Raw genomic sequence first — 208,544 nt, forward strand, 5'->3', positions numbered from 1 at the left:
GAGGCGCGTTCGGCGTCAAGCGGCTGTGCCGGGTCCTGGAGGTCTCCAGGTCCGGGTTCCACCGGTGGCTGAAGGCCGCCCCGGCCCGCCTGGCGCGAGCCCGGGACGATGCCCGCCTCGCCCGGCGGATCCGGGAGATCCACAAGGAGTCCGACGGCACCTACGGCATCCCGCGCGTCACCGCCGAGCTGAAGGCCGCCGGGAGCGACGTCAACCACAAGCGCGTCGAGCGGGTGATGCGCCGCATCGGCCTCCAGGGCGTGCACCTGCGCAGGAAGGTCCGCACCACGATCCCCGAGCCGGAAGCGGCCCCGGTGCCGGACCTGCTGCGGCGCGACTTCACCGCCGACGCACCGAACACCAGGTACGTCGGCGACATCACGCATCTGCCCATCGGCGATGGCCGGTTCCTCTGTCTCGCAACGGTGCTGGACCTGCATTCCAGGCGGCTCGCGGGCCGGTCGATCGCCGACCACATGCGCACCGGGCTGGTCACCGACGCGCTCGAAGCCGCCGCCCGCACCCGGGGCGGCAGCCTCGACGGGGCGGTCTTCCACAGCGACAACGGCGCGCAATACGCATCGAAGGAGTTCGCGAAGGTGCGCCGCCGGCTCGGTGTGACCCGCTCGCGCGCAGCGGTCGGCACCAGCGCGGACAACGCCGCCGCGGAGAGCTTCAACGCAACCCTGAAAAGAGAGACCTTCCAAGGGAAGAGGCACTGGTCAGGAGCACGCGAGGCCCGCCTCGCGGTGTTCCGGTGGGTCACCCGCTACAACACGCGACGCAGGCACTCGGGGCTTGGCTACATCAGCCCGATCGCCTTCGAACAGCGATCGGCTACGCCGGCCCCTGCCGCATAGCAAACGGTGTCCACGCTTCGGGGGAAGCCCCCCTCCCCCGGTTCCCCTCCCGCCGGGTCACGCCGTTCTGATCCGAAGCGGCCCGTCTCGACCTGGGAAGAATGACTTCTACCCGCGGGTTCCGGGCAGCGGCGGCTCGCCGTGGGCGGCTTCGGTACCCGTCGGTACCCCATCCAGGCCCCTCTCATGATCCGTCGGCCGCGGGTTCGAGTCCTGCTCGCTCCGCCACACCCCCTTCGGCCGGCCGACGACCCCAGCCGTTCCCGGATGCCGGGTGTCCCGGCGTTCCGGCAGTTCGGCCCTCGCCGGATCCGGTCGAAGCAGTGCCCCGAGCCCCGCCTCGCTCCCGGTGGTCCCGCGCACCGCGTGGGCATGTTCTGGGCGTCAGAGGCATTGGTATCCACGATGGTGGACGTTTCGTGTGGCTGAAGGGGGTCGGCTCATGGCTCGCAGCGGCGGCACTGCCGGGCGGGACGCGTTCATGACCGCGTTCCACGCCGCCATGACCCTCTGCGCGATCCTCGGATTCGTCGCTGCGCTCGTCGGCTTCCCGATGCTGCGGACCAAGGACCTCCACGCGAGCGCGCTGTCCACGATCCCGCCGGACCTCGACGAGGACGGCGAGCTGCGGCCGGACGTGCCGGTGGGCGCACCCTCCTGACCCGGCACCGCCGCCCGGCGGACGCCGACGACCGGCCGTGATCTCCCGACCGGGCTTTTTCCTGTGGCGGTACGGGTCGTCCGGGACGGGTGACGGGAATCCGCGCCAAGTGTGCCGTCTCCGGCAGCATGACGGCGATGTCCGGACCTCCGCCCGCGGCCGGGGTGTCCGCTCCGGCTCAGGGCAGGTGGCGGGCCAGGGCAGTGGCCAGGGCCTCCCGTACCTCCTGCGGAGGGCGGGGGCCCGCCCGGTCGGTGTCGGCGGTGACGGCGGCGGCGACCGTGTGGAGCGGGGCGCCGGACAGACGGGAGGTCTCGCGCAGGATGTGCCAGGCGGCGTCCGAGCCGCAGCCGTGGGCGGCCATGAGGATGCCGCGGGCCCGGTCGACGGCCGGACGGGCGGCGATCTCCCGCCGGAGCTGTTCGACCTCGTCCTCCCGTACCCGCACGGGTGGCCGCCGCGCCGGTCCCGGGGCCGTCACCGGGGTGGGGACGTCGCCCCGGCTCCGGGAGCGCAGGGGGTCGGTGGGGTCCAGGCCGACGAGCGCCAGGATGCGGCGCGGCTGACCGCTCCAGCGGGTGGCCGTGACCGGCACCGACCGCCGGCTGCCGTGGTCGCGCAGGACGTCCAGGAACCGCAGTCCCGCCGTGTCCATGAAGCGCACGCCGCTCATGTCCAGGTCGACCCGGGCCGTGCGGGCGGGCAGCTGGGCCAGCTTCCGGGCGAGGGTCTCGGCGCTGCCGTGGACCAGTTCGCCGCGTGGGGTGAGCAGGGCCCGGTTCCCGTCCATGCGCCCACCGATGACCAGCGTGTTTCGTCTTCCCGAGGAAGGGGGTGGAGCCGCGAAGGTCATGTCACCGCCTGGGTCGGTATGCATGCGGGCCGTGGGGCGTACGGATCGGGCGGCAGGAAACGCGGGAGCGCGGGGCGGGAGTGGTGCAAAACGTATACGGTCCGTGCAGTGCTCGCGAAAGCGCCTGCCCGGTTTGCCGCGCCCTACACCCCTCGTTCGTAACCGGCCGGAATTCCGGCCGGTTACGGAGGTCCGGTGGATCAGGTCGCCAGGGGGTTCAGCACCAGGGGGGCGATCTTGCCCTCCAGCATGGCGCCCAGGCCCTGGACGGCGCACACGTCCGGCCGCTCGGCGATGTGGACCGGCATGCCCGTCGCCTGCCGCAGCATCTGGTCGAGGCCCGGCAGCAGGGCGCTGCCGCCGACCATCATGATCCCGCGGTCGGCGAGGTCGGCGACCAGGTCGGGCGGGCAGCCCCGCAGCACCTTGCCGATCCCGTCCAGTACGGCCGTCAGCGGGGTCTGGATGGCGTGCCGCACGGCCGCCGTGTCGACCTTGACCGAGCGGGCGAGGCCGGTGGCGACGTCCCGGCCGTGGATCTCCGTCGACTCCGGGCCGTGAGGGGTGAGCCCGTTGCCGGACAGGGCCACCTGCAGCGGCCGTACGGACTGGCTCGGCAGCATCAGCTCGTGCTGGTGGCGCAGGTGCTGGACGATGGCGTGGTCCACGGCGTCCCCGCCGACGGACATGCGCTCCGCCGTCACGATCGAGCCGAGCGAGAGCACGGCCACCTGCGTGGTCGCCGCCCCGCACACCAGGATCATGGTCGCCTCGGGACGCTCCACGGGCAGTCCGCAGCCGACGGCGGCCGCGATGAGCGTGTCGACCAGCTCCACCCGGCGGGCACCCAGCCCGACCAGCGTCTCGATCGTGGCGCGCTGGGCCAGCGGATCGGCGTCGTGCGGGGTGGATGCCGCGGCGCGCAGCCGGGGCCTGCGGCGCAGGGCGCGGCGGATCCGTTCGCCGAGCAGATGGCGCAGCATGCGCTGCGCCATCTCGATGTCGACGACGGTGCCGCCCGAGACGGGCCGTACGACACGGATGTAGCTCGGCGTCCGTCCGGTCATCCGCTCCGCGAGCTCACCGACCGCGATCAGCGCACCGGTACGGGTGTTCACGGCGGCGGCGGACGGCTGGTCGACGACGAGCCCGGCACCCTTGACGTAGACCCGGGTACGGGCCGCTCCCAGGTCGACGGCGAAGTGGCAGCGGCGCAACTGCTCCAGACTGGCGGTCACGGCAGATCCTCCCGAGTGCGCGGTTCTGCGGGCCGCCGGACGGCGAACCTCAGGACCATCGTGCGCGCGGGCGGGGGCCGCCGCCTCTCGTGGAGGGCCGGGCGGGGGGCCGCTGAACGGGGGTGGGGCACGGCAACCGCAGGGACGGCCCCGAGCCTTTCACCGGCCCTGTCCCCGTCGGGGGCTCGGCCGAGGTGCTGAGGGAAGAAGGCGGTGGCTGCCTCCCCACCGATGCCGATGCCGATGCCGATGCCGTCACCGACGCGGGCGCGGGTGGTCGTGGGCGGCCCGGTCCTGTGCTCCGCCTGCCGCACGTGGGAAGAGGTTCGGGGCCGGAGGCGACCGCGTGGGCCGCGGGTGGCCCCCGGTTCACCTGTCGTCGTGACGTCGACCGGGGTCGTGGGCGTGGTGGCCGACGATGCCCCGTACGACGCCCAGGTCCACCAGGTCCTGGGGGCGGACGCGGAGCCGGTCCGCCGTGGCCTCCGTCTCCTGAGGGGGACGTTTGAGGATCGCCGCCGCGAGCTCCGGTGCGATCACCGAGAAGTAGCTGTCGGGTGTGGCCCAGGTGTTGCCCGGTGCCGCCAGGGCCAGCGCGCCGCCGGAGCCGCCCTCGCCGACGACGAGCGTGGTGACCGGGGTGCGGGCGGCGGCCACCGCGGCGAACAGGTCGGCGATGGCCGCCCCCGCGCCCTGTTGTTCCGCCTCCGCGTCGTTGGCCGCGCCCGGGGTGTCCACCAGGGTCAGCACCGGGATGCCGAGCCGGTCCGCGAGCCGGACCAGCCGGGCGGCGGTGCGGTACCCGGCGGGACGGGTCGCCGTCCCGGTCTGCGCCGCGTAGGCGACCGTACGGCCCTCGTGCTCGCCGAAGCCGCAGAGCACGCCCTGCGGATCGGTGCCGCCGCAGCGATCGCCGTTGATCGCCACGCGGTGGGTGAAGTACGCGTCCAGGTAGGCGTGTGCGCGGGGGCGTTCGGGGGATCGGGCACGCTGTACGGCGTCCCGGCCGGTGGCCGGAAGGTCACCCGGGTCCGTGCCCAGCGGTCGCGGTGGAGCGGCCGGGGTGGTGGACGGGCTGGTCAGCAGCCGCAGCCACCGGCCCAGCGTGCCACGCAGGTCCTCCGGCGGGACCACGGCGTCCACCGTGCCCGCCGCCACCTGCGCCTCGGCCGTGTACGCCGCCGGGTCGGCGTCCGTCGGGCGGACCCGCGAGCCGGCGAAGCCGACCTGTGCGCCGGGCAGCGCGAGGACCACGTCGGCGCCCGCGCCCAGGGTGGCCCAGCCGCCGCCCGTCGTCGGGTCCCGGACCACCGCGATCTGTACCGCCCCGGCTTCCCTGGTGAGCACCGACTCGCGCGCCACCCGCTGGAGTTGGGTGAGGGCGAGCATGCCCTCCTGCATCCGGCTGCCGCCGGTGGCGACCAGCGGGACGACCGGCAGCCGGTGCTCGCGGGCATGCGCGTACGCCGACACCAGCCGGTCGCCGGTGTGTTCGCCCAGCGAACCGCCGAGGAAGCCGAACTCGAAGGCGATCAGCACGGCCCGGACGCCCTCGACCAGGGCGGTGCCGCAGACCACCGACTCCTGCTCACCGGTGCGCTCGGCCGCACGGGCGCGCAAGGCGTCGTAACCCGGCCAGCCGAGCGGGCCGTCGGGGGCGGACTCCCGGTAGGGGTAAGGAAGTTCGGTGAACGTGGAATCGTCGGCGACGCGCGCGACGGTCTCGCGTGCGGAGAGCCGGTCAGTCATGACGCAGCGCCCGCTTCATGATCTTCCCCATGTCGTTGCGGGGGAGCGAGGTGAGGTGGTGGAGCACCCGCGGACGCTTGTGCGGGGCCAGACGGTGGGCGACATGGTCCGCCAACTCCTCGAGAGCAGGGGGCGATTGAGGATTCGCCGGGACGATCCACGCCACGATCAGCTCGCCCAGGTCGGCGTCCGGCTCCCCGGTCACCGCGGCCTCCCGGACGCCGGGGTGCTCCAGCAGCGCGTTCTCGATCTCCCCGGCACCGATCTTGTAACCCCCGCTCTTGATCAGGTCGGTGGCCTTGCGGCCGACGATCCGGACACAGCCGTCGGCATCGCGCACCGCCATGTCGCCGGTACGGAACCAGCCGTCGGCGGTGAAGGCGCCCGCTGTGGCGTCCGGCCGGTTCAGGTACTCGGTGAACAGGTTCGGGCCGCGCACCTGGATCTCGCCCACGGTCTCACCGTCGTACGCCGTCACCGGGGACCCGTCCTCCTCCACCAGCCGCAGCTCCACGCCCGGCAGCGGCACGCCCACGGTGCCGGGGCGGGCCTCGCCGTCCGCGCGGACGCTGGTGTTCATCAGCGTCTCCGTCATGCCGTACCGCTCGACGACCCGGCGTCCGGTGGCCGCCGCGATCCGCTCGTGGTCGTGCACGGGCAGCGCCGCCGACCCCGACACCAGCAGCCGCGCCCCGGCCAGCGCCGTGGCCAGCTCCGGCTCGGTGGACAGCGACTCCGCGACGCGGTGGTACATCGTCGGCACACCGAACAGCATGGTCGCGCCGGTGCTCAGCTCCCGGGTCACCCCCCGGGTGGTGAACCTGCCGAGGTGACGCACCGAGCCGCCCCGGCGCAGCGGGCCCAGGACGCCCAGGACCAGCCCGTGCACGTGGAACAGCGGGAGCCCGTGGACGAGGACGTCGTCGCCGGTCCACTGCCAGGCGTCGGCGAGCGCGTCCAGGGTGGTGGCGATCGCACGGCGGGGGATGACGGCGCCCTTGGGCGGGCCGGTGGTGCCGGAGGTGTAGACGACCAGGGCCGGGTCCTCGTCGCCCGCGCTGTCCCCGGGGAGCGTGCCGGGGGCGCGGTCGGCCGGGTCGACGTCCAGGCGGGGCAGACCGGCCAGTGCCTCCGGCAGTTCCTGGCCGGGCGCGGCGAGGACCAGGTCCGGGGTGCTGTCGGACAGGATGTGGCCGAGTTCCTTCCCTCCCGACTTCGGGTTCAGGGGCACCACGGTCACCCCGGCGAGCAGCGCCGCGGTGACCGCGACCGCCGTCTCCAGCGTCGGCGTCGCCCAGACGGCGACCCGCCGCGCCTCCCGGACGGCCCCGGCGACCGGGCCGGCCGCGGCGGCCAGTTCCCCGTACGTCAGTGAGCGCTCGCCGAACCGGAGGGCGGGCCGGCCGGCTGCGGGGCCGCCGGCCCGGCTGTCGGTCAGGGCCGGGAAGAGAGAGGACACGCGTCGTACTCCTTGACCGTCGGGTGGTGCGGTGGACTGGTGCGGGGCGGGCGGGTCGTGGGGTGTGAGGTCGTGCGGCCGGCCTTCATGGTCGCCGATGTGCGGTGCGGGCGGCAGGCGGGGTCAGCCGTGCGTCCTGTCGGCCTCGCGCTCGGCCAGTCGCTGGTATGCCGTGGAGGGGGCCCACCGTGTTCGGCACAGCCCTCGTGACCCCCGGGTGGTGGACGCGATCATCCGGGCGGCGGCCCGCCGGCTCCGGTCCGTGGTCCGGGCGTGGTCCGTTGCAGCAGGCCCCAGGTGAACTCCGCGACCACCTCGTGCCGCACGCCCCGCACATCCGGTGCGACGAGGGCGAGGCCCCACCGGGCGGGGGCGGTGCCTTCGAGCGGGCGGGCCGGGGCGAAGGCGCGGGCGGCCTCGTCGACCGTGCAGGACCACGGCGTCAGGTCCTCGACGGTGCGCAGGAGAGGCGGGTCGGCGTCGGGCGCGCGGACCAGCCACTCGTTCCAGACGGTGCCGTCGGGCGCGGTCAGGATCTCGAAGCGGAGGTCCGGCCAGAGCGGGAGCCGCCACCGCGACGCCTCGCAGTCGAGGTCGCCGATCCGGCGCCGGACCCGGGACTCCGGCTCGCCGAGCACGGACCGGTACCTGGAACGGGCCGAACGCGGGCGCGGCGAGCGGACCACGGCCTGCCAGCGCCTGTTGGCCTCGCGCATCCCGGCGGGGGAGACGCCCAGTTCGTGACGGGCGTCCTCGACCAGGCCGGGATTGTGGTCGGCCATGCGACGCAGCAGGACGAGCTGGAAGTCGAGCGGGGTCAACGGGCCGGAGGGGCTGGACGGGCCGGACGGACTACCGGGGGTTTTCGCGGGAGGCACGGGAACCATCGTCGCCCACCGGGGGCGCTCCGGGGCGGCTGCCGTCCGGGAGGAACAGCACCGAGTTCACGTAGCGCGGACCCCTGAGCCCGCCGTGCGGCAGGACGCGGCGGAGCAGGCCGTGCGAGACGACGTAGGAGGCCCTGGCCTGATGGGCCTCCAGCGGGAAACGGGCCAGGGGGACCCAGGCGTCGTCGGGCAGCACCCAGCCGTGGTAGCCCAACAGGGACAGGTAGGTGACCACGGGCGCGATCGGCTGGATGCGGGACTCCAGTTCCACGAAGAGCGCCGGGCGGTCGCGGGCGAGGATGCCGGTGGCACCGCGCAGCACCGCCGACTCGTTGCCGTCCACGTCGATCTTGATGAAACCGACGTCCTTCAGGCCCAGTCCGTCCAGCGTGACGCAGGTGACGTCCAGGGCGTGGCCGTGGATGTCCCGGCGCACCAGGGAGGAGACGCCCCGGTCGCCGCCGTCGTCCGGCGGCAGCCACAGCCGGGCGATCCCGGTGCGGTCCGAGGCCGCCGCGCGGATCACACGGACGTTCGGCGGGGCGCCGGAGACGAGCAGCCGCGCCAGGTGGGGGACCGGTTCGACGGTCACCACCTGGCGGGCACGCCGGGCCAGCCGGTGCGTCCAGGGGCCGTACCAGCCACCGACGTCGACCGCCGTGCCGCAGTCCGGCGGGCACAGGTCGGCGAGCCGGGCCAGCTCGGGTTCGAAGCGCGGGTAGACCGCGCGGGCGGCGGCGGCCACGACCCGGGTGGGCAGGACGGACGCCGCACGGGCGGCGAGCGTGACCCGCGGCCGGCCCTCCGTCACGGGGTCGCCCCCGGAGCCCCGGGACGCCCGGTGCGGTCCTCGGACACACGCGCCAGCAGTCTCGCGTGCTCCTCGTCCGAGACCTGCTCGCCGGAGGACGGGAGCAGTTGCGGGATGCCGTCGACGATCGGATAACGGCGGTGCAGGCGAGGGTTGTACAGCGCCTCCCCGGGAAGGCCGTCCCCGTGACCGTCGGCGTCCGCGGTGGCGGGGAGCAGGTGCAGCGGACCCTTGTCGAGCGGGCAGGCCAGAATCCTCAGCAGCGGGTCGTCGGGCTTCACGGCGGAGTCAACTCCTTCGTAGGGGTACTTTGTCGCGGTGCGGTGTCGTGCTTCGGCATGGCCAGCAGCACGGTGACCGCGAGCACCGTGCCCGCCACGCGCAGGCCCAGCCGCAGCGGTTCGTCGGGGAGTTCCTCGCCGAACGACAGCGTGCCGAGCACCGCCGTGTACAGGCAGGTCACGGTCGTGCAGACCGGCACGATCAGCGAGGCCCGGCAGCGCTGGAGCGCCGCCTGCGACAGCACCAGGCCGAACGCGCCGGTGAACAGCAGCAGATACGGATACGGGGAACGCAGCAGCCCGAGCACCGCGTCGCCGACGCCACTGGCCGTCAGATGGCTCGACACGCCCTTGACGGCGAGCGAGCTGACGCCGTAGAGCAGGCCGACGGCTACCCCGTACTCGACGCCGGTGGTCGGCATCCGGTGCCGGCGCCGGGCCCGGCGCTCGGCGGAGCGGTAGAGCCACACCCCGGCAGCCAGCGACGGCACGCACACCAGCAGGATCAGCTGGTACGGCGCGTGACGGCCGACGGTGTCGGCGCCCTCGCCGCCCCCCTTCAGGGACAGCACCACCATCAGCAGCGCGAGCAGGATGGCGCCCAGCGCGTACCGTTCCCGGCCGGTGGTCTCCTCACCCAGGAGCCGTGCCGACAGCATCACGAGGAGCACCAGGCCGGAGACGAACAGGCCCTGGGCGGCGGCGATCGGCAGGGTCCGGTACACCGCGAGCTGTGCGGCGAAACCGGCGGCGAGGGACAGGGCCCCGACGATCCACAGCGGGTTGCCGAGCACCAGCCGCAGCAGCCGCGCCGGCCGGTGGACCGATACCTCGGGCAGGGTGGACAGCGCCCGCTTCTCCAGGACGAACCCGCCGCTGTACAGGACGTTCGACACCAGGGCAGCGGCCACTCCCCACCACATCGTCCCCGGCCCCCCTTACGTCCGGCGGGCGTGCAGCAGCAGGATCGAGGCGAGCGGCGGCCGGGCACAGGCCAGCCGGTCCAGCATCCGCAGCGGACGCGGCACCCCGTGGAACGGAGCGCCTTCGAGGCGTACGACGGTGAAACCGGACGCGGCGACGAACTCCCGCAGCGCTCGGGCGGTGTACAGCCGCAGGTGTCCCACCACCTCCGAGCCCGGCCTGCCGTGGACAGCGCGCAGGCTGACCTCGGAGAACACCGGCTGCACCCCGGCCAGCAGCAGCGCACGGTTGTACCAGGCGGCCAGATTGGGGGTGGACAGCATCAGATGGCCCCCGGGGCGCAGCACCCGGTGGATCTCCTCCAGGGCCGCGTCCGGGTCGACGAGATGCTCGATCACCTCGCTGAACAGCACCGCGTCGGCCACCCCGGAGGCGAACGGCAGCCCACCGCCGGTGAGTTCGCCGCGCACCGCGTACGGCATCCGGGGGCGGGCCCGCACCAGGGCGTCCTGGGACCAGTCGACGCCGACGAGGCGGTGGCCGTGCAGGAGGGGTGCGGCCGTGGCCGCGGCGGAGCCGTCGCCGCAGCCGATGTCGAGGATCGTCCGCGCGCCCCGGGCACCGGCCGGGCCGAGTGCTCCGGCGAGCATCCGGGCCTGGCGGAGGCTGCGGGAGGGGCCCGAGGCCACCGGGACGGCGGGGTTCTCGTAGAAGTCGCGCAGGTCGCGGGGAGGGGAGGCGGTGGTCGCGGTGGTCGTCACGGGGTTGCCTCCGTGGAGTGCAGATGGTGGGCGAAGAGGTCGTGGAGGCGGGCGCCGTCCGCCTGCCCCAGCAGCGCCCGGGACCAGCGCACGGACAGATGGAGCCGGCCCGCGGTGGAGGCGGTGGTGAAGGTGAGGCCGCGCGGCATCCGGGACGGCGCCGAGAACCACACCGCGTGTGCGCTGCCCGCCTCCTCGCCGAAGTCCAGCGGGTACGGGATGCGGCCGATGTTGCTGAGCAGCGTGGTCGACAGCAGGGGCGCCGCGGCCCTGCGCAGGGCGCGGGCGAGGACCCGGCGGGCGGCGACCGGGGCCCAGGGCGCGGTCAGCAGGTTCGCCCCGCGGCCCAGTGGGGGGCGGGAGAGGGACTTCAGGGCACGGGTGCGCAGAGCGGTGCGGTGGAGCAGGCCGGACAGGTCGCAGGTGTCCAGTTCCGCGAGGGCGAAGGGGACTTCGACCAGCCGGGTGCCGTTGCCGATGGGCATCGTGGCGTCCCTGGGGCGGTCGTCCACGGGCATGGTGATGCGCAACGGGCGCGGGCGGGCGCCGCGCTCGCGGTTCCAGCGGGCGAGGGTCAGGGCGGTGGCGACCATGAGCTGGTCGTTGACGGTGTACGGGGCTCCCTTGGGCCGGTGCGGCAGGGGGAGTTCGGAGACGATCAGCCCGTTGCCGGTGCGCTGGTCCGGGTCCGGGGTGCCGGGGGCCACGCGGGCGGGCGGCGACCAGGGGGAGGGCGTGTCCGGCGCGCCGGCCTGCGCGGGCTCGGGCCGCCGTACCGGCGGGGCGGCGGCGGAGTTGTCCCGGCCGCCGTAGATCTCGGCGGCGGTGGCCAGGATGCGCAGGCAGGCGGGACCGTCGAGCGCGGTGTGGTTGACGGTGAGGAGCAGCGCGCTGCCTGTCGGGGCGGCCGGCCGGCCGGCCGTTCCGTTGCCCGTTCCGCGGCCCGTGCCGTCGGCCGGCCTGTCGCCCGCTCCGGCGACCGCAGTGTCTCCTGCCCCGCCGGCCCGCGCGCCGCCCGCTCCGGCGGCTCTTTTCCTGTCCGTTGCCGCGTCCGCGCCGTCGGCCGGTCCGCTCCTGCCGGTCTCGGTGGCACTCGGGGCGTTCACCAGCTCCAGGCGGATCGGCGGGGAGGCGGTGAGCGGGGGTGCCTGGGTCAGGGCCCGGGCGCGGGCGTCCCGCAGGGCGCCCGGACCCGGCGGCGCGAAGCGCACCACCTCCGCGTCGGGTTCGTCGGTCAGCTCCCACTCGTAGCGGCGCCGGTACCAGGGGCCCGGGGCCTCGCGCATGAGGATGCGCGGGTGCCGGCGCAGGGCCTCGAGGAACGCCTTGCGCAGGCGGCCGGGGTCCAGTTCCCCGGGGAGGTGCACCTCGATGTGCACCGTCTCCGGCTCCTCCTCCTGGAGGCAGTGCCGGGACACCTCGTCCACCACGGGGAACGGGATGCGAAGGGGTGCGGTCATCCGGTGCCGCCCCTTCCCGTCGAGCCGCTCGAGCCGCTCGAGCCGTCCGAGTTGTTCGGGTCGTCCGGGCCTCCCGTGCCGTGGGTGCGGGGAAGCTGCCGGGTGGACTTCTCCAGGCCGGGTGGCGGCCGGCGCGCCGGAACGCGTGAGGGCACCGGAGGCAGCTCGGCCGTACGGTGGTCCGGTCCGTCGAAGGACCGCTGCCACTCGGTGGAACCGGCCCCGGCCGCCGCGGGCCCGCCCGCGGCCGTCCCGGTCCCGTCGTCCGTCCGTCCGGACCCCCGGCCGTCCTCCCGCACCGCGCGCCCGGACCCCGGGCCGCCCAGGCCCACCAGCGCCGCGAACAGTCCGATCAGCGCCAGCAGTTGCGCCACGTGCCCGAAGGCGCCCTCGCCCGCACCCGCCGGTTCCCCGGCCCCGAGGGCCGCCGCGATCCCCGCTCCCGCGAGGGCGGCGAGCGCCACCGGTACCAGCAGGGCGGCCCTGCGCCACGCGAGCAGCGCCAGTGCCGGGACCAGCAGGGCCCACCAGCCCGCGACGACCACGCCGACCAGCGTCAGCGCCACCGTGCCCAGCCACAGCCCGGGCGCCGCCGGCTCGGGCTGCGGGGCGTCGGGGTTCTCGGCCTTCCGGCGCCACAGCGCCAGCCCGATCAGCACCGCGATCCCGGCCCCGCTGCCGATCAGGGCGGCGTCGTAGGTCGTGGCGGGGCCGTAGGACAGCTTCACGGTGCCGCTCTCGCCCGCCGGGATCCGCCAGCCCTGCTGCCACCCGTCCAGCCGCAGCGGTGTCAGTTCCTCGCCGTTCAGGGTGGCCGTCCAGCCGTCGTTGTAGTTCTCGTACGTCGTGAGGTACGAGGCGGCTCCGGAGCCGACCGACAGCTCCCGCCGGTCGCCCAGCCAGTCCCTGACCTCCAGCTCGCGCTCGGCCGCCGAGGCGTCCGGCACGGTGCCGCGGGTCAGGGTCACGGAGGTCACGGTGAGCGGTCCCGCGTCACCGGTCTCGACCCGGTGCCTGCCGGTGGACAGCTCCAACGCCGTTTTCCCGTCTCCCTCCTGGCAGAGCGTCACGTCCACCGGACGCCGCTCGACCAGGTCCCCGACCGTGCCCTTCACGCCGGTCTCGTACAGCTCGCCGTCGACGGCGACCACCGGCCCCCTGCCGCACTCCAGGGTGAACTCCCGGTCGGCGGACGGCTGTGGGGTGCGGTACTCGTCGAGCGCCGGTATGTAGGCCTCGGTCAGTCCCACCGGCAGGCTCAGGTCGTCGCCGACGACGGGGTTGTGCAGGGTGAGCGGGGCGGTCCGGGTGATGGTGATGTCGAGCCGGTCCGTGGTGATCGGCGGGAAGCGGACCATGCCGTTGTCGTCGACGTTCGCGATCGCCGCGCCGTCCGGGGAGCTGATGTGCACCTCGGTCGGCCGGGTGGACAGGCCGCCCGCGGCCGCCAGCACGATCTCGCCCACCGGCTGCTTGCCCTCCCAGCTCAGATGAACGACGGGCCTGCCGCCCGCGATCCAGGCGGTGGTCAGGTCGCCGTCGGTGAGGTTGCGGGCGGTCAGGCCCGCGCCGAGGCGGGCGGTGGAGTCGGCGGTGGCGGTGATCCGGGCCTGCTGCTCGGGCGCCACGTCGTACAGCAGCCGGTCCAGCGCCTCGCCCGGCACGGCCACCGCGCTCGCCTCGACCTCGTAGGTGCCCGCCGTGCCCGTGGTGAACACGCGGTGCAGCCCGTTCTCGGTGCCCGCCGGGGACAGGCCGGTCGGGTCGGCCGAGCGGTGCAGCGAGACGACCTGCGCGCCGGCGGTCGAGTTCTCCGCGTCCGTGGGCAGCCGCAGCAGCCGGGTCACCCGCACGTCCGGCAGGTCGATCTCGGAGAAGCCCGCGCCGCCCAGACCGGAGTGCCGTGCCACCGAGTCGACGATCGTCAGCTTCATCCAACCCGTCGCGCCCTCGGGCGCCTTGACGTCCTGCTTGGTGCCGTTCGCCTGGAGGAAGCTGGTCTCCGAACCGCGCTCGGTCTCCACCCGCACCTTGGTCGCCGCGGCCCGCACACCGTCCTGCGGCAGCGGGACGATCCCGAGGGAGTCCGGCATCTCGTAGCCGCCGTCGAAGGCGATCCGCAGCCACTGCCCGTCCGGCGAGCCGGCCGAACCCTCCGCCCAGGCCGTGTCCGGGTTGCCGTCGAAGGCGTTCACCGGGTCGTACTGCGGCAGGTGGAACAGCCAGTTGCCGTACGAGGACGCCGACACCGTGCGGGCGCCGCGCAGTTCGGCCACCGTCTGGTGGTCCAGGCCCTCCGTCGGCAGGATCTGGTGCGGCTTCTCCCCCGCGCCCTGCGTGGCGTCGGGCGCGTTGCGCTCGTCGCGGGTGTACGTGTACGACGTGTTGGAGTTGACCAGGCCGAACCGGGTGTCCGCGTACCGCATCCCGTCGCCGGTCACCTGCAACGGCGGGGTGCCGAGCCCCGGATGGGCGTCGCCGGTCAGCACGGCCGGCCGGCCGCGCAGCTCGCCGGCCAGCGGCAGCAGCGCCTCCGGGCCGCCGGAGACCACGGCGGTGTCGGCGATCGGGGCCAGCGAGGCCTGCCCCGGGCGTCGGACGTCCGCCCCGGTCGGACGGTAGATCTCCACGGCCCGCTGCTGCGGGTACAGCCCCTCGACCTGCAGCGGGGTGCCGTTCGCGATGACTCCGCCGGTCGTCACCGGACCGAGCCCGGTGACCCGTTCGTACCCGGACTGCGTGAGGGTGCGCTTGACCGTCGTGGTCGGCACCTGCCCGACCTGGTCCGGGTCGAGGTCGTTGCGGACGACGACGTAGTGGAGGCCGGCGCGGCTCAGGTAGTCGGCGAGCCCCGGCACTTCGGCGCCGGTCAGCAGGGCCTGCTCGACCGCGTCCATGGCCCGCCGGTTGCCCGGGGTGCCGAACGGCACGTAGTCGCGCTGTGCCCAGCGGGAGCCGGCGACCACGTCGAGCGGCTGGTCGATGGTCGAGCCCCAGGTGTGGATGCCGTGCGCGGTCGCCGGCACGACGAGCGCCCGCGAGTCCGGGGAGTTCTCCTCCAGCCAGTCGGCCGTGGCCCGCCAGTACGCGGGGATCTCCTGGAACGAACCCGGGCCGAGGATCGACCCGTTGAGGTACGGCCACATCAGCCCCGGCAGGATCAGCACCGCGGCGGCCAGCGGCGCGAAGCGCCCGCCCCGTGCCCACCAGATGGGCCAGGCCCAGGACCAGGGCGAGCGCCAGGCCCGTCTGGAACTTGTAGACGTTGCGGAACGGCGACAGCCAGCCGTCCAGCCAGTCCTGCACGACCCCGTGGAACGGGGCGCCGAACGCGCCGCCGTACCCGGCGAGCAGCACCAGCACCGTCACCAGGACCGTCAGCACCAGCCAGCGGCGCTCCGGCAGGTCCCGCCGGGCCAGCCCCGCCAGGCCCAGAGCGGCCGCGAGCGCCGAGCAGACGATCACCACCGCCGAGGAGGCGACGGTCCAGCCCGCGGGCAGCCACGCCTCACCGAAGTGCAGATACGCCACCCAGTTCCCGGCCCCGCGCAGCGCCTCGGTGGCCGCCATGGTGTCCGTCGTGGTCCGCGCGGTCTCGACGTAGGGCAGGAAGTTCTCGCCGTACACGCCGAGCAGCAGCAGCGGGATCCACCACCAGGCCGTCGCCACCGCCACGGCGGGGGCCCACCAGGCGATCAGCTTCCGCCGGCGCGGTCCCGGCGGCCGGGACAGCAGGTACAGGCCCACGGGCAGCAGGGACGCCAGCGTCGAGGCCGCGTTGACCCCGCCCATGAACGGGACGAGCAGGGCCGAACGCAGGGCCGCGACCCGGGCCGTGTACCGCTCGTCCGCCAGCGGCAGCAGCACCCACGGCAGCAACGCGCCCGGCAGGGCGGCGGCCGACGTCGAGCCGATCACCGTCGTGAACAGCGGCCACAGCGCGTACGCCGCCGCCGCGAGCAGCCGGGACGCCCCGCTGCCCACACGCAGCCGCTCGGCGAGACGCAGGGCGCCCCAGAACGCGACGGACACGATCAGCGACAGCCACAGCCGCTCGGCCAGCCACACCGGCAGCCGCACCAGGTCGCCCAGCCAGTAGAACGGCAGCATCGGCCACAGGTAGCCGACGTACTGGTTGTTGACCCCGCCGAACGACCCCTGGTCCTGCCACAGCTGGCCGAGGTCGGCGAGGAACCGCCCCGGGTCGACGGTGACACCCAGCTTGGTGTCGAAGGTCTGCCGCCCCGGTTGCACCGCCAGGAGCAGGACGAACACCACCGCCCAGAAGCCCAGCAGCCAGCGCCGCGACCGCGGGCCCCGGGGCGGGCCCGCGGAGGTCGCGGTACGAGGGACGGCTGCCGGAGGGGGAGCCTGGACCGTGGTCGTCATTCGGGACACCGCCGGAGGATGAGGAGGAGGTTCCACGTAGCGAACTCACGCAGACCGGGCACCTTGACCACGGTCTCGGTGAGGAACGGCCAGTAGCGGGAGCGCGCCGAGACGATGCGTACGTCGGCGCGGCCCCGTACCTGCCGCAGGGTGGTGCCGATGTGCACCGGGAAGAGGTTCTCGCCGAGCGTGTGCTTGGCGGGCCTGCCGGTACGGCGCCGGTAGCGGGCGCGGGCCCGCTCGGCGCCGAGATAGTGCCACGGGGCCCATTCGTGTCCGCCCCACGGCGAGAGCCAGTTGGTGAACGACACGTAGATGAGCCCGCCCGGCCGGGTCACCCGGGCCAGCTCGCTGAGGAAGGTCTGCGGATCGGCCACGTGCTCCAGGACGTTGGACGAGAACGTCACGTCCGCGGCGCCGTCGCACAGCGGCAGCAGATAGCCGTCCGCGACCACGGTCCCCCCGGGCGGCTTCCCGGCCAGCTCCCGCACGTCCGGTTCGAACAGGAAGGCGTCCGCGCCGCGGCGGCGGAACTCCTCGGTGAAGTGCCCGTTGCCGCCGCCGACGTCGACCACGACCCGGCCCGCCACGGGACCGCCGTACGCCTCGACCTGGTCGGCGGCGTCCCGGGCGAGCAGCGCGTAGCAGGCGTCGGGGTCCTCCTGCTCACGCAGGAAGGCACGGAAGAGGGCGAGGGAGCGGCGGGGCGAGGGGTCCTTCAGCCGGTCGCCGGCCGTGCCCCTGCCGCCCGTCCCGCCGCCCATGCGTCTGCCACCCGGCTCTCCGTCACCCGATCCGCCGTCGGTCATGCCCCTGTCACTCATGGGTCCGTCGCTCATGGCCGGGGGCCCCGCACCGCCTCCGCCGCCACCGCGCGGAACTGCCGCACGGTACGGTCCCAGCGGTAACGGGCCGCGCGCTCCCTGGCCGCCTCGCCCATCAGCTCCCGCCGGTCCCCGGACAGGGCGAGGGCGCACCAGGCCGCCGCGAACGAGGACTCGCCGCGCGCCAGCACACCGGTCTCGCCGTCCACCACGGAGTCCCTGAGGCCGGGCACGTCGAAGGCGACGGCCGGGGTCCGGCGGGTGGCCGCCTCGGTGACGACCAGGCCCCATCCCTCCACCGCGGAGGGATGCAGCAGCAGCCAGGCCGCACACAGCAGACGGTGCTTCTCCGCCTCGGACACATGGCCGGTGAACTCGACACCGGGACCGGCGAGACGTTCGAGACGCTCCCGTTCGGGGCCGTCGCCGACGATCACCAGCCGGCCGCCGGTGACCGGCCGCACCCGTTCCCACAGCCTGAGCAGCAGATCGATCCGCTTGTACTCGACGAGCCGGCCCACCGCCACGAACAGCGGCTGAGGGGAACGTCCGGTGCCCGGACCGGGCTCCTCCACACCGTTGTGCACGACCCTGATCCGCTCGCGCGGCACACCGATGCCGTGCAGCGCGTTCGCGGTCGACGGCGAGACGGCGACCAGCAGCCCGTGTTGCCGGGCACCGGTCAGCGCCCAGTGCTCGAGCCTGCGCCCGATCCGCGCCGCCGGAGCCAGCGGACCACCGAAGCGCATCCCCCACAGGTCGGTGTGCACATGGTTGACCAGGCACAGCGTCGGCCCGCGATGCCACAGCGGTGCCAGGTACGGCATGCCGTTGCACACCTCGACCAGCAGATCGCAGTCGCCGACCTGACGGGTGAAGGCGGAACGGGCGCGCAGGTAGTGGCCGTAGGTGCCGCCCGCCGACACCACGCGGTAGTCGCGGAACGCCGCGGGACCCCCGCACAACAGGGTGACCTGGTGGCCCATGCGGGTCAGGCCGTCGGCCAGCCGGTCGACCAGCAGCTCGGAGCCGCCGGCGGAGGGGTTGTCCAGATCGCGGTGGGCGAGGAAGACGATCCGGCGGGGATGCGCGGGGAGTGCCGGAGGGCGCTGCGGTACGCCGGGGAGCGGCGCGCGCAGCTGCGAGGGCACGTGCTGGGGCATCGGTGCTCCAACTCGTCTCGGGGTGCGGAACCATGCGTGGGGTACGCGGGACATGTGCGGGGTGAGGCCGGGGGGTTCGAAGGTGGTGCGGTGGTGCGGGGTGGTGCAGGGGGTGTTCGAGGTGGTGCAGGGGGTGCGGAACGGGTGGGCGGGTGGGTACGGACTTCGCACGGGCGGGGTGACATCGATCGGAACTCGCATGCCCAGCAAGAGCGTTCGGGCCCTTCCTGGGCATGAGCCGTGCACGGCTTGTGCGGGGGTGGGGTGGGACAGTTTTCGCCCAGACGTTCCCCAGTGCTACTCACCGGGATGACAATTTCGGACCTTGTTGGGCCCGAAGTCACGCAGCTCCGTGAGTGCCTACTGGGCGGTACGGGGCGAATCGGTACGTTCTTCTTCCTTCCGGCCACGTGCCACCAGAACCCCACCGGCCACCGCGAGCACGCATCCCGCCACGGCCGCGCCGACCGGAACGGTCTCGCCCACCAGGCGCAGCTGCCCGCTGTCGCGCCTGGCCTGCCGCACGGCCTCCTTCTGCGTGCCGGTCGTGAAGGAGAGCTTCTCCGCGTCCAGCAGCACCGCGGCGTCCTCGTCCCCGCCCGGTGCCCGCAGCGTGCGCCGCGGGCCGGTCTGCGCGTAGATCACCCGGCCGGTGGCCTGGTCCACGACCAGCTCGAGGCCGTGGTTGGAGTACCACTCCTCGGCCAGCACCTGCGGCCGGTCCGGTTCGTCCACGAGGGCGCCCGGCACCAGCCGGGTGCCGGTCTTCGTCGCCGGCACCGAAGCGGTGAACCGGTAGCCCGTGTGTCCCTGCACCTTCTCGGTGCCCCGGTAGCGCATCACGACCGTGTCGCCGAGGGTGTTGTCCCACCACTGGTAGGAGCGTTTCTGCACGTCGAAGGGGAACTTGAGGTACGCCTCGCCCTCGATGTGCGGCTTCTCCTCGCAGCAGTGCACCGGCTTCGTGGTCCTGCGGTCCAGCACCCAGCGGTGCGGGGTGAAGTCCAGCGCGTCGTGCGGATCGGCGGCCGGCAGCGACGCGTCGGTGTCGACCGTGGTCGTCACGTCCCACACGGCGTTCCCGCTGCGTTCGCTGTCCTCGACGTTCCCGCGCACCTTCTGGGTGACGGTGATCGTCCGACCCGGCACGGTCTCGACCTTCTCGAGGTCGATCACGCTGCCCCGGCCCTTGTAGACGGCGGTGGTGTCGATGTCGATCGGGTTCACCGCGGCACGCGGCTGCACGTACCAGGCCAGCAGGGGGGCCAGCACCAGCAGAAACGTGCCGAGGCCCAGCAGGACCAGGGAGAAAGGGGAGGCTGTACGGCGCATCCGGGCACTCCAGAGGCTCGGGACGGATCGGCGCGAACGGGCCGACTCCGTGGAGGAAAACGCGCGTGCGAGAGGGGCGGAGCCATCCGGCACCCCCTGCGGGCCGGGACCGTGCTCCCTCTGGGCCGGGAACCGTAGGCGCCCCTTGACTCAGTGTCAATGTGCACTCGACACTGGGGAGCGACGGGCAGGGGTGGCCGGACGAGCGTGCGGGGGTGGGGAAACCTCCGACAGAGAGGCTGTCCCTGAGATGTCCAGACTGCTTGCCGCCGCGCTGACGGTCGCGCTCGCCACGGTCCTCGCCGTGGGCGCCGCGCTCGGCGTGGTCGCGCTGCTCGATGCCCGGCCCGACCAGCCGAACACACCGTTGATCACCTACGAACAAGCGGGCCAGGGGAGCTGACCGGTGACGGCGCCCAGAACCGTCACGGCCCGCTCCGCCTGGCACGACGTACCGCGCACCCAGGTGCACCGGTTCGCCGAGACCGCCATGGCCGAGATCCCTGGACTCGCCGAAGAGATCATGAGCGAGATCCAGCGCGAGTACCCGGAGCTCCCCGTCGTCCTCGACGACTCGGGCGAACCGATGGCACTCGTCGGCATCCGCCGCGCCATCGAGGTGTTCGTGCAGCACCTCGAGCATGCCGACTACTCGGCCGGCCGTCCCACCGTTCCGCCCGGCATGTTCCACGACTTCGGGCGCGGCGAGGGACTGCACGGGCGGTCGCTCGACTCGCTCCAGGCGATCTACCGGCTCGGTGTCCGGCTGGCCTGGCGCCGGCTCGCCGAGATCGGCCAGCGCATCGACATCCCGCCCCCCGCGATGTACGAACTCGTCGACGCGGGCTACGAGTACCTGGACGGACTGGTCGACCAGTCCGTACGCGGCTACGCCGAGGCGGCCGCCCGCCAGGCCGGGGAGCGGCTGCGGCTGCAGCGCCGGCTGATGGAGCTCCTGCTCACCGAACACCACCGGGGCGATCCCGCCGACGCGCTCGCCGAGCGGGCCGCCCGCATCGGCTGGCCGCTGCCCGGGAAGGTCGCGGTGGGCGTGCTGCGGCGCCCCGCGCGTGAGGCGGTCGCGCCCGCCGTGGGCCAGGAGGTGCTGCTCGACATGGAGTACGAGCAGCCCCGCATGATCGTTCCTGAGCCGGACGCCGCCGGTCGCCCCGAACTGCTGCACCGCGCGCTCGCCGGCTGGTCCGGCGCGATCGGCCCGCCGGTGCCGCCGGCCGACGCGGCGAAGTCGCTGCGCTGGGCCGAGGCCGCCCTGCGCCTGATGGAACGCGGACTGCTGCCCGACGGCGAGATGCTGCGCTGCACCCAGCACACCGAGGCGCTGGTGCTGCTCCAGCCCGAGGAACTCATCGACGACCTCGCGCTCAAGTGCCTCGCCCCGCTGGCCCACTGCGCCCCCACGAACGCGCGGCGGCTCGCGGAAACGCTGCTGGCGTGGCTGGAGACCCGGGGTGGCGCGCCCGAGGTGGCGGCCCGGCTCGGCGTGCACCCGCAGACCGTCCGTTACCGGCTGCGGCAGATCCGCGAACTGTGGGGCGACGAGATCGACGACCCGGACCGCCGCTTCGAACTCGAACTGGTCCTCCGCGCCCAACGCCTCCGCGGCGAACTGGGGACCCCCGGCCGCCACCACTGAACGGGGGCACCGGCCCCGGCGGGACCGGCGCCGAGCGGCGTGGAGAGACGGTCCGGCAGGCCGGCGGGGCCAGCAGCCCCCGATGCCCGGCGGAGGGACGGCCGGTCCGGCCGGTCTGGAGCGGGGTGGCACGGAGGCCGGGACGGCGGGTCCGGCGGTGGGTGGAGGGGCGGGTCGGCCCGGTGGGGGTTGGTTCAGTCGGTGGGAGGGCGGGTCCTGTGGGAGCGGCAGTGGCCCGCAGGGTCCGTGTGGTGAGGGGGCGGGGGGTTCGGCGGTGGGTGGAGGGGCGGCCGGTCCGGCGGGTGTGGCAGGAGCCGCGGGACTCGCAGGTCCGGTGGGAAACGCAGCGGCTCTCCGGCAGGCCATTGCCCGGGTGGAGCCGGATGGTTAGCCTGTGTGTTCGTCATTCCGATCGCCTGTTGGTATCTCGAACGGGCTGAGACATACAGGGAGGGGGCCGGTCGTGGGGCGCCTCGTACCAGCCGTGACCCGGGCTCTCGACATTCTCGAGCTCTTCCTCGAAGGGGACGGGACTCTTTCCGCCCCCGACATCGTGCGCAGGCTCCAGCTGCCGCGCACCACCGTGCACGAACTGGTGACCACGCTCGCCGCCCGGAAGTACATCGTCCCGGTGACCGGCCAGCCCGGCCGCTACCGGCTCGGTGTCCGCCCGTACCAGCTCGGTGCCCGCTACGCCGAGCACCTCGACCTCGCCGCCGAGGGCCAGCAGGTGGCCCGGTCCGTCGCCGAGACCTGCGACGAGACGGTGCACGTGGCGATCCTGGAGGACACCGACGTCATCTACATCGCCAAGGTGGACTCCACCCACGCGGTACGGATGGTGTCCGCGGCCGGCCGCCGGCTGCCGGCGCACTGCACCTCGGTGGGCAAGATGCTGCTGGCCTCCCTCCCCGAGAGGGAACTCGCCGCGCGCCTGCCCGACGACGCCGGGCTGGCCGCGATGACCTCCCACAGCATCACCGACCCGACCGCCCTGCGCGAGGCCCTCGCGCAGATCCGTGCCCGGGGCGTCGCCGTGGAGAGCCGCGAGTCCAACCCGGACGTCAGCTGCGTGGCCGCCCCGGTCCGCGACCGCACCGGGCAGGTGGTCGCCGCGCTGTCCATCTCCGTACCGATGATCCGCTGGAGCGACGACCGTCTCGCCGAGCTGGAACAGCTCGCCGTCAAGGGCGCCGACGACCTGTCCGAGCGACTCGGCCACCGGAGGGCGTCATGACGACGAAGAGCGGTGCCGCCTCCTACGAGGTCGCGGTCCGGGCGCGGTCCGCCCTGGGCGAGGGCCCCACCTGGGACGCGGCGGCCGGCCGCCTCCTGTGGATCGACATCCTGGGTTCCCGGATCCACACCTACGATCCGGCCACCGGCCGGCGCACCCTGCGCCGCAGCGAACAGCACGTGGGCGCGGTCAAGCCGCGGGCGGGCGGCGGCCTGGTCCTCAACCTGCGGGACGGCGTCGGCCTGCTCGACCCCGACGACACCTTCCGCTGGCTGCGCCACGAGCCCGTGCCCGGCCGCCGCGGCAACGACGCCGCCGTCGCCCCCGACGGCGCCCTGTGGACCGGCACCATGCGCTACGACGAGGCCACCGGCGGCGGCACGCTCGCGCGCGTCACCGGTGACGGCACCGCCGAAACCGTCCTCGACGACGTGACGGTGAGCAACGGCACCGGCTGGAGCCCCGACGGGCGCCTGATGTACTACATCGACACCCCCACCCGCCGTATCGACGTGCTCGACCACGACCCGGACACCGGCAGGGTCACCGGCCGGCGCCCGCTGGCCGAGGTCGAGGACGGCGCGGGCTTCCCCGACGGCCTCACCGTCGACGCCGGGGGGTGCGTGTGGGTGGCCCTGTGGGACGGCGCGGCGGTACGCCGCTACACCCCGGCCGGCGCCCTGGACCGGGTGATCGAACTCCCGGTCCCGCGGGTCACGGCCTGCGCCTTCGGCGGCCGGGGCCTGACCGACCTGTACGTCACCACGGCCCGGGTGGGCCTGGACCCCGCGCCCCCGCTGGCCGGCTCGCTCCTGGTCGTGCCGGGCGCGGGCGAGGGCGTGGCCCAGCCCGCCTTCGCGGGCTGACGCGGGGCCGGGCGCCGCTGCCCGGCGCTCCTGCCTGCCCGGCCCCTGCCCGGCCCCGGGCAGGGGCCGGCCGACCCGCTGCTCAGACCCCCGTACGATCCAGCCGTTCGAGGACCTTCCGCTCGCCCGGAGTCATCGGCGGCAGGGTCGACGGGGGCAGCGGGGAGCCCGCGAGGGCGGCGAGCACCGTGGCCGGACGGAGCATCCGGGCCGGGGGTGTCCGCAGACCGGTGACGCCCCACAGCGCGGAGGCAGCCGGGTAGGAACCGGTGGCCGCCCGCGTGACGCGCCGGGTGTACGCGGAGACGACGCGGTCGGCGGCGGTCGGCGTACCGCCGCGCACCCCCGGGTACAGCACGTCCTGACTGACCGCCATGGACCAGGCCCCCTCCGCCACCCGTGCCGCACCCCGCTGCACCCGCCGGGCGAGGCCGGGCGCGCCGAGTTCGCCCGCCACCCCCTTCAGCTCCCGGCCGAGGACCCGCGCGCCGAACGCGGCCACCGACATGCCGTGCCCGTACGCCGGGTTGAAGGTGGCCAGCGCGTCCCCGAGTGCCACGAAGCCGTCCGGCCACCGGGGCGCCTTCTCCAGGTACCGCCGCACGTTGCTCGTCGACCGGCTCAGACGGACGTCGGTGAGCGGCTGCGCGCCGGAGACCAGCCGGCCCACGATCGGGTCCGGCAGGCCGAGCATGTACCGCAGGAAGCCCTCCGGGTCCGCGGGCGGCTCACCGCCGCGCGAGCCGCCGCAGCTCACCAGCCACCGGCCGCCCTCGACGGGCATGACCATCGCGCTGCGCGCCGGCCGGGAGACGAACGGGTTCGCCTGCACGATCGTCAGCGGGAACCTTTCCGCACCCTCCGGAACCCGGTACAGGCGCGACGCGTTGACCAGCCCGGAGTCCACGGTCCGCTCCCGGATGCCGGACAGGCCGAGCCCGTCCAGCCAGGTCACGACCCGCGTACCGCGCCCGCTCGCGTCGACGACGAGGTCCGCGTCGAGTTCCTCGTCACGGTGTTCGTCGTCGGCCACCGCCACCCGTACCCCGTGAACCCGCCCAACGGAGCCGGTCAGCCCGGTCACCGCCGCCTTGCGGATCTTTACCGGCGCGTGTTCCAGCACCGCGGTCCGTATCACCCAGTCCAGCAGCGGCCGGGTGCAGGTCAGCATCACCGGTCCCGTGCGCCGCCACCGCCGCAGCCAGCCCTCGGAGGTGAGGGCCAGCAGGCCCGAGCTGAGGGAGACCTCGTGCGCGCCGGCGGCGAGCAGCCGCCCCCGCGGATCCACGCCCGGCAGCAGTTCCTCCATCGCGTCCAGCCCGCCCGGCATCAGCAGGTGCGCGTGGTGCCCCTGCGGCAGCCCCCGGCGGTGCCCGGGCCCCTCGGGCAGGTCGTCGCGGTCCAGCACGACCACCTCGTCCGCTCCGGCGTCGGACAGGGCGGCCGCGGCCAGCATGCCGGCCAGCCCGGCACCGATGACGACAGCTCTACGCGACATGGGGCTCCTCGGGTTCTGCCATGGGTCCGGCCATGGAGTTCGGCCCCGCGCCGTCGGGTGCGGGGGGCGTGGGGGGCACGGGGGGTGAGGCGGCGGTGCCGGTGGGAGGGCGCTCCCGCACGCGTTCCAGCGCCTGGGCGAGTTCCACCAGACCGCTCGTGCCGGAGACCTCGGTGGCGTGCAGCCGGTAGCCGCCGTCGGCCTCGGGCGGTTCCTCGCGGGCGGCGGCCCGGCGCGCGGCGTCGGCGAGCATGGCGGCCTCCGCCGCCAGCCGGGCCCCGTGGGGGGAGCGCCCGGCGGCCAGGGCGTCGTCCCGCGCCCGCTCGCGGACGCGGTGGTCGAAGTACGGCGCCAGGGCGAGCAGGGCGTCGTGGATGGACACCTCGCGCCACTGCAACCGGACCTGGGGGAGCTGCCACCAGGCGGTGGGCGGCCTCGGAGCGGTGGACGCCGAGCGCACGAGGCACCACAGGGGTGCCAGCCGCCGGTGGTCGAGCAGTCCCCGCCACTGGGCGAGCGCCGACGGCAGCAGCCTCGGCAGCACGAACCCCGCCGAGCACAGCACCGCGCCCAGCGAGGCCATCGGCGGGGCGACGCCGGTGGACAGGAAGTCGAGGTCGTGCCCGTTCCAACGGGCCACGACCGCCGTGTACTTGGTCAGCTGGAAGCCCACCACGTCCAGCAGCGTGCCCAGCAGGATCAGCCGCAGCCCGGTGCGCAGCAGCCCGGTGACCTCACGGGCCCACTTCAGGCACATGGCGCACATGACCAGCATGGCCGCGCTGTGCCCGAGCAGGTACAGCAGGATCATCTCCCGCATGAACGGCGTGTTGGCGTAGTACGTGTCGAGGTCGGTCAGCCGCTCGGTGTCCGCGTCGGCGAGCGCGAACAGGACGACGATGGCGAGCACCAGCAGCCCGTACGCGGCGACGCTGCGCAGCACCAGGCGCCGCACCAGCTCACGGGGCCCGCCCCGCCAGTTGACCAGCAGGACGAGCGCGGCGCAGCTGTACGCGGAGAGCATCCCGTAGGTCAGCGGCGCACCGAAGTTGGGGATGCCGGTGAGCTCGTTGACGGCGGCCAGGGTCGCCGGGGCGGCGCAGACGAAGACCAGGGCGGCGAGCGCGATCGCCACGCAGGTGGACAGCGTCAGCGGGTCGCGCAGGGCGGTGCGCGGGCGGCGCCGCACCAGGACGGAGGAGATCCCCAGCATGACGGCCGCCACGTACACGACGAGACTCATCCCGTACACCCCCCTCGCGACGCGGCGCGCCCGCCCCGGCCGGTGCGCCCGTCGAGGTTCACGCGGCCCCCGCCGGTGCGGAGGCTGCCGGTGCCGTCGGTGTCACGGGCGTGGTCCGCGTCGTGGGCGCGGGTGGTGTGGTCTCCGGTGGGGGGCCGGTGGTGTGGGCCGGTGCGGTGGGTCTGCCGGGCGTGGGCGGCGCCGTCGCGGTTCATGCGGCTCCCGTCGGTGCGGTGGGTGCCGGTGCGGAGGCTGCCGGTGTCGTCGGCGTCAGGGGCGCGCCCTGCGTCGCCGGCGCGGCCTGTGCCACCGGGACCGCCCGCGGCGCCGTCCCGGCCCGCGTCGCCGGGGCTGCCGGCGCCGTGCCGGCCAGGGCGTCGGCGACCCGGGCCAGCGCGGCCGGGCCCGGGATCCGTTCGAGGGGCCGCCCGGCGCCGCGGGCCGGTGGCAGGCGGTGTCCGGGGGCGGCCTCGTCCCGTACCGCGGTGACGATCACGGCGGCCCAGGCGGCGGCCTCGGCCCGCCCGGGATCGGCCGTCGTCCCGAGCGCGGACGCGCGGGTCCGGTCGAACAGGTCCCGGTCGAAGTAGGCGTCCAGGTGGCTCAGCGCGTTGTGGATGCTGGTCTGGCGCCACACGAGGAGGGCGGCGGGGGAGGCGAACCGGGGCCGGGGCAGCCGCAGCGCGCGGCGCACGAGCAGGCCGTCGAGCGCCCGCTCCAGCGGTTCGAGCCGGGCGTACGTCCGCCGGGCCCGCCCCCACCGGGCCACCCGGGGTGTCACCAGCGGCACCAGCACCCCGACGACCGTCAGCAGCGCGCCCAGCCCCGCGGCGACCGGCGAGACGGCGGTGCCCAGCGCCGACCAGTCGCGGCCGGACCAGCGGGCGGCCACCGCGACGAGCTTGGCCCCGCTGTAGCCGGCGCCGCACAGCGCGCCCGCCCCCATCAGCGTCAGGCCCGCCCGCAGCCCGCCCCGCACCCGGCGCGCCCAGCGCAGCGACGTCACCGCGGTCACGGTCACCGCGGTGAGGTGCGTGACCAGGTACAGCACGATCATCTGGGCGAGGAACGGGGTCGTCGCGTAGTAGGTGTCCAGGTCGGTGCGGCGCTCCACCGGGGCGTCCCCGAGGGCGAAGGCCACCGCGACGACGGCGATGACACCGGTGCAGGCGAGGATCCATCCGCGGACGGTACGGCGCACCCCGGGCCCGCCGCGCCAGTGGACGACGAGGACCTGGGAGGCGGCGCAGTAGGCGATGATCGCCGCGTACGTCAGCGGCGCCGCCAGGTTCGGCACCCCGCCGAGCCGGTTGACCGCGCCGACCGTCGGCGGCGCCCCGAGGAAGAAACAGAGCCCGGCCAGCCCCAGCACGGCGCAGATGGCCCGCAGGTACGGATCGTGCCGGTGCCGCAGCAGATCCGGGGCCCGCACCAGCAGACCGAGCCACAGCGCCCCGCAACTCACGTAGTTGATCAGGCCGTTCATCGTCTCGTCCCACGGTGGTTGAGCGCGGCCCCGATGCGTCCGGCGAGGTCCTGCGGTTCGCCGGAGCCGCCGCCCTCGGCGGCGAACACGGAGTCGGTGGAGGCGTCCAGCCAGATCCTCAGCCGACGGCCCATCAGCATCCCGAAGAGGTCGGCCTCCTGCTCCTCGGCGAGGCTGAAGTCGGTGCGCGCGGCGACGGGCCGGCGTCCCGCGGTGTCGACCGGGCGCCCGCCGGATCCCGCTCCCGCCCTTGCTCCGGCCTCCGCTTCCAGCCGTCGCCGGTTCATGTGCCACACCTCGTGGCAGAAGATCACGATCTGGTGCCACACGGCGGCCCGTTCGTCCACCACCACGTAGTCGTGGCTCTCCCGCTCCAGCCACAGTCCGCTCGCGGTGTGCGGCGGGAACGCCGCCCGGTGGACCAGGACTTCACGTCCCCGCCAGGCACCGACGGAGTCGACGAGCGCGTTGAACAGGACCTCGGGATCGGCGGGCACCGGCACCCGGATGGGCTCGATGAGTGCGTCGGCGAGACGACGCATCTCCTTCCTGGTGCGCACCGCTTACTCCCTTGTTCCCTGTTCCCCCGGGTGATCTCAAGGCCGTTCGAGACTACGCGCCGTGAGGGTCCACGTCATGCGAACAGGTGTCCCTTCGGACGGGTCCTCAGATCTTGTCCGAAGCATTGACGCGCCCCCGCCCGCCCCTTACGGTCCGTTCGAAGTTACGGGCGCTATTCGACATCTCGAACAAGCGCGTCTCTCCGGCACGACACCTCGACGGATGGGGCAGGAAATGGGACGACCCGGCCTGAATCGCAGGCACTTCCTGGCCGCGGCGGGCGGCCTGACGGTCGCGGGCAGCTTCGGCTTCGCCGCCCTCGGCACCGGCGTGGACGCCCTGGCCTCCGACGCCGGTACCCGGGTGAGGTACTGGAACCTCTTCAGCGGCGGCGACGGCTACAACATGATCGCGATGCTGGACTCCTTCCGAAAGGACCACCCGGCATCGACGTGAAGGACTCCACCCTCCAGTGGGGCAGCCCGTTCTACACCAAGCTCGCCATGGCCGCGGCGGGCAACAGGGCGCCGGACCTCGGCGTCATGCACCTGGGCCGCGTCACCGGCTTCTCGCCGGGCCGTCTCCTGGACCCCTGGGACACCGGTCTGCTCGCCGAGTACGGCGTGAGGGAAGCGGACTTCAACCCCGAGCTGTGGAAGCGCGCCGTCATCGACGGCAGGCTCTACGCCCTTCCCCTCGACATCCACGTCCAGCTCTGCTTCTACCGCAGGGACGTGCTGAAGAAGGCGGGCCTGCTCGACGCCGACGGGCGGATGGTGTCGCCGACGTCGGCCGACGAGTGGTTCGCCATGCTGAAGGAGGCGAAGCAGGCCACCGGTAAAGGGCTGCAGACCATCGGCCTGTGGCACAACGACCAGAACTTCCAGTGGTGGTTCTTCGTCGCCTTCTACACCCAGCTCGGCGGCACCTGGTTCGACGACGCCCGCACCGAGGTCACCTTCGACACCGACAAGGCCACCCGGGTCCTGGAGTTCCTGCGCCGGCACATCACCGACGGGTACGCCGACCCGGGCTTCGGGGGCGGCGCGGGCGCCGAACAGTTCGTCAACGGCTCCCCGTTCGTCTGGGAGGGCAACTGGTCGGTGCCGGTCTTCGACACCGCAAAAGTCGACTACGGCGCGACCCCGCTGCCGCCCGTCTTGGGCAGGCGGGCCACCCATGCCGAGTCGCACGCCTTCGTCCTGCCGCACCAGTCCGGCCGCGGCGGAGCCGCCAACGAGGGCGCACACCGGCTCGCCGCCCACATCGTCCGGCACGTCCGGCAGCGGGCCGGCGGCGGACACATCCCCGCCCACACGCCGACCCTGTCCTCGGCCGCGTACCGGGAGCTGGAGCCGCAGAGCGAGTACGTCTCGGCCATGGACCACCAGGCCACCGAGCCGAAGGTGTGGTTCGCCGGCTCCACCGGCATCCTCGCCCAGCGCGTCGGCCCGATCGTCGTCTCCTCGACGACGGGCTCCGCGAAGCCCGACGTGGCCGCCCGCCGGATGAGGAGCACGCTCACCGAACTGCTCGCCGCGAAGAACCCGATGGACGGCAGGACCGCCGCCGAGGGAGGTGCGGCCGCATGACGGCGACCGGCGCGGAGACCGTCATCACCGCGGCGCGCGCGAGGACCGCCGCGGACGGCGCCACCGTCCGCCGCAAGCAGGGCTTCCAGCACGGCGCCTGGTTCGTCGCCCCGTTCCTCGTGCTGTTCGCGCTGTTCGTGATCTGGCCGCTGCTGCGCGGCCTCTGGCTCAGTCTCACGGACGCCAACATCTCCGGCGACGGCGCGAACTTCGTCGGCCCCGACAACTACCGCGAGGTCCTGGACGACCCGCTGGTGTGGGAATCGCTCGGCCACAGCGCGTACTTCACACTGCTGGTCGTGCCGTGCATCACGGTCCTCGCCTCCTCCTCGCGATGCTCGCCCACCACATGGAGCGCGGCGCCTGGCTGTGGCGGCTGTGCTTCTTCGCCCCGTTCCTGCTGCCGTCCACCGTCGCCGCCAACCTGTGGCAGTGGCTGTTCAACCCCGGCACCGGAATGATCAACCACGTCTTCGGCATCGAGACGGCGTGGCTGACCGACAAGACCTACGCCATGCTCGCCGTCGTCGTCTGCACGCTGTGGTGGACGGTCGGTTTCAGCTTCCTGCTCTACCTCGCCGCCCTCCAGGGCGTCCCCGCACACCTCTACGAGGCCTCCAGGCTGGACGGCGCGAACGCGTGGCACCGCACGGTCCGCATCACCCTGCCGATGATGCGGCACATCACCGGCCTCGTCGTCGTCCTCCAGATCCTCGCCTCGCTCCAGGTCTTCGACCAGGCCGTGGTGATGATGGACTTCCTGCCCGGCCCCGAGGGCTCCGCCAGGACGTTCGTGCAGTACACCCTGGAAGAGGGCTTCACCGGCTACCGAGTCGGCTACGCCTCCGCCGTCTCCGTCATCTCCTTCGTGATCATCGCGGCCGTCGCCCTCGCGCGGATGTGGCTGCTGCGCACCCGTGAGGAGGGCGGCCGATGAGCACCGCCGCACAGGCACGCGTCAGGACCCGCAGGCCCTGGACACCCAGCCAGATCGTGCTCACCCTCCTCGGCGCGGCCGTCTCGGCGGTGTTCCTCGCGCCGCTCGCCTGGGCGCTGTTCACCTCGCTCAAGCCGGAGACCGAGGCCGTCGAGGTGCCGCCGCACTGGCTGCCCGAGGAGTGGACCGGACAGGCCTGGTCGGCGGTCCTCGAGTCCGGCGAGTTCACCAGCCGGCTGGTGAACTCGCCGGTGGTCTCGGTGTGCGTGACGGCCGTGGTGCTGAGCGTGAGCGCGCTCGCCGGATACGGCTTCGCCCGCACGGAGTTCCGCGGCAAGAACGCGCTGCTGGCCCTGGTCATGGCCGGCCTGATGGTCTCGCCCGCCGTCCTCGGCGTACCGTTGTTCACCACCGTTCAGCAGCTGGGCATGGTCGACACGTACTGGGGCATGATCCTGCCGCAGTGCGCGCCCGCCGCGATGGTCTACATCCTCCACACGTTCTTCCGGGGCGTCCCGCGCGAACTGGAGGAGGCCGCCTTCCTCGACGGCGCGGGCCGCTGGCGTGTCTTCTTCACGATCGTCCTGCCGCTGTCGCGCCCCTCGCTCGCGGCGGTCGGCATCTTCACCTTCATCAGCTCGTGGAACGACTTCCTGTGGCCGTACATGGTCACCAACAACCCCGACCTGATGACCATGCCGAACGGCATCGCGACCGTCATGAACTCCTACGGCATCCAGTGGGCCCAGCTCATGGCCGGAGGCCTCCTGGCGGGCCTGCCGCTGATCGTCGTCTTCGTCTTCTTCCAGCGCCAGATCGTGGCGGGCGTCGCCCACACGGGCCTGGCCGGCCAGTGACGCCCACCGCCGCACCGGATGCGCGGACACCAGCGAACCCCCGAAAGGAAAAGATGCGTACCGCCCGCTTCACCCTCGACCCCGCCTTCACCGTCGGCCCGGTCGACCCCCGCCTCTTCGGCTCCTTCGTCGAACACCTCGGCCGCTGCGTCTACACCGGCATCCACGAGCCCGGCCACCCCGCCGCCGACGCCGACGGACTGCGCACCGACGTCCTGGACCTGGTCCGGGAACTCGGCGTCACCGCGATCCGCTACCCCGGCGGCAACTTCGTCTCCGGCTACAGGTGGGAGGACTCCGTCGGCCCCGCCGAGGACCGCCCGCGCCGCCTCGACCTGGCCTGGCACTCCACCGAGACCAACCGCTTCGGCCTGTCCGAGTACGTCTCCTTCCTGCGGAAGGTCGGCCCGCAGGCCGAGCCCATGATGGCCGTCAACCTCGGCACCCGCGGCGTCACCGAGGCGCTCGAGCTCCAGGAGTACGCCAACCACCCCGCCGGCACCGCCCTGTCCGACCTGCGCGTCGCACACGGCGACAAGGACCCCTTCGGGATCCGCCTGTGGTGTCTCGGCAACGAGATGGACGGCCCCTGGCAGACCGGCCACAAGACCGCCGGGGAGTACGGCCGCCTCGCTGCCGAGACCGCCCGCGCGATGCGCCAGCAGGACCCCGGCGTCGAACTGGTCGCCTGCGGCTCCTCGAGCCGGTCGATGCCCACCTTCGCCGCCTGGGAGTCGACGGTCCTCACCGAGACCTACGACCTGGTCGACCACATCTCCCTGCACGCCTACTACGAGCCGCACGACGGCGACCTCGACTCCTTCCTCGCCTCCGCCGTCGACATGGAGTCCTTCATCGAGGACGCCGTCGCCACCTGCGACCACGTCGGCGCGAAGCTCAAGTCCACGAAGAGGATCAACCTCTCCTTCGACGAGTGGAACGTCTGGTACATGACCCGCTGGCAGGAGCAGGCGGCGACCATCGCGCAGGACGACTGGCCCGAGGCACCGCGCCTCCTCGAGGACAACTACAGCGTCACCGACGCCGTCGTCCTCGGCTCGCTCCTCATCGCGCTGCTCCGGCACGCCGACCGGGTCAAGGTCGCCTGTCTCGCGCAGCTCGTCAACGTCATCGCCCCGATCCTGACCGAGCCGGGCGGCCCCGCCTGGCGGCAGACGACCTTCTTCCCGTTCGCGCAGGCCTCCCGGTACGGGCGCGGCGAGGTCCTCGACGTCCGCGTGGACTCACCGACGTACGAGACCGCCAAGTACGGCACGACCGACCTGCTGCACGCCACCGCCGTACGGGCCGGCGACGGCACGGTCACCGTCTTCGCCGTCAACCGCAGCCGCACCGGGGCGCTGCCGCTGGAGATCGCTCTCGGCGGCCTCGGCCTCACCTCGGTCGTCGAGCACACCGCCCTCGCGGACGCCGACCCCGACGCCCGCAACACCCTCGCCGAACCGGAGCGGGTCGCCCCGCACCCGGTCGACGGCACGACCCTGACCGGCGGCGGGCTCCAAGCCGTGCTGGAACCGCTGTCCTGGAACGTGATCCGGCTGGCGTGAGCCCGGCGAGGAACAGGTGCCGGTGGAGGTGCGAGGGTCACCGCCCCGGTGACTCCACCGCCTCCACCGGCACCCCGCCGCGCGCCGCGCCCACCAGGGTCAGCCGCGCCCGGCCCGGCCCCGAGGGCGTGGTCCCGTCGGACAGCACGGCCAGGGCCAGCGTGTTGGCCCCCCGTGTGCGGAGAATCCCGTTCGGCAGCATGAAGGTGTGCTGCGGGCCCACGTCGTTGACGTACTGGCCCATGTTCCAGCCGTTGAGGAAGATCTGGACGCGGTACGCGTGCTCCGGACCGTCCTCGAGGACGAGCCCGACCGAGGCGTCCACGTCCGGGTCGACGTCCAGCCGGAACTCCGTCCGGTACCAGGTGACCCCCTGCCGACGCCGGTCCTCGCGCGGCCGGTCCACGGCCTCCCAGGCGCTCTGCCCCCGCTCGTCGCCGTACCCCGGCAGATGCCAGCCCTCGCGCTCCCCGTACAGCCCGCCGTTGTTCAGCGCCCCGCGCACCCGGTCCGGCGGCCCGGCCCCCTGGATCCGCCAGCTCACCTCCGGGGAGGCCCCCTCGAAGCCGACGCCGGTCAGTCCGCGGGCCGGCCTGCGTGTGCCGCGCGAGCCGGTCCCCGGCGCGCCCGGCTCTCCCCTACCCGCCGTGCCGTCCCCCTCCTGCTGCATCCGCCGTACGAGCACGGACAGGACGTGCTCCCCGCGCCCGCGCAGCTTCCCGGGCAGGGGGAAGGCCGCGGTCGCGGTCCAGGTGCCCCGGCCCGCCGTGTCCTCGTCCGGCACCGGCATCCGGTGTGTGCCCAGCGGCCGTCCGTCCAGCCAGGCCATCAACAGCCCCTGCGTACCGGTGCTGTAGGACAGGGACACCGACTCGGCGCCGCGCGCGTCCTCGAAGCGCCCCCGGTACCAGACGTCGCCGTAGTGGAAGCCGTAGTCGTCCGCGAACAGCACAGGCTGCCCCTCGGGCACGGGCGTGGTGCCGACGGAGGCGGTGCGGTCGGCGGCCGTCCACTCCGCGTCGTCGAAGTCCGGCTCGGACTCCGGGTTCTCCGCCCGCCGCCGCCAGCCGGTCAGGGCGGGCAGGGACGGCGCGGGCGTGGCCGGCAGCAGCCCGTCCATCATCAGGGACCCGGACCGGCTGACGCCGGTGCGCACCGGCCGCCCGTTCCAGGTCACGGCGGTGATCCCGCGCGGCGCCCACACCTCCAGGCCGGTCTCGCCCGTGGTGTCGCCGGTGAGATGGACGGTGGAGCCGCGCAGTGTGGCCGACCGCAGCAGCGGCGGACCGTAGACCAGCAGCGAACCGGACGGGGTCTCGTAGGGCCACAGCCGCTGGGCGGTCGCGTCGTCGGCGAACAGCAGCAGCATCGGCGTGTCGGAGTCGCCGCCCTCGACCAGGACCCGGCTCAGCCCGCCCACGCCGAGCGGCGTGACCACGTTCAGCCTGCCCCGGTCGTAGGACCAGGCGGGCTCGACGTCCAGCCGGTTGGTGAGCGGCTGGACGTCGCAGTCGAGGGCGACGTGCGCCGTCTCACCGGCCCGGCCCACGAACGCGGCGATGTCGTGGCGCCCGACGGTCACACCGAACAGGGGCTGTGCGGTGGAGAACGCCAGCTTCCGCCGACCCAGTCCGAGCCCGGTGGCGAGCAGCCTGGCGTCCCGCGCGCCGACCGTGACCGGCACGTCGACGCCGGTGCCCGGCAGCGCCGACCTGACCTCGTCGTCGGAGTCGTTGCGCAGGACGTACACCTGGGCGTCGGTGTCGGGGTTGGCCAGGTGGTAGACCTTCAGCCGGTCGTCCTGCGGACGCACCGCGGACGCCGGTTCGAGGCGGGCGAGGTCCGGCACGGTCCGCAGCAGATGCCCGAGCTGCTGGAGCGGGCCCAGCTTGACGGTGGGCCGGCGGGCCTGGTCGATCGGGGCGCCGTAGTCGTACGAGGTGTAGACGTCCGGCGAGGCCAGCCACCCCCACGAGGTCCCGCCGGCCACCACGCGCGCGTTGTGCACGGTGATCCCGTTGGCGAGGCTGGTGAGGAGGCCGCTCCGCTCGTGCGCCGGGTTCCACGCCTCGCGCACCTGCACGTATCCCCTGCCCGCGGAGGTGGCCCCGCCCCAGGCGTCGGACGCGCCGACGGCGGCCCCGGCGACGAACCCGGGCGTGCGCGGGCTCGCCCCGGCCCCCGCCCCGCGCCTGCCGAAGTACCCGAGGTCGGCCGGCACCTCACCGGGCACGGGCGAGGACTCGAACCCGTACAGCCAGTTCGCCTCGTCCTTCCCGGTGCCGGTGGGGAAGGACCCGGGCGCCCACAGCCCGTCCGCGCCGCCGTCGTTGTGGAACAGCGGTACGTCGATGCCGTCGGCGCGCACCTTCTTGCGGAGGTGGGACATGTAGGCCCCCGCGCCGCCCGCGGGGCGTGTCTCTCCGTGTGTCCCTCCGAACCGGTCCTCGACCTGGTACAGGAGCAGGGTGCCGCCGCCCCCGGTGAACAGGTGCCGGACGGCGATGGCGTTCACGGCCCCCAGCCAGGCGTCCACGTGCCGCAGATAGGCGGGGTCGGCGGTGCCGGCCGCGCCCTCGGCGACCGTCAGCCATCCGGGGAGGCCCCCGGCGTCGAGATCGGCGGTCCCGAGGTACGGCCCCGGGCGCAGGACGACGTACAGCCGTTCCTCGGCGGCCATGGTGAGGAACAGGTCGAGGTCGCGGACGCCGGTGAAGTCGTGCGTGCCGGGGGCGGGGGAGTGGACATTCCAGGGGACGGGGACACCGACCGCGTTGTGGCCGTGCGCGCGCAGCTTCTGCAGCACGTCCCGCCACAGGGACGGGGCCGGCAGCCGGAAGGGGTGGATCTCGCCCGACCAGAGCACCAGCCGCCGGCCGTCGACCAGGAGTGAGTACCGGTCGAAGCCGACCTCGTGCCGCTTGCCGTCCGCGCGCGGCGGGGTGGGCGGCGGCCCCGTCGGCACGGTACGCGCCCCCTTCGAGCCGGTTGCCGCCCCGCTGCCGGCCAGCGCGAGGCCGAGCGCCGCCGTGCCGGCCAGCGCGGTGAAGGTACGCCTGCTGAGCTCCAAGGGAGCCGCCTCCTGTTGTGCCGCTGGTGCGGCCGCATGGGGCCGCGGGTGGTGCCGTCGAGTGGTCCTGGTCCCCCGGGGACGGGTGGCCCTGGTGGGCCATTGTCTATGCCGGGGCACCCCGGTGTTCACGCCAGGTTCCCGGTACGCCCGTTTCGCCCGGTACGAGTGACGCGCGTGCTGACTGTTCCCCTCGCCCGTTTCCTGTGTACGCCCGGTCGGCGCGGCGGCACCGAATGGCCGGAGTTCGTCCTGTCCGCCCTCCGTCGCGACGCCTACGATGCGAGCTCTCACGGTCCTCACGTCATCTCCACGCCTCCCGTGCGGGGGCGGGGAGACCACTCACGCCTTGTCAGGTACATGATCTTCCAACCGCCACGTCCCACTCACCCCCCACTGAACGAAGAGGGAGAACCATGGCTGGTGGCCTGCTTCTGAGCACCGCGGTGGCCGCGCTGCTCACCGCCTCCGCACCCGCACACGACCCGTCCACCGGGTTCGTCGACCCGCCCCCGGACAGGATCGTCATCAAGGTCGCCACGGTGAACGGCTCCGGCTGCCCCCAGGGCACCACCGCGGTCGCCGTCTCCGAGGACAACACCGCGTTCACGGTGACGTACAGCGACTACCTCGCCCGGGCGGGCGGCACCTCCGACCCCACGGCATCCCGCAAGAACTGCCAGCTCAGCCTCATCGTCCACGTCCCCCAGGGCTTCACCTACGCCATCGCCAGCGCCGACTACCGCGGCTTCGCCGCCCTCCAGCCCGGCGCGAGCGGCACGCAGCGAGCCTCGTACTACTTCCAGGGCTCCCCGAACACGGAGTACCGCAGCCACCCGTTCACCGGCCCCCACGACGACAACTGGCAGGCCACGGACACCACCGACTGGGCCCAGCTCGTCTACGCCCCCTGCGGCGTCCAGCGCAACTTCAACATCAACACCGAGCTGCGCGTCAGCGCCGGCACCTCGTCCCCCGACAAGGTCAGCTTCATGACCATGGACTCCACCGACGGAGACATCAGCACGACCTACCACATGGCCTGGAAGGAGTGCCCCGGCACCTGACGTCCCGTACGGCAGGCGCGCGGAAGGCCGCCCCACGTCACGAAGGCCGTCGTTGCGGCCGTGTCATTGGACCCGGGACGACGAGGAAGCGCCCTCCCTGTCCTCGTCCTCCTCGGAGCCCGGGACATGCACGTCGAGCACCCTGATGTTGATCTCGACGACCTCGAGTCCGGTCATCGTCTCGACCGCGTCCGTGACATGGTCACGGAGGTCTTTCGCGGTGTCCATGATCCGGGCTCCGTACTCCACCACGACGTCCACGTCGATGGCGGTCTGCTTCTCGCCCACCTCCACCTTCACGCCGCGCCCCGGATCGCTGGAGCGGGACACCTTGTCCTTGACCGCTCCCAGGGCTCGCGAGGCGCCGCCGCCGATGGAGTGGATTCCCTCGGTCTCGCGCACTGCTATGCCCGCGATCGTCGAGACCACGGTGTCCGCGATGGTGGTTGTTCCACGGGTCCCGCCCTCGGCGCCGTTCGTGCCCAGTGCGCTACCGCTCCGACTGCCGGTCGTCGTCGTCATGAGTCCCTCGCACAGCGTCGTTTCGGTAAGAGGGCGGTCCGGAGCCGGCAGGTGCTTTCCACCGCTTTGCGCCCTCGGTTCCACTGTGCTCCGGAAGCCGGTCATCCGCCATTCGGGTGGGTGACCGGCGGAGCCGCCCGCTCCGTCCGCACTGCCGCCCCGTCAGTCCCGGGGCAGCAGGGTGCCGAGCGGCCCCAGGTCGAGGTTGAGATCCTCCGGACGTACGCCGTGCTGCTCGCAGAGCTCCGTCATGCGCTGGTCGAGCAGCATCAGCGTGGTGCCGATCTCGTCGGTCTGGTCGTCGGTGAGGTCGCCCTGGTCGATGCGCCGCAGGGCCTGCCGCTCCATCAGCTGGCGGAGGAGCTCCACCACGGTGAGGACCAGGGTGACGAGATCGCGTCCCGCCTGCTCGGAGTCCAGGTCCACCCGCGAGGCCGTCACAGCGGCCCGCTGTCGGCCCACGGGGCCGGTACGCGTTCGCTGACCGACGACAGCAGGGCGTGCAACGAGACCCGTACGAGCGGGACATCGGCGATCGCGATGACCAGGTCCCCGCTGACGACGACCCCGGTCGCCAGGACCCGGTCCAGGAGATCGACCAGCGGCACCCCGATGGGGCCGCTCAAGGGGCCGGGCGTGTCCCAGGGCACCGGTTCGTGCGTCATGTCTCACACCTCGCCCACGAAGGAGTAGGGCACCCACGGGCCCGAGAGTTCGATCCGTGCGCCGGTACGTTTCCGCAGGTCCCTTGCCAGCAGGTCCAGTTCGGCCGACCGGTGCTCGGCGACCAGGTAGGTGGCGTTGAGGACCTGGACCCGGTGGTCGCCGCCCGCCGTTCCGGGACCGTGCGGCCGGAGCCGGCGGGACGCCGTGGCGATGCGGGACACCTGCGCGTCCACCGTCTCGGCGACGCGCAGGGAGTCCTCCCTGTGCTGCTCGCGCCGCGCCCGCAGGTTCCGTCTGCGTTCCAGGTACGCCCGCCCCGCCCCCGGAGCCGGACGGCTGCCCCGGTCGCCCGGCGGGCCCGGCTGCTGCGCCGCTCTCCCGCCGTCGCCGCCCGAAGCATCCTCGTCCGAAGCGGCGGCCGCGTAGACCTTCACACCCCATTCGGCGTGGTGCGCGATGCGTCTCAGGGCGGTGTGGAAGCGCGCCGACTCGTTGTCCAGCGCGCGCCTGGCCCTGTCCTCGTCGTTGTACAGCGTCGCCAACGGCAGAGGGACCGTGGGCGCCTGGGCGGCGACCGCCGACACGACCTCGTGGTGGGCGCGCGCGTACCGTTCGAGCTCGGGCTCGTCCGCCAGACGCTCCTGCCAGGCCTCGTCCGTGAACTCGGCCGCCCGGACGGTCTGCACGATCGCGGTGAGGGAACCGAAGGGCAGTGAACGCAGGGGTTCGCCCCGGGCCACCCCGGACACCCCGTCGAGGACCGGACCCCCGTCGGCGCGGCAGACCGCGTACACGTAGAGGGCGCCGGCTTTTGACGCTTCCGATGTCTCCGAAGCCTTGGGACCGCGCTCCGTCATTCCTCTGCTTCTCCCCGGCTCAATGATGCGGATGCGGAGGCGGACTCGAGTTCGTCCAGGCGGGCGCGCAGTTCGCGGTTCTCGGCCTGCAGAGCGCTTCGTGCCGCTCGGGAGCTGAGTGCCGGGTCGGTCTCCCACCAGTCGATGCCGGCCTTCTTCGCGGTGTCCACGGACGCCACGAAGAGACGCAGCCGGATGGTCAGCAACTCGATGTCGAGAAGGTCGATCTTGATGTCGCCGGCGATCACGATGCCCTTGTCGAGCACACGCTCGAGGATGTCGGCGAGGTCGGTGTTCCGCGGCCCGGGGACAGGGGAGCAGGCGTCCTGCCGGAAGTCGAGGTCGGTCACCGGGCCCTCCGGGAGCGCCGCTTGGCGGGGGCCGCACGCTTCTCGGGCGGGTTCTCTTCCTCTTCTTCCGCGCCCTCCTCCGGTTCCTCCTCGTCCTCCTCCTCCTCTTCTTCTTCTTCTTCTTCGTCCTCGCCCGTCAGCTCATCGTCCTCGGCCTCGCCGTCCTCCTCTTCTTCTTCTTCTCCCTCCTCCTCTCCGCTGGTTCCCTCTCCTTCCTCTTCCTCGTCCTCCCAGCCGTCCTCACCTTCTTCCTCGTCCTCGGAAGCCTCCGCCTCCGGGCCCTCCTCGCCTTCTTCGCCTTCCTCGCGCTCTTGTTCCTCCTCCTCCATGGCCTCTTCGTGCGACTTGACGACTTCTCCGTCACGGATCTCGCCGCGCCAGCTCTCGGGCTCCTCGTTGGTGAGCGTGACGTACCGCTGGAAGTGCTTGAAGTCCAGGCGCACACGGCGCCCTTGGGCACGCCAGAGGTTGCCCGTCTTCTCGAAGAACCCGGCCGGGTAGTACTCGAGGACCAGGACGATGCGGGTGAGGGACGGGGCCAGTTCGTGGAAGCTCACGGCACCCCGCGTGGTGCCCTTGGCGCCTTCCGACGTCCACACGATGCGCTCGTCGGGCACCTGCTCCTGGACCGTCGCCTTGAAGCTGCGCGAGGACGGCCCGATCTTGACTTTCCAGTTGCTGCCCGTCTCGTCGTCCATCGAGACGTCCTGAACACCCTTGGCGAAACCGCTGAACCTGTCGTACTGGGTCCAGTGGTCGTAAGCGGTCCGCAGAGGCACTCCCACATCGAGTACCTCGATGATGTTCATGAGCTTGCCGCCGCCCGACTTGCGCTTGCCCTTTCCCCCGCCGCCGAAGGTCTCCTTGGCTTTGTCCACGACGCTGTCCTTGACGCCCTTGGCCTTCTCCGAGACGAACGCCTTCATCGGCGACTCGCCCTTGAGGACGCGCGATCCGATCGCGGGCAGGGAACCGCCGTTCTCCGCGACGTCGGTCAGCCGGCTCGTGACGTCGGTCAGCTTGTCCCCCGCCTTCCCGGCCAGCTTCTCCGCCTGCGCACCGAGGAAGCCGGTCATCTCCTGCCGGAGCCTGCCCAGTCCGGACTCCTCCGCCTCGGGTTCTTCGTTCTTCGTCCTGGCCATGACTCGCTACCTCCGAGGCTTCGTGCGCTTGGATGCGGTCCCCTTCGCCGACGACGTGCTTGCCGCCGTCTTCTTCGCGGGAGCCGTCTTCTTGGACGCCGACTTCTTGGCCGGGGCGGACTTCTTGGCGGTCGTCTTCTTCGCGGGAGCCGTCTTCTCGGCCGGGGCCTTCTTCTCGGCCGGAGCGGACTTCTTGGCCGGGGTCTTCCTGGGGGCACGCTTTCCCGACGGTCGTTTCTCCGGTTTCCGCTCGGGGGTCTCCTCCTCCTCTGCTTCCTCCTCTCCGCCGGGTCCCTCTTCCTCCTCCTCTTCCTCTTCTTCGTACTCCTCGTCCTCGTACTCCGCGCCTTCGTACTCCGGCGGCTCTTCGCCCTCGTACTCGTCCTCGGGCTCCTCCTCGACGTCTTCGTCCTTGTCCTGCTGAGGTTCGAGGAGACGGGCCGTGCGGGCGCTGACCGCGTCGGCCAGCGAGTTCATGCTGCGGTTGGCGGCGGCGGTCGCGGCCTTGCGGCTCGCGTCGAGGACCTCGCCCTTGAACTGTTTCTGGAGTTCCGCGAACTGGGGGAGCTCACCGAGCCGGCGCACTCCCTCCGTGGCGAGTTGGCGGGGCTCCAGGCCGAATCGCCTGCCGGCCAGGTACGTGGCGACGCTGAGGGCCACCCGCCCCTTCTTGGTCCGGCCCAGCACGTAGCCGCCGAGCAGGGCGGCCCCCAGGACAACCTTGGACTGGTCTTCCATCAGCACGTCACCTTCGATCGCGATCGCTCTTCGCCAGGCCGGCCGACCCGCACGGCGTGCAGCCGGTCGAGCAGCCGTTCCTCTTCCCGTTCGAACTCCTCCAGAGTGATGTCGCCCGCCTCGAGTTCCTGGTTGAGCACCGCCAGCTGGGTACGCAGCACGGCGGGGTCGTGCAACTCGCGCTCGGCGGCGTCGTGGAGCTTCTCGGCCACCCAGACCACGCCACGGACCGGTGCGATGGGCAGCGTGAGCAGGCCGGTGATCAGTCCCATGTCACGCCCCGCCCACGGGTACGGGGCGGGCCTCCGAGGAGACGAAGCTGTAACAGGGGAGCGGGCCGGCGAGCCGGACCTCCATGTGCTCCCGATGAGCGTCCGCGACGGTCCGGGCCCTGGTGAGGAAGGTGTCGCTGTCGCCGCGGTCGACGAGGAAGGACACGTTGAGGGCGCAGCCCGGGACGGCGGGGCCCGCCGCCACGGCGCGGGCCCCGGGCATGAGGTCGCGCAGCAGGCGCTGTCCCGCCGCTGCCGCTCTGCGGGTGAGCGCGGTGGTGACGGCTTCACCCAGCCTGATGCTGGCCTCGTAGCCGGGGCGCCGCCGTGCGGCATCGCGAAGCCGCCGTACGTCCTTCTCCTCGGCGAGGAGGGCCGCCAGCGCGTTCTGCGCCGGAAACGCCTTGACGTTGATCTCGAAGCGGCCGGCCACCTGTTCCAGGGTGACCGCATGACGGGACCCGGCGGCGGCCAACTGCTGCAGGACCGTTTCCTCGTCCGGCGCGACCATGCCGAACCGCATGGGCAGCACCGGCCCCTCGTCCATCAGGCGCATGAGGAGTTCCTGGTGTGCCAGCAGGTCGCGGCGCCGCGCGCGCAGCTCGGGCGGCGCGTCGCTGATGACCGCCTCGAGCGGGCCCTGCCCGACCGTCCGGATCCGGGCGGGCGGGGAGCCCACCCCTCCGAGGCCCTTCGGGAGCGCCGTTCCCGTCCGCAGGATCGCGTAGACGTACACACCGTCGGTCATTCGGTCATGCCTCCACGCGGCGTCGGCTGCTCTTGCGCGCGGGGGCGCGCTTCTTCGGGCGTTCCTGCTGCTCGTCCTCGTCCTCGCCCTCGTCCTCGTCGGACGAGTCACCGCCGCCGACCGCCTTGCGCAGGGTGTCGCCCACGCTGTCGGCCGCCTTGCGCACCTTGCGCTTGCCGACGGCCTTGGCCGCACCGCCGCCGAACAGTTCGGGGACCGTGGTGCTGCCGGAATCACGCTCGAGGTCCAGCCGGTTGCATGCTTCGGCGAACCGCAGATAGGTGTCCACACTCGCGACGACGATGCGCGCGTCGATCTTGAGGATCTCGATCCCGACCAGCGAGACCCTTATGAACACATCGATGACCATGCCGCGGTCGAGAATCAGTTCCAGCACGTCGTACAACGTGCCGGCGCGAGGCGGGCAGGCCACTACTTCGTCGGAGTAGGTGGTCACGGGCATGGAAGGTCCTTCCAGCAGAGGGAACGAACACGGATCACTCGTCGGCCGCACCTCGCCGGTAGCGGCGGACCCTGCGGTACTCGAGGAGTTCGCCGGCCCGGTCGAGTTGCACCTCGTAGGAGGCCAGGAGGCTCGTGGTGTCGGGAATCCGCGGAACTTCCAGAACGTCCACCACCACACACCAGCCGTCGTCGGAACGCCGGACAGCGGACACGCCTTCCGCCGGGTGATCGATCAGCCCTTCCAGGGTCTGGAGGGCGGCACGGGCCGCGTGATCGGGCCCTCGCGCGGATCCGGTACGGCGAGCGGACGCCGTTTTGGTACTCCCGGCGGATGTGCGACGTGGTTCTGCCATGGGGCCAGTTTCGCCATTCCTGTCGGCCGCGCATCTTGAGCGGACCCATCGGTGCGGGCGCGCATCACGTCGTCGTAGGCGTGCGGGCGCGTGCATTCCCCCTGCGGGGTGAAAGAAACATCGCGTCCTGTGCGTGGTGTGAGAACTCCGGGGCATTCGCTCCATCGGAGGTTGATAATCATGGTTCCCCTGCTTCTTGTTCTTCTTCTGGCCCTCGTTCTTTTCGGCGCCGGATTCGCCCTCAAGGCCCTGTGGATCGTGGCGGTGATCGTGCTCGCCGTGTGGCTGCTCGGTTTCGTCATGCGCTCCACAGGCGCAGGCGGCAACAGGGGCCGGTGGTACCGCTGGTAGACCGGCCGTACCCACATGCGTGCGGGGTGGTACCGGACTTGTTCTCCGGTACCACCCCGCACGCATGTCCCGCCGGTTCCCGCATCCGACCGGCATCCCGAGATCGCGGGAAAACCCCACGTGTTCGGCCACGCCCGGCGCGTCCACTGCGGAACGGCTCAGTGACGTTCTCTCAGCGGTGACCACTTCCAGGTTCTGCTGAGGGAGAGGGCCGCGCGGGCGATGTCGCCGGTCCTGTCGGGGCTGAGGGTGATGTGGTGCGGCGTGCGCCAAAGCTGCTGGGTGCAGCTGTGGCACGTTCGCCGGGTGCGCCGATGTCCCTGAAGGTCCGGCCCGCCGGCCCGCCACGCGCCCCGACCCGTGACGAGGACGCCGCCGAGGCGGCCGGGAAACTCGGCCTGCTGCCCGCCGGCCGGCACCCGGTCGTTCACCGGGTGCCGCCCCCCACGTGCTCCCGGGAGGAGGGAGTCCCGCACCGCCTCGCAGTCCTACGGGACCGGACGCAAAGGCGCAAGCGCGGGGTGAAAGCCCTGCTGGAAGCGATCGTTGAGGAGAAGACGTCAGCGGCTGCTTCGTGGGCCGGAGGGCTGGAGGAGCTGGTCGACGGGTGCGTAGTCGTCGGTGAGCGGCCGGGCGTCGCCGATCCAGGAGGTGAGGTCGTCGCCGACGGCGATCTTCCAGCCGGTCTGCCGGGCGTCCAGCGCTTCCTGGGCCGCGCGGAGGTCGACCGGCCGCCCGGAGGCGAGCACCACCAGATTGCCGCCCCCGGGGGTGGCGGCCGGGCCGAGGCCGATGTCGGCGGGTTCGCCCACGAGGGCGACGTGCTCGAAGATCTCGCCGAGGGTGGCTGCTTCGGCGCGCGCGAAGGCCTGGCCACCGTGATCGATGAGGTTGGCGACGTACAGGCCGTCCTCGTCGAGTACCCGCCGTACGTCGGTCATCGCCTCCACCGTGGTGAGGTGCCACGGCACGCTGACGCCCCCGAAGGCGTCGCCGACGACGAGGTCACGGCTGCCGGTCTCCAGTCGCCGCAGGCCGAGCCTGCCGTCCTCGACGCGTACGTCGATACCGGCTTCCGGTCCCAGACCGAGTTCGTCCCGGTCGATGCGCACGACCCCGCCGTCGATCTCGGACACGAGGCTGCGCGTGCCGGGCCGGGTGGCCGCGAGGTAACGGGGGAAGGTGAGCCCGCCGCCGCCCAGGTGGTGGGCGGCGAGTGGCTCGTCCTCGGGGAAGGCGGCGTCGACCACCGACGCGAGGGCGCGCACGTACGTGAACTCCAGGAAGGTCGGGTCGTCGAGGTCGACGTAGGAGTGCCGCAGGCCGTCCAGGACGAGGGTGCGGCCACTGTCCCGGCCGGGGTCCGCGACGACCCGTGCGCAGTGGTACCTGGTCTCCGCGTCGCAGGCGCCGGGAGCGACCGTGGTGGCGAGGCCGCCGGCCACGACCACGAGTGCGAGGACAGGGGTGCCGCTCCACCGGCGCGTTCGCCACTCGACCAGCGCCGAGCCGGCCACCAGCAGCGCTCCGAGGCCGATCAGGATGCCGCTGACCGGCAACCGCGACACGAGGACGAAACCGGTCAGGACGGTGCCGACGATGGCGCCGACGGTGCCCACGCCGGACAGCCGGCCGACGACCGTTCCGGTCTCGGCGAGGCTGGTGAGACGCAGCTTGGTCACGATCGGCGTCACCGCGGAGAGCAGCGCGCCCGGCACGAGGATGGTCAGCGACGCGATCAGCAGGAGCAACGCCGGTGTCCACTCCGCGGTGGTGCGCAGCACGGCGGGGGTGAGTGCCACGACCACTCCCGACACCCCGAGCGAGGGGCCGATGAGCCGGCGCGGATCGACCTGGTCGGCGATGCGCCCACCCAGCCACGAGCCGAGGGCGATCGCGGTGAGGGCGATGCCGATCACCGTGGTGCTGGTCTCGAGGGTGAGGCCGAGGTAGGGGGCCAGCAGCCGCAGAGCGACGATCTCGACCACCAGGACCGCGGCCGAGGACCCGAACACGAGCACGGCGGCGGCACGGGGACCCGGTCCAAAGTCGCGGGGCGTGCCCTCGGCCGCGGGCGAGGAAGACAATTCGGTCACGGGTGACATCCTCGCATGCGGCTCATCCGCAGAACGGAGTCGAGAGGAGCCGCCGGTCAGTGCGTGAGGTGCGTGAGGAAGCCGGTTCCGGCGGTGGGGGAGAGGTCCGGCTGCGGGCCCTGCTGGTTCTTGGAGTCGCGGAACACGGATGGTGGCGGGGCAGGTCGCCACCTCTACGCCGTCGCCGCCGCTGCTGCAGCCGGATGTCCAACCCCTACACGGTGAGTTCCTCCTTCTCGACCGTGTCCACACCCACCCACGGCTGGGAGCGGCAGGGCGCGGCCGTCAACGAGGGGCCGGAGATCCTGCAACGGGGCGGGCGGACCTTCCTCATCTACTCCGCCAGCGGCTGCTGGACCCCCGACTACAAGCTCGGCCGGCTCTCCCTCACCGGCTCCGACCCCACCTCCGCGTCCTCCTGGACGAAGAAGTCCACGCCCGTCTTCCAGCGCAGCGACGGCAACGGCGTGTACGGGCCGGGGCACAACGGGTTCTTCACCTCCCCGGACGGGAGCGAGAACTGGATCGTCCACCACGCCAACGACTCGGCGTCGGACGGCTGCGACAACGGGCGCACCGCGCGGGCGCAGAAGTTCACCTGGAACTCCGACGGTTCGCCCAATCTCGGTACGCCCGTGCGGCTCGGGGCGAGCCGGACCGGGCCCTCGGGCGAGCCGTCGGCCGTCTCCACCACCTACACCCTCGCCAACCGCAACAGTGGCAAGTGCCTCGAAGTCGCCGGAAGTTCGTCCGCCGACGGAGCCAACGTGCAGCAGTACACCTGCAACGGCGGCGCCCACCAGCGCTGGCGGCTGGAGGACCTCGGCGACGACACCCACCGGTTGGTCAACGTCTCCACCGGCAAGGTGCTGGACACCGAGAACTGCTCCGCCGCCGACGGGGCCGGCCTGCGCCAGTGGTCGTGGCTGGACAACACCTGCCAGCGTTTCCGGTTCGTCGCCACCGACGGCGGCCACGTCCGGATCGTCAACCAGGCCACCGGCACGGTCGCCGACGTCGCCGACTGCTCCACCGCCGACTCGGCCGACGTGCGGCAGTGGACCTGGCTGAACAACCACTGCCGGCAGTGGCGGCTCGATCCGGCCTGACCGGCGGAGGCGGCGGGCGTCAGACCACCTGACCGACGCCCGCCGCCTCCGGCCAGCTCTGCGCCCCGGCCGGCCAGCCGGACGCCGGGGCCGGGGAGAGGCCGTCGGTGCCCCTGACCTGCGCCGCCGTCAGGCCACCGCGGGCGGGGACACCGGGCGGGGTGGGGCCGGTGGGCATCGGTGAAGGGGCGAACGAGGCCGCGGCGGGCATCGGGGCCGGCGCGGGTGCCGGGACCGGAGCAGCCATGGGCTGCGGCGGCATCTGCTGCGGTGTCTGCTGGGGGACCGGTGGCTGAGGGATGTGCTGCGGCACCTGCTGCGGTACGGGCTGAGGCACCGGTTGCCGCACGGGCTGCGGCTGCACGGGCTGCGGGGGCGGTGACACCGGCGAGGAAACCTGCTGCGGCATCTGCTGCGGCCCCGACGAGGCTGCCGCCGGCATCGGCATCCCGCCGCCCGTGCCCACCGGAACCGGGGAGGGGGCGGCGGTGAGCGGCATGCCGATGCCGGCGGCCGGAGCGGCGGGGAGGCCCGGGGCACCCGCACCGGCCCCGAGGGCCTGCGCGGCGAGGCCCTGGGCGCCGACGCCGTTGGTCTCGCCGACCAGGCGGTCCACGGCCGCCGTCCCCGAGCTGTAGCCGGTCCCCGTGGCCTGCTCGGGCACGGCGGCTCCCCTCCTGGAGGTCCCGTAGAGCACCTGTTCCAGGCCGGACACCAGGCGGCGCACGTCCACCTGCGGACGCACCACGAGACGCAGGAAGCGGCTGGACGAGCCGATCTTGTTGCCGCACTCGCGGACCAGGAGCCGGTGCTCGGTGAGCATGCGGTCCCGGACCACGGTGCCCTCGGCGCCCACGGGGAGGCGCACGAAGAGGAAGTTGCCCTGGGACGGGTAGACCGTCAGGCCGGGCAGGGAGGAGAGCTGGCCGGACATGTCCATCCGGTCGCGGCGCACCTGGTGCAGGCTCTGCTGGTACTCGGTGCCGTGCTCCTTCAGCATGAACACCACGTGCTCGGCGAAGGAGTTGAGGTTCCACTTCGGCAGCATCGAGCGGACGCGGCCCGCGAGCGCGGGGTTGGCGACGAGGTAGCCGAAACGGATGCCGTGCAGCCCGAAGTTCTTGCCGAGGCTGCGCAGGACGATGACGTTGGGGCGCAGCATCGCCTCCTGCACCACCGACGGTTCCACCTCGGCGTCGGCGAACTCCAGGAACGACTCGTCGATCACCACCAGGTCGAGGTCGGCCATCGCGTCCATGAACTGCACGATCGCGTGCTTGTGCAGGAACCCGCCGTCGGGGTTGTTGGGGTTGCAGATCACCGCGACCCTGGTGCCCCGGGCCCGGATGAACTCGCCGTACTGGGCGAGGTCGAGGGCGAAGCCGCTGGACTCCTGGAGCGGGAACATGTCGACCCGCTTGCCGGTCTCCATGGGCTGGTCGGTCCAGCGGCCGAAGGTGGGGACGGGGACGGCGAGGGACTCGCGGACCAGCAGGTGGTCGATCCAGGTGATGAGTTCCGTCGAGCCGTTGCCCATCGCCACGCACTGCGGCGGGAGCCGGAGCAGACTGCACAGCTCGGCCGTGATGGTGTCGGCGCTGCTCGGGTAGTACGTGATGATGTCGCGCAGCCGCGCCGCCATGTCCTCGAACATGGCCGGGGTGGGGAAGTACGGGTTGCACGGAATGCAGAAGTCCACCGGACCGGCCCCGTCGCTCTCCCGCGCCAGCGCAGCCATCGAGGGGCTGTGCGCCGCGGTGCTGCGGAACAACGAGGTGACGTTGTCGGCCATGGAACCTCCGTGTACGGCGGGCCCGCCGGGGACGTACCGGGCCCGTCATGCGTGGGTGGCCCGCGCGGGGGAGCACGGGCCACCCGTACATACGAAGGGAGGTGTGGCGCTGTTCAACCGGTGTGAAAAAAGTGTGACGACGTGAACCCCCGGCGCGGTGTACGCGTCACGCGCCCCCGCGCGGGGGCCGCACGGCCGGCGCCCGTGGCTCAGGCGCCGAACGAGTGCACCGTCGTCGTCCGGTACGTCTGGCCCGGACGCAGCACGGTCGACGGGAACGACGGCTGGTTCGGCGCGTCCGGGAAGTGCTGGCTCTCCAGGCACAGCCCGTCGCCCTGGCGGTAGACCCGCCCACCGGTGCCGACGAGGGTGCCGTCGAGGAAGTTCCCGGAGTGGAACTGCAGGCCGGGCTCGGTGGTGGCGATCCGCAGGGTGCGGCCGGAGGACGGGTCGCGCAGGGTCGCGGCGTGCCCGGGGCGGGCGGTGACCCCTTTGTCGAGCACCCAGTTGTGGTCGAACCCCTGCCCGTACAGCACCTGCTGGTGTGCGACGCGGAGGTCCCGGCCGACCGGCTTGGCGCTGCGGAAGTCGAACGGGGTGCCGCCGACCCGGGCCAGTTCGCCGGTGGGGATCAGCCCGGAGTCGACCGGTGTGTAACGGTGGGCGGCGATGGCCAGCTCGTGGTCGTCGACCGAACCGCTGCTCTCGCCGGCGAGGTTCCAGTAGACGTGGCTGGTGAGGTTGACGACGGTGGCCCGGTCGGTGGTGGCCGCGTAGTCGACGCGCCAGTCGCCGTGCCGGGTGAGGGTGTACGTCACCTTGGTCCGCAGGGTGCCCGGGTAGCCCATCTCGCCGTCGGCGCTGACATAGGACAGGCGCAGTCCGACGTCGGAGCCCTCGGCGAACGGCTCGACGTCCCAGACCCGCTTGTCGAAGCCCTGGGCGCCCCCGTGCAGGCTGTTGGCTCCGTCGTTGACGGAGAGCTGGTGGGCCGTGCCGTCGAGGGTGAAGCGGCCCTCGGCGATCCGGTTGCCGTAGCGGCCGATCAGGGCGCCGAAGTACGGGCTGGACGCGACGTACTCCTCGATGGTGTCGAAGCCGAGCGAGACATTGGCGTGGCGGCCCCGGCGGTCGGGGATCTCCAGGGACTGGACGATGCCGCCGTAGGACAGGACCTTCAGCCGGGTCCCGCCGTTGGCCAGCGACCAGCTGTGCACCTTCGTGCCGTCCGCGAGCGTGCCGAAGAGCGTCCGTACGGGCTTCCCGCCGCCCGCCCCCGCGCCCCGGCCGCCGCCGCCCGAGGCGTGTGCCGTCCCACCGGTCGTGGCGGCGACCCCGGCGGCCGCTCCGGCGATGACCGTGCGTCTGTTCAGTTCCACTATCAGGCTCCCTCGAGGAAAGGGCCCCGCCTTCCGGCGGGGCCCGGACTGACTTACGAACCGACCTTGCGCTTGTTCCACACGTCGAAGCCGACCGCCGCCAGGAGCACCAGGCCCTTGATGACCTGCTGCCAGTCGGTGCCGACGCCGACGAGGTTCATACCGTTGTTCAGCACACCCAGGACCAGGCCGCCGATGATGGCGCCGAGCACGGTGCCGACACCGCCGCTCATCGACGCGCCGCCGATGAACGCGGCCGCGATGGCCTCGAGTTCGAAGTTGAGGCCGGCCTTGGGCGAGGCCGCGTTGAAGCGGGCGGCGAAGACCAGACCCGCCAGGGCCGCGAGCATGCCCATGTTCAGGAAGACCAGGAAGGTGACCTTCTTGTCCCGCACACCCGACAGCTTGGCCGCGGGCAGGTTGCCGCCGATGGCGTAGATGTGGCGGCCGACGACGGCGTTGCGCATCACGTAGCCGAAGCCGACGAGCAGCGCGCCGAGGATCAGCAGCACGATCGGGGCGCCCTTGTAGCTGGCCAGCAGCAGCGTGACAGTGAGGATGGCGGCGGTGAGCGCCACCAGCTTCAGCAGGAACAGCTTGGTGGGCAGGACGTCGAGGGCGAACTCCTGCTGGCGGCGCCGGTCGCGGATCTCCTGGAGCACCACGAGGGCGATGAGTCCGAAGCCGAGCAACAGGGTGAGGTTGTGGTAGTTCGTGTCCGGGCCGACCTCGGGCAGGAAGCCGTTGGCCGTGGTCTGCAGCCCCTTCGGGAACGGGCCGAGGGTCTGGCCGTCGAGGAAGATCTCGGTCAGACCGCGGAAGGTCAGCATGCCTGCCAGGGTCACGATGAACGACGGCAGCCCGCCGTACGCGATGAACCACCCCTGCACCGCGCCCGCGATCGCGCCCACGGCCAGGCACAGCAGCACCGCGACGGGCCAGGGCAGGTCGTTGCGGACCATGAACACGGCGGCCATCGAGCCGACGAACGCCGTCAGCGAGCCGACCGACAGGTCGATGTGGCCGGCGATGATGACCAGCATCATGCCGATCGCCAGGATCAGGATGTAGCTGTTCTGCAGCACCAGGTTGGACACGTTGCGCGGCAGCAGCAGGTCGCCCTCGGTCCACACCGCGAACAGCACCACGATCAGGCCCAGTGCGATCAGCATGCCGTACTGGCGCATGTTGCGGCGCATGCCGTCCAGCATCAGCTGGAGCAGGCCGTCACCGGTGCCCGCCCCGTTCTTGCCCGGCGGCGCGGCGGCCGGGGTCTTGTCGGTGACATCCGTGCTCATCGGGTTACCTCTTTGTCCTTCGTCATCTGACGCATCAGCGATTCCTGGGAGGCCTCGGCCCGCGAGAACTCCCCGGTCAGCCGCCCGGCGGCCATCGTGTAGATGCGGTCGCACATGCCGAGCAGTTCGGGCAGCTCGGAGGAGATGAAGACGACCGCCTTGCCCTGGGCGGCCAGTTGGTCGATGACCGTGTAGATCTCGTACTTGGCGCCGACGTCGATACCGCGCGTCGGCTCGTCCAGGATCAGCACCTCGGGACCGGCGAAGATCCACTTGCTGAGGACGACCTTCTGCTGGTTGCCGCCGGACAGCTTGCCCACCGGCTCGAAGACCGACGGCGCCTTGATGTTCATGGACGTGCGGAAGCCCTCGGCGACCTGGCGTTCCTCGTGCTCGTCGACGACCCCCCGCCTGGCCACCTTGCCCAGTGCGCTGAGCGAGATGTTGCGGTTGATGGTGTCGATGAGGTTCAGGCCGTAGTGCTTGCGGTCCTCGGTGACGTACGCGATGCCGTGCCGCACCGCCTCGGGGACGGTCTTGGTACGGATCTCCCTGCCGTCCCGCAGGACGGCGCCGCCCGCGTACCGGCCGTAGGTGCGGCCGAACAGGCTCATCGCCAGCTCGGTGCGGCCGGCGCCCATCAGACCGGCGATGCCGACGATCTCGCCGCGCCGGGCCTCCAGCGACACGTCGTCGACGACCTTGCGCTGCTGGTCGATCGGGTGGTGCACGGTCCAGTTGCGCACCTCGAGGGCCGGGGCCGTGCCCTCCTCCGGGTGGTGCGGGGTCCGCTCCGGGAAACGGTGTTCCAGGTCGCGGCCGACCATGCCGCTGATGATCCGGTCCTCGGTGGTCTCCGCGGCCTTCACGTCGAGCGTCTCGATGGTCTGCCCGTCCCGCAGGATCGTCACCGAGTCGGCGACCCTGCGGATCTCGTTCAGCTTGTGGGAGATGATGATCGAGGTGATGCCCTGGTCCTTCAGCTGGAGGATCAGGTCGAGCAGCTTGCCGCTGTCCTCGTCGTTGAGCGCCGCGGTCGGCTCGTCGAGGATGAGCAGCTTGACCTTCTTCGACAGCGCCTTCGCGATCTCCACCAGCTGCTGCTTGCCCACGCCGATGTCGGCGACCCGGGTGTCCGGGTGGTCGTCGAGCCCCACCCGGCGCAGCAGCTCGGTCGCGTGCCGCAGCGTCTCGTGCCAGTCGATGCGGCCGCGCTTGGCGTGCTCGTTGCCGAGGAAGATGTTCTCCGCGAGGGAGAGGTAGGGCACCAGGGCGAGCTCCTGGTGGATGATGACGATGCCCTGTTCCTCGCTGGCCCTGATGTCCTTGAACCGGCAGAGGCCCTCCTCGAAGAGGACCTCCCCCTCGTAGGTGCCGTGCGGGTGGACGCCGGAGAGGACCTTCATGAGGGTCGACTTGCCGGCGCCGTTCTCGCCGCAGATGGCGTGGACCTCGCCCTGCTGGACGGTCAGGGTGACGTCCGACAGCGCCTTGACGCCGGGAAAGGTCTTGACGATCGAGCGCATTTCCAGGACGGGTCCCGCCATGGTCGTGCCTTCCAATCCGTAGGGGTGCGGCGGTGGTTGGGTCGCCTGCCGGGGCCGCTTACTTGAGGTCGCTCTCCTTGACGTAGCCGGAGTCGACGACGGTCTCCTGGTAGTTGGCCTTGTCCACGGCGACCGGCTCCAGCAGGTAGGCCGGCACGACCTTCGACCCGTTGTCGTAGGTCTCGGTGTCGTTGACCTCGGGCTCCTTGTCCGTCAGGAGCGCGTCGACCATGTTCGTGGCGACCTTGGCGAGCTCACGGGTGTCCTTGTAGACGGTCATGGCCTGCTGGTCGGAGATGATCGACTTCACCGAGGCGACCTCGGCGTCCTGGCCGGTGACGATCGGCAGCGGCTTGTTCTTGGAGCCGTAGTCGTCCGACTTCAGCGCCGACAGGATGCCGATGGAGATGCCGTCGTAGGGGGAGAGGACCGCGTCGACCGCCTCGCTCTTGTAGGACGAGGTCAGGATGTCGTCCATGCGCTTCTGGGCGGTGCCGCCGTCCCAGCGCAGGGTGGTGACCTGGTTCAGCTCGGTCTGGCCGGACCGGACGACGAGCTGCTTCTTGTCGATGTACGGCTGCAGGACGTTCATCGCGCCCTGGAAGAAGTAGCGGGTGTTGTTGTCGTCGTTGGAGCCGGCGAACAGCTCGATGTTGAAGGGGCCCTTCTCGCTGCCGTCCTTCAGGCCGAGCTTGTCGACGATGTAGTCGCCCTGGAGCTCGCCGACCTTCTCGTTGTCGAACGAGGCGTAGTAGTCGACGTTCTCCGTGCCGAGGATCAGGCGGTCGTAGGAGATCACCGGGATGTCGGCGTCCTTGGCCTGCTGCAGGACGTTGTTCAGCGACTTGTTGTCGATGGCCGCGACGATGAGCGCCTCGACGCCCTGCGTGATCAGGTTCTCGACCTGGGCGACCTGCTGGTCCGGGTCGTCCTCGCCGAAGACCAGCTTGGTCTCGTAGCCCTTGGACTCCAGGTTCCTGACGACGTTGTCACCGTCGGCTATCCAGCGCTCGGAGGACTTGGTCGGCATCGCGATGCCGACGGTCGCCCCCTCGGAGCCCGACGTGTCCTCCTCGCTGCCGCCCTCGCTGCTCTGGCCGCAGGCGGACAGGGTGAGGGCGAGGGACGCGGCGGTGGCTACGGCGGCGAGGGCAGCTCTGCGGCTACGCATGATCATCATCCTTGATGTGGGTGCGGTGACGGTCCGGAGGTGTGAACTCGCTTGTGGGGCGAGGCGCTTGACGACGAAGGGTGGATCGGGGGAGAGGTGCGGGGGCGCGGTGCGAGGAGGGCGCCGGAGGGAACCGACTAGGGGCGTGTGGGGTTGTGCGCGGCTGTGTCTGCTTCTGTGAAGCCGCGTTTCCGGAACGTTATGACGAGATGTCGAACCTGCGCAGCTTCCCCGGGAGCCGTGAACCGATCGGGTCCATGTCGCGGTCCGCGCCGTGGCGGGCGAGCAGGTCCAGGGCGAGCCGGCCGCGCCGTACCCGCTCCTTGGCGCTCGTCAGCGTGACGTCCCGCATGTGGTGCCCGTACGGGTAGATCCCGGGCGCCTTGGACAGGCCGAACTTCAGGTACAGCGGCGCGCCGCGCCGGATCAGTTCGGCCACCTCGTACATCCGGACGTAGCCGCCGAGGTCGTCGGGGGCCTCGATGTACATGTCCATCGGAGCGGCCGAGACCCGTCTGATCTCGGTGAGGTGATCGAGCGTCAGGTCGCTCGGCACGTTGACCGAGTCGGCGCCGAGCTGCTCGTAGACCGCGTACGAGGCCGGATTGACCGGTCCGACGAGGGCCGAGAGCTTCAGCGTGGTGTCCTGCGGGATGATTCCGGCCGCCCGTGCCCGGTGCAGCGTCCACAGCACCCCCTCGTCGGCGACGAGCAGGCACGTGACGCCCAGCTCCGTCGCCCGCACGGCGTCTTCGACGCAGCCGGCGACCGCGTCGTGGCCCCGGGCGCGCAGCCCGGCGCCGCGCGAGTCGCTGCGGGTGGAGCCGCCGATGTCCCAGGTGCCGCGCGGGCCGGTGAACAGGCAGAGCTCGATGTCCCGTTCGGCGGTGGCCTCGACCATCTCGGTGATCTCGGCGTCGGTCAGCATCCAGACGCCGCTGCCCTGGCTGATCCGGTGGATCGGTACGTCCAGCCGGGAGGCTTCCTTCAGGACCACCGCCAGCGCCTCGGGCCCCTCGCAGGAGGGAACCTCGGTGCGCCAGCGGCCGCCGTCGGGGAAGGAGTGCGGCGAGGCGTCGGCGGGGTCGGGGGCGGGCGCGCCCAGGCCGAGCGCGGTGAGCGCCTGCTCACCGGGCCTGCGGGCTGCCTTGGCGGAAGCGTCGGTCACAAGGTGTCCTTTTGTTCGGTATGTCGGACGAGGTGCGCGGCCTCGGCGAGGGGCCGGGCGGGGCGGGGAGCCGGAGGGGCGCCGTGTACGCGCGGGCGGGGACCGTTCACCGGCCCCGCACGCGCGTACCGGCGGGGCCCTACGGGCGCAGCAGGACCTTGCCCACCTTCGGGTCGCCGGACCCCACCAGCTCGATGGCCTCCGAGAACCCGGCCAGCGGCAGCTCGTGCGTGACCAGCGGCAGCGGATCGAGCAGCCCGGCGGCGAACACCCGCACCGTGTGCGCCCAGGCGTCCGGCGGCGCCCCGAAGACGGTGTGCACCTCCAGCTGCCGTACGACCAGGTCCGTCGGGTCGAGACCGTCCGCGCCCGGTGCCGGGATGCCCGTCAGGACGAGCCGCCCGCCACGCCTCAGCAGCGTGGCGGCCGTGCGGGCCGCGTCGGCGGACCCGGCGGTCTCGATCACCACGTCGAAGTCGTCCGGGAGCGGCTGGTCCTTGGTGCGGAAGGCGGTGGCGCCGTACCGGCGGGACAGTTCCTCGCGGTCGGCGCGGGTGCCGACGACCAGGAGTTCGGCCGGGGAGTTCGCGCGCAGGAACTGCACCGCGAACATGCCGAGGGTGCCCGTACCGACCACGGCGACCCGCTCACCGGGCACGGTGTTCGCCTTGAGCGCGGCGGCGGCGATGCAGGCCGCCGGCTCCAGCAGTGCCGCCGCGGTGAGGTCGGCGTCGTCCGGCAGGACGTGCAGCAGCCGGGCCGGGAGGGTCAGCGTGGCGGCCATCGCCCCCGGCTGGGTGAACCCGGTCTCCTCGTAGCCCGCCGAGCACAGCGTCGTCTCACCGGCGTGGCAGCGGTCGCAGACCTGGCAGTTCCGGAAGCCCTCGCCGACGACCTTGCGGCCGGTGAGCGACGCGGGCACGCCCGCGCCCACCCGCTCCACGGTCCCGGACCATTCGTGGCCCGGGGTGAGCGGGTAGCGCACGTACCCCTCGGGGCGGTTGCCCTGGTACACCTCCCGGTCGCTGCCGCAGATACCGCTCGCGTGCACCCGGGCCAGGGCCTCGCCGGGGCCGGGATCGCGCGGCTCGTGGGCGACGAGGCGGTGCGTGCCGGGGCCTTCGACGACGACGGCCACGAGGGACGCGCCCGCGGCGCCGGCCGTGGGGCCGGTCACTGCGTGCCCTTGGGCCTGCGCTGCTCCCAGCCCTCGGCCCACAGGTCGAACCGGGCCTGCTGCTGCGGGAACTCGGCCGCCGCGTCGACGTCCAGCTCCACGCCGAGGCCGGGGGCGTCGGAGAGGTGGAAGCAGCCGTCCTCGGGGTTCACCTGCGGTGCGCCCTTGACGACCTTCTTGATCTCCGCGTCGGCGAAGTCGTTGAAGTGCTCCAGGATCTTGAAGTTCGGTGAGGTGAAGCCGACCTGGAGGGACGCGGCGGTGAGCACCGGGCCGCCGACGTTGTGCGGCGCGACCAGCATGTAGTGGGTCTCGGCGGTCGCGGCGAGCTTGCGGGTCTCCCAGATGCCGCCGATGTGGCCGACGTCCGGCTGCAGGATGTCGACGGCCTGGCTCTCGAACAGCTCACGGAACTCGATGCGGTCGTGGATGCGCTCACCGGTGGCGAGAGGGATGTCGACCTTGGCGGCGACCTTCTCCAGCGCCTTGAGGTTCTCCGGCGGGACCGGCTCCTCCAGCCAGGCCGGCTTGAAGGGGGCCAGGTCCTTGGCCAGCCGGACGGCGGTGGCGGGGGAGAAGCGGCCGTGCATCTCCAGCATCAGCTCGGCCTCGGGGCCGATGGCGTCGCGCACCGCCTCGATCAGGGAGACGGCGTACAGGCTCTCCTTGTGGTCGAGCTCGAAGTGCCCGGTACCGAACGGGTCGATCTTCAGAGCCCGGTAGCCCCGTTCCATCACCGTCTGCGCGGCCTTGTGGTAGGCCTCCGGGGTGCGCTCCGTGGTGTACCAGCCGTTGGCGTACGCCTTGACCTTGTCGGTCACCCTGCCGCCGAGCAGCTGCCAGACGGGGACGCCGAGGGCCTTGCCCTTGATGTCCCAGCAGGCCATCTCGACGACGGCGATACCGGACATCACGATCTCCCCGGCGCGGCCGTAGTCGCCGTACTTCATCCGGCGGACCAGGTCCTCGACAGCGAACGGGTCCGAGCCGAGAATGTGGTTGGCCTCCGCTTCCTTCAGATAACCCACGAGGGCGTCGGTGTGGCCCAGCATCCGGGTCTCGCCGACTCCCGTGAGTCCCTCGTCGGTGTGCACCTGGACGTACGTCAGGTTGCGCCACGGCGTCCCGACCACGTGTGTGCTGATTCCGGTGATACGCACGGACGTTGCCCCTCGCTGCGTTGGTGACCCTGTGACCTGTCGGTGTTGCGGTGCGACGTGTTCGATATTTCGTCACACGTTCGAAATGCTGGCGTGACAGTAAGGACGGTGCGGCGGACGTGTCAATGGGTCGCGCGCACAACGGTTTCGACAGTTTCGGAACCAATGGGCGCGGGCCTCTACCGAACCTTTACATCCCGCTCTAGGAACCGGGCGTGAGCGGAACCTGGTCTTCCCGCGTCATGGATTACTGCCACCCGTGCCGAAGGCACCTCAGCGGCGCCCTCGCATGCCCTGGGTGCGGCACCCCCGTCGAGATCCTCCCGGCCGGCCCGGAGGCTTCGGACGCCTCTCCGGCGGCGGTCCACGGGAGCGGCTTGCCGGAACCCGGGCGGGAGGCGGAGCCGGAACCCGGGCCCCGGCCGGACCGCGGACCCGGGCCGGACCCGGAGCGGGCCGTGGGGGGCGGATGGGGCGGATGGCGCCGCCGGGCCCGCCGGGCCCGGGGAGCGGCAGGGCGAGGACCCCGCGACCGCTGTGCCCGAGGGCCGGACCGCTGTGTCCGCGGACGGCACCACTCCGGTCGCGGACGAAGGCCCGGGGGCGGGTGCGAGCCGCCGGGACCGCAAGGCCGCGGCGCACCGCAGGCGGCGGCGCCGGTCGCTGCTGGTCCTGGCGGGATCAGTCCTGGCCGTGGGCGCGTTGAGCCTTGCAGAGCTGGGGCCGGACATGCCCGGGACGCAGTCCGGGCCGGCGGTGGTCGGGGACGAGACGCCGGACGGCGGAGCGTCCGAGGTCGAGCCGGCACCGCAGCCGAGCGGCGCTCCGGACGCGGGCGCGGAGACGTCCGTGGCGTCCCCCGCACCGGAGGAGTCCGGCTCGCCGCCGGCCTCGGAGTCACCGGCCTCGGAGTCACCGGCCTCGGAGGAATCCGCGCAGGCGGAGGAGGAGTCCGGCGAGGCGACGCCCCCGGCGCCCGCGGGCACCGCCCCGGCCGGCCCGACGGCGGCCGGGCCGCAGGAGCCCCCGGCCCGGCCGGACACCCCGGACGACCCGGCCCCGAGCGCCACGGAGCCGGAAGCGGAGCCGGAACCGGAGCCCTCCCGGACCTGCGACCGCTTCCTGTGGTGGTGCACCTGACGGCCGTTCACTCCCGGCCTTCGGGCACCGCCCCTTCGGTGTCCAGCATCGTCCGCAGGGTGTCGCGCAGCGAACGGCGCCGCTCCTCCGTGAGGGCCGCCAGCGGCTCGCGGGCGAAGCGCAGCGACTCGCGCAGGCCGCGGGCCACCCTGCGCCCCTCCTCCGTCGCCGCCGCCACCTTCACGCGGCGGTCCGCCGGGTCCGGCCGGCGCTCGACCAGGCCGCGGGACTCCAGACGGTCGACGATCCCGGTGACGTTCGACGGCTCGCACTTCAGGCGGTGGGCGAGCTTCCGCATCGGCAGGGGCTCCAGGCAGAGCAGGCTCAGGAGGCGGGCCTGCGCGCCGGTGAGCGCGTGTCCGGCCGCCGCCTCCTCGTACTCCTCGTGGTAGCGGGCCACCACCGAGCCGATGAGGCCGACCACCTCCAGTGTCAGGGCGTCGGGGCGGTGGGGTGAATCGGGTGTGGCGGCCATGCCTCCAGGGTACCCACATGCTTGACATCCTGAAATATTCAGCTGCATGGTTGTTTCAGGTAATGAAACACTTCGAGGAGAGGCTCCACCCCATGCCCGACACCCCCGCACTCCCCGCCACCGGCCGCGCATGGCACCTGGCGAGCCGGCCCGTCGGCTGGCCGAAGCCCGAGGACTTCGCCCTGGTCGAGGCGGAGATCCCCACCCCGGGGGAGGGCCAGGTGCTGGTGCGGAACACGTACCTCTCCGTGGACCCCTACATGCGCGGCCGGATGAGTGACGCCAAGTCCTACGCGGCGCCGTACGCGCTGGGCGAGGCCATGCAGGGCGGTGCCGTCGGCGAGGTCGTCGCCTCCCGCGCCGAAGGACTGGCCGTCGGCGACCACGTGCTGCACGGCCTCGGCTGGCGCGAGTACGCGCTGGTGGACGCCGAGGGCGCCGTCACGGTGGACGCGCAGGCCGCGCCGCTCTCCGCCTACCTGGGTGTGCTGGGCATGACCGGGCTCACCGCCTACGCGGGACTGCTGCGCACCGCCGCCTTCAAGGAGGGCGACACCGTCTTCGTCTCCGGGGCCGCCGGCGCCGTCGGCAGCCAGGTGGGGCAGCTCGCGAAGCTCAAGGGGGCCGCGCGCGTGATCGGCTCCGCCGGCTCCGACGAGAAGGTCGCCCTGCTCCTCGAGGAGTACGGGTTCGACGCGGCCTTCAACTACAAGAGCGGCCCGGTGGGCCGGCAGCTGCGTGAGGCCGCGCCGGACGGCATCGACGTCTACTTCGACAACGTCGGCGGGGAGCACCTGGAGGCCGCGATCGGCTCGCTGAACCGGGGCGGGCGGATCGCCGTGTGCGGGATGATCTCCGTCTACAACAACACGGAACCGGCGCCGGGCCCGCGCAACCTCGCCCGCCTCATCCAGACCCGGGGCCGCATCGAGGGCTTCCTGGTGGGTGACCACTACGACCTCCAGCCGGAGTTCGTGCGGGAGGTCGGGCCCTGGGTCGCCTCCGGCGAGCTCAAGTACCGGGAGACCGTCGCCGAGGGCATCGAGAACACCCTCGAGGCGTTCCTCGGCGTCCTGCGCGGCGACAACACCGGAAAGATGGTCGTCAAGCTCTGACGCCGCCCGTCGGCCGGCGGCTCCGGGGGCCGGCCCGCCGGCCGACGGCACGCCGGCGCCGGGCCCTATAGTTCCCCCATGCGCGATCTTGGGGTGGGTTTCCGGTATCTCCTGAAGGGCCAGCGATGGGTGGCCCGGCACGGCAGGCAGTACGGGTTCGGCCTGCTGCCGGGGCTGATCGCACTGGTGCTCTACGCGGCGGCGCTGATCGCGCTGGCCGTGTGGGGAGCGGACTTCGTCGGCTGGGCGACACCGTTCGCGGACGACTGGGCCGGCCCCTGGCCCGGCCTGTTCCGCGGCCTGCTCACCGTCCTCCTCTTCGCGCTCGGCCTGCTGCTCTCCGTCCTCACCTTCACCGCGGTGACGCTGCTCATCGGCCAGCCCTTCTACGACAGCCTCTCCGAGAAGGCCGACCGGGACGTCTCGCCCGACGGCACCGCCCCCGAGTCCGGCCTGCCGCTGTGGCGGGAGCTGTGGATTTCCGGCCGGGACAGCCTCCGCATCGTCGTACGGGCCCTGCTCTGGGCGGTGCTGCTCTTCGCGCTCGGGTTCGTCCCGCTCGCCGGGCAGACCGTCGTGCCGGTGATCGGCTTCATGGTCACCGGGTTCTTCCTCACCGAGGAGCTGACGGCGGTGGCCCTGCAGCGGCGCGAGGTCGAGCTGCGGGCGCGGCTGGCCCTGCTGCGGGGCCGCAAGACCCTGGTCTGGGGCTTCGGCACGCCGCTGGCGCTGGCCTTCCTCGTCCCGTTCGTCGCCGTCTTCCTGATGCCGGGCGCGGTCGCGGGCGCCACCCTCATGGCGCGCGACCTGCTCGGCGAGGAGACCGGGGACGGCGACGGCGCCAAGGCGCCCGTGACACCGTCGCAGCAGCCCCCGCCGATCCGCCGGGACGGTCCCTGAGCGTGCCGCGCGGTGGCCGCGTCGTGGTCCTTTGTGAAGGGTTCGTACGAACTCCTGACCGAGTGCTCGATCGCGGACCGCGGGATCACCGCGACGATTACCGTCTGAACCGGGGTAGTTCCCGCGGGCCGGGGTATTCCTCCGCATGAGCAGCCCCGGTCCGGGACCCTGACCCCGGACCGGGGCTCACACGCGTCTCCCCCGGAGGTCCCGCTACGGCCGCACGGCGAAGCCGTACACCGTCTCCGAGCGGAACGTCCCGCCCGGCCGCAGGACCGTGCCCGGGAAGTCGGGCCGGTTCGGGGAGTCGGGGAAGTGCTGCGTCTCCAGCGCGATGCCGGCGCCGGGGGCGAACGGCTCCCCGATGTGGTCGGCGGTGTAGAGCTGCATCCCGGGTTCGGTGGTCGCCACCGTGAGCACCCGCCCGGACGCCGGGTCGTACAGCTCGGCGACCTCCACCGGCGCCGGCGTCACGCCCTTGTCGAGCACGAGATTGTGGTCGTACCCGGTGCCCGTCCTGCGCGCCCCGCGGAAGTCGAAGCGGGTGCCGGTCACGTCCCGGTGGTCGCCGTCCGGGATCAGATCCGCGTCGACGGGCGTGAACCGGGAGGCGGCGAGCCGCAGTTCGTGCCCGGCCGCACTGCCGGAGCCGGCCAGGTTCCAGTACGAGTGGTTCGTCGGGTTCACGACCGTCGGCGCGTCCGTCACCGCCTCGTACGCGATCCCCAGGGCGCCCCGCTCGTCCAGCGTGTACGTCACCGACATCTCCAGGCGGCCGGGGAAGCCCTCCTCGCCGTCCGCGGAGACCAGGGTGAGGCGCAGACCGTGCGCGACCGGCGTCACGTCCCACACGCGCTTGTCGAAGCCACGCTCACCGCCGTGCAGCGAGTTCGGCCCGTTGTTCGCCGCGAGCGTGTGGACCCGGCCGTCCAGCGCGAAGCGGGCACCCGCGATGCGGTTGGCGTACCGCCCGACCACCGCGCCCAGGTACGGCTCCGGATGGGCGAGATAGCCGTCCAGGCCGGGGAAGCCCAGCACCACGTTCCCGGACCGCCCCTGACGGTCCGGCACCTCGACGGCCTGCACGATCCCGCCGTACGACAGGACCCGTACCCCTACGCCGGCCCGTTCCAGGGTCCAGCGGTGCACCGGGGTGCCGTCGGAAAGTGTGCCGAAGAGTTCGTTCATGTGCGAAACAATAGGTCACGGCTTCGCCGCCGTGACCGTACGGTGGGCGATCTCCGCCAGCCTCGCCTGACCGTCGACGCCGGGGTGGAACCAGTCCCAGCGGCTCAGCTGCGCGGTGCCGAACCTGTACGCGTACACCGCCCCGCCGTCGTAGCGGCACCGCTCGTCCGCGGCGCAGACCTCCTCCAGCGCCCTGTTGTACTCCTCCACCCGGGCCCGCACCGTCTCGCGCCGCTCGTTCGCCGCCGCGTCCAGGGCGTCCGGATCGCCCAGCATCGACGGACAGATGCCGAGCTTCCACACCTGCTTGCCCGTCTCGCTGGTCCGCCCCTGCGACCACAGCCGCTTCAGGTCCGGCACGCTCGCCACGTACACCTGGGCCGTGGGCAGTGCCTTGCGCAGGGTGCCTATCGCGTCCTCGAAGTCCGCGCGGAAGTCGGCCACCGGCGTCATCGCCGACGTCGTGGCCCGGCAGGCGTCGTTCGCCCCGGCCATCACCGCCACCAACTCCGGCGCGCGGGTCACCGCCCGGGCCATCTGACCGGGCAGGTCCGCCATCCGCGCCCCGGTGACCGCGTAGTTCCAGCTCCGCTCGGCCGCCCCCGCCGGACCCAGCAGCCGCACCGCCAGACTGTCGACCTTCCCGCTGCTGCCCGTCGCCCACGACACCTCGGGACAGTCCGTCAGTACCGAGCACGCGTCGAAACCGGTCGTGATCGAATCGCCCACGGTGGCCACGGATGCGGGGCTGGTGTCCCAGACCGGTGTGGGCGACGGGGCCGGCGCGGCCTTCTTCTCCCCGGCGCCGGACGGAGCGGCCTCCTCACCGCCGACGGCGTCGCAGCCGGCGGCCCCCAGCACGGCGGTCGCCACCACGGCGAGCACGGCCCGCGAACGGCCGCGCCCGGGCGCCCTCCACCGCGTCCCCTGGTCCATCCCGCAGCCTCCCCGCACGTCGTCGTCACCGTCCCCCATGCATAACAACGCACGGGAGTTCCCACCTGCCCGACCGTCCGCCCCGGCCGGCTCACCCGGACGGCGCCCCTGGAACGGCGGCACCCCCGGAGCGGCTCGCACGATCCGGAGGCGGCATCCCCGGGGTTGTCGTCCTGCCGGGTGAATGGCGGAAGTTTCCGGGCACCTGGACGGACGGTACGTCACACTCCTGCCCCCACCACGCGGTAGCCTCGGCCACAACGGGCCTCCCGGCCCCCGCTGATCGGCCCTTTCCGACCTGTCCCGCTCTGTCCGGAGGTTCCGGTGACGACACGTGGAGTCCTGTACGTGCACTCCGCGCCGCGCGCGCTGTGCCAACACGTCGAGTGGGCCGTCGCGGGGGTGCTCGGCGTGCGCGTCGGCCTGGACTGGATCCGGCAGCCCGCCGCCCCCGGCACCTGGCGCTCGGAGTTCTCCTGGAAGGGACAGGCGGGCACCGCCTCCAAGCTCGCCTCCGCGCTGCGCGACTGGCAGCTGCTGCGCTTCGAGGTCACCTCGGAGCCCTGCCCCACCGCCGAGGGCGAGCGCTACAGCTGCACCCCCGACCTCGGCATCTTCCACGCCGTCACCGGCATGCACGGCGACATCATGATCCCCGAGGACCGGCTGCGCGCCGCCCTGGCCAGGTCCCAGCACGACGAGACCGACCTGGAGGCCGAGATCGCCAAGCTCCTCGGCAAGCCCTGGGACGACGAACTGGAACCCTTCCGCTACGCGGGCGAGGGCGCCCCGGTCCGCTGGCTCCACCAGGTCGTCTGACCACAGCCGTACCGCGTCTCCCGTACCGCGTCTCCCGCCCCCCGGCACACGGAAGGGCCCCACCTCGTGAGGTGGGGCCCTTCTCGTCTGCGCACGGGGCGCACCGGCGTACCGGCGCGGGTCAGACCGACCGGAACGCCAGCACCACGTTGTGCCCGCCGAACCCGAACGAGTCGTTGAGGGCGGCGATGCGGCCCTCGACGGGCAGCTTGCGCGCCTCGCCGCGGACCACGTCCGCGTTCGCCTCGGCCTCGGGGTCGATGGTGTCGACGTTGATGGTCGGCGGAGCCACCCGGTGGTACAGCGCGAGCACCGTCGCCACCGACTCCACGCCACCGGCACCGCCGAGCAGGTGCCCGGTCATCGACTTGGTCGCGGAGACCGCCATGTGGTCGACGTCGTCGCCGAACACCTTGCGCAGCGCCTTCAGCTCGGCGATGTCACCGGCCGGCGTCGAGGTGGCGTGCGCGTTGACGTGCACGGTCTCGGACGGCGCCAGGTCGGTGGCGTCCAGCAGGTTCTGCAGGGCGTGCGAGATGCCGCGGCCCTCCGGCTCCGGCTGCACGATGTCGTGGCCGTCGGCCGAGACGCCCTGGCCGACCGCCTCCGCGTAGACGCGGGCGCCGCGCGCCGCGGCGTGCTCGGCGGACTCCAGGACGATCACACCCGCGCCCTCGCCGAGGACGAAGCCGTCCCGGCCGACGTCGTAGGGACGCGAGGCGCCCTGCGGGTCGTCGTTGTTCTTGGACATCGCCATCATGTTGCCGAACGCGGCGATCGGCAGTGGGTGGATCGCCGCCTCCGTGCCCCCCGCGACGACGACGTCGGCGCGGCCGGTACGGATCATCTCGATGCCGTAGCCGATGGCCTCCGCGCCCGACGCGCAGGCGGAGACGGGCGTGTGCACGCCCGCCTGGGCGCCCACGAGCAGGCCGACGTTGGCCGACGGGCCGTTCGGCATCAGCATGGGGACGGTGTGCGGGGAGACGCGGCGGACGCCCTTCTCCTTCAGCACGTCGTACTGGTCCAGCAGGGTCGTCACGCCGCCGATGCCGGAGGCGATGACCGTGCCGAGCCGGTCCGGGGCGACGTTCGGGTCCTCACCGGCCCTGCCCTCGAAGCCGGCGTCGGCCCACGCCTCCTTCGCCGCGACCAGCGCGAACTGCGCCGAGCGGTCCAGGCGGCGGGCCTGCGGCCTCGGGATGGTCTCGGTGGGCTCCACGGCCACGCGGGCCGCGATACGGACCGCCTGGTCGGCGGCCCACTCCTCTGTCAGGGCCTTGACGCCGGAGCGTCCGGCGACCAGACCCTCCCAGGTCGAGGCCGCGTCGCCACCCAGCGGTGTGGTTGCGCCGATACCGGTGACGACCACGGTGCGATTGGTCGAGCTCATCGGAATTCTTTCTCCAACGGATTACGAGGATTCGTACGGCGCCACCGCCGGGTGGCGGGGCCGGGGCTCCCGGCCCGAGCGTTGCTCAGGCCTGGTGCTTGAGGATGTACTCGGTCGCGTCGCCGACCGTCTTGAGGTTCTTGACGTCGTCGTCCGGGATCTTGACGTCGAAGCGCTCTTCGGCGGCGACGACGACCTCGACCATGGACAGCGAGTCGACGTCCAGGTCGTCGGTGAAGGACTTGTCCAGCTGGACGTCCTCAACCGGGATGCCGGCGATCTCGTTCACGATCTCCGCGAGACCGGCGACGATCTCTTCCTGAGTGGCGGCCATGATGGCTCCTTCGCTGTGGTTCCTGAGGGTGTGTCGCCTGCCGCGACAGCGGCAGGTGGTGCGGTTCCCGTACCGGACCGGGGTGATCCGGCACGGAGTGCCTAGGGGAGGGTAACGACCGTTGCGGCGTAAGCGAGACCCGCCCCGAAGCCGATGACGAGCGCGGTGTCGCCGCTCTTCGCCTCGCCGGTCGCCAGGAGCCGCTCCATCGCGAGCGGGATCGAGGCGGCCGAGGTGTTGCCGGTGGTACGGACGTCACGGGCGACCGTGACGTGCTCCGGCAGTTTGAGGGTCTTCACCATCGAGTCGATGATCCGCACGTTGGCCTGGTGCGGGATGAAGACGTCCAGCTCGTCCGAGGTGATCCCGGCCGCGTCCAGCGCCTGCTGGGCGACCTTCGCCATCTCGAACACGGCCCAGCGGAAGACCGCCTGGCCCTCTTGGGTGATCGCGGGGAACTTCACGTTGCCCGCGCTGTCGAGGGGCAGCTCGGAGACGTCGCCGATCCGGAAGCGGTCCCACGCCACCGTCTGCTTGATCGTCTCGGACTTGTCGCCCTCCGACCCCCACACGGCCGGGCCGATCGCGGGCTCCCCGGACGGGCCGACGACGACCGCGCCCGCGCCGTCACCGAACAGGAAGGCGGTGGCCCGGTCCTCCAGGTCGGTCAGGTCGCTCAGCCGCTCCACGCCGATGACGAGCACGTACTCGGCGGAACCCTCCACCACCATGCCCTTGGCGAGGGTGAGGCCGTAGCCGAAGCCCGCGCAGCCGGCCGAGATGTCGAAGGCGGCGGCCTTGTCCGTGCCCAGCAGGTCGGCGATCTCCGTGGCCACGGCCGGGGTCTGCTTGAAGTGCGACACGGTCGAGACGACCACGGCGCCGATCTGCCCGGCGTCGATGCCCGCCTCCGCGATCGCCTTGCCCGACGCCTCGACGGACATCGCCGCGACGGTCTCCTCGGGCGACGCCCAGTGCCGGGTCTCGATGCCGGAACGTGAGCGGATCCACTCGTCGGACGAGTCGATCGTCTCCAGGATCACCTCGTTCGGCACGACCCGGGTGGGCCGGTACCCGCCCACCCCCAGGATGCGGGCGTACGGGGCGCCCTTCGCGGGCTTGATCTTCGCCATGCGGATTCTGCTCCTTGGGGCGTCAGACGTGCTCGGAGACGAGCTCGCGGGCGGCGTCGAGGTCGGCGGGACTCTTCAGGGCCAGCGTCTTCACACCGGGCAGCGCACGCTTGGCGAGGCCGGTCAGGGTTCCCCCGGGGCACACCTCGATCAGTGCGGTCACCCCGAGCTCCTTGAACGTCTCCATGCACAGGTCCCAGCGGACCGGGTTCGCCACCTGGCCGACCAGGCGCTCCAGCACCCCGGCACCGGTCGCGACCGTGGCGCCGTCCTTGTTCGACACGTACACGGCCTTCGGGTCGCCCGGCGCCAGGTCCTCGGCCGCCTTCGCCAGGGTGTCGACCGCGGGAGACATGTGGTGGGTGTGGAAGGCGCCGGCCACCTTGAGCGCGACGACCTTGCGCACGCCCTCGGGCTTGTCCGCCTCCAGCGCCGCCAGCTGCTCCCTGGTGCCGGCTGCCACGATCTGGCCCGCGCCGTTGACGTTCGCCGGGGTCAGCCCCAGCTTCTCCAGGTGCGCCACGGTGACGTCCGGGTCGCCGCCGAGCAGCGCCGCCATCCCGGTCTCGGTGACCGCGGCGGCGTCGGCCATGGCCAGCCCCCGCCTGCGGACCAGACTCAGCGCGGCCGTGTCGTCGAGGACCCCCGCGAACGCGGCCGCGGTGAACTCGCCGACGCTGTGACCGGCGACCGCGCCGGGCGCGATCCGCGCCACCGCCGAGGCGGCGTCGGCCGCACCGGCACCCAGTGCCGAGACGGACAGCAGCCCGGCCGCGACCAGCAATGGCTGGGCGACGGCCGTGTCGCGGATCGCGTCCGCGTCGGCCTCGGTGCCGTAGCGGGCGAGGTCGAGTCCGATGGCGTCGGACCAGCCGGCGACGCGGTCCGCGGCACCGGGAAGGTCGAGCCATTCAGTCAGGAAGCCGGGCGCCTGAGCGCCCTGGCCGGGAGCGACGAGTACGAGCACTCTCACACTCTCTCTTGACGACGGCCGAAGCCGCCCGTGGGGACAGGGACCAAGAACACGAGGGGGTTTTGTGGAACCCCGACAAGAAGCTAGAGCTGAAGATCGCCGTCGGCCAGACGCCCCAGGATGAGTGCGATCCGCAGTGTGAACGCAGAGCGTACATCGGAGGGTGACCATCCGGTGACGTCTGTCACACGTCGGAGCCGGTAACGCACGGTATTGGGGTGCACGAACAGCATCCGTGCGGCCCCCTCGAGGCTGCTCGCCTGCTCCAGATAGACGCTGAGCGTCTCCAGCAGCGCGGCCCCGGCCTCCTCCAGCGGTCTGTAGATCTCCTCCACCAACTGCTCGCGGGCCGCGGGATCACCGGCGATCGACCGCTCCGGCAGCAGATCGTCGGCCAGCACCGGACGCGGCGCGTCCTCCCAGGCGGAACACGCCTTCAGGCCCGCCGCGGCGGCCTGCGCGGACCGGGTCGCCGCCTGGAGGTCCGGCACCACCGGCCCCGCCACCACCGGACCCTGCGCGTACGGCCCGATCAGTGACTTGGCGACGGCCAGCGGGTTGTCGCTGCCGCCCGCGATCACCACCAGCCGGTCCCCGAGCACCCCCGTCAGCACCTGGAGCTTGGCGTGCCGGGCGGCCCGCCGGATCGCCTCCACGGTCAGTTCCGAGTCGCCGTTGGGCGCGGTGCCGAGCAGCACGCACACGTGCTCCGGCGAGTTCCACCCCAGGGCGGCGGCCCGGGACACGGCACCCTCGTCGGCCTCGCCGCTGAGCACAGCGTTCACGACCAGCGACTCCAGCCGCGCGTCCCAGGCACCCCGTGCCTCGGCGGCCTGCGCGTACACCTGCGCGGTGGCGAACGCGATCTCCCGCGCGTACACCAGCAGCGCCTCGCGCAGCACCGACTCGTCGCCCGGCGCGGCCACCTCGTCGATGGCGCTCTCCATGACCTCGATGGTGGTGCGCACCATCTCCACGGTCTGCCGCAGCGTGATGGCCCGGGTCAGCTCGCGCGGCGCCGTCCCGAAGACGTCGGTGGAGATGGCCTGCGGCGCGTCCGGGCGCCGGAACCACTCGGTGAAGGCGGCGATGCCGGCCTGGGCGACCAACCCGATCCAGGAACGGTTCTCCGGGGGCATCGCCCGGTACCAGGGCAGTGTCTCGTCCATCCGCAGGATCGCCTGCGCGGCGAGGTGGCCGGACGATCTCTCCAGCCGCTTCAGCGTCGCGGGATGCGGGTGGGCGGGGCCTGCCGGGGTCTCGGGCTTGCCGGTTTCGGGTTCGGGCACGGTGACAAGACTGCCTCATCCGGACGCCGGGACGCGTCGCCGGGGCTGCCGCGAGGTCTCCCGCCGGGACCGAGAGGCCCACGTCGGGACTACCGTGGACGGCGTGACGGACGTACGGCGCGCGCACGGGCGCTTCCAGGGCGGCGATCCGGCGGCCGGCATCGAGAGCCGGCACGCCTTCTCCTTCGGCCCCCACTACGACCCCGACAACCTCCGCTTCGGCGCGGTGATCGCCTGCAACGAGGAGCGGCTGGCCCCCGGTGCCGGCTTCGGCGAGCATCCGCACCGCCACACCGAGATCGTGACGTGGGTGGTGGAGGGCGAACTGACCCACCGCGACTCCACCGGCCACGAGAGCGTGGTCCGCCCCGGCGACGTGCAGCGGCTGAGCGCCGCGTCCGGCGTGCGGCACGTGGAACGCAACGACGGCCCCGGGCCCCTGACCTTTCTCCAGATGTGGCTGGCCCCGCTGGAACCCGGCGGCGACCCCTTCTACGAGGTCGTCCGCGGCGTCGCCGACTCCACCCCGTACGCCCTCCCCGAGGCGGGCGCCGTGCTCCACGTCCGCCGGCCTGCGGCGGGGGAGCGGACCGCCCTGCCGGACGCCGCGTACGTGTACGCCCATGTGGTGCGCGGTGAGGTGCTGCTGGACGGGGCCCGGCTGGGGCCGGGTGACGCGGCCCGCCTCACGGACACCAGGGACGCCGAGGCGGTCGCGGTGACCGGGGCCGAGCTGCTGCTGTGGGAGATGCGCGGCGCGTGAACCGGCTCCGTGGTGCCGGGCGGGCGCTGCCGTACTCTGCCGGGATGACGCAGCACCCCGTGCCGGACCAGCGGCGGCCCGCGAACGACGGGCCGAAGGCCGCCGCCCGCAACCGTGCCGCGCTGGTCGCCGCCGCCCGGGAGATCTACGCGGAGCACGGTCTGGACGCTCCGCTGTCCGCGATCGCGCGCCGCGCAGGGGTCGGGCAGGGCGTCCTGTACCGGCACTTCCCCGACCGGGCCGCGGTGACGACCGCCGTACTGGAGGAGAACGTCCGGGAGGTCGAACAGGCGGCCGCGGCCGAGGACGCGACCCTCGCCGGCGTGCTCGGGGTGCTGACCTGGCACCTGAAGGAGTCGGCGGCGTTCATCGGCCTCCTGCACGCCGACGGGTCGGACCACCGTTCCGCCGTCCGCGCCCACGCCCTGGCCCTGTCCCGGCGGGTCGAACACGCCCTGCGCGCGCACCTGCCGGACGCCGGCCACCGGCTGGCCACGGCGGACGACCTCATGCTCGCCGTCGCCATGGTCTCCGGTGCCGCCACCGGTCCCTCCCACGAGGAGCGGGAGCGCAGGGCCCTGGCGGCCTGGCGGCTCCTCGGCGTCGAGGTGGGGCCGGTGCGGCCCTTCCACGGGTAGCGGGCTTCCCCGTCGGGGGCGTCAGCCGCCGTTGGACTGCCGGGTGCCTTCCGCCAGCGCGTCGAAGGTGTAGAGGTACCCGCCCGCGGGCCCGCTGACGGGCATGTACGCCCTGGTCCCGCCGGGCGTGATCGCCACGTTCGTCGCCGACTCGAGGCCCTCGGCGGTACGCGCGGGCACCTCGACCGTCGCCAGCCGCTCACCGTGCCGGTCGTACACGACCATCGTGGGCCGCCCGTGCAGCCCCTGGCAGAGGTTGCCGTCCGCGTCCACGGCGATCGAGTCGGTCTGCGCGATCCCGCCGTCGACCCGGATCGCGGTGTGCCGGGCGGTGACCCCGCCCCTGCCGCCGACGGGGAGGTAGGAGATCCGGTTCTCCGTCAGTTCGCTGAACCACAGCCCGCGCTACTCCGCGTCGAAGGAGATCCCGTTCGTCGCGGCCAGTTTGTCGGCCAGGACGGTGGCCTGCCCGCCGTCGCGGTCGATCCGCACCACACGGCCGAGCGCCCGGCCCTCGGTCAGGCCGCGCGAGTCGCTGACGTACAGGTGGCCGTCCTCGTCGAAGGCGAGGTCGTCGGGGTTCATCGGGGCTCCGTCGACCTCACCGGAGAAGAAGGTCCGCGGGTCGCTGCCGTCCGGGTTCAGGCTGACCGCCTCCCCGTGGGCGAAGTCGGTCAGGTAGAGCCGCCCGTCGTACGGGCTGAACTGCGCGGAGGTGTACGTCCCGCGCCCGTCGGTGTGGACGGCCCGCTTCGTCTTCCTGCGGACGTCGACCCGCATCACCTTCGGTTCGTCCTCGGGCGCGGTGACGTCGACGACGAACAGGCCGCCGTCCGCGCCGAAGACCGGCCCCTCCAGCAGCGTCATCCCGGTCTGTTCGTGCACCTCGGTCAGCTGCATCACCTGCTGTGCGCGCAGGGTCCGGCCGCCCGCACCGGGCGCCCCGGCCGTCTGCTCACCGACGTCACCCGTCTGCGTGCCGCAGCCGGTGAGGGCGAGGGCGCCGACGGTGGCGAGCACGGCGAGGGAGCGGAGGGGGAGTCGTCGCATGGGGGTCACTCTTCCTGTCGGCTGCTGGGTGGGAGTGGGAGTGGGGGCGGGGGTGGGGGTGCCGGCGGCGGTGGGGCCGGGACGGACCAGTACGCGCCACCGCGCGTCCGATTCCCAACCGGACAATGCTGTCCGGTAGTTGTTGCCGTAGCGGAGCCGACGGCCGCACGGGCCGACGCGGCCGGAACACCATGAGGATTGAGGCAGGGTCCCCCACATGACGATCCCTCGCACGATGCCCCACCGAGCGCCGTCCCCCGAGGAACTGGAGGCGCTGCGGCAGCGCTACCGCGTCGAGCGCGAGCGGCGCGTACGCCCGGACGGCGCGGCCCAGTACCAGGCCACCGAAGCCGAGTTCGGCTACTACGCCGCCGACCCGTACGTCGGTGAGGCCGCCGGGCGCGAGCCGCCGCACGACCGTCGACGTCGCCGTGGTCGGCGGCGGGTTCGGCGGCATCCTGGCCGGGGCGCGGCTGCGGCAGCGGGGTGTGCGGTCCGTCCGCGTCGTCGAGACGGGCGGCGACTTCGGGGGCACCTGGTACTGGAACCGGTACCCGGGCATCCACTGCGCCGTCGAGGCGCACGTGTACCTGCCGATGCTCGACGAGACCGGATACGTCCCGGAGTGGAAGTACGCCCCGGGGGAGGAGATCCGCCGCCACGCGGTGCGCGTCGCCCGGCAGTCCGGCCTCTACGAACACGCCCTGTTCTCGACCTCGGTCACCTCGCTGACCTGGGAGGAGACATCCGGGACGTGGATCGTGGCCACCGACCGCGGTGACGCCTTCCACGCCACGTACGTCGTCACCTCCACCGGCACGCTGTCCACGCCGAAACTCCCCGGGATCCCCGGCATCCAGGACTTCGAGGGGCACACCTTCCACACCTCGCGGTGGGACTACGCCTACACCGGCGGCACCCCCGACGGCGGGATGACCGGCCTCGCGGACAAGCGGGTGGGCGTCGTCGGCACCGGCGCCACCGGCATCCAGGTCATCCCGATGCTGGCCGAGGACGCCGCGCACGTCCACGTCTTCCAGCGCACCCCGTCCACCGCGGACGTACGCGCCAACCGCCGCACCACCGCCCGGGACGTCGCCGCCGACCGCGAGGGCTGGGCGGCCGCCCGCCGCGACAACTACCTCCGCATCGTCTCCGGCGAACCCGCCGACGAGGACCTCGTCGCCGACCGCTGGACCGAGTCGGCCGGCCTCCTGGAGAAGCTCCTGCCGAGCTTCCGCCGCCAGGGCGACCGGGCGGCCTTCGAAGCCGCCGACGCCGCGAAGATGAACGAACTCCGCGCCCGCGTCGAGGAGACGGTCACCGACCCGGACACGGCGGAGAAGCTCAAGCCCTGGTACCGGTACGCCTGCAAGCGCCCCACCTTCTCCGACCGGTACTACCAGGCGTTCAACCGAGACAACGTCACCCTGGTCGACACCGCGGACACCCACGGCATCGAGCGCGTCACCGAGAACGGCGTCGTGGTCGGCGGCGTCACGTACGCACTCGACTGCCTGATCTTCGCGACCGGATTCGACGTCGGGACCTCCGGCGTCCTCTCCGGGAAGCTGCCGGTGTACGGCCGCGGCGGCACCCAGCTCCTGCACGCGTGGGCGCAGCAGGGCCCGCGCACCCTGCACGGCTTCACCAGCAACGGCTTCCCGAACCTCATCCGGATGGGGACCCTGCAGAACGCCAGCAGCGTCAACTTCACCCACATCCTCGACGAACAGGCCGTCCACGCCGCCGCCCTCGTCGCCGCCGCCGAAGCCGGGGACGCCCTCCTCGAACCGTCCCGCGAGCTCGAGGACGCCTGGCTCGCCACCCTGGCCAAGGACGCCCCCGACCACGAGTGGTTCCACGCCGACTGCACCCCCGGCTACTACAACCGCGAGGGCCGGGGCCGTCCCAACGGCCCCACCGCCTACCCCCACGGCGCCCACGCCTTCCACCGACTCCTCGAGCAATGGCGCGAGGACTCCCTCGACGACATCCTCCGGCCGAGGACGCCGGCCCGGGACCGGTGAGCCGACGCGGGAGGGGACGCTACGGGGTACGCCGGTTCGTGCGTCCTGCGGTGCGGGCGGCACGGTAGGCCCGGGCCGGGTCGGCGGACGGGCCGGGAACGGGTTGCCAGACGCCGTACGGGGCGCGGTAGGGGTGCCAGCGCCCGTCCGGCCCGTACCTGAGCTGGATGCCTGCGGCGTCGTCGGTGAGCCGGTTGTGCTCGCACACGACGGGGGCCGTGGCGGCGGGGCGCAGCGGCTGGATGCGGGCCTGGGCGTCGGCGAGGACGTCGTGGCCGACGGCGAACGGTTCGAGGTAGGCGGCTGCTCCGCACGGCCCGCCGTGGGCGTGGGCGAGCCGGTAGTGGCCCATGCCGACGAGGTCCAGGCCGAGACGGTCCATGGCGGCCTGCCGGAACGGCACCCCGTGCGGCAGGGCCAGGAAGCGCGCGATGTCGCTGCCGGGGCCGGGGCAGGCCGGTGTCTCCTGCCCGTCGAGAAGGGCACCGGCGCGGTGGGCGGCGTCCGCCGCCAGCGCGTCCAGGCCCCCGGCCGCGGGCAGCGGGGCGGGCGGCTCGGCGAGTGCACCGGTCGGTACCGGGCGTGCCCCGGTGAGGTCGAGGTCGACCGGGCCGGGGATCGGCGGTGCGGGCAGGCTCGGCGGGGCCGGGGCCGGGGCCGGGGCCGGGGCTTGGGCAGGGACCGTGGCGGTGGGTGGGGGCCCGGACACAGGGGTTCCGGCTCCTCCGGGGGGCGTGCCGCTCGCGCGCAGACGCTTCTTCACGTGCTGGTGGGGGCGGCCGCGCAGGGTGAACAGCGCGGCGGGCGTGGTGAGCAGCCGCTCGGCGAGGAGCATGCCGAGGGCGACGGAGTGCGGGCACGCGGTGCCGGCGGCCTCGGGGGCGCAGGTGCAGGTGTGGGAGATGTCCTCCGGGCCGGGGACGAGGGGGACGCCGCCGGTGTGGGCCGGGTCGGTGAGCAGGTCGCTGACGGCGGCGGTCCCGGCGACGGCCGTGGCGTCGGGGCGTGCGCGGATCGCGGTCTCGACGCGGTCCCAGCCGGTGTCCGTGAGCTCGGCGACGAGCAGCCGGGGCCGGGCGACGCGACCGCCGGGCAGGGGGAACTTGGTCGTGGCGAAGCCCCGGTTGACGTTGAGCGGGCCCGCCTCGGCGGTGAGGAGCAGACGCCGTGCCGCGTCCAGGAGCGCGGTGTCCCCGGCGGCCCGGGCGAGGGCGGCGCTCAGGGCGTGGGCCCACCCGGTGGTGGTGTGTGGCCTGTTCATCGGTGTGCTCCCGGGGCCACGGGGTCGGTCGGTTCGTGGTCGGTGAGGGGGGCGTGGGTTCGTCCGGTGGTGGTGTGGGGACTGTTCATCGGTGTTCCCCCAGGGCCACGAGGTCGGCCAGTTCCCGGTCGGTGAGCCGGGTGAGCGCCCGGTCCCCGCCGGTCAGGACGGCGGAGGCCAGGGCACGCTTGCGGGTGAGGAGCTCGTCGATGCGGTCCTCGACGGTGTGCCGGGTGATCAGACGGTGCACGGTGACGGTCCGGTGCTGGCCGATGCGGTGGGCGCGGTCGGTGGCCTGGTCCTCCACGGCGGCGTTCCAGCTGCGGTCGTAGTGGACGACGTGGGCGGCGCGGGTGAGGGTCAGGCCGGTCCCGGCCGCCTTGAGGGACAGGACCATCACCGGGTGCCGGCCGGCCTGGAAGGCGTCGACCCTGCGCGTCCGCTCGGCCAGGGGCGTCGCCCCGTGCAGGAAGAGCGGGTCGTGGCCGAGGTGGGTGAGGTGGGCGGTGAGCAGGTGGCCCATGGCGACGTAGCTGGTGAAGACCAGTGCGGCCTCGCCGCTCGCCCGGATCGTCTCCAGCAGGTCGACGAGGGCCGCCGTCTTCGCCGAGCGTGCCGTGAACGCGGGTGACTCGCCGCTGGTGGGCGGCTGTTCACGCAGGTAGTGAGCGGGGTGGTTGGTGATCTGTTTCAGCGCGGTCAGGAGCTTGAAGACCAGGCCGTTGCGTTCGATGCCGCGGGCGTCCCGGATCTGCTGCAGGGTCTCGCGGACGACCGCCTCGTACAGGCCGGCCTGCTCGGTGGTCAGCTGCACCGGGCGCGGCCGGTCGATCTTCGCCGGGAGTTCGGGGGCGATACCGGGATCGGTCTTGCGGCGCCGGAGCAGGAACGGGGCGACGATCCGGCCCAGTTCGGTGGCCTCCGCGCCGTCGGGGTTCTTCTCCGCGGCGTTCGCCCACCGGGAACGGAACGCCGTCAGCGGTCCGAACAGGCCCGGGTTGGTCCAGTCGAGCAGCGACCACAGCTCGGACAGGTTGTTCTCCACCGGGGTGCCGCTCAGCGCCAGGCGGGTGGTGGAGGGCAGGGCACGCAGCCGGCGGGCGGTGGCGGAGGCGGGGTTCTTCGCGTGCTGGGCCTCGTCGGCGACGACCAGGCCCCAGTGCCGTTCGGCGAGGCGGGCGGCGTCGCGGCGCAGCAGGTCGTAGGTGGTGACCACCAGCGTGGTGTCGGTGACCGCCTCCAGCGTGCGTTCGGCGCCGTGGTAGGCGACGACCGGCAGGCGGGGGGCGAAGCGGGCGGCCTCGCGGCACCAGGTGGCCACCAGGGACGCCGGGCAGACCACCAGCGCCGGGCCGGGAGCGCACTGCTGGTGGTGCAGGGTGAAGGCGAGCGCGGTGAGGGTCTTGCCCAGCCCCATGTCGTCGGCGAGGACCGCGCCGAACCCGAGGCGGGTGGTGTGCGCGAGCCAGGTCAGGGCCCGTTGCTGGTAGCCGCGCAGGGCGGCCGTCAGCCCGGCGGGGGAGGGCACCGCCTCGGGATGGTGCTCGCCCCGGCGCAGCACACCGATCAGGTCGGCGAGCGGTCCGGCGGGCCGGCAGGCCACCGTGTCGTCGGCGACGGTGACGGTGCCCGTCAGGGCGGCGGTCAGTGCCTGCGTCCCGGGCAGCCGGCCCAGGAGCCGGTGGCGGGCACGGCGCCGGAGAACCGGGTCGGCGAGGACCCACTGTCCGCGGACGCGTACGAGCGGCCGGGCCGCTTCGGCGAGGGCGTCCATCTCCTCCTCGCTGAGGTCGGCGCCGTCGAGAGCGACCTGCCAGCGGAAGTCGAGCAGCGCCGTCACGCTGAACCGCGGCCGCTCCCCGGCCGCCCGTCCGGGCCCGGCCGGGCTGCCCTCATCCGTGCCCCCGTCCGGTGTGCCGACGACCGCGGCCGCCGACAGGGCGGTGCGCAGCCGCTCGGGCCACACCACCCGTACGCCCGCTCCGGCGAGTTCGGCCTCCTGCTCCAGCAGCGCGACGATGTCGCCGGAGCGCAGGACGCACTGCCGCGGGTTCTCCTCACCGGCCAGCGCGGCCAGTGCGGCCGGTGCCTGATGCAGCCGCGCGGTCCGGCGCAGGACCCGCCGGACCCGCGGCCGGACCGTGTCGGCGTCCTCGCCGCCGACACGCGCGGTGCCGGCCCACACCCGGGCGGCGGCCACCTCGTCCGGCATGCCGGGGCCGGCAGCTGCGGGGCCGGACCCGGAAGGTCCGGACCCCGCAGGTCCGGACCCCGCAGGGACGGAAACCGTGGTGCAGGATCCCGCCGGGGCCAGGTGCAGGTCGGCGGTGAGCCGGTCGGCGGCGGCCTGCTCGTCGCCGGGCGGCCGGACCCGCAGGACCAGCAGCGGGGCCGGGCCGCCGTCGGCCAGGTCCTCCACACCGTCCAGCCAGCCGCGCACCGCCCCCTGCGTCCCGGCGGTGACCGGGCCCGGTACGGGCGCCGTCCAGGGGCCGGCCCCGCACAGGACGGCGGCCGGGGTGCGCACCAGCGCGTCGGCCACCGCGTCGCAGCAGGCGAGGATCGCCTGGCGCGCGCTCGTACCGGACCCGGACCCGGGACCGGACGACAGGACGGCGCCGGGCGGCGCCGCCGCGGCGAGCGCCGTCAACGCGTCCTCGGCGTCCGCCGGGACCGGGCCCACGCGCCATACCGCGTGCCCGCGCCCGTCGAGTGCGGGATGGACGAGCCGGGCCCGGACGAGCTGCAGGGCGATGTGCACCGCCCGCTGCCAGAACACCGCGGTCGGGTCCGCGTCGGCACCGGCCCGGTGCACCGCGGGCAGGCCGTCCGCGAGCCCGGCCCGCCACCCGGCGGCGGGCGGGGCGGACAGGCCGGTCACCGGCAGCGCACGGGAACGGGAGCCATCGTCCCGCACCCACCACACCGCCGGGCCCGAGCCCCGGGCGGGCACGAACGACACCGGGCAGCCCGCGGCAACCGCTTCGTGCAGCCGGGCCGGGGAGGGGGCGGGCGGCGTGGCCGCGGGTCCCGGCCCCGGGGAACGCCGGTCGCCCGCGTCCCCGGGGACGGCGGGGATGCCGGGGATGCCGGGGAGGGCGGGGGTGTCGATGGAGGCGAGCTCGCGCAGCAGTTTCAGCGCCGCCGCGCCGCGTGCGGCGTTCTTGTCCGGGCCGACCGCGGTGGCCTGGACCTGCAGGTCACTGGCCCGGTGGCGGCAGCGGTAGGTGCACTCCACGCGCGATCCCAGGGTTCGCAGCGTCGACTCGGGCTTGGTGATCGCCTCCCGCTGACAGTGCTTGTTGAGCGTCCTGACCGGGTCCTGGCCCTGCGCGGGGACCGTGATGCGTACGGTCCCGGCCCGCTTGTCCTCGACCTGCGGGGCGGGCTCCGGCAGGCCGGCCAGTTCGGCGAGCAGCGCGCAGCAGGCGTAGTGCTTGGCCGTCCCGCGTGACCAGGCGGTCCGTTCCGGCCCGCTCCACGTGCGTTCCGCCCGCAGCAGGGCCCGCACGCGGTGGCGGCCTCCGGCGGGGGCCGGCTCCTCCTCGTAGGACAGGCCGTGCCCCTCACCCCCGCCGTGCTGTTCGGCGTACCAGTGCAGCAGCCTGGCCGGAGCCGGGGGCATCGCCGCGGCCCGCCGGAGTGCCGCCGTGCGCGTCCTGGTCCACTCCCTGCCCCGGGCGGTGAGGAGCAGCAGGTACAGGTCGCGGTGGCGCAGCCGTCCCGTGCCGGCCCGGCGCAGGGCTTCCCCCTCCAGCTCCGGGCCGGGCCCCCGTCCCGTCGACAGGGCGCGCAGCAGGCGGTGTTCGAAGACCTCCGTCAGCATGCCCGGCAGGACGAGGCGCCCGGCCGCTCCGCCCCGGTCCGGCGGTTCGACGCCGGCCAGAGCTGCCAGCAGGGCGAGCGCCGCCCGGTCCTTCGCCTCCCGGCCGGTACGGGCCTGCCGGGCGGGTCCGGTGACCTGTGCGCCCGCGGTACCGACCACGGCCGCGAACGCGGCACCGGTGCCGCCGTGTTCCGGTGGGACCTCTTCGTACCGAGGGGGCGGCAGCACCTCGATCTGGGTGTGGGTGACGAGAACGTGCCGCGCCGACTCCACGTCGTCGGCCAGGACGTCGATCACGGCTCGGCGCACCGGCTGCCAACCCGGCAGGTGCGCCGTCCCCAGGAGCACCAACCGCATGTCGCGCACCGTCAACAGCCCGGCGCCAAGGCGCCGCAGCGCCTCGTCGGCCACCGCGGGGTCGTCCCCCGTCGACCCGGCGAATCTCCTGAGCGTCTCCTGCCACGGGTCGGCCTCCGGCGACCTCACGTCCTGACCGGTCGACGCCGCCTCCGCCCGCGAACCGGCTGCAGCCGTAGAACTCACTCCCACTCCCCATCGCCCCGGCGCGGCAGCACCGGACCCGATCACCTTAAGCGAGTGATTCGCTACCGTGAGCCAGATTGCCGACATCGTCGCCCCCGGCACCGGTAGCGGCCTGGCCGGGGCGGTGGGCGACCGCAGCCGTGTCCATGGCTTCGCGTCCGTGTCCGACGTGGAGGGGTGCCAGGGCGGGCGGGCGGTACGGGGAGGCGCCCACGTGCCCGAGGGGATGTCGAACTCGCCGACGGCCGCATGCGCCACGACCAGGGGTCTCCCTGCCTGACGGTCAACCGCCGCCCCTCCGTGCTCCCTCCGGAGCTCGCCCGCCTCATGGACGGTCAGCTCCAGCACGGCCCCCGCCCGGCGCGGCAGCACGGCCGGGCGCAGATGCCTCTTGCCCGGTCACGGCCCTGGACGCCCGCGCAACCCCCTCGGCCGCGCGGGCACTCTGAGACGCCACGGTCCGCCCGCCCCCGCGGCACGGGACACCGTCATGACGGACGCCCTGGTGGGCCTGCCGCCCATGGTCGTCGCCGGCCTGCTCGGCATCCACCCCGATCCGGCCGAACGCGGGGCCACCCTCGTCGGCGGGGACCGGTCCGCATGCTGGGCGGTGCTACGGGCCGCACCGCGGGGCCGGCCGGGCAGGGCGCATGGCTTCTCCGTCCGGCCGCAGGTCGGCGTGGCGGAGTCCGGCGAGTGCCACGGCCAGGGCGCGCCGCCACCGGTGGGGGTCGTGTTGCCGTGAGGCGTCCATCACGGCGCCCACCATGAGGTGGACGGTCTCGAGGTCGTCGGGGGTCGCTCCGGGCGGCAACCGGCCGGCGCGGACCGCGCGTTCGACGAGCTGTGCGACCAGTTCCGCGATGCGGGCGCAGCCCTGCGCCAGGTGGGCGGTCCCCTGCTGTCCGCCGCGCAGCAGTTCACCCAGGGCGCGGTTGTCGGCTTCGAGTTCGAACTGCCGCTCCATGAACCAGGTGAGGCCGCTCCGGGGGTCGTCGTTCCGGCATGCCTGCTGGGCGAGGGCGACCACGGCGTCGACGTGTTCGGCGAACAGGGCGTCCACGAGGTCCTGGCGGTCGGGGAAGCGGCGGTACCGGGTGCCCATGCAGGTCTGCTCGGTGGTGAGGCCGGTGACCGCGGGGACGGTCTTGAGACTGCTTTTTCCGGTCTTGCGGTCCACGCGGCGGCGGACGGTCTGGACGGCCCGGCGGGCTCCGGGGAAGAGCAGGTTGCTCACCGTGCAGACCTTCAGCCGGCGGATCTCCTGGCGGCCGTGACCGGTCGCACGGGTCCTGTCCTGCAGTGGAATCTGCTTCCAGGGAAGGGACTTGAGCTGCTTGCGGAGCTTCTTCGTGTTGCGCTTGGCGAGCACGACGGAGTGGGCCTGGCGGTCGAGCAGGTGGACGGCGTGGTCGTGCCGGGTGTGCATCGCGTCGCCGGTGACGCCCGTGCCGGCCAGGTCCTCGAGGGTGTCGGGCAACGGCTGGAAGCGGGTGGTCCCGTTGGCCTTCTCACCGGCGTCCATCTGAGCGGGGACCAGTGCGCTCGCGTGGTCGCAGGCGGTCAGGAGGTGGATCTTTCGTCCCCTTCGCACGGGCAGCACCCCGCAGCGGCTTCCCGTCGACCGCCGGTCCGCGTAGTCCTTCGTTTCCGGTCCGCCGGTCTGCGAGCCGGGCTCCGACCGCGCGGTCCGGGGCGTCCGCGTCGATTCCGGCCGGCAGTCGCCGGATCGTGGATCCCGCGGGCCGGGACCGTTTCGGCCACAGCGGGTCGATGACCGTGCCGAGCCGCCTCAGCAGGGCCGGCGGTGCGCCGGCCACCCATCCACCCACCGCGAGCAGGTATCGCGCTCCGGCGAGGACCGCGCAGGCCGTCAGTGCCAGGAGCGTCACGAGTGGATGCCCCCCGTGGATCACGCGGGTCCGGGACCTGCGCGAGACGTTCCAGCAGATCCAAGAGCTCGCTCCCGGACACTGCCGGATGCGGTCCGAGCCGGTCGAAGGCAGGGGAGATCAGAGACGATGCGTCGGCAGGCGCGGGCAGCCCGAGGGCACAGAGCGTAGAGAGCCATACCCGGAGCCCCCGGGCCCACCAATCTTGCGAATGACCAGCGGAAACCCACGCCTGAAAGGTAGGACTCCATGATCACGGACGTACGTGCCTGCTCTGCGTCGGACCCTGCCCGACATGACGAGACGTCAGCAACCGGACATCGGCCGACTACGCCGAAGCCTTGGGTGTTCCGCAGGCCGGAGTCGGTCTCCACGGCGTTCCTCCGTGAGGCGTGTGATCGGTTCTGCCGCGTCGACCCGACGCATCTCCTGGGCGTCTCGTGCCGGGGCCCCACCGCGCCCCGGCACCGGTCGGGCCGGGGCGCGGTGGGGCCCCGTCGACTCGCCGGTGCCCTATCCGGGGTGTGGGGTCTCGCGCGTCCGGGCCTGGTGCCGACGGGCTTTGAGCCGGTTCCCGCAGGTCTTCATCGAGCACCACCGTGCGGTGTTGGCGCGGCTGCGGTCCAGGAGGAAGAGGCGGCATTCGGGGTTCCCGCACGGCCGCAGGCGGCCGGGCATGCGCTCCTTGACGTCCGCCCAGGCGAGTACGAGTTCCACGGCGAGCCTGCGTTCCGGCGGTACCTCCAGGTGCCACTCGATGCCCGACGTGCCGGGCTGCGGGACTTTGTGAACGCCTGCGAGGACCCGGCGCAGCCGGGGCTCCGCCGGAGTGTCCGACTCCACCGCCTGGAGCGCGTCCCGGGCGGTGCGCAGCCACCGGCGCTCCTCGTCGCCGCCGAGGCCCCCGTGCTCCCGCGCCCACCTGTCCACCTCGTGGTCGTCGCGCCACAGGTCCTGGCGTCGGCCGTCCGTGACCGGGGTGCTGTTCAGCGCCTGCATCAGGGCTTGGTCGTCCAGCACGGACCTCACCTTCCCAGCTAACTCCGTCAAGTCGTTTGACAGGTTACTCCAGGGGCGGTCTACTGGGCGCCGAAGAGTAACCGTCAAGATGAGTCAAAGGGGTTAGTCATGGTTGAGGTCCGCCACCAGTACGCGACAGTGCGGGGGCATCGCGTCTTCTACCGCGAGGCAGGCCCCCGCGAGGCACCCACGCTGGTACTCCTGCACGGATTCCCCTCCAGTTCACGCATGTTCCGCCATCTCATTCCGGCGCTGGCCGACCGGTTCCACGTCGTCGCCCCCGACCACCTCGGCTTCGGCACCTCCGACGCCCCGGCCGTGGACGAGTTCACCTACACCTTCGACTCCCTGACCGACATCACCGAAGCCCTTCTGGCCCAGCTCGGCGTGACCCGCTACGCCGTGTACGTCCAGGACTACGGCGCCCCCGTCGGCTGGCGGCTGGCCCTGCGCGCCCCGGACGCGATCACCGCGGTGATCACGCAGAGCGGCAACGCCTACGAGGACGGCTTCGTACCGGATTTCTGGAAGCCCGTATGGGCCTACGCGGAGGATCCGGGCCCCCGGACCGAACCCGCCGTCCGCGCCGCCCTCTCGCTCGACGCCATCCGCTGGCAGTACCTGCACGGAGTGGACCGACCCGAGCTGGTCGACCCGGACGCCTGGGTCGCCGACCACCGCGAGGTCAACCGGCCGGGCAACGACCTCGTGCAGCTCGCCCTGTTCCGCGACTACGCCGGCAACCCGCCCCTCTACCCCCAGGTGCACGCCTACTTCCGGGAACGCCGGGTTCCTCTCCTCGCGGTCTGGGGCGCGAACGACGAGATCTTCGGCCCGGACGGAGCACGCGCCTTCACCAGGGACCTGCCGGACGCGGAGATCCACCTGGTTCCCGGGGGTGGACACTTCCTGCTCGAAAGCCACCTGGACACCGTGGCCGGGTACATGCGCGGGTTCCTGACCGCCACCGCGTCACCGGCGTGAAGCCCACGAAGAGTTCCCGGGGCGGGTGAACGGCCTCTTCGGGACAGGTCGGGGTCGTCCGGCTCCGTGCCTCGGTCGGCACCACCCCGGTGAACGGCCGGGCCGCCGAGGGGCGTGCAGTACGGCGAAGGTTCTGGTTTCGCACGGGGTGCTGCGCGAAACTCAAACAAACCCTGGGTCGTACGGCCGGCCAGAGGGCGACGCCATGGCCGGAGACCGTGTCGTCGGCCGCTCTGCCCTCTGGCGGACCACACGGGCACACCGGCGGGCGCCGCCGCTGCCGGCGGTCAGGTGGCCGCGCCGGTGCTTCCGCGGAGTTCCGCCAGCACCGCGTCCGTGAAGGGCGGCCAGGCCTCGACCGCCCAGGGGCCGAAGGCGCGGTCGGCCAGGGCCACGCAGGCGACGTCCGCCGCCGGGTCGATCCACAGGAACGTGCCCGACTGGCCGAAGTGGCCGAACGTGCGGGGCGAGGAGGAACCGCCCGTCCAGTGCGGGGACTTGGCGTCGCGGATCTCGAAGCCCAGGCCCCAGTCGTTGGGGTTCTGGTGGCCGTAGCCCGGCAGGACGCCCTTCGTGCCCGGGTACTGGACCGTCATCGCCTCGGCGACGGTACGGACGTCCAGCAGGCGCGGGGCCTGCACCTCGGCGGCGAAGCGCAGCAGGTCGTCGAGCGTGGACGTGGCGTCCTTCGCGGGGGAGCCGGCGCCCTCCAGGGAGGTCGACGTCATCCCCAGCGGCTCCAGCACCGCCTGCCGCAGGTACTCGGCGAACGGGATCTCCGTCGCCTTCGCGATGTGGTCCCCGAGCTGCTCGAACCCGGCGTTGGAGTACAGGCGGCGCTCACCGGGGGCGGACGTCACCCGGTGCTCGTCGAAGGCGAGGCCGGAGGTGTGGGCGAGGAGGTGGCGGACCGTGGAGCCCTCGGGGCCCGCCGGTTCGTCCAGCTCGATCGCGCCCTCCTCGTACGCCACGAGCGCCGCGTACGCCGCGAGCGGCTTGGTGACCGAGGCCAGCGGGAAGCGGTGGCCGGTGGGGCCGTGGGTGCCCAGGACGGTGCCGTCCGCCCGGACGACGCCCGCCGCCGCGGTGGGAACCGGCCAGTTCTCGATCAGCGCGAGGCTCTTGAACGACATGCCGTCGAGCCTAAGCGCTCACAGGGTCGGCTCCGGCAAGGGGTCCGGCTTCCGCGTGAAGCCCATCGAGGCGTACAGCGGCTCGGCCTGCGCGGACGCCGTGAGGCGGACGCGGCGGGCGCCCCGCTCACGGAACCGGTCCAGCAGTTCCTCCACGCAGGCGCGCGTGGCCCCGGCGGCGGGCGTCCGGGTCGGTGGCGACGCTGAAGGCGTAGCCGTCGGTGCCGTGCGGGCTGGGCGCGCCGCCGATGCGGTACTCGATCGTGCCGGCCACCAGCGCCGCCGGCCCGCCCCGCTCCGTGACTCCGCCCCTCGCCGGCAGGCCCGGCCGGTCCACCACGAACGCCGCGAACGGGCCGTCCGGCTCCGCCGGCTTCGCGCGCAGTACCGGCAGCGCGTCGGCGTGCCGGTCCGTGGCGGGGGCGGAGCGGGCCATCGAGCCGGTCATCACCTGGCGCAGGCGCAGTACTTCCTCCGCGTCCCCGGGCACCGCACGGCGTACGAGTGTCCTGGCCGGCACGGTAATCGGCCAGGACGTCCGCACCCGCTCCGTTTTCCCGCCGGTCGTGCTTGCCTGGAGTGCACTCCAGGGATTTAGCGTGGGTGCATGACGGTGACGGAGACCACGGGTGAGAGCACGGGTGCCACGACCGACACCTGTGCAGGTCCGCCGCAGGGCGACCGGCGGCCGGACGGCGCGGACAGGTACACGATCAGCGAGGTGGCCGCCCTCACCGGGCTCAGCGCCCACACCCTGCGCTGGTACGAGCGCATCGGGCTGATGCCGCACATCGACCGCTCGCACACCGGGCAGCGCCGCTACAGCAACCGCGACCTCGACTGGCTCGCCCTCGTCGGCAAGCTCCGGCTCACCGGGATGCCGGTCGCGGACATGGTCCGGTACGCGGAGATGGTGCGGGAGGGCGACCACACCTACGCCGACCGCCTCGACCTCCTCAAGGCGACCCGCGAGGACGTGGTGGCCCGGATCGCGGAGCTGCAGGGCACCCTCGCCGTGCTCGACCGGAAGATCAGCTTCTACGCGGACGCCGGGCGCGCCCTGGCCTCGGAGAGGTCCCGCTGAGCGACGGCGGTCCCGAGGGGCAGGCCGGTGAGCACGGTCGGCCCCTCTGCTCGGCCGGCGCTCATCCGTGAAGGCCCTGAGCACCGCGCCGCACCGTGCTCACGGTCCCGCCGACGACGTGCCCGCCGTGGACCCGGTGGGCCGCCCCGGTCAGGGCGCCTACAGCTCCGCCAGCAACTCCGCCTTCTTGGAAGAGAACTCCTCGTCCGTCACCAGTCCCGCCTGGTGCAGGTCCCCGAGGTGGCGTATGCGGTCGGCGATGTCCGCGGGGTCGCGGCGCACGGCGGCCGCGGCGACCGCGGGCACCGGCGCGGCCGTCCGCGCCGCCGCCAGGACGGCCGCCGCGAACGGCAACGACTCGTGCACCGGGCCGTAGCCCAGCCCGAACACCACGGCCGCCGGGTCCTGGTCGGCGTGCGGCGGCCGGTCCGGCTCGTCGCGGCGCAGCAGGCGCAGATGTCCCTCGAAGACCTCCGGCGACCGCCACTCCACGCCGCTCAACTCGCCCACGGGGAAGCGCTGGTCGCCCGCCTTCCACTTCGCCGACGAGGCGCCCGTCCAGGACCAGCGGAAGGAGACCGCCTTCCCGTCGAAGGAGGCCCGTCCGTCGTACGCCTTGAAGCGCAGCGGCCCCTCGGGGGCGGGCACCAGATGGCGCTCGGCGGGGCCCGACTCGGTGATCAGGGCGAGGAGTTCGTCGGCGTAGTACTCGGCGAGCGTCTCGCGTTCGGCGGGCAGCACGAGCCGGTAGGGGTCGCAGCCGTCCTTCAGCTGCCCGGCCGCTGCCTCCATCAACGGATCGGCGCCGGGCCGCGGCTCGATGCGCAGCACGACGGTGTCGCGCCTGCCGGGGGTCAGCGTCACTCCGGCGACGGCCTCCAGGGGGATGCGGCGTTCCCCGAGGGCCTGAAACAGCTTGGGTGTCCGAATCCCCCTTTCGTACCGGATGAGCACGGAGTCGGACTCGAACTCCCAGGCAGCGTGAAATCCGGCCAGTACGTCACCCATGCGGTTCATCGTATGCGGCACGAGCTTTTTCGTCCCCTCCCCGTGCATACCGCAGTTCCTCCGTTCTCTACGCGCGTCCCGAGACGGCGGCGTCGGACAAACCCGCCCGGCACACGCCGCTCCCGTGTGCGCAGTCCACCGCGCGGTATGCGCCAACTCCGATCTCGGCGAAGTTGCGCAGGCTGTCGGTGCCCGGCACGAAGTACCCGCCGTGTCCCCGGGCCTCACGCGCCGACAGCACGCGCGCCCCGAAGCCGGGGGAGACGGGGTCGGCGCCGTGCCCCAGCCCGCCGACCTCCAGGTAGGGCACGTCCTGGATCCAGTCGTCGGCGTCCCGCATCGCCCACACCCGTGCGCGGGTGCGCAGTTCGGAGACGGTCCCGGCCCGCATGCCGGGACTGCCGGCCACCGCTATGTCGGTCACCCGGCCGGGCAGCGTGGGCGCGGCGAGCCCGCACAGCACGGAGCCGTAGCTGTGGCAGAACAGGGAGACGCGGGACTCGCCGGGCAGGGCGCGCAGCAGCGAGTCGAGGCGTACCGCGCCGTCCTCGGCGCGCATCGCCGTCGCCGCCTCCATGCCCATCCCGCTGGGCGCGGTGTAGTCGGCCCAGGCGATCACGGCGGTACGGGTCGAGGGGGCCGCCGCGTGCTCGGCCGCGTACAGCGACTCGGCCATACCGACGGGCGCCGACCAGCGGCGGTAGGTGCGCTGGAAGGTCAGCAGATCGGTGTCGACGCCGGGGACGACGACCGAGACCCGCTCCGCCTCGCGCAGGTCGCCGAGGACCTCGGCGACCCGGCCGGACCCCGAGGGGTCGAAGGCGAGGATCTGGCGGCCGGGGCTCAGCAGCGCCCCGAAGCGGTTCATCCGGCGGCCCGCCTGATGCTGTCCGGCGGGAGTGAGCCGCTCGTCGCGCATCCGTTGCCGCTCGACCTCGCGGGCCTCCCCCAGCGCGAGGCGGTTGGCGCGGTAGCGCAACTCGACCGGGGCGCCGTTCATGTTGCCGACCGCGAGCGGGAAGCGGTGGGCGAGGTTCACCCGCTGCACCTCGGTGAGGGAGGCGAAGAAGCGGGCCAGCGCGGCGGGCGCGGACTCGGGGTCCGGCAGCCGGTGGCCTCCGATGCGGCCGTGCTCCCAGGCGCTGAGCGAGGCCGGGAGCGGGGCCGTGTCCTGCTGCCGGCGCAGCGCCGTCCAGCCGGTGGTCGCCAGCATCACGAAGACGACGGCGAGCGCGAGGAGCGCGCGCCACACGTTCGGTTGCGGGGAGGCGTCGAAGGAAGTCACTGAAAGGACACACTAGGAGAACGAGAGGGTCTCGCGTCAATCGAGTGACGGGTGTCACGTTTCGATGCGTCGCCGGGGGGCATTGCTCAACCGGCAACGGATCAGGTGCCCCTCGGGAGACGGTTCAGGTGCCGCCCCAGGATCCCGCCAGGGCGGGCCCCAGCTGGTCCAGGTGGGTCGTCGTCAGCTCGCGCAGGGCGGTGAGGCCGGTGTCGTCCCCGGCGGACCAGGACCGCTCCGCCACCCGGATCACGCTGCAGACGGCGGCCACCAGCACGCGCGGCCGGGGGTCGGTGTCCAGGTCGACGCCCTCGCGGTCGGCGATCACGCGGGCCAGCTGCTCCTCCAGTTCGCTCGAACGCCGCAGATGGGCGGCGAGCAGCGCGGGCGTCGACTCGATCACCCGGTACACCCGCAGATGCAGTTCCAGGGGCACGACCTGCTCGACGGCCTGGTTGACGCCGTCCCAGCTCTCCCGCAGGGCGCCGCGCAGCGCGTCCAGCGGCGGCTCGCCGGGCGGGCGCCCCTGCACGGCGTCGACGAGGAGGGACTCCGCGAGGTGCGGGACGTGGAACGCGACCTCCTCCTTGCTGGCGAAGTAGCGGAAGAAGGTGCGCTGCGAGACGTGGACGGCCGCCGTGATGTCGTCGACCGTCGTCCCCTCGTAGCCGCGGGCCGCGAACAGCTCCAGGGAGGCACGGACCAGCGCGTCGCGGGTGAGCCGCTTCTTGCGTTCCCGCAGCCCCGTCGCCGGCACCGGCGACGGCACCGCGCCGGCGACGGCACCGATCGTCTCCATCGTTCCTCCGTGCTTCCCTCCGATCCGTCGCCCGGACCGGCTGCCGAACCGGTTCCCGGTGGGCTCCTCGCGCCCCTTCCGGAACTGTTCGCACAGTTCACGCTATACGGACATGTCGGCTCGGTTGCCGGTCGGTGAATTGGTTTGTCAACTGTCAGTGGCTGTCATTAGCCTCGAAGATATGACTAGTCAGACCACCATCGACGCGACGGGACCCGGGGACGAGACACCCGTGGGCACCCCGCCGGACGCGGCACCCGGCAGAGGGCTGCGCGGCCACCCCTGGCTCACCCTCTTCACCGTCGCTGTCGGCGTCATGATGGTGGCCCTCGACGGCACCATCGTCGCCATCGCCAACCCCGTGATCGCCAGGGACCTGGGAGCCAGTTTCGCCCAGGTCCAGTGGATCACCAACGCGTACTTCCTCGCCCTCGCGGTCTCCCTGATCACCGCCGGCAAGCTCGGTGACCGGTTCGGCCACCGGCAGACCTTCCTCATCGGCGTCGTCGGCTTCGCCGCCGCCTCGGGCGCGATCGGCCTGTCCGACGGCATCACGTCGGTCATCGTCTTCCGCGTCCTGCAGGGCCTCTTCGGCGCGCTGCTGATGCCGGCCGCGCTGGGCCTGCTGCGGGCGACCTTCCCGGCCGAGAAGCTCAACATGGCCATCGGCATCTGGGGCATGGTCATCGGTGCCTCCACCGCCGGCGGCCCGATCCTCGGCGGCGTCCTCGTCGAGCACGTCAGCTGGCAGTCCGTCTTCTGGATCAACGTCCCGGTCGGCGTCGTCGCGCTCGTCCTCGGCGTGCGGATCCTGCTCGACCACCGCGCGGAGAACCGCCCGCACTCCTTCGACATCCCCGGCATCGGCCTGCTGTCCGGCGCGATGTTCTGCCTCGTCTGGGCGCTGATCAAGGCCCCCGAGTGGGGCTGGGGCGACCTCAAGACCTGGGGGTTCATCGCCGTCTCCGTGGTGCTCTTCGCCGTCTTCGCCCTCTGGGAGAAGCGGGTGAAGGAGCCGCTGATCCCGCTGGCGATGTTCCGCTCCGTCCCGCTGTCCGCGGGTGTCGTGCTGATGGTCCTCATGGCCATCGCCTTCATGGGCGGCCTGTTCTTCGTCACCTTCTACCTGCAGAACGTGCACGGCCAGAGCCCGGTCGACGCCGGCCTGCACCTGCTGCCGCTCACCGGCATGATGATCGTCGGCTCCCCGCTGGCCGGCGTGGTCATCACCAAGGCCGGCCCGCGCATCCCGCTGGCCGGCGGCATGGCCTTCACCGCGCTCGCCATGTTCGGCATCTCCACCCTCGAGAAGGACACCGGCAGCGCCGTGATGTCCCTCTGGTTCGCCCTGCTGGGCCTCGGCCTGGCGCCCGTCATGGTCGGCGCCACCGAGGTCATCGTGGGCAACGCGCCGCTGGAGCTCTCCGGTGTCGCCGGCGGTCTCCAGCAGGCCGCCATGCAGGTCGGCGGCAGCCTCGGTACGGCCGTGCTGGGCGCGGTGATGGCCTCCAAGGTCGACAGCGACCTCGCCGGCAACTGGGCGGACGCGGGGCTCCCGCCGCTCACCCCGGAGCAGGCCGCGCAGGCCGCCGAGGCCGTCCAGGTCGGCGTGCCCCCGGTGAGCGAGCAGATGCCCCCGGAGGTGGCCGCGACGGTCACCGAGGTGGCGCACGACACCTTCCTCTCCGGCATGAGCGCGGCTTCCCTGGTCGCCACCGCGGTCGCCGTCGTGGCGGTGGGCGTCGCCCTCCTCACCAAGCGCGGTGAGAACGCGGAGGCCGGCGCGGGCGTCGGCCACATCTGACGGCTCCGGTGACCGGGTTCGCCCGTCAGGGTGAACCGCCGCGGTGATCCCTCCCGTTCGGAGGGTGCCGCAGGTCACAGTGGGTCAAGTCCTCCGCAGGGCCTGGAGGATGCCGGGTGCGGCGCGCTGCTGGAGGGGGGCAGCGCGCCGGCAGCGGCTCGCCCGTTCTCGCTCCGGGGGCATTCACGCCCCGAGTGGGGGTACTCGCGTGTCGAACCCCACTACACCCCAACCGACTACCGGGTTCAGGGAGTTGATGATGGCGAGCTTCGGAGGCAGCACGCGCAGGCACCCCCGCTCACGTGGCCGGACGTGGCCGGATCGCGCGACGCTCGGAATCATCGGAGTCATCTGCGCGGTCGCCGGATTCTTCGTGCTGGGGATCGTCCTCGGCCCGGTGGCGATGGTCTGCGGCTGGCTCGCCATGGGCCGCAGCTGGTCCGGGGCCCGCCCGGTCCAGGCGGTGGTCGCGCTGGTTCTGGGCGCCATCGACACGCTGCTGGCGATCATCTGGCTGGCCTCGGCCACCGGATCGGGCTACGGAATGTTCTGACAACCCGGGTTTTGACCCGGATCCGGACGGAAGTCTCCGCGGCGGAACGGCGGAAGGGCCTCCGGCGAAACGCCGGAGGCCCTTCCGCATGCGCCGGCCGCGGGTGTGTCAGGCGTCGCCGCCCGCCGCACCCGGGTCGGCCGCGGCCACGTCGAGCAGCCGGTAGCGGTCGATGGCCTGCTTCAGCACGGACCGGTCGACGTGTCCCTCCCGGGCCAGCTCCGTCAGCACCCCCACGACGATCGACTGCGCGTCGATGTGGAAGAACCGGCGGGCCGCCCCGCGCGTGTCCGCGAAGCCGAAGCCGTCCGCGCCCAGCGACTGGTACGTCCCCGGCACCCAGCGCGCGATCTGGTCCGGCACCGACCGCATCCAGTCCGACACCGCCAGGACCGGCCCCTGCGCCGAGGCCAGCTTCCGCGTCACGTACGGCACCCGCTGCTCCTCCTCCGGGCCCAGCAGGTTGTGCCGCTCGCACTCCACGGCCTCGCGCCGCAGCTCGTTCCAGGAGGTCGCCGACCAGACGTCGGCCCGTACGTCCCACTCCTCGGCGAGCATCCGCTGTGCCTCCAGAGCCCAGGGCACCGCGACGCCGGAGGCGAGGATCTGCGCCGGCTTCGAGCCCGCCGTGCCCTCACGGAAGCGGTACAGGCCCTTGAGGATGCCGTCCACGTCCACGTCCTCGGGCTCGGCCGGGTGCTGGACGGGCTCGTTGTAGACGGTCAGGTAGTAGAAGACGTCCTCGCCGTGCGGGTGCCGCTCGTCGCCGCCGTACATCCGGCGCAGGCCGTCCTGCACGATGTGCGCGATCTCGAACCCGAAGGCCGGGTCGTAGGCGACGCACGCCGGGTTCGTGGACGCCAGCAGCTGCGACTGGCCGTCCGCGTGCTGCAGCCCCTCACCGGTCAGGGTCGTACGCCCCGCGGTCGCGCCCAGGACGAAGCCGCGCGCCAGCTGGTCCCCCATCTGCCAGAACTGGTCGCCGGTGCGCTGGAAACCGAACATGGAGTAGAAGACGTAGACCGGGATCAGCGGCTCGCCGTGCGTGGCGTACGCCGAGCCGGCCGCGATCAGCGAGGCCGTGCAGCCCGCCTCGGAGATGCCGTCGTGCAGCATCTGCCCGTTCGGCGACTCCTTGTACGCGAGCAGCAGCTCGCGGTCCACGGACTCGTACTGCTGCCCGAGCGGGTTGTAGATCTTCGCGCTCGGGAAGAAGGAGTCCATGCCGAACGTGCGGTACTCGTCCGGCGCGATCAGCACGAACCGCTTGCCGATCTCCTTGTCCCGTATGAGGTCCTTCAGGAGCCGGACGAACGCCATGGTCGTCGCGATGGACTGCTGGCCCGAGCCCTTCTTCACGTTCGCGTACGTCTTGTCCTCGGGTAGCGCGAGCGGCTTCGAACGCACCACACGTGTCGGCACGTACCCGCCGAGCGACGTGCGGCGGTCGTGCATGTACTGGATCTCCTCCGAGTCCCGGCCCGGGTGGTAGTACGGCGGCAGGCCGGACTCCAGGTCCTTGTCGGGGATCGGCAGGTGCAGCCGGTCGCGGAAGCCCTTGAGGTCGTCGACCGTCAGCTTCTTCATCTGGTGCGTGGCGTTGCGGCCCTCGAAGTTCGGGCCGAGCGTCCAGCCCTTGACCGTCTTGGCGAGGATCACCGTCGGCTGGCCCTTGTGGTCCATGGCCGCCTGGTACGCCGCGAAGATCTTCTTGTGGTCGTGGCCGCCGCGCCCCAGGTGCAGCACCTGGTCGTCGGTCATGCCCTCGACCATGGCGCGCAGCCGGTGGTCGTCACCGAAGAAGTGGCCGCGGATGTACGCCCCGGACTCGGTGGCGTACGTCTGGAACTGGCCGTCCGGCGTGGTGTTCATCCGGTTGACCAGCACGCCGTCCCGGTCCTGGGCGAGCAGCGGGTCCCAGGAGCGGTCCCAGACCAGCTTGATCACGTTCCAGCCGGCGCCCCGGAAGACCGATTCCAGCTCCTGGATGATCTTGCCGTTGCCGCGCACCGGCCCGTCGAGGCGCTGCAGGTTGCAGTTGACGACGAAGGTCAGGTTGTCGAGGTTCTCGCGGGCCGCGAGCGTCAGCTGGCCCAGCGACTCCGGTTCGTCCATCTCGCCGTCGCCGAGGAACGCCCACACGTGCGACTTCGAGGTGTCGGCGATGCCGCGCGCCTGCATGTAGCGGTTCATCCGGGCCTGGTAGATCGCGCTGATCGGGCCGAGGCCCATCGACACGGTCGGGAACTCCCAGAAGTCCGGCATCGAACGCGGGTGCGGATACGACGCCAGGCCCTCGGGGGCCTTCGACTTCTCCTGCCGGAACCCGTCCAGCTGCCGTTCGCTCAGCCGGTCCAGCAGGAACGCGCGGGCGTAGATGCCCGGCGAGGCGTGGCCCTGGAAGAAGACCTGGTCGCCGCCGTCCCCCTCGTCCTTGCCGCGGAAGAAGTGGTTGAAGCCCACGTCGTACAGCGACGCCGAGGACGCGAAGGTGGCGATGTGGCCGCCCACGCCGATCCCGGGCCGCTGGGCACGCGAGACCATCACTGCCGCGTTCCAGCGGGTCGCGTTGAGGACCTTGCGTTCGATCTCCTCGTTGCCCGGGAAGAACGGCTCCGCACGGGTGGGGATCGTGTTCACGTAGTCCGTGCTGCGCATCTCGGGCACGGCCACGCGCCGCTCGCGGGCCCGCTCGATCAGGCGCAGCATCAGGTAGCGGGCCCGTTCCCGGCCGCGCTCGTCGACGGCGGCGTCGAGGGAGTCGAGCCACTCCTGGGTTTCCTCGGGGTCGAAGTCAGGCACCTGACTCGGAAGGCCACCAATGATGATCGGGTTGCGATCGGATGCGGAAGCCACGCTGTTCCTTACCTGTCGAAGGGCCGTGAGGAGGCCGCTGCTTCACTGACGTAGCCGGGTCTGCGCGCTCCCCATGGTCCACCCCGGGGCCGCGCGCGTCATCTCTACCGATAGGTAACCGGCACGCGACACCGGTACGGTGGCGTACGGAGCGAATCTCGCGTTCATGCGAGTCTCGTACCCGTATGCAGTTCCCAAACGCCCATTCGGGGCACAAGGGTGTGGTGTGAGTCACTGTGGGCCGGGATGATGTGCCTGGAGTTGCGGTGGCCCGGTCAGGATCGTCACCGTTTAGGCGGTCCGGGCGGCCGGGTACTTGCGCGATCCGCCCTGCCCGTGTGGACTACGGCCAATGCCGCGCGCCCGCGCGTGGCTGAGATATTCCCAAACCATGATCAGGAGGCACCCCGTGAGCGCGACCGCGGACCACGCGGAGGAGCGGACGAACCCTGCCGCCAGGCTGGGGTTCCAGCCCGGGCAGGTGGTCCAGGAGATCGGCTACGACGACGACGTCGACCAGGAGCTCCGCGAGGCCATCGAGGGCGTCATCGAGAGCGACCTTGTCGACGAGGACTACGACGACGTGGCTGACGCCGTTGTGCTGTGGTTCCGCGACGACGACGGCGACCTGACGGATGCGCTGGTGGACGCCGGCACGTACATCGAGGAGGGCGGGGCGATCCTGCTCCTCACGCCGAAGACCGGCCGCTCGGGGTACGTGGAGCCGAGCGACATCTCGGAAGCCGCCACCACGGCCGGCCTGACCGCCGCCAAGAGCGTCAGCGTCGGCAAGGACTGGAGCGGCAGCCGGCTGGCGACGCCGAAGGCGGCCAAGTCGCGGAGGTAGCCGCGTCCCGGAGGTAGCCACGACGGCCCCGCCTCAGCGGGTGGCCGTATCCCGTTTTCCCACCGGACGGGCTGACCGGTTCAGCCCGTCCGGACCCTTGTCGTATCCCCTGCGTAGGGTGTTCCCAGGGAACAGGCCGGGCACAGCACCCCCCGAAGGGACGAACCAGGCGATGGCGATCCAGACGACGGCGCTCCAGGTCGGCGCTCACGCCCCCGACTTCGAGCTCAGGGACAACCACGGCGCGCCCGTGCGGCTGTCCGACCACCGGGGCCGTCGCAACGTGGTGCTCGTCTTCTACCCCTTCGCCTTCACCAGCGTGTGCACCGACGAGCTGCGTGCCCTGCGCGACGGCCCGGACCTCCTCGCCGGCCGCGGCACCCAGTTGCTCGCCGTCTCCACCGACTCCGTCCACACCCTGCGCGTCTTCGCCGAGCAGGAGGGCCTGGAGTACCCCCTGCTGTCGGACTTCTGGCCGCACGGGAACGTCTCGCGCGCCTACGGCGTCTTCGACGAGGGCAAGGGCTGCGCCGTTCGGGGGACCTTCGTCATCGACCGCGAGGGTCTCGTGCGGTGGACGGTGGTCAACGCGCTGCCCGACGCACGGGACCTGAACGACTACGTCGAGGCGGTCGCCGCGCTGTGAGCACACCCGGCGGCGGCGATTCCCCGGCGCCTGGGTCTGCGCCGGCCGGGAACCCGTTACTAGGATCGACTCGTTGATCCGACATCCAACGCACGACGGGGCTTCCCGCCCCCGGACATCAATGGAGGACCCGTGGGAGTCAGCCTCAGCAAGGGCGGCAACGTATCGCTGACCAAGGAGGCGCCGGGCCTGACCGCGGTCATCGTCGGACTGGGGTGGGACGTACGCACCACGACCGGCACCGACTTCGACCTGGACGCCAGCGCGCTGCTGGTGAACAACACGGGCAAGGTCACCAACGACGCCAACTTCGTCTTCTTCAACAACCTCAAGAGCCCCGACGGCTCGGTGGAGCACACCGGCGACAACCTCACCGGTGAGGGCGAGGGCGACGACGAGCAGATCAAGGTCAACCTCGCGGGCGTCCCCGCGGAGATCGAGAAGATCGTCTTCCCGGTGTCCATCTACGACGCCGAGAACCGCCAGCAGTCCTTCGGCCAGGTGCGCAACGCGTTCATCCGCGTCGTCAACCAGGCCGGAGGTGCCGAGATCGCCCGCTACGACCTGTCGGAGGACGCCTCCACCGAGACCGCCATGGTCTTCGGCGAGCTGTACCGGCACGGCGCCGAGTGGAAGTTCCGCGCCATCGGCCAGGGCTACGCCTCCGGTCTGCGCGGCATCGCGCAGGACTTCGGCGTGAACGTCTGAGCCGCCCGCGTCCCGGGCGCCGCAGCCCGGGTCCGGCCGTCCCGCACGGCTGTTCCGTCCGGCGCCGCACGGTTTACGTGCGGCGCCGGACGCGCAGGAGACCACCTGAGAAACATCACCCGGGGAGGGACCAGCAACATGGGCGTCACGCTCGCCAAGGGAGGCAATGTCTCCCTGTCCAAGGCCGTACCGAACCTCACGCAGGTGATGATCGGGCTCGGCTGGGACGCACGCTCCACCACGGGAGCCCCCTTCGACCTCGACGCCAGCGCACTGGTGTGCAGCGACGGCCGGGTCATGGGGGACGAGTGGTTCATCTTCTACAACCAGCTCACGAGCCCGGACGGCTCGGTGGAGCACACCGGTGACAACCTCACCGGCGAGGGCGAGGGCGACGACGAGTCCCTGCTGGTCGACCTCTCCAAGGTGCCGGTCCGCTGCGACAAGATCGTTTTTCCGGTCTCCATCCACCTGGCCGACGACCGCGGCCAGGCTTTCGGCCAGGTCAGCAATGCCTTCATCCGAGTGGTGAATCAGGCGGACGGTCAGGAACTCGCCCGCTACGACCTGTCGGAGGACGCCTCCACGGAAACCGCGATGATCTTCGGTGAGCTCTACCGCTATCAGGGCGAGTGGAAGTTCAGAGCGGTGGGGCAGGGGTATGCGTCGGGGCTCCGGGGCATCGCCCTAGACTTCGGAGTCAATGTTTCGTAAAGCCGACTACGGCGACGGGGAGAGTCTCCTCCGGAAATCCACCGGGGAGCCCCCCACACATGATGGGGTAGCCAGTGGTTCTGAAAACCTTCGGCTGGTCGTTCGCGGTCACCGCGCTCGGCCTGGTCGCAGCGATCCTCTTCGGGGGGTGGACCGCCTTCGGCATCGTGGCGATCCTCTCGATCCTCGAGATCTCGCTGTCCTTCGACAACGCGGTGGTCAACGCCGGAATCCTGAAGAAGATGAATGCCTTCTGGCAGAAGATCTTCCTCACCATCGGCATTCTGATCGCCGTCTTCGGCATGCGGCTGGTCTTCCCCGTCGTGATCGTCGCCGTGAGTGCCTCGCTCGGTCCGATCGAGGCGGTCGATCTCGCCCTCAGTGACAAGGACCGCTACCAGGAACTGGTCACCGACGCGCACCCGTCGATCGCGGCCTTCGGTGGCATGTTCCTGCTGATGATCTTCCTGGACTTCGTCTTCGAGGACCGGGACATCAAGTGGCTGACCTGGATCGAGCGTCCGCTGGCCAAGCTCGGCAAGGTCGACATGCTGTCGGTCTGCATCGCGCTGATCGTCCTGCTGACCGCCTCCCTGACGGTCGGGGCCAACGCCCACCAGCACGGCGGCACCCATGTCGACAAGGCGGAAACGGTCCTCCTCGCCGGTATCGGCGGTCTGATCACCTACATGATCGTGGGCGGTCTCTCCGGCTTCTTCGAGAACCGGCTCGAGGAGCAGGAGGAACGCGAGCACGAGGCCGAGGAGAAGGCCGAGCGGGCCGGCAGGCCCAAGACGGCCCTCGCCATCGGCGGCCAGGCCGCGTTCTTCATGTTCCTCTACCTCGAGGTCCTGGACGCCTCCTTCTCCTTCGACGGTGTGATCGGCGCCTTCGCCATCACCAACGACATCGTGCTGATGGCCCTGGGCCTCGGTATCGGAGCGATGTACGTCCGTTCGCTGACGGTCTACCTGGTGCGCCAGGGCACCCTCGACGAGTACGTCTACCTGGAGCACGGCGCGCACTACGCGATCGGCGCCCTCGCCGCGCTCCTGCTCATCACGATCCAGTACGAGATCAACGAGATCATCACCGGTCTCATCGGTGTCGTCCTGATCGGCCTGTCCTTCTGGTCCTCCGTGCGCCGCAACAGGGCCCACGCGGCGGCCGAGGGCGGCGCCGGCGAGAAGACCGAGGTCTCCTCCGGGGTGTGACAGCCCCCCGGGTGAGGAACGCTCTGTTCGGGGCGGCCGTCGAGGACCAGTCCTCGACGGCCGCCCCGACGGCCGTCCAAAGCCCGCCCGGGCGCCGACGGCCGACGCGTGGGCGGGACAGCAGGACCGGCGGGACAGCAGGACCAGCGGGGTTCGACGAGTGGACTTGGGGCGGGAATGGGCTTCCTGGACGGACTGCGGCGCGGAAACGACAGTGCCTTCGACTCGGGCAGCGCGGCCACCAACGCCATCGAGCTGACAAAGCGGTATGCGCAGGTGTCCCTGACCAAACAGGGCGCGGCCACCGGCAATCTCCGGATCAACCTGAGCTGGCGGATGCGCACCTCCGACCTGGGCGGCTCCCGGCGGGAGAGCCTGCTGCGCCACCCCTTCAAGGCACTCAAGCCCCCGGAGGTCATCGCCCACAGCCAGAGCATGGTCAACGTCGACCTGGACCTCGGCTGCCTGTACGAGCTCCAGGACGGCACCAAGGGCGTGGTCCAGCCGCTCGGCGGCCTCCTCGGAGACGTCAACGGGCCGCCGTACGTCAAGCTCAGCGGCGACGACCGGTTCGGCTCGGGTTCCGGGGAGACGATCTACGTCAACCTGGACCACCGCGAGAAGATCAGACGCCTGCTGGTCTTCGTGTACATCTACGACCAGACGCCCGCCTTCGACCGGACCCAGGCCATGGTCACGCTCTACCCCGGCAACGGCCCGCGGATCGAGATAAGCCTGGACGAACGTCATCCGCAGGCCCGCTCCTGCGCGGTGGTGATGATCGAGAACGTCAAGGACGAGCTCATCGTCCGCCGCGAGGTGAAGTTCGTCTACGGCTTCCAGGGAGAACTGGACCGTCTCTACGGCTGGGGCCTGCAGTGGGGGCGCGGCTTCAAGTCGAAGACGGGCCGGTAGCCGGCCGGCGGACGGGTCCGGACGGGCCTACCGTCCGATGAACTGCGGCCCCTGCGGGGGCAGGCGGAAGTCGGGGTCGGGGGTGTGAGGAGCCGGGGGCGGGTAGCCGTAGCCGGACGGGGCCGCCGCGGTGGCGGGCGCGGGGGAGGTCTGGGGGTAGCCGTAGGCGGGCCGGCCGGCCGGCTGGGGGTAGCCGTAGGCCGGCTGGGTGGCCGGCGGCTGCTGCGGCGGGTAGCCGTACGCGGGCTGTGCCGGAACGCCGGGCGGCTGCTCGGGCGGCAGCGGGCCGGACCGGTCGGCCGCGGCGGGGGCGTGCACCTGCTGGGTCGGGGCCTCGGGGGCAACCGCGGGCGCGGGCGCGGGCGTGGCGGGTCCGGCGGCCGGCGGCTCCTGCGCGGCCTCCGACTCGTCCACCGAGATCCCGAAGTCCGTCGCCAGGCCCTCCAGCCCGTTCGAATAGCCCTCGCCGAGCGCCCGGAACTTCCAGCCGTCCCCGCGCCGGTACAGCTCACCGCAGATCAGCGCGGTCTCCTGGCCCGTCTCCGGTGTGACGTCGAAGTGCGCCAGCGCCTCCGCGTCCGGGGCCTGCGCGTCGTACAGCAGGATGCGCAGCGTGTCCACGGTGTCGAAGGTGACACCGTCCGCCGACGCCACCAGCAGGATCCGTCCGACGCCCTCCTCGACCCCGCCGAGTTCCGTCTGGATCGTGTCGGTCAGGGTCTCGGCGACGCGCTTCTTGCCGAGCCGCCACACCGTGCCGGACGGGTGCCGGGGCTGGTTGTAGAAGACGAAGTCCTCGTCCGAGCGCACCCGGCCGTCGAGCCCAAGGAGCAGAGCGGACGCGTCCACGTCGGGAACACCCTGGCCGGGCGACCACCGCAGGACGGCGCGTACCGTGGTGGCTCGGAGCGGGACGTTCGATCCCTTCAGCATGGCGTGCGTCATGCGGTCATCCTGCCCTCTCCGTCCTGGTCACGACAATGCGGGGTGCGCACGCGCGCCGCCGCCGCCCGGCACCGACACGGCCGGGACACCTGAAGTTCACGCCTGGCGGGAACCGCCGACATCGATACCTACGTACTATTACCGGCCACCTTCCGACATTCCACAGCCATTTCGCGCCATGCCCACGGTCACGGGGGAGTTCAATGCGTCACTTCGGACAGATCGCCCCTGCGGTGCGGAAACGTCTCTTCTACCGGGAGCCGGGCCTGTTCACGACCCGGTCCCCGGCCCGTCTGCTCTCCGTGGCCCTCGGCGCCACGCTGTACAGCCCCGCGACCCGCCCCCGGCTCGCCGACGACATCCTCAAGCAGGCCGGGAACGGCGTGGTCTCGATGGTGCTGTGCCTGGAGGACTCCATCGGCGACGACGACGTGAGCGCCGGCGAGGCGAACCTCGTGGCCCAGTTCGCCGACCTGGCCGGCCGGCCGGGGGCCGACCTGCCGCTGCTGTTCATCCGGGTCCGCACCCCCGAGCAGATACCCGACCTCGTCCGGCGCCTCGGGCGCGCCGCCCCCCTGCTGTCCGGGTTCGTCCTGCCGAAGTTCACCGAGGAACGCGGCATGCCCTTCCTCGAGGCCCTCGCCGTCGCCGAGGCCGCCTACGGGCACCGCCTCTTCGCGATGCCGGTGCTGGAGTCGCCCGAGCTGCTCTACCGCGAGAGCCGGGTGGAGACCCTCGAAGGCATCCTCCGCGCGGTCGACAAGTACCGCGACCGGGTCCTCGCGCTGCGCCTGGGCGTGACCGACTTCTGCTCCCCGTACGGGCTGCGCCGCGGTCCCGACATGACGGCCTACGACCTCCAGATCGTCGCCTCCGTGATCGCCGACGTGGTGAACATGCTGGCCCGCGTCGACGGCACCGGATTCACCGTGACCGGGCCGGTCTGGGAGTACTTCCGGACCCAGGAACGCATGTTCAAGCCGCAACTGCGGCAGAGCCCGTTCCTCGAGGTGCAGGCCACGGAGCTGCGCCAGTCACTGATCGAGCACGCCATGGACGGCCTGCTGCGGGAGATCTCCCTGGACCGGGCCAACGGCCTGCAGGGCAAGACCTGCATCCACCCCTCGCACGTCCTGCCCGTGCACGCGCTGTCCGTGGTCAGCCACGAGGAGTACAGCGACGCCCAGGACATCCTGCGGCCGGAACGCGACGGCGGCGGTGTCATGAGGTCGGCGTACACGAACAAGATGAACGAGGTGAAGCCCCACCGCGCGTGGGCCGAGCGGACCCTGCTGCGCGCCGAGGTGTTCGGCGTCGCGAACGAGGACATCGGGTTCGTGGAGCTGCTCGCGGCCGGCCTCGCCAAGCGGCCGGCCTGAACCGGACCGAACCGACCTGACCGGACCGACGGCAAGGGATTCATGGAGAAGGCAGTGAACGAGGAAGTGCGCCGCGGGGCACGCGACGCGGTGCGCGACGGATCGCGGGCCGGCGGGGACGTACCCGCCGGGAACGTCTGGTCCGGCAGCTGGGTCGCCGAGCGGCTGGGCGTGGAGCTGGCCGGCGACGACCGGCTGACCGGACTGCTCGGGCTGGCGCTGCGCCGCAACCCCAAGCGGGCGCACCTGCTGGTGTCCAACGTCCTCGGCAAGCACGTACCGCAGTCACCCGCCGTCGTGTACGGCCACGGCGTCGCGCTCGGCCGCCGGGTCCGCGAACTGCTCGGCGACCAGGCGCACCGGGCGGTGGTCCTCGGGTACGCCGAGACCGCCACCGGCCTCGGCCACGCGGTCGCCGACGGCGTGGGCGTCGCCCCCTGCCTGCACTCCACCCGCCGCCCGGTCCCCGGGGTCGCCGCGGCGGGCGGCTTCGAGGAGTCCCACTCCCACGCCACCTCGCACCTGCTGCTCCCCGAGGACCCCGGGCTGCTCGCCGGGGACGGGCCGCTGGTCCTGGTCGACGACGAGTTCTCCACCGGCAACACGGTCCTGAACACCATCCGCGACCTGCACGCACGCCACCCCCGGCGCCGGTACGTGGTGGTCGCCCTGGTCGACATGCGCTCGCCCGCCGACACCGGCCGGCTGGACGGGTTCGCCCGCGGGATCGGCGCCCACGTCGACCTGGTGACGACCGTCTCGGGCACGGTACGGCTCCCGGAGGGCGTGCTGGAGAAGGGCAGGGAGCTCGTCGCCCGGCAGGAGGCGCAGGCGGCACAGGAGGCCCCGCGCCCGGCGGCCGGAGCGGAGGCGCGGACGCGGACCGGCCGGGTCGCGCGCATCGGGCTGGGCTGGCCGAAGGGGCTGCCCGACGGCGGACGGCACGGGTTCACGCCCGCGCACCGCGCCCGCCTGGACGACGCCCTGCCCGCCATGGCCGGCCGGATCGCCGACGCGCTGCCCGACGGCGCCCGACGCGTCCTCGTCCTCGGCTTCGAGGAGCTGATGTACGCCCCGCTCCGCCTCGCCCACGCGCTGGAACAGCGACTGGAGCAGGACCGGACGCCGCGGCGGGCACCGGCCGCCCGCGCGGGCGGCACCGAGGTCCGCTTCTCGACCACCACCCGCTCGCCCGTCCTCGCCGTGGACGACCCCGGCTACGCGATACGCACCCGGCTGGCCTTCCCCGCCCACGACGACCCCGCCGACGGCCCCGGCGAGCGCTACGCCTACAACGTCGCCGGCGCCGGCTTCGACGCCGTCGTCGCCGTCGTCGACTCGGCCGCCGACACCCCCGCGCTGCACGCGCCCGGCGGGCTGCTCGCCGAGCTCGCCGCACACACCCCGCAGGTCCTCCTCGCCGTCGTACCGTCGTACGTGCCCGCCGCCCCGGACCGCCACCGTCCGGACGGACCGGACACCCCGGATTCCCCGGCCGCCCCCGAAAGGCCCGCCTTCATGCTGCCCGAGCCCCTCCGCGGCCCCGCCTTCTCCTCGTACGCGCCCGAGGAGGTGGGCTGGCTGCTCCAGGACCTCTCCGACGTCACCCTGGAGGCGCCCACCGAGGAGCGCGAGGAGGCGATCCAGAGCGGTGGCGCGCACTACGCCGAGTCGCTGCCCGTCGAGTACCAGCCGAGCGAGCAGTACCAGGAGCTGTTCCGGGCGGCCCTCGAGACCTCGGCGGCCCGCCTCGCCCACGCGGTCGGCGTGGTCACCGAGACCGTCCTCGCCGAGCGGTCACCGCGCCCGGTCCTGGTCTCCCTGGCCCGGGCCGGCACTCCCGTCGGCATTCTGATGCGCCGCTGGGCCCGGCACCGGCACCAGCTCGACCTCCCGCACTACGCCGTCTCCATCGTGCGCGGCCGGGGCATCGACGCCAACGCGCTGCGCTGGCTGGCGGAGCACCACGACCCCCGGGACGTCGTCTTCGTCGACGGCTGGACCGGCAAGGGCGCCATCACCCGCGAACTCGCCCAGGCGGTGAAGGAGTTCGAGAAGGCTCACGGGGTCACCGGCTTCGACCCGGAGATCGCGGTCCTGGCCGACCCCGGCTCCTGCGTACGGACGTACGGCACCCGCGAGGACTACCTGATCCCGTCCGCCTGCCTCAACTCGACCGTCTCCGGCCTCATCTCACGCACCGTCCTGCGGGCCGACCTGGTCGGCCCGGACGACTTCCACGGCGCCAAGTTCTACCGCGAACTCGCCGGAGCGGACGCCTCGGTGGCCTTCCTGGACGCCGTCAGCGCCCGTTTCCCCGAGGTGACCGACGCCGCCTGCGCCCAGGCCAAGGAACTGCTCGCCGCCGACCGCACCCCAGGCTGGGAGGGCTGGGCGGCGGTCGAACGCATCAGTGAGGAGTACGGCATCCACGACGTGAACCTCGTCAAGCCCGGCGTCGGCGAGACCACCCGGGTCCTGCTGCGCCGGGTGCCGTGGAAGATCCTCGCGCGCGCCGGAGCGGGCCACGACCTCGACCACGTACGGCTGCTGGCCGCACAACGGGGCGTCCCCGTCGAGGAGGTCGCCGGCCTCCCGTACACCTGCGTCGGTCTGATCCACCCCCGGTACACGCGCGGCGCGACCGGTGCCGACGGCCACGCGGTGACGCTCTGATGCCCGTGCTCGTCGCCAGCGACCTCGACCGCACCCTCATCTACTCCGCCAACGCCCTCGCCCTGACCGGGCCCGACGCCCGGGCCCCGCGCCTGCTGTGCGTGGAGGTCTACGAGAGCCGCCCGCTGTCCTACATGACGGAGACCGCCGCCCGGCTCCTGGCCGAACTCGGCGACGCCACCGTGTTCGTACCGACCACCACCCGCACCCGTGAGCAGTACCGGCGCATCAGCCTCCCCGGCCCCGCCCCGGCGTACGCGATCTGCGCCAACGGCGGCCACCTCCTGGTCGACGGCGAGACCGACCACGACTGGCACGCCCGGGTGACCACCCGCCTCGCCGCCGAGTGCGCCCCGCTCTCCGAGGTGCGGGCCCACCTGGAGCGGACCGCCGACCCGGCCTGGACACGCAAGCACCGCGTCGCCGAGGACCTCTTCGCCTACCTGGTCGTCGAGCGCGAGCTGCTGCCCGAGGAGTGGGTGAAGGAACTCGCCGTCTGGGCGGAGAACCGCGGCTGGACGGTCTCCCTGCAGGGCCGCAAGATCTACGCCGTACCGGGGCCGCTCACCAAGAGCGAGGCCATGCGCGAGGTCGCCCGGCGCACCGGCGCCGGCCTCGCCCTCGCCGCCGGCGACTCGCTCCTCGACGCCGACCTGCTGCTCGCCGCGGACCGGGGCTGGCGCCCCGGGCACGGCGAGCTGGCCGACGCCGACTGGACGGCCCCCGGCATCACCGCGCTCCCCGGGCGCGGTGTCACGGCCGGGGAGCAGATCCTGCGGGAGTTCCTGGAGGCGGCCCGGTCGGCCGGCTGAAGCGGCTGCGGAGGCCGGTGAAGAGGCTTCGGTAGGGCCGCGCCGGAGCGCCGGGCGGCCCGGGGCCGGCCGGGTCCTACCGGTCGGCGGGCGCGTATCCGTGCTCGCCGGCCGGCCCGTGCCCGGCGGCGGGTTCGTACCGTCCTGCGGCACCGCCCCCGCCGGGGGAGCCCGCCGTCCGTACCTCTTCCGGGTCCGCCCGCCCGTCGCGCCGCCTGCGGCCGGCGCCCGGCCGCAGCATCCGCGTGACGAAGAACGCGAGCACCGCCAGCACGGCCAGCCCGAGGACCACCTTCGAGTAGCCCGACACGATGGTCGTGACCTGCTGCCAGTTCTCGCCCAGCGCGTAGCCCGCGAGGACGAAGACGGCGTTCCAGAGGGCACTGCCCAGCGTGGTCAGGCCGAGGAACACGGACAGCCGCATGCGCTCCACACCGGCCGGCACCGAGATCAGCGAGCGGAAGATCGGGACCATCCGGCCGAAGAACACCGCCTTGGTCCCGTGCCGCAGGAACCACGCCTCGGTCTTCTCGATGTCCGAGACCTTCACCAGCGGCAGCCGCCCCGCGATCGCCACCGTCCGCTCCCGGCCGAGCAGCGCACCCACGCCGTACAGGGCGAGCGCGCCGACCACCGAACCGGCCGTCGTCCACAGCAGCACCGCGAGCAGACCCATCCGGCCGCTGCTCGCGGCGAACCCGGCCATCGGCAGGATCACCTCGCTCGGCAGCGGCGGAAAGAGGTTCTCCAGCGCGATGGCGAGTCCGGCCCCCGGCGCGCCCATGGCGTCCATGAGGTCGTTGACCCACTGGGGTCCGGCTTCCCCGCCCGCGGCGACGGACACGCTGTGCGCTGCGATGGCTGTCATGCGGGCCACCGTACAAACGCGTAGCTGAAGAGAACCTGAGGAAGATCCCGGGTGCCGCCGGGGTCGGTCCGGCGCGGGGGCCGTCAGCCGCAGCAGCCTCCGCCGCAGCATCCGCCGCCACCGCCGCCGCCCGCGCGGGGGGCGGCGGCCGGTACGGCGGCACCGCCCACGGCGACCGTGGACAGCAGCTTCACGGTGTCGTCGTGTCCTGCCGGGCAGTCGGCCGGAGCGGAGGACTCCGCCATGGGGCGGCTCAGTTCGAAGGTGTCGTCGCAGGTCCGGCAACGGTACTCGTAGCGAGGCATGCGCACAGGCTAACCGGCCGGCGGCGGGTTGCGGCCGGTGGCGGGGGAGCCGGGCGGCCGGATGCGCGGCGCTCAGCCGGCGGAGCCGCCCCGGTCCTCGCGGATCAGGGACACCACCTGTGCCACCGACCGGCGGACCGCTTCTGTCTCCGTCAGGAAGTGCCAGTAGTCGGGATGGCGTCCCTCCAGCCCGGCGACGGCCCGCTCCAGCCGGGCCACGGCGCCGTCCAGCGGGTGGGCGTGGCGCGGGTCGGGGGTGTGACGGCCGGCCATGGCCAGGCGCTGGGCGTCCCGGATGGCGAAGCGGGTGCGCTCGATCTCCTGCTCCGGGTCCTTCTGCACGGCGTTCAGCCGGCTCAGCCGGTCTCCGGCGGCGGAGACGGCCTCGTCGGTCGTGTTCAGCAGCGCCCGTACGGTCGACAGCAGGGCGGTGGTGTCCGCCCAGCGCTGCTCGTCGCGTGCGGTGCCGGCCTCGGCGAGCTTGCCCTCGGCCTGCCGCACGTTCTCGGCGGCCAGGCCGGGGACGCCCTGGAGGTCCTGCCAGCAGGCGGCGGTGAAGCGCCGGCGCAACTCGCTGAGCACCGGTTCCACCTGCTCGCAGCGGGTGGTGAGAGCCTGGGCGCGGGTGCGCAGGGAGACCAGCCGGCGGCCGGTCTCGGCAGCCAGTTCCGGCAGCCGGTCGGCCTCCGCGCGGATGGCCTCGGCCTGGCGGATGACCTGTTCGGCCCGTTCCAGGGTCTGCGGCACGCCGTGCTGCCCGGCGCCCTGGTTCAGCTTGGTCAGCTCCGGGGAGAGCGCGGCGAGCCGGGCGGCGAGGTCGTCGGCCCGCAGCCCCGACGCGCGGGCGGCGTCCAGCGCGTTCGACGCGGCGAGCAACGCCTGACGGGCCCGTTCGACGGCGGGGGCGAGCCGGGCCAGCTGGGTCTCGGCCTTGCCGAGGAGGGGGCCGAGTCCGTCGGTGAAGCGGTCCAGTTCCCGCTTGACCCGGTCCAGCTCGCCCTTGGCGGCGGTCAGTTCGGTGCGGGCCCGGGAGGCGGCGGAGGCCTCCAGGTCGTCGCGGTCGAGGTCATGGGCGTCGACGGCGGCGATGTACGTGTGGCTGGCCTCGTCTATCCGGTGGCCGAGCGCCTCGAAGTCGGCGACGGCGCGGCGGGCGGCGGGGGAGCTGTCCACGGCGGTGATCGTCTCTATGGAGATCCTCAGGTCCCGCTGGGCGGTGTCCAGCTCGTAGAACGCGGCCGCCGCCTCGTCCTTGGCGGCCTGCGCCCCGGCCCGCTGGTTCTCGGCCCGCCCGCCGAACCAGCGCCGGGTGCCGCCCCCGGCGAACGCGGCGGGCAGGGCCAGCGCCGCCACCAGCGGCAGGACCGTCAGCGCGAACGTCTCACGGAGCGGACCGGCGGCCCGGCGCCGGGAGGCCGGGCCCCACGGGACAGGCCCCCGGGAGACAGGCCCCCGGGACAGAAGACCACGCGTGCGGCGCACGCGTGGTCCCGACGGCGAGTACGGCTGCTCTGGTGTCGCCGTCACATCCCTCTCCCGTACTGTCGTTCGCCTGCCCGATGGCCATTGTCCCACCGGTGAAGGACGAACACACGGGTCGTTCAGTTCGCCGTACGGACCGTGATGTTCCCGTCGCCGGTGCGGACGCCGGCCGGAGAGGAGCCGGCGTCGTCGCGCGGCACGGACACCTTCTCCGCGCCGTCACCGGTCCCGGAGGTGACCCGGGAGGAATCCCGCCCGGACGGATCGCGGCAGGCCCGGGAGCCCGGATCGTTCCCCGGGCCATGTAGGCTGTCGAATCGGTCCGGGCGGTGCGCCCGGGTCCCGGGTGCGTAGCTCAGGGGTAGAGCGCCTGCCTTACAAGCAGGATGTCGGCGGTTCGAAACCGTCCGCGCCCACCGACCGCTAAGGTCGAGGTCACGGCAGGAATGACGGCCCTCCGGAAGATCATCCGGGGGGCCGTTGTCGTCGCCGGAATCCACATGGAATCCACAACGCCAGACGATCATGACTGTTCCGATCACCCGTTCGGGGGACTGGACTAGCTGACGGCGACACGTAAAGTAGCGCGGACGAGAGGGGCAGGCACGCCTCCCCGCGCGCGCCTGAGACGCGCTTCTCGAACTCCTGCGGGTGCCCGGCGGGGAGGCCGGCCCCGCGGGGAGGCCCCCGCCGGCTATATCGGTGGGGGCCTCTTGATGTCTCAACGTAGACGGCCCCGGAGGCTTTCACCTCCGGGGCGGGACGCCTTGACTGAGTCTTGGCGTCTAACGGTCGGATGGGGCGGAGACGCGTACGCCCGCCGGCCGCTCTCATCCGCACACCACCCGTGTCCGTGCAGGCGGGGTGGGGTCTTGCATGCCTCAGAGTGCATGATCAATAAAGGCATGGTGTCACCAGGCTGACACAAGATCGTCACGGCCACAGCGTGGGCGAGTGCCCGCAGACCAGCCCGATGATGAGACCGCCCGCGAGATGCTCCGCATCGGTCGGCGCATCCGCGAGGTCCGCGAGCACCAGAACCTGACCCAGGAGAAGGTCTACCTCGCGGTGCCGATGAACCGGTCGCACTACCAGCAGATCGAGTCGGGCCAAGCGAACCCGACCCTGCGGACCTTGGTTCGGATTGCCGACGCGATCGGTGTGCCCCTCGCCGACCTGGTGAGGTGAGCGGCCGCCCCGCCACGGGGACAGCGAAGGCGGCCGCTCTCATCCCGCTACCGGCATCGGCGCGAGCCAGCAGCGGGGGCATGGCGGGTCAGTGGGGGTGGCGGCGGATGTGGACGTTGCAGTCGGTCGCGCGCGCCCCGTCGCCACTGCGGCGAGCGTCGGAGCGCTGGCCGTCCCAGTAGCGACACCGCGCGCAGCCGGGTACCGGCTCCGGGTCGGGGAGCGGTACGCCCAGGAGCGGCGCGGCCTCCAGCGTCATCAGCGGCTCAGCCATAGCCCGCCACCCTCCCTGATGAGACGGTGCACCTCGACGGAGACAGGGCATTCGGGCCCCTTCCGGCAAAGCCCGCATGCGGGCGCGTGGTCGAACAGGGCTCGATACGCCCGCCGTGCCGTACAGCGCTTGCAGCCGCGGGGGAACCACGAGTAGGTGCCGCCCGGCCGGCGCTTCTTCCGTGGCCCGAGGTCGACCGCCGTGCCGGCCGTGAGCGCGATGCCGTCCCACACACACGTCGCCCCGCGCACCTGCGCCTGGGTGAGGCCGTCCAGGGCGGGCAGCGCCAAGGCGGCGAGCACTCGCTCCCGGACGGTTGCCGTAGGGCTGTCGTTCATACAGACGGGTTGCGTAAGCTCTGCCACGTCGCCGCTCCTCATGATCCTCGCGGTGGCCAGCCCCCGGACCCGGCCAGGTCGCGGGGGGCTTTTGTGACTTGGACCATACTCCTTGCATACCTTGCATGCACTGCATACGGCGCATCCACTTCTCGCGGAGAGCACGCTGTGCTCATAGCGTCACCTGCATGATCGACCCCACGTCCGAGGTGCCCCGCTGGCGGCAGGCGCACGCGATCCTCGCCGACCGCATCCGCGCCGGGGAGTACCCGCCCGGCGAGCGCGTGCCGTCCGTCGTCGCACTCTCGGAAGAGCTGGGCATCTCGATTCCGACCGCGCAGAAAGCGCTCCGGCAGCTGCGCGAGGACGGGCTGACGTACACCGTGCCCGGGTTCGGCTCGTACGCCGCCGACCAGCCGCCCACCGCCTGATCCCCGGGCACGACGAAGCGCCCCCTCCCACCCCGAAGGGCGAGAGGGGGCACTGCGCTGTCAGCGGGCGATGAGGGCGATCGCGCCGGTCGCTGCACCGGCGATACCGGCGAGGACACCGATGGTAGGGAGCGGCCAGCGCGCCCGCTCGAGGATGGTCACCCGCGGCTCGATGTCGCTGGACTTCGGCATGGCCTCCAGAGTGCGAAGCCGGGTCTCGTGATCGGCGACGTCCTTGCCGAGGTCGTTGAGGCCCTGCCCGATGCTGTCGAGTTTGGTCTCCACCCGGGTGACACCATCGCTCAACGCGCGCAGCTCCGAGTACATCTGGGCGCTGGGGATGTGCACGCCCGGGTCGGGGGTTGTCACCGCAGGCTCCCGCCACGCCGCTCCACCATGCGGTTGATCTCCGCTGCGAACTCGGCAGGGTCGCCGAACTGCAACTTCACCCGCAGGGGCACGGTGGCCGGCTGCTCGTACTGCGGCGGCCGCGCCCAGCCCAGCAGCAGCCCGGCCAGCGTCCGCAACGGCTCCCAGCCGAGCCGGTCCGCGGCCTCCTCGAGGACGCGCCACAGCGCGTAGTACCCGGCCGTCAGCGCGGCCGTGACGTACGTGGTGACCAGGCCGTCGTCGAGGTCTAGACCGACCTTCGCGGCCAGGCCCAGGAGGAGACCGGCGACGATCGGGACGACCGTCCGCATCAGGCTCGTGAACAGGTTCATGGGTCAGTCCTTCACTGTGAAGCCGTAGGCCTTGCCCAGGCGGGTGAGTGAGTCCTTGCCGAAGTAGCCGTCCGCGGGCTGGCCGGGCTGGCGGCCGCGGTAGCCGCACCGCTCCTGCCACTCCGACACGGCCGGCCGCGTCAGTGAGCCGAGAGAGCCGTCGACCCACCGCTTCGCGAGTAGGCCTGCCCGGTACAGCGCCTCCTCGACGACCAGGCCCTCCGCCTTGTACGTGGTGCCGCCCTGCGGGAGACCCGGGTCCCGGCGCTGCGCGGCCAGGATGTGCGCGAGGCTGACGACCGGCCGGGTCGGAGCGGCCGGTGCCGGTACGGGCTTCCGCGCCTTCGCCACGATCTCGGGGAACACCGTCTCCCGGAACTGCGCGATGCGGGCCGGGCCCGGGCACGCGGTCCCCGACGTCGACCAGGCCGCGTGCAGCGAGTGGTAGCCGAAGCCGCCGTCCGCCGCGGTCTGACAGATCCGCAGCGGGACGCCGTGCTCCTGGTGCGCCCACACGCCGAGGGCGATCAGCTCGGTGACCTGCTCGTCCGTCCAGGGGTCGGAGGCCTTCGTGTTGCTCGCCGTCTCGATGCTGATGGCGCCCGTCCCGTCCGGACGCCGGTTCGCGGAGGCGTTGGCGTCGGCCCGGGTCGTCGTCGACAGGTACTGCCCGATCGAGCCGTCGAAGTCCAGCCCGAAGTGGCTCTCCAACGAGGTCGAATTTTTCCAATAGGCGTACAGGCGGTGCTCGTCCCACGGCGCGACGATGCTGTGCATGATCAGCTGCGTCGGCCGGATGGCCGGCTGCTCGCTCGACTCCGGCTGAAGCTCCAGCCGGACCGCTCTCGGGTACCAGGCCATCAGCTGTTCGCCTCCCGCTCCTTGTTGGAGGCGGCGACGACCGCCCAGTTCTTCGACTCCCACAGGCTGTCGAGCGCCTTCGTCACCTCCGGGCCGGACAGGGTCTCGGCGAGCTCGTGCGCCAGGTCGTGGAACGGCCGGCTCACCTCTTGGAGCGCCGGGGGCAGGTGGTCGTAGCGGAAGTTCCGCAGCATCGCCGCAGTAGCGGGGTGGATCTGGGTGGCCATGAGCGCCTCCAGGGCATGAGAAACGCCCCGGCCGGACGGCTCGGGGCGTGTGGGCGGGGTGGGGTCAGCCGGTGGCGAAGCTGGTCCCGAACTTGACCGAGTTCGCGCCGATGCTGGACGTCGGGTACAGGGTCGTCAGCAGACACTGGCCGTCCGGCAGCATCCGGACCGAGCCCGCGGTGATCCCGCCCACCTCGTAAAGGGTGTAGGTCTCGGCGGTGGGGCGGCAGTCGGCCGGAAGGGTCATGCAGAGGGTGTCGGTGATGTTTCCGGTCGCACCCGCGGTGATCGTGGAGCCGGCGTACGTGAGCATCACCGCCCACTCGATCATCCCTGCGGCCTTGCGGGCGCTGAAGGCTGACACCGTGAATCCAACGGCGCCGGTCGGGGCCGTCGTCAGCGGCAAGGGCGTGAAGTCGTTCAGACGCTCCGCGGTGATGGTCATGCCGGGCTGCCACAGCGTCACAGCAGGCCCTCCTCTCTACAGGGCGACGACAGCCGGGAACGCGAGCCCCACAGCCGTCCCCGCCGGGTGCGGTTTGATCAGCCCGTTGACCGCACGGACCACAGTGAACCGCTGCGGGCTGGCCAGCCGGAAGTTGTCGTACCGGACGACCGGAGAGACGTTGGTGTTGCTCGTAGCGATGAGCGACCGAACCCCCATCTCGCCGGCCGCCGTCAGATCCCCGTCGGTGACAGCGACCTGCCAGCCGCCCGGGTCCGGGTCGGACGCCCGCCAGGCACGGGCCCGCAGGGTGGAGCCCTGACCCTGGAAACGGATCCGGTAGAACACGCCGGCCGCGTGCGTGAGCGACAGGGTGGCGGTGGCGAGCACGGTTTCCGTGCCGCCCACGCGCTTGCGCAGGGTCAGCACCAGGCCCTGGGCCGGCGTCGCTTCCAGCCTCGCCTGGTACAAGTTGTTGCCATCCGTCGCACGGGCCATCGGCCCACCGGACTGGTGACCGCCCGTCGACAGGGCGCTGGTGGCCATATCGGCCTGGAGGTCGAAGTCCGGGCCCGGCTGGGCCATGGTGCAGCGCCGGGAGACGTTGACGGTGGTCATGGCGTGGGCGCCGACGCCGGAGCCGACCGAGTAGTCCGTCGTGGAGCCGCCTGTGACCGCCCACGCCTGCCCGCTGGTTGCCGCGCCCCAGCCGCTCGCCACGGTCCGCCCGAAGGCGTCGCTCACGGCGTCGGCGATGCCGGTCACGGTCATCACCTCGCCCCCCGCCCGCACATCGAACGGAAACTCGGACGGGTACAAGGCCGACGTCACCCACTCGGGCCCGGCCGTGGTCTGCACCGAAAGCGTCGTATCGGCCGCAGCGACCGCCGCGACGAGCTGACTGCCACTGGTATCCGCCCGCCCCAGCACCGCATCACCCACGACGCCGGCCCGCCACGGCGAGCCCGGTGCGCAAACCAGATCCACCGTCCACGTCCGGACCCCGATCTCCTCGCTCAGGCCCTGCACGATCAGATCCACCGGGCCCGGCGGGAGCCAGTCCGGCAGGTCCGTGAGGCGAATCAGGTCGCCCTCGGCGAGCTCAAGAACCGTGGGGATCAGCTCCGGCGCCCGGTGTAGCCGGATCGACACCACCGGGTAGCGGGCCTCGTCCACGGTGCCGAGGTGGAGCAGCCAGTACGCCATCGGCTCCGTCTGGCTGTCGCTGTGGAGGTTCAGGGTGACGCTGTCGTCGTAGCGGCCCACGCCCAGCGGCGGGTCCGCGACCGACAGCGGCCCGGACGTCAACTCCGCCCGTCCTGAGCTTCCGCCTACGCGCTGGACGGTCCAGTCGTTGCGGAGCTGAGAGTCGTCATCGATCGGTTCCAGCTCGGCCAAGCCCCTCTGCCGATACGACAGCGTGAGCTTGGGCGTCTGGTTGTACAGCGACGACCGCGCCCGGTACTTCAGCCCCAGCCGCTCCCGGTCCTCCACCAGGAGGCCGCCGTCCGCCTGCTCGCACTGCTCCAGCTGCTCGAGCAGCGTCGCCGGACGCTGCGGCCCCATCCGCGCGGTCTCGGCCGGAGCCCCGGCCACCGCGATCGGTAGGCCCTCCTCGATGGAGAGGCGCCGCAGCCGCGCGGCCGCGGTCTCGCCCAGGTACCCGTCGTCCGCCCCGTCCATGATGCGGGTGTCCGTGGCCTGGAAGACGGCGAGGTGACCGATCGTGGTGCCGTCCATCCCGGCCCCGAAGGTGCTGGAGATACGGCGGACATTGCCGACCTGCCCCGCGAAGGACGTGGTGTGGAAGACACCGGTGCTCGAGACGTTCGTCCAGCTGAGGTCGACCTGGACGTTCCCGCCGTTCTGCCGGGCGAAGATCCTGACCCTGTTCTCGCTGCCGAAGAAATTCGGGGTCGTGCCCGCCGTGGAGTTGATGAAGAAGAGCTGTGTCCCCTCCGAGTTGAACGCCTTGACCTGCACGTTGCCCGTCTGGACCTGCACCGTCCACCGGACAGCCGTCCCCGTGGTGTGAACCTCAAAAAAGGTCGCCAAGGTCCCCGGCGCGACCGGGATCCTGTATACCATCTCGACCTGCCACGGGCCCGTGCCCACCGCCGGCGGCGGTACCTCAGCCGACAGCGTCGCCCCGGGCTCCACCACCGGCAGCGGCTCCGACCCCGCGAAGGAATCGTCGCTCGCCATGGCGAAGTTGGTGAGCCGGATCGGCGGCACGCCAGCGATCGGGCTGTACGCCTGAGTTGCCTCGGAGTCATCCTCCATCGGCCAGTACGCCAGCAGCGTCGGATCGGACGGGATACGCCGCCGCAAGGTGCTCTGCAGTACCTTGCGGCCCTGGTTGAGACGGCGCAGGACCCCGGCCGCCTCGCCCTCCACAGTGATCAGCTGACCAGCCCGGTCCCAACGCGCCGGCCAGTCCGAGTACTCGCCCGAGAACAAGATCCTGCGGTTGCTGATCTGCGCCCCGTTGACCAGCGTCCACGTCACCCCAGCACCGTCCACGAAGGACGGCGCGCCGACCGCCTGCGCGGTGAAGTCCACGCTCGCGACGGCCGTCCCACCGATGCCAGACCTGAGCTGAAAGGCATGGATGCTGCCGTCCGGGGGCTCGAGACCGAGGGTGCCCACATCACCCACATGCAGCGGCGCCGACGAGGCGTAGGTGGGCGCGGTGCCGCCGCTCCCCCCGGACGCAAGGCCGAGCTGGGTCCACGGGCCCGCGATCGACGGGGCCGTGTAGTGGGTGTACACACCGGTCGACGCACTCCATGTCGCCCGCAGAGCGATCCGCCCGGACGCGGTAAAGGGGATCGGGCTGGTGGAGCCGTACTGCTGGAAAGTGACGCCGTCCGTACTCCGGCGCACAAGCAGCTCGCCCGACGGCCCGATCAGCATCAGCCATGACCGCTGATCCCCCGTGAGCGAGTACTTGCCGCACAGCTCGACGATCTGCCCGAGGCGCTGCCGCAGTGCGACCTCGATACGGATGTCGATGCTGCCCGCGATGCGCAGCGCCGCGGCGTCCGGGGTGGCGGCTCGGGCCTGCCGCTGCTCCTCGGGAAGCAGCATCCGCGGAGCGCCTGCAGCCACCGACACCCGCATCGGCGTGTTCTTGTTCAGCAACCCGAAGAGTGGGCTCCTCGGGTTGCGCCAGGAGAACAGCCCATCCGGGCTTCGCAGGGTGAGGGTGCAGGACGCCGGGTCGACGCCCTGCACCTCGCCCGTACGGCCGCGGGTGTGGGTGATGATGTCCCGCAGCTGGGCGTACTCGGTGACGTCAACCCATGTGCCGCCGATCTGGAATTCGACTTGGGTGCCGAGCGGGTCCTCGGGGAACGCCATCAGCCCGACCTCCGTCCTGAGAACACCAAGCCGACGTCGCCGCCGCCCTTCTTCTGCACGCCGCGGCGGACGCCTTCCACGAGGAAGTTGTCGATGCCGCGGCCGGAGGAGCGAATCTCGATCACCGTGCGGTCCGCAGCAGCCGCGCGGGCGCGCCTGCTCGCCATGTCCCACGAGCCCGGCGCCGGCGTCTCCACCAAGCTGGCCATCGTGGAGTTGACCGCGGACCGCTGACCCTCCACGCCTCGGATGAGACCTTGCGCGGTGTACTGGCCGATCACCGCCATCACCCGGCTCGGGCTCTTGATGCCGAGGGCCTTCCGCATCGCCGAGGCCAAGCCCTTCGCCATCCGGAGCATGGTGTTCTCGATGGTCTTCTGCTCCTTCCGAAGCCCCTTCACCAGGCCCTGAGCGGCCGCGATCCCGGCCTGGTACATGGCGTTGCCCGCCGTCGTCCCGGCCTGCCCGGCCGCGCCCACCAGGAGCTTCTGCTGCGCGTTGATCTGCTTCACCTGGGACGCGTTGGCGTTCGCCAAGGCGGCAGCCGAGGAGGCGCCGCCCGTGACACCGGCCTGCGCGATCTGCGCGATCAGGTCCGACCTCACGCCCTTCTTCTTCAGCGCCGCAAGGTGCTTCTGGAAGGTCTGGGCGGCGGCCGTGTCCTGACGCAGCCCGGCGAGGATCGTCTCGGCGGTCTGCGGCCATCCGCCGGTGTCCTGCTTGGTGATGTCCGCGTCGCCGAGGATGCCGCCCTTCACGTCCGCCGCGAGCTTCGTCCGCGCCTTGCGTAGGTCCTCCATCTTCTTGGTGGCCGTCTTGAGCTTGGCCGCGACCTTCGCCTCCCGCGATGCGAGCCAGTCCAGCCAGCCCGCATCGCGGTTGATCTTCTTGAGGGCGGCAGTACGGCGCTTGCCGGTCAGGCTGTCGCGCACGATGTCGACGAGCTTGTACGACGCGGCCCGGACCTGCTTCGAGCTGCCGGTGAGGCCGTCGATCAAGCCGCGGGCGATCCATCTGCCTTGGGCCGTGGTGACCTTCGAGGGGCTGGCGATGCCGAGGGCTTTCGCGATCGGGCCGGGGATGACGTCCTTCGCCCAGCCGATGATCTTGTCTCGGATCCAGCCGCCCATGCCCGAGATGCCCGACCATAGGCCCTGGACGACGTTCTTCCCCTTCTGGGTGAGCAGCCCGGACAGAGAGCCGATCCCCGCCGAGATCCTCGACGGCAGACCCGCCACCCACGTCACCAGACCGAGGGCCCGCCGTACGGAGGCGTCCCGGAACGACGTCCAGGCCGCGGACGCCCGCGCGGTGACCGACGCGGCCAGCCCGGAGAGCGCACTGCTCGCCCGCCCCGGGAGCCCCTGCACCCACGTGATGAACGAGTTGCCCGTACGGCTCACAGGGCCGCTGATGTACTTCGACCACAGACCGGAGAACCAGCCCCCGATCGAGGTACCGAGGCTTCCCAGCCCTGACCCGGCCGCCGTCACCAGCTCCCAGACGAACCCGCCCATCAGCGTGATCGCCGTCGCGCTGAGCCCCACAGCAACGAGCGCCGGCAGGGCCGCCAGAGCCATCAGAATGGCGCCCGCGATCGCGGCGATCTTCAGGACCTGCATGGGGTTGGCCATCACCCACTCGGCGACCGCCTGGCCCGCCCCCATCAGCCCTTCGATCATGCGCGGGGCGAGTTCCTTGACCTTCTCGAACAGCTTCTGCCCGAGCAACGGCACGAACGCCACGATCCGTTCGGCGCCCTGCGCGCCGCCCTTGCCCGCGTCGTCCCAGATACCGCCCAGCGCCGCCTTGGCGGTTTCGAGGCCCGGGATCACGCTGCCACCGAGGAAGTCGACGACGCCCTGCTGCAGCCCGCGCTTGAACGCTTCGACCTTCGTGCCGGTGTTGTCCCGCAGGCTGTTGCCCATCTCGTCCGCGGCGCCCTTGGTGTTGCCCATCGCCTTCTGGGCCTCGTGCAGATTGAGCTTGAAGAAGGCGGCACCCAGGTCCTCACCCGGGCCGCCGAAGAGTTCCTGAATCGCGACCTTTGCGACATCGGATTCCGGGCCCAGTTCCACGATCGCGTCGTGGATTTTGGCCATGGCCTCTTCGCCGCGCTTACCGCCAGCCGACAGGTCCGCGATCATTTCGTCGGCGTTCAGGCCGACGGACTGCAGCGCCTCCACCTGCGCCTTGCCACCCGACGTGACTCGGAGCTCCAGCTCCTTGAAAGCATCCGCGATCTTGTCGGTGTCCTTCCAGCCCGCCTGGATCGCCTGCCGCATCAGACCGAATGCAGTGCGCCCGGAGAGGCCCGACTTCTGGAATTGCACGCCGTACTCGGTGATGGTCTCCAGCAGGTCTTCACCTGCCGGGCCCATGCCGGTCATACCCTTCGTGATCATGTCGAAGGCCTCGGTCGAGTTCTTCGCCAGACCGGTCTTCACCGCGATCCCGGCCGCCTGCGCGGCCATCCCGACGTCGACTTCCATGGTGTTCGCGAGGTCGGCGGCGTGCGTCGCGATGGACTTGATCTGCGCGTTGGTGGCGTCCGGTGGGATCAGTCCCGACCCGGCGACGGCCTTCATCGTGTCCGCGCCGTCCTGGAACGTGTCCACCACGGCGCTCGTGTACAGCTGACCGGCGATCTTCCCGTACCGCTGCGCCACCGGCCCGGTCAGCCCCAGCTGCGCACCCAGCCGACCTGTGATCCGGGACTGGTCCATCGCGTCGGAGAAGGCGGTCATCAGCAACATGCCTGCAGCCGCGCCCGCCGCCATGGCAGCGCCGCCCGCCACCTGCTTCAGCCGTTCCATCCGGGTGCCGGCCTGGTCGACCGCCCGGTCCGCACCCTCAGCGGTGCCGTCGGCGAGGCCGTCACCGAGCGCCTGGCCCGCCTGCTGGCCACCACGACGCGCCGCGCCCTCGGCTTCCGCCGCCGCCGCGGTCACCGCGTCGACCAACTCGCCGCGCATGGTGCGCCACTGGCCGTCAGCGCCGCGCACCAGGCCCTGCCCGAGCTGGCGGCCCGCGTCCTCGCCCGCGTCCTCGGCGCCCTCGGAGACTGCCTCCCCGGCCGCCTGGCCCGCCCGGACGAACTGACCGCGGCTGTTTCGCAGCCGCCCGTCCGCGCCGCGCACGATGCCCTCGCCCAGCGCCTCGCCTGCCTGCTGGCCCGCGTCCCCGGCGTCGTCGCCCACCTGCTGACCGGTCTGCCGCATGGCGTTCTCGACACGGCGCAGGGCAGGCTCGACAGCACGGTCGTCCACGGACAGGACGGCGTTGAGCTCGCCGACGGTGAGGGCCACGACGACTCACCTCCTTCGGGGTTTGCGGTTCTTGGGGTCCTCAGGAGGTGGTGCGAAGTGCCTGTACAGGCGGGATTCGCAGCTGAGCAGGCCGAGAATGCGGACCTGGAGCCACCGCCAGGTCCGCTCACGGAGGACGCCGGATGAGGCGTCGATGCCGTACTCGGAGTGGAGGTCGGCTTCGATCAGCGACCACTGCTCCAGCAGCCGATCCCAGGTCAGGTTTGAGAGCGACCCTGACCGCGCCCGCGACGGCGTCGGGAGCCCGCCTTCGTACCACTCGAAGAGCTGGGTGACCGGGTCGTACTCGCCCCGGCCGACCCCGAGGTGGCGTGCTTCGCCTGCGCTCGCCGGGCCTCCCGATTCGGCGCTTTTCCCCCCGGCTGCTGGCCTGTCTTCCAGAACTCCTCAGCCGTCTCCTTGTCGGAGATCACCCAGAACATGCTGGTCAAGGCCACGTGTTTGAAGCGGGACCAGCCCACGCCGTCCGCCAGCATCTCGTCGTACGCCGCCCCGAGGCACATGCGGTACAGGTCCCGCTCCTCCTCGTCGTCCAGGACCTCGACGGTCGGGCGCTTCTCCCCGGCGGCGAGGCGGGCCGCCAGGGTGGTGATCCGCTCGATGCGGATGCCGTCCTCCGCGGACGGGTCCTCGATCCGGTACACCCGGAGCTCCCCGTCCTTCCCCTTCACGGGGAGTTCGAGGAAGTCGTCGAGGAACTGGTCGAGGGCCTCGAAGGGCTCGCCCGCCATCACGGCGCCAGCGGGTTCGTGATCGGCGTGAGCGGACCGTCACCGGTGAAGGTGATCTCCGTCTGGCCGAGCGCCGTGTACTCGCCGCCCGCCGGCTGCCAGTTCGGGATCGCCTTGCCCATGTAGGCCTCGGGCATCCCGTTCCGGTTCATGTACCTCAAGTGGATCTTGTTCGCGTCGCCGTACTCGAAGTGCGCGAGCCGGATCGCCTCGTGTACCGGCGAGTAAACCTTGACCGCCTTGTTGGCCTTCCGGCGGATCGTGACGGACAACTCCCAGCTCTGGCCCGTCTTCTCGTTCCCGGCCCAGCCGTCGCCGTCGTAGTCGCTCGAGTCTTCGATGTTCGGCTCGCTGGCGGGCTGGAACTCGCGGACGCCGGGGCAGAGCTGCCAGTCCGGGGCCTCCTCGGTACCCATGTTGATCTCGAGCCGCCACTCACGAGCAAGCTCGTTCCCCTCGGTGGGAGTGGACATCAGGTCCTCCTCAGTCGTTCAGGTTGGAGCCGGACCGGACCGTCCGGACGTAGTAGTTCGCGACCAGTTCCATGCGGCCGCGGGAGTCCTGGCCGATCCAGGCCTGCGAGTTGCGCCAGGAGATCTCCACCCACACACCCCGGACGTCCCAGGAGCAGCGGTTGTGGAGCACGGTGAAGACGTTGTTGGCGAGCTGGACGACGTCGAGCGCGTTGGTGCCCGCCCGCATGCGCGCCTGAATGCCGGTCACGGAGTCCGTGGAGTCGTCGTCCGCGACCGGGTACGGGGTCAGCCCGAGCACCCGGTCCGGACTGTCCGGCACCCGTCCGAGGACGATCCCCACCCCGTCCGCCGGCAGGGCCCCGGACGGGTCGTACGTGCCGACGCCCTCCGCGGCGAGCAGCTCGGCGACACCGACCAGGAGGTCGACATCGTGCGTGCCGCCGCTCACCGCAGGGCCCGCCTGATCTGGGCGGCGATGATCGCGTCGACCTGCGCGCGCTCCTCGTTAAGGCTGTTCTCCAAGAACTTCGCCTGGCGGCCGGGCGCGTGCCGGTAGTCCAGGCGCTCATGCTGAGGCACGGCATACGGCGTGTCGTAGCTGACCATCGCGGTCAGGGTGGCCTCGTCCACGCTCGCCATGCCGGACCGTTGGAGCGCGGCCTCGTCGAGCGGAACACGGTCGTCGCTCACGCCGAGGACGTGCTCAGCGCCGAGGAGCAGGCCTCGGGCCGCAGCGGCCCGCAGCTCGCGTGCTACCGGGGCCCCGTTGAACCGCACCCGCACCTGAGCCATGGCCGATCACCTCATTCGAGCTGGATTTCCAGGTGGTTGGGGGTGCCGAGCCGCTTGCCGTCGCGGCGTTTGGCCTGGATGACCGTCGTGGTCCGGCCGCCGGGGAGCGTGACCCGGGACAGCGGCGGGGCTGTCGTGGCCAGGTCGGCGTACGCGGTCGACGTCGACGTGACCTGCTCTCCGCCCGGCGTCCGGACGGCCCGCGTCTGCTCATCGAGGAGGCAGGGCACCGGGGTGGCCGTCCCGTAGAGGGGGCCGGTGCTGGACTCGCCGGCGTACGGCTCCACCGTGATCTCGTGGATCAGGTATCGGCGGGGGATGCGGGCCATCAGGAGCCGCCCGAGGAGGCGAGCCAGCGCAGCTTGTCCGCAGGGACGTTCTGGATCGCGCGGACGAGCTTCGGTGCGTAGTAGTCCGGGCTGGACCGGTTGTCGCCAGCGCCGAACTGCAGGTTGACGCTGCCGATGGTGACGCCCTGGAGCGGGCCCGCGATGTCCGTCTCCTCGCCGACCTCACCCCAGAACTCGACCTGCGCGCACACCGCTTCGGCGAACGCGGCCTGGACGACCGGGTCGGTCGGCATGCCGTCCGTGTCGGTGTCGTAGAGCGCCGCCTTCAGGAAGTCGCTGTCCAGCAGCTCCGTCGCGCGCTCCAGCAGCTTCACCGAGTCCAGCGGCGGCGCCGCATGCAGGAACACGGCGAGCTCGGTGGTCGTCGCGTATGAGCGGACATCCGCCATCGTCGCGGGCGCTGGCGCGACGGCGACCGTCTCGGTCTCTACCGACGCGCCCGTGCCCACCACCGTCCACCGCAGCAGCCAGATCCCGGCCAGCGTGTAGACGACCGGAGCCGTCCACACCGCCCCGCCCTCGGTGGCCGTCACCACCGGTGTGTCCGTCGTGCCGTCCGGCCGGGTCACCAGCAGGACCGCTGTCGTCGTCTCGTCGGCCGGCTCGATCGCCAGCCGTGCGGTGACGAGGTCCCCTACGTCGGGCACGGTCAGCCTCCTCCGGTCGATGAGGCCGCCAGGTGGGGCCCGCTGCTGCTGGTGGTCAGGGTCGGGCCGCTCGTGCTCGGGGTGAGCACCGGCCCGCTGGTGGTGGCGTCCAGGCGGTCAGCCGGACGCTGCCGGCGACCGACGAGCGGCCGGGCCTCGTCCCGTTCGGCCGCCCAGGTGAGCCGGACTGCCGGACCGACCAGGGCCCGGGCGGTCTCCCCGGCCCAGCCGAGCCTGCTGGCCTTCGTCCCGGCGAGCGGCCGGGCTGTCTCCACCCCGGCGGCCAGGGCCAGAGGCCGGACCTTCCGCTGGCCAAGCACCCGGGCTTCGGCGCGGTCGGCCGCGCGCCCCAGCTGGAGCAGAGCCTGCGTGCCGAGGTGCAGCGTTTCGGTCAACTCCACGGCTGCGCCCAGGCTGAAGCGCTTCCCGGTGCCAAGTGGCCGCGCGGTACTGGCCTCCTCTACGGCGGCGAGCGCCCTGGGAATGAGGAGACGCTGTGCCGTGGTGGACTCGGCAGCCGGGGTGAGCGGTGCCCGCTTCCTGCCAGCGAGCGGCCGGGCGGTCCCGGTCTCACCCGCGGTGCCGGGCCGTTGTGTCTTGCGGCCCGTGACCGACTGCGCAGCCTCGCTCTCCACCGCCGCGGCGAGCGTCTGCGTCTTGCGGCCGGTCACGGGCCGGGCCGTGCCGGTCTCCCGCGCCCGGTCGAGCGCGGTGACCGACCCGGCGGCCAGAGTGGACGCATCCGACGTCTCGGTGGCGGTGGGCAGCGCCCGGGCGCCCGCCCGGCCGAAGAGGAGAGCCGTGCTCGTCTCCTCGGCCGGGTCGAGCGCCTGGTAGAGGCCGCCGGTCAGCGGCCCCGCAGCGGACGTGTCGGCCGCCCAGCCGAGCGTCCGCCGCTTGGCCCGGCCGAGTGGCCGAGCCTCACCCACCTCACCCGCCGTGCTCTGCACGGTGGCTTTCGCTCGCCCGAGGTTCCGGGCGGTGTTGGTCTCGTCGGCCGGGAGCAGGCCGGCCACGATGTCGAGTGGCCGCGCGACCTCCATCTCGACGGCCGTGCCGAGCTGCTGCCGCTTGGCCCCGGCGAGCGGCCGGACCGTGCTGGCCTCCGCACTGATTCGCAGCCGTACCGACGGCAGCAGACCCACCGCCGAAGACGCCTCGACAGCCAGGCCCAGGCCGAGCCGCTTCGCCGCGCCGACGGGCCGCGCCGTCTCCAGCCCGGCCGCGGTACCGAGCGGCGCTGCGGCCCGTGTGCCGATCGGCTGCGCGGTGTCCGTCTCCTGCCCGGCGACGATCGCGGCCCGCTTGCGGCGGCCCACGGCCAGGGCCGTGCCGGTCTCGACCGGGGGCCCGAGCGGGTGCCGCTTCGCACCGGCGAGGGGTCGGCCGCTGCTGGTCTCTGCGGCCACCGGCAGTGCCCGGGCCCGTACGCGGCCGGGAGCCCGCGCGGCCGCAGTCTCACCCGCGGTACCGAGCAGCAGCGCCCGCCGGCCGGTCAAGGCCTGCGCGGTGGCAGCCTCCACGGCGGTACCGAGCGCCAGCACCTTCCGGCCGGCCAGCGCCTGAGCGCTACCGGTCTCGGCGGCCGGGACGAGCGCCTCCTCCTGGCCGCCACCGCCGCCCGGGGTGACGTTGAAGGAGTCGTACTCGGCGTAGTTGTCGTCCCCGTCGGACCGGTGGGCGATCAGCTGCACCTGGAGGTCGACGTCAGCTACCCAGGCCGGTGAGTCCGCCGTGCGCTGCACCGTCCAGGTGAGGCCGTCGGGCGACGTCTCCCAGTAGAGGCTGCCTGCCTCCTCCCGAATGCGCAGCCAGGCGTGGGCGACCGGGTCGTACGGGATCGCGGCGTAGCCGGGGTCGGTGTAGCCGACGCGGACGGCCATCGCCAGCGCGTCAGCGACCGCGTTGTACTCGATGGTCACGTCGGTGCCAGGCGTAGCGGTTGTGATCAGGACCTGAGACCAGGCCTCGGTCGTGGCGCTGGCAAGGGCCGCGGGGATCATATGGAGGGCGATCTGAGTCCCGGCCAGCCTGTAGGCCGGCGCACTCGCGTAGGCGCTGTAGAAGGCGTTGCAGGGGACGCGGGCCTTCCCGCCCACCTCTGTGACGTCGCCGTAGCTGTCCGGCCACTTGGCGGGGTCCACCATGCCGTCGCCGAAGTCGTCGACGAGCGTGCCGAACGGTGTCCCGGGCAGGACAGGGGCGATCGGCTGTGCGGCGGTCGTCTCGACTGCGGTGCCGAGCGGCATCGTCTTGGCGCGGCTGAGGGGCTGCGCTGTGTCCGTCTCGGAGGCTGTGCCCAGTGCCTGCGCGGTCGCGGGCACGTACTCCACCAGCGCCCACAGGGTGCCCACCCTGCGCACGGTCGTCTGGGAGACGTTGCCGCGGTAGCCGATCTGCAGACTCTCCAGCGCGGCTGGCGTCCAGGCCGTCCCGGTCTGGGGGTTGGCGTATGCGGTCAGGAAGTAGGGGCGCGGGCTGACACCTGAGTGCACCGCCCACATCGTGGACGCGACCGACACCGACCCGGACTCGATGACCGTGCCACCGCTCTGACCCTTCAGCCGGTAGACGATGCTCGCCGCGGTGGCCGCGTTCGACGCGACCCGGCCGCCGACCTGCACCAGCGTGACCGCGTCACCCGAGCCGATCCCGGCCGCCGCCGGGCTCTCGACGTTGAAGTCGTCGATGGTGGTCGTACTGGCCACGGCGGTCTGGTTGTAGGAGACCGCATCGTTCGGCGGCCGCTCCGCCACCCGGGTCCAGTTGCCCGCCGCGCCGGCCGTACCGCCGACCGCGGTCTCCCACAGGTTGTTGTCCCCGGCCGCGTCGGGCCGTAGGTGCACCACCGAGCCGGGCCCGGGCAAGCCGTTCTGGGCCGTGCCGGTGGTGTCGTTGATGGCGACGTCGTCGATGTAGATGTCGGTCGTGGTGGCGAGCTGCACGCCCATGCGTACGCGGCTGAACCCGTTGATGTTGGAGCACAGCGTGTCGGCGAACAGAGTGCCGTTCAGGTAACCCTTGAAGGCCGCTGTCCCGGGGGTGAGGGCCCCGGCGAAATCCGCATAGTCCAGCTCGACCCGATACCAGCGGCCCAGGGTGAGCACCGGGGAGGTGCCCGCGAGGGTGGTCTCAACCAGGCCGTCCCGCAGCACGAGCGTCCCGTCAGGCTGGAGTCGCAGCAGCCCCGGGAAGTAGCCGCCCTGCCCGATGCCGTAGATGTTGGTATTGCTGGTCGGGTAGGCGTCCACCCGCAGGTACAGGCGGTGCATGGTCCGCATGACCACGCCCGTGGTGAGCTGATGCTCAACGAACGCCGTCGCGGCGGTGGGGTTGCAGCGCAGGGAGGCCGTGCCCGCGCGGCGCACGGTGGTGGAGATGGACGGCGCACCGGTGACGATCGGGCCCGAGTTGACGCCGGTCTCGGCGCTCGTGCTCTGGAGCTCGAAGCCGCACGTCCACAACCGCGCCATCGTCCACCCCCGTGTGTCAGGCCGTCGAGCTGGAGCGCGCGAAGTCCGAGATGGTCAGCGTGAAGTCGCTGCCGTCCGGGCTCATCGTCACGTCGTGCTTCGTCAGCGGGATCACGGCCGCGTCGCTCGGCGCCGTCGTGTCAGGCACGTAGCCGATGACCACCGCGCCGATCGCGTTGCCGGTGGCGGCGGTCCAGGTGACGTCGGCCGCGTCCAGGTTCACGCGGTCGTTGGCGTCGTCGACCGTCGCCGTGACGCCCGTGAGCGTCTTGCGGCCCATGGTCGTCTGCTCGTTGGACGCCCCCGCGAGGAGCGACCCGAGGTCGTCGTAGTCCCGCATCGTGGCGTCGTCCACAAGGCCGGCGGCCTCCAGCGGCACCATGACCAGAGCGTCGTTCGTAGCGGGCAGCGAGGCGTAGTGCGCCAGCCTGCCCAGGGCGGTGTTGAAGACCAGGTTGGCCATCGTGAGTCCTCCAGGGCATGCGGAAGGGGGCCCACGCAGGGCCCCCTCACCGCAGGTTGGTCGGCTACGTGCTCGAGCCGATGATGTGGATGTCGTACGTCACGCTTGTGCCCGCACCCGAGTTGGCGACCTTCAGCAGGTCGCCCGTCGACGCGGTCACTGCGTACCCGATCGCGTCCGCCGCCCCCGTACCGACCGCGAGGAACGCGCCCGGCCTCAGCGTCAGCGTGTGCGTCGCCCCGAGCAGCGTCGCCCACGGGGTCGCTGCTGCGGCCCCGACGACGACGTTGTTGGAGTTCCCGGCCGCCGCCGCAATCACCAGGCCCTTGACCCGGGCGAACGTGATCGTGGCACCGAACGCATCGAGCAGCACCCCGGCCAGGTCGAGGTCCTCGGACGCCGACGCGGCCAGCGTCCGCCGGTCGCTGAAGATCCTGTCAGCCTTGCCCGCGCCCGTACCCGAAGCCAGCGACATCGACCGAGAGAGGGACTGCGCCGCCTTGCCCGTGCCGAGGTCGAGAGCCGAGGTCAGTTCACCGAACGCGCTGACCGCCAGCATCGCTCCTGAGAGAGGCATGTCCGATCCCCTCTCAGGTCGCGATGACGAGCGGCACAGCCCGCTTGAACGCGGGCGTGGCGATCGTCGCCGGGGCCGTGGCGGTAATGCTGGAGCCGGACGTCTGCGCGAGGTTGCCCTCGCCCGTCAGGACCGGCTTCGCGCCGACCGTACCGACCAGCGTCGGCACCGTGGATGCGGCCACCGCGAGCGCCGCGTAGTAGATCCCCGACTTGGTGATCCGCACCGGCGACGCCAGCGCGAAGACCTTCGCCGTGTCGGCCGCCCACGCCTCCGACGTCTTGTCCGCGGACTGCGCCAGCAGCGCGCCCGCGCCCGAGTACAGAGCGGCGATCTGGTTCGTCAGCGTGCCGCCAGCGGTGGCCCCGCTGATGAAGGTCAGGTTGCTGATGGTGTCGCCGTCCTGGAGGTACAGGGCGACGGAGCACAGCACGCCGGAGGCGGCCGCGGCGACGTCGTCCAGACCCACGCGCGGCAGGTTCGCCCGGTGGAAGACGACTTCCGGGTCCGGGCGGCCGGCACTGTTCAGCCAGGCCAGATCGTTGCGGGGATTCCCCTTGAATGCACCGAGGAGCGTCACTGCCCGGCACCTCCCGTCTGGTTGTCCCCGGCCGGAGCCGCGGGTGTCTTCGCAGCGAGGATCTCCTCGCGCTTGCTGGTGATGCCGACGCGCGGCTTCTTCGTGGCGGCCTCGACGTCCAGGACGCGGGCCGCCTCGTCGAGGTCGGCCTTGTCCAGGTAGGTCAGGACGTCCTCGACACCGTGCTTGGCCGGGTCGAAGGGGCCGTCGTTGACCGGCGTGCGCTGCGGCGGGGTGCCGGTCGCCAGCTCCTGGACGGCCTCCTCCTCGGTCTTCTCGTCGGTCGGGGCGACGCCGTAGCCGTGCCGCCGGAAGTACTCCAGCGCGGCACGGCCCTCCTTCGAGCTGTCGTCGGTGTAGCCGGTGCCCTTGTGGAAGTGCACGCCTACGGACTCACCCGTGAAGGAGCGCACCGGAGCCTCGATCTTGTACTTGGTCGCCACGCTGATCACCTGACCTTGACGTTGCGGATGACGCCGCAGCTCTTGGTGTTGCGGAGGACCGCGGCGACCGGGCCCATCTCGACCTCGCCGGACTTGACCGCGCCGGGCTGGGTGAAGTCGGGCAGGAACGTCTCGAGCAGCGGGGTGCCGGCCATCGCGGCGCCGTGGAAGGCGTCCAGACCCAGCGACACGGCGTAGATGTCGGTGAGGCCCGTGATGGTGCCGCCTCCGCCTACGCCGTCGGTGTCCGCCGACCGGATCGGGACGATCGGGCCGGCCACGTCGTCCCGGTCGCCCAGGTCGATCAGGACCCACTTGCCGTACCGCTCGATCTCCTCGCCGAAGCTGTCCCGCTCGGAGGTGAACTGGTTCGCGCGGCGAGCCAGGGACTTCAGCCGGGAGATCGACTTCGTGTTGCCGAGGATCGCCTTGACGCCGGCCGGGACCGAGCCGTCCGCGTTGGTGTCGCCGGAGCCCGTCTGCGAGCCGACGATGCGCGACAGGAAGTCGTCGAAGACCTCGAAGGCGGTCATCGCCTTGGCCTCGGTGTCGATGGTCGCCGGGGACCAGTCGAGGTAACCGGTGGCCACGCCCTCGGTGAGGGGCAGGTACTCGGTGCTCTGACCGACGAGGGCCTTGTCGAGGCCGTCGAAGCCCGCGTCGTCGACGGCGGTGTCACCGAGGATCAGCTCCTGCTGGAACCGGGTGCGCACCGAGGTGAGCTTCTGGCTCATCTGGAACATGATCTCGTTGGTCGCCGCCGGACCGAGCCGCGCCAGCTTGCGGTCCACGGTGAAGCTGCCGCCCAGCGGGTGGAGCTCCACGGTCTTCCGCTCCCGGGACGCCTGAGAGGGCACGTACTCCTCGTTGAAGCGCCGGAACGAGGCCTTTGACGGGGCGAGGAGCCGGGTGTAGCCGTAGGTGAGGGAGCCGCCGCCCGTGCCCGGGGTGACGGTGTCGTCCCAGACGAAGTTGTTCAGCAGCCACGAGTTGCGGCGGAGGTTGTCGATGACGGCGTAGTCGATGTCCGCCGCCGTGTTGAGCTGCGCCTGAGCGAGCGTCACGGGCATGGGTTACTCCCTGGTGGTCAGGTCTGGTAGTGGTTCGCGATCGCCCCGGAGAGCGATCCGTTGCGCTTCGCGGCGCGCTCGCCGGTCCCGCCGGAGAGGTCGGCGCCGGACCGGCCGGCACCCTGCGCGGCGTACTCGGGGTGCGCCTCCAGTTCGGCCTTGATGGCGTCGTCGAGGTTCGCGCCGAACGTCTTCGCCGACGGGTCGAGGTCCTTGATCCGGTCGCGGAAGCTGAGCGAGTTGAGGAGTGAGCCGGGCTTCGCGCTGTGCTTGTCGGCTCGGTCGCGGACCGCGTCCTTGACCGCCAGCTCTCGGATCTGGGCGTCGCGCTTCTCGATCTCGGCTGCCGCCTCCTGAGCGGCGGCCGTGCGGCCTGCCTTCTCCGCCGCGGCGACAGCCTTTTCCTGCTCGCTCATGTTCGCGGCCTTGAGCTTTTCCAGCTCTTCGGCCGCCTTGGCGTTGGCCTTGGCGCGCTTCTCCCAGTCGCGAGCGTGCGACTTCCAGTCGGTGCTGTCGCCCGCACCGGATCCGGACTGTCCGGACTCCTTCCCGGACTGCTGTCCGCCCTGGCCAGCCGTGCTGCTGCCGCCCTCGGAGCTGTCCTGTCCGCTCTGCCCGGACTCGCCACCCTCACCGGCCCCGGGCTGTCCGCCGGACGCGGATCCGCCGCCGTCCCCTTCGCCGCCATCCGCGTAGAGGACCGGCGAGAAAGGGGCGTGGCCGTAGGGGTGTGCCCAACCGGTTCCGGCGAGGCGGGGAAGCGTCTTCTTGGGCATGGTGTTCTTCTCCCGTTTCGGGTTGCCCGGCCTGCCGTGCGGCGGCCGGAAGTCTGTATCCGCTGCGGCGGTGAACGAGGGGCGATACCTTCGCGGGATGGCCAGCCACAGAGAGCGCGCCCCGGGCGCCTGCCGCCGTTGCAAGGGACCGATGGTCCGTGACGTCACCGAGATACCGGTCTGGGGAGCGTCGATCCCCCCGAGAAAGAGCGACCCGTTCTGTCCGTCGTGCACCGTGTCCCAGCTGCAGGACTGGGACCGAGAGCACAGTCAGGCGCCTGAGTAGTAGTCAGCGGGCGCCCGTGAGCTGTTCGCGGTGGCTCTTGCGGGGCAGTCCGGTCTCCGCGACCAGCTCACGGATCCGCCCCTGGTAGGCGCGCACCTTCGCGTTCGCCGCTTTCCGCTGGTCGTCGTCGATCGCGGCCGCTGCCCGTCGCTTCCACGCCCGCACCTGCCGCTCGAGGTAGCGCTGTTGCTGCGACTGCTCGTACGTCGCCCGCGTCCTGTCCTTCTTCGGACCAGCGGGCCGGGTCAGCCCCGGCAGGTAGATCGACACCGAGTGGCGGCAGTTCGGGTGCATCAGCCCTGCGGCGCGCGCCTCCGGCAGCGACCCGGCCACCTTCACGGTGACCATGCGCTCGTCCTCGGTGGCGTGCTCGACCTCGACGGTGCCCTCGCCGGACGCCCCGTCACGCCGCAGGACCTTGCCCTCCCAGCGCTTGCACCGATCGCACTCCTCCGGGGCGTCCGACACGACCACCAGCTCAATCCCCGCAGCAGCCAGCCGGTCCGTGTGCGCCTCCACCGCCGCGCGCCCGACGGCGGACCGGGTGGCCATCTCCACGTACGACGCCATGTTCCAAGAGCGTCCGGCCCGGTCCACGAACCCCGTGACGCCCTTGTCGGCGAACTGCTGGAGTGCCCGGCCCGCAGCCTGCCGGCGGGTCTGCGCCCCGAGCAACGGTGCGGACGATGCTTCGGCGATCACCTGCCGGTACACGTCCATTCCGGCCCGGAGGATCCGCAGATGAACTGGGCCGGTCTCCCGTACCAGCGCCGCAGCGAGCCGATCCACGGCCGGTGCTGAGGGCAGAGCCTCCGCGGCCGCTAGCGCGGGCCCGGTGGCGACCGCCCCGAGTTCAATGATTGCGGCCTGCTGCCCCCGCTCGTACGCCTCAGCGACGGCCTGGTGCATCGCCCCGGCGGCGTCGGCCTGGAGGACGGCGATGATCTCCTCGATCGCCGTCTGAAGGTTGCCGAGCGCGGCCAGCTTCAGCTCAGCCCACCGTGGCGAATCGAGGCCTTCGGCCAGTGCCTTCGTGACCTTCTCCACTAGCGCGAGCTCCGCCTGTTCGTAGAGCTTGGCGACGGCGGCCGCCAGGTCCTCCGCCATGTCGGGACTGACCGCCATGCCGCACCCCCGCTACTCCGCCGCGGCCTCGCTGCCGGACTCCTCCCCGTCGCCCGGCTCTTGCTCACCGAACGCCGGCCGGTCTGCCCCGAGCAGCAGCGGGTCCTCGACCAGGCGCCCGGACTGTTTCAGGATCCGGTCGACCTCGGCGCGCTGGTCTCGCTGTCCCCAGTCCGGATGCAGCAGCGCGACCATCGTCTCGACGGACGCAGCTTCGGCCTGGCGCATGAGGGCAGCGGTCTCGGCGAGGGTCTTGATGTCCTCCTGGACGGAGTCCTGGAAGACGACCTCGGGCCGCTCGACCTCGACGCCCTTGATGCCCGGGAACATGCCGGAGGCCTCGAGCATGAGGATCGTCTCGGCGCTGCCGGCGATCCCGACCGCGGCCGCTTCAGACTTCCGCAGCCGGGTCGACATCGACCGTGCGGTGCGGGCCTTGATCTCCGTCGCGGTGACGGCCGGCCCCGCACTGTCGTCCCCGAAGGTGTTCCCGGAGTACCCGGCGTTCCGGATGACCTTCTGGATCAGGTCTCCGGCGGACGACAGGTGTTCCTGCCAGCGGATCACGAACTGGTTCAGGGTGATCTGCTGATCGGAGGTGGGCGGCACGTTCATGGGTGCGTAGACCTCACGGTCCTCCCACACCGCCCCCGCCCCGGGCCCCTGGTTGAGCAGGTAGCCCTGGGGCACGATGATGCGGGACCGCGCGAGCCGGATGTCCCGCATCAGGCTCGTGTAGATCTCGTCGATCGACGACAGGAAGCCCTCCGCGCCTTGGTAGTCGGAGGCACCGAGGCCGGCCGCACTGGGGAGGTCCCGCCAGTCCGGTGCGGTCATGGTGTTCGGGATGTACTCCGCGGCGAGCTTCCGGCCGATGGGCAGCTGCCGGAAGGGCAGAAGCTTCGCAGTCTGCGGGAAAGCCTTCAGGTCGATCTGCTTGCCAAGGATCTGGTCGGTGCCCTCGTACACGCCGTGCATGATCACGCCGGACTCGTGCCGCTCGAGGTGCCGGATGATGCGCTGGCCGTCGACCGCGAGGACCGTCCAGAAGGTGACGGCGCGCAGCTTGTCGCCGTACGCGAACTCCGGGCAAGCGCCGTCGGCGTCGACCTTGGAGATCCAAGGGCGGTCGCTGATCTCGTCGTCCCACACGACGCGCAGGTAGGCGCCTCCGAGGGCGGCGCTGGTCTCGCCCGCGCCGATCAGGGTCCGCTTCATCCCGGCGTCCATCAGGGACTCGAGGCGGGCCTGCGTGGCCTTGTTGCTGGCCTTGAGGACGGGGGGCTCGGAGTACAGCAGGTCCGCGGACGTGCGGGCGATGTCCTTGGCGAGCGGCATGTGGAGGCTGGCGCGCTTCTCGCCGAGGGGAGTGGGCTCGCCCCAGAACCAGCGGGCGATCGTCCCCACGAGACCGCCGCGGTAGGTGGACGGCCGGTTGGCCGGCGCGCCGAAGCGAGAACTGTCGCGGTGCCGGTTGCGGTACCGGTAGGCGAGCCGGTCCGGGTTCGCACTGAACCAGGCAGCCCAGTCCTCCATGTCGGAGCGGATCGCCGGGTCGATGGGCGGCCACGGCAGGTTCTTCTCCTCAGGGAGCGGCACCGTCCACCCCCTTCCCGCGCACGGTACGCCAGTACGTCCAGGCCCAAGCACGCCACGTGAGTCGAACCTTGACGCGGGCCACCAGGGCGCCGTCGCGTACCGAACTGCTGGAGAGGATGGCGCGGACGCCGGTCCAGCGTGGGAAGCCGGGCACGGGCCCGAGACGGACCGTCACGCTGCCACCTCCAGGTTCGCGCGGACTAGGTGCCGCCACTCGTGCGCTGTGCTGTGTAGGGCGTAGCGGAGGCTGTCGACCGAGTGGTCATCCACCTTGAGCGGCTTGTCCTCGCCCGCCGCCGCAGCCTTTTCATCCCAGGCGTACGACGGGAGCTCGGTCAGCAGGCCGGTGCAGGAGCGGTGGACGTACAGCAGGTCGGAGCCGAGCGCGACGCTCACCGAGCGGATGCCGTCCTTGACCTCGTTGTCGGCCTTCGCGACACCCTGGACGCCGTCGGACCACAGCTGCGTCATGAAGGACGCGGCGCTCGGGTCGACGAAGATCCATTGCGGCTGGACACCGACCTGCCCCCGGTGACGGAACTCAGCGAGCCATTGCCGCACGGCCACGCTGTACTGAGCATCCGTCAGCTGACGCCGTTCCACCCGCGAGTCGTGCCGGTACTCGGAGGCCACGTACAGCCGGTCGTCGGTCCCCACGCCGATCAAGACCGCGGCGAAGGGGTTGATCGTGCCGTAGTCGAGCCCCACGGCCATCCAGTGCCGGACGTCCGGGACGACGTCGACGATGTGCTTCGCCTCGTCGAACATGTCGTAGACGACGCCCTCAGCCAGGCACCACTCTCCGAGGACGAACCGCCGGTAGAAGAGGCCCTGGTACTCGAGCTTGAGGTTGGCGACGTAGGCCGGCGGCAGGTACGGGTTGTCGTGCAGGCTGAAGCTGAAGCGGTGGAGATCGAGGGCCTTCGGGTCCTCGGATCTCACCTCGGATCCGTCGCGCCGGACGTGCAGGCGCGCGCGGTCGAGGAACTTCTTCTTCAGCCAGTGATTCGGGCCTTCGGGGTTCGTGGTCCCGAACCACTGCGCGCCTTCCACGGACAGGCGGGTGCCGAGCATCGAGAAGAACGACTCGGGGAAGGTCGTGACCTCGTCACAGTACGCCCCAGCAAGGGTCATTCCCTTGATCTTGTCGGCGGCCCGCTCATCGTTCGCGCCAGCCACGTAGATGGTGCGGCCGAAGATGACGACCTCGCCCGCGCCCGCCTTGAACTTGCAGCGCTTCACGCCGACCATCGCGACGATGACGTCGATGATGTTGCGCTTCAGGGTGCGTTCGGTCTTGCCGACCATGAGGAGCGCGCCCGGGGGGCCGGTGCGGATGTAGCGCAGCCACACCATGATCGAGCTGATGGTCTTGGAGGAGCGGACGGCGCCTTCCCATAGGTTCCCGCGCGCGGTGGCGAGCTGGGTGGAGCGCAGCTGCTTGCCCACGAGGGCGTCGTACATGCTCGCCCCCTCAGGTGCCGCCCATCATCCCCTTCAGCCAGGCGTCGACCGCGGCCAGGCCCTCGGCGTCCTGCTCGGCGGGGGACAGCTTGAGCGACCGGTCGATGGCGGTGGCGACGACGCCCATCAGCGCCCGCTTGTCGGCCGGCGTCGGCTCGTCCTGCCACCGCTCGTCGTAGTCGTGCTCCTTGCCGCCCCAGTCGAAATACTTGTGCGGCTTGTTGACCTTCTCCAGCTCGCGTTCGGCGACGTCCTGGAGGCGTTGGGCGAGGGCGGCGCGGCGTTCGGCGAGGTCGGCCTGGCGGATCTCGGTGGCCGCGCGCACCTCGCTGGCACGGGCGAAGGTGAGGCCCATCTGTCGGGCGATGCGGCTGATGGTGCCGCCGGATCGCTCGAGCTCGGTGGCGATGTCGTTGCGGCCCTTGCCGGCGGTGTGGAGCTCGCGGATGCGGGCGCGTTCCTTGTCGGTGACGGGGCCTTTGCCCATGGCGGTCACCCCCCTGGACATGGCGAAGGCCCGGCCGCCGGAGCGTGCAGCCGGGCCAGTCAGCGGTGTCGGGTCAGCCCTTCCAGCCTGCATCGAGGCAGGTCTGGGCGAACATGTCGGCGCCGATCTGCCACGCCCCAGGAGAGCCTTCGGAGCCGCGCGCGAGCACGGTGGCGTTGTCGGCGATGCCCTCTGTGCGGGACTGCTGCGCCCACTTATTGACCTTGTTGGCGAGGTCGATTCGTGCGGACTGCGTCTGTGCGGCTTTGTAGCCGTAGGCGAAGTCGTAGCAGGCGAGAGACGCAGCGTCGTCCAGTTTGCCGTGGTCGGCTGATGCTGCAGTGGTGGCCGCGGGCTTCTTCGCCTTGCCCGGCTTGTCGTTGTTGTTGTCGCCGCTGCTGAAGATGGCGAGCAGGAAGATGACCCAGCCGATGACCATGGCGGGCAGGCAGCCGAATCGGAAGCCCTTGCGGTCGACGAAGCGGCGCGGGCGCGGCGGCGGCTGGTGTGGTTGGTAGTGCATGTTCCCCCCTGGAACTGTGGTGCTGAGGGGGCATCATGCCGCGCCGAGCGTGATCATTTCCGGGGGTTGGTCAAGGAGTACCGCCGTTCCGGAGTCGAACTGGTGCTGGCCAGCTGTGGGCGATAGCCCTCGACTGTCGGCGGCCTCCCCGCTCGTGGGTCCGGCTGCTTTCGGGCACGCCAGGACTGGCACCCAGCGTGAAGGAAGATCGCCCGTACGTCAAGCAAGGTTGAGGTTCAGGCGGTGTCCGCGGTTCCGGCACCGGCCTGGTGCTCCTCGACCACCCGCCGCGCATCGCTGTTCGCCACATCCTTGGCGAAGCCTCACGAACAGCTCACGGACGTGACGCCGGTCAGCTCCCTGGCCACCCACCCGTTCTCGTCCACCGACTCCGCGAAGTCGGGTTCCCAGGACACCTTGTGCTGTGTGGTCATGAGGGCATCCTCTCGCGCGGAGGCCCCGCCAGGGCAGGGGGCTGGCGGGGCTGGGTGTTGGGTGTGACCCGGCGCGTAGATACCAGTGTGGCCTAAGCGAGCGTGGGGGCGCGTCGCTCCATCGTCGCCGCTGCGCACGGACGGCACATCGGCACATCCACCCGCCCGACACTCGGCGAGTCGAACCGGACCGCCGCCCCGGGAGCGGCCTGGCCAGTGCACACGCCCTCGGCCTGCTCTCGGTGTAGGCCGCACAGGCAGTGGCACGATCCGATCTGCGCCTCAGCGTCGCGCTCGCGGCGCCACTGCTCCCACACCTCGGGGTGCTGCTCGGCGTGCTCGATCAGCGGTTCCAGGGCGGTGTACATCTGGTGGACGATTGCCATCTGCCGTGCGACGAGAGGGGCCAAGGCGGCGCGCAGGGCGTACGTGGCATCGATGAGGCTGAACTTCTGCGTCATACGGCCCATCATCCCCTCTTCGGCGTGCCCGGGACGGGCTTCTCCTCCGGCTTCAGCCAGCCGCCGCGGCTGCCCTGGTAGTCCGTCTCGTGCCCCTTCAGGCGAGGGTCGCTGGGCTGGATCGGCTTCTTAAATCCGAGCATGATGGGCTCTCCGTCTCTGCGATGGGATGGGCCCGGGGCGGCCGGGCAACTTGGCGGAAGGCCGGCCGCCCCGGGGCTGACTGGCTACTCGTCGTCGGTCATCTCGGCTTCGAGTTCAGCGCGGGTAGTGGGGCCCTCCAGGAGGGCGTGGACGGCGAGGGCCGCCGCCCGATCGACGTCGCCTTCGTCCATGGCCTGACGGACTTCCTCGGCGCGGTCCTTCATGAACCCCATGGGGGTCTCCTTCGGTATCGAGCGGGACCGGGGCGGCCGGGCAACCGCCCCGGGCTGTAGTCAGGCCGTAGTTCGGCCTGTAGTTGGGGTGTAGTTCCGCAGGTCAGAAAGGGTGTAGTCGGGGCTACGCGGCGTCCTGGACGACAGGGGTGGGAGAGGGGCTGACGAGGCCCTCCAGGTCGTCTCGGTGGATGCCGACGGTGACCCCCAGACCGCGCACCCGGACGCGGGCCCGGACGGGGATGTCCCACCGCTCTAGATGGGCCCGGAACTCGGCCACCTCCAGGCCCTCGAACATGCCGTGCGCGTGGGCGTGCGCGAGGAGGTCCCGCAGGTGCACTCCTTGCCGGTCCCCGATCCGCTCCCAGACCCACTCCACGGTGGCCGCGCGAACGTCCCCGCGAGGGGAGTCGACCAGCTGCTCCGCGGGGGTCTCCTCTGACTCCTCGGCGGCCGCGCGTCCGGCCCTCCAGGAGGCGAGCGTCCAGCCGGTGGAGAGGAGCCACATCAGGGCGGGCAGGGCGCGCACCAGGCGGGCGAGGACGTACACGCCGAGGGCGAGGAGCAGCAGGCGGGCGATGACGCCGAGGGCGGCCTTCCAGCCGGTGAGGTCGGTACGGCGTCCGCGCGCGCACCAGGCGGCGGCCCGCGCGCCGAGGCGGCGGACGAGGAGCACGGACCCGGTGGCGATCCGGTCGGCGGGGCGGGCGAGGCGGCTCACAGGATCCCCGCTCCCTGCACGGCGGCGACCAGCGCGTCGCCGGTGGCGTTGAGGGCGCCCGGGATCCAGGCCAGGGCGCCGGCCACTCCGGCGGTGAGCAGCAGGACGGACCCGACGAACGCACCGCCGGCGATGCGCTTCTTGTCCTTCTTGCCCGCGGACTTGTAGGCGAGGACGACGAGGGTAACTGCGATGACGACGACGATCGCGCCGGTGGCGGTGAGCCCGGTGAGCTGCCCGGCAGTGAGCCCAGTTCCGGCGCGCGCACCGGTGAGACTCTGTCCGGCAGTCTCCCCTGCGCTGTTGCCGACGCTCCCGGTGCGGGAGTGGGTCCAGCCGAGGATGCCGCCGGGGCAAGCGGCGGCGCAGGCGGCGCCACCGAAGCCCTTCCCGAAAGGGGCGAGCTGTCCCATCTCGCGGCCGCCGGTCCACCAGGGGTACAGGTTGCAGGTGAGGACGACGAGGGCAGCGAGGAGGCCGCCGAGGGTGAGGGTGGACGTGGCGTTCACAGGTCGACTCCGGTGAGCATCAGGATCGGGTCCCACCAGTGCAGGACGCCAAGGGCGCCGAGGCTGGCGGTGATGAGCAGGGCGCGGGGGACGGCGCGGCCGGTGTGCCGGTCCAGGGCCCAGGCGGCGAGCACCGCGACGGTGGCGATGATGTAGGCCGCGGGGATGCCGGCCTCGACGCGGGCCTGGTGAACGGTCTGCGACCACAGGCCGACGGGGCTCTGCCCGCCCGCCCAGGGGGTGAGAGCGGCGAGGAGGGCGACGGCCATGCGCCAGGTCGCCAGACGGTCCCAGAGCCGTTCCCACAGGCGGGGCCCCGGCTCGGGCTCCGGTTCCTGGGGGGCGAGGACGATCTCGTGGATGTGGCGGACGACGACGTCCTGGGGTCCCGGGGTGGGCGGTACCGGCGGCGGTGCGGCGGGCGGGGCCGGGGGCGGCGTCCGCCACGGCGGGGCCTCCCCGGGCTCCGGCGGGCGGGCCGGGAGCGGGGCGCCGGCGGGGATGATCTGGGTCGGGATGATCGGGTCGGGCATGGTGGGCTCCTGGTGGCCGATGGGGCGGGCGCCGGTGCGGTGGAGGTAGTGGCGGGCGCGCAGCTCGTCACCGCCCTGGGTGGTCATGAGGCAGGGCGCTCGATGCGGCGGCGCGTCCGGGCGACGGTGTCCGCGGACACGTCCTGTCCGTGGATCTTGCGGACGTAGGAGACGACCGCGTCCTTGTCCGTGATGCCGGACGCGAGGGCTGTCCGGACGGTGTCCGCAACCGTCTGCCCGGGCGGGGCAATCGGGCGGACGGGGCGGACAGACGAGCGCGCTGACCTGCTGTCCGTCGTGTCCGGGCGGCTGTCCGCGTCCTTGTCCAGGACTGTCCGGACGGTGTCCGTGTCCGTGTCGATCCCGGCGGCGGACAGGTGGTCGACGATGTCCTTCGCGGTCGCGTCCGGGAAGGTGTCCGCTGCCGCGCGGACAGCGGACCGGACGGTGCCAGAGCCGCGCTTGTCCGGTCGGGTGTCCATGTCCGGGACGGCAAGTTGGTGTCCGGTCTGGACGGGGTCGAGGAGGTCGAGGCGGACACCGACCGCCTCGCGCAGCGTCGTCCAGGAGCGGCCCGGGTACATGACCCAGCCGAGGAGCGGGATGTGCGGGAGCCGCTCGGCGATGAGTCCGCGGGCGGCGCGCTGCTCGTCGCGGATGTCGCGGCGGTGGAGTTCGAAGAGGAGCTCGACGCCAACGGAGAGGGAGGCGAAGCCGGCGGCTGCGGGGAGGCGGCCGATGTTGTGGCCGTGATTGAAGTTGAGGATGCCTGCGATGCCGACGAAGACGAGGAGTGCGAGGCGGGCGAGGCCGGCAGGGGTGCCGCGTTCGACGGCGCGGCGGGCGTAAGTGGCGCAGATGAGTCCGGCGGCGTCGAACATGATCGACAGGGGCCAGGCGAGCCATCCCTTCATGCCCCAGCTCATGAGCTGTCCGGAGAGGGACCAGGCGGCGGCTGCGAGGAGCATGCCGAGGACGAGGGCCCAGGCGAGGCGGATGGGCCGGGAGAGTCTGCGGCCGGTGCGGGGCGTGTTCACGGTGGCTTCTCCGGGAGCTGGGTCAGCGGCGGTGGGTGCGCCAGGCGTAGGCGGTGAGGACGCCGGCGGTGAGGGCGGGCAGCAGCTGGTGGGTGGTGAGAGCGAGGACGGTGCAGGCGGCGAAGCCCCACCGCCCGAGGGGGCTGCGGATGGCGGTGGCGAGCGGGGTCCGGCGTCGGGTCACTGGGCGGTGGTGAGGCAGAGGGCGTAGTCGCCGGTGCGGCGGACGTGGTCGGTCTCGGGGAGGCCGGCGCACGGGCGGGGGTCGGGGCCGCGGACAGTGCCGACGATCCGTAAGACACCCGGGTGGCAGGGCGTGTGCTGCAGATGGGAGGTGAGGCAGGTGCCGAGGGGCCACGGGTCCGGTGTGCCGGTCGGCTCCGGGCGGACCGTGGCGGTCGGGGCGGGCGTGACGGTGACCGGGGCGGGGACCGGTGTCGGCTTCGGCAGCCGGGACGGCGTGGGGTCGGTCCAGTGGGTGCCGACGAGGGTGTGGTGGGTGATCGCGGCGGCCACGGTGGCGGGGATGGCGAGGACCAGGGCGATGACGAGGAAGCGGAGCAGGGTGCGCACGAGGGTCTCCAGGGGGCCGCGTCCCGGCCGGTGGTGGGCCGGGACGCGGCGGTGAGGATGGGTCAGCCGGCGAGGGTGCGGAGCCGGGCGGCGTACTCGGAGTGGGTGGCCCCGTCGGGGTGCGGGAGGATTCCGAGCCAGTCGCTGGTGAACCCGGCGCCACGGGCCCAGCCGCGGACGCAGAAGACGTCGGCGGGCCGGTTGGGCTGCTGGTCGAGCCGGTCGGCCAGGGCGAGGAGCAGGGCGCGGTAGCTCATCAGCGCCGCCAGCCGAGGCGACGGCGGACGTCGCCACCGTCGGCGTAGTCGTCGGCGCAGGCCTGGACGGTCGAGGGCTCGGCGAGCACCTTGCTGGGGCGCGGGGTGAGGTCGGGCTCGTCCGCGGGACGGTAGGCCGGGGTGAGGGCCGGGTCGGTCTGCTGCTCGCTCATCCGGTCACCGCCGGCTGCCATGCGGCGGCGACGCCGTGCCAGCCGACGGGGAGGCCGACGGTCCACGTGGTGCCGTCGGCCATCGTCAGCTGGCGGACGTCGCGGGCGATGCGGGCGGTGTAGCTGCCGGCGGGGATGACGCGGAAGGTGAGGCCGTTCGCGTGGCGGACCGTGCGGGGCTTCGTGGGGCTGGGCGGTGAGGTGGACGCCTGGGTACGCTCCATGGCGGACCTGCTCCTTCGTGATGGTTGTGGGTGGGTCCGCCCCCGGCCCATATGGCGTTCCAGCGCCGGGCCGGGGGCTTTGTCGTGCAGTGCCAGACTGGCAGAACCTCTTTACAACGTCAAGAGGTTCGGGAAGGATGTAGCCGTGCCCAAGAGCCCTGAAGCAGAGGGGAGCCCGCGCTTGATGACCACCACCGAGATCGCGGCGGAGCACGGGGTCACCCGGCAAACGGTGCACGCGCACCGGAAGCGCGGCGTCTTCCCGAAGCCCGTCGAGGGTGAGGGCAGCACGCGGCCCCGGTTCCGGGCCGACGAGGTGGCCGCGTTCTTCGCAGCGAATCCTCCGAGCCCGGGTAAGCGGACAGACCTCGCTCCACGACAGCAAGGAGAGCCAGTGACCACCACGACCGATCCCCGAATCGCGATCCTGTCCAGCCTGAACGACCCGCCGTACAACGAGGTTGCGGAGAAGCGCTGCGTCCCGTGGGACGAGGGCGTGAAGATGCTCGACGCCTACCGGGCGGCCGTACTCAGGGAGGGCGCCGACGCTGTGGCGCGGCTCATCGAGGAGGGCGAGCACGACCCGGACTGCCTCGTCGACGAACTGCGCCATCTGGCCCGTGCGAAGCCGGAGGCGCAGGATGGATGAGCTGGTGCAGTGGTTGGGTGAGCAGCTCGACGCCGATGCGGCGCACGCCATGGCGGCGGCCGAGGAGCTTGGGCCCGGCTGGTACTACGACGACGGATTCGTGCTGGCGCGCGGTGAGGGCGACCTGGTCGCGACTGGCTCTCAGGACTTCCTGGAGCTGAAGTATGGCGAGCACATCGCCGCACATGATCCGGCTCGAGTGCTGCGCGAGATCGGCGCCAAGCGACAGCTGCTGCGCCAGTATGAACACCTCAAGTACGAGGTGACGCCGGATGATCTGAGCGGCGTGTGGGCGCTCGAGGCGATCCTGTACGCGTTCGCTGCCGTCTACGTGGATCGGCCCGGCTTCCGGGAGGAGTGGCGGCCGTAGCCCGACCGCATGACTGCGCCCCGCCGTGAGTTGTCCGGCGGGGCGCTGCTGCGTGGTGGGCCGTCTGGCCTGATCCGATCAGCCGTCGGGCTTGGGCCGCTGCCGCCGCGCTTCTTTCAGCCAGTTGGGCGTCACCAGCTCGTCGGCCCGGTAGTCGCCGTTCTCAGTGCGGCTGGAGACGATGATCCGCACGTCGTCGGGGTCCTCGCCGCGGGCGCGTAGGTCGGCGAGGACACGCTGCTTGGTGGCGTTGAGTTTCTGTGCTTCGCGGATGATCCGCTCGACGTCGTCGGGGGTGGGCTCGTCCATGGCCGGCCTACTCGTCGTCGACCGCGTGGAGGTGCCGCTGCGCTCGCTCCCACGATTCGAGGCCATCCAGGATCTCGTCATCACTCATCTGGTCGGTCTTGGGGTCTCGGAGGACTACGGCAGCGAAGTAGGCGTCTCCGGTTCCGCGAGAGACAAGGCGGTACCTGGGGTCGGACACGGGCGCCTCCCTGGTGCGTGGCTGTTCAGGGTGCGCCCGGGGCCGTGGGGAGATCAAGGGGTGTGCATGCGCGAGCGCCCGACCATGGGTCGGGCGCTCGGGGGTTGGCGACCACGCTGGGCTGTCGCCTCTGGGCACCGTACGAGGCGCGCCAGGCTGGGGCGGCGGCCGTCACCGCCAGGTGTCACGACAGGATGCCGTGGAACATGCCGCCCCGGTCAACGAGTGGTGAGACGGTACTCGTCAACCGGCGGGGCCTCGCCCGTGATGTCGTCGCCGTCGTCGGGGAGAACATCCTCCGCCGTGGGCCGGGTGTCGTCGTGCTCGTTCATGGCGGCAGGATGGCATGCCCGGCTACGGGACGTCTCCGCGCCACTCCCACTGGCCGGCCGTGTCGCCGAGCGTGTAGTCGGCTCGGCCGCCGGGCCCGTAGGCGCCCTGCTCGGTGATGAGGAGGGCGCCCTCCTGCTGCTCGGCGGGGCTCATGCCGGTGACGTCGTACAGTTGCCCGTCGAGCGGGCCGCCCAGGAGCTCCACGTACTCCCGGCCGTCCTGCGGGCCTTGCTCGGGGTCGGTGGGGTCGTGGCCGTAGACGCGCATGCCGTCCAGCGTGGCACGGTCAGGGCGCTGGCCGCCCGAGGCCCGCCCATGAGACATCGGTGTGGAAGAGACGTGTGCCCTCGGGTGTCGTGCCGGAGAGCGGCTGTTCCCCGCGCACCCAGGCGCGCACGGTGTCCGCGTCCTCGGTACGGTCCGGGGTCACCTGGTACGGCTCGTTGTCCGGCGGGACCAGGAGGTTCACGGGCGCCGTTCCCAGGGCTTCGGCGAGCACCAGCAGCTCAGTGACGCTCACGTTCTCCCGTCGGCCGTTCTCCAGCTTCACGACCGTGGTGCGGTTCCACGGCAGGCCGTGTTCCGTGAGTCGGGCGCCAAGGTCGGCCGCCGTCCAGCCGCGCCGCCGCCGCAACTCCCGCACCCGACCCGCGATCACCGCCGTCGGTCCGCTCGATGCCGCGTTCACGCTGCGGCTCCTTGCTCGGTCCACACGCGTCCGCAGCCGTGGCAGTGCGCGAGTGGGGCGCGGCCTTCGCCGCCGTGGACGTCGATGCGACCCCCGCACGCGCAGGGCTGTTCCAGAGTGCGGCGCTGTGCGGCGATGTCCAGGGCGCGCTCGACCCGGTCCGCGGCGCCCTTCGCCACCACGCCGATGCGCTGCTCTTCCTGCTCGGTGATGCGCCGGCATGGGCCGGGCGCGCGCTCGATCCGGGCGAGGAGCCAGAGGGCGGCGTAGGGGGCGGTGCGGCGGCCGGTCCAGCGCCAGCGGCGGGGGTCGTGGGCGTCGGCGTGCGCCAGCTGCTGCTGACGCTCCCGCTCGGCGGCCTCGATCCGGGCCTCACGCAGCGTCCGGTAGTCGGCCTTCCTCGCCGCGGGCACGGAGATCGGGGCGCGCTGCGCGGCGTGGGCGATGTCGTCCGCGCAGGCGACCAGGGCGGCCTCGACGGCCCGCATCGTGTCGAGGATCGCCAGGCGCACGGGGACGGGCCGGTTGCCGAGCTGGATCGGGTCCCGCTCCAGGCTGCGGAGGTGGGCGGCCTGGTGACGCTCGTACTCCAGCTGCTCGGCATCGGCTTGGTCGAGGCGGGCGAGGTAGCCCTTCAGGCCGAGGCCGAAGGCTCCGAGCTGGGCGGGGGCGCCGATGGCTTCGCGGAGGTCGGCCCAGTGGAGGGCGACGGTGCGGAGGTGGGTGGCGGTGGTGGTCACAGCAGCTCCCTGGGGTGCGTGGGGCGTATCGTGATCAGCACCTGTGGGGCGCGCCTGGTCTGGGGAGATCGTGGGCGCGCCCCCTGCCGTGTGCTCAGGGCTGGCTGGCGGCGTCCTGGCGCCGGTATCCGGAGGGCTTCTCGCCGATGGTCTGGAACTCCCAGCCGGGCTGGCAGTCAGGGCAGACGTCCGAGCAGTTCTTCGTCGGCGTTCCGGTCCGCTTGCTTAGCTTCGGAGGGAAGCGCCAGCCCTCGCCGTACGCGGCTCCCCTGGCTTCCATGGCGCTCTGGAAGGTCTCGCCGTCCTTGAGTGGCTTCTCGCAGCCATCGCAGATCAAGATCAAGCTGTTCACGTGCATCGTGGCCATGGTTAGTCCTCTCGTGTGGTGCCGCAGGTGTTGCAGGTGAACCCCTCCGGCGGCTCGCCCCTGCACACCGAGCATGCGATGTCCTCCAGCAGCTCACCGACCGTCACCCCGAAGACCCGCGCGGCAGCGACCACGAAGTCGACGGGGACGGTGCGCACCCGGCCGCAGTCCTGGTTGGCCAGGACCGCTCGGGTGGTCGGGTAGCCGTTCGCCGACAGGGCTTCGGCGAGCGCTGCGGCGGACATCCGGCGCTGGGTACGCATACGGCGGACTTGCCGGATCACGGTGGCCGTGGCTGGGAGCGGTCCGTGCATGGTCACTGCTCCGTGGGGTGGTCGGTGCGGGCGTGGGTGTGGTGGGGGTGGTGCTGGTGGTTGTGGATGGCGAGGTCCTGGCGGGGGATGGGGGGTGCGCCGAGGCAGGACGGGCACGCCACCATCTCGGTGTCGTCGCTCGGCGGGAGGAGTGCGGCGCGGAGCTCGACCAGGCGCTGATCCCACCAGCGGGCCACGCTCGTACCGAGGGGCGGCGGTCCGGCCTTCATCCAGCCTTCGTAGAGGGCGGTGGTGCGCTGCACGGTGGCCTCGTAGTCGCGGGCGAGCGCCGCGGTGATCCGGTCGCCGGGCAGGAGGCATCGGACTACGGCGGTGGTGATGTCCTCGGGCACGGCCGACGGGCAGTCCCGGATGGCGTCCGTGACCACCGCGTGCAGAGGCGAACCGACCGGCGGGGCCTCGCCGTTGCCGGGCCATTCGATGCGGGCGCGGTGGTAGCAGAGGAGGAGCTGGTCGAGGGTGGGGGCGGTGCTGCCGAACCCGACCTGCGGGTCGTCGATGATGATGGCGTGCCCGGAGGGGAACACGGCGCCGTCGAGGACCTGGCCGTCGCGCAGGTGGAGGTGGAAGGGGCGGGCGAAGGCGTTCACGGGCGCGGCTCCTGGTGGTTGGGGGTGGTGTTGAGGCGGTCGTCGAACTGGGCGCGGCGTTCGGCGATCCATGCCTCGTCGAGGGCGGTCTCGTCGTCGGTGGCGAGTGCGCCGATGGGGATGTGGCGGATGCGGGCGGTGGCGTGGCCCCAGCACCAGCCGGCGGCGAGGGCGAGGAGCGCGGTGAGGAGGTGGGTCACGGGCGGGCCCCGTCCTGGGGCTCGTCGGCAGTCTTCGGCGTGGCGCGGGGGCTGCTCGCTGCCTGCTCCGGGAAGCACACCGTGTTGCCGCCTGGGTCGTGGACCCACCACGCGGCGAGGGTGCCGGTGATGCGGAGGACGGACTTGCCGCAGTGAGCGCAGGACTCGGGCCGTGCCTCGGCGGCCGGTGTCTCGTCGGCCATGCGGCGCAGCTCGGCGATGTCTGCACGGACCGTCTTCGCCCACGGGTCACGGTCGCTGTCGTCGAGCACGTCCTGGAAGCCGACGGCGTGCGCATCGAGACGGCGGACGATCTCACGGACGCGGTCGAGGACGGCCCGGTCGGCGGGCGGCTCCACGACAGCGGGCACGGCGGCGGGCGCGGGCAGCGCAGGCGGCTCCTGCCCCCGGTCCTCCGCCTCCTCCACGTCCGCCTGCCACCGCATGAACTCCCGCAGCCCCATCCCCGGGTGCGCCTGCACCGCGTCGAGCTGCGCCTGCAACGCTTCGTGATGCCCGGAGGCGTAGCCCTCGTGGAAGCGGCAGTTACCCTCTGCCTCCTCGCAGGCCGGGCAGTCGTCCAAGGGCGCGATCTCGTCGTAGGGCGCGATCTCCGGGGCCCGGTCGGGGAACTGCTCTCCGATCGCGCCGGGCGACAGGGTGAGCGCGGCGTCCGTGCGGGCGACGCCGAAGACGCGGGCGGGCCAGTCGTCGGGCAGGGCGCGGGCGTGTTCGGCGAGCGCGGCGGCGGTGGCGGGCTGCCATTGCACGAGGTGCTGCCACAGGGCGGGGCCGGTCGGTCGGTTGGTCATTGGGTCTCCAGGGGTGGGGGCAGCCGGGACGGGTCAGGGGCGGGCGTTGATTGCGCGGGCCACGGCCAGCGCGCGTGTGAGGTGGGTCGGGTGGGCGACACTGCCGTCGGCCAGGTAGTCGATCTCGCTTACGAGCAACTCGGCGAGCCGTGCGGCGACGGTCGGGTGCAGTCGGACCGCGACGGTGTGGGCGGCGACGGCGGGCGAGGACGGGCCGAGCTTGGCGGCGGCGGTGCGGAGTTCGTCGGCGGGTGTCGTCATAGCGGGCTCCAGGAGGGCGTGATGGGATCGGCGGTACCGGCCGCCCCGCACTGCCCGCGGGACGGCCGGCCTACAGCTCACGCGGGCTGCGGCAGGGACGCGCGCCAGGCGTCGAGGACGCGCTTCGGGATCTGGCCGACGGCCGGGCAGTCGACACCGTTCTCGGCAGCCCAGGCGCGCACGGTGCGGGTGTCGTAGTCCCGGACCGGGGTGGCGCGCTTCCGCTTCGCCTTCGCCGGGGCCAGCTCCGCTTCCCGGGACCCGAGTTCGGCGAGCCGCTTCTCCAACTGCTCCCGCTCGGTGGCGATGGCGGTCAGCTCCTGGTCGGCGGCGTAGCGGCGGCGGAGACCGAGGAGGCCGGCGCGGATGCGGGCGGCCTGGTCCTGGACATCGGTGTCGGGGTGGTCTTCGCCCCACTTGAGGAGGCGGCCGATGGGGATGTTGTCGGTGGCCTCTGGGGCGGTCTGGTCGGGCATGGTCACCGTTCCTTCGTCGGGTTGCTGGGCGTCGTGTTCGGCGAGGAGGTCGCGGAGCATGTGGAGGGCGGCGGTCCTGGGCTCGGGGAGGGTGGGGAGGCGGCGGCGTTGGGGGCCGGTGAGCCCGCCGTACGTGCCGTACCGGTCGACGGCGGGTTCGGTGACGAGGGCGTCGTGTAGGCATTCGGCGCGGACGGGGCAGCGGTCACAGGTCTGCTTCGCGGTGCTGGCCTTGGCGGCGTTGAACCAGGTGTCGAGGTCGTGGCCGGCGCATGCTGCGCGCTCGCGCCAGGCGTCGGTGGTCATCAGTCCTTCCAGACGAGGTGGACGTGGCCGCAGGCGAGGTGGGTGAAGGCGATGGTCGTGAGGGTGAGGGCGATGACCGGGATCACGGGGTGGCTCCGGTGGTCTGGCGGGCGGCCCGGTACGCGTTCGGGTTGCTGCGGCGTTTCCCGGAGGCGATGGCGCGGGCGTCGTGGACCCGGGAGTCGTTGAGCGGGGACGGCGTGGCCCATGCGCCGGCGGGCATGCCGGGCCCGGGCGGCGCTTCGGGCAGGCCCTGCAGCGCGTTGGGGGTGTGGGCCGGGCAGCAGAGGCCGGTGAGGTACGGGCGTACCTGGTCGGTGGCGTGGCAGTGGCGGCGTTCGGCGCCGATCCAGTGCTCGCACGCCGGAGCCTGCGTCCCGGCCGGGTCAGGCACTGTCGGCCTCCGGCACGCTCGCCCGGACTTCGATGGCCTCGCGCAGCAGCCCGTCCGCGTCGGCCTCCAGTACCAGGAGCCGGACATGGTTGCCGATCCGCTCGTACTTCTGCTGGGTGCCGTGGCCGTCCCACTGCGCCCGCGGATCGGTCACGTCGACCAGCGTCACGTGCCGGAACAGGGCGGCATCCCGGGGGTGGATGTGCCACGACATCTGCCATCCGCCGGCCACCAGGTACAGCAGCTGCCAGCCGTCCTCATCAACGTCCGGCGACGCGGTGAGCACGCTCGTGTCGGGGTGGAGGGCGGTCAGCCAGGCGAGGAGCTGCGCACGCTCCCGGTACGCACCGTCCCGCTCGCGGATCCGGTCGGCGAGAGCCTCGACGGCGCGCTCGCGGTCCTGCTCGAACGAGTCAGCGTGCTGCTTCCAACGGCGTGCGTTCTGCTCCGCGTCCTGCAGGTCGGCGATGAGGCAGGCGATCGCCGAGTCCGCGGCGACCAGGTCGGGGGCGAGCCAGGCGGCGAGGCGGTGGCGCCAGCCCCTGCGCGCGAGGGTGGGGGTGACCGGTTCGCCGGGGTGGTCACTACGGTTACTTGTTGTGGACATGGTCCGCTCCGGGTGGTCCGGGGCGGGTCCCTTCGTGGGGCCCCTTGTCCGGGTGGTGGTGCTGACGGGTTGGTTCAGAGGTTGCGCATGACGATCTTGGACAGCTGCATGACGAAGTGGTCGCGGTCGTCGTCGGTCATGTCGGGGTGGAAGGCGAAGTGGAGGCGGATGCGGGGGCGGTCGCCGTCGCCGGGGTCGATGCCGAGCTGGACGGTGTGGTCGTCGGGCTGGAGTCCGTCGGCGCTCAGGCTGTCGGCCCAGTCGGAGAGGTCGACGGGTTGGGGGTTGTTGTCGGTGCCGCAGTCGGGGCCGGAGCAGTCTTCGCGGCGGCCACGGTGTGTGGTGAGTCCGCCGTGGGACGGGTCCGGGCCTTCGTGCGTCGGCTCGGCAGCGGGGCGCCACGCCTTGACCGTGCGGTCGTACTGCTCGACCTCGACGGCCTCGACGGACTGGTCACTGTTCCACGGGTCCGAGTCCTGCATCTCCGTGAGGGGCTCGCGGTAGTGGACGCGGTACGCCTTCCCGTCGTCCGGGGCCCGGAAGATCAGTTCGTTGACCGACTCCCAACGGCGGGACTCGACGTACTCGCGGTGCAGCTCGATGGCGGCGCCGGGGTGCTCGGCGGTGTACTCGGGGTGCTCGGCAACGTAGGCCGCGTCGACCATGTCGTGGGGCAGGCCCATGGTCTCGAGCTGGTCGGGGGTGAAAGTGCGGGTGATCATCAGGGGCTAGTCCTGTCGTGGTGTGGGCAGTTGGTCGAGGGCGTCGCCGAGGTCGCAGGCGAGGGTGCGCCAGCGTGCGGCTTGTGCGGGTGCGTGGCCGCCTCGGGTGTCGGCGGCAGTGAGGAGGGCTTCGACGATCTCGCCGAGGTCGTCGGTGCTCTCCAGGCGTACGACGGCGGCCATGTCAGCTCCCTTCGGCCGGTGGGGTCGGTGCTGCTTGGGGTGTGGGGGTGGGTTCGCGTTCGGTGTGGGTGCAGCCGGTGAGGAGGGCTGCGGCGATGAGCGCGGCGGCCACGGTGCGCATCAGAACGGAGGCTCGTCGCTGCGGCCCTGGCGCTGGGTGTTCTGGGGCTGTCCGACGTTCCAGGGGTCGTCTTGGGCCGGGGGGCCCTGGCGGTACTGCTGCTGGCCGCGCTGCTGGTTCTGCGGGGGCCGCTGCTGCTGTCCGCCCTGGGCGTTCTGCTGGCTCGCGGCGTCCTTCGACACGTTCGCCACGGCGTACGCGAGGTTCGGCGCGATGCTCCGGATCAGGAGGGCCGGCCGCTCGTGCTTCTGGCCGTCCTTCTCCCACGACTCCGTGCGGAGCTCGCCGGTGACGAGGACCTCCATGCCCTTGGCGAGGGTCTCGGTGGCGTTCTCGGCGAGGCGCTCCCAGGCGGTGCCGCGGATGTAGAAGACGTCGCCGTCCTCCCACTGGTTGGTCTGCTTGTTGAGCCTGCGCGAGTTGAAAGCCAGGGGGATGGAGGCGACGGCCTTCGAGGACTGGGTGAAGCGGAGTTCGGGGTCGGCGGTGAGGCGTCCGACGCCGGTCAGGGTGGGCAGCATGTGGGTCAGTTCTCCTTCGTGGTGGCGTGCGGGGTCAGCTGACGTCCGGGATGAGGAGCCATCCCGGCTGCGGGTGGTCGGGGTGCCCGAGCTTGAGCGCGGCTGCGTGCAGTGCGGCGTTCCAGGCGGGGATCTCGTAGCGCTCGAAGGACTCGGGGGTGATGACCTTGAAGTCGCCGAGGTCGACGTCGTGGAACTCGGTGACGAGGAAGGTCATGTCGCGGTCGTAGTCGCCGCCGTGGCAGAAGCCGACTCGGGCGTTCTCCGGCTGGCCCTTGAGGGCTTCCTTGAGGGTGTCGTTGTCGGTGTCGGGGATGCGGAAGCCGTAGGCGAAGTAGGTGGACTGCTGCATGCCCATGGGGCGGTCTCCTGGATCGGGATGGTCATCTGGCCGGGGTGGATGTCGGGCGCGGCGGTGGTGGTCGTGGTGGGGGCCGGTGGGCGGGCTGCCGGTCTCGGTGCGGGCGGTGGGATGAGGCCGTTCTTCCGGCCGCAGATGTAGCCGTAGCCGCGGTCCTTGGACTCCTTCGTGCGGAGGCGGCGGGGGCAGAAGCGGCACTTCATCGGGTCTGCCTCCTCTTCCGACGATGTGCGGCGAGGCTGGTTACGCCGACGGGGAGGGGGAGCTGTTGGGCCCGGGTGGGGCAGGTGGCGATGTGGGGCTTGTGGAGTCGCTCCCAGGCCATGAGGGGGAGTTCGTCGGTGGGGCGGCGGGAGCGCCAGGCGCCGGTGCCGTCGCAGCGGACGGCGGTGTTGCCGGCGGGGTCGGGGTCGGGGTTGACGGGGAGGCGCTTTCCGGCCTCGGTGATGGTCCAGAGGACGGGCTGTCGGCAGTCCCGGCAGGGGAGGAGTCGTTTCATGGCGTGGTGGTTGGTGTCGGGGTTCGGGTGGGGTGGGTGTCGGGGAGGGCGATCTGGTGGCCGTCGGTCTGGGTGGTGCAGGGTTGGCCGACGGGGGCGTGGCACTCAGCGCATCCGGTTGTCATGGCCCAGGCGAGTCGGCGGGCGTCGTGCGTGTCCGCACGCCGGGCCACCGTGCCGCGCGGGTTCGTGCACAACTCGCCGGCGGCGGCCTTGCACCAGGGGCAGCGGACGGCCATCTGCGGGAACCGATAGTTCATGCCGCGCTCCGCGACTGGCGGCGGCGGTCGGGGCCGGTGAGGGTGACGACGGTGGCGTCCTGAGCGAGGCGGGAGGCCAGGCGCTCACCGAGACGCGACGTCAAGTCGGGGGCGGTCGGGCGGCCTTCGTCATCGACGGGCGACCGGACCGGCAGGTTTGTCGTCACGATCGTCGGGAGGCACTCGTTGTAGCGCTCGTTCAGCAGTCGGTACGTGGCCTCTTCCGTCCATTCCGAGAGCTTCTCGGTGCCAAGGTCATCCAGGAGGAGCAGCGGGATGCGGGTGAGGCGGCGCAGCTCGTGCTCCATGCCCTTCGGAGAGCCGCCGGGGCGCAACAGCCCGTACATGTCGGGCGCGGTGATGGCGATCATCTCGAAGCGCTTCGGGCCGGCTTCCGCGATCCGTCGGAGGGCGCCGTACGCCTGGTGGGTTTTGCCGGTGCCGATGGTGCCGCGCAGGACAAGAGTGCCGGCGGCCTCGGGGTGGGCGACGACGGTGTCGGCCCATTCGGTGATCTCGGTTTCCGTCGCGGCCGCGTCGCGGAAGCGGCGGGGGACCGCGGTGGTCCAGCGGGCCAGGGCGAAGGCTGCGCGCTGGCGGCGGTGGTACTCCGGGTGACCGGGCTCGTCAGGGGTGGGCGTGTTGTCGACGGGCCCGGCGGTGACGTTCGGCCGGATCTGCTTGATGCGGGCCATGAGGCGGGCGAGTTCGGAGACCTGATGGGTGGGGCTCTCGCCGATCGTCTGGGGTTCAGCCATGGGTCAACTCCTTCAGAATCCGAGGTCGTTTTCGTAGGCCTCTTCGGGCGGGCACTGGAAGGGCTGGTAGCCGGGGGCGCGCCGTGGTGGGGGTGTAGTCGGCGGTTTAGAGCCGGGGGAAGGAAGCGGAGGTAGCTCTTTCCAGCCGGGGAGGAAGTATCGGGCGTAGCTGATTTCTCGGCTTCCGGCCTGCTTTGCAGCGAATGCGGCGAGGGCCTCGATTCCGGTTTTCTTGATCAGGGCTTCGAGGACGAACCATTCGGGGGTGGTGAGGTTCCAGCGGACGATGACCCCGGCTGCGGTGAGGGCGTCGACGAGGGGTCGGGCGTTGGGGGGGATGGGGGTGCCGGTGTCGGGTGGGGCCTGCGGGGCTTGCTTGCTCTCACTCCTGGTCGGAGTGGTTTGGTTGAGGGGCCCGGAATCAGGGCCCCTAGAGGCCCTGATTCCGGGCCCCCCCGGCCCGGATTCCGGGCCCCTAGCGTTTCCGCTAGGGGCCCTGATTCCGGGCCCCTGCTGATCGGCTACCGGCCCTGATTCCGGGCCGGTAGTGCCAGGGGAAGGACGCGTGTACCCCACGGCGAACGGCAGCTCGTACATCGCCGGACGACTGCCGACAGCAGCCTCCACCTCGACCAGCTCGCCGGACTCCAGCGCCTTGTCGACCGCGTGCTGGACGACAGATCGGGAGGCGTTGAGGCGGGCACGGAATTCGGTGGTGCCCATGCGGACCCGGCAATCTGGCCCAGTGGCTTTGTCCGCGACAGCGAGCAGCACCATGCGAGGGTTTCCCTTTGTCTGGGAATGGTTCCAAACCCAGTGCATGGCGTTGATGGTCAACGTGCTGCTCTCTTTTCCGGAGAAGGTGAAAGGCGTCAGGAAGAGATCGGGTGTGCCGCCGCTCCTACGGCGGAGAGGTGGCGCGGCAGGCAGGTGGTCAGGTTGGGGTCCTGGTAGGCACCAGCCGTGGCGGCCGCGACGCACACATCGGCAACCAAGTGGCCGGCCCCCTTGACCCTGTCCAGGGAGTCCCTAAGGTCCTGCCGCTGCTGCTCTGACGGTCCGTACCCGGCCGATTCCATGAAGGACCTAGCCCACGCGTCCTCGACCATCGCCAGGGTTTCGTTGGCCTGGGTCTTCGCGAGATCGTCGCCGTGCAGGCCGAAGTGGAGCACGGTCGACTGGTGGAGTCCTGCGCAGCCTTCTTGTTGAGGGGCGCGCGGCGGGCAAGGGCCCCTCGCACATGGCGAAGTTGACCGGCTTCACACGCGAGTGGGTTGCGAAGATCGCCCCCGACCCGAAGCGTTCTGCCTGACATCTGCTGTCCTCCTCTCTGGTCGTGGGGTTGGTGGTGGCCGGTGGCCCGGCGGCCGGATGTCATCCGCCGGGCCACCGGAGCTAACTGAGCCGGTACGCCTGGTGATAGAGCCGGTACGCTGCACGGCAGTCGTCGCACGCGGCCTCGCCAGCCCGCTGGTGCCGGCGGTAGCCAGCCGAGGTTCCACGCTCCTCCCGGCAACGCGTCCCGACCCGCTTCGGCCTCGACTCCCCGGCGGTCTTCTGTTCACGGGCCAGCTGCCACCGCTGCCCGGCCGACAGCCCGCCCGCGATCCCGTCCCGCGCGCTCTTCCCGAGACCGTGCTCACGGACGAGGACGGCCTCCAGGCATGCCTCCCGCACCGGGCAGGCCCAGCAAATGGCCAGAGCCTCAGCGGCCTTCCCCTGGCAGAACCAGATCTCGGGGTCCCCGCCCCTGCACGCAGCGTCTAGCTCCCAGTCCCGGTCCCTCATGCGGCCACCTCCGGGGCGCCGATGTAGGTGCCGTGCTTGCGGTAGTAGCGGTCCGCGACCGCGTTCGCGTCCTTGCACGGCTGGCATGGGGCTTCGCCGCGGCGGTGGTGCCGGCCGTACCCCTTCCGGGTGCCGCACACCGGGGTCCGGCCGGCGGGCATTTTGCGGGTGCCGGTGCGGGACATGCACTCGTCGGCCGGAACAGCCAGGTCGGGAAACCAGGCCCGGATCTTCGCCGAATTGATCCCGAGGCGGCGAGCGATGACCGAGTACAGTACGCCCCGCTCGAACAGCAGGGAGGCGGCGTACCAGGCCTCGTCCTCGGTGAGCGTCCAGCCCTCCCGGCCCCCGTTCGCCGCACGCTCGATGGCGATCAGGTCCAGGCAGACCAGGCCCTCCGAGGTGGCCATCCACACGGTGGGAGCGGCCGCTACGTGCGTAATCGAGATCATGCGGTCACCGCCGCCACCGTCGACACCCAGGCGAGGGCGGTGTCGTCGAGCTGCTTCCGGGCCCGGGTGACCGCCACGTAGGCGAGGCGGGCCTCCTCCCGGGGCAGGACGACCAGGCCGGTCTTCTGGTCCGGCTTCGGCGCCCGGAAGTCGGCGTGGATGCGGACGGCCGGCCACTCGCGGCCCTTCGACCGGTGCGCGGTCGAGACGACCAGCTCCGCCTGCTGCTCCGAACACAGCCCGTCCGCCGCGGCGATGATGCTGTCGGTGCCGTGCTCGTCGATGAGCTTGACCAGGACCTCGAGGGAGCCGTCTTCCTCGGCGGCGTACTGGCGGACGGCGTCCCAGGACGGGAAACCCATCAGCTCGGGGTGGTCGGTCGGGCGGCCGTCCTGGAGTGCTTCGGCGGCCCAGGCAAGGCGCTTGATGTCGCCGCCCCCGCCAACGAGGGCGACCTTCCGGCCGTTGGCGAGGCCCTCCATGACGATGTCCATGGCGCCGGCGTTGGTGCGGCAGAGGATTGCGTCCGGGGTGGCGAGCGTGCCGACGGTGGAGTCCGCGGCGTCCCAGCCGGTGAGGCGGAGCGGCGCGTCGATCAGCCGCAGCCACACGTTGGCGCGGGCGGCGATCGCCGGACCGAACCGGAACGACTGCGACAAGGTGAGCTGCGGGCAGGCGAGTTCGCGGACGAAGCCCTCGAGCGCGTCCTTGGCGCCGCGCCAGCTGTAGATCTGCTGTGCGGAGTCGCCGACGGCGATGCGCTGTGCGTGCTCCTGCGCCAGGAGGACGCCGGACAGGACGTCGTTCGTGTCCTGCGCCTCATCGAGGAGCACCACGTCCGTCGGAATCGTCGGCCTCGAGAGCGCCCACATCTTCAGGTAGTGGTCGTGGGTCAGGTTGAGGACGCTGTCGTCGTTCTCCAGGTCGGCCCAGGCCGCGCGGGCGACGGGGAAGGCGAGCTGCACCAGCTCTGCGCGCGCTCGCTTCTTCGTGAGGCCGTCGTACTGCGGGACGTGCTGCTCGGTGATTTCGTCGTCGGCACTGTGGCACCAGCGGGTCACGGTGTCGAGCGCGACCCGCATGATGATCTTGAAGGTCATGGCCTTCTGGCCGCCGGTGTCGGTGCGGATCGTCGGGGTCGCGCCGATGACGCCGAGCACGGACCGGACGTCGAGGGCCTGAGCGGCCTCGTGCGCCGTCTGCCGAGGCCGCTGGAGACGCCGGCCGTACCGCGGGTCGAAGGCGAGACCGTGGCCGGTCTTGCACGCGACCGCGGCCGGGAACGACTTCGCGGCGTCGTTCTTGATGGCGGTGTTGTAGGCGACGTACGTCATCCGGCGGCGCCGGTCGGACTGCGCGATGAGCTTGAGCGTGCTGGAGTTGTGCGTCGGCACGCAGCCCGCCGTCAGGTACAGGTGATCCGGCGCGGTGACGCTGATACATACGGCTTCGTCCGGCTCGACTGGAGTAATCGCCCGGATCGCCCGGAACGGGGCCACCCGCGCGCCCTCGCACCAGCCGGAGGCCTTGCGCTCCAGGAAGAACGGCACCAGGTGTGCGGGCAGCTTGATCCGCATCCGGTATGCGAGCTTCCGCCGGGTGGCCTTCTCCGTCAGAGTCGCCGTGCCGCCGAGCGACTGGACAAGCCAGCGGACGTCCTCGGCCAGCCGGAGGCTGGTGGTGACGTACTCCGCAGCGTCTCCGTGCGCCCGGTGCCCGTCCGCATCCAGAAGTCCGCGGAGCACTTCGAGGCGCTGGTCGGCCGACGCGAACTTATAGAGGTCCGGCACGAACTTCTCGTGGCTCCGAAGGCCGCGCAACCCGAGTGAGCGGAGCGCGTCAACGATTGGGTTCCAGAATCCGCGGCGCCCAGGCAGTGTCTGGCGTCCGCCCAGGCCGTACCCGTAACGGCCCGCGCTGTCGTACACGACGACGCCCATAGGATCGACCAGAGCACGCACGCGATCGATGATCTGCGCGTCCGCAGTCGTGACGGTGACGGTGCCGCTCAGTGAGCCGTCGCCGAGCAGAAGGCCCAGCAGCCACGGATCGAGCGGCAGTTCCGCCTCGGGCAGCTTCACGGGGTCGGGCATGGGCACGAACCACCGGCCGCCGCCGCCAGGACGTGCTACGCCGCGGGCGAGGATCTCGGCGGTGGTCAGCACCTGGCCGGGCGTGCCCCGGTCTCGCTGCTTGTTGGACTGGACGAGCCAGCGGTGTTCGGCATCAGCGATCACCGTGACGCCATCGGAGAACCGCAACTCGTACAGAGGGCGGATGCCCTGGGGATAGACGCCGGAGACCTCGTAAATGAGGCCGTCGCGTCCAATGATGGGGTCGTCGATGGCGAGGGTGCCGATGGGGCGCCAGCCGGTCGGCGTGAGCACGGGCTGGTCGGTGCGAAGTGCTTTGCCGCAGCCCGCGCCGGCCTGGAGGACAAGGTCCAGCCCGTCGCCGTACGCATCGATCGCCTCGGCTTGCTCGAGAGTTGGGGTCACCACTGGGGTGCACCTCCTTTCGGGGGTGCGAGCCCGCCCCGCATGGGGTCGGGGCGGGCCCGCGGTCAGTGACGGACTCAGGCGGCGTCGGCGGCGAGCCGGGCGGCGTCGTCCTCCAGGCCCTGGACCAACGCGGCGAACTCGTCCGCCGCGTTGTCCCGCTCACCGAAGCTCGTGAGTGTGTCGAGCAGCGTCTTGGCCTCGTCCAACGCCATCTCGTTGGCGGAGCCGATCCGGCGGCCGACGATCAGCGAGATGGCGCGCAGTCGGTCCTCGCGGCCCTTGATCTCGAGCTGGTTGAAGAGGGCGTGCATCATCCGCATCTGCGGGGCGGAGACGGGCGCCGGACCCTGGTCCTGCTCGGTGGAGGCCGGCGGGGTGCTCTGCTCCGGCGAGGGCACAGCCGCCGGAGTGGCGGGCGTCGCCGCGGACTTGACGGCCTGGCCGTACTCCCGGATGACGTCCCCGAGCTTGGCGGGCTCGCCGGTCTTCGGGTGCAGCAGGTCCGCACCGAGCAGGTTCCGCGCCTGCGCCTGGCCATGAAGCTCCAGCGCCCGCTTGTACGTCAGCCCGTCGGCGACCAGCGCGTCCACGATGACCTGCATCGGGTCCACACCCTGCCCGAGCTGCTCCAGGATCGCCTCAGCGAAGTCGGGGCCGGGGTGGTGCACGCACGCGCCGTCGAGCGGCGTGTACCGGGTCTTGGTCACGGTGCCGGTGCCCTCGGTCATGTCGATCACGACGTCGACTTCGTACTCGGCGCCCTCACGCTGGACCGTCTTGACGCCCAGCTTCTTGACCTTGCCGTTGGCCAGCTCGTAGTCGTTCTTCGTCCGCATGGTGACGATGACGTGGCCGGGGAAGTGCAGCAGGGCGTCCAGCATGTCCTGCTCCATTTCGTTCACCGGAGCCCAGGCGGAGAACTTCCCGCCGTTGATCTTCTTGCCCTCCTCCTCGACGCGGGCGAGGAGTCCGCCCTTCCCGGCCCAGAAGTGCGACCAGCTGTCGATGATGAGGACGGCGAGGCGGGCCTCCTCGGCGGCGCGGACGGCGGCGATGAGGTTCTCCGGGGAGCAGAACGCCATCGGCAGGTGCGCGAAGGTGTGGGACTCGATGTCGGGGCGGCCGGGGACGGGGGCGTACTTGAGGGCGGAGCCGCGCTCGGTGTCGACGACGCCGATCTGTCCGCCGGCGGCGAGGCCTTCGGCCATGCGGAGGGCCGTCTTGGTCTTGCCGGAGCCGCCGGGGCCCTGGAGGGCGATGCGGGCCTTGGCAGTCTCGCGGGTGGCCGGCTGGAAGGTGAAGGTGCTCATGAGTCGTTCCTGTTCGTGCCGGTCTGCGGCGGGATGGTGGCTCGGAAGGGGCTTGCGGCGATGTCGCGGGCGAGCTTGGCGGCGCGCATTACGGCCCCGTAGGCGCGGCGCTTGCGGCGCTCGTCGGCCTGGGTGTCGGACGGCTTCGTGCCGTACTGGTCCTTGGCGTGCGCGGCCAGGGCGGTCGCGAGCTCGGCGCCGTACTCGGTGCGGAGGGCGGCGAGGACCTGCGCGGCTTCGCCCGGCTGGAGCGGCCGGCCGGTGGTGAGCGCCCGGTAGGCGCGGGCGTACGCGCTCACCGGTCTTCACCGTCCCGGGCGGCGAGCATCAGCCCGGTCATGCCCTCACCGAGGAGGTGCACGGTCACGCCCTGGTGCTCGCCGGTCCCGGTGGTGACCGCACCGCGCGCGGTGATCGTGGCGACGTTGACCCGGAGACGGGTCAGCCACCAGGACCAGGCGGCGTAGTCGTGCGGCCGGACCGTGAGGCGGATCGTGTGGTCGTCGAGGACCTCGGCGGCGGTGACGTCGGGCTGCGAGCCGCTGAGGAGGCCGGCCAGGTGGGCGGCCGGGGACTCCTCGCGGAGGGCCTGGACCGGCGCGATCAGCTGGGTGATCCCGTCCGCCGGTGGGGTGGACGCGTCGTCGTCCTCGTATCCGGCGACCGTCCACTGCTCGGTGTCCCGGTCCCACACCACCGACCACGCGGTGTGGTCGGTGAGGGTGCCGTCGAGGTCGATACCGACCGGCATCCCGATGCCCGCGGCCGCGTTGAGGGCGTCGGCGATCGCGGCCCAGTACTCCCGCTCGGTGCGCGGCACGAAGGGCTCGTTGCCGTCCGTGGGGTCCGGCGCGGTCGCCGACTCCACCAGGAGGTCGTCGCGCTGAGCCACCACCTCGTCGACCCGGGCGCGCAGCTTCTCGCGGTCGGCGTGGACGTCGGCGAGGTCCTGCGTCCGCTGCGCCAGCTCGGCACGCAGCCGCTCCACCTCAGCCGCGGTTTCCGGCGACTGGAGCAGCTGCGACGACTCCAGCGCGAACGCGGCCTGCGACGACAGGTCGTACGACGGTCCGTGCAGCCACGCCGCATCGATGACCTTCTTTGCCGTGAGGGCGAGCTTCGAGATCATGCGGTCTCACCGTCCTTACCGACGTAGCGGGCCTCGACCCGGGCGCCGTACTCGGTCAGCACACGCGTGGCCTCGTACGCCCCTGCCGGGAGGTACGCCGACCGCGAGCCGGAGCGGGGGACCCTGGCGGTGCGGATGTTGTACTCGATGCAGGAGGCGGTGCTGCTGGAGTTGTACTCGCCAACGGGCTGCCACTGGCCGGGGGTGGCACGGCAGTGGGCCGCGACCGCGAAGTGGTCGACCAACTTGCGCTTCATGCGGTCTCACCACCCTCGGTGGCCGTGATGGCCGTCAACGGGCCCGCCTGCGCCACGAGGCTGGCCAGCGTGCAGCGCTCCGGCCGGCCGTCCTGCGACAGCAACGGCATCCCGTCCTCGGCGAGCTCGCCCTGGAAGTACCAGAACTCACCGACCGCGTCCCGCTGCGGGAGCGCCAGGTCGTACACCAGCCCCTCGAACTCGAACGGGCGCCCCGCGGACCGCACCGCCCGGGTACGGACCTCCGGCAGGTCGTACGCCAGCACCGACACCCGCACGCCGTCCCGGTAGCCCTCGCCACCCACGACGTACGGCAACGGCTGCTCACCGTCGTGCGTGACACCGAAATACCGGCGCCAGCCCGCCCACTGGGACAGATCCGTGATGTGCAGCGACACCAGCACCCGGTCACCCTCGACCTGCATGCTCTGGAACTCGACGCGGTCGCCGATCTGCTCCTGGATGCCGGCGGCGACCTGGCGGGCGCGCTCGCACGCCTGGTCCCAGGCGACAGCCTGCTGCTCCAGGTCCGTGAGCTCCGGGTCGACCGGCGGGCGCGGCATCCACCCGCCGGCGGGCGTACGGCGCAGGATGAGGCCGCGCGTCCGCTCGGTGTCGACGAGGAGGCCGACCTTGTTGAGGGCGTGCGCGGCGGCGATCTCCGGGGCGCTACCGCCTGCGGCCATGGCCTCGCGAATGATCGCGATGGCGTGGGGGAGGTTCTTGTTCACGCCGCCACCGCCCCGGGGGTCTCGGCGGCCAGCTCGGCGCGCATCTTCGCGATTGCCCGGAACTGCAGCGTCTTCGTGGCGCCGGTCTTCTTGCCCAGCTCGGCGGCCGTCTCCGGCACCGACAGGCCCTCGAAGTACCGCAACTCGATGCACTCGCGCTGGAGTCGGCTGAGCGTCCGCATCGCGTACGCCACCGTCTCGGCCGCCTCCGCGACGTCCAGGTCCCGCAGGGCGGACGCCTCGGCGGACCGGTCACGCTGGCCGGCGTCGGGCGTCTCGGCGACCGGGACCTCCAGCCGCGTCCGCGCGGCCTTGACGTGGTCGAGGTGGATGTTCCGGGCGATGACGACCAGCCAGCCCGCGAAGCCACCGGCGCGCGGGCCGCTGAAGGTGTCCATGCGGCGGAGGGCGCGCAGGAAGGTCTCCTGCGTGAGGTCCTCGGCGAGCTGCTGGTCCCGGGTCCGGCTGAGGAGGTAGGTGTACACCTCGCCGCGGTACTCGTTGTACAGAGCAGCGAAGGCCGCTCGGTCACCCGCGACGGCTCGGGCCACCAGCTCGGGGCCCGATCCCTCCCGGGTGATCTTGTGGGTAACGTGGGTCAACACGACTGCTCTCTTTCTGGGTGTTGCGGTTGTGGAGGTCGCCCCGGTGGTGCGGGGCGGTCCGGAGTCGAGGGGTCGCCAGGCCTGGCAGTCAGGCGGCCCTTCGGCATGTTTGGGATCAGGCCGTCGCGGCCAGCTGGTCCTGCTCCGCCATCCACGCCTTCACGGCGGTCAGGTCGAAGCGGCGGACCTCCTTCTTCTGGCCGGTCGACTTCAGCCGCTCCACCGGCATGCCGTCCTCGATCCAGCGCAGGACGGTCCAGTCGGAGACCTGGTAGTAGGTCTCCAGCTCGGGCTGGGTGAGGAGAGGCATCAGGCCGGCCGGGAGGGGGACGCGGCGGTCACTCTTCGTCGGCATCGGGGCTTGACCTTTCGATTCTCGAAGTCGAAGCTTCGGGCATGGCAAAGAGGTCCTGGAGGGGGGTGTTCGTCTCCTCGTGCAGCGCGGAGGCGATGACCCAGGCCGTCTTCAGCTCGCACGCCGTGCGGGCCGTTTTGCCCTGCCCTGCGAGCCGGCCCACGGTGGCCGCCGAGATGCCCTTCCCGGCCGGGTCCACCCGCCGCGTCGCCTCGGCGAGTTGGGGGATGGAGAGGCCGGCGCGGGCCATGGCGTCTCTGAGCGGCTGGCCGTCGGCCTTGCGGTGCAGCTTGGGCATAAAGGGACCTCGTGCCGTGATGGCTGAGAGCACCCCGGGCGGGGTGTCTTCGATATTTCTACTATCGAAATCGAATCCGTGTCAATGGGTGGCTCCGAGTTCATCCGAGTGGCTCCGAGCGGTGCAGGGGAGGTGCGTGTCCGGCTCCGGCGTGCGCCGACGCTGATCGGTACGCAACGGCGCGTATTCGGCGGGTCGCGCGCCGTCAGGTTCCCGCCATACCTTCTACTTTTACTTGCGAAAGGTAGAAGGTGAGGGCAGGCTTGCCGCGTGGACACCCATGAGCACATCGCCCCTGCCGGGGGGGAGACCTTCGCGCAGGCCCTCCGCGCGCTCAAGGACGACTACAACGTCAGCGAGAGCGAGATCGCGCGCCGTATCGACGCGCACGTGTCCACGGTCAACAACTGGGCCCACGGCAAGGCCAACCCTCGCGCCGCCGCCATCCGCCGGCTCGCCGTGGAGTTCCCTCGCTTCACTGAGGAGAGGCTCTTTGCCTCGATCGGAAAGCGGGCGCCCACCCCGCTCTCGCGCGACAAGCGAGCCGAGGCCCTCGAAGTGCTCGACCGGCTGACTGAAGAGCAGCAAGAGATGTTGTTGATCCAGGCCAGGGCGGTAGCGGACGCCAACGAGCGCTGACCCGTCGCATCTTTTTAGTTCTGCGTGCAACCAACTGCCTGGCTCGGAAGTCTCAGCAAAAGGCTCCTCGGCCAACTCACGACAGATGTGTAGAAACTGTGGTCGCACTGGTCGCGAAACGTGGATCTCGGGAGTACGGTCGGTCACCTGATCGACGTCCTCCCCCGCCGGTCTCACCAGCTACACGCGTCACCGCAGTCGGGGGAGTATGCCCATGTGCATCCGCGTCCAGTACGCACCGCGCCACCAGATCGTCGACCCGTGGGATGCCGTCCGGCAAGTGATCACCATCCCGGAGGACCTGGGCGCCACTGTCCTCTTCACACTTCGCGCAGTACGAGCCGTACTCCGCCAACTCGGCGTGCCTCAAGACAATTTCGGTGCACTCTGCTGGTGCGGCGAGGACATCGACCTCACCGCCGCACACGCCACCCAGCACCGACAGACCGAGGTGATCCAGGTGCACATCACACAGGCCCCCGCCACGACCGGGAGGCACCATGCCGCGTAGGGCCACGAACAATCCGCGCCAGCTGCGGCAGAAGACATGCGGCTGCCCGGCCTGCATGGAGAAGTACCCGCCCCAGCAGCACGGCGAGCGCCGACCGCGCCGGGACTGCATCGGCTCCTGGCAGGCCCGCTACCGCGACCCCGCCGGGAAGCAGAAGGCCAGGAACTTCCCCCTCAAAGAGGGTGGGAAGAAGGCCGCGGAGGCGTTCCTCGACGAGACCCGTACCGCTGTCCGGCAGCGCACCTACCGAGACCCCGAGCGCGGCAAGATCCGGCTCGGCGCCTGGTGGGACGACTTCTGGGAGGTCGAGGGGAAGAAGGGGGCGATCAGGACCCGCAACCGCAAGCTCAGCGTCTGGCGGGCCCACGTCGAACCGAAGTGGTCCGGCTACCGCCTGATCGACCTGGAGTACATGGCCCTACAGAAGTGGCTCACCCAGGACGTGAAGGGCCACCGCACCCAGAACCAGGTGAAGCAGCTGCTTGTCGCGCTCCTGGACGCCGCCATCAAGGACGGCGAGCGGATCAGTGTGAACCCGGCCAAGCACCTGGAGGTCACGGCGCCGCGGCGGGCCAAGCACCCCGACGATCTGGCGCCTCCAACGCGGGCCCAGTACGCGCTCATTCACGCAGCCCTGCCCCAGTACTACCAGCGGATCCTGCGCGACTTCGCCTACGAGACGGGCCTGAGGCCGGGCGAGTACGCAGGCCTCCGCCTGCACTGCGTCGACGAGGAGCGGATGGTCGCGCACATCAAGGAGATCCTCGTCTCCGACGACGGGCGACTGTGCCGGCAGGAGGCGCCCAAGACCGAGGCGGGCTTCCGCACGGTGGCGCTGACACCGACGGCGCTCGAGGCCATCCGCTGGATGAAGGAGAAGTGGAAGCCGAAGGCGACCCGGTCTGCGATCGGCGACGACCCCTACGACCTCCATGCCGAGGAGCTCGTGTTCCGAGGGCCTCGAGGCGGCGCGCTGAACACCAACAATCTCCAGCGCCCGTGGAAGCGGGCGATCGTCCAGGCCGGCGTGGCCCGCAAGGTGAAGAACACGGAGAGCGGGAAGTGGGAGTGGTGGCCGCGGCTGTACGAGTACCGCCACGACGTCGCGAGCCGCCTCCACCACGCCGGCGTCGCCGAGGTCGACACCCAGGCGCACCTCGGACAGAAGCGCGGCGGGAAGGTCACCTGGATCTACACCCACGGCAGCGAGGACGCGCAGGAGCGGGTGCGCAACGCGCTCACCGGCGGCGGGGAGGAGGGAAGTGGACTCCGTGCCGTTCAGTGATCGCCTACGGCAGGAATCCGCGAAGAATCCACACGCACCCCTCGGGATCACTCGGAACCACACGGAACCACCGGCCTTACAGCGCGTAAAGCAAGTCGGGACCGCTCGGGACCACTCGGAACCACCCGGAACCGCTAGCCAGGGCGAACGAAGGCCTTACAAGCAGGATGTCGGCGGTTCGAAACCGTCCGCGCCCACCGGGAACAGGGCCCTTCGGAACTTCTCCGAGGGCCCTGTGCCGTTCGTGCCGGGGACGCCCCCCACGGGGGTGCCCCTACGGAAACGGCTCCCTTTCACCAGGCGGTGTCCCGTGCGTGTGCTTCAGCCGGGAGCGGGCCTGGACGCGGTCGGCGCCGGCCAGGTCCGCCCAGTACCGGTGGGTGCTGACGAACACCACCAGCTCGTGCTCCCGGCGCCGGAGCTTCTCCACCTCGGCCTGCTCGTCGTCCGTCCAGCCGGGTGAGGCGGGGCGCTCCACCAGGCGCCAGCCGGTGTCGTCGCTGAACCCGTCGAGCGGCTCCACCGACCAGGGAAGCCGTCTCAACAGGGCCGACAGCTCTGCCTGGACCTGACGAAGCTCCTCCTGACCGGCGAGGAGGTCACGGGGAAAGTCATAGGTCGCAGCCACGCGTTAATGATACGCCTGTTCGATTTTGGGTGGCGAGTCAACTCGGGGTCCCCTCACCCGGTTCACCCGGTCGGGCACGTCCCGGGCCGCGGTCGTCCGGCATGGCTCCCAAGGCCCCTCCGGGGCGAGACTGGGGGCATGTGCCGGAGTATCAAGACCCTGCGTCCGCCCGCGTTGTCCGAGGAGGCCACCGAAGACGAGATCAGGGCCGCGGCCCTGCAGTACGTGAGGAAGGTGTCCGGCTTCCGGGCGCCGGCCGCCCACAACCGTGAGGTCTTCGACCGGGCCGTGGACGCGGTCGCCGAGGCCACGGCCGACCTGCTGGACGGCCTGGAGGTGCGCGGCGCGCGCACGAGCACGAGCGTGGCGCGGTAGGCGGGGCGGCGGGTGGTGCAGAGGGCGGGGCCGGTGCCCGCGTTACGACGCCTCCGCCGGCTGTACGACGACGCCCGCGCCGGACATCGGCCGCCTGCGCATCAGGTAGGCCGCCCCCGCACCCGCCCCGAACAGCGCGGCGACCGACACCGCGGTGGCGAGCCAGGTCGCGCCCAGCCAGTGGGCGCCGAGGTAGCCGAGGGCCACGCTGTAGGCGGCCCAGGACAGGCCGGCCAGTGCCGACCAGGGCAGGAAGTCGCGGGCCCGGCGCCGGGCGGCTCCCGCGCCGAGCGAGACCAGCGAGCGGCCGGCCGGGGCGAAACGGGCGAGGACGACCAGACCTCCGCCGCCCCGGGCCAGCGCGGCGCCGAGACGTTCCTGCGCGCCGGTCAGCCGGCGGGACCGGGCGAGCGCCCGGTCCAGGCGGTCGCCGCCGCGCCAGGCGAGACGGTAGGCGACCAGGTCGCCCAGGACGGAGGCGGTGGCCGCGCACAGCGTCAGGATCAGGATGTCGGGCAGGTCGGTCGCGGTGCCCGCGGCGGCGGCCGTGGCCGCGGCGATCACGAGGACCCCGCTCGGCAGCAGCGGCAGGAACACGTCGAGCAGGACCGAGAGGGCCACCACCGCATAGACCCATGGGCTGCCGATCAGCGACCCGAAACTCTCCACCCGAACTCCCCGTTGCTCCCCCGTCGGCCAGACCGTGCCGCGGTAGCGCGGGGGGAGCGGCAGGAGAATGACCGTTGACAGTGACTGAGAGTACGCCGGGCAGATGACGGAAAGGTCACGGAGGATTCGTGTGGGCGGCACCGGGAGTTCGCCCTCCCCTGTGGCCTCCCCTCGCGAACTCCCTTTCCCGCAAAGGGCAGTGCCCTCCCCGAGGCGTGAGGACCGGGGGAGGGCACCGCGGGGGCGGGGTGGGGTCTGCGGAGGGTCAGGCCGTGACCGGGGCCCGTTCGGCCGCGTGCTGTTCCACGGTCCGTGTCCGGGTGCGGCGGGTGAACAGGCGGTCCAGGCCGAAGGCGCCGGAGCCGGTGAACACCAGCAGGAACATGGCCCAGCAGTACATGGCCGCGCCCTCGCCGTTGTTCTGGATCGGCCACAGGGCCTGGGGCTGGTGCACCTTGAAGTAGGCGTAGGCCATCGCGCCCGACGATATGAACGCGGCGGCACGGGTGCCCAGTCCGAGCAGGACGAGGCCGCCGCCGACGAGCTCGATCACCGCCGCGTACCAGTTGGGCCAGGCACCGGTCTCGGCGGTGCCGCCGCTGCCGTCCGTGCCGCCGAGCACGCCGAACAGGGCGACGGCGCCGTGGCAGGCGAAGAGCAGGCCGACGACGATGCGGAAGAGGCCGAGGACGTATGGCTGGGCGCTGTCGAGGCGTCCGGACATGTGGGGGGTCTCCTTCGGTAGGCCGGTCCGGGGCGGGAACCGAGTCGAGAAACCACGGTAGGTGCCCCCAATTTATACTTTCAAGTTCAACATTCGGCCACGAGGTGCCGTGGAAACGGAAGTCCGGCCGCCCGCCGCCGCACGTGAGCGCGCCCCGCTCCCCGCCCCGGCGCTCGAAGACGTGACCGAATACACCCCCAACGCCACAGCGGGCTCACAGGTTCGCCCCCCGTCTCACCTGCTCAGTCCGGTCTCCGTCACCGTTTTCAGCCGGACGCCCGGCCCCGCGCCCGGCCGCCCCGCGTCCGTTCCCGGTGCCGGGCCCGCCACCGCGCGTGCGTGCTCCAGCCGCAGCACCGCCGAACGCCCGCGCATCGTCAGCGTCATGAGCTGGTTGCCGAACCAGGGCCCGCCCGTCTTGCGCCACGTGACCGGCGGCTGCCCCGAGCGCCCGTGCCGGGCGAAGACGCGGCCGATGCCCCGGGCGACGGCACTCCAGCCGAAGCGGAACCCCAGCCGGATCGACAGGGGAATGGAGTTGTGCACGGGGGAGCAGGTCAGCTGCATCACCCGGGCGTCCGGCCCGCGACCCTGCCCGCCCGCGCCCCAGCTCGGCTCCGCCGCATACGCGTGATGGACGTCCCCGGAGAGCACGCACACCGTCGCCGGCGCGTCCGGCCCCGTACCGGCCTCGGCGATCAGCTCCGCCAACTCCCCGAAGGACTCCGGGAACGCCGCCCAGTGCTCCAGGTCCGCCGCCCGCCGCAGCCACTCCCCGAACCGCGCCCAGCGGGGCCCCTTGTCGCCCCGGGCCAGCACGGAACTCCACCCCTCGACGTCGTGCACCAGATGCGGGAGCAGCCAGGGCAGGGACGTGCCGATGAGGAGGTGGTCGTACCCGCCGCGCCCGTCCAGCGCCTGTGCGCGCAGCCAGGCCGCCTCGGCCGGGTCGAGCATCGCGCGCTCGCCCTCCGTCAGGACCCGGGCCGCCCGGGTGTCCACCATCAGCAGCCGCACCCGGCCGAAGTCGCGCCGGTAACTCCAGCGCACCGAGGCCGTGTCCGCTTCGGCGCCGGCGGCGAAGGCCCGCAAGGCGTCCGTGCCGTCGGGCAGTTCCCGCACGGACGCGTACAGCGGGTCCGCCGCCAGTTCGCGCGGGGAGAGATTGCCGAGATGCTGGTACACCCAGTACGACATCAGGCCGCTGCGCACCCGTTCGCCCCACCACGACGTGGCCCGCATGTCGGCGACCCACGAGGCGGAGGTGTTCCAGTCGTCGATCACGTCGTGGTCGTCGAAGACCATGCACGTGGGAACCGTCGACAGCAGCCAGCGCACCTGAGGGTCGAGCCAGGACTCGTAGTAGAGGCGGGTGTACTCCTCGTAGTCCGCCACCTGGTCGCCCGGCGCGTCGGAGAGGTCGCGGCGGGCGGCGAGATACGCGCGGGTGGCGTCGGAGGTCTCGTCGGCGTACACCTGGTCGCCCAGGAGGAGCAGCACGTCGGGCCGCTCGCCGCCCGGGTCGGCGGCGATGCGCGCGGCCAGGCCGTGCAGCGCGTCGGGGCCGACGGGATCGTCCTCGCCGGCCGGCGGTGACGCCCAGCGGCAGGAGCCGAAGGCGACCCGCACGCCGTCACCGGCGCCGGGGGTGGCGATGACGGAGGGCGGCAGCGACGCGAGGGCCCCGTCCTCGGCGTTCTCGGCCGGCGGCCACACCCGGGCCCGGTCGAGGAACACCTCGTACGGCGTCGCCGTGCCCGGGGTCAGGCCGGTCACCTCGACGAGCGCGTAGTGGTGCCCCGCGATCCGGAAGGTGCGGGCCGTCCCGCCGGACCCGTCCGCGCAGCGCACCTCGGCGGTGCCCGGCCGGCTCGTCTCGACCCAGACGGTCGCGGACGAGCCGTCGACGTACCTCAGCAGTGGCCCGAGGAGCAGTCCGGTCATGGTGGTGATCCCTTCCTCCGTCGACCCGTACGGTACGGAACGACGGAGGGGTACGGGGGATCTTCGGCCCGTCGTGGCGTACCGCGGGGTCAGCAGCTCGCGAGGTGGCCCTGCAGGGCGGACTTCTCGGCCGGGTCGACCGACAGGCCGTAGTAGTACTTCACCTGCACCCAGGCGCGGACGTAGGTGCAGCGGTAGGCCGTGCGGGACGGCATCCACTCGGCGGGGTCCTTGTCGCCCTTGGACTGGTTGACGTTGTCGGTGACCGCGAGCAGTTGCGGGCGGGTCAGGTCGTTGGCGAAGGACTGGCGTCGCGACGTGGTCCAGGAACCGGCGCCGGAGTCCCAGGCCTCGGCGAGCGGGACGAGATGGTCGATGTCGACGTCGGAGGCGGCGGACCAGGTGGCACCGTCGAACGGGGAGTACCAACTGCCGCTGGTGGCCGCGCAGGAGGAGTTGGTGACGACGTTCGTGCCGTCGCGCTTGAGGACCGTCTCGCGGGTGTTGCAGGTGCCGCTGACGGTGATCCAGTGGGGGAAGAGGTCGCGGTGGTAGCCGGTGCGGTTTTCCGCGGACACGGTGAGGGAGGCGAGGTAGGTGCGGGCGGTGGAGGCGCTGACCGGGGTGGGGAGGGCGGCGGAGGCGCTCGGGCCGTTGAGTACTCCGGCGGAGGCGATGAGTCCGGTGAGCGCCGCGACTATGCCCAGACGTCGACGCGCGTAGAACTTCGGCATGCGAACTCCCTTGTGGGGTGGGGCCGTTGGAGTGCGAGCAAGGGGAATGCTCGCCTCGCGGCGTTACGGGGAGGAGTGGACCCGGTGAGAAGTTAATGACGTGTGCATGGCGTGTCTGGGCATGATGCGGTGCCGATGCGGTGCGGATGTCGTGCGGGCGTGGCGCTTCCGCGCGAGCCCCGCAGGGGCGGACGGGGCGCGAAGGGCCGTGCGGGTCCGCGCGGAAGTGGGCGTACGGGTGCTCGGGCCGGCCTCGCGTACGATGGACGGCGCAGAGGGGGAGTAGCCCTTCGCCGGACCGTCGACATACTGCTCGGCCCGTCTGAGCCGGCGCCCGGAGGCAGGTCCCGTACAGGGGCCGGCCGGCGAGACCCTCGGCAAGCAGTGCACCGCCCGTGCCCCTCGGTACGGGCGCCATGTGTGCTGCCGTGCCGAGGCGTCCCGTGGACACGCAGGACACGCGCAGACTCTCGGCGGGGCAGCCCCGGCCGATCGAGGAACCTTGATCAACCTGACCGTGACGGCCGTCGTGTTCGGCGTCGTCTTCCTCGCCGAACTGCCGGACAAGACCGCGCTCGCCGGCCTCGTCCTCGGCACCCGCTACCGGGCCTCCTACGTCTTCGCCGGCGTCGCCGCCGCCTTCGCCGTGCACGTCGCGCTCGCGGTGGCGGCGGGCAGTGTGCTCACCCTGCTGCCGCAGCAGCTCGTGCACGCGATCACGGGCGTGCTCTTCCTGGGCGGCGCGGCGATGCTGCTGTTCAGGAAGGACGAGGACGACGAGGAGATCCGCAAGCCGGAGAACCAGTCCTTCTGGAAGGTGTCCGGGGCGGGCTTCATGCTCATCCTGGTCGCCGAGTTCGGCGATCTCACCCAGATCATGACGGCCAACCTCGCCGCCCGTTACGACGATCCGCTCTCGGTCGGCCTGGGCGCGGTGCTGGCGCTGTGGGCGGTGGCCGGGCTGGGCATCGTCGGCGGAAAGGCCCTGATGAAGAGGGTGCCGCTGAAGCTGATCACCCGGATGGCGGCGCTGCTGATGCTGGGGCTCGGCGTGTGGAGCCTGGGGGAGGCGGTGACCGGCTGAGCGGGGCGGGCCGACGGGTGGCGGACGGGTGGTGGCGGACCGGGCGGTGGACCGGGCGGGGTGAACGGCGGGTCGGCCGCCCGGCTGGTTCCGTGGCCGGTTCCGTCGGCGGCTGCGGCTGCGGCTGCGGTTGCGGGGACGGGGCGACGGTGCGGCCAACGCTCCGTGAACGGTTGGCGGAGGTGCTGGCGGGAGGCCGGGGTTGTTTTGTATCGTGGATGAACAAAGTGGCTCCCGCCCGTTTTCCCTGACCGGCGGGCGGGGCCGCCTTGTCCTCCCTTCCCGTGCTTTGGAGCTGCCGATGACAGCCACCGCCGTCCTCACCGCCCGTGCCCTCCTGCTGGACATGGACGGCACCCTCGTCAACTCGGACGCCTCGGTCGAGCGCGTCTGGCGGCGCTGGGCCGAGCGGAACGGGCTCGACGGGGACGAGGTCATGAAGGTCGTGCACGGGCGGCAGGGCTACGCCTCGATGGCGCTGCTGCTGCCGAACCGGCCCATGGAACAGAACCACGCCGACAACGCGCGCATGCTCGCCGAGGAGACCGCGGACACCGAGGGTGTCGTCGCGATACCGGGCGCCCATGACTTCCTCGCCGCCCTCGACGGCGTGCCGCACGCCCTGGTGACCTCCGCGGACGTCGCCCTGTCCACGGCACGGATGGCCGCCGCCGGACTGGAGCAGCCCCGGGTACGGGTGACCGCCGAGTCGGTGGGCGCGAGCAAGCCCGACCCCGAGGGCTTCCTCAAGGGCGCGGCGGAACTGGGCGTCGCCCCGGCCGACTGCGTGGTCTTCGAGGACTCCGGGGCGGGGATCGCCGCGGGGCGCGCGGCCGGCATGCGCGTCGTCGGCGTCGGCCCGCGCGCCGGATTCCACGACCCGGACGTGGTCGTACGCGACCTGACCCGGGTGCGGGTGGAGCGCGGTGCGGACGGGACGGTCCTGCTGCACATCACGGAACCCGGGCACGCGGCGGGCCGGTAGGTCCGGCCTGTCCGGGGCCGGGTCCACCGGCCCGCCGCGTCAGAGGTCCTGGGTCTCGGACTCCAGCCGGGTGCGGGTCTCCGGTCCGTACACGCCCAGCTCGTCACCGCGGATGCCCCGTGACCACTGGTAATTGCGGAGGGCGCCCTCCGTGTCACGGTCGAACCGGCCGTTGACCTCGTCGTTGTACAGGTACACCTTGCTCAGGCGCTCCTGGAGCGCGGCGACCTCCGGCCCCCGGTCGCCGCGCTTCAGCGTGGGACCGGTGGCGTCGCCGCCGTCCAGCTCCTCCGCGTCCTCGGGGGCGTCGGCCGACGGGACGGTGGTCGGGGTCGCGGACGGCTCCGGCTCGTCCGACGGGGCCGCCGGAGTGCTCGCCTCCGCGGACTCGGAGCCCGACGGCGACGCCGACGGGCTCGCGCTCCCGGACGGCGTGGCCGAGGCCGACGCCGGGGCGGACGCCTCCGGTGAGCCGGACGCGCTCGTGACCGGTGCCGCCGAGGGCGCGTCGTCCGGCGCGTCCGGCACACCCGCCCGTACGTCGTCCGCCGACGCGCCGTCCCGGGACGGCGTCTCGTAGGCGAACAGCCCGCTCGCCCACCCGGCGGCCCCGATCACCGCCACCACGGTCCCGGCGGCCACGAGCAGCGCGGTGCGGCGACGGCGGCCACCGCCGGGGGGAGCGGCGTCGCCGACGGCCGGAAGCGGGGGCGTGGCCGGGCCTGCGGGTGGGCCCGCGGCGGTGGGCACCGTCCTGAGGGGGCGGGTGGAGTCGAACAGATGCAGGTCGGTCGCGCTCGGCTCGGTCGTGGGCGGTGCGAGAGGTGCGGCGAGGGGCGCGGGCCGGGAGTCCGGGGCCGTAGGGGCCCCGGCGGTGCCGGGTGCGGCGAGCGTGTCGGGGGTGACGGCGCGCAGTTGCACGGTGGCGTCCGCGGCCGGCCCCGGCGCGCCGGGCGCCGTCTGCCCGGCCCGGGCGGTCCGCTCGCTCTGCTCCGCCCGGCCGGCCCGGGCCGCGGGCGTGCCCTGCCCGTTCGGCTCGTCCGGGGTGCGGGCCTCCTCGGCTCCCTGCCCGGCCTCCCGCTCCGGAGCGCGGCCTCCGTCCGGCGCGCCGCCGTCCTCCGGTGCCGCGTTCGGCGTACTCGCCGCCCCTGCCCCTGCTTCCGTCTCCGCCGCCGTGGTGCCGTCGTCGAGTTCGACGTACGGGCGGATGCGGAGCGGAGTGAAGTCCTCCGCCTGAGCCGCCTGCGCCGTCCGGGCGTCGCGGAGGGCTTCGGACGCGCGCAGAGTGCAGGCGCAGGAAGGGGTGTTGTCCCTGTTCCTGGGCGTACCGCATTCCGGGCACGGGGTGCCCGTCGAATCGTTCACGCGTAGTCCCTCCCCTCGCGATCTCCAGAGATTATGCAGATCTTCTCCACCACTCCGACGCGCCCGCCCCCGGAACGCGGTCTTCCGGAAGGACTCAACAGGCCATAACCGGTCACACCGATCACGATGGACCGTGGAATCGAGAACCTGTGGAGGTGGTCATGTCCGGGCACGCGCACGGCAGGGCGGAGAGAGCGGGCGGCACACGGCCCTCGCCCGGTGCCGGTTCCGGACCACCGGCCCCCGGCGTCGGTCCGGGCCGTCCGGGGGGGCCGGGGGGTCCGGACCGTCCGGGGGGTCCGGGCGGTTCCGGCGGGCCCCCGGAGCAGGTGTCCCGCAACGTCGTCGTCCCGATGGCCGCCCTGCTCCTCGGCCTGCTGCTCGCCGCCCTCGACCAGACCATCGTGGCCACCGCGCTGCCCACCATCGTCAGTGAACTGGGTGGCCTGGAGCATCTGTCCTGGGTGGTCACCGCGTATCTGCTGGCCTCGACCGCCGTGACCCCGCTGTGGGGCAAGCTCGGCGACCAGTACGGACGCAAGCGGCTGTTCCAGGCCGCCATCGTCATCTTCCTGGTGGGATCCGCGCTGTGCGGCGCGGCGCAGGACATGGCCCAGCTGATCGGCTTCCGGGCGCTCCAGGGGCTGGGCGGCGGCGGACTGATCGTGCTGTCCATGGCGATCGTCGGGGACCTCGTCCCGCCCCGTGAACGGGGCAGGTACCAGGGCATGTTCGGCGCCGTCTTCGGCACGACGAGCGTCCTCGGGCCGCTGCTCGGCGGACTGTTCACCGAGCACCTGAGCTGGCGCTGGGTGTTCTACGTCAACCTGCCCCTCGGCATCCTCGCCCTCGTCGTCATCGCGACGGTGCTGCACATCCCGCGCACCTCGACCCGCCACGTCATCGACTACCTCGGCACCTTCCTCATCGCCTCCGTCGCGACCTGCCTGGTCCTGGTCGCCTCCCTCGGCGGCACCACCTGGGCCTGGGGCTCGTCGAGGATCATCGGCCTCGCGGTGCTGGGCGCCGTCCTCGCCGTCGCGTTCGTGGCCGTGGAACGGCGGGCCGTCGAACCGGTGCTGCCCCTGGGGCTGTTCCGGATCCGCACCTTCACGCTCACCGCCGTGATCAGCTTCATCGTCGGCTTCGCCATGTTCGGCACGAGCGTCTATCTGCCGACGTTCCTCCAAGTGGTCCAAGGCACCAGTCCGACCATGTCCGGTGTGCACATGCTGCCGATGGTGGCCGGAACGCTGCTGGCCTCGACCTCCTCCGGACAGATCGTCAGCCGTACCGGCCGCTGGAAGGTGTTCCCGATCGCGGGCACCGGCCTCATCGCCGTCGGCCTGCTGCTGCTCCACCAGCTCGACGAGAACAGCCCCACCATCGTGATGAGCGCCTTCTTCTTCGTCTTCGGCCTGGGGATCGGCCTGGTGATCCAGGTCCTGGTACTGATCGTGCAGAACGCCGTCTCCTACCGGGACCTCGGCGTCGCCACCTCCGGCGCGACCTTCTTCCGCTCCATCGGCGCCTCCTTCGGCGTCGCCGTCTTCGGCATGATCTTCACGAACGGTCTCGACGACAAACTCACCGCCGCCTTCCGCGGTGCCCAGCTCCCGCCCGGCGTCTCCGCCGACGCGCTGGAGTCCGACCCGCGCGGCATCGGGGACCTGCCGGCCGCCCTGCGCCCGGAGGTCGTCCACGCGTACGCCTCCGCCATCACCGACGTGTTCCTGTACGCCGTTCCCGTCGTCCTCGCCGGGTTCGTCCTGTCCTGGTTCCTCAAGGAGGACAGACTGCGCGCCTCGGTCACCGCGCCCGACGGCACCGAGACCCTGGCCAGCAACCCGGTGGAGCGCTCCTCGTACGACGAGGTGTGCCGCGCGCTGTCCCTGCTCGGCACCCGCGAGGGCCGGCGCGACATCTACCGGAAGACCACCGCCCGTGCGGGCTACGACCTGCTGCCCGCCACGAGCTGGCTGCTGCTGCGGATCAGGAGGCACGGCTCGGTGGAACCGGCCCTGCTCGCCGAGCGCAGCCCCGTCCCGCTCGGCATCGTCCTGGAGGCCGCCCGCCAGGCCGAGGTGCGGCACCTCGCCCGGCGCGAGGGCCTCGGCCTCGTCCTGACCGACGAGGGTTTCGAGGCCGCCGAGAAGCTGGCCCGCGCCCGGGAGGAGTCCCTGGCCGAACTGCTCGGCGACTGGTGGGGGCCGGAGCGGCCGACCGATCTGGTCCAGCTGGTGCACGAGTTGTCGGGGGAACTGGGCGGATCGCGCGGGGAACGCCCGCACGGCGACGGCGACGGCGGGCGTCCGGGCGGTACGCGCGACGGGCGCCCGGGTACGGGTACGCCGGTCGGCTGAGCCGGCGTGGGGTCACCCGGACCGCCCGTTCACCTCCTCCGGCACTGGGCCCGCAACCCTGTTTGCGGGCGGGTCTTCGGGCAACACGAACGGAGAACCGGCGCGCGAGAAGTGCCGGTTGGCCGAGATACCGGAAGGCATCCATGTCCACTGGCCTGATCATTGCGTTGATCGTGATTGTGGCGGTCGTTGTCGTCGCGGCGGCCGTACTGACCCTGCGCGCCCGTGGCCCACGCCACGGCGCGAACCTGAAGCGGCGCTTCGGCCCCGAGTACGACCGGGCCGTCGCCCGGCACGACGGGGACGCCGAAGCCGCCGAACGTGAACTGGCCCAGCGCGTACAGCTCCACGGCGACCTGCGGACACGACCGCTGGAGTCCGCCGAACGGGAGAGGTACGAGGCGGGCTGGACGGCCGCGCAGGAGCGGTTCGTCGACTCGCCGCGGGAGGCGGTCGCCGAGGCGGACCGCCTGCTCGCCGACCTCGCCTCCGCCCGGGGCTTCCCCGACGGCGCACAGTACGAGGAGCAGCTGGCCGCGCTGTCCGTGCACCACGCCCACCACGTCGACGGCTACCGGCGCGTGCACCGGGTCGCGCAGACCCGCGTGAACGGCGGGCACGAGGGCGGCGCGGGCACCGAGGAGATGCGCGAGGCCATGGTCGAGGCCCGCGCCCTCTTCGACGACCTGGTGCGGTCCTCCCGCCACGACGGCGGAGACCACCGCGGCGGCCCGGACGGCCACCACGCGAGGACGGCCGAACGCGGCCGCCCCCACACACCTTCATTGCTCCACCGGCGACAGGCGAAGGAGAGCTGAGCGAGATGACCGACAGGACCCGCCGCCCCGGCGGCGACCCGCTGACCGGAACGCCCCGCACCACCACCCCCACCACCCCCACCACCCCCACGACCGCCGACGGGACCCGTGACGGTGTCCACGGGAGCCTCCCCCAGGACCTCCACGGCGACCCCCGCCGTGACGCCTACGAGAAGGGCGCCCGAGAGGGCACCCCGGACCTCCGCGAGCACACCGGCACGGTGCCCCCCGCCCGTGAGGGCGCGGACTCTCCGGGCACCGACCGCCCGCGGAGCGGCGGCACGCCGGACCCGTACACGTCCCCGGAGGACCGCCACGCCGGTGACCGCGCCCCCGGCGCGGCGCACGGCGCCGGTCTGCTCCCGCACGACGACTGCGACAAGCTCTCCGCGCAGCTGCAGCACGCCGTGGCCGGTTTCGTGGATGCCCCGAGGGACTCCGTCGAGGAGGCCGATCACCTGCTGGAGGAACTCGCCGCCCGCTTCACGGACGCGGTCACCGAGCGGCGCCGTACCCTGCGCCGGTCCTGGCAGACCGCCGAGGTCGGCGAGGGTCCGAACGCCGCGGAGACCGGCACCGAGCAACTGCGCCTGGCCCTGCGGGACTACCGGGAACTGGCGGACCGGCTCCTGCACGCCTGACCGGCTCCGTGCCCGGGGCCGCCGTCAGGCACCCCCGGGCACCGGCCCGTCCGTCCCCGCCCGGCGCTCCCGCCACTGCCGTACGACGTCCTCGACGTCGTACGGCTTCTTGCCGAGGGGGCCGGACGGCGGCTTGTACGTCATGTCGCGGATCCTGGTGTCGGCCTCCGTGAGGATCTTCCGCACGATCCGCTCCGAGGGAGCCGCGAAGGCCGCCTCCAGGGCGTCCTCGGCCTCCTTGCGCAGGGCCGGTGTCGGCGGCAGCACCGAGCAGCCCTCGCGGGCCGGCTTCCGCTCGGTCCGCCACATCTCGTCGTACGGGGTCTCCGGGCCGCACGGGAGGGGCTTGCCCGCTCCCGGCAACCGTGCGAAGTCCCCGCGCGCCTCGGCCTCACGGATCTGCCGGTCCGCTTTCCCCCGCTCCGTCCGAGCGGGGCCCCACCTCGAAATCGACGTCCGGCGGCTTCCGCCCGGTCATGGGGCCAGGGTGCCCGCGGAACGGGCGGACGGGAGGGAGCCGGGCGTTTTATCATGCGGCGACAGCGGGCCTTCCGGTCACCGCACCAGGCCGTTTCGGCCGTTGCCGGGCCGGTACCGCCGGCCCGCCGGAACGTCTCAGGAGGAGCGCACGTGCTCGAACTCACCATGGCCACGGTGTCGTCGGCGGAATCGGGGGCCACGGCCGGCATGCTCATGGCCGACGCGCCGACCGAGCCGGGCGCCGTGCTGCGGGTGGGCCGGGACAGGTCGGTGTGCCGTCTCTCCACGCCGGACGACTGGCTGTTCGTGTCCAGGGTCCACCTGGAGTTCCAGTGCGCCCAGGACGGCACCTGGTACCTGAGCTGGCTGCGCGGTTCGCTCCCCGAGCCGTCCTCAGAGGTCCGGCTGACCATCGGGGACCGGACCCACCCGGTCGCCTACGGCGGCAGCGTCGCGCTGCCCCGGGGAGGCAACGGCGAGGTCGTCATCCTGGACCGCGCGGCCCCGCGCAGCGTCAACGTCGGCTTCTACCACGAGGTGTGAGGCCGGCCGGCTCCGCGGGGATTTCGCGAGGGACCGCCCCGGGGCGGCTTCGCCCCGGCACCCGCGGCGGGGCGAAGCCGTCGTACCGGCCATGCGGGTGAGGGTACGTTTTCGGCCTCCCGCGTGCCCCGTCGCGCACCCCGGGGAGCAACCCGACCCCTCTCCGTCTATCGTCATCCGGACCAAAGCTGGACCAAAGAGGGACGGACGTCAGGTGAACCGGGGGTTGCCTGCGTCTCTTCCGGGGGCGGGGCGAGCCTCATAGGGTTCGCAGAGGGATCCTCACGCGTGGACGCGGGGACCAACGGGGCGGGAGGCCGACGAGGCGTGGCAAACGCGGAACACAGGGGGCGACCGGCGGAGGCTTTCGCGGCCACGGACGTCGGCGACACCGGAACACGCCTGCACACGGTGCGACTCGGACTGTGGCTGCTCGCCGCCGTCCTCGCCGTACGCCAGGTCGCCGCCGTCCTGACCACCCCGCACGGGGAGCGGCTCACGGACCTGGGGACCTGGTTCGGACACGACGGCGTGCTGCGGGTCAGCGGCTCACTCTACGAATCGACCCGTTTCACCGGTACGCCGTTCGGCGGGCTCGTCCTCAAACCCCTCACCCGATCGGCTGAGCAAGCACTCGGCTGGGGCTGGACCTTCGGCACGCTGCTGCTGGTCGTCGCGCTGGGGCTGACCGCCGCCCGCGCCCTGCCCCAGCCGGTCGGCCGCCGCACCGCGCTGCTGGCCGCGCCGGTCGCGGTCAGCCTGCTCATGCTGTCCCTGCCGGTGCGCAACACCCTGTGGCTCGGGCAGACCAGCATCATCCCGGTCCTCCTCGTCCTGCTGGGCTGCTTCGTCGCCCGCGGGCAGCGGGCCGGCGGCATCCTGATCGGTGTCGCCGCCGCCCTCCAGCCGACCCTGCTGCTCTTCGCCCCGCTGCTGTGGTTCACCGGCCGCCGCCGGGCCGCCGCCGCGTCCGGCATCACCTTCGCCACGGGCACCGCGCTCGCCTGGGCCGCGCTGCCCCAGGACTCGTACACCTACTGGGTGCACCACATGGCGGGCGCCGGACTCGGCGGCCGGGCCGACGACCTCGCCAACCAGTCCCTGCACGGTGCCCTGCTCCGCCTGGGAGCCGAGGGCCCCCTGGAGATCGGCCTCTTCCTGCTGCTCGGCGCGGCCGTCGCCACCCTCGGCCTGCGCCGCGCGGTGCGCTACGCCCACGACGGCCAGCTGCTGCTCGCCGTCGCGATCACCGGCTGCACCGCCGTCGCCGTGTCCCCGACCGCGTGGCAGCACCAGCTGCTGTGGGTGCTGCTCACCGTCGTCGGCACGGTCGGCAGACGCGCCTCCGACCGGCCGGTGTGGCCCGTCGCCGTCATCCTGGTGATGACGCTGCCGGCCCCCATGATCCTGCCGGACATGGCGGCCCTCCACCCCGTCCGCGACAACGTCGTCCTGCTCGCCGCGCTCGCCGCCGCCACGGTGATCCCGTTCCTGTCGCGCACCTCGCCGTACTTCCGGGCGCCCGTCCCGACCCGGTACGCCGACCCGGTCCCCACCCGCCTGCGGTACGTTCCGCTGCTGCCGTTCCTGCGCCGGGTCCTGACCCGCCCCAACCTCCTGCTGGAAGTGCTGCTGATCCGGGTCACCTACGCCGCCTACTCCAAGGTGCGGCTCGCGGCGACCGGCGGCCGGGAACGGGCGGAGGAGCACGCCCGGCAGATCCTCGACCTCGAGCGTCTGCTCCACCTGGACATCGAGTACGCGGTCAACCACGCCGTCGTGCAGATCGGCTGGCTGCGGAACTTCTTCGACTTCTACTACACGTCGTTCCACTTCGCCGTCCCGCTCACCGTCCTCGGCCTGCTGTACTGGCGGCGCCCCGTCGACTACCGCTGGGCGCGCGCGAGCCTGGGCTTCACCACGCTGCTGGCCCTGGTCGGCTTCTGGCTCTACCCGCTGGCACCGCCGCGCCTGATGCCGAACCTCGGGATCATCGACACCGTGCACGGCGTGCAGGACTTCTCCAAGCCGGACTACGGCACCCTCACCGCCCTCACCAACCAGTACGCGGCGATGCCGTCCCTGCACTTCGGCTGGTCCCTGTGGTGCGGCCTGGTCATCGCGATCATCGCGCCCAGGGCGTGGATGAAGGCGCTCGGCCTGCTCCACCCCCTGTTCACCGTCGCCGCGATCGTCGCCACCGGCAACCACTGGGTCCTGGACGCGGCGGGCGGCGCCCTCGTCGTCGCGGCCGGCTTCGGCCTGACATACCTCTTCCAGGGGCCTCGGGCCCGGACGGTGACGGCCGCCACCGACGTCACCGCCACCGTGCCGGCGCCGAAGCCCACGGACGTGAAGCCCACGGACGTGAAGCCGCCGGTCCCCGCTCCCGCACCCCCCGTGCGGGAGGACCCGGTCCGGAAGTAGCGGCACGACCACGGCGAAAGCGGCGGCCCCGGGGATCTGGGGGCCGCCGCTTTCGGTCTGCGGGGTGGTGCCGGGGCCGGTCAGTACCAGTTGTTGGCCTGCCAGAAGTCCCAGGCGGCGCACGGGCTGCCGTAGCGCTCGTTCATGTAGCTGAGGCCCCACGAGATCTGGGTGGCGGGGTTGGTCTTCCAGTCCGAGCCGGCCGACGCCATCTTCGACGCGGGCAGGGCCTGGACCAGGCCGTAGGCGCCGCTGGAGGCGTTGGTGGCGGTCGGGTTCCAGCCGCTCTCGTGCTGGACGATGTTCGAGAAGCACTGGTACTGCGCGGAGTCGCCGATCATCGACTGCGCGGTCGCCTGGGCCGAGCCCGTGGTGGCTGCCTGCGCGGGTGCGGCGGCGATCAGCGTGCCACAGGCGGCGGCGGCGAGGGCGGCGCCGGCGACGGCCTTCTTCGGGGTGGCGACGGTGCGGAGGATGGAAACGGCGGACACGTGGAGCCTTTCTTCGGATACAGGGCGGTCGTCGTGGGCCCGGTGCCCTAACACCCGGGGTGCGTGGGGCGGGGCACACGGCGGCGCCGCGGCCCGTGGGGGCACGTCGGCGCCTGGCGACTGCTCCACAGAAACAGCTTCCGGCGTTTGTCCGCAAAGGTCCCTTTTGCTAGTCCTGATCGTATTCAAGGGGAACGCGGATTCGGGGCCGGTGGCCGTCTGCGCAGGTCGGGGGTGGCGGACGAGGGGGCGGGGGAGGACGTGAGGACTACGACCCCGCCTCGTATGTGACGCGGGTCATGTGGGGTGCCTCACGACGGGCCGTCAGCTGCGTCACTGTCGGCGTGCGCGGGGACACTCAGGGGTGACCGGTGAAAGTGACCGGCGTCTCGAAAGCCGCCCTGCGGGTGGCGCGGCGCAGGGCGCGCAGGACCGGGGCGCCCAGGGTCAGGGCCAGCACGACGGTGAGCAGGGCCCGGCCCAGGTCCCAGCCCAGCGACGTGGCCAGGCAGTACGTCAGGAAACGGGCCAGGTTGGCGGGGACCGACGCGTCCGGGTCGAAGGAGATGTTCGAGGCGAGGGCCGCCATGAAGGGCCAGCCCGCCATGTTCATCACCGTGCCGTAGGCGAGGGCCGCCAGGAAGCCGTAGGCGGCGAGCAGGCACAGCTCGGCCCGGCCCCGCAGCCCGTCCTGGCCCGGGAGCAGGCCCGCGCCCATCGTGAACCAGCCCATCGCCAGCATCTGGAACGGAAGCCACGGGCCCACCCCGCCCGTGAGCAGCGCGGACGCGAACATCGTCACCGAGCCGAGTACGAGGCCGAAGCCCGGCCCGAGGACCCGGCCGCTGAGGACCATCAGGAAGAACATGGGCTCCAGGCCCGCGGTCCCCGCGCCGATGGGGCGCAACGCCGCGCCCGTCGCCGCCAGGACGCCCAGCATCGCCACCGCCTTCGGGCCCAGGCCCGACTCCGAGATCGTCGCCGCCACCACCCCGACCAGCAGCACGAGCAGCCCCGCGAACAGCCACGGCGCGTCCTGCGCGTGGGCGTTGAGCGTGGAGGCGGGCGGGGCCAGGAAGGGCCAGCCGAACGCCGCCACGCCCACCGCGCTCACCAGGGCCAGCGCCACCAGCGAACGCGGGCCCAGGCGGACGGCCCGCGCCTGGCGCTGGGTGCCGGTGGCGGTGCCGACGGGGGTCCCGGTGCCGGTGCCCGTGGCGGGGGTGGCCGTGCCCGTGGCCGGGGCGGGTGCGGGTGTCATGACAGGGCCTCCCGGACCTGGGAGACCGTGAGCCAGTGCTGCGGGGCCAGGATCTTCGCCACCTGCGGGGCGAAGGACGGTGACGCGACGACCACCTCGGCCGCCGGACCGTCGGCGATGACCTCGCCCTCGGCGAGGAGAACGACCCGGTGGGCGAGTTCCGCCGCCAGTTCCACGTCGTGCGTGGCCAGGACGATCGCGTGTCCCTCGGCGGCCAGCCCGCGCAGGACGGTCACCAGGCGGGCCTTCGCCGCGTAGTCCAGGCCGCGGGTCGGCTCGTCGAGGAGGAGCAGCGGCGGACGGGCGGTGACGACGACCGCCAGCGCGAGGGTCAGGCGCTGGCCCTCGGACAGGTCGCGCGGGTGGCTGTCGTCCGCGACGCCGGGAAGCAGCTGCGACAGCAGGGCGCGGCAGGTGCCCGGCTCCGCCTCCGCGTCCCGGTCGGCGGCGGCGCACTCCGCGGCGACCGTGTCCGCGTACAGCAGGTCCCGCGGCTCCTGCGGGACGAGCCCCACCCGGCGCACCAGGTCGCGGGGGCGGGTGCGGTGCGGCACGGCGTCACCGGTGCGGACCGAACCGGCGGACGGTTCCACGAGCCCGACCAGCGCGCCGAGCAGCGTGGACTTGCCGGCCCCGTTGCGCCCCATGAGCGCGATCGTCTCGCCGGGGGCGACCGTCAGGTCGACGTGGCGCAGCGCCCGGACACTGCCGCGAAGGACGGCCAGGGCACGGACCTCGGCCACGTGGGCGGGGGCGGGAGAGGAGGGGGCGGGGGAGCCCGTGGCTGCGGTCCCCGACCGCTTGCGGGTCAACAGGGAGAGAGGGCTCTTGCGGGTGGCGGAGGGGGCGGTGGTGGAGGCGGAGGCGGTGGGGAGGAGGGCTGCCGCGGATTTCCGCGCGGGAGCTGCTGTCGCTGCCGTCGCGGGTACGGCCCTCGCCCCCTTCGCCTCCTCCTCCGCCTCCGTGAGGCGCTCGCGCAGGGGGGCCGCGCGGCGTCGGGCGTCGCGTACGGTCAGCGGGAGCGGGGACCAGCCGGCGAGCCGGCCCAGGGCCACCACCGGCGGGAACACCGGCGACACCGCCATCACCTCCGCCGGGGTGCCGAGCAGCGGGGGCTCGCCCGGTCCCGGCAGCAGCACGACCCGGTCGGCGTACTGGACGACGCGTTCCAGGCGGTGCTCGGCCATGAGGACGGTGGTGCCGAGATCGTGGACCAGACGCTGGAGCACCGCGAGGACCTCCTCGGCCGCCGCCGGGTCCAGCGCGGACGTCGGCTCGTCGAGGACCAGCACCCGGGGGTGCGGGGTGAGGACCGAGCCGATGGCGACGCGCTGCTGCTGGCCGCCGGAGAGCGTGGAGACGGGGCGGTCGCGCAGGTCGGCCAGGCCCAGCAGGTCCAGCGTCTCCTCGACGCGCCGGCGCATCACATCCGGGGGCAGACCCAACGACTCCATGCCGTAGGCGAGTTCGTCCTCGACCAGGTCCGTCACGAAGTGCGACAGCGGGTCCTGGCCCACCGTCCCCACCACGTCGGCCAGTTCGCGCGGCTTGTGCGTACGGGTGTCGCGGCCGGCCACCGTGACCCTGCCGCGCAGGGTGCCGCCCGTGAAGTGCGGGACGAGGCCGCCGACCGCGCCCAGCACCGTGGACTTGCCGACCCCGGACGGCCCGGCGAGCAGCACGAGTTCGCCCTCCGGGACCTTGAAGTCGACACCCCGTACGGAGGGTTCGGGGGAACCGTCGTACGTCACGGAGACGTTCTCGAAGCGGATCACGACGGCTCCTTGCCGGTGGTGTCCTCGGGGGCGGGGGCGACGAAGGCGGGGAGCAGACCGATGAGCACGGCCGCCGCCGGCCACAGGGGCAGCGCGGGTGCGGCCAGCGGCACCACGCCGGGGTGCAGGGCCGCCGGGTCGCGTACGGCGGCGAGGGCCAGCAGCGCCGCGACCGCCGTGCCGCAGCCGGCGACCAGCCACGCGCGGGTGTCCCAGCGGTCCGGACGGTACCGGGTGCGCACGGAACGCCGGCCGCCCAGCCACAGCCCCGCGAGCGCGGCGGCCAGACCCGCGAGCAGCACGGGGACGCCGTACGCGGCGCCTTCGGCGGTGAGCAGCCCGTACGTACCCGCGCAGACGCCGAGCAGCCCGCCGAGGGTGAGGACGGCGGTGGTGCGCCGGACCCCGGCCGGGACCTGTGCCGTACGGCCGTAGCCGCGGGCGTCCATCGCGGCGGCGAGCGCGACCGAACGCTCCAAGGCACCCTCCAGCACCGGGAGTCCGACCTGGAGCAGCCCGCGGATCCCGCGGTCGGGACGCCCCCGCAGCCGGCGGGCGGCGCGCAGCCGCTGGACGTCCGTGATCAGACTCGGCGCGAAGGTCAGCGCCACGACCACGGCCACGCCCATCTCGTACAGCGCGCCGGGCAGGCACTTCAGCAGGCGGGACGGGTTCGCGAGGGCGTTCGCGGCGCCGACGCAGAGGAGCAGCGTGGCCAGCTTCAGGCCGTCGTACACGGCGAACGCGAGCGCCTCGGCCGTGACCCGGCCGCCCAGGCGGATGCCCTGGGCCCAGTCGGGAAGCGGGACTTCGGGCAGATCGACGAGGACGTGCGTACCCGGGACGGGAGACCCGAGGGCGATCGCGAAGAGCAGCCGGATGACGATCACGGCCAGTGCCAGCCTGACGAACGCGCCGTACGAACGGGCCCAGGGGGCGTTCGGCCGGCGGACGGCCACGACGTACGCGGAGACCACGACCAGCAGGGCGAGCAGCAGCGGGTTGGTGGTGCGGGTCGCGGCGACCCCGAGGGCCAGCGCCCACAGCCACCACGCGCCGGGGTGCAGGGGGGTGCCCTGCCGGCGACGGGGGGCGGGGGCGGTGCGTTCCCGTGGCCGGCTGCCGCCGGGCTCAGCCACGACGGCGTACCTGCAGGAAGGCCGCCGCTCCGAGCAGTGCCACCACGGCGATGCCGGCGACGAGACCGAGGGACGGACCACCGCCGTCCGCGGAGGCGGAGGAATCCGGGGAGTCCGGGGAACCGGTCTCCCCGGTCTCCCCGGTCCCGTTCCCGGTCCCGTTCCCGGCCTCCTTGCCGGTCGCCGGCCCGTCCGCCCCCGACACCTGCTCCCCGCACCCCCGCTGCGGGTATCCGGCGATGGCGCACAGCAGGGCGCCGGCGTCGTAGCGCAGGGGCTCGGCGACGGAGGCCAGGGCCTCGGCCGTACTGGCGTCCGGAGCGACGCGGGCGCAGGCGGTGCGGTTCGCGGGCGGGGTCTCGCCGGACGGGGCGTCACCGGCCGTACCGAAGTCGATGACGAGGGCCACCCGCTTGCTGCCCTCCTTCGCCGGGGTCTGCGCGCAGATGCCGGCGAAGTCGGCGGCGCCCCGGGGCTGCGCCGAGTCGCCGGACTCCTCGCTGACGGCGAAGCGGAAGCCCTGGACGTCGCCGTCGGCGGGGCGGGCGACGGACGGGCCCTGGGTGGCGTACGTCCAGGTGCCGCCGTCGAGGTCCCAGAACGACCAGTACCGGTAGCCGGCGGCCTGAGCCCGGCCCGCGCCCGCCGCCAGGAGCAGGAGCGCGGCCAGGAACAGGACGGCGGCCCGGCGGATCACGGCTGCTGCCTCTTCTTCCGGCCGTTCACCAGGAGGGCCACGACGGCACCGGCGACCAGGAGGGCCCCGAGGACCCACCAGAGGCCGGCCCCGAAGCCCGAGCCGTCCTTGTCCTGCTCGTCCTTCGCGTCCTTCTCACCCTGCGCGCCGGAGGTGTCGGCCGCCTGCGCGGCGGGCCCGGTGGCGGTCAGCTGCTTCACCAGGTCCGTGCCGCCGAAGGCGCGCGGGTCGGTGCCGGTGGCGTGGGCGGCGAAGATCAGCTGGGCGTAGGCGGCGGGACCGCTCCCGGCGGCCCAGTCGGCGGCGTTCTTCTCCAGCCAGGCCGCGGACTTCGCGGCCGGCCCGGTGGCGCCCTGCGCCGCGAGCGCGACCACCGCGTCGGCGGTGTTGCCGTGGTCCGGCTGGTCCTCGGCGCCGGGGAGCGCGGAGACGAGGTGGCCGTCCGCGGCGAGCGCGTCCGTGAGGTAGGCGGCACCGTTGGCGGCGGCCTGCTCGGGCGTCCGGGCCTTCTCGCACGCGGTGTCGTCCGCCTCGTCCGACGCCTTGTCCGCGCCGGGCTCGACCACGAGGCCCACGCCGAGGGAGCCGGCCACGCCCGCCGCGGTGGCGTCGGCGTTGGCGAACAGCTCGCCCTTCTTGTCCGGCTGGAAGGCGAAGGCGCCCGCGCCGTCGTCCTTGCCCGCGCCCTTGGTGTCGCAGGGTATGGCCAGCGTCAGCAGGGCGTCGTAGGGGGACTTGCCGTTCTTGACCACCTCGGCCGGTTTCTCGTCCGCCGCGGCGAGCGCGCCGACGACGACGGATGTGGAGTTGGCGTCGCCGGCCCCGCCCGCCGTGTAGCCCCAGCCGCCGTCCTCGTTCTGCACGGACTTCAGCCAGTCGACGGCCTTGCCGGTGACGGCGTCGTGCCCGCCGATCGCGGCGAGGGCCTGCACGGCGGCGGCGGTCTGGTTGGTGTCGACCATGGTCCCGGCGTCGCACGCCGTGCCGGGGTCGGCGCGGAACGGGGCGAAGGAGCCGTCGGCGCACTGCTGCCCGACCAGCCAGTCCACGGCCGCCTTCGGCGGCTCGACGCCCACCGTGTCCTGGGCGAGCAGGGCCAGCGACTGGCGCCACACGCCGTCGTACTGCGGGTCGCCCTGTCCGTACAGGGCGGAGGGCAGGGCCTGCCGGGACGGCGAGGGGGACGGGGACGAGTCGGCGGAGGCCGGTGCGGCGGCGCCGATCACGGCGACGGCGGCCAGGGCCGCTGCGCTGCTGCGGACGTTCATGATCGGCGGGTGCCTCTCCCTGTGGGGGGAGCCGGGCAGCACGGGAACCCCGGCGGCTCGGCTCCGTATACCTCAACGGTGCCGCGCACCGGCGGACCGCCGGACGCGTGAGCCGGTCACGTCCGCCCGGGGCATTCCGGCTCGCCGCCTCTGCGGGCGGCTTACGGTAGGGGTCTCCCCGGGTCGAGCGAAGTCGAGACGTGGGGAAGGGCCAGCGCCGGAATTGCACCGGCTTCCCCCGTACGGGTGTGATGACGACGTCGCCACTGTACCCGCCCGTAGGAAAGCGGCCGGGGGTGGCCCGAAAGGGGTGGCCGAGGTCACCGGCGGTGTACGCGGCGGTGCGGGGAGGGGGTGTCAGGACGTGGTGCGGGCACCGACGTTCGGTGGTGTCGTGTTGCCGTTCGTCATGACGGTGAACCCGAAGCTGGTCGACGCCCCGGCCGCCAGCGAGCCGTTGCCGTTGGGCCGCATCGTCATCACGTTGCCGCTCCCGTCCCAGCCGGGTGAGCCGTTCCAGGTGGCCGAGACCTTCTGCGGGGACGCCACCGTGACGTTCACCGACCAGTTGCTGATCGCCGAACTGCCCGCGGTGATGGTCCCCCTGCCGTTGAAGCGGTCACCCCACACCTCCGTCCTGCTGTAGACGGCGGTGCAGCCCGCGCCCGGGTTGCCGGGGTCACCGCCCCCGTCGTCGGAGCCGCCGAGGGCGCTCAGCACCGCGTGGTGGGCGGGCTTCTTGTTGTAGTTGTCGTCGAACAGCAGGGGTGTCCCGCTCGACCGCCACGAGTACTTGTCCGGGATGCCCCACACCGTGATGCCGGTGCACCGCGCCACCGCGAGGCAGGCCGTGACGACGTTGCCGTAGCTGGTGGCCTGGGACGGGCCCGAGCCCTCGATGTCCAGCTCGGTGATCTGCACGTCGACGCCCAGGCCGGCGAAGCGCTGGAGGTTGGCCCGGTAGTCGGACGGGACCGGGGAGGCGTTGTTGAAGTGCGACTGGAAGCCCACGCAGTCGATGGGCACGCCACGGGACGTGAAGTCGCGGACCATGGTGCAGACCGCGTTGCTCTTTGCGTTGATGCCGTCGGTGTTGTAGTCGTTGTAGCAGAGCTTGGCGTTCGGGTCGGCCGCGCGGGCCGTGCGGAAGGCCTCCTCGATGAAGCCGTTGCCGAGCCCGTCCTGGAAGGGCGAGCTGCGCCGGGCGCCGCTGTTTCCGTCCTGGAAGGCCTCGTTGACCACGTCCCAGGAGCGGATCTCGCCCCGGTAGCGCCCCATGACCTGGTTGATGTGGTTGTTCATCGCCGAGCGCAGGTCGGAGGTGCCGAGGCCGGAGACCCAGCCGGGCAGTGGGGAGTGCCACACCAGGGTGTGCCCGCGGATCGCCATGCCCCGGCTCTGGGCGTGGTTCACGATGCGGTCGGCGTTGCCGAAGCTGAACGAGCCGCGGCTGGGCTCGAGCGCGTCCCACTTCATCTCGTTCTCGGCCGTCACCGGGTCGAACTCGGTGTTCAGCGTGTTGACGTACTGCGCCTCACCCAGGTGGTTCGCGGCGACCCCGGCACCGAAGCAGCGGCCCTTCTCGGCCGCCGTCGCGCCCAGGGTGTCGGCGGCGTGCGCGGTGCTCTGGGGGAGCGCCACGAGCGCGGTCACGGTGAGCAGCGCGGTCGTGGCGACGGCCAGAGGGCCCCTGGCCGCCCCGGCTCTCGTCTTCCGGACTCCAAATTTGATCATGCGCATGTCATTCCTTTTCCGGTGGGGGGCCGTAGTGGTGCGGATGTACGGATATATGGGTGTGCGGATGCGCCTCTGCTGCCGTGCTGGCTCCGCGCGCACAGGGGCCGAAGTCCGCATCGGGTGGTCGAATGTTCGGAATGAATTCCGAATGGCAGTGCAGGCGATAGGGGTGAGCGGAGGGCCGGTCAACCGTCTGTGTGCAACTGGAGTGCGTATGACCGAAGGCTGACAGGTGCTGGATGGAAGTTGAGTACGTCGACCCGGTGTCGAAAGTTTCGACTCCTTCAGTCGGAATCCTTCGCTGCCGTCAGGTCGATCAGGCGGCACACCGTCTCTATGTCGATCCCGACCTGGGCGATGGAGGCCCGCCCGGACAACCAGGTGATGAGCGCCGAGTGCCAGGTGTGCTCGATGACGCGGACCGTCGAGAGCTGTTCCGGCGTGGGGTCCGCCAGACCCATGGCGTCCAGGATGATCATCGTCGTCTGGCGGGAGACCTGGTCGACCTCCGGGCTCACGCTCCGGTCCGCGAACGTCAGGGCGCGCACCATCGCGTCGGCCAGCTGCGGCTCGCGCTGGAGCGCGCGAAAGGCCCGCATCAGGGTCTCGGTCACCCGTTCGGCCGCCGTCTCGCCCGTCGGCGGCCTCTTCCGCAGGGTGCCGTGCATGTGCTCCAGCTGGTCCTGCATCGTGGCCACCAGCAGGTGGATCTTGGACGGGAAGTACCGGTACAGCGTGCCCAGTGCCACCTGCGAGGACTCCGCGACCTCGCGCATCTGTACCGCGTCGAAACCGCCCCGGCCGGCCAGCTGGGCGCTCGCGCGCAGGATGCGGCGCCTGCGCGCCTCCTGCTGCTCGGTCAGGGGGGAGGCAGGGGGGGTTCGGGTGGTGCCGGCTTCCATCTTCGCCGCCTTGTTCGCCTTGTTCGCCTTGTGGGTCCTGGCCGGTTCATCCGGCTCCGCCGCCCCGGCCGCCTTGCCCCTGAGGGCTTCCGCGGGCATGGGCCCCGTTCCGTGACCGTCGGTGAGGGTTGGTGATCGGACAGCATGGCACGCATCCCGCCGTGGCGTGAATCACCTGATCCACTGCTCGCCGCGTCCTTACCTGCCGGTAGATTCGAAGCCTCCGAACGATCAACTCTATAACTTGTTCTAGGTTGGCGTCCCGGCGTACAGTCGCGGGACCGTGCAGGGAGAAGGGGGCCCAGGGTGACCGCTGAGGCCAGTCAGGCCGGGCTCTCGCAGGGCTCGGCCTCCGATGGCTTGCGACCGCTCCGCATCGCGCTCCTCACCTACAAGGGGAACCCGTTCTGCGGCGGGCAGGGCGTCTACGTCCGTCACCTCTCCCGTGAGCTCGCCCGCCTCGGCCACCGGGTCGAGGTCATCGGCGCCCAGCCCTACCCCGTCCTCGACGAGGGCTACGACGGGCTGGGCCTGACCGAGCTGCCCAGCCTCGACCTCTACCGCCAGCCGGACCCCTTCCGCACCCCCGGCCGCGGCGAGTACCGCGACTGGATCGACGCGCTCGAGGTCTCCACGATGTGGACCGGCGGCTTCCCCGAACCGCTGACCTTCTCGCTGCGCGCCCGCCGCCATCTGCGGGCCCGGCGCGGCGACTTCGACGTCGTCCACGACAACCAGACGCTCGGCTACGGCCTGCTCGGCGACGTCGGCGCGCCCCTGGTGACCACGATCCACCACCCCATCACCGTCGACCGGCAGCTGGAACTGGACGCGGCGGGAAGCAGGCGGCGGCGCGCGTCGGTGCGCCGCTGGTACGCGTTCACCACCATGCAGAAGCGGGTCGCCCGCCGTCTGCCCTCCGTGCTCACCGTCTCCGGCACCTCCCGTGACGAGATTGTCGACCATCTGGGCGTACGGCGGGACCGCATCCACGTCGTCCACATCGGCGCCGACACCGACCTGTTCTCGCCGGACGCGTCGGTGCCCGTCGTGCCGGGCCGGATCGTGACGACGTCCAGCGCGGACGTGCCGCTCAAGGGCCTGGTCTTCCTCGTCGAGGCGCTGGCGGAGGTCCGCGCCGAACAGCCCGGGGCGCACCTGGTCGTCGTCGGCAAGCGTCCCGCCGAGGGGCCCGTCGCGCAGGCCGTGGAGCGGCACGGGCTCGGCGACGCCGTCGAGTTCGTCAAGGGCATCTCGGACGCGGAACTGGTCGGCCTCGTGCGCTCCGCCCAGGTGGCCTGCGTACCGTCGCTGTACGAGGGCTTCTCGCTGCCGGCCGCCGAGGCCATGGCCACCGGCACCCCGCTGCTCGCCACGACCGGCGGCGCGATCCCGGAGGTCGCCGGCCGCGACGGCGAGACCTGCCTGGCCGTCCCGCCCGGCGACGCACAGGCGCTGGCCGCCGGACTGAACCGGCTGCTCGGCGACCCGGAGCTGCGCGCCCGCCTCGGCGCGGCCGGACGGGAACGGGTGCTGCGGCACTTCACCTGGGCCCGCGCGGCCGAAGGCACGGTGGCCCGATACCGCGAGGCGATGGCCCGCTCCGAGGCCGCGGCCCGGGCCCCGGGGGCCGGGCCCGTCGTCGCCGGCCCCGTCACCGGCCCGGCGCCCGGGGCCGCTCGGGCGTCCGTCGCAGAAGAACCCGTCACCTCCGACCGTGAAAGCAGGGCCACGTGCTGACCGTCGACTTCTCCCGGTTCCCGCTCGCCCCGGGCGACCGTGTCCTGGACCTCGGATGCGGTGCCGGCCGGCACGCGTTCGAGTGCTACCGGCGCGGGGCGCGGGTCGTGGCGCTGGACCGGAACGGCGAGGAGATCCGTGAGGTCGCCCAGTGGTTCGCCGCGATGAAGGAGGCCGGGGAGGCGCCCGCCGGGGCCACCGCCACGGCGATGGAGGGCGACGCCCTCGCCCTGCCCTTCCCCGACGAGTCCTTCGACGTCGTGATCATCTCCGAGGTCATGGAGCACATCCCCGACGACAAGGGCGTCCTCGCCGAGATGGTCCGCGTGCTCCGGCCCGGCGGCCGCATCGCGGTCACCGTGCCGCGCTACGGACCCGAGAAGGTGTGCTGGACCCTGTCCGACGCCTACCACGAGGTCGAGGGCGGCCACATCCGCATCTACAGGGCCGACCAGCTGCTGGCCAGGATGCGCGAGGCAGGCCTGCGCCCCTACGGCACCCACCACGCGCACGCGCTGCACGCGCCGTACTGGTGGCTCAAGTGCGCCTTCGGCGTGGACAACGACAAGGCGCTGCCGGTACGGGCGTACCACAAGCTGCTCGTCTGGGACATCATGAAGAAGCCGCTGGCGACCCGTCTCGCGGAGCGGACCCTGAACCCGGTGATGGGCAAGAGCTTCGTGGCGTACGCGACCAAGCCGCACCTGCCGCGCACCGACGCCGAGACCACGACGGCCGCCGATGCCACGACGGCCGCCGACGCCGGAACGGCCACCTCGTGACGACCCCCCGGACAGAACACCTCGTCCTGCCCGGGGTCCTCACCGCCGAGCAGGCCGCCGACACCGTCGCCGGCATCCTCGCCGTGCAGCGTGAGGACGGGGCCATCCCGTGGTTCAGGGGCCACCACCTCGACCCGTGGGACCACGTCGAGGCCGCGATGGCACTGGACGCCGCGGGCGCCCACGAGGCCGCCGAACAGGCCTATCTGTGGCTGGCCAGACACCAGTTGGCGGACGGATCCTGGTACGCGGCGTACGCCGACGGCGACCCGGACGACGTCACCGACCGGGGGCGGGAGACCAACTTCGTCGCCTACGTCGCCGTCGGCGTCTGGCACCACTACCTCTCCACCGGCGACGACCCCTTCCTGGACCGCCTGTGGCCCACCGTGTACGCGGCCGTGGAATGGGTGCTGCGGCTGCAGCGGCCCGGCGGACAGATCGGCTGGCGGCGCGACGACGACGGCACGCCCACCGCGGACGCGCTGCTCACCGGCTGCTCCTCCGTCCACCACGCGCTGCGCTGCGCCCTCGCCATCGCCGAGCAACGGGAAGAGCCGCAGCCGGACTGGGAGTTGGCGGCCGGGGCGCTCCGGCACGCGATCCGGCACCACCCGGAGCGGTTCCTCGACAAGGACCGCTACTCCATGGACTGGTACTACCCCGTGCTGGGCGGAGCCCTCACCGGCGCCGAGGCCAAGGAACGGATCGAGGAGGGCTGGGACCGTTTCGTCGTCCCCGGGCTCGGGGTGCGCTGCGTGGTCCCCAACCCGTGGGTGACCGGCGGCGAGTCGGCCGAACTCGCCCTGGCTCTCTGGGTGATGGGCGAGTCCGACCGTGCGCTGGAGGTGCTCCAGTCCATCCAGCACCTGCGCGATCCGAAGAGCGGTCTGTACTGGACGGGGTACGTCTTCGACGACGAGGCGCTCTGGCCGGTCGAGCTGACGTCCTGGACGGCCGGCTCACTGCTGCTGGCCGTCGCCGCGCTCGGCGGCCATGAGGCCACCTGCGCCGTCTTCGGCGGCGACCGCCTCCCCAGGGGCCTCGCCCCCGACTGCTGCCCCCTGGCCTGAGCGGTACGGCCGCCGGGGACGGGCCGGCCCGATGCTGCGGCCGAGGGCCGGTCCGTCAAGCGTTCGGCTCCGACCCGTAGCCGGTGGTGACGCCGGGTGTCCGTCAGAGCCGGAGGACGCGGTGACGGAGGAGGCCGAGTCTGGCGCGTCCGTGTATCTGTCTCATGATCCTTTTGGTGCGGGTGCTGACGCCTTCGGTGCGGCCGTTGTGGTGGGGCAAGATGAGGCCGGCGCGCACGGCAGGCCGGTCGGTTTCGCGGCCGTTGGTGAAGCTGCGCAGGTGGGGCAGGTCGACGGCGCGGGCGGTGGTGATCCATCCGGTGAGTTCCACGTCGTTGCCCTCGCCCGGCGGCCTCGGCACCAGGATGTTCGCGCGGCCGGGGCTCCAGGGCGGCCCTCTTTCGGCCGGGCGGGACCGCGACGCGTCGGCCGGTCCCGGCGCCGTGGCGATCGTGGCGCGGCGGTGGCGGCGGCGCGGGGCGAAGTCGTCCACGCCGATCACTTGTGGGACCGCGGGTTGTGGTGGCAGCGGGTGGTGCAGCGCGGTGCCGGGGGAAACGGGTACGGCCGGCAGGCCGGAGAGGCGTGCGCCGGTCCGGCCGCACAACTCCCGTGCCGCCGGGGATGTCTGCCGGGCAGGCCGCACCGTGCGGCGTCGACGGTGCTCCAGCAGTCCGGGAATCCGCTCGTGGAGGGTCTGCCGTCGGCGGCCCGGGACCGGACAGACCGACCGCTGAACGTGCAGGTGGGACCGGCGGAGAATAAGTAGCGTGTTCCACAAGGTCATATTGCTGGCCGGATCGCCACAAGGCGCTGTAAGCAGGTCACTTGTTCATCGACGGGTCCGTGGCCGTCGACCGGCACGTCCGTCGTACCGGGCGCGGTACCGCCGCCTCCCGGGTGCGAGACGTGACCACCACCGCGTCACCATCGTCCGCCGCGCCCTCGACGACCAGCACCGACAGCCCGGGAAAGGCCGTATCGGCAAGGGGGCCGGCATCCATCACATGATCGGGACCGCGGACGGCTGCTCGGCGTCACCACCGACTACGGGCCGGAGCCGACCGTTGTGCGGTCCCCGACCGACGGCGTCGACTCCCGTGTCGTTTCGTGATCTGTGCGGTGGATGCGTCAGCGAGCCGTCGCCGGTGGCCGGCGCGCCGGGCTGCGGGCCGTGGGGTCAAGTGCGCCCGCCGGCGGCTATCCAGGGGTGCCGTCTTCGGCCAGGGCCTGGGTGCCGATGACGCCGAGGAGCTTGAGCTGGTTGGCGGCGTCGCTACCGGAGGCGGCGGTATAGGCGACGATGCGCAGATCGCTGCCGGGAGCAGTGAGCAGGTCGCAGTCGAGGACAAGTGTTCCCATAACAGGGTGGTGGACGGTCTTGGTGTGCGTCTCGTGGACGCCCACGATCCCGGTGTCCCACAGGACTGCGAAGCCGGTGCTGATGGCCCGCAGGTCCTTGACCAGAGAGCGCAGGCCGGCATCGGCGGGGTAGCGGGCGGTCGCCGCCCTGAGGTCGGCGACCACGGCCGCCTCGAACCGGGCCTCCTGCTCGGGGGTGTGGCTGACCCGGCCCGGCAGACCGGCGAAATGCCGCCAGGCGATGTTGCGCTCGCGTCCGCGCAGCGCGGACGCGTCCCCGAGCAGGGCGGCCCACAAGGGGTTCCACAGGACCAGGTTCCAGGCCGCGTCATACACGCTCAGCGGTGCGCCGTCCAGCTGATCGAGCACCCTGCGGACTCCTGGTGGGATGTGTGCCGACACCTGCCCGGGGCCCGGTGGCGACTGGCCCGCGAGGAGATACAGGTGTTCGCGCTCGGCCGTCGACAGCCGCAGGGCACGGGCCAGCGCGGACAGGACCTGCTCCGACGGGGAGGTGGCCCGGCCCTGCTCCAGGCGGACGATGTAGTCCACCGACAGACTGGCGAGCTGCGCCAGTTCCTCGCGTCGCAGCCCGGCGGCCCGCCGTACTCCGCCGGTGGGCACCCCCACCGCGGTGGGGGCCGTACGGTCGCGCCAGCCGCGCAGCGCCCTGCCCAGTTCTCTGGATCCGCTCACGGCCCCATTATCCGGCCACCGCGCCTGGACAGCCTGGTACTGGCAGTCCACAGGCAACGGCGGGCACTGTCTGTCCGTCCGCGGGGCGGGGAGGGTGCAGGCGTCACCACCTGAACCGATCACCGGAGTGAACACCCATGACCACCTCACTGATCACCGGAGCGAACAAGGGCCTCGGCTTCGAGACGGCCCGACGCCTGGTCGAGGCCGGGCACACCGTCTACGTCGGGGCGCGCGATGCCCACCGCGGCCGGGAGGCGGCCGCGCGGCTCGGCGCCCGCTTCGTTCAGCTCGACGTCACCGACGAGGATTCCGTCAAGGCTGCCGCCGAATTCGTCCGCGCGGACGCCGGCCGCCTCGACGTCCTGATCAACAACGCCGGGATCGCGGGCGCGCGCAAGCTCGGCCGGGTCGGCGAGGTCACCGGGGCCGACATGCTGACCACGTACGACACGAACGTCTTCGGCGTCGTGCGCGTCACGCACGCCTTCCTGCCGCTGTTGGAAGCGGGCGACGCCCCGGTCGTCGTCAACGTCAGCAGCGGTCTGGGCTCTCGGGCGGCGACCACCGACCCCAGCCGGGTGGAGTTCCAGGTGACGGTGCTGGACTACAACTCCTCCAAGACCGCGCTGGTCATGGTCACCTCGCAGTACGCCAAGGCGTACCCCACCATCCGGTTCAACGCCGTCGATCCCGGCTACACCGCCACCGACCTCAACGGCCACCAGGGCACCCAGACCGCCGAAGAGGGCGCGGAGATCATCGCCCGTATGGCCTTGATCGGCGCCGACGGTCCGACCGGCGGCTTCTTCGACAAGACCGGCCCGGCCGCCTGGTAACCATCCGGTCGCTGATGCGTGGCGGGCGGCAGCCCAGCGGACGGGTCGGGTCGTAGGCCGACCACTCAGGCAACAGCGCGGCGAATCGGTCCCAGAGCGGTGCGGTCCGCCATGACGACAGGAGACGACAGGACAGGCACAGGTCTCCCTGATGATCACAGAGCGTCGCAACTCCGGGATCGACAGGAACTGTGCCTGCTTCGTTGACGGGAGCGCCGCCGCGCCTGTCGGCGCTACCTCTTGGCGCCGGTTTTCGTCCCGGTGTTCCACGTGGCCGCGAGTGCATCGGACGCAACACTGCGGACGGACCGCACACCGGCGGCAGCTCGACCGGCGACGCCACGGGTGCACGCCTCGTCGAACGTGCTGTGGTCTCCGGGGGCGCGCCCGGCCCCCCGGGTCACGCGCCCGTGGGCCGGGCAGGCCGTGGGTGGGGGCCCGGGAGGGGCCGGTCAGCGTCGGTGGAGGCGGTTGGCGACGGCGTGGCCGACGAGGAGGTAGACCACGGCGGCCAGACCGTAACCGGCGACGACACGGGCCCACGCCTCGTCGAACGTGAACAGGTCACGTGACCAGCCGGCCAGCCAGTCGGCCGCGTCATGGACGAACCGGACCAGCTCGTTGGCCCGGTTGGCGTCCAACAAATACATCAGGATCCAGAGCCCGAGAATGCCGGCCATGATGTCCGCGATCACCGCGACGACCGTTCCTGCGGAGTTGGAACCACTGCGATTTCGTGGGGACATGGTGTTCGTCTGACCCCGGAACCGCGATTGAAACCCGCACGACCGCACGGTCGGCCGGACGCCTGCCGTACGACAACGGCCCCCCGCCGGAAGGGCGAGAGGCCGCGTGTGCCGCGGATGCGGAGTTGCGGGTCAGCCGCGCTGGATGCCCGAGGTGTCCTGGAGGACACCGCGACGGCCGTCCTGTGTCTGGGCGACGAGGGCCGGGCCGCGCTGCTCGACGGCCAGGTACCAGGTACCGGGGGCCAGTTCGGCGACCGGCGTCTGCGAACCGTCCTCCGGGAACAGCGGCCGGGGCACCGGCACCGCGAACCAGAACGGCGAGAAGTCACCGGCGGGCGGCGCGGCCGGCTGACCGGGGAACGGCTGGCCGGGCTGACCCGGGCCGGGCCGGCCCGGCTGCGGCTGACCGCCGAAGCCGGCCTGCTGCGCACCCGGGTAGCCGTAACCACCGGGCGGCTGGGCACCGTAGGGCTGCGGGGCGGGGGGACGGGCCGCCGGCACGAGCACGCCCTTGAGGGCCGGAACCAGCGGGGTGGCCACCGCGGCGGCGGCCATGACCAGCGTGGCGATGAGGGCCAGGATGAGGCCGATACCGGAGTCGGGCCCGTCGGAGGACGAACCGGTGGTGACGTTGTTCGCGCCGCCGGCCGGGTCGAAGATGTTGCCGAGCGCGCTCCAGGCGGCGAAGACCGTGAACGCCACCCCGAACTGGCCGAGGTCCAGCCCTGCGACCTTCGGCGGCTGCGGCAGCCCGCGGGACACGACGACCAGTGCCGCGCCGATGATGCCCGCCAGCACGACACCGAGCACGACCGGGCCACTGCTCCACAGGCTCGGGATGATGTCGTCGGGAGCGCCGTCGATCGAGTAGAGGTCGAGGAACGACGCGATGAACAGCAATACCGCTGCTCCGATCACCACGCCGTCGCCTCGAGTGAGGGAGCGGATATTCACTTCAGGTCCTTCTCGGTCGTCTCGTCGTCGGCAGAGGCGTCGCTGTCACCACGTCGCCCTCGGGGCCCGGTGTGAAGCGCGGAGGTGACCCCTCATCGTGCGGACGACACTATCGTCCGCACGATCGGGCTGTCCGCCCGGATCGGAGCGCCGATCCCTACCCGCGCAGGAAACCCATGATTCCCTCGGAGATTCCCTGCGCCGCTTTCTGCCGCCAGGCACCGCTGGTCAGAAGTGCCGCGTCCTTGCTATCGCGCATGTTGCCGCACTCGACGAACACCTTGGGAACCGTTGACAGATTGAGACCGCCCAGGTCCTTACGTGTGACGAGACCGGTGCCGTCGCCCACATAGTTGGACGGGGCGTTACCGGTGACGCGTACGAAGGTGCCCGCGATGCGCTCACCGAGGTCGCGGGACGGTTCGACGATGGCCCGGGTGTCGGCGGCGCCGGAGTTCACGGAGCCGGGCAGGATCACGTGGAAACCGCGGTTCCCGGTGCCCGAACCGTCCGCGTGGAGCGACACGGCGGCATCCGCCCCCGCCTCGTTCCCGATCTGCGCCCGCTCGTCGATGCACGGCCCGAACGGCCGGTCGTCGTCCTGCGTCAGCTTCACCGTGGCGCCCTGCTCCTCGAGGAGGGCGCGCATCCGGTGGGCGACGTCCAGGTTGAACTTCGCCTCGGTGAAACCGTCGTTGGTGGACGTGCCGGTGGTGTCGCACTCCTTGGAGTTCGTCCCGATGTCCACCTGGCGGTTGATCTCGGCGGTGTGCTGGAAGTTGCCCGGATTGTGCCCGGGGTCGATGACCACGACCTTCCCCTTGAGCGGCCCGGTCCCGGCAGGCGCGGACGCGGACGGGGAGGAGGGCGCGGACGGGGAGCCGGGGAAGGGGCTCGGATTCCTGCCGCCCGTGTCACCGGCCCCGCCCGACGGCGAGGCGCCGGAGGCGGAAGGTGTGCCGGAGGACGCCGAGGCGGAGGCCCCGGCGGACGTACTCACGTCGCCTCCGTCGTCGCCCGACCCGCCCACGGCCGCGTAGACGGCCCAGCCGAGCAGTGTGCCCGGTACGAGCGCGGCGAGCGCCACGGTCAGCGGTCCACACCGGAGGCGGCGGGACCGCGGCGGCTCGAAGTCGGGCCCTGTGTACGACACGTAACCACCCTAACGGCCGCCCGCACCGCCATCGTCCCGATCGGGAGGCGTTCACCGCCGACGGTGCCGACGGCCGGGCGGCACCCGCCTCAGATTCCGTCTCCCGTACGGCGCAGGACGCGCAGCGAGCCCGTCGACGGGAGCTCCGTGAAGGCGCCGGAGGCCAGCGCACGGAGGTAGACGCGGTACGGGGCCTGGCCGGTGAACTCGTCGGCCGGGTCGGGGAAGACGTCGTGGATGACGAGGAGACCGCCCTCGGCGACGTGCGGGGCCCAGCCCTCGTAGTCGGCCGTGGCGTGCTCGTCCGTGTGGCCACCGTCGACGAAGACCAGCGCGAGGGGGGAGTTCCACAGGGCCGCGACCACGGGGGAGCGGCCGACCAGGGCGACCACGTGGTCCTCCAGGCCCGCCCGGTGGAGCGTGCGGCGGAAGGCGGGGAGGGTGTCCATCACGCCCAGCTCGGGGTCGACCGTCTCCGGGTCGTGGTACTCCCAGCCCGGCTGCTGCTCCTCGCTGCCCCGGTGATGGTCCACCGTGAGGGCGGCGACCCCGGCCTCGCGGGCGGCACCGGCGAGCAGGACCGTGGAGCGGCCGCAGTAGGTGCCGACCTCCAGCAGGGGGAGACCCAGCCGTCCCGCCCCGGCCGCCGCCGCGTACAGGGCCAGGCCCTCGCCGACAGGCATGAAGCCCTTCGCCGCCTCGAACGCGGCCAGGACCTCGGGCTGGGGTGCCGGGGGGTTCGGCGTCGGCATCGGTTCCGGCGTCCTCTCGGTCGTGTGCGTCTCGTGATGCGTCCCGGGGACGCGTCCGGGGGTGCCCATGCTGCCCTACCGCCTGCCGTGCGGCCCGGCAGGGGCACCGGCGGCCACCGCGGAGTGATCCCGGTCCCGGCCCTGCGCGGACCGGGCGGGCGTCCTCCTCGCTGCTCGCGCGCAGCCGCAGGGTGCTCGACTGGCGCCGGCCGGGGATGAACAGGGCCAGCACCAGGCCCACGGCCACCGCCGCCGTCGCGATCAGGAAGGAGAGGCGGAAGCCGTGCATGCTCGGGATCTCCGTCCCGCCCACCGTGTGGGCCGTACTGGCCAGCACCATCCCGACGACCGCGCTCGACACCGACGTACCGATCGAGCGCATCAGGGTGTTGAGGCCGTTGGCCGCGCCCGTCTCCGAGGCCGGGACCGCACCGACGATCAGCGCGGGCAGGGAGGCGTAGGCGAGCCCGATGCCCGCGCCGATGACGACGGAGATGACGACGGCCCCCCAGACCGCGTGCAGCAGTCCCAGGCCGCCGCCGTAACCGGCCCCGATGACCAGCAGGCCCAGGACGAGGGTGACCTTGGGCCCGTAGCGGGCGGACAGACGGGCGTAGACGGGGGCCGTGAACATCATCGTCACCCCCAGCGGTGCCACGCACAGCCCCGCCACCACCATCGACCGGCCGAGGCCGTACCCGGTGGAGGCGGGGAGCTGGAGCAGCTGGGGCAGCACCAGGGAGATGACGAAGAAGGAGACGCCGATCATGATCGACGCGAGGTTGGTGAGCAGGACCTCGCGGCGGGCGGTGGTGCGCAGGTCCACCAGGGGTGCGGGCACCCGTAGTTCCATCAGGCCCCAGAGCAGGAGCACCACGACCGCCGCCCCGGACAGGCCGAGCGTGGTCCCGGACGTCCAGCCCCAGTCGCCGCCCTTGGTGAGGGGCAGGAGGAAGAGGACGAGACCGGCGGACAGGCCCAGTGCGCCCGGCAGGTCGAAGGTGCCGGGCGCGCGTGCCGGGGATTCCGGTACGAGGGCCAGGGTGAGCGCGACGGCGAGGACGCCGAGGCCGGCCGCCCCGAAGTAGAGGGCGTGCCAGTCGGAGTTCTGGGCCACCAGTGCGGCGGCGGGCAGCGCCAGACCGCCGCCGACACCGATCGAGGAGCTCATCAGCGCCATCGCGGAGCCCAGCCGCTCCGGGGGCAGCATGTCGCACATCAGACCGATGCCGAGTGGGATCGCGCCCATCGCGATGCCCTGGAGCGTACGTCCGGCGATCATCACCAGCAGGTCGCTGGTGAGCGCGCTGACGAGCGCGCCGGCCACCATGACCGAGAGGCTGGCGACCAGCATGCGCCGCTTGCCGTAGAGGTCGCCGAGGCGGCCCATGACGGGGGTGGCGACGGCACCGGACAGCAGCGTCGAGGTCAGGACCCATGTGGCGTCGCCGGGCGTGGTGTCCAGCAGGCGCGGCAGATCCTTGATCACCGGGACGAGCAGGGTCTGCATCACCGCGACGACGATGCCCGCGAAGGCGAGCACCGGGACCACGGCCCTTCCCGCTCCGCCCGCGGGACGGCCGTTCGTCGACTGCGTCATGTGAAGGGGCCTCCAGGCCGGGAACGTGAGGTCGGCACGGGAGAAGGCGTACCGGATGCGTGGATACGGAACCTGTGTGCCGGGGCAACTATTCCGATGCTTTGGCATGCTAACGACTTCTTGACCAACCCTTGGTCCCGCCCGGCGAAATCCCGGTGCAAGGGGCGCCGGGCGGTTGAGACCATGACCCCATGCTCAGAGTCCCGGACGCCGCCACCGCCCGCGCACCCCGCCGCCGTACACCGCCCCCGTGGCTGGCGGTGGCGCTCGCGTGCGTCGGGCAGTTCCTCGTCGTGCTCGACATCTCCGTGGTCAACGTCGCGCTGCCGTCGATGCGGACCGGCCTCGGGCTCGGCGAACAGGGCCTGCAGTGGGTGGTGAACGCGTACTCGATCGCCTTCGCCGGCTTCATGCTGCTCGGCGGACGCGCCGGTGACCTCTACGGGCGCAAGCGGATGTTCCTCGTCGGCCTCGGCCTGTTCACGCTGGCCAGCCTGGCGGGCGGGCTGGCCCAGGACGACTGGCAGCTGCTGCTGGCGCGGGCCGCGCAGGGACTCGGGGCCGCGGTCCTGGCGCCGTCCACCCTCACCCTGGTCACCTCGGCGGTCCCGGAGGGCCCTGCGCGGGCCCGCGCCATCGCGACCTGGACCGCCGTCGGCGCCGGCGGCGGCGCGGCCGGAGGTTTCGTCGGCGGGGTCCTCGTGGACACCCTGTCGTGGCGGTGGGTGCTGCTGATCAACGTGCCGATCGGGGTGCTGGTGCTGGCCGGCGCCGCCTGGTGGCTGGCGGAGGGCCGGGCCGGCGACGGACGGCGGCTCGACCTGCCCGGCGCCCTGCTCGTGACGGCCGGTCTCGCCACCCTGGCCTTCGGCATCTCCCAGACCGAGGCCGAGGGGTGGACGGCGCCGCCCACCCTGGTGCCGCTCGGCGCCGGACTCGCCCTCATCGCCCTGTTCCTCCTCGTCGAGTCACGGGCCAAGGCCCCGCTGATGCCGCTGGGGCTGTTCCGGGTGCGGTCGGTGTCGTCGGCGAACGGGGCGATGTTCCTGAGCGGCGCCGCCATGTTCTGCATGTGGTTCTTCATGACCCTCTACGCCCAGAACGTCCTCGGCTACACCCCGCTCGAGGCCGGCCTCGCCCTGGTGCCCAGCTCGCTCGCCGTGGTCGTCGGCTCCAAGACCGCGCCACGGCTGATGCGTGCCGCCGGGGCACGGACCGTGGCCGTGCTGGGCACGCTCGTCGCCCTGTCCGGCTTCGCCTGGCAGTCGACGATGACGGCCGACGGCGCGTATCCGACGGCGATCCTGTTCCCCGGCATCCTGATGATGCTGGGCGCCGGCCTCGCCGGGACCCCGCTCGCCGCACTCGCGACCTCCGGCACCGCGCCGGAGGAGGCCGGCCTGATCTCCGGCCTGATCAACACCTCGCGCACGATGGGCGGTTCGCTCGGCCTCGCGGTCCTCTCGACGGTCGCGGCGGCCCGTACGGGAGACAGCACCACCCCTCAGGCCCTGACCGAGGGCTACGCCCTCGCCTTCCGCACCGGAACGGCGGTCCTGGCGGTCGGCCTGGTCCTGATGTGGCTGTGGCTGCCGCGGAAGGCCGCGGCGGCCCACTGAACCCGCCGGCGGGGGCGGGGGGACCCGTCGGGCGCTTGCGCGGGGGCGGACAGCCGGGTGCCTCGTGCTGCGGCAGCGGGGTTCCCACGGGACCGGCAGGCCCGCGGGGACGAAGCCGTCCAGGGCGGCGCGCGCCGCTCACCGTGCAGCCGGAGAGCGCGGAGGCCGGTGTACGGGTCTGCCGGGGCAAGGACCGGCGGACGCGGTGTCCGGGCGGTGGGAGCGGGACGCGGGTGAGGCGCGGACGGGTGAGCGGCCCCGCTCGTCGTGTGACGAACGGGGCCGCTCACCCGTCTGTTCGGCGCCCGCGGAAAGTTCCTGACGTGACGTCAGACCCTCGCCTCCGCGGTCTCCTTCTCCTCGGCGGGCCTGCGGTGGCGGCCGCGAGGGGCCGCCATGGCGTCCTGCTGGGACACCGGTCCGCGGTGCTTGCCGTGCCCCGTGGCGGTCTGCCCGCCCTCGGTGGCCTGCGCCTGGTTCGTGCTCGCATCGTTCATCGGAAGGAACTCACCCCGTAAACATGATCTTTCCTACAGCCGGGCGAGTTTAACCGGCGGACCCGGGGGTGGATCCAGGCGGCCACGCGGACCGCCGCTACTTCGTTACAAGCCTTCCCAGGGGCGCCTGTTGAAGGGGTACGGGGCGGGGCGCGGCCGGTGTGGCCGAAGGTGCGGACCCCCTGTCCGGAAAGGGCTGTCCAGGCCTCGCAGAGGGTCCCTCTCCGGTCTTCCCCCGCTCCTGCCCCGCCTGCCGCTGCGGCCCGGGCGGGTGCAGTACGGCCACCGCGCAGGGCATCACCGGAGTGGCGCACGGCAGGCGCAGTTGCCCGTCCGCCGTCCACCACCCGGTCCCGGCCAGCCACCCCTCGGGCGCCGGGAGATGATGCATCCGCCGCCGGGCCGGCCACCACACCCCGACCCAGCTGCCGAGCACCCCGTCGACGCGCAGCGCCACCGCGCAGCCCTCCGGCGTCAGTGCCTGGCCGGGCTGGATCGCGAACGGCGTGACCGCGCAGTCCGGCAGCCGCAGGCACTCCGGGAAGCGCACCGGCAGCGTACTGCCCAGCACCCCCCAACCCAGCCGCCCCTGCCCCGGCGAGGGCGCGTCCGAGCGGATCAGCAGCAGGCCGCTGTCCGGGTCGGCGAGCAGGACCCGGTCGTCGCTCCCCTCGGCGATCTGCAGCAGCGGCGACACCTCGCCCCCGCGCCCCAGGTCCACGACGACCGCCTTGGTACGCCCACCGGTCTCCCGGTCCAGGGCGAGCATCCGGCCGGCGCGGTCCAGCCACGCCCCGCCCGAGCAACGGCCCGGGACCTCGGCGACGCGCTCGGGCCCGGAGGCGCCGCCCGCCACCAGCCACAGGGCCGTCGACCGCGGGCCCACGGCGACGGCGTACGCCTGCCGCCCGCACGGCGCGGGCGGCAGGAGCCGCAGCCGGGTCCCCTCGTCCGGGCAGGCGACCGCGCCGAGTGCCACCTCGCCCGTTCCGGGACCGGTCGGGTACAGCAGGCAGAACACGTGCCTCCCGTCCACCTGCCGGTGGACGAGGACCCGCCCGTCGCCCATGGGCTGCACCTCGGTGCCGGGCTCCTCGGGGCGACCCCCGGGCAGCGGCACCGCGTAGGGCTCGGGGCCGTCCAGGGTCCAGCGCTCCGGGAACAGCCGGTCGCCGGCGCGGGCGAGGCGCGCGCCGTAGGAACCGTCGGCACTGAGGACGCAGCCCGGCGGCGCCGGCACCCCCTCCTCGTGCCCGGCCTCCCCGCGCTCCGTCGATGGTTCGATCGCACACATCGTCATCGTTCGGTCACCTCCGGCGACGAACGTAGTTTTCGTACACGCGGCCGGGAGACCCACCGGACCCCGCTTCACACATAAGGGTGTCCCAGGAACGATTCCCCTGAGGAAACGGAGGCGTATGTGCTGGCCGGGGCGGGCGCCGTTCCCTCACCCGCACCGGTACTCCCGCGGCATACGGGCAGGTAGCCTTGCGGTGTGCCCCGTCTGTCTGAAGTCATCACCGCGCTGGAGACCCTGTGGCCCCCCGAGCGGGCCGAGTCCTGGGACGCGGTCGGCACCGTCACGGGCGACCCCGGCCAGGAGGTCGGCCGGGTCCTGTTCGCGGTGGACCCCGTCCAGGAGATCGTCGACGAGGCGGTGAAGCTGGGCGCCGACCTGCTCGTCACCCACCACCCGCTCTATCTGCGCGGCACGACCACCGTCGCGGCCTCCACCTCCAAGGGCCGCGTGGTGCACACGCTCATCAAGAACGACGTCGCGCTGCACGTCGCCCACACCAACGCCGACACGGCCGACCCCGGCGTGAGCGACGCCCTGGCCGGCGCCCTGGACCTGCGCGTCGTACGGCCCCTGGTGCCGGACACCACGGATCCCGAAGGCCGTCGCGGGCTCGGCCGCGTCTGCGAACTGGACCACCCGCTGACCGTCCGCGAGCTCGCCGCCCGCGCCGCCGAGCGCCTGCCCCGCACCGCGCAGGGCATCCGCGTCGCCGGCGACCCCGAGGCGCTCGTGCGGAGGGTCGCCGTCAGCGGCGGCTCCGGCGACAGCCTCTTCGCCCACGTCCGGTCGGCCGCCGTGGACGCCTACCTCACCGCGGACCTGCGCCACCACCCGGCGTCGGAGTTCGCGGCGGAGCCTGCCACAGGCCGCTCGCCCGCGCTGCTCGACGCGGCGCACTGGGCCACCGAGTGGCCCTGGTGCGAGCTGGCCGCGGCCCAGCTCGACGCGATCTCCGACCGTCACGGATGGGGCCTGCGGGTCCACGTCTCCGCCACGGTCACCGACCCCTGGACCGCCCACGCGGCGTCCTTCGAACCCGATACATCTGGAGCCCCCAACTGAACGCCGAGCCCGCCGACCAGATCCGACTCCTCGACGTCCAGGACTTCGACGTCCGCCTCCAGCAGCTCGCGCACAAGCGGAAGTCGCTCCCCGAGCACGCCGAGATCGAGTCGCTGACCCGGGACCTCGCCCAGCTGCGCGACCTGCACGTGGCCGCGCAGACCGAGGAGAGCGACTGCGCCCGCGAGCAGACCAAGGCCGAACAGGACGTGGACCAGGTGCGCCAGCGCGCCGCCCGCGACCAGAAGCGCCTCGACTCCGGCGCCGTCTCCTCGCCCAGGGACCTGGAGAACCTCCAGCGCGAGATCGCCTCCCTCGCCAAGCGCCAGGGCGACCTCGAGGACATCGTCCTGGAGGTCATGGAGCGCCGCGAGTCCGCGCAGGAGCGGGTCGGTGAACTGTCCGAGCGGGTCACCTCCGTCCAGTCGCGGATCGACGACGCGACCGCCCGCCGGGACGCGGCCTGCGCGGAGATCGACGGTGAGGCCGCCACGGTCACCAAGGAGCGCGCGGTCGTCGCCGGATCGGTCCCCGCGGACCTGCTCAAGCTGTACGAGAAGCTGCGCGAGCAGCAGGGCGGCATCGGCGCGGCGAAGCTGTACGCCCGCAGCTGCCAGGGCTGCCGCCAGGAGCTCGCCATCACCGAGCTGAGCGAGATCCGCCGGGCCGCGCCCGACACCGTGGTGCGCTGCGAGAACTGCCGCCGCATCCTGGTCCGCACGTCGGAGTCGGGCCTGTAAGGGGATCCCCTGCAGGAGGATCTGAGAAGAGCCGAGGGGAACCGAGGAGATTTTCCCGGTGCGGGAGTTCATCATCGAGGCGGACGGCGGGTCGCGGGGCAACCCGGGACCCGCCGGCTACGGGGCCGTGGTCAGCGACGCGGCGACGGGGGAGACGCTGGCGGAGGCGGCCGAGTACCTCGGCGCCACCACGAACAACGTCGCCGAGTACTCGGGCCTGCTGGCCGGCCTGCGGGCCGCGCGTGAGCTGGACCCGGAGGCGACGGTCCACGTCCGGATGGACTCCAAGCTCGTCGTCGAGCAGATGTCGGGCCGCTGGAAGATCAGACACCCCGCCATGAAGCCGCTGGCGGCCGAGGCCGCACGCGTCTTCCCGCCGGGCCGGGTCACGTACGAGTGGATCCCGCGCGAGCGGAACAAACACGCGGACCGGCTGGCGAACGAGGCGATGGACGCGGGTGCGCGGGGCGAGCCGTGGCACGCGTCGGCCTCGCGCGCCGCACTGGACACACCGGCCGCGCGACCGGCGACACCCGATTCGTCCGAGCCGTCCGAGCCGTCCGGACCGCTCGGTGGGGCCGGTGCGCGGGGGGCGGATGCCGCCGGTGGGGACGAGCGTGGCGCCCCTGCCGGGAAGGCCGCCGCTGATGTGCGGGCCGCATCGAACGCGCAGGGCGGGCAGCCGGCGGCAGCCGGGCGGTCGGGCCCGCCCGGGGACGCGGCACCGTGCGCGCCCCGGGCCCGCACGGTGCCGGCCCCGGCCTCCGCCTCCGGCCCGGGGGCAGGCGTGCGGGGGACCGGCGAGTCCGGGGCCGGCCTCGCCGCCGATGCGGGCACCGCTCCCGTCGGAAGGGCCGCCGCGGACGTGCGGGCCGCGCAGGCCGTGGCCGCCCCCGGCACGGAGACGGACGCCGCCCGCGGCACCGGGGCGGCACCGGCTGCCACCCCCTCCTCGGGCTGGGCGCCCGCGGACATGGGACCGCCGGCGACCTTCGTCCTCCTGCGGCACGGCGAGACCCCGCTCACCCCCCAGAAACGGTTCTCCGGCAGCGGCGGCAGCGACCCCTCCCTCTCCGACGTCGGCCGTGAGCAGGCCGGGCGGACCGCCGCCGGACTCGCCCGGCGCGGCACGGTCCAGGCGATCGTCGCCTCCCCCCTCGCCCGTGCCCGTGAGACCGCGGGCGTCGTCGCCGCCCGCCTGGGGCTCGAGGTCACCGTCGACGACGGACTGCGCGAGACCGACTTCGGCGCGTGGGAGGGCCTCACCTTCGCCGAGGTGCGCGAGCGCCACCCCGACGACCTGAACGCCTGGCTCTCCTCCCCGGACGCCGAACCCACCGGCGGCGGCGAGAGCTTCGCGGCCACCGCGACCCGGATCGCGGCCGCCCGGGACCGGCTGGTCGCCGCGTACGCGGGCCGCACGGTCCTGCTCGTCACCCACGTGACCCCGATCAAGACCCTCGTGCGCCTCGCCCTGGGCGCCCCGCCCGAGGCACTGTTCCGGATGGAACTGTCGGCGGCCTCGCTGACGGCGGTGGCGTACTACGCCGACGGCAACGCCAGCGTCCGCCTCTTCAACGACACGTCCCACCTGCGCTAGTCGAGCCGCCCGCCCGCAGGCGCCGACGGAGGCAGCCCTGCCGACGTCGGCAGGGCATTGCGTCGGCAGGGCATTGCGTCGGCAGGGCATTGCGTCGGCAGGGCATTGCGTCGGCAGGGAAGCGTCAGCGAGTCGCCCCGCCCGCCGAGAGGTCCGCCGCGGCGCGGGCCAGCCGCTCGACCCGGGCCCAGTCGCGTGCCGCCACCGCGTCCGCCGGGAGCATCCAACTCCCTCCGACACAGGCGACGTTGGGCAGCGCGAGATAGTCCGGCGCGGAGTCCGGTCCGATCCCTCCGGTCGGGCAGAAACGGGCCTGCGGAAGCGGCCCGGCGATCGCCTTCAGGTACGCCGTGCCGCCCGCGGCCCGCGCCGGGAAGAACTTCATCTCCCGCACCCCGTGCTCCAGCAGCGCCACGACCTCCGACACCGTCGACACCCCCGGCAGGAACGGCACCCCGGACGCCCGCATCGACTCCAGCAGGACGTCCGTCCAGCCCGGACTGACCAGGAACCGCGCCCCGGCCGCCACCACCTCGCGCACCTGCCCCGGCGTGATCACCGTGCCGGCCCCGACCACCGCGTCCGGCACCTCGGCGGCGATCGCGCGGAGGGCGTCCCGGGCGGCGGGTGTCCGCAGGGTCACCTCGATCGCGGGCAGCCCGCCGGCGACCAGCGCCCGCGCCAGCGGTACGGCGTCGGCAACGTCCTCGACCACGACGACCGGCACGACGGGCGCGAGATCCAGTACGGATGCGGTGGCAGCGGGGGTGGGGGCTGGTGTCGGTGAGGGCAGGGGGGAGCTCATGGCGACATCCTGCCCGCGGCAAAGGACTCTGCGCAAAGGGCGTTGCGCAGGGTGCAACGCAACGGGATCCCGTCCGCCGTCAGTGCACCTCGTCCACCAGCACGTCCAGCGCCCACGGCGTCCCCGCACGGGCCGGCGCCTGCGCCTCCACCACGTAGCCGAGGTCCCGCAACGCCTCCACCAGCGCGGCGGGATCCTTCGGCGCGGCCCCGTCCGTCAGCAGACTGCGCACGATCCGTCCCTTGGTCGCCTTGTTGAAGTGGCTGACCACCTTCCGCGTCGGCGCGTGCAGCACCCGCACGGTCGCCGTACGGGCGGCCACCTCGCCCTTCGGCTTCCACGCCGTCGCGTACGCCGCCGACCGCAGGTCCAGCACCAGGCCGCTGCCGGCCGCCTCCGGCAGCACCGAGGCCATCGGCGTACGCCAGTACGCGCCCAGCGCCCCCAGTCCCGGGAGCCGTACACCCATCGAGCAGCGGTAGGAGGGAATCCGGTCGGTGACCCGGACCGCTCCCCACAGCCCCGAGAACACCAGCAGCGAGCGGGCGGCCCCGCGCTTGGCGGCCGCGTCGAGGGAGGCCAGGTCCAGGGCGTCGTAGAGCACGCCGGTGTAGATCTCCCCGGCGGGCCGGGCCCCGGCAGTACGCAGTTCCAGATTCTTCGCGACCTCGCCCCGCAGCCCCTCGCTCAGCCCCAGCACCTCGCGTGCCTTGTCCTCGTCGGCGGCGCACAGGTCCACCAGTTCGGCGAGGACGGCCTCCCGGGCGCCGGCCAGCCCCGGCAGCGACAGGGACCCGGGCTTCAGCGGGGCGCCGCGGCCGGAAGCGGCCTTGCCTTCGGACGGCGGCAGCAGGACAAGCACGCGGTACTCCTCACGGTAGAGCTCAGCCGTCAGGGTACGGTGCCGGGCCCTGCGCCCGAGCGGCCCGCCGCCCCTGGCCGGCGCCCGGACCAGGGCGTCGGACTCGTCGGCGTGGAACCGTACGACGCGCACGTCCCGGCGTCGCCCGAAGAGGGTGACGTGGGTGACCGGCTCCGTGAGCTCCCGCGTGACCGTGGTCTGCGAGCCGGCCTCGACGTTCAGCTCCCCGGCGGCCGGCTCGTGGCTCATCCGCAGCTCACGCCGTACGGAGGCGATCCGCTCCAGCGGTATCCGCAGATCGACGTGGACGGCGCGGCGGATCCGCAGCGTGCCGGAGTCCGGGTCCAGCACGTGGGGCCGTACGACGTTCGCGGCGTGCAGCGCGACGACGAACACGACGGTGTACACGTCCAGGAACAGCACCACCGCGTGGACGGCCGGCCAGTCGAGCAGCAGCACCGACAGCGCCACCGTCTCGACGACGCACACGAACGCGAACCCGAACATGACAGCGCCCTGCCCCCGCGCGTACCCGAAGGGAGTGCCGTCCGCCGTGCCGCGGGTGCGCCGCGCCAGCCACAGCACGAGGCTCACCGCCAAGCGCAGCTCATGCCGGACGAGGGCCCGGCCAATCCGCACGCCGCCGGTCATGCCGTCCGTTCCGTCCGCTCCGTCCGCTCCTCCG

At 72.4% G+C, this 208,544-nt stretch carries 208 protein-coding genes, 1 tRNA gene, 11 pseudogenes and 1 riboswitch; of the genes and pseudogenes, 57 read left to right on the top strand and 163 right to left on the bottom strand.

The window, feature by feature from the left end:
- Both TU30_RS15010 and TU30_RS15015 read left to right on the top strand, forming a co-directional pair.
- On the top strand, positions 1-860 hold an 860-nt coding region (locus TU30_RS15010), incomplete at its 5' end, for an IS3 family transposase (protein WP_042169885.1).
- A gap of 442 nt (positions 861-1,302) precedes the next feature.
- The gene (locus TU30_RS15015; RefSeq protein ID WP_042169889.1) at positions 1,303-1,521 is read left to right on the top strand and encodes a hypothetical protein; all 219 of its coding nucleotides are present in this window, start codon (positions 1,303-1,305) and stop codon (positions 1,519-1,521) included.
- Positions 1,522-1,699: 178 nt separating this feature from the next.
- Here TU30_RS15015 and TU30_RS15020 read toward each other — a convergent pair whose 3' ends face one another.
- From TU30_RS15020 to TU30_RS15090, 14 genes and pseudogenes are all read right to left on the bottom strand, one after another.
- Positions 1,700-2,311: an ANTAR domain-containing protein gene (locus TU30_RS15020; RefSeq protein ID WP_107068469.1), complete on the bottom strand. Its 612-nt coding sequence runs from the start codon at positions 2,309-2,311 to the stop codon at positions 1,700-1,702.
- 263 nt (positions 2,312-2,574) lie between these two features.
- Positions 2,575-3,612, bottom strand: a complete 1,038-nt coding sequence (locus tag TU30_RS15025) for a rod shape-determining protein (RefSeq protein ID WP_042169893.1) — start codon at positions 3,610-3,612, stop codon at positions 2,575-2,577.
- 369 nt (positions 3,613-3,981) lie between these two features.
- A complete protein-coding gene (locus TU30_RS15035; RefSeq protein WP_042169898.1) occupies positions 3,982-5,361 on the bottom strand; it encodes a carboxyl transferase domain-containing protein in 1,380 nt (459 codons plus the stop codon).
- Positions 5,354-6,820, bottom strand: a complete 1,467-nt coding sequence (locus tag TU30_RS15040; RefSeq protein ID WP_042169900.1) for an acyl-CoA synthetase — start codon at positions 6,818-6,820, stop codon at positions 5,354-5,356. Before TU30_RS15040 ends, TU30_RS15035 begins: the two co-directional genes overlap by 8 nt.
- A 230-nt stretch (positions 6,821-7,050) precedes the next feature.
- On the bottom strand, positions 7,051-7,707 hold the full coding sequence (locus tag TU30_RS15045; protein ID WP_042169903.1) for a hypothetical protein: 657 nt from the start codon (positions 7,705-7,707) through the stop codon (positions 7,051-7,053).
- A complete protein-coding gene (locus TU30_RS15050) occupies positions 7,673-8,452 on the bottom strand; it encodes an FkbM family methyltransferase (protein WP_042170291.1) in 780 nt (259 codons plus the stop codon). The genes TU30_RS15045 and TU30_RS15050 overlap by 35 nt, the downstream gene beginning before the upstream one ends.
- Before the next feature lie 62 nt (positions 8,453-8,514).
- Positions 8,515-8,799, bottom strand: coding sequence for a Trm112 family protein (locus TU30_RS15055; RefSeq protein ID WP_042169905.1), 285 nt, complete (start codon positions 8,797-8,799; stop codon positions 8,515-8,517).
- Positions 8,796-9,710 (bottom strand): hypothetical protein, encoded by a 915-nt coding sequence (locus tag TU30_RS15060; RefSeq protein ID WP_042169907.1) that lies wholly within the window; start codon positions 9,708-9,710, stop codon positions 8,796-8,798. Before TU30_RS15060 ends, TU30_RS15055 begins: the two co-directional genes overlap by 4 nt.
- Before the next feature lie 27 nt (positions 9,711-9,737).
- Positions 9,738-10,484: a class I SAM-dependent methyltransferase gene (locus TU30_RS15065; protein ID WP_042169909.1), complete on the bottom strand. Its 747-nt coding sequence runs from the start codon at positions 10,482-10,484 to the stop codon at positions 9,738-9,740.
- On the bottom strand, positions 10,481-11,944 hold the full coding sequence (locus TU30_RS15070; RefSeq protein ID WP_042169910.1) for a condensation protein: 1,464 nt from the start codon (positions 11,942-11,944) through the stop codon (positions 10,481-10,483). Before TU30_RS15070 ends, TU30_RS15065 begins: the two co-directional genes overlap by 4 nt.
- Positions 11,941-16,333 (bottom strand): annotated as a pseudogene (locus TU30_RS15075) (alpha-(1->3)-arabinofuranosyltransferase family protein). The gene TU30_RS15070 and the pseudogene TU30_RS15075 overlap by 4 nt, the downstream one beginning before the upstream one ends.
- Entirely contained in the window at positions 16,330-17,097 is a 768-nt protein-coding gene (locus tag TU30_RS15080; protein ID WP_042169912.1) for a bifunctional 2-polyprenyl-6-hydroxyphenol methylase/3-demethylubiquinol 3-O-methyltransferase UbiG, read from the bottom strand. The pseudogene TU30_RS15075 and the gene TU30_RS15080 overlap by 4 nt, the downstream one beginning before the upstream one ends.
- Before the next feature lie 71 nt (positions 17,098-17,168).
- On the bottom strand, positions 17,169-18,320 hold the full coding sequence (locus tag TU30_RS15085; protein WP_042169913.1) for a glycosyltransferase family 4 protein: 1,152 nt from the start codon (positions 18,318-18,320) through the stop codon (positions 17,169-17,171).
- A gap of 360 nt (positions 18,321-18,680) precedes the next feature.
- Positions 18,681-19,652, bottom strand: coding sequence for a DUF3068 domain-containing protein (locus tag TU30_RS15090; protein ID WP_042169915.1), 972 nt, complete (start codon positions 19,650-19,652; stop codon positions 18,681-18,683).
- 250 nt (positions 19,653-19,902) lie between these two features.
- On the opposite strand from TU30_RS15090, the gene TU30_RS36480 reads away from it, so the two are divergent.
- From TU30_RS36480 to TU30_RS15105, 4 genes are all read left to right on the top strand, one after another.
- On the top strand, positions 19,903-20,055 hold the full coding sequence (locus TU30_RS36480; RefSeq protein WP_176726280.1) for a hypothetical protein: 153 nt from the start codon (positions 19,903-19,905) through the stop codon (positions 20,053-20,055).
- Positions 20,056-20,058: 3 nt separating this feature from the next.
- A complete protein-coding gene (locus TU30_RS15095) occupies positions 20,059-21,306 on the top strand; it encodes a CdaR family transcriptional regulator (protein ID WP_042169917.1) in 1,248 nt (415 codons plus the stop codon).
- Between the two features lie 463 nt (positions 21,307-21,769).
- On the top strand, positions 21,770-22,543 hold the full coding sequence (locus tag TU30_RS15100) for an IclR family transcriptional regulator (protein ID WP_042169919.1): 774 nt from the start codon (positions 21,770-21,772) through the stop codon (positions 22,541-22,543).
- Positions 22,540-23,409, top strand: a complete 870-nt coding sequence (locus tag TU30_RS15105; RefSeq protein WP_042169921.1) for an SMP-30/gluconolactonase/LRE family protein — start codon at positions 22,540-22,542, stop codon at positions 23,407-23,409. The genes TU30_RS15100 and TU30_RS15105 overlap by 4 nt, the downstream gene beginning before the upstream one ends.
- A gap of 82 nt (positions 23,410-23,491) precedes the next feature.
- Here TU30_RS15105 and TU30_RS15110 read toward each other — a convergent pair whose 3' ends face one another.
- The 5 genes from TU30_RS15110 to TU30_RS15130 are packed head-to-tail and all read right to left on the bottom strand — an operon-like array spanning position 23,492 to position 28,196.
- Entirely contained in the window at positions 23,492-24,907 is a 1,416-nt protein-coding gene (locus TU30_RS15110) for an FAD-dependent monooxygenase (RefSeq protein WP_107068470.1), read from the bottom strand.
- A complete protein-coding gene (locus tag TU30_RS15115; RefSeq protein WP_042169922.1) occupies positions 24,897-26,150 on the bottom strand; it encodes an MAB_1171c family putative transporter in 1,254 nt (417 codons plus the stop codon). Before TU30_RS15115 ends, TU30_RS15110 begins: the two co-directional genes overlap by 11 nt.
- Complete coding sequence (locus tag TU30_RS15120; RefSeq protein ID WP_042169925.1) at positions 26,147-26,365, bottom strand: hypothetical protein; 219 nt, start codon at positions 26,363-26,365, stop codon at positions 26,147-26,149. Before TU30_RS15120 ends, TU30_RS15115 begins: the two co-directional genes overlap by 4 nt.
- The gene (locus TU30_RS15125) at positions 26,362-27,636 is read right to left on the bottom strand and encodes an MAB_1171c family putative transporter (RefSeq protein ID WP_234307870.1); all 1,275 of its coding nucleotides are present in this window, start codon (positions 27,634-27,636) and stop codon (positions 26,362-26,364) included. Before TU30_RS15125 ends, TU30_RS15120 begins: the two co-directional genes overlap by 4 nt.
- Complete coding sequence (locus TU30_RS15130; protein ID WP_042169928.1) at positions 27,633-28,196, bottom strand: hypothetical protein; 564 nt, start codon at positions 28,194-28,196, stop codon at positions 27,633-27,635. Before TU30_RS15130 ends, TU30_RS15125 begins: the two co-directional genes overlap by 4 nt.
- 235 nt (positions 28,197-28,431) lie before the next feature.
- Here TU30_RS15130 and TU30_RS15135 point away from each other — a divergent pair.
- The 4 genes and pseudogenes from TU30_RS15135 (at position 28,432) to TU30_RS15150 (ending at position 33,151) form a co-directional block, all read left to right on the top strand.
- A pseudogene (locus TU30_RS15135) lies at positions 28,432-29,789 on the top strand (extracellular solute-binding protein).
- A pseudogene (locus TU30_RS15140) lies at positions 29,786-30,726 on the top strand (carbohydrate ABC transporter permease). Before TU30_RS15135 ends, TU30_RS15140 begins: the two co-directional pseudogenes overlap by 4 nt.
- Positions 30,723-31,583 (top strand): carbohydrate ABC transporter permease, encoded by an 861-nt coding sequence (locus tag TU30_RS15145; RefSeq protein ID WP_042169929.1) that lies wholly within the window; start codon positions 30,723-30,725, stop codon positions 31,581-31,583. The pseudogene TU30_RS15140 and the gene TU30_RS15145 overlap by 4 nt, the downstream one beginning before the upstream one ends.
- Positions 31,584-31,636: 53 nt before the next feature.
- Positions 31,637-33,151 carry an alpha-N-arabinofuranosidase gene (locus tag TU30_RS15150; RefSeq protein ID WP_042169932.1) on the top strand — a complete coding sequence of 505 codons (1,515 nt, stop codon included), beginning with the start codon at positions 31,637-31,639 and terminating at the stop codon, positions 33,149-33,151.
- Between the two features lie 37 nt (positions 33,152-33,188).
- On the opposite strand, the gene TU30_RS15155 is transcribed toward TU30_RS15150, so the two are convergent.
- Positions 33,189-36,221 (bottom strand): beta-galactosidase, encoded by a 3,033-nt coding sequence (locus TU30_RS15155; RefSeq protein ID WP_042169935.1) that lies wholly within the window; start codon positions 36,219-36,221, stop codon positions 33,189-33,191.
- Positions 36,222-36,637: 416 nt separating this feature from the next.
- On the opposite strand from TU30_RS15155, the gene TU30_RS15160 reads away from it, so the two are divergent.
- Positions 36,638-37,288, top strand: a complete 651-nt coding sequence (locus tag TU30_RS15160; protein ID WP_042169938.1) for a DUF4360 domain-containing protein — start codon at positions 36,638-36,640, stop codon at positions 37,286-37,288.
- 63 nt (positions 37,289-37,351) lie between these two features.
- On the opposite strand, the gene TU30_RS15165 is transcribed toward TU30_RS15160, so the two are convergent.
- From TU30_RS15165 to TU30_RS15215, 11 genes are all read right to left on the bottom strand, one after another.
- A complete protein-coding gene (locus TU30_RS15165; RefSeq protein ID WP_042169941.1) occupies positions 37,352-37,810 on the bottom strand; it encodes an Asp23/Gls24 family envelope stress response protein in 459 nt (152 codons plus the stop codon).
- Positions 37,811-37,972: 162 nt separating this feature from the next.
- On the bottom strand, positions 37,973-38,251 hold the full coding sequence (locus tag TU30_RS15170; protein ID WP_042169944.1) for a gas vesicle protein K: 279 nt from the start codon (positions 38,249-38,251) through the stop codon (positions 37,973-37,975).
- A complete protein-coding gene (locus TU30_RS15175; protein WP_042169945.1) occupies positions 38,248-38,475 on the bottom strand; it encodes a gas vesicle protein in 228 nt (75 codons plus the stop codon). Before TU30_RS15175 ends, TU30_RS15170 begins: the two co-directional genes overlap by 4 nt.
- 3 nt (positions 38,476-38,478) lie before the next feature.
- On the bottom strand, positions 38,479-39,333 hold the full coding sequence (locus TU30_RS15180; protein WP_042169949.1) for a GvpL/GvpF family gas vesicle protein: 855 nt from the start codon (positions 39,331-39,333) through the stop codon (positions 38,479-38,481).
- Positions 39,330-39,683 (bottom strand): gas vesicle protein, encoded by a 354-nt coding sequence (locus tag TU30_RS15185; protein ID WP_042169951.1) that lies wholly within the window; start codon positions 39,681-39,683, stop codon positions 39,330-39,332. Before TU30_RS15185 ends, TU30_RS15180 begins: the two co-directional genes overlap by 4 nt.
- Complete coding sequence (locus TU30_RS15190) at positions 39,680-40,825, bottom strand: SRPBCC family protein (protein WP_042169955.1); 1,146 nt, start codon at positions 40,823-40,825, stop codon at positions 39,680-39,682. Before TU30_RS15190 ends, TU30_RS15185 begins: the two co-directional genes overlap by 4 nt.
- Before the next feature lie 6 nt (positions 40,826-40,831).
- Positions 40,832-41,563, bottom strand: coding sequence for a hypothetical protein (locus tag TU30_RS36020; protein ID WP_042169958.1), 732 nt, complete (start codon positions 41,561-41,563; stop codon positions 40,832-40,834).
- Entirely contained in the window at positions 41,563-41,835 is a 273-nt protein-coding gene (locus tag TU30_RS15200; RefSeq protein ID WP_042169961.1) for a gas vesicle protein GvpG, read from the bottom strand. The genes TU30_RS36020 and TU30_RS15200 overlap by 1 nt, the downstream gene beginning before the upstream one ends.
- 1 nt (position 41,836) lies before the next feature.
- Entirely contained in the window at positions 41,837-42,583 is a 747-nt protein-coding gene (locus TU30_RS15205) for a GvpL/GvpF family gas vesicle protein (RefSeq protein ID WP_042169963.1), read from the bottom strand.
- A gap of 4 nt (positions 42,584-42,587) precedes the next feature.
- Complete coding sequence (gvpJ, locus tag TU30_RS15210) at positions 42,588-43,046, bottom strand: gas vesicle protein GvpJ (RefSeq protein WP_042169965.1); 459 nt, start codon at positions 43,044-43,046, stop codon at positions 42,588-42,590.
- Positions 43,047-43,080: 34 nt separating this feature from the next.
- Positions 43,081-43,401: a gas vesicle protein gene (locus TU30_RS15215; protein ID WP_042169967.1), complete on the bottom strand. Its 321-nt coding sequence runs from the start codon at positions 43,399-43,401 to the stop codon at positions 43,081-43,083.
- Between the two features lie 180 nt (positions 43,402-43,581).
- Here TU30_RS15215 and TU30_RS15220 point away from each other — a divergent pair, with 180 nt between their 5' ends.
- On the top strand, positions 43,582-43,752 hold the full coding sequence (locus TU30_RS15220) for a hypothetical protein (protein ID WP_042169969.1): 171 nt from the start codon (positions 43,582-43,584) through the stop codon (positions 43,750-43,752).
- Between the two features lie 560 nt (positions 43,753-44,312).
- Here the strand turns inward: TU30_RS15220 and TU30_RS15225 are convergent.
- Positions 44,313-45,857, bottom strand: a complete 1,545-nt coding sequence (locus TU30_RS15225; protein ID WP_042169971.1) for a fused MFS/spermidine synthase — start codon at positions 45,855-45,857, stop codon at positions 44,313-44,315.
- Positions 45,858-46,051: 194 nt separating this feature from the next.
- Here TU30_RS15225 and TU30_RS15230 point away from each other — a divergent pair.
- Positions 46,052-46,957: pseudogene (locus TU30_RS15230) on the top strand (RICIN domain-containing protein); the annotation flags it as partial.
- A gap of 19 nt (positions 46,958-46,976) precedes the next feature.
- Here the strand turns inward: TU30_RS15230 and TU30_RS15235 are convergent.
- The 8 genes from TU30_RS15235 to TU30_RS15270 all read right to left on the bottom strand — a co-directional run bounded on the left by TU30_RS15235 (position 46,977) and on the right by TU30_RS15270 (position 57,649).
- A complete protein-coding gene (locus TU30_RS15235) occupies positions 46,977-48,749 on the bottom strand; it encodes a histidinol-phosphate transaminase (RefSeq protein ID WP_042169973.1) in 1,773 nt (590 codons plus the stop codon).
- A gap of 209 nt (positions 48,750-48,958) precedes the next feature.
- Complete coding sequence (locus tag TU30_RS15240; RefSeq protein WP_042169975.1) at positions 48,959-50,128, bottom strand: aldose epimerase family protein; 1,170 nt, start codon at positions 50,126-50,128, stop codon at positions 48,959-48,961.
- A gap of 53 nt (positions 50,129-50,181) precedes the next feature.
- The gene (gene mmsB / locus TU30_RS15245; protein WP_042169978.1) at positions 50,182-51,426 is read right to left on the bottom strand and encodes a multiple monosaccharide ABC transporter permease; all 1,245 of its coding nucleotides are present in this window, start codon (positions 51,424-51,426) and stop codon (positions 50,182-50,184) included.
- Complete coding sequence (mmsA, locus tag TU30_RS15250) at positions 51,423-52,973, bottom strand: multiple monosaccharide ABC transporter ATP-binding protein (protein WP_042169980.1); 1,551 nt, start codon at positions 52,971-52,973, stop codon at positions 51,423-51,425. The genes mmsB and mmsA overlap by 4 nt, the downstream gene beginning before the upstream one ends.
- Before the next feature lie 58 nt (positions 52,974-53,031).
- Positions 53,032-54,144: a multiple monosaccharide ABC transporter substrate-binding protein gene (gene chvE, locus TU30_RS15255; RefSeq protein WP_199816857.1), complete on the bottom strand. Its 1,113-nt coding sequence runs from the start codon at positions 54,142-54,144 to the stop codon at positions 53,032-53,034.
- 199 nt (positions 54,145-54,343) lie between these two features.
- A complete protein-coding gene (locus tag TU30_RS15260; RefSeq protein WP_042169984.1) occupies positions 54,344-55,312 on the bottom strand; it encodes a hypothetical protein in 969 nt (322 codons plus the stop codon).
- 139 nt (positions 55,313-55,451) lie between these two features.
- The gene (locus TU30_RS15265; RefSeq protein WP_199816858.1) at positions 55,452-56,489 is read right to left on the bottom strand and encodes a zinc-binding dehydrogenase; all 1,038 of its coding nucleotides are present in this window, start codon (positions 56,487-56,489) and stop codon (positions 55,452-55,454) included.
- Positions 56,486-57,649 carry a mandelate racemase/muconate lactonizing enzyme family protein gene (locus tag TU30_RS15270; protein WP_042169987.1) on the bottom strand — a complete coding sequence of 388 codons (1,164 nt, stop codon included), beginning with the start codon at positions 57,647-57,649 and terminating at the stop codon, positions 56,486-56,488. The genes TU30_RS15265 and TU30_RS15270 overlap by 4 nt, the downstream gene beginning before the upstream one ends.
- A gap of 537 nt (positions 57,650-58,186) precedes the next feature.
- Between TU30_RS15270 and TU30_RS15275 the strand changes: the two genes are divergently transcribed.
- A complete protein-coding gene (locus tag TU30_RS15275; RefSeq protein WP_078878298.1) occupies positions 58,187-58,789 on the top strand; it encodes a hypothetical protein in 603 nt (200 codons plus the stop codon).
- Between the two features lie 7 nt (positions 58,790-58,796).
- On the opposite strand, the gene TU30_RS15280 is transcribed toward TU30_RS15275, so the two are convergent.
- Positions 58,797-59,264, bottom strand: a complete 468-nt coding sequence (locus tag TU30_RS15280) for a MarR family winged helix-turn-helix transcriptional regulator (RefSeq protein ID WP_042169989.1) — start codon at positions 59,262-59,264, stop codon at positions 58,797-58,799.
- 92 nt (positions 59,265-59,356) lie between these two features.
- On the opposite strand from TU30_RS15280, the gene TU30_RS15285 reads away from it, so the two are divergent.
- Positions 59,357-60,379 (top strand): NADP-dependent oxidoreductase, encoded by a 1,023-nt coding sequence (locus tag TU30_RS15285; protein WP_042170307.1) that lies wholly within the window; start codon positions 59,357-59,359, stop codon positions 60,377-60,379.
- A 78-nt stretch (positions 60,380-60,457) separates the two neighbouring features.
- On the top strand, positions 60,458-61,279 hold the full coding sequence (locus TU30_RS15290; protein ID WP_042169992.1) for an EI24 domain-containing protein: 822 nt from the start codon (positions 60,458-60,460) through the stop codon (positions 61,277-61,279).
- Between the two features lie 213 nt (positions 61,280-61,492).
- Here the strand turns inward: TU30_RS15290 and TU30_RS15295 are convergent, their stop codons facing one another.
- Positions 61,493-62,467, bottom strand: a complete 975-nt coding sequence (locus tag TU30_RS15295; RefSeq protein ID WP_042169995.1) for an aldose epimerase family protein — start codon at positions 62,465-62,467, stop codon at positions 61,493-61,495.
- Positions 62,468-62,482: 15 nt separating this feature from the next.
- Positions 62,483-63,403 (bottom strand): SGNH/GDSL hydrolase family protein, encoded by a 921-nt coding sequence (locus TU30_RS15300; RefSeq protein ID WP_042170308.1) that lies wholly within the window; start codon positions 63,401-63,403, stop codon positions 62,483-62,485.
- A gap of 324 nt (positions 63,404-63,727) precedes the next feature.
- Here TU30_RS15300 and TU30_RS15305 point away from each other — a divergent pair, with 324 nt between their 5' ends.
- A complete protein-coding gene (locus TU30_RS15305) occupies positions 63,728-64,222 on the top strand; it encodes a DUF3145 domain-containing protein (RefSeq protein WP_042169997.1) in 495 nt (164 codons plus the stop codon).
- A 121-nt stretch (positions 64,223-64,343) separates the two neighbouring features.
- On the opposite strand, the gene TU30_RS15310 is transcribed toward TU30_RS15305, so the two are convergent.
- From TU30_RS15310 to fasR, 5 genes are all read right to left on the bottom strand, one after another.
- A complete protein-coding gene (locus TU30_RS15310) occupies positions 64,344-65,615 on the bottom strand; it encodes a beta-ketoacyl synthase (protein ID WP_042169999.1) in 1,272 nt (423 codons plus the stop codon).
- 85 nt (positions 65,616-65,700) lie between these two features.
- Complete coding sequence (locus TU30_RS15315) at positions 65,701-65,949, bottom strand: acyl carrier protein (protein WP_004988657.1); 249 nt, start codon at positions 65,947-65,949, stop codon at positions 65,701-65,703.
- A 101-nt stretch (positions 65,950-66,050) separates the two neighbouring features.
- Complete coding sequence (locus TU30_RS15320; RefSeq protein ID WP_042170004.1) at positions 66,051-67,082, bottom strand: ketoacyl-ACP synthase III; 1,032 nt, start codon at positions 67,080-67,082, stop codon at positions 66,051-66,053.
- A gap of 22 nt (positions 67,083-67,104) precedes the next feature.
- Entirely contained in the window at positions 67,105-68,049 is a 945-nt protein-coding gene (locus TU30_RS15325) for an ACP S-malonyltransferase (protein WP_042170007.1), read from the bottom strand.
- 89 nt (positions 68,050-68,138) lie between these two features.
- A complete protein-coding gene (gene fasR / locus TU30_RS15330) occupies positions 68,139-69,344 on the bottom strand; it encodes a fatty acid biosynthesis transcriptional regulator FasR (RefSeq protein WP_042170011.1) in 1,206 nt (401 codons plus the stop codon).
- A 103-nt stretch (positions 69,345-69,447) separates the two neighbouring features.
- Between fasR and TU30_RS15335 the strand changes: the two genes are divergently transcribed.
- Positions 69,448-70,107, top strand: a complete 660-nt coding sequence (locus tag TU30_RS15335; RefSeq protein ID WP_042170309.1) for a pirin family protein — start codon at positions 69,448-69,450, stop codon at positions 70,105-70,107.
- Positions 70,108-70,151: 44 nt separating this feature from the next.
- Positions 70,152-70,745, top strand: coding sequence for a TetR/AcrR family transcriptional regulator (locus TU30_RS15340; protein WP_042170310.1), 594 nt, complete (start codon positions 70,152-70,154; stop codon positions 70,743-70,745).
- Between the two features lie 21 nt (positions 70,746-70,766).
- On the opposite strand, the pseudogene TU30_RS15345 reads toward TU30_RS15340, so the two are convergent.
- Positions 70,767-71,795: pseudogene (locus TU30_RS15345) on the bottom strand (SMP-30/gluconolactonase/LRE family protein).
- 235 nt (positions 71,796-72,030) lie between these two features.
- Here TU30_RS15345 and TU30_RS15350 point away from each other — a divergent pair.
- A pseudogene (locus tag TU30_RS15350) lies at positions 72,031-73,825 on the top strand (flavin-containing monooxygenase).
- Positions 73,826-73,844: 19 nt separating this feature from the next.
- Here TU30_RS15350 and TU30_RS15355 read toward each other — a convergent pair.
- From TU30_RS15355 to TU30_RS15380, 4 genes are all read right to left on the bottom strand, one after another.
- Positions 73,845-75,086 carry a hypothetical protein gene (locus TU30_RS15355; RefSeq protein WP_042170013.1) on the bottom strand — a complete coding sequence of 414 codons (1,242 nt, stop codon included), beginning with the start codon at positions 75,084-75,086 and terminating at the stop codon, positions 73,845-73,847.
- Positions 75,087-75,171: 85 nt separating this feature from the next.
- Positions 75,172-79,455: a DEAD/DEAH box helicase gene (locus tag TU30_RS15360; RefSeq protein ID WP_234307871.1), complete on the bottom strand. Its 4,284-nt coding sequence runs from the start codon at positions 79,453-79,455 to the stop codon at positions 75,172-75,174.
- A gap of 613 nt (positions 79,456-80,068) precedes the next feature.
- Positions 80,069-81,049, bottom strand: coding sequence for a hypothetical protein (locus TU30_RS37245; protein WP_234307872.1), 981 nt, complete (start codon positions 81,047-81,049; stop codon positions 80,069-80,071).
- Positions 81,050-81,860: 811 nt separating this feature from the next.
- Complete coding sequence (locus TU30_RS15380) at positions 81,861-82,367, bottom strand: CGNR zinc finger domain-containing protein (protein WP_042170018.1); 507 nt, start codon at positions 82,365-82,367, stop codon at positions 81,861-81,863.
- Between the two features lie 108 nt (positions 82,368-82,475).
- On the opposite strand from TU30_RS15380, the gene TU30_RS15385 reads away from it, so the two are divergent.
- A complete protein-coding gene (locus TU30_RS15385) occupies positions 82,476-83,351 on the top strand; it encodes an alpha/beta fold hydrolase (RefSeq protein ID WP_042170021.1) in 876 nt (291 codons plus the stop codon).
- A 287-nt stretch (positions 83,352-83,638) separates the two neighbouring features.
- Here the strand turns inward: TU30_RS15385 and TU30_RS15390 are convergent, their stop codons facing one another.
- Positions 83,639-84,484, bottom strand: coding sequence for a serine hydrolase (locus TU30_RS15390; protein WP_042170025.1), 846 nt, complete (start codon positions 84,482-84,484; stop codon positions 83,639-83,641).
- An 18-nt stretch (positions 84,485-84,502) separates the two neighbouring features.
- Positions 84,503-84,932: pseudogene (locus TU30_RS15395) on the bottom strand (GNAT family N-acetyltransferase).
- A 159-nt stretch (positions 84,933-85,091) separates the two neighbouring features.
- Between TU30_RS15395 and TU30_RS15400 the strand changes: the two are divergent.
- Positions 85,092-85,568 carry a MerR family transcriptional regulator gene (locus TU30_RS15400; protein ID WP_042170026.1) on the top strand — a complete coding sequence of 159 codons (477 nt, stop codon included), beginning with the start codon at positions 85,092-85,094 and terminating at the stop codon, positions 85,566-85,568.
- A gap of 159 nt (positions 85,569-85,727) precedes the next feature.
- Here TU30_RS15400 and TU30_RS15405 read toward each other — a convergent pair whose 3' ends face one another.
- From TU30_RS15405 to TU30_RS15415, 3 genes are all read right to left on the bottom strand, one after another.
- The gene (locus TU30_RS15405; RefSeq protein WP_042170317.1) at positions 85,728-86,576 is read right to left on the bottom strand and encodes a DUF4429 domain-containing protein; all 849 of its coding nucleotides are present in this window, start codon (positions 86,574-86,576) and stop codon (positions 85,728-85,730) included.
- 67 nt (positions 86,577-86,643) lie between these two features.
- Positions 86,644-87,861 carry an alpha/beta hydrolase gene (locus tag TU30_RS15410; protein ID WP_042170028.1) on the bottom strand — a complete coding sequence of 406 codons (1,218 nt, stop codon included), beginning with the start codon at positions 87,859-87,861 and terminating at the stop codon, positions 86,644-86,646.
- 124 nt (positions 87,862-87,985) lie between these two features.
- Entirely contained in the window at positions 87,986-88,660 is a 675-nt protein-coding gene (locus TU30_RS15415) for a TetR family transcriptional regulator (protein ID WP_042170029.1), read from the bottom strand.
- 181 nt (positions 88,661-88,841) lie between these two features.
- Here TU30_RS15415 and TU30_RS15420 point away from each other — a divergent pair, with 181 nt between their 5' ends.
- Both TU30_RS15420 and TU30_RS15425 read left to right on the top strand, forming a co-directional pair.
- A complete protein-coding gene (locus tag TU30_RS15420; protein WP_042170032.1) occupies positions 88,842-90,464 on the top strand; it encodes an MFS transporter in 1,623 nt (540 codons plus the stop codon).
- A gap of 256 nt (positions 90,465-90,720) precedes the next feature.
- Positions 90,721-91,017, top strand: a complete 297-nt coding sequence (locus TU30_RS15425) for a small hydrophobic protein (protein WP_042170036.1) — start codon at positions 90,721-90,723, stop codon at positions 91,015-91,017.
- 108 nt (positions 91,018-91,125) lie between these two features.
- On the opposite strand, the gene aceE is transcribed toward TU30_RS15425, so the two are convergent.
- Entirely contained in the window at positions 91,126-93,873 is a 2,748-nt protein-coding gene (gene aceE, locus TU30_RS15430; protein ID WP_042170039.1) for a pyruvate dehydrogenase (acetyl-transferring), homodimeric type, read from the bottom strand.
- A gap of 409 nt (positions 93,874-94,282) precedes the next feature.
- Between aceE and TU30_RS15435 the strand changes: the two genes are divergently transcribed.
- The 6 genes from TU30_RS15435 (at position 94,283) to TU30_RS15460 (ending at position 98,917) form a co-directional block, all read left to right on the top strand.
- Entirely contained in the window at positions 94,283-94,720 is a 438-nt protein-coding gene (locus tag TU30_RS15435; protein WP_042170042.1) for a DUF3052 domain-containing protein, read from the top strand.
- 172 nt (positions 94,721-94,892) lie between these two features.
- Positions 94,893-95,366: a peroxiredoxin gene (locus TU30_RS15440; RefSeq protein ID WP_042170044.1), complete on the top strand. Its 474-nt coding sequence runs from the start codon at positions 94,893-94,895 to the stop codon at positions 95,364-95,366.
- 132 nt (positions 95,367-95,498) lie between these two features.
- Positions 95,499-96,074, top strand: a complete 576-nt coding sequence (locus TU30_RS15445) for a TerD family protein (RefSeq protein WP_042170048.1) — start codon at positions 95,499-95,501, stop codon at positions 96,072-96,074.
- A gap of 138 nt (positions 96,075-96,212) precedes the next feature.
- On the top strand, positions 96,213-96,788 hold the full coding sequence (locus TU30_RS15450) for a TerD family protein (protein WP_042170051.1): 576 nt from the start codon (positions 96,213-96,215) through the stop codon (positions 96,786-96,788).
- Between the two features lie 74 nt (positions 96,789-96,862).
- Positions 96,863-98,002, top strand: a complete 1,140-nt coding sequence (locus tag TU30_RS15455) for a DUF475 domain-containing protein (protein WP_042170054.1) — start codon at positions 96,863-96,865, stop codon at positions 98,000-98,002.
- A gap of 177 nt (positions 98,003-98,179) precedes the next feature.
- Entirely contained in the window at positions 98,180-98,917 is a 738-nt protein-coding gene (locus TU30_RS15460) for a Tellurium resistance (RefSeq protein WP_042170058.1), read from the top strand.
- A 27-nt stretch (positions 98,918-98,944) separates the two neighbouring features.
- On the opposite strand, the gene TU30_RS15465 is transcribed toward TU30_RS15460, so the two are convergent.
- On the bottom strand, positions 98,945-99,862 hold the full coding sequence (locus TU30_RS15465; protein WP_042170061.1) for a TerD family protein: 918 nt from the start codon (positions 99,860-99,862) through the stop codon (positions 98,945-98,947).
- 203 nt (positions 99,863-100,065) lie between these two features.
- On the opposite strand from TU30_RS15465, the gene TU30_RS15470 reads away from it, so the two are divergent.
- The 3 genes from TU30_RS15470 to TU30_RS15480 are packed head-to-tail and all read left to right on the top strand — an operon-like array spanning position 100,066 to position 104,729.
- Entirely contained in the window at positions 100,066-101,241 is a 1,176-nt protein-coding gene (locus TU30_RS15470) for an HpcH/HpaI aldolase/citrate lyase family protein (RefSeq protein ID WP_042170064.1), read from the top strand.
- 42 nt (positions 101,242-101,283) lie between these two features.
- Positions 101,284-103,917 carry a phosphoribosyltransferase gene (locus TU30_RS15475; RefSeq protein WP_078878299.1) on the top strand — a complete coding sequence of 878 codons (2,634 nt, stop codon included), beginning with the start codon at positions 101,284-101,286 and terminating at the stop codon, positions 103,915-103,917.
- Positions 103,917-104,729, top strand: a complete 813-nt coding sequence (locus tag TU30_RS15480) for a hypothetical protein (protein ID WP_042170067.1) — start codon at positions 103,917-103,919, stop codon at positions 104,727-104,729. Before TU30_RS15475 ends, TU30_RS15480 begins: the two co-directional genes overlap by 1 nt.
- 76 nt (positions 104,730-104,805) lie before the next feature.
- Here the strand turns inward: TU30_RS15480 and TU30_RS15485 are convergent, their stop codons facing one another.
- The 3 genes from TU30_RS15485 to TU30_RS15495 form a co-directional block, all read right to left on the bottom strand.
- The gene (locus TU30_RS15485) at positions 104,806-105,597 is read right to left on the bottom strand and encodes a DedA family protein (protein ID WP_042170069.1); all 792 of its coding nucleotides are present in this window, start codon (positions 105,595-105,597) and stop codon (positions 104,806-104,808) included.
- An 83-nt stretch (positions 105,598-105,680) separates the two neighbouring features.
- On the bottom strand, positions 105,681-105,902 hold the full coding sequence (locus TU30_RS15490; RefSeq protein ID WP_042170071.1) for a zinc ribbon domain-containing protein: 222 nt from the start codon (positions 105,900-105,902) through the stop codon (positions 105,681-105,683).
- A 72-nt stretch (positions 105,903-105,974) separates the two neighbouring features.
- Complete coding sequence (locus TU30_RS15495) at positions 105,975-107,429, bottom strand: hypothetical protein (protein WP_078878300.1); 1,455 nt, start codon at positions 107,427-107,429, stop codon at positions 105,975-105,977.
- Between the two features lie 299 nt (positions 107,430-107,728).
- On the opposite strand from TU30_RS15495, the gene TU30_RS15500 reads away from it, so the two are divergent.
- Together TU30_RS15500 and TU30_RS15505 are read left to right on the top strand one after the other, a co-directional pair.
- Positions 107,729-107,800, top strand: a tRNA-Val gene (locus TU30_RS15500).
- Between the two features lie 538 nt (positions 107,801-108,338).
- Positions 108,339-108,572 (top strand): helix-turn-helix domain-containing protein, encoded by a 234-nt coding sequence (locus tag TU30_RS15505; protein ID WP_234307874.1) that lies wholly within the window; start codon positions 108,339-108,341, stop codon positions 108,570-108,572.
- An 88-nt stretch (positions 108,573-108,660) separates the two neighbouring features.
- Here TU30_RS15505 and TU30_RS15510 read toward each other — a convergent pair whose 3' ends face one another.
- Positions 108,661-108,846 carry a hypothetical protein gene (locus tag TU30_RS15510; RefSeq protein ID WP_042170074.1) on the bottom strand — a complete coding sequence of 62 codons (186 nt, stop codon included), beginning with the start codon at positions 108,844-108,846 and terminating at the stop codon, positions 108,661-108,663.
- Complete coding sequence (locus tag TU30_RS15515) at positions 108,831-109,184, bottom strand: hypothetical protein (protein WP_042170076.1); 354 nt, start codon at positions 109,182-109,184, stop codon at positions 108,831-108,833. The genes TU30_RS15510 and TU30_RS15515 overlap by 16 nt, the downstream gene beginning before the upstream one ends.
- A 188-nt stretch (positions 109,185-109,372) precedes the next feature.
- On the opposite strand from TU30_RS15515, the gene TU30_RS15520 reads away from it, so the two are divergent.
- Entirely contained in the window at positions 109,373-109,615 is a 243-nt protein-coding gene (locus TU30_RS15520; RefSeq protein WP_042170079.1) for a GntR family transcriptional regulator, read from the top strand.
- A 60-nt stretch (positions 109,616-109,675) separates the two neighbouring features.
- Here the strand turns inward: TU30_RS15520 and TU30_RS15525 are convergent, their stop codons facing one another.
- The 38 genes from TU30_RS15525 to TU30_RS15695 all read right to left on the bottom strand — a co-directional run bounded on the left by TU30_RS15525 (position 109,676) and on the right by TU30_RS15695 (position 139,723).
- Positions 109,676-109,984: a hypothetical protein gene (locus TU30_RS15525; protein ID WP_052479806.1), complete on the bottom strand. Its 309-nt coding sequence runs from the start codon at positions 109,982-109,984 to the stop codon at positions 109,676-109,678.
- Positions 109,981-110,337 carry a hypothetical protein gene (locus tag TU30_RS15530; protein WP_063837638.1) on the bottom strand — a complete coding sequence of 119 codons (357 nt, stop codon included), beginning with the start codon at positions 110,335-110,337 and terminating at the stop codon, positions 109,981-109,983. Before TU30_RS15530 ends, TU30_RS15525 begins: the two co-directional genes overlap by 4 nt.
- 3 nt (positions 110,338-110,340) lie before the next feature.
- Positions 110,341-111,198, bottom strand: a complete 858-nt coding sequence (locus TU30_RS35400; protein WP_107068475.1) for an N-acetylmuramoyl-L-alanine amidase — start codon at positions 111,196-111,198, stop codon at positions 110,341-110,343.
- A complete protein-coding gene (locus TU30_RS15545) occupies positions 111,198-111,425 on the bottom strand; it encodes a hypothetical protein (RefSeq protein ID WP_042170081.1) in 228 nt (75 codons plus the stop codon). The genes TU30_RS35400 and TU30_RS15545 overlap by 1 nt, the downstream gene beginning before the upstream one ends.
- Before the next feature lie 64 nt (positions 111,426-111,489).
- Positions 111,490-111,891 carry a hypothetical protein gene (locus TU30_RS15550; protein ID WP_042170084.1) on the bottom strand — a complete coding sequence of 134 codons (402 nt, stop codon included), beginning with the start codon at positions 111,889-111,891 and terminating at the stop codon, positions 111,490-111,492.
- Between the two features lie 15 nt (positions 111,892-111,906).
- Complete coding sequence (locus TU30_RS15555; RefSeq protein ID WP_052479807.1) at positions 111,907-115,233, bottom strand: hypothetical protein; 3,327 nt, start codon at positions 115,231-115,233, stop codon at positions 111,907-111,909.
- The gene (locus TU30_RS15560) at positions 115,233-118,373 is read right to left on the bottom strand and encodes a phage tail tape measure protein (protein ID WP_158719321.1); all 3,141 of its coding nucleotides are present in this window, start codon (positions 118,371-118,373) and stop codon (positions 115,233-115,235) included. The genes TU30_RS15555 and TU30_RS15560 overlap by 1 nt, the downstream gene beginning before the upstream one ends.
- A gap of 386 nt (positions 118,374-118,759) precedes the next feature.
- On the bottom strand, positions 118,760-119,293 hold the full coding sequence (locus TU30_RS15565) for a hypothetical protein (RefSeq protein WP_042170339.1): 534 nt from the start codon (positions 119,291-119,293) through the stop codon (positions 118,760-118,762).
- On the bottom strand, positions 119,293-119,766 hold the full coding sequence (locus TU30_RS15570) for a phage tail tube protein (RefSeq protein WP_042170088.1): 474 nt from the start codon (positions 119,764-119,766) through the stop codon (positions 119,293-119,295). Before TU30_RS15570 ends, TU30_RS15565 begins: the two co-directional genes overlap by 1 nt.
- Positions 119,767-119,776: 10 nt before the next feature.
- Positions 119,777-120,217 (bottom strand): minor capsid protein, encoded by a 441-nt coding sequence (locus TU30_RS15575; protein WP_042170089.1) that lies wholly within the window; start codon positions 120,215-120,217, stop codon positions 119,777-119,779.
- Positions 120,214-120,561, bottom strand: a complete 348-nt coding sequence (locus TU30_RS15580; RefSeq protein WP_042170091.1) for a hypothetical protein — start codon at positions 120,559-120,561, stop codon at positions 120,214-120,216. The genes TU30_RS15575 and TU30_RS15580 overlap by 4 nt, the downstream gene beginning before the upstream one ends.
- An 11-nt stretch (positions 120,562-120,572) precedes the next feature.
- On the bottom strand, positions 120,573-120,890 hold the full coding sequence (locus tag TU30_RS15585; RefSeq protein WP_042170093.1) for a hypothetical protein: 318 nt from the start codon (positions 120,888-120,890) through the stop codon (positions 120,573-120,575).
- Positions 120,890-121,558, bottom strand: a complete 669-nt coding sequence (locus tag TU30_RS15590; protein WP_042170096.1) for a hypothetical protein — start codon at positions 121,556-121,558, stop codon at positions 120,890-120,892. The genes TU30_RS15585 and TU30_RS15590 overlap by 1 nt, the downstream gene beginning before the upstream one ends.
- Positions 121,559-121,560: 2 nt before the next feature.
- Complete coding sequence (locus TU30_RS15595) at positions 121,561-125,031, bottom strand: hypothetical protein (protein WP_042170097.1); 3,471 nt, start codon at positions 125,029-125,031, stop codon at positions 121,561-121,563.
- Positions 125,032-125,047: 16 nt separating this feature from the next.
- Positions 125,048-125,494 carry a hypothetical protein gene (locus TU30_RS15600; protein ID WP_042170100.1) on the bottom strand — a complete coding sequence of 149 codons (447 nt, stop codon included), beginning with the start codon at positions 125,492-125,494 and terminating at the stop codon, positions 125,048-125,050.
- A 64-nt stretch (positions 125,495-125,558) separates the two neighbouring features.
- Complete coding sequence (locus TU30_RS15605) at positions 125,559-126,071, bottom strand: hypothetical protein (RefSeq protein ID WP_158719322.1); 513 nt, start codon at positions 126,069-126,071, stop codon at positions 125,559-125,561.
- Positions 126,072-126,084: 13 nt separating this feature from the next.
- Entirely contained in the window at positions 126,085-126,651 is a 567-nt protein-coding gene (locus tag TU30_RS15610; RefSeq protein ID WP_042170102.1) for a hypothetical protein, read from the bottom strand.
- On the bottom strand, positions 126,648-127,094 hold the full coding sequence (locus TU30_RS32875; protein ID WP_158719323.1) for a hypothetical protein: 447 nt from the start codon (positions 127,092-127,094) through the stop codon (positions 126,648-126,650). Before TU30_RS32875 ends, TU30_RS15610 begins: the two co-directional genes overlap by 4 nt.
- 5 nt (positions 127,095-127,099) lie before the next feature.
- A complete protein-coding gene (locus TU30_RS15620; protein ID WP_042170105.1) occupies positions 127,100-128,164 on the bottom strand; it encodes a major capsid protein in 1,065 nt (354 codons plus the stop codon).
- Positions 128,165-128,181: 17 nt separating this feature from the next.
- Positions 128,182-128,940 carry a hypothetical protein gene (locus tag TU30_RS36485; protein WP_052479811.1) on the bottom strand — a complete coding sequence of 253 codons (759 nt, stop codon included), beginning with the start codon at positions 128,938-128,940 and terminating at the stop codon, positions 128,182-128,184.
- Positions 128,941-129,229: 289 nt separating this feature from the next.
- Positions 129,230-130,351, bottom strand: coding sequence for a phage minor capsid protein (locus TU30_RS15630; RefSeq protein ID WP_042170107.1), 1,122 nt, complete (start codon positions 130,349-130,351; stop codon positions 129,230-129,232).
- Positions 130,352-130,363: 12 nt separating this feature from the next.
- Positions 130,364-131,950 carry a hypothetical protein gene (locus tag TU30_RS15635; RefSeq protein ID WP_052479812.1) on the bottom strand — a complete coding sequence of 529 codons (1,587 nt, stop codon included), beginning with the start codon at positions 131,948-131,950 and terminating at the stop codon, positions 130,364-130,366.
- The gene (locus TU30_RS15640; RefSeq protein WP_042170110.1) at positions 131,937-132,125 is read right to left on the bottom strand and encodes a hypothetical protein; all 189 of its coding nucleotides are present in this window, start codon (positions 132,123-132,125) and stop codon (positions 131,937-131,939) included. The genes TU30_RS15635 and TU30_RS15640 overlap by 14 nt, the downstream gene beginning before the upstream one ends.
- Positions 132,122-133,414 carry a PBSX family phage terminase large subunit gene (locus TU30_RS15645; protein ID WP_042170113.1) on the bottom strand — a complete coding sequence of 431 codons (1,293 nt, stop codon included), beginning with the start codon at positions 133,412-133,414 and terminating at the stop codon, positions 132,122-132,124. Before TU30_RS15645 ends, TU30_RS15640 begins: the two co-directional genes overlap by 4 nt.
- A gap of 10 nt (positions 133,415-133,424) precedes the next feature.
- Positions 133,425-133,901 carry a helix-turn-helix domain-containing protein gene (locus TU30_RS15650; RefSeq protein ID WP_042170116.1) on the bottom strand — a complete coding sequence of 159 codons (477 nt, stop codon included), beginning with the start codon at positions 133,899-133,901 and terminating at the stop codon, positions 133,425-133,427.
- Between the two features lie 73 nt (positions 133,902-133,974).
- Positions 133,975-134,424 (bottom strand): hypothetical protein, encoded by a 450-nt coding sequence (locus TU30_RS15655; protein ID WP_042170118.1) that lies wholly within the window; start codon positions 134,422-134,424, stop codon positions 133,975-133,977.
- 526 nt (positions 134,425-134,950) lie between these two features.
- Positions 134,951-135,319: a DUF6372 family protein gene (locus TU30_RS15660; protein WP_158719324.1), complete on the bottom strand. Its 369-nt coding sequence runs from the start codon at positions 135,317-135,319 to the stop codon at positions 134,951-134,953.
- Between the two features lie 8 nt (positions 135,320-135,327).
- Positions 135,328-135,462: a hypothetical protein gene (locus TU30_RS38015; protein WP_267889342.1), complete on the bottom strand. Its 135-nt coding sequence runs from the start codon at positions 135,460-135,462 to the stop codon at positions 135,328-135,330.
- Between the two features lie 84 nt (positions 135,463-135,546).
- Positions 135,547-135,696: a hypothetical protein gene (locus TU30_RS36025; RefSeq protein ID WP_158719325.1), complete on the bottom strand. Its 150-nt coding sequence runs from the start codon at positions 135,694-135,696 to the stop codon at positions 135,547-135,549.
- 124 nt (positions 135,697-135,820) lie between these two features.
- Positions 135,821-136,417, bottom strand: a complete 597-nt coding sequence (locus tag TU30_RS15665) for a hypothetical protein (protein ID WP_042170122.1) — start codon at positions 136,415-136,417, stop codon at positions 135,821-135,823.
- The gene (locus TU30_RS15670; RefSeq protein WP_042170125.1) at positions 136,414-136,926 is read right to left on the bottom strand and encodes a hypothetical protein; all 513 of its coding nucleotides are present in this window, start codon (positions 136,924-136,926) and stop codon (positions 136,414-136,416) included. Before TU30_RS15670 ends, TU30_RS15665 begins: the two co-directional genes overlap by 4 nt.
- Complete coding sequence (locus TU30_RS15675; protein WP_234307875.1) at positions 136,923-137,546, bottom strand: hypothetical protein; 624 nt, start codon at positions 137,544-137,546, stop codon at positions 136,923-136,925. The genes TU30_RS15670 and TU30_RS15675 overlap by 4 nt, the downstream gene beginning before the upstream one ends.
- Positions 137,543-138,496, bottom strand: coding sequence for a DUF2637 domain-containing protein (locus TU30_RS15680; RefSeq protein ID WP_042170127.1), 954 nt, complete (start codon positions 138,494-138,496; stop codon positions 137,543-137,545). Before TU30_RS15680 ends, TU30_RS15675 begins: the two co-directional genes overlap by 4 nt.
- A gap of 22 nt (positions 138,497-138,518) precedes the next feature.
- Entirely contained in the window at positions 138,519-138,680 is a 162-nt protein-coding gene (locus tag TU30_RS36030; RefSeq protein ID WP_158719326.1) for a hypothetical protein, read from the bottom strand.
- Positions 138,677-139,069, bottom strand: coding sequence for a hypothetical protein (locus tag TU30_RS15685; RefSeq protein ID WP_042170130.1), 393 nt, complete (start codon positions 139,067-139,069; stop codon positions 138,677-138,679). The genes TU30_RS36030 and TU30_RS15685 overlap by 4 nt, the downstream gene beginning before the upstream one ends.
- 62 nt (positions 139,070-139,131) lie before the next feature.
- The gene (locus TU30_RS15690; protein WP_042170132.1) at positions 139,132-139,326 is read right to left on the bottom strand and encodes a hypothetical protein; all 195 of its coding nucleotides are present in this window, start codon (positions 139,324-139,326) and stop codon (positions 139,132-139,134) included.
- Positions 139,326-139,499 carry a hypothetical protein gene (locus TU30_RS36490; protein WP_199816859.1) on the bottom strand — a complete coding sequence of 58 codons (174 nt, stop codon included), beginning with the start codon at positions 139,497-139,499 and terminating at the stop codon, positions 139,326-139,328. Before TU30_RS36490 ends, TU30_RS15690 begins: the two co-directional genes overlap by 1 nt.
- A complete protein-coding gene (locus tag TU30_RS15695; protein ID WP_042170136.1) occupies positions 139,496-139,723 on the bottom strand; it encodes a hypothetical protein in 228 nt (75 codons plus the stop codon). The genes TU30_RS36490 and TU30_RS15695 overlap by 4 nt, the downstream gene beginning before the upstream one ends.
- A gap of 394 nt (positions 139,724-140,117) precedes the next feature.
- Here TU30_RS15695 and TU30_RS37255 point away from each other — a divergent pair, with 394 nt between their 5' ends.
- Both TU30_RS37255 and TU30_RS15705 read left to right on the top strand, forming a co-directional pair.
- Positions 140,118-140,372, top strand: a complete 255-nt coding sequence (locus TU30_RS37255) for a hypothetical protein (protein ID WP_234307876.1) — start codon at positions 140,118-140,120, stop codon at positions 140,370-140,372.
- Positions 140,365-140,742, top strand: a complete 378-nt coding sequence (locus TU30_RS15705) for a DUF6221 family protein (RefSeq protein WP_052479813.1) — start codon at positions 140,365-140,367, stop codon at positions 140,740-140,742. The genes TU30_RS37255 and TU30_RS15705 overlap by 8 nt, the downstream gene beginning before the upstream one ends.
- Positions 140,743-140,820: 78 nt before the next feature.
- On the opposite strand, the gene TU30_RS15710 is transcribed toward TU30_RS15705, so the two are convergent.
- The 33 genes from TU30_RS15710 to TU30_RS15855 form a co-directional block, all read right to left on the bottom strand.
- A complete protein-coding gene (locus TU30_RS15710) occupies positions 140,821-141,051 on the bottom strand; it encodes a hypothetical protein (protein ID WP_042170139.1) in 231 nt (76 codons plus the stop codon).
- 7 nt (positions 141,052-141,058) lie between these two features.
- Entirely contained in the window at positions 141,059-141,229 is a 171-nt protein-coding gene (locus tag TU30_RS36035; protein WP_158719327.1) for a hypothetical protein, read from the bottom strand.
- Positions 141,230-141,583: 354 nt separating this feature from the next.
- A complete protein-coding gene (locus TU30_RS15715; protein WP_042170142.1) occupies positions 141,584-141,829 on the bottom strand; it encodes a hypothetical protein in 246 nt (81 codons plus the stop codon).
- A 19-nt stretch (positions 141,830-141,848) separates the two neighbouring features.
- Entirely contained in the window at positions 141,849-142,250 is a 402-nt protein-coding gene (locus TU30_RS36040) for a helix-turn-helix domain-containing protein (RefSeq protein WP_052479814.1), read from the bottom strand.
- The gene (locus TU30_RS15725; RefSeq protein WP_042170144.1) at positions 142,247-142,990 is read right to left on the bottom strand and encodes a hypothetical protein; all 744 of its coding nucleotides are present in this window, start codon (positions 142,988-142,990) and stop codon (positions 142,247-142,249) included. Before TU30_RS15725 ends, TU30_RS36040 begins: the two co-directional genes overlap by 4 nt.
- Positions 142,991-143,084: 94 nt before the next feature.
- Positions 143,085-143,357, bottom strand: a complete 273-nt coding sequence (locus TU30_RS15730) for a hypothetical protein (RefSeq protein WP_042170146.1) — start codon at positions 143,355-143,357, stop codon at positions 143,085-143,087.
- A gap of 2 nt (positions 143,358-143,359) precedes the next feature.
- Positions 143,360-143,602, bottom strand: a complete 243-nt coding sequence (locus TU30_RS15735) for a hypothetical protein (protein ID WP_158719328.1) — start codon at positions 143,600-143,602, stop codon at positions 143,360-143,362.
- Positions 143,603-143,673: 71 nt separating this feature from the next.
- On the bottom strand, positions 143,674-144,282 hold the full coding sequence (locus TU30_RS15740; RefSeq protein ID WP_042170150.1) for a hypothetical protein: 609 nt from the start codon (positions 144,280-144,282) through the stop codon (positions 143,674-143,676).
- Entirely contained in the window at positions 144,279-144,482 is a 204-nt protein-coding gene (locus TU30_RS15745) for a hypothetical protein (protein ID WP_042170153.1), read from the bottom strand. The genes TU30_RS15740 and TU30_RS15745 overlap by 4 nt, the downstream gene beginning before the upstream one ends.
- The gene (locus TU30_RS15750) at positions 144,479-145,294 is read right to left on the bottom strand and encodes a hypothetical protein (protein ID WP_042170155.1); all 816 of its coding nucleotides are present in this window, start codon (positions 145,292-145,294) and stop codon (positions 144,479-144,481) included. Before TU30_RS15750 ends, TU30_RS15745 begins: the two co-directional genes overlap by 4 nt.
- A gap of 33 nt (positions 145,295-145,327) precedes the next feature.
- Positions 145,328-145,555, bottom strand: coding sequence for a hypothetical protein (locus TU30_RS32885; RefSeq protein WP_052479815.1), 228 nt, complete (start codon positions 145,553-145,555; stop codon positions 145,328-145,330).
- A gap of 77 nt (positions 145,556-145,632) precedes the next feature.
- Positions 145,633-146,337 (bottom strand): histone-like nucleoid-structuring protein Lsr2, encoded by a 705-nt coding sequence (locus tag TU30_RS32890; RefSeq protein ID WP_052479816.1) that lies wholly within the window; start codon positions 146,335-146,337, stop codon positions 145,633-145,635.
- Between the two features lie 82 nt (positions 146,338-146,419).
- A complete protein-coding gene (locus tag TU30_RS15760) occupies positions 146,420-146,731 on the bottom strand; it encodes a hypothetical protein (RefSeq protein WP_042170157.1) in 312 nt (103 codons plus the stop codon).
- The gene (locus tag TU30_RS32895) at positions 146,724-147,338 is read right to left on the bottom strand and encodes a hypothetical protein (protein ID WP_052479817.1); all 615 of its coding nucleotides are present in this window, start codon (positions 147,336-147,338) and stop codon (positions 146,724-146,726) included. The genes TU30_RS15760 and TU30_RS32895 overlap by 8 nt, the downstream gene beginning before the upstream one ends.
- A gap of 74 nt (positions 147,339-147,412) precedes the next feature.
- Positions 147,413-148,060: a hypothetical protein gene (locus tag TU30_RS15770; RefSeq protein ID WP_042170161.1), complete on the bottom strand. Its 648-nt coding sequence runs from the start codon at positions 148,058-148,060 to the stop codon at positions 147,413-147,415.
- A 6-nt stretch (positions 148,061-148,066) separates the two neighbouring features.
- Positions 148,067-148,243: a hypothetical protein gene (locus TU30_RS36495; protein ID WP_199816860.1), complete on the bottom strand. Its 177-nt coding sequence runs from the start codon at positions 148,241-148,243 to the stop codon at positions 148,067-148,069.
- Between the two features lie 120 nt (positions 148,244-148,363).
- Positions 148,364-148,885: a single-stranded DNA-binding protein gene (gene ssb / locus TU30_RS15775; RefSeq protein ID WP_042170164.1), complete on the bottom strand. Its 522-nt coding sequence runs from the start codon at positions 148,883-148,885 to the stop codon at positions 148,364-148,366.
- 34 nt (positions 148,886-148,919) lie between these two features.
- Positions 148,920-149,243, bottom strand: a complete 324-nt coding sequence (locus TU30_RS15780) for a hypothetical protein (protein ID WP_042170166.1) — start codon at positions 149,241-149,243, stop codon at positions 148,920-148,922.
- A 202-nt stretch (positions 149,244-149,445) separates the two neighbouring features.
- The gene (locus TU30_RS15785; RefSeq protein ID WP_042170169.1) at positions 149,446-149,745 is read right to left on the bottom strand and encodes a hypothetical protein; all 300 of its coding nucleotides are present in this window, start codon (positions 149,743-149,745) and stop codon (positions 149,446-149,448) included.
- Positions 149,742-150,005: a hypothetical protein gene (locus tag TU30_RS36045; RefSeq protein ID WP_158719329.1), complete on the bottom strand. Its 264-nt coding sequence runs from the start codon at positions 150,003-150,005 to the stop codon at positions 149,742-149,744. The genes TU30_RS15785 and TU30_RS36045 overlap by 4 nt, the downstream gene beginning before the upstream one ends.
- Positions 150,002-150,763, bottom strand: a complete 762-nt coding sequence (locus TU30_RS15795) for an ATP-binding protein (RefSeq protein WP_042170174.1) — start codon at positions 150,761-150,763, stop codon at positions 150,002-150,004. The genes TU30_RS36045 and TU30_RS15795 overlap by 4 nt, the downstream gene beginning before the upstream one ends.
- Positions 150,764-151,635: 872 nt before the next feature.
- A complete protein-coding gene (locus TU30_RS15800) occupies positions 151,636-151,935 on the bottom strand; it encodes a hypothetical protein (RefSeq protein ID WP_042170176.1) in 300 nt (99 codons plus the stop codon).
- 223 nt (positions 151,936-152,158) lie between these two features.
- Complete coding sequence (locus tag TU30_RS38300) at positions 152,159-152,638, bottom strand: WhiB family transcriptional regulator (RefSeq protein ID WP_078878303.1); 480 nt, start codon at positions 152,636-152,638, stop codon at positions 152,159-152,161.
- The gene (locus TU30_RS15810; protein ID WP_078878304.1) at positions 152,548-153,003 is read right to left on the bottom strand and encodes a hypothetical protein; all 456 of its coding nucleotides are present in this window, start codon (positions 153,001-153,003) and stop codon (positions 152,548-152,550) included. Before TU30_RS15810 ends, TU30_RS38300 begins: the two co-directional genes overlap by 91 nt.
- Positions 153,000-155,504 carry an LAGLIDADG family homing endonuclease gene (locus TU30_RS36050; RefSeq protein ID WP_158719330.1) on the bottom strand — a complete coding sequence of 835 codons (2,505 nt, stop codon included), beginning with the start codon at positions 155,502-155,504 and terminating at the stop codon, positions 153,000-153,002. The genes TU30_RS15810 and TU30_RS36050 overlap by 4 nt, the downstream gene beginning before the upstream one ends.
- Before the next feature lie 74 nt (positions 155,505-155,578).
- Complete coding sequence (locus TU30_RS15820; protein WP_052479819.1) at positions 155,579-156,814, bottom strand: AAA family ATPase; 1,236 nt, start codon at positions 156,812-156,814, stop codon at positions 155,579-155,581.
- Positions 156,811-157,113 carry a hypothetical protein gene (locus tag TU30_RS15825; protein ID WP_042170181.1) on the bottom strand — a complete coding sequence of 101 codons (303 nt, stop codon included), beginning with the start codon at positions 157,111-157,113 and terminating at the stop codon, positions 156,811-156,813. The genes TU30_RS15820 and TU30_RS15825 overlap by 4 nt, the downstream gene beginning before the upstream one ends.
- Entirely contained in the window at positions 157,110-157,943 is an 834-nt protein-coding gene (locus tag TU30_RS15830; RefSeq protein ID WP_042170184.1) for a hypothetical protein, read from the bottom strand. Before TU30_RS15830 ends, TU30_RS15825 begins: the two co-directional genes overlap by 4 nt.
- Positions 157,940-158,200, bottom strand: coding sequence for a hypothetical protein (locus tag TU30_RS15835; RefSeq protein WP_042170185.1), 261 nt, complete (start codon positions 158,198-158,200; stop codon positions 157,940-157,942). Before TU30_RS15835 ends, TU30_RS15830 begins: the two co-directional genes overlap by 4 nt.
- Complete coding sequence (locus tag TU30_RS15840) at positions 158,197-158,931, bottom strand: BN159_2729 family protein (protein WP_052479820.1); 735 nt, start codon at positions 158,929-158,931, stop codon at positions 158,197-158,199. Before TU30_RS15840 ends, TU30_RS15835 begins: the two co-directional genes overlap by 4 nt.
- Positions 158,928-159,536, bottom strand: a complete 609-nt coding sequence (locus TU30_RS15845; protein WP_042170188.1) for an RNA polymerase sigma factor — start codon at positions 159,534-159,536, stop codon at positions 158,928-158,930. The genes TU30_RS15840 and TU30_RS15845 overlap by 4 nt, the downstream gene beginning before the upstream one ends.
- Positions 159,537-159,651: 115 nt before the next feature.
- Positions 159,652-159,891, bottom strand: coding sequence for a hypothetical protein (locus tag TU30_RS15850; RefSeq protein WP_042170190.1), 240 nt, complete (start codon positions 159,889-159,891; stop codon positions 159,652-159,654).
- Positions 159,875-160,189, bottom strand: a complete 315-nt coding sequence (locus TU30_RS15855; RefSeq protein ID WP_042170193.1) for a hypothetical protein — start codon at positions 160,187-160,189, stop codon at positions 159,875-159,877. The genes TU30_RS15850 and TU30_RS15855 overlap by 17 nt, the downstream gene beginning before the upstream one ends.
- A gap of 270 nt (positions 160,190-160,459) precedes the next feature.
- On the opposite strand from TU30_RS15855, the gene TU30_RS15860 reads away from it, so the two are divergent.
- From TU30_RS15860 to TU30_RS15870, 3 genes are all read left to right on the top strand, one after another.
- Positions 160,460-160,828, top strand: a complete 369-nt coding sequence (locus TU30_RS15860) for a helix-turn-helix transcriptional regulator (protein WP_042170196.1) — start codon at positions 160,460-160,462, stop codon at positions 160,826-160,828.
- Between the two features lie 214 nt (positions 160,829-161,042).
- A complete protein-coding gene (locus tag TU30_RS15865) occupies positions 161,043-161,339 on the top strand; it encodes a hypothetical protein (RefSeq protein WP_052479821.1) in 297 nt (98 codons plus the stop codon).
- Positions 161,329-162,624, top strand: a complete 1,296-nt coding sequence (locus TU30_RS15870) for a tyrosine-type recombinase/integrase (RefSeq protein ID WP_052479822.1) — start codon at positions 161,329-161,331, stop codon at positions 162,622-162,624. Before TU30_RS15865 ends, TU30_RS15870 begins: the two co-directional genes overlap by 11 nt.
- A 274-nt stretch (positions 162,625-162,898) precedes the next feature.
- Here the strand turns inward: TU30_RS15870 and TU30_RS15875 are convergent, their stop codons facing one another.
- The gene (locus TU30_RS15875; protein ID WP_042170199.1) at positions 162,899-163,252 is read right to left on the bottom strand and encodes a hypothetical protein; all 354 of its coding nucleotides are present in this window, start codon (positions 163,250-163,252) and stop codon (positions 162,899-162,901) included.
- A gap of 138 nt (positions 163,253-163,390) precedes the next feature.
- Here TU30_RS15875 and TU30_RS15880 point away from each other — a divergent pair, with 138 nt between their 5' ends.
- Complete coding sequence (locus tag TU30_RS15880) at positions 163,391-163,627, top strand: DUF2277 domain-containing protein (protein ID WP_042170202.1); 237 nt, start codon at positions 163,391-163,393, stop codon at positions 163,625-163,627.
- Positions 163,628-163,669: 42 nt separating this feature from the next.
- On the opposite strand, the gene TU30_RS15885 is transcribed toward TU30_RS15880, so the two are convergent.
- The 4 genes from TU30_RS15885 to TU30_RS15900 form a co-directional block, all read right to left on the bottom strand.
- Entirely contained in the window at positions 163,670-164,296 is a 627-nt protein-coding gene (locus TU30_RS15885) for a DedA family protein (RefSeq protein ID WP_042170205.1), read from the bottom strand.
- 265 nt (positions 164,297-164,561) lie between these two features.
- Entirely contained in the window at positions 164,562-165,020 is a 459-nt protein-coding gene (locus TU30_RS15890) for a DoxX family protein (protein WP_042170208.1), read from the bottom strand.
- 234 nt (positions 165,021-165,254) lie between these two features.
- Positions 165,255-166,964, bottom strand: a complete 1,710-nt coding sequence (locus tag TU30_RS15895) for an alkaline phosphatase D family protein (protein WP_042170210.1) — start codon at positions 166,962-166,964, stop codon at positions 165,255-165,257.
- 89 nt (positions 166,965-167,053) lie between these two features.
- Positions 167,054-167,698: an HNH endonuclease family protein gene (locus tag TU30_RS15900; RefSeq protein ID WP_042170212.1), complete on the bottom strand. Its 645-nt coding sequence runs from the start codon at positions 167,696-167,698 to the stop codon at positions 167,054-167,056.
- A 502-nt stretch (positions 167,699-168,200) separates the two neighbouring features.
- Between TU30_RS15900 and TU30_RS15905 the strand changes: the two genes are divergently transcribed.
- Both TU30_RS15905 and TU30_RS15910 read left to right on the top strand, forming a co-directional pair.
- Entirely contained in the window at positions 168,201-168,782 is a 582-nt protein-coding gene (locus TU30_RS15905) for a TMEM165/GDT1 family protein (protein ID WP_042170213.1), read from the top strand.
- Positions 168,783-169,083: 301 nt separating this feature from the next.
- Positions 169,084-169,767: an HAD-IA family hydrolase gene (locus tag TU30_RS15910; RefSeq protein ID WP_042170215.1), complete on the top strand. Its 684-nt coding sequence runs from the start codon at positions 169,084-169,086 to the stop codon at positions 169,765-169,767.
- Between the two features lie 39 nt (positions 169,768-169,806).
- On the opposite strand, the gene TU30_RS15915 is transcribed toward TU30_RS15910, so the two are convergent.
- Positions 169,807-171,132 (bottom strand): peptidoglycan-binding protein, encoded by a 1,326-nt coding sequence (locus tag TU30_RS15915; RefSeq protein ID WP_042170217.1) that lies wholly within the window; start codon positions 171,130-171,132, stop codon positions 169,807-169,809.
- A 161-nt stretch (positions 171,133-171,293) separates the two neighbouring features.
- Between TU30_RS15915 and TU30_RS15920 the strand changes: the two genes are divergently transcribed.
- The 3 genes from TU30_RS15920 to TU30_RS15930 all read left to right on the top strand — a co-directional run bounded on the left by TU30_RS15920 (position 171,294) and on the right by TU30_RS15930 (position 174,954).
- Entirely contained in the window at positions 171,294-173,495 is a 2,202-nt protein-coding gene (locus tag TU30_RS15920; protein WP_078878311.1) for an MDR family MFS transporter, read from the top strand.
- 143 nt (positions 173,496-173,638) lie between these two features.
- On the top strand, positions 173,639-174,313 hold the full coding sequence (locus tag TU30_RS15925; protein ID WP_042170222.1) for a hypothetical protein: 675 nt from the start codon (positions 173,639-173,641) through the stop codon (positions 174,311-174,313).
- Positions 174,314-174,318: 5 nt separating this feature from the next.
- The gene (locus TU30_RS15930; protein WP_052479823.1) at positions 174,319-174,954 is read left to right on the top strand and encodes a hypothetical protein; all 636 of its coding nucleotides are present in this window, start codon (positions 174,319-174,321) and stop codon (positions 174,952-174,954) included.
- 24 nt (positions 174,955-174,978) lie between these two features.
- Here the strand turns inward: TU30_RS15930 and TU30_RS15935 are convergent.
- Positions 174,979-175,432 (bottom strand): annotated as a pseudogene (locus tag TU30_RS15935) (DUF1992 domain-containing protein).
- Positions 175,433-175,584: 152 nt separating this feature from the next.
- Here TU30_RS15935 and TU30_RS15940 point away from each other — a divergent pair.
- A complete protein-coding gene (locus TU30_RS15940) occupies positions 175,585-175,977 on the top strand; it encodes an FHA domain-containing protein (protein ID WP_042170225.1) in 393 nt (130 codons plus the stop codon).
- A 327-nt stretch (positions 175,978-176,304) separates the two neighbouring features.
- Entirely contained in the window at positions 176,305-178,404 is a 2,100-nt protein-coding gene (locus TU30_RS15945; protein WP_078878305.1) for a bifunctional glycosyltransferase 87/phosphatase PAP2 family protein, read from the top strand.
- An 80-nt stretch (positions 178,405-178,484) separates the two neighbouring features.
- Here TU30_RS15945 and TU30_RS15950 read toward each other — a convergent pair whose 3' ends face one another.
- The 8 genes from TU30_RS15950 to TU30_RS15985 all read right to left on the bottom strand — a co-directional run bounded on the left by TU30_RS15950 (position 178,485) and on the right by TU30_RS15985 (position 187,674).
- On the bottom strand, positions 178,485-178,895 hold the full coding sequence (locus TU30_RS15950) for a transglycosylase SLT domain-containing protein (protein ID WP_042170228.1): 411 nt from the start codon (positions 178,893-178,895) through the stop codon (positions 178,485-178,487).
- A gap of 358 nt (positions 178,896-179,253) precedes the next feature.
- Positions 179,254-180,156, bottom strand: a complete 903-nt coding sequence (locus tag TU30_RS15955) for an ECF transporter S component (RefSeq protein ID WP_234307877.1) — start codon at positions 180,154-180,156, stop codon at positions 179,254-179,256.
- Complete coding sequence (locus tag TU30_RS15960) at positions 180,153-181,931, bottom strand: ABC transporter ATP-binding protein (protein WP_042170230.1); 1,779 nt, start codon at positions 181,929-181,931, stop codon at positions 180,153-180,155. Before TU30_RS15960 ends, TU30_RS15955 begins: the two co-directional genes overlap by 4 nt.
- On the bottom strand, positions 181,928-182,998 hold the full coding sequence (locus TU30_RS15965) for a CbiQ family ECF transporter T component (RefSeq protein WP_234307879.1): 1,071 nt from the start codon (positions 182,996-182,998) through the stop codon (positions 181,928-181,930). The genes TU30_RS15960 and TU30_RS15965 overlap by 4 nt, the downstream gene beginning before the upstream one ends.
- 64 nt (positions 182,999-183,062) lie before the next feature.
- Entirely contained in the window at positions 183,063-183,767 is a 705-nt protein-coding gene (locus TU30_RS15970) for an SCO2322 family protein (protein WP_042170234.1), read from the bottom strand.
- Positions 183,764-185,035, bottom strand: a complete 1,272-nt coding sequence (locus TU30_RS15975) for a prenyltransferase/squalene oxidase repeat-containing protein (RefSeq protein WP_042170235.1) — start codon at positions 185,033-185,035, stop codon at positions 183,764-183,766. The genes TU30_RS15970 and TU30_RS15975 overlap by 4 nt, the downstream gene beginning before the upstream one ends.
- Before the next feature lie 129 nt (positions 185,036-185,164).
- A riboswitch (cobalamin riboswitch) is annotated at positions 185,165-185,274 on the bottom strand.
- Positions 185,275-185,392: 118 nt separating this feature from the next.
- Positions 185,393-186,769: an endo-1,4-beta-xylanase gene (locus tag TU30_RS15980; protein ID WP_042170380.1), complete on the bottom strand. Its 1,377-nt coding sequence runs from the start codon at positions 186,767-186,769 to the stop codon at positions 185,393-185,395.
- Positions 186,770-187,056: 287 nt separating this feature from the next.
- The gene (locus tag TU30_RS15985) at positions 187,057-187,674 is read right to left on the bottom strand and encodes a TetR family transcriptional regulator (protein WP_042170383.1); all 618 of its coding nucleotides are present in this window, start codon (positions 187,672-187,674) and stop codon (positions 187,057-187,059) included.
- A 306-nt stretch (positions 187,675-187,980) separates the two neighbouring features.
- Here TU30_RS15985 and TU30_RS15990 point away from each other — a divergent pair, with 306 nt between their 5' ends.
- Genes TU30_RS15990 through TU30_RS16000 form a run of 3 tightly spaced genes read left to right on the top strand, consistent with a single transcriptional unit; the run spans position 187,981 to position 191,269 of the window.
- Positions 187,981-189,414 carry a glycosyltransferase family 4 protein gene (locus tag TU30_RS15990; RefSeq protein ID WP_042170237.1) on the top strand — a complete coding sequence of 478 codons (1,434 nt, stop codon included), beginning with the start codon at positions 187,981-187,983 and terminating at the stop codon, positions 189,412-189,414.
- On the top strand, positions 189,408-190,196 hold the full coding sequence (locus TU30_RS15995; RefSeq protein ID WP_042170240.1) for a class I SAM-dependent methyltransferase: 789 nt from the start codon (positions 189,408-189,410) through the stop codon (positions 190,194-190,196). The genes TU30_RS15990 and TU30_RS15995 overlap by 7 nt, the downstream gene beginning before the upstream one ends.
- On the top strand, positions 190,193-191,269 hold the full coding sequence (locus tag TU30_RS16000; protein ID WP_042170243.1) for a prenyltransferase: 1,077 nt from the start codon (positions 190,193-190,195) through the stop codon (positions 191,267-191,269). The genes TU30_RS15995 and TU30_RS16000 overlap by 4 nt, the downstream gene beginning before the upstream one ends.
- Positions 191,270-191,372: 103 nt before the next feature.
- Here TU30_RS16000 and TU30_RS38305 read toward each other — a convergent pair.
- Both TU30_RS38305 and TU30_RS16010 read right to left on the bottom strand, forming a co-directional pair.
- A pseudogene (locus TU30_RS38305) lies at positions 191,373-192,017 on the bottom strand (hypothetical protein); the annotation flags it as partial.
- 452 nt (positions 192,018-192,469) lie between these two features.
- Positions 192,470-193,327, bottom strand: a complete 858-nt coding sequence (locus TU30_RS16010; protein WP_042170245.1) for a helix-turn-helix transcriptional regulator — start codon at positions 193,325-193,327, stop codon at positions 192,470-192,472.
- Positions 193,328-193,464: 137 nt separating this feature from the next.
- Here TU30_RS16010 and TU30_RS16015 point away from each other — a divergent pair, with 137 nt between their 5' ends.
- The gene (locus tag TU30_RS16015) at positions 193,465-194,166 is read left to right on the top strand and encodes an SDR family oxidoreductase (RefSeq protein ID WP_042170248.1); all 702 of its coding nucleotides are present in this window, start codon (positions 193,465-193,467) and stop codon (positions 194,164-194,166) included.
- On the opposite strand, the pseudogene TU30_RS37260 reads toward TU30_RS16015, so the two are convergent.
- The 6 genes and pseudogenes from TU30_RS37260 to TU30_RS34125 all read right to left on the bottom strand — a co-directional run.
- Positions 194,165-194,287, bottom strand: a pseudogene (locus TU30_RS37260) (IS5/IS1182 family transposase); the annotation flags it as partial. The gene TU30_RS16015 and the pseudogene TU30_RS37260 overlap by 2 nt on opposite strands.
- Positions 194,288-194,618: 331 nt before the next feature.
- Positions 194,619-194,912 (bottom strand): hypothetical protein, encoded by a 294-nt coding sequence (locus tag TU30_RS16020; protein WP_042170251.1) that lies wholly within the window; start codon positions 194,910-194,912, stop codon positions 194,619-194,621.
- A 132-nt stretch (positions 194,913-195,044) separates the two neighbouring features.
- Positions 195,045-195,869 carry a DUF5336 domain-containing protein gene (locus TU30_RS16025; protein ID WP_042170254.1) on the bottom strand — a complete coding sequence of 275 codons (825 nt, stop codon included), beginning with the start codon at positions 195,867-195,869 and terminating at the stop codon, positions 195,045-195,047.
- A 157-nt stretch (positions 195,870-196,026) separates the two neighbouring features.
- Positions 196,027-197,022 carry an N-acetylmuramoyl-L-alanine amidase gene (locus TU30_RS16030; protein ID WP_042170256.1) on the bottom strand — a complete coding sequence of 332 codons (996 nt, stop codon included), beginning with the start codon at positions 197,020-197,022 and terminating at the stop codon, positions 196,027-196,029.
- An 89-nt stretch (positions 197,023-197,111) separates the two neighbouring features.
- Entirely contained in the window at positions 197,112-197,774 is a 663-nt protein-coding gene (locus TU30_RS16035) for a class I SAM-dependent methyltransferase (RefSeq protein WP_042170388.1), read from the bottom strand.
- A 141-nt stretch (positions 197,775-197,915) separates the two neighbouring features.
- A pseudogene (locus tag TU30_RS34125) lies at positions 197,916-199,374 on the bottom strand (MFS transporter); the annotation flags it as partial.
- Between the two features lie 191 nt (positions 199,375-199,565).
- Between TU30_RS34125 and TU30_RS16055 the strand changes: the two are divergent.
- Positions 199,566-200,993 (top strand): MFS transporter, encoded by a 1,428-nt coding sequence (locus TU30_RS16055; protein ID WP_042170267.1) that lies wholly within the window; start codon positions 199,566-199,568, stop codon positions 200,991-200,993.
- 329 nt (positions 200,994-201,322) lie between these two features.
- Here TU30_RS16055 and TU30_RS36500 read toward each other — a convergent pair whose 3' ends face one another.
- Entirely contained in the window at positions 201,323-201,490 is a 168-nt protein-coding gene (locus TU30_RS36500) for a hypothetical protein (protein WP_176726283.1), read from the bottom strand.
- 97 nt (positions 201,491-201,587) lie between these two features.
- A complete protein-coding gene (locus tag TU30_RS16060) occupies positions 201,588-202,790 on the bottom strand; it encodes a hypothetical protein (protein WP_042170269.1) in 1,203 nt (400 codons plus the stop codon).
- A gap of 195 nt (positions 202,791-202,985) precedes the next feature.
- On the opposite strand from TU30_RS16060, the gene TU30_RS16065 reads away from it, so the two are divergent.
- The 3 genes from TU30_RS16065 to TU30_RS16075 are packed head-to-tail and all read left to right on the top strand — an operon-like array spanning position 202,986 to position 206,192.
- Positions 202,986-203,852 (top strand): Nif3-like dinuclear metal center hexameric protein, encoded by an 867-nt coding sequence (locus TU30_RS16065; protein WP_042170271.1) that lies wholly within the window; start codon positions 202,986-202,988, stop codon positions 203,850-203,852.
- Positions 203,849-204,592, top strand: a complete 744-nt coding sequence (locus TU30_RS16070; protein ID WP_079139499.1) for a zinc ribbon domain-containing protein — start codon at positions 203,849-203,851, stop codon at positions 204,590-204,592. The genes TU30_RS16065 and TU30_RS16070 overlap by 4 nt, the downstream gene beginning before the upstream one ends.
- A 58-nt stretch (positions 204,593-204,650) precedes the next feature.
- On the top strand, positions 204,651-206,192 hold the full coding sequence (locus TU30_RS16075) for a bifunctional RNase H/acid phosphatase (protein ID WP_042170274.1): 1,542 nt from the start codon (positions 204,651-204,653) through the stop codon (positions 206,190-206,192).
- A 124-nt stretch (positions 206,193-206,316) separates the two neighbouring features.
- Here the strand turns inward: TU30_RS16075 and eda are convergent, their stop codons facing one another.
- Together eda and yaaA are read right to left on the bottom strand one after the other, a co-directional pair.
- The gene (gene eda, locus TU30_RS16080) at positions 206,317-206,997 is read right to left on the bottom strand and encodes a bifunctional 4-hydroxy-2-oxoglutarate aldolase/2-dehydro-3-deoxy-phosphogluconate aldolase (protein WP_042170276.1); all 681 of its coding nucleotides are present in this window, start codon (positions 206,995-206,997) and stop codon (positions 206,317-206,319) included.
- 79 nt (positions 206,998-207,076) lie between these two features.
- Positions 207,077-207,859 (bottom strand): peroxide stress protein YaaA, encoded by a 783-nt coding sequence (gene yaaA / locus TU30_RS16085; RefSeq protein ID WP_042170389.1) that lies wholly within the window; start codon positions 207,857-207,859, stop codon positions 207,077-207,079.
- Positions 207,860-208,544 lie beyond the last annotated feature (685 nt).

Source organism: Streptomyces sp. NBRC 110035 (assembly GCF_000829695.1).
GTDB lineage: Bacteria > Actinomycetota > Actinomycetes > Streptomycetales > Streptomycetaceae > Streptomyces.

Coding starts and splice junctions, on each gene's coding strand:
- TU30_RS15880 (WP_042170202.1), top strand. CDS start 163,391: ATGTGCCGGAGTATCAAGACCCTGCGTCCGCCCGCGTTGTCCGAGGAG.
- TU30_RS15830 (WP_042170184.1), bottom strand. CDS start 157,943: ATGATCTCGAAGCTCGCCCTCACGGCAAAGAAGGTCATCGATGCGGCG.
- TU30_RS15710 (WP_042170139.1), bottom strand. CDS start 141,051: ATGGACGAGCCCACCCCCGACGACGTCGAGCGGATCATCCGCGAAGCA.
- TU30_RS15570 (WP_042170088.1), bottom strand. CDS start 119,766: ATGTCCACTCCCACCGAGGGGAACGAGCTTGCTCGTGAGTGGCGGCTC.
- TU30_RS15660 (WP_158719324.1), bottom strand. CDS start 135,319: ATGACGCAGAAGTTCAGCCTCATCGATGCCACGTACGCCCTGCGCGCC.
- TU30_RS15515 (WP_042170076.1), bottom strand. CDS start 109,184: ATGAACGACAGCCCTACGGCAACCGTCCGGGAGCGAGTGCTCGCCGCC.
- TU30_RS36020 (WP_042169958.1), bottom strand. CDS start 41,563: ATGGAAGACCAGTCCAAGGTTGTCCTGGGGGCCGCCCTGCTCGGCGGC.
- TU30_RS15555 (WP_052479807.1), bottom strand. CDS start 115,233: ATGGCGTTCCCCGAGGACCCGCTCGGCACCCAAGTCGAATTCCAGATC.
- TU30_RS15125 (WP_234307870.1), bottom strand. CDS start 27,636: ATGAACGGCCTGATCAACTACGTGAGTTGCGGGGCGCTGTGGCTCGGT.
- TU30_RS15220 (WP_042169969.1), top strand. CDS start 43,582: ATGGTTCCCCTGCTTCTTGTTCTTCTTCTGGCCCTCGTTCTTTTCGGC.
- TU30_RS15655 (WP_042170118.1), bottom strand. CDS start 134,424: ATGCACTACCAACCACACCAGCCGCCGCCGCGCCCGCGCCGCTTCGTC.
- TU30_RS15810 (WP_078878304.1), bottom strand. CDS start 153,003: ATGATCTCGATTACGCACGTAGCGGCCGCTCCCACCGTGTGGATGGCC.
- TU30_RS15910 (WP_042170215.1), top strand. CDS start 169,084: ATGACAGCCACCGCCGTCCTCACCGCCCGTGCCCTCCTGCTGGACATG.
- TU30_RS15420 (WP_042170032.1), top strand. CDS start 88,842: ATGACTAGTCAGACCACCATCGACGCGACGGGACCCGGGGACGAGACA.
- TU30_RS15895 (WP_042170210.1), bottom strand. CDS start 166,964: ATGACCGGACTGCTCCTCGGGCCACTGCTGAGGTACGTCGACGGCTCG.
- TU30_RS15620 (WP_042170105.1), bottom strand. CDS start 128,164: ATGCCCGTGACGCTCGCTCAGGCGCAGCTCAACACGGCGGCGGACATC.
- TU30_RS32885 (WP_052479815.1), bottom strand. CDS start 145,555: ATGACGACACCCGCCGACGAACTCCGCACCGCCGCCGCCAAGCTCGGC.
- TU30_RS16020 (WP_042170251.1), bottom strand. CDS start 194,912: ATGTCCCCACGAAATCGCAGTGGTTCCAACTCCGCAGGAACGGTCGTC.
- TU30_RS15200 (WP_042169961.1), bottom strand. CDS start 41,835: ATGGGACTGATCACCGGCCTGCTCACGCTGCCCATCGCACCGGTCCGT.
- TU30_RS15595 (WP_042170097.1), bottom strand. CDS start 125,031: ATGGCGCGGTTGTGGACGTGCGGCTTCGAGCTCCAGAGCACGAGCGCC.
- TU30_RS15820 (WP_052479819.1), bottom strand. CDS start 156,814: ATGAGCACCTTCACCTTCCAGCCGGCCACCCGCGAGACTGCCAAGGCC.
- TU30_RS15035 (WP_042169898.1), bottom strand. CDS start 5,361: ATGACTGACCGGCTCTCCGCACGCGAGACCGTCGCGCGCGTCGCCGAC.
- TU30_RS15585 (WP_042170093.1), bottom strand. CDS start 120,890: ATGGCCCGCATCCCCCGCCGATACCTGATCCACGAGATCACGGTGGAG.
- TU30_RS15855 (WP_042170193.1), bottom strand. CDS start 160,189: ATGCCCAAGCTGCACCGCAAGGCCGACGGCCAGCCGCTCAGAGACGCC.
- TU30_RS15605 (WP_158719322.1), bottom strand. CDS start 126,071: ATGCCTCTCTCAGGAGCGATGCTGGCGGTCAGCGCGTTCGGTGAACTG.
- TU30_RS15730 (WP_042170146.1), bottom strand. CDS start 143,357: ATGGCCACGATGCACGTGAACAGCTTGATCTTGATCTGCGATGGCTGC.
- TU30_RS15565 (WP_042170339.1), bottom strand. CDS start 119,293: ATGGCGGGCGAGCCCTTCGAGGCCCTCGACCAGTTCCTCGACGACTTC.
- TU30_RS15120 (WP_042169925.1), bottom strand. CDS start 26,365: ATGAACCGCGACGGCGCCGCCCACGCCCGGCAGACCCACCGCACCGGC.
- TU30_RS15090 (WP_042169915.1), bottom strand. CDS start 19,652: ATGCGCCGTACAGCCTCCCCTTTCTCCCTGGTCCTGCTGGGCCTCGGC.
- TU30_RS15355 (WP_042170013.1), bottom strand. CDS start 75,086: ATGAACAGGCCACACACCACCACCGGGTGGGCCCACGCCCTGAGCGCC.
- TU30_RS15900 (WP_042170212.1), bottom strand. CDS start 167,698: ATGCCGAAGTTCTACGCGCGTCGACGTCTGGGCATAGTCGCGGCGCTC.
- TU30_RS15835 (WP_042170185.1), bottom strand. CDS start 158,200: ATGAAGCGCAAGTTGGTCGACCACTTCGCGGTCGCGGCCCACTGCCGT.
- TU30_RS15785 (WP_042170169.1), bottom strand. CDS start 149,745: ATGAAACGACTCCTCCCCTGCCGGGACTGCCGACAGCCCGTCCTCTGG.
- TU30_RS15085 (WP_042169913.1), bottom strand. CDS start 18,320: ATGCCCCAGCACGTGCCCTCGCAGCTGCGCGCGCCGCTCCCCGGCGTA.
- TU30_RS15215 (WP_042169967.1), bottom strand. CDS start 43,401: ATGGCAGAACCACGTCGCACATCCGCCGGGAGTACCAAAACGGCGTCC.
- TU30_RS36485 (WP_052479811.1), bottom strand. CDS start 128,940: ATGCCCAAGAAGACGCTTCCCCGCCTCGCCGGAACCGGTTGGGCACAC.
- TU30_RS15385 (WP_042170021.1), top strand. CDS start 82,476: ATGGTTGAGGTCCGCCACCAGTACGCGACAGTGCGGGGGCATCGCGTC.
- TU30_RS15645 (WP_042170113.1), bottom strand. CDS start 133,414: ATGTACGACGCCCTCGTGGGCAAGCAGCTGCGCTCCACCCAGCTCGCC.
- TU30_RS15650 (WP_042170116.1), bottom strand. CDS start 133,901: ATGGGCAAAGGCCCCGTCACCGACAAGGAACGCGCCCGCATCCGCGAG.
- TU30_RS15080 (WP_042169912.1), bottom strand. CDS start 17,097: ATGGGCGGCGGGACGGGCGGCAGGGGCACGGCCGGCGACCGGCTGAAG.
- TU30_RS15450 (WP_042170051.1), top strand. CDS start 96,213: ATGGGCGTCACGCTCGCCAAGGGAGGCAATGTCTCCCTGTCCAAGGCC.
- TU30_RS36045 (WP_158719329.1), bottom strand. CDS start 150,005: ATGAACTATCGGTTCCCGCAGATGGCCGTCCGCTGCCCCTGGTGCAAG.
- TU30_RS15520 (WP_042170079.1), top strand. CDS start 109,373: ATGATCGACCCCACGTCCGAGGTGCCCCGCTGGCGGCAGGCGCACGCG.
- TU30_RS15695 (WP_042170136.1), bottom strand. CDS start 139,723: ATGGAGCGTACCCAGGCGTCCACCTCACCGCCCAGCCCCACGAAGCCC.
- mmsB (WP_042169978.1), bottom strand. CDS start 51,426: ATGAGCACGGATGTCACCGACAAGACCCCGGCCGCCGCGCCGCCGGGC.
- TU30_RS15460 (WP_042170058.1), top strand. CDS start 98,180: ATGGGCTTCCTGGACGGACTGCGGCGCGGAAACGACAGTGCCTTCGAC.
- TU30_RS15865 (WP_052479821.1), top strand. CDS start 161,043: ATGTGCATCCGCGTCCAGTACGCACCGCGCCACCAGATCGTCGACCCG.
- TU30_RS15955 (WP_234307877.1), bottom strand. CDS start 180,156: ATGACACCCGCACCCGCCCCGGCCACGGGCACGGCCACCCCCGCCACG.
- TU30_RS32895 (WP_052479817.1), bottom strand. CDS start 147,338: ATGTCCACAACAAGTAACCGTAGTGACCACCCCGGCGAACCGGTCACC.
- TU30_RS15225 (WP_042169971.1), bottom strand. CDS start 45,857: ATGTCACCCGTGACCGAATTGTCTTCCTCGCCCGCGGCCGAGGGCACG.
- TU30_RS15070 (WP_042169910.1), bottom strand. CDS start 11,944: ATGACCGCACCCCTTCGCATCCCGTTCCCCGTGGTGGACGAGGTGTCC.
- TU30_RS36495 (WP_199816860.1), bottom strand. CDS start 148,243: ATGGCCGCCGTCGTACGCCTGGAGAGCACCGACGACCTCGGCGAGATC.
- TU30_RS15390 (WP_042170025.1), bottom strand. CDS start 84,484: ATGTCGTTCAAGAGCCTCGCGCTGATCGAGAACTGGCCGGTTCCCACC.
- TU30_RS36490 (WP_199816859.1), bottom strand. CDS start 139,499: ATGAGCGAGCAGCAGACCGACCCGGCCCTCACCCCGGCCTACCGTCCC.
- TU30_RS16015 (WP_042170248.1), top strand. CDS start 193,465: ATGACCACCTCACTGATCACCGGAGCGAACAAGGGCCTCGGCTTCGAG.
- TU30_RS15290 (WP_042169992.1), top strand. CDS start 60,458: ATGCGCGATCTTGGGGTGGGTTTCCGGTATCTCCTGAAGGGCCAGCGA.
- TU30_RS15150 (WP_042169932.1), top strand. CDS start 31,637: ATGCGTACCGCCCGCTTCACCCTCGACCCCGCCTTCACCGTCGGCCCG.
- TU30_RS15105 (WP_042169921.1), top strand. CDS start 22,540: ATGACGACGAAGAGCGGTGCCGCCTCCTACGAGGTCGCGGTCCGGGCG.
- TU30_RS15750 (WP_042170155.1), bottom strand. CDS start 145,294: ATGACCAACCGACCGACCGGCCCCGCCCTGTGGCAGCACCTCGTGCAA.
- TU30_RS15850 (WP_042170190.1), bottom strand. CDS start 159,891: ATGCCGACGAAGAGTGACCGCCGCGTCCCCCTCCCGGCCGGCCTGATG.
- TU30_RS16035 (WP_042170388.1), bottom strand. CDS start 197,774: ATGCCGACGCCGAACCCCCCGGCACCCCAGCCCGAGGTCCTGGCCGCG.
- TU30_RS15205 (WP_042169963.1), bottom strand. CDS start 42,583: ATGACCGACGGTGTGTACGTCTACGCGATCCTGCGGACGGGAACGGCG.
- TU30_RS15485 (WP_042170069.1), bottom strand. CDS start 105,597: ATGACAGCCATCGCAGCGCACAGCGTGTCCGTCGCCGCGGGCGGGGAA.
- TU30_RS15285 (WP_042170307.1), top strand. CDS start 59,357: ATGCCCGACACCCCCGCACTCCCCGCCACCGGCCGCGCATGGCACCTG.
- TU30_RS15735 (WP_158719328.1), bottom strand. CDS start 143,602: ATGTCCGCCGCAGCGCTCGCCGAAGCCCTGTCGGCGAACGGCTACCCG.
- TU30_RS15400 (WP_042170026.1), top strand. CDS start 85,092: ATGACGGTGACGGAGACCACGGGTGAGAGCACGGGTGCCACGACCGAC.
- TU30_RS15690 (WP_042170132.1), bottom strand. CDS start 139,326: ATGAGCTACCGCGCCCTGCTCCTCGCCCTGGCCGACCGGCTCGACCAG.
- chvE (WP_199816857.1), bottom strand. CDS start 54,144: ATGCGTAGCCGCAGAGCTGCCCTCGCCGCCGTAGCCACCGCCGCGTCC.
- TU30_RS15780 (WP_042170166.1), bottom strand. CDS start 149,243: ATGGGCATGCAGCAGTCCACCTACTTCGCCTACGGCTTCCGCATCCCC.
- TU30_RS16055 (WP_042170267.1), top strand. CDS start 199,566: ATGCTCAGAGTCCCGGACGCCGCCACCGCCCGCGCACCCCGCCGCCGT.
- TU30_RS15440 (WP_042170044.1), top strand. CDS start 94,893: ATGGCGATCCAGACGACGGCGCTCCAGGTCGGCGCTCACGCCCCCGAC.
- TU30_RS15190 (WP_042169955.1), bottom strand. CDS start 40,825: ATGGCCAGGACGAAGAACGAAGAACCCGAGGCGGAGGAGTCCGGACTG.
- TU30_RS15630 (WP_042170107.1), bottom strand. CDS start 130,351: ATGGCGGTCAGTCCCGACATGGCGGAGGACCTGGCGGCCGCCGTCGCC.
- TU30_RS15015 (WP_042169889.1), top strand. CDS start 1,303: ATGGCTCGCAGCGGCGGCACTGCCGGGCGGGACGCGTTCATGACCGCG.
- TU30_RS15115 (WP_042169922.1), bottom strand. CDS start 26,150: ATGAGTCTCGTCGTGTACGTGGCGGCCGTCATGCTGGGGATCTCCTCC.
- TU30_RS15890 (WP_042170208.1), bottom strand. CDS start 165,020: ATGTCCGGACGCCTCGACAGCGCCCAGCCATACGTCCTCGGCCTCTTC.
- TU30_RS15470 (WP_042170064.1), top strand. CDS start 100,066: ATGCGTCACTTCGGACAGATCGCCCCTGCGGTGCGGAAACGTCTCTTC.
- TU30_RS35400 (WP_107068475.1), bottom strand. CDS start 111,198: ATGGCCTGGTACCCGAGAGCGGTCCGGCTGGAGCTTCAGCCGGAGTCG.
- TU30_RS15020 (WP_107068469.1), bottom strand. CDS start 2,311: ATGGACGGGAACCGGGCCCTGCTCACCCCACGCGGCGAACTGGTCCAC.
- TU30_RS15600 (WP_042170100.1), bottom strand. CDS start 125,494: ATGGCCAACCTGGTCTTCAACACCGCCCTGGGCAGGCTGGCGCACTAC.
- TU30_RS15310 (WP_042169999.1), bottom strand. CDS start 65,615: ATGAGCTCGACCAATCGCACCGTGGTCGTCACCGGTATCGGCGCAACC.
- TU30_RS15510 (WP_042170074.1), bottom strand. CDS start 108,846: ATGGCTGAGCCGCTGATGACGCTGGAGGCCGCGCCGCTCCTGGGCGTA.
- TU30_RS15480 (WP_042170067.1), top strand. CDS start 103,917: ATGCCCGTGCTCGTCGCCAGCGACCTCGACCGCACCCTCATCTACTCC.
- TU30_RS15675 (WP_234307875.1), bottom strand. CDS start 137,546: ATGACCACCCAGGGCGGTGACGAGCTGCGCGCCCGCCACTACCTCCAC.
- TU30_RS15530 (WP_063837638.1), bottom strand. CDS start 110,337: ATGAACCTGTTCACGAGCCTGATGCGGACGGTCGTCCCGATCGTCGCC.
- TU30_RS38300 (WP_078878303.1), bottom strand. CDS start 152,638: ATGCCAGCCGTGCAAGGACGCGAACGCGGTCGCGGACCGCTACTACCG.
- TU30_RS15545 (WP_042170081.1), bottom strand. CDS start 111,425: ATGGCCACCCAGATCCACCCCGCTACTGCGGCGATGCTGCGGAACTTC.
- gvpJ (WP_042169965.1), bottom strand. CDS start 43,046: ATGCCCGTGACCACCTACTCCGACGAAGTAGTGGCCTGCCCGCCTCGC.
- TU30_RS15300 (WP_042170308.1), bottom strand. CDS start 63,403: ATGGACCAGGGGACGCGGTGGAGGGCGCCCGGGCGCGGCCGTTCGCGG.
- TU30_RS15980 (WP_042170380.1), bottom strand. CDS start 186,769: ATGATCAAATTTGGAGTCCGGAAGACGAGAGCCGGGGCGGCCAGGGGC.
- TU30_RS15920 (WP_078878311.1), top strand. CDS start 171,294: ATGTCCGGGCACGCGCACGGCAGGGCGGAGAGAGCGGGCGGCACACGG.
- TU30_RS15295 (WP_042169995.1), bottom strand. CDS start 62,467: ATGAACGAACTCTTCGGCACACTTTCCGACGGCACCCCGGTGCACCGC.
- TU30_RS15715 (WP_042170142.1), bottom strand. CDS start 141,829: ATGCGCGTCTACGGCCACGACCCCACCGACCCCGAGCAAGGCCCGCAG.
- TU30_RS36025 (WP_158719325.1), bottom strand. CDS start 135,696: ATGGGGTTCATGAAGGACCGCGCCGAGGAAGTCCGTCAGGCCATGGAC.
- TU30_RS15315 (WP_004988657.1), bottom strand. CDS start 65,949: ATGGCCGCCACTCAGGAAGAGATCGTCGCCGGTCTCGCGGAGATCGTG.
- TU30_RS15795 (WP_042170174.1), bottom strand. CDS start 150,763: ATGGCTGAACCCCAGACGATCGGCGAGAGCCCCACCCATCAGGTCTCC.
- TU30_RS15145 (WP_042169929.1), top strand. CDS start 30,723: ATGAGCACCGCCGCACAGGCACGCGTCAGGACCCGCAGGCCCTGGACA.
- TU30_RS15705 (WP_052479813.1), top strand. CDS start 140,365: ATGGATGAGCTGGTGCAGTGGTTGGGTGAGCAGCTCGACGCCGATGCG.
- TU30_RS15985 (WP_042170383.1), bottom strand. CDS start 187,674: ATGGAAGCCGGCACCACCCGAACCCCCCCTGCCTCCCCCCTGACCGAG.
- TU30_RS15405 (WP_042170317.1), bottom strand. CDS start 86,576: ATGGGTGACGTACTGGCCGGATTTCACGCTGCCTGGGAGTTCGAGTCC.
- TU30_RS15490 (WP_042170071.1), bottom strand. CDS start 105,902: ATGCCTCGCTACGAGTACCGTTGCCGGACCTGCGACGACACCTTCGAA.
- TU30_RS15580 (WP_042170091.1), bottom strand. CDS start 120,561: ATGGCTCAGGTGCGGGTGCGGTTCAACGGGGCCCCGGTAGCACGCGAG.
- TU30_RS16060 (WP_042170269.1), bottom strand. CDS start 202,790: ATGACGATGTGTGCGATCGAACCATCGACGGAGCGCGGGGAGGCCGGG.
- TU30_RS15770 (WP_042170161.1), bottom strand. CDS start 148,060: ATGATCACCCGCACTTTCACCCCCGACCAGCTCGAGACCATGGGCCTG.
- TU30_RS15320 (WP_042170004.1), bottom strand. CDS start 67,082: ATGGCGAAGATCAAGCCCGCGAAGGGCGCCCCGTACGCCCGCATCCTG.
- TU30_RS15870 (WP_052479822.1), top strand. CDS start 161,329: ATGCCGCGTAGGGCCACGAACAATCCGCGCCAGCTGCGGCAGAAGACA.
- TU30_RS15110 (WP_107068470.1), bottom strand. CDS start 24,907: ATGTCGCGTAGAGCTGTCGTCATCGGTGCCGGGCTGGCCGGCATGCTG.
- TU30_RS36500 (WP_176726283.1), bottom strand. CDS start 201,490: ATGAACGATGCGAGCACGAACCAGGCGCAGGCCACCGAGGGCGGGCAG.
- eda (WP_042170276.1), bottom strand. CDS start 206,997: ATGAGCTCCCCCCTGCCCTCACCGACACCAGCCCCCACCCCCGCTGCC.
- TU30_RS15045 (WP_042169903.1), bottom strand. CDS start 7,707: ATGGTTCCCGTGCCTCCCGCGAAAACCCCCGGTAGTCCGTCCGGCCCG.
- TU30_RS15180 (WP_042169949.1), bottom strand. CDS start 39,333: ATGACGGAGCGCGGTCCCAAGGCTTCGGAGACATCGGAAGCGTCAAAA.
- TU30_RS36480 (WP_176726280.1), top strand. CDS start 19,903: ATGTCCAGACTGCTTGCCGCCGCGCTGACGGTCGCGCTCGCCACGGTC.
- TU30_RS15925 (WP_042170222.1), top strand. CDS start 173,639: ATGTCCACTGGCCTGATCATTGCGTTGATCGTGATTGTGGCGGTCGTT.
- TU30_RS15475 (WP_078878299.1), top strand. CDS start 101,284: ATGGAGAAGGCAGTGAACGAGGAAGTGCGCCGCGGGGCACGCGACGCG.
- TU30_RS32890 (WP_052479816.1), bottom strand. CDS start 146,337: ATGACCACCGACGCCTGGCGCGAGCGCGCAGCATGCGCCGGCCACGAC.
- TU30_RS15175 (WP_042169945.1), bottom strand. CDS start 38,475: ATGACGCACGAACCGGTGCCCTGGGACACGCCCGGCCCCTTGAGCGGC.
- TU30_RS15425 (WP_042170036.1), top strand. CDS start 90,721: ATGATGGCGAGCTTCGGAGGCAGCACGCGCAGGCACCCCCGCTCACGT.
- mmsA (WP_042169980.1), bottom strand. CDS start 52,973: ATGGCGGGACCCGTCCTGGAAATGCGCTCGATCGTCAAGACCTTTCCC.
- TU30_RS15465 (WP_042170061.1), bottom strand. CDS start 99,862: ATGACGCACGCCATGCTGAAGGGATCGAACGTCCCGCTCCGAGCCACC.
- TU30_RS15235 (WP_042169973.1), bottom strand. CDS start 48,749: ATGGCCGACAACGTCACCTCGTTGTTCCGCAGCACCGCGGCGCACAGC.
- TU30_RS15930 (WP_052479823.1), top strand. CDS start 174,319: ATGACCGACAGGACCCGCCGCCCCGGCGGCGACCCGCTGACCGGAACG.
- TU30_RS15280 (WP_042169989.1), bottom strand. CDS start 59,264: ATGGCCGCCACACCCGATTCACCCCACCGCCCCGACGCCCTGACACTG.
- TU30_RS15340 (WP_042170310.1), top strand. CDS start 70,152: ATGACGCAGCACCCCGTGCCGGACCAGCGGCGGCCCGCGAACGACGGG.
- ssb (WP_042170164.1), bottom strand. CDS start 148,885: ATGCTGCCCACCCTGACCGGCGTCGGACGCCTCACCGCCGACCCCGAA.
- TU30_RS38015 (WP_267889342.1), bottom strand. CDS start 135,462: ATGCTCGGATTTAAGAAGCCGATCCAGCCCAGCGACCCTCGCCTGAAG.
- TU30_RS15975 (WP_042170235.1), bottom strand. CDS start 185,035: ATGAACGTCCGCAGCAGCGCAGCGGCCCTGGCCGCCGTCGCCGTGATC.
- TU30_RS15160 (WP_042169938.1), top strand. CDS start 36,638: ATGGCTGGTGGCCTGCTTCTGAGCACCGCGGTGGCCGCGCTGCTCACC.
- TU30_RS15415 (WP_042170029.1), bottom strand. CDS start 88,660: ATGGAGACGATCGGTGCCGTCGCCGGCGCGGTGCCGTCGCCGGTGCCG.
- TU30_RS15165 (WP_042169941.1), bottom strand. CDS start 37,810: ATGACGACGACGACCGGCAGTCGGAGCGGTAGCGCACTGGGCACGAAC.